The 227527-nt window shown below is 72.1% G+C and carries 208 protein-coding genes, 1 other RNA gene and 1 pseudogene (1 of these 210 cut by a window edge); 117 read left to right on the top strand and 93 right to left on the bottom strand.

Annotated features, from left to right (window positions below; genetic code table 11):
* Window positions 1–343 carry the 5' portion of a sensor domain-containing protein gene (locus EIY87_RS23310; protein ID WP_125311667.1) on the bottom strand. 332 nt of this gene lie to the left of the window's left edge, so 343 of the gene's 675 nt are visible here — the first part of the coding sequence; the start codon lies at window positions 341–343; the stop codon falls past the left edge of the window.
* Between the two features lie 147 nt (window positions 344–490).
* Between EIY87_RS23310 and ssrA the strand changes: the two genes are divergently transcribed.
* Together ssrA and EIY87_RS23300 are read left to right on the top strand one after the other, a co-directional pair.
* Window positions 491–859: a transfer-messenger RNA gene (gene ssrA, locus EIY87_RS23305) on the top strand.
* 326 nt (window positions 860–1185) lie between these two features.
* A complete protein-coding gene (locus EIY87_RS23300; RefSeq protein WP_125311664.1) occupies window positions 1186–1392 on the top strand; it encodes a hypothetical protein in 207 nt (68 codons plus the stop codon).
* Between the two features lie 3 nt (window positions 1393–1395).
* On the opposite strand, the gene EIY87_RS23295 is transcribed toward EIY87_RS23300, so the two are convergent.
* The 3 genes from EIY87_RS23295 to EIY87_RS23285 form a co-directional block, all read right to left on the bottom strand.
* Window positions 1396–2619 carry a GGDEF domain-containing protein gene (locus EIY87_RS23295; protein WP_125311662.1) on the bottom strand — a complete coding sequence of 408 codons (1224 nt, stop codon included), beginning with the start codon at window positions 2617–2619 and terminating at the stop codon, window positions 1396–1398.
* Between the two features lie 139 nt (window positions 2620–2758).
* Window positions 2759–3976 carry an MFS transporter gene (locus EIY87_RS23290; protein ID WP_191984221.1) on the bottom strand — a complete coding sequence of 406 codons (1218 nt, stop codon included), beginning with the start codon at window positions 3974–3976 and terminating at the stop codon, window positions 2759–2761.
* A 97-nt stretch (window positions 3977–4073) separates the two neighbouring features.
* Window positions 4074–4856, bottom strand: a complete 783-nt coding sequence (locus EIY87_RS23285) for an IclR family transcriptional regulator (RefSeq protein ID WP_125311660.1) — start codon at window positions 4854–4856, stop codon at window positions 4074–4076.
* Window positions 4857–4940: 84 nt separating this feature from the next.
* Here EIY87_RS23285 and hutH point away from each other — a divergent pair, with 84 nt between their 5' ends.
* The 6 genes from hutH to EIY87_RS23255 all read left to right on the top strand — a co-directional run bounded on the left by hutH (window position 4941) and on the right by EIY87_RS23255 (window position 13044).
* The gene (hutH, locus tag EIY87_RS23280; protein WP_125311658.1) at window positions 4941–6467 is read left to right on the top strand and encodes a histidine ammonia-lyase; all 1527 of its coding nucleotides are present in this window, start codon (window positions 4941–4943) and stop codon (window positions 6465–6467) included.
* Window positions 6467–8119: a urocanate hydratase gene (hutU, locus tag EIY87_RS23275; RefSeq protein ID WP_125311656.1), complete on the top strand. Its 1653-nt coding sequence runs from the start codon at window positions 6467–6469 to the stop codon at window positions 8117–8119. The genes hutH and hutU overlap by 1 nt, the downstream gene beginning before the upstream one ends.
* Window positions 8116–9312, top strand: coding sequence for an allantoate amidohydrolase (locus EIY87_RS23270; RefSeq protein ID WP_125311654.1), 1197 nt, complete (start codon window positions 8116–8118; stop codon window positions 9310–9312). The genes hutU and EIY87_RS23270 overlap by 4 nt, the downstream gene beginning before the upstream one ends.
* A 101-nt stretch (window positions 9313–9413) precedes the next feature.
* Window positions 9414–10646 carry a formimidoylglutamate deiminase gene (locus tag EIY87_RS23265; protein WP_263855621.1) on the top strand — a complete coding sequence of 411 codons (1233 nt, stop codon included), beginning with the start codon at window positions 9414–9416 and terminating at the stop codon, window positions 10644–10646.
* On the top strand, window positions 10634–11779 hold the full coding sequence (hutI, locus tag EIY87_RS23260) for an imidazolonepropionase (RefSeq protein WP_125311649.1): 1146 nt from the start codon (window positions 10634–10636) through the stop codon (window positions 11777–11779). The genes EIY87_RS23265 and hutI overlap by 13 nt, the downstream gene beginning before the upstream one ends.
* Window positions 11780–11886: 107 nt before the next feature.
* Window positions 11887–13044, top strand: coding sequence for an FAD-dependent oxidoreductase (locus EIY87_RS23255; RefSeq protein ID WP_225439995.1), 1158 nt, complete (start codon window positions 11887–11889; stop codon window positions 13042–13044).
* Here the strand turns inward: EIY87_RS23255 and EIY87_RS23250 are convergent.
* On the bottom strand, window positions 13028–13894 hold the full coding sequence (locus EIY87_RS23250; protein ID WP_125311647.1) for an esterase/lipase family protein: 867 nt from the start codon (window positions 13892–13894) through the stop codon (window positions 13028–13030). The genes EIY87_RS23255 and EIY87_RS23250 overlap by 17 nt on opposite strands.
* A gap of 182 nt (window positions 13895–14076) precedes the next feature.
* On the opposite strand from EIY87_RS23250, the gene EIY87_RS23245 reads away from it, so the two are divergent.
* Window positions 14077–14877 carry a poly(ethylene terephthalate) hydrolase family protein gene (locus EIY87_RS23245; protein WP_125311645.1) on the top strand — a complete coding sequence of 267 codons (801 nt, stop codon included), beginning with the start codon at window positions 14077–14079 and terminating at the stop codon, window positions 14875–14877.
* On the opposite strand, the gene EIY87_RS23240 is transcribed toward EIY87_RS23245, so the two are convergent.
* Entirely contained in the window at window positions 14848–16227 is a 1380-nt protein-coding gene (locus EIY87_RS23240) for a nitrilase-related carbon-nitrogen hydrolase (RefSeq protein WP_125311642.1), read from the bottom strand. The genes EIY87_RS23245 and EIY87_RS23240 overlap by 30 nt on opposite strands.
* 194 nt (window positions 16228–16421) lie before the next feature.
* Between EIY87_RS23240 and EIY87_RS23235 the strand changes: the two genes are divergently transcribed.
* Window positions 16422–17546, top strand: a complete 1125-nt coding sequence (locus EIY87_RS23235) for an inorganic phosphate transporter (RefSeq protein WP_125311640.1) — start codon at window positions 16422–16424, stop codon at window positions 17544–17546.
* 11 nt (window positions 17547–17557) lie between these two features.
* Complete coding sequence (locus EIY87_RS23230; protein WP_125311638.1) at window positions 17558–17779, top strand: hypothetical protein; 222 nt, start codon at window positions 17558–17560, stop codon at window positions 17777–17779.
* Here EIY87_RS23230 and EIY87_RS23225 read toward each other — a convergent pair.
* Together EIY87_RS23225 and EIY87_RS23220 are read right to left on the bottom strand one after the other, a co-directional pair.
* Entirely contained in the window at window positions 17761–18507 is a 747-nt protein-coding gene (locus EIY87_RS23225; protein WP_125311636.1) for a hypothetical protein, read from the bottom strand. The genes EIY87_RS23230 and EIY87_RS23225 overlap by 19 nt on opposite strands.
* Complete coding sequence (locus EIY87_RS23220) at window positions 18504–18713, bottom strand: hypothetical protein (protein ID WP_003082038.1); 210 nt, start codon at window positions 18711–18713, stop codon at window positions 18504–18506. The genes EIY87_RS23225 and EIY87_RS23220 overlap by 4 nt, the downstream gene beginning before the upstream one ends.
* Window positions 18714–18886: 173 nt before the next feature.
* On the opposite strand from EIY87_RS23220, the gene EIY87_RS23215 reads away from it, so the two are divergent.
* Both EIY87_RS23215 and EIY87_RS23210 read left to right on the top strand, forming a co-directional pair.
* Window positions 18887–20455 (top strand): sensor histidine kinase, encoded by a 1569-nt coding sequence (locus tag EIY87_RS23215; protein ID WP_125311634.1) that lies wholly within the window; start codon window positions 18887–18889, stop codon window positions 20453–20455.
* Complete coding sequence (locus tag EIY87_RS23210) at window positions 20452–21126, top strand: response regulator (RefSeq protein ID WP_125311632.1); 675 nt, start codon at window positions 20452–20454, stop codon at window positions 21124–21126. Before EIY87_RS23215 ends, EIY87_RS23210 begins: the two co-directional genes overlap by 4 nt.
* Here EIY87_RS23210 and EIY87_RS23205 read toward each other — a convergent pair.
* The gene (locus tag EIY87_RS23205; protein WP_125311630.1) at window positions 21071–22198 is read right to left on the bottom strand and encodes an FAD-dependent monooxygenase; all 1128 of its coding nucleotides are present in this window, start codon (window positions 22196–22198) and stop codon (window positions 21071–21073) included. The two genes, EIY87_RS23210 and EIY87_RS23205, sit on opposite strands and share 56 nt — an antisense overlap.
* Window positions 22199–22249: 51 nt before the next feature.
* On the opposite strand from EIY87_RS23205, the gene EIY87_RS23200 reads away from it, so the two are divergent.
* Window positions 22250–22783, top strand: coding sequence for a TetR/AcrR family transcriptional regulator (locus tag EIY87_RS23200; protein WP_191984220.1), 534 nt, complete (start codon window positions 22250–22252; stop codon window positions 22781–22783).
* Between the two features lie 118 nt (window positions 22784–22901).
* Here EIY87_RS23200 and EIY87_RS23195 read toward each other — a convergent pair whose 3' ends face one another.
* From EIY87_RS23195 to EIY87_RS23180, 4 genes are all read right to left on the bottom strand, one after another.
* Window positions 22902–23666, bottom strand: coding sequence for an ABC transporter permease (locus EIY87_RS23195; RefSeq protein WP_125311628.1), 765 nt, complete (start codon window positions 23664–23666; stop codon window positions 22902–22904).
* The gene (locus EIY87_RS23190) at window positions 23663–24577 is read right to left on the bottom strand and encodes an ATP-binding cassette domain-containing protein (protein ID WP_125311626.1); all 915 of its coding nucleotides are present in this window, start codon (window positions 24575–24577) and stop codon (window positions 23663–23665) included. The genes EIY87_RS23195 and EIY87_RS23190 overlap by 4 nt, the downstream gene beginning before the upstream one ends.
* Window positions 24578–24676: 99 nt before the next feature.
* Complete coding sequence (hrpB, locus tag EIY87_RS23185) at window positions 24677–27112, bottom strand: ATP-dependent helicase HrpB (protein ID WP_125311624.1); 2436 nt, start codon at window positions 27110–27112, stop codon at window positions 24677–24679.
* A complete protein-coding gene (locus EIY87_RS23180; RefSeq protein ID WP_125311622.1) occupies window positions 27109–27939 on the bottom strand; it encodes a glutamate ABC transporter substrate-binding protein in 831 nt (276 codons plus the stop codon). Before EIY87_RS23180 ends, hrpB begins: the two co-directional genes overlap by 4 nt.
* Window positions 27940–28027: 88 nt before the next feature.
* Between EIY87_RS23180 and EIY87_RS23175 the strand changes: the two genes are divergently transcribed.
* From EIY87_RS23175 to EIY87_RS23150, 6 genes are all read left to right on the top strand, one after another.
* Window positions 28028–28534 (top strand): MauE/DoxX family redox-associated membrane protein, encoded by a 507-nt coding sequence (locus EIY87_RS23175; RefSeq protein ID WP_125311795.1) that lies wholly within the window; start codon window positions 28028–28030, stop codon window positions 28532–28534.
* Window positions 28535–28606: 72 nt separating this feature from the next.
* On the top strand, window positions 28607–29350 hold the full coding sequence (locus EIY87_RS23170; protein WP_125311620.1) for a DsbA family protein: 744 nt from the start codon (window positions 28607–28609) through the stop codon (window positions 29348–29350).
* 111 nt (window positions 29351–29461) lie between these two features.
* Window positions 29462–29812 (top strand): hypothetical protein, encoded by a 351-nt coding sequence (locus tag EIY87_RS23165; RefSeq protein WP_125311618.1) that lies wholly within the window; start codon window positions 29462–29464, stop codon window positions 29810–29812.
* Window positions 29809–30936 carry a C40 family peptidase gene (locus EIY87_RS23160; RefSeq protein WP_125311616.1) on the top strand — a complete coding sequence of 376 codons (1128 nt, stop codon included), beginning with the start codon at window positions 29809–29811 and terminating at the stop codon, window positions 30934–30936. Before EIY87_RS23165 ends, EIY87_RS23160 begins: the two co-directional genes overlap by 4 nt.
* 3 nt (window positions 30937–30939) lie before the next feature.
* On the top strand, window positions 30940–31320 hold the full coding sequence (locus tag EIY87_RS23155) for a YbaB/EbfC family DNA-binding protein (RefSeq protein ID WP_125311614.1): 381 nt from the start codon (window positions 30940–30942) through the stop codon (window positions 31318–31320).
* A 5-nt stretch (window positions 31321–31325) separates the two neighbouring features.
* Complete coding sequence (locus EIY87_RS23150) at window positions 31326–31820, top strand: YbaB/EbfC family nucleoid-associated protein (RefSeq protein ID WP_125311612.1); 495 nt, start codon at window positions 31326–31328, stop codon at window positions 31818–31820.
* Window positions 31821–31824: 4 nt separating this feature from the next.
* On the opposite strand, the gene EIY87_RS23145 is transcribed toward EIY87_RS23150, so the two are convergent.
* Complete coding sequence (locus EIY87_RS23145; RefSeq protein WP_125311610.1) at window positions 31825–32316, bottom strand: mycothiol transferase; 492 nt, start codon at window positions 32314–32316, stop codon at window positions 31825–31827.
* A 154-nt stretch (window positions 32317–32470) separates the two neighbouring features.
* Between EIY87_RS23145 and EIY87_RS23140 the strand changes: the two genes are divergently transcribed.
* The 8 genes from EIY87_RS23140 to EIY87_RS23105 all read left to right on the top strand — a co-directional run bounded on the left by EIY87_RS23140 (window position 32471) and on the right by EIY87_RS23105 (window position 41548).
* A complete protein-coding gene (locus EIY87_RS23140) occupies window positions 32471–34300 on the top strand; it encodes a glycoside hydrolase family 3 protein (RefSeq protein WP_125311608.1) in 1830 nt (609 codons plus the stop codon).
* A gap of 30 nt (window positions 34301–34330) precedes the next feature.
* Window positions 34331–35602, top strand: a complete 1272-nt coding sequence (locus EIY87_RS23135; protein WP_125311606.1) for a ThuA domain-containing protein — start codon at window positions 34331–34333, stop codon at window positions 35600–35602.
* A gap of 69 nt (window positions 35603–35671) precedes the next feature.
* Window positions 35672–36976: a glycoside hydrolase family 1 protein gene (locus EIY87_RS23130; protein WP_125311604.1), complete on the top strand. Its 1305-nt coding sequence runs from the start codon at window positions 35672–35674 to the stop codon at window positions 36974–36976.
* Window positions 36977–37046: 70 nt separating this feature from the next.
* Complete coding sequence (locus EIY87_RS23125) at window positions 37047–38231, top strand: lipid-transfer protein (protein WP_125311602.1); 1185 nt, start codon at window positions 37047–37049, stop codon at window positions 38229–38231.
* An 8-nt stretch (window positions 38232–38239) separates the two neighbouring features.
* The gene (locus tag EIY87_RS23120) at window positions 38240–38671 is read left to right on the top strand and encodes a type II toxin-antitoxin system Rv0910 family toxin (RefSeq protein WP_125311600.1); all 432 of its coding nucleotides are present in this window, start codon (window positions 38240–38242) and stop codon (window positions 38669–38671) included.
* Window positions 38668–39501 (top strand): MaoC/PaaZ C-terminal domain-containing protein, encoded by an 834-nt coding sequence (locus EIY87_RS23115; protein ID WP_125311598.1) that lies wholly within the window; start codon window positions 38668–38670, stop codon window positions 39499–39501. Before EIY87_RS23120 ends, EIY87_RS23115 begins: the two co-directional genes overlap by 4 nt.
* On the top strand, window positions 39501–40370 hold the full coding sequence (locus EIY87_RS23110) for an SDR family oxidoreductase (RefSeq protein ID WP_125311596.1): 870 nt from the start codon (window positions 39501–39503) through the stop codon (window positions 40368–40370). Before EIY87_RS23115 ends, EIY87_RS23110 begins: the two co-directional genes overlap by 1 nt.
* On the top strand, window positions 40367–41548 hold the full coding sequence (locus EIY87_RS23105) for an acyl-CoA dehydrogenase family protein (protein ID WP_125311594.1): 1182 nt from the start codon (window positions 40367–40369) through the stop codon (window positions 41546–41548). The genes EIY87_RS23110 and EIY87_RS23105 overlap by 4 nt, the downstream gene beginning before the upstream one ends.
* A 49-nt stretch (window positions 41549–41597) precedes the next feature.
* On the opposite strand, the gene EIY87_RS23100 is transcribed toward EIY87_RS23105, so the two are convergent.
* From EIY87_RS23100 to EIY87_RS23090, 3 genes are all read right to left on the bottom strand, one after another.
* Window positions 41598–44081: a DNA gyrase/topoisomerase IV subunit A gene (locus EIY87_RS23100; RefSeq protein ID WP_125311592.1), complete on the bottom strand. Its 2484-nt coding sequence runs from the start codon at window positions 44079–44081 to the stop codon at window positions 41598–41600.
* A gap of 28 nt (window positions 44082–44109) precedes the next feature.
* Window positions 44110–46161 (bottom strand): DNA gyrase/topoisomerase IV subunit B, encoded by a 2052-nt coding sequence (locus EIY87_RS23095; RefSeq protein WP_125311590.1) that lies wholly within the window; start codon window positions 46159–46161, stop codon window positions 44110–44112.
* A gap of 134 nt (window positions 46162–46295) precedes the next feature.
* Window positions 46296–47654, bottom strand: a complete 1359-nt coding sequence (locus EIY87_RS23090; protein WP_125311588.1) for a phospholipase D-like domain-containing protein — start codon at window positions 47652–47654, stop codon at window positions 46296–46298.
* A 107-nt stretch (window positions 47655–47761) separates the two neighbouring features.
* Between EIY87_RS23090 and EIY87_RS23085 the strand changes: the two genes are divergently transcribed.
* The gene (locus EIY87_RS23085; protein WP_125311586.1) at window positions 47762–48850 is read left to right on the top strand and encodes an LLM class flavin-dependent oxidoreductase; all 1089 of its coding nucleotides are present in this window, start codon (window positions 47762–47764) and stop codon (window positions 48848–48850) included.
* Complete coding sequence (locus EIY87_RS23080) at window positions 48847–49434, top strand: CE1759 family FMN reductase (protein WP_125311584.1); 588 nt, start codon at window positions 48847–48849, stop codon at window positions 49432–49434. Before EIY87_RS23085 ends, EIY87_RS23080 begins: the two co-directional genes overlap by 4 nt.
* Before the next feature lie 141 nt (window positions 49435–49575).
* Here the strand turns inward: EIY87_RS23080 and EIY87_RS23075 are convergent, their stop codons facing one another.
* From EIY87_RS23075 to EIY87_RS23060, 4 genes are read right to left on the bottom strand one after another with little or no spacing between them, the layout of a single operon-like run.
* A complete protein-coding gene (locus EIY87_RS23075; protein ID WP_125311582.1) occupies window positions 49576–50631 on the bottom strand; it encodes a DUF222 domain-containing protein in 1056 nt (351 codons plus the stop codon).
* A gap of 54 nt (window positions 50632–50685) precedes the next feature.
* A complete protein-coding gene (locus EIY87_RS23070) occupies window positions 50686–51282 on the bottom strand; it encodes a dihydrofolate reductase family protein (protein ID WP_125311580.1) in 597 nt (198 codons plus the stop codon).
* A 1-nt stretch (window position 51283) separates the two neighbouring features.
* The gene (locus EIY87_RS23065) at window positions 51284–51748 is read right to left on the bottom strand and encodes an SRPBCC family protein (RefSeq protein ID WP_125311578.1); all 465 of its coding nucleotides are present in this window, start codon (window positions 51746–51748) and stop codon (window positions 51284–51286) included.
* On the bottom strand, window positions 51745–52080 hold the full coding sequence (locus EIY87_RS23060) for an ArsR/SmtB family transcription factor (RefSeq protein WP_125311576.1): 336 nt from the start codon (window positions 52078–52080) through the stop codon (window positions 51745–51747). Before EIY87_RS23060 ends, EIY87_RS23065 begins: the two co-directional genes overlap by 4 nt.
* Before the next feature lie 143 nt (window positions 52081–52223).
* On the opposite strand from EIY87_RS23060, the gene EIY87_RS23055 reads away from it, so the two are divergent.
* The 3 genes from EIY87_RS23055 to EIY87_RS23045 are packed head-to-tail and all read left to right on the top strand — an operon-like array spanning window position 52224 to window position 54712.
* The gene (locus EIY87_RS23055) at window positions 52224–53654 is read left to right on the top strand and encodes a serine hydrolase domain-containing protein (protein WP_225439994.1); all 1431 of its coding nucleotides are present in this window, start codon (window positions 52224–52226) and stop codon (window positions 53652–53654) included.
* Window positions 53621–54043 carry a PGPGW domain-containing protein gene (locus EIY87_RS23050; RefSeq protein WP_125311574.1) on the top strand — a complete coding sequence of 141 codons (423 nt, stop codon included), beginning with the start codon at window positions 53621–53623 and terminating at the stop codon, window positions 54041–54043. The genes EIY87_RS23055 and EIY87_RS23050 overlap by 34 nt, the downstream gene beginning before the upstream one ends.
* An 18-nt stretch (window positions 54044–54061) precedes the next feature.
* A complete protein-coding gene (locus EIY87_RS23045) occupies window positions 54062–54712 on the top strand; it encodes a TetR/AcrR family transcriptional regulator (protein WP_125311572.1) in 651 nt (216 codons plus the stop codon).
* Here EIY87_RS23045 and EIY87_RS23040 read toward each other — a convergent pair.
* The 7 genes from EIY87_RS23040 to EIY87_RS23010 form a co-directional block, all read right to left on the bottom strand.
* On the bottom strand, window positions 54672–55334 hold the full coding sequence (locus EIY87_RS23040) for a Rossmann-fold NAD(P)-binding domain-containing protein (RefSeq protein WP_191984219.1): 663 nt from the start codon (window positions 55332–55334) through the stop codon (window positions 54672–54674). The genes EIY87_RS23045 and EIY87_RS23040 overlap by 41 nt on opposite strands.
* On the bottom strand, window positions 55331–55726 hold the full coding sequence (locus tag EIY87_RS23035) for a carboxymuconolactone decarboxylase family protein (RefSeq protein ID WP_125311570.1): 396 nt from the start codon (window positions 55724–55726) through the stop codon (window positions 55331–55333). The genes EIY87_RS23040 and EIY87_RS23035 overlap by 4 nt, the downstream gene beginning before the upstream one ends.
* A 147-nt stretch (window positions 55727–55873) precedes the next feature.
* On the bottom strand, window positions 55874–58375 hold the full coding sequence (locus EIY87_RS23030; protein WP_125311568.1) for a LamG-like jellyroll fold domain-containing protein: 2502 nt from the start codon (window positions 58373–58375) through the stop codon (window positions 55874–55876).
* Window positions 58376–58404: 29 nt separating this feature from the next.
* Window positions 58405–59385 (bottom strand): ABC transporter permease, encoded by a 981-nt coding sequence (locus tag EIY87_RS23025; RefSeq protein ID WP_125311566.1) that lies wholly within the window; start codon window positions 59383–59385, stop codon window positions 58405–58407.
* The gene (locus EIY87_RS23020) at window positions 59382–60344 is read right to left on the bottom strand and encodes an ABC transporter permease (protein ID WP_125311564.1); all 963 of its coding nucleotides are present in this window, start codon (window positions 60342–60344) and stop codon (window positions 59382–59384) included. Before EIY87_RS23020 ends, EIY87_RS23025 begins: the two co-directional genes overlap by 4 nt.
* On the bottom strand, window positions 60337–61902 hold the full coding sequence (locus tag EIY87_RS23015) for a sugar ABC transporter ATP-binding protein (protein WP_125311562.1): 1566 nt from the start codon (window positions 61900–61902) through the stop codon (window positions 60337–60339). The genes EIY87_RS23020 and EIY87_RS23015 overlap by 8 nt, the downstream gene beginning before the upstream one ends.
* The gene (locus EIY87_RS23010) at window positions 61902–62978 is read right to left on the bottom strand and encodes an ABC transporter substrate-binding protein (RefSeq protein WP_125311560.1); all 1077 of its coding nucleotides are present in this window, start codon (window positions 62976–62978) and stop codon (window positions 61902–61904) included. The genes EIY87_RS23015 and EIY87_RS23010 overlap by 1 nt, the downstream gene beginning before the upstream one ends.
* 155 nt (window positions 62979–63133) lie before the next feature.
* Here EIY87_RS23010 and EIY87_RS23005 point away from each other — a divergent pair, with 155 nt between their 5' ends.
* The gene (locus tag EIY87_RS23005; RefSeq protein WP_125311558.1) at window positions 63134–64135 is read left to right on the top strand and encodes a LacI family DNA-binding transcriptional regulator; all 1002 of its coding nucleotides are present in this window, start codon (window positions 63134–63136) and stop codon (window positions 64133–64135) included.
* A gap of 17 nt (window positions 64136–64152) precedes the next feature.
* On the opposite strand, the gene EIY87_RS23000 is transcribed toward EIY87_RS23005, so the two are convergent.
* The gene (locus tag EIY87_RS23000) at window positions 64153–65316 is read right to left on the bottom strand and encodes an AAA family ATPase (RefSeq protein WP_125311556.1); all 1164 of its coding nucleotides are present in this window, start codon (window positions 65314–65316) and stop codon (window positions 64153–64155) included.
* A gap of 170 nt (window positions 65317–65486) precedes the next feature.
* Between EIY87_RS23000 and EIY87_RS22995 the strand changes: the two genes are divergently transcribed.
* The 4 genes from EIY87_RS22995 to EIY87_RS22980 are packed head-to-tail and all read left to right on the top strand — an operon-like array spanning window position 65487 to window position 71420.
* Window positions 65487–67475, top strand: coding sequence for a fibronectin type III domain-containing protein (locus EIY87_RS22995; protein WP_125311554.1), 1989 nt, complete (start codon window positions 65487–65489; stop codon window positions 67473–67475).
* 6 nt (window positions 67476–67481) lie between these two features.
* The gene (locus EIY87_RS22990) at window positions 67482–69758 is read left to right on the top strand and encodes a glycosyl hydrolase family 95 catalytic domain-containing protein (RefSeq protein WP_125311552.1); all 2277 of its coding nucleotides are present in this window, start codon (window positions 67482–67484) and stop codon (window positions 69756–69758) included.
* Window positions 69758–70717, top strand: coding sequence for an acetylxylan esterase (locus EIY87_RS22985; RefSeq protein ID WP_125311550.1), 960 nt, complete (start codon window positions 69758–69760; stop codon window positions 70715–70717). Before EIY87_RS22990 ends, EIY87_RS22985 begins: the two co-directional genes overlap by 1 nt.
* Before the next feature lie 31 nt (window positions 70718–70748).
* Window positions 70749–71420 carry a GntR family transcriptional regulator gene (locus EIY87_RS22980; RefSeq protein WP_125311548.1) on the top strand — a complete coding sequence of 224 codons (672 nt, stop codon included), beginning with the start codon at window positions 70749–70751 and terminating at the stop codon, window positions 71418–71420.
* A gap of 61 nt (window positions 71421–71481) precedes the next feature.
* Here the strand turns inward: EIY87_RS22980 and EIY87_RS22975 are convergent, their stop codons facing one another.
* Together EIY87_RS22975 and EIY87_RS22970 are read right to left on the bottom strand one after the other, a co-directional pair.
* Window positions 71482–72036 (bottom strand): snapalysin family zinc-dependent metalloprotease, encoded by a 555-nt coding sequence (locus EIY87_RS22975; RefSeq protein ID WP_086858740.1) that lies wholly within the window; start codon window positions 72034–72036, stop codon window positions 71482–71484.
* Window positions 72037–72211: 175 nt separating this feature from the next.
* Complete coding sequence (locus tag EIY87_RS22970) at window positions 72212–72703, bottom strand: winged helix-turn-helix transcriptional regulator (RefSeq protein ID WP_125311547.1); 492 nt, start codon at window positions 72701–72703, stop codon at window positions 72212–72214.
* Window positions 72704–72803: 100 nt separating this feature from the next.
* Between EIY87_RS22970 and EIY87_RS22965 the strand changes: the two genes are divergently transcribed.
* The 3 genes from EIY87_RS22965 (at window position 72804) to EIY87_RS22955 (ending at window position 75466) form a co-directional block, all read left to right on the top strand.
* Window positions 72804–73508 (top strand): SDR family oxidoreductase, encoded by a 705-nt coding sequence (locus tag EIY87_RS22965; protein ID WP_125311789.1) that lies wholly within the window; start codon window positions 72804–72806, stop codon window positions 73506–73508.
* Between the two features lie 131 nt (window positions 73509–73639).
* A complete protein-coding gene (locus EIY87_RS22960; RefSeq protein ID WP_125311787.1) occupies window positions 73640–74203 on the top strand; it encodes a TetR/AcrR family transcriptional regulator in 564 nt (187 codons plus the stop codon).
* A gap of 99 nt (window positions 74204–74302) precedes the next feature.
* Window positions 74303–75466, top strand: a complete 1164-nt coding sequence (locus EIY87_RS22955) for a cytochrome P450 (protein WP_125311785.1) — start codon at window positions 74303–74305, stop codon at window positions 75464–75466.
* A 6-nt stretch (window positions 75467–75472) separates the two neighbouring features.
* On the opposite strand, the gene EIY87_RS22950 is transcribed toward EIY87_RS22955, so the two are convergent.
* Window positions 75473–76261 (bottom strand): siderophore-interacting protein, encoded by a 789-nt coding sequence (locus tag EIY87_RS22950; protein WP_125311545.1) that lies wholly within the window; start codon window positions 76259–76261, stop codon window positions 75473–75475.
* The gene (locus EIY87_RS22945; protein WP_125311543.1) at window positions 76258–78531 is read right to left on the bottom strand and encodes an ATP-binding cassette domain-containing protein; all 2274 of its coding nucleotides are present in this window, start codon (window positions 78529–78531) and stop codon (window positions 76258–76260) included. Before EIY87_RS22945 ends, EIY87_RS22950 begins: the two co-directional genes overlap by 4 nt.
* Window positions 78532–78607: 76 nt before the next feature.
* Between EIY87_RS22945 and EIY87_RS22940 the strand changes: the two genes are divergently transcribed.
* Complete coding sequence (locus tag EIY87_RS22940; protein WP_125311541.1) at window positions 78608–79387, top strand: TetR/AcrR family transcriptional regulator; 780 nt, start codon at window positions 78608–78610, stop codon at window positions 79385–79387.
* Window positions 79388–79615: 228 nt separating this feature from the next.
* Window positions 79616–79879 (top strand): transposase family protein, encoded by a 264-nt coding sequence (locus tag EIY87_RS49270; protein WP_225440003.1) that lies wholly within the window; start codon window positions 79616–79618, stop codon window positions 79877–79879.
* 305 nt (window positions 79880–80184) lie between these two features.
* Here the strand turns inward: EIY87_RS49270 and EIY87_RS22930 are convergent, their stop codons facing one another.
* The 9 genes and pseudogenes from EIY87_RS22930 to EIY87_RS22900 form a co-directional block, all read right to left on the bottom strand.
* On the bottom strand, window positions 80185–81390 hold the full coding sequence (locus EIY87_RS22930; protein ID WP_125311537.1) for an HNH endonuclease signature motif containing protein: 1206 nt from the start codon (window positions 81388–81390) through the stop codon (window positions 80185–80187).
* A gap of 34 nt (window positions 81391–81424) precedes the next feature.
* A complete protein-coding gene (locus tag EIY87_RS22925; protein ID WP_225440002.1) occupies window positions 81425–82156 on the bottom strand; it encodes a methyltransferase domain-containing protein in 732 nt (243 codons plus the stop codon).
* Window positions 82157–82168: 12 nt separating this feature from the next.
* Window positions 82169–82372 (bottom strand): annotated as a pseudogene (locus EIY87_RS48420) (putative acetyltransferase); the annotation flags it as partial.
* Complete coding sequence (locus tag EIY87_RS22920) at window positions 82369–82599, bottom strand: glutaredoxin family protein (protein ID WP_125311535.1); 231 nt, start codon at window positions 82597–82599, stop codon at window positions 82369–82371. The gene EIY87_RS22920 and the pseudogene EIY87_RS48420, both read right to left, overlap by 4 nt.
* Window positions 82596–84701: a phage holin family protein gene (locus EIY87_RS22915; RefSeq protein ID WP_125311533.1), complete on the bottom strand. Its 2106-nt coding sequence runs from the start codon at window positions 84699–84701 to the stop codon at window positions 82596–82598. The genes EIY87_RS22920 and EIY87_RS22915 overlap by 4 nt, the downstream gene beginning before the upstream one ends.
* The gene (locus EIY87_RS22910) at window positions 84698–85279 is read right to left on the bottom strand and encodes a DedA family protein (protein ID WP_125311531.1); all 582 of its coding nucleotides are present in this window, start codon (window positions 85277–85279) and stop codon (window positions 84698–84700) included. The genes EIY87_RS22915 and EIY87_RS22910 overlap by 4 nt, the downstream gene beginning before the upstream one ends.
* The gene (locus EIY87_RS22905) at window positions 85276–86067 is read right to left on the bottom strand and encodes an MBL fold metallo-hydrolase (protein ID WP_125311529.1); all 792 of its coding nucleotides are present in this window, start codon (window positions 86065–86067) and stop codon (window positions 85276–85278) included. The genes EIY87_RS22910 and EIY87_RS22905 overlap by 4 nt, the downstream gene beginning before the upstream one ends.
* 70 nt (window positions 86068–86137) lie before the next feature.
* Window positions 86138–86296, bottom strand: coding sequence for a hypothetical protein (locus EIY87_RS47705; RefSeq protein ID WP_158641341.1), 159 nt, complete (start codon window positions 86294–86296; stop codon window positions 86138–86140).
* A gap of 1 nt (window position 86297) precedes the next feature.
* Window positions 86298–88337, bottom strand: a complete 2040-nt coding sequence (locus EIY87_RS22900) for a terpene synthase family protein (RefSeq protein WP_191984218.1) — start codon at window positions 88335–88337, stop codon at window positions 86298–86300.
* A gap of 167 nt (window positions 88338–88504) precedes the next feature.
* Between EIY87_RS22900 and EIY87_RS22895 the strand changes: the two genes are divergently transcribed.
* Both EIY87_RS22895 and EIY87_RS22890 read left to right on the top strand, forming a co-directional pair.
* Window positions 88505–88801, top strand: a complete 297-nt coding sequence (locus EIY87_RS22895) for a GNAT family N-acetyltransferase (RefSeq protein ID WP_125311525.1) — start codon at window positions 88505–88507, stop codon at window positions 88799–88801.
* A 258-nt stretch (window positions 88802–89059) separates the two neighbouring features.
* Window positions 89060–90076 carry a S1 family peptidase gene (locus tag EIY87_RS22890; RefSeq protein WP_125311523.1) on the top strand — a complete coding sequence of 339 codons (1017 nt, stop codon included), beginning with the start codon at window positions 89060–89062 and terminating at the stop codon, window positions 90074–90076.
* Window positions 90077–90128: 52 nt separating this feature from the next.
* On the opposite strand, the gene EIY87_RS22885 is transcribed toward EIY87_RS22890, so the two are convergent.
* On the bottom strand, window positions 90129–90758 hold the full coding sequence (locus EIY87_RS22885) for an SAM-dependent methyltransferase (protein WP_125311521.1): 630 nt from the start codon (window positions 90756–90758) through the stop codon (window positions 90129–90131).
* Between the two features lie 75 nt (window positions 90759–90833).
* On the bottom strand, window positions 90834–92408 hold the full coding sequence (locus EIY87_RS22880; protein WP_125311519.1) for a discoidin domain-containing protein: 1575 nt from the start codon (window positions 92406–92408) through the stop codon (window positions 90834–90836).
* Window positions 92409–92582: 174 nt separating this feature from the next.
* Here EIY87_RS22880 and EIY87_RS22875 point away from each other — a divergent pair, with 174 nt between their 5' ends.
* From EIY87_RS22875 to EIY87_RS22865, 3 genes are all read left to right on the top strand, one after another.
* The gene (locus tag EIY87_RS22875; RefSeq protein ID WP_125311517.1) at window positions 92583–93311 is read left to right on the top strand and encodes an SDR family oxidoreductase; all 729 of its coding nucleotides are present in this window, start codon (window positions 92583–92585) and stop codon (window positions 93309–93311) included.
* Window positions 93312–93409: 98 nt separating this feature from the next.
* Window positions 93410–94615, top strand: coding sequence for a cytochrome P450 (locus EIY87_RS22870; protein WP_125311515.1), 1206 nt, complete (start codon window positions 93410–93412; stop codon window positions 94613–94615).
* A gap of 36 nt (window positions 94616–94651) precedes the next feature.
* Window positions 94652–95467, top strand: a complete 816-nt coding sequence (locus EIY87_RS22865; RefSeq protein ID WP_125311513.1) for an SCO6745 family protein — start codon at window positions 94652–94654, stop codon at window positions 95465–95467.
* Window positions 95468–95797: 330 nt separating this feature from the next.
* Here EIY87_RS22865 and EIY87_RS22860 read toward each other — a convergent pair whose 3' ends face one another.
* On the bottom strand, window positions 95798–96628 hold the full coding sequence (locus EIY87_RS22860; RefSeq protein ID WP_125311511.1) for a hypothetical protein: 831 nt from the start codon (window positions 96626–96628) through the stop codon (window positions 95798–95800).
* Between the two features lie 20 nt (window positions 96629–96648).
* Window positions 96649–97806, bottom strand: coding sequence for an OmpA family protein (locus tag EIY87_RS22855; RefSeq protein ID WP_225439992.1), 1158 nt, complete (start codon window positions 97804–97806; stop codon window positions 96649–96651).
* Window positions 97807–98142: 336 nt separating this feature from the next.
* Between EIY87_RS22855 and EIY87_RS22850 the strand changes: the two genes are divergently transcribed.
* From EIY87_RS22850 to EIY87_RS22840, 3 genes are all read left to right on the top strand, one after another.
* Window positions 98143–99612 (top strand): PfkB family carbohydrate kinase, encoded by a 1470-nt coding sequence (locus tag EIY87_RS22850; protein ID WP_125311509.1) that lies wholly within the window; start codon window positions 98143–98145, stop codon window positions 99610–99612.
* Window positions 99609–100199: a GTP cyclohydrolase II RibA gene (gene ribA, locus EIY87_RS22845; protein ID WP_125311507.1), complete on the top strand. Its 591-nt coding sequence runs from the start codon at window positions 99609–99611 to the stop codon at window positions 100197–100199. Before EIY87_RS22850 ends, ribA begins: the two co-directional genes overlap by 4 nt.
* Window positions 100200–100267: 68 nt before the next feature.
* Window positions 100268–101023 carry an SDR family NAD(P)-dependent oxidoreductase gene (locus EIY87_RS22840; RefSeq protein ID WP_125311505.1) on the top strand — a complete coding sequence of 252 codons (756 nt, stop codon included), beginning with the start codon at window positions 100268–100270 and terminating at the stop codon, window positions 101021–101023.
* 171 nt (window positions 101024–101194) lie between these two features.
* Here the strand turns inward: EIY87_RS22840 and EIY87_RS22835 are convergent, their stop codons facing one another.
* Complete coding sequence (locus tag EIY87_RS22835) at window positions 101195–102046, bottom strand: alpha/beta fold hydrolase (protein ID WP_125311779.1); 852 nt, start codon at window positions 102044–102046, stop codon at window positions 101195–101197.
* 102 nt (window positions 102047–102148) lie between these two features.
* Here EIY87_RS22835 and EIY87_RS22830 point away from each other — a divergent pair, with 102 nt between their 5' ends.
* Both EIY87_RS22830 and EIY87_RS22825 read left to right on the top strand, forming a co-directional pair.
* Window positions 102149–102718 (top strand): CGNR zinc finger domain-containing protein, encoded by a 570-nt coding sequence (locus tag EIY87_RS22830; protein WP_125311503.1) that lies wholly within the window; start codon window positions 102149–102151, stop codon window positions 102716–102718.
* Between the two features lie 10 nt (window positions 102719–102728).
* Entirely contained in the window at window positions 102729–103136 is a 408-nt protein-coding gene (locus tag EIY87_RS22825) for a VOC family protein (protein WP_125311501.1), read from the top strand.
* Here the strand turns inward: EIY87_RS22825 and EIY87_RS22820 are convergent.
* Entirely contained in the window at window positions 103133–104158 is a 1026-nt protein-coding gene (locus tag EIY87_RS22820) for a carbohydrate kinase family protein (protein WP_125311499.1), read from the bottom strand. The two genes, EIY87_RS22825 and EIY87_RS22820, sit on opposite strands and share 4 nt — an antisense overlap.
* 119 nt (window positions 104159–104277) lie before the next feature.
* Between EIY87_RS22820 and EIY87_RS22815 the strand changes: the two genes are divergently transcribed.
* Complete coding sequence (locus tag EIY87_RS22815; RefSeq protein ID WP_125311497.1) at window positions 104278–105024, top strand: DeoR/GlpR family DNA-binding transcription regulator; 747 nt, start codon at window positions 104278–104280, stop codon at window positions 105022–105024.
* Window positions 105021–106304, top strand: coding sequence for a 6-phospho-beta-glucosidase (locus EIY87_RS22810; protein ID WP_125311494.1), 1284 nt, complete (start codon window positions 105021–105023; stop codon window positions 106302–106304). Before EIY87_RS22815 ends, EIY87_RS22810 begins: the two co-directional genes overlap by 4 nt.
* Here EIY87_RS22810 and EIY87_RS22805 read toward each other — a convergent pair.
* Together EIY87_RS22805 and EIY87_RS22800 are read right to left on the bottom strand one after the other, a co-directional pair.
* Complete coding sequence (locus EIY87_RS22805) at window positions 106301–107029, bottom strand: nucleotidyltransferase family protein (protein WP_125311492.1); 729 nt, start codon at window positions 107027–107029, stop codon at window positions 106301–106303. The two genes, EIY87_RS22810 and EIY87_RS22805, sit on opposite strands and share 4 nt — an antisense overlap.
* 9 nt (window positions 107030–107038) lie before the next feature.
* On the bottom strand, window positions 107039–107743 hold the full coding sequence (locus EIY87_RS22800) for an SDR family NAD(P)-dependent oxidoreductase (RefSeq protein ID WP_225440001.1): 705 nt from the start codon (window positions 107741–107743) through the stop codon (window positions 107039–107041).
* Window positions 107744–107964: 221 nt separating this feature from the next.
* On the opposite strand from EIY87_RS22800, the gene kstD reads away from it, so the two are divergent.
* A complete protein-coding gene (kstD, locus tag EIY87_RS22795; protein WP_125311488.1) occupies window positions 107965–109695 on the top strand; it encodes a 3-oxosteroid 1-dehydrogenase in 1731 nt (576 codons plus the stop codon).
* On the opposite strand, the gene EIY87_RS22790 is transcribed toward kstD, so the two are convergent.
* The 4 genes from EIY87_RS22790 to EIY87_RS22775 form a co-directional block, all read right to left on the bottom strand.
* Window positions 109692–110720 carry an LLM class flavin-dependent oxidoreductase gene (locus EIY87_RS22790; RefSeq protein WP_125311486.1) on the bottom strand — a complete coding sequence of 343 codons (1029 nt, stop codon included), beginning with the start codon at window positions 110718–110720 and terminating at the stop codon, window positions 109692–109694. The genes kstD and EIY87_RS22790 overlap by 4 nt on opposite strands.
* An 11-nt stretch (window positions 110721–110731) precedes the next feature.
* Window positions 110732–111919, bottom strand: coding sequence for a Glu/Leu/Phe/Val dehydrogenase dimerization domain-containing protein (locus tag EIY87_RS22785; protein WP_125311484.1), 1188 nt, complete (start codon window positions 111917–111919; stop codon window positions 110732–110734).
* Window positions 111916–112497 carry a TetR/AcrR family transcriptional regulator gene (locus EIY87_RS22780; RefSeq protein ID WP_125311482.1) on the bottom strand — a complete coding sequence of 194 codons (582 nt, stop codon included), beginning with the start codon at window positions 112495–112497 and terminating at the stop codon, window positions 111916–111918. Before EIY87_RS22780 ends, EIY87_RS22785 begins: the two co-directional genes overlap by 4 nt.
* A 70-nt stretch (window positions 112498–112567) precedes the next feature.
* Complete coding sequence (locus EIY87_RS22775; RefSeq protein WP_125311480.1) at window positions 112568–114271, bottom strand: alpha/beta fold hydrolase; 1704 nt, start codon at window positions 114269–114271, stop codon at window positions 112568–112570.
* 87 nt (window positions 114272–114358) lie between these two features.
* On the opposite strand from EIY87_RS22775, the gene EIY87_RS22770 reads away from it, so the two are divergent.
* Both EIY87_RS22770 and EIY87_RS22765 read left to right on the top strand, forming a co-directional pair.
* Complete coding sequence (locus tag EIY87_RS22770) at window positions 114359–114988, top strand: TetR/AcrR family transcriptional regulator (protein WP_125311478.1); 630 nt, start codon at window positions 114359–114361, stop codon at window positions 114986–114988.
* Window positions 114989–115165: 177 nt separating this feature from the next.
* Entirely contained in the window at window positions 115166–115993 is an 828-nt protein-coding gene (locus EIY87_RS22765; protein ID WP_125311777.1) for a DUF11 domain-containing protein, read from the top strand.
* Between the two features lie 63 nt (window positions 115994–116056).
* Here EIY87_RS22765 and EIY87_RS22760 read toward each other — a convergent pair whose 3' ends face one another.
* Both EIY87_RS22760 and EIY87_RS22755 read right to left on the bottom strand, forming a co-directional pair.
* A complete protein-coding gene (locus tag EIY87_RS22760) occupies window positions 116057–116788 on the bottom strand; it encodes a S1 family peptidase (protein WP_125311476.1) in 732 nt (243 codons plus the stop codon).
* Between the two features lie 88 nt (window positions 116789–116876).
* Complete coding sequence (locus EIY87_RS22755) at window positions 116877–119603, bottom strand: ATP-binding protein (protein WP_125311474.1); 2727 nt, start codon at window positions 119601–119603, stop codon at window positions 116877–116879.
* A gap of 109 nt (window positions 119604–119712) precedes the next feature.
* Between EIY87_RS22755 and EIY87_RS22750 the strand changes: the two genes are divergently transcribed.
* Both EIY87_RS22750 and EIY87_RS22745 read left to right on the top strand, forming a co-directional pair.
* Window positions 119713–120270 carry a hypothetical protein gene (locus tag EIY87_RS22750; protein WP_125311472.1) on the top strand — a complete coding sequence of 186 codons (558 nt, stop codon included), beginning with the start codon at window positions 119713–119715 and terminating at the stop codon, window positions 120268–120270.
* The gene (locus EIY87_RS22745) at window positions 120267–120764 is read left to right on the top strand and encodes a YceI family protein (protein WP_125311470.1); all 498 of its coding nucleotides are present in this window, start codon (window positions 120267–120269) and stop codon (window positions 120762–120764) included. The genes EIY87_RS22750 and EIY87_RS22745 overlap by 4 nt, the downstream gene beginning before the upstream one ends.
* Here the strand turns inward: EIY87_RS22745 and EIY87_RS22740 are convergent.
* Window positions 120757–121407, bottom strand: coding sequence for a rhomboid family intramembrane serine protease (locus EIY87_RS22740; protein ID WP_125311468.1), 651 nt, complete (start codon window positions 121405–121407; stop codon window positions 120757–120759). The two genes, EIY87_RS22745 and EIY87_RS22740, sit on opposite strands and share 8 nt — an antisense overlap.
* A gap of 94 nt (window positions 121408–121501) precedes the next feature.
* On the opposite strand from EIY87_RS22740, the gene folP reads away from it, so the two are divergent.
* A complete protein-coding gene (folP, locus tag EIY87_RS22735; protein ID WP_125311466.1) occupies window positions 121502–122377 on the top strand; it encodes a dihydropteroate synthase in 876 nt (291 codons plus the stop codon).
* 77 nt (window positions 122378–122454) lie between these two features.
* On the opposite strand, the gene EIY87_RS22730 is transcribed toward folP, so the two are convergent.
* Entirely contained in the window at window positions 122455–123528 is a 1074-nt protein-coding gene (locus EIY87_RS22730) for a N5-glutamine methyltransferase family protein (RefSeq protein WP_125311464.1), read from the bottom strand.
* A gap of 166 nt (window positions 123529–123694) precedes the next feature.
* Between EIY87_RS22730 and EIY87_RS22725 the strand changes: the two genes are divergently transcribed.
* The 3 genes from EIY87_RS22725 to EIY87_RS22715 are packed head-to-tail and all read left to right on the top strand — an operon-like array spanning window position 123695 to window position 126563.
* The gene (locus EIY87_RS22725) at window positions 123695–124816 is read left to right on the top strand and encodes a hypothetical protein (protein ID WP_125311462.1); all 1122 of its coding nucleotides are present in this window, start codon (window positions 123695–123697) and stop codon (window positions 124814–124816) included.
* Complete coding sequence (locus EIY87_RS22720; RefSeq protein WP_125311460.1) at window positions 124813–125724, top strand: ABC transporter ATP-binding protein; 912 nt, start codon at window positions 124813–124815, stop codon at window positions 125722–125724. Before EIY87_RS22725 ends, EIY87_RS22720 begins: the two co-directional genes overlap by 4 nt.
* On the top strand, window positions 125721–126563 hold the full coding sequence (locus tag EIY87_RS22715; RefSeq protein WP_125311458.1) for an ABC transporter permease: 843 nt from the start codon (window positions 125721–125723) through the stop codon (window positions 126561–126563). Before EIY87_RS22720 ends, EIY87_RS22715 begins: the two co-directional genes overlap by 4 nt.
* On the opposite strand, the gene EIY87_RS22710 is transcribed toward EIY87_RS22715, so the two are convergent.
* Both EIY87_RS22710 and EIY87_RS22705 read right to left on the bottom strand, forming a co-directional pair.
* Window positions 126553–127359: a lipase family alpha/beta hydrolase gene (locus EIY87_RS22710; protein WP_225439991.1), complete on the bottom strand. Its 807-nt coding sequence runs from the start codon at window positions 127357–127359 to the stop codon at window positions 126553–126555. The genes EIY87_RS22715 and EIY87_RS22710 overlap by 11 nt on opposite strands.
* A gap of 18 nt (window positions 127360–127377) precedes the next feature.
* The gene (locus EIY87_RS22705; protein ID WP_125311456.1) at window positions 127378–129957 is read right to left on the bottom strand and encodes a CHAT domain-containing protein; all 2580 of its coding nucleotides are present in this window, start codon (window positions 129955–129957) and stop codon (window positions 127378–127380) included.
* Window positions 129958–130049: 92 nt separating this feature from the next.
* Between EIY87_RS22705 and EIY87_RS22700 the strand changes: the two genes are divergently transcribed.
* Window positions 130050–131198, top strand: coding sequence for a S8 family peptidase (locus EIY87_RS22700; RefSeq protein ID WP_125311454.1), 1149 nt, complete (start codon window positions 130050–130052; stop codon window positions 131196–131198).
* Here EIY87_RS22700 and EIY87_RS22695 read toward each other — a convergent pair.
* From EIY87_RS22695 to EIY87_RS22685, 3 genes are all read right to left on the bottom strand, one after another.
* Window positions 131195–131638, bottom strand: coding sequence for a hypothetical protein (locus tag EIY87_RS22695; protein ID WP_125311452.1), 444 nt, complete (start codon window positions 131636–131638; stop codon window positions 131195–131197). The two genes, EIY87_RS22700 and EIY87_RS22695, sit on opposite strands and share 4 nt — an antisense overlap.
* Complete coding sequence (locus EIY87_RS22690) at window positions 131635–132195, bottom strand: RNA polymerase sigma factor (protein ID WP_125311450.1); 561 nt, start codon at window positions 132193–132195, stop codon at window positions 131635–131637. The genes EIY87_RS22695 and EIY87_RS22690 overlap by 4 nt, the downstream gene beginning before the upstream one ends.
* Window positions 132196–132439: 244 nt before the next feature.
* The gene (locus EIY87_RS22685; protein ID WP_125311448.1) at window positions 132440–133321 is read right to left on the bottom strand and encodes an EamA family transporter; all 882 of its coding nucleotides are present in this window, start codon (window positions 133319–133321) and stop codon (window positions 132440–132442) included.
* A 75-nt stretch (window positions 133322–133396) separates the two neighbouring features.
* Between EIY87_RS22685 and EIY87_RS22680 the strand changes: the two genes are divergently transcribed.
* Complete coding sequence (locus tag EIY87_RS22680; protein ID WP_125311446.1) at window positions 133397–133888, top strand: MarR family winged helix-turn-helix transcriptional regulator; 492 nt, start codon at window positions 133397–133399, stop codon at window positions 133886–133888.
* On the opposite strand, the gene EIY87_RS22675 is transcribed toward EIY87_RS22680, so the two are convergent.
* Window positions 133885–134829, bottom strand: coding sequence for an MBL fold metallo-hydrolase (locus EIY87_RS22675; RefSeq protein WP_125311444.1), 945 nt, complete (start codon window positions 134827–134829; stop codon window positions 133885–133887). The genes EIY87_RS22680 and EIY87_RS22675 overlap by 4 nt on opposite strands.
* A gap of 330 nt (window positions 134830–135159) precedes the next feature.
* Here EIY87_RS22675 and EIY87_RS22670 point away from each other — a divergent pair, with 330 nt between their 5' ends.
* From EIY87_RS22670 to EIY87_RS22655, 4 genes are read left to right on the top strand one after another with little or no spacing between them, the layout of a single operon-like run.
* The gene (locus tag EIY87_RS22670; RefSeq protein WP_125311442.1) at window positions 135160–135633 is read left to right on the top strand and encodes a PTS system mannose/fructose/N-acetylgalactosamine-transporter subunit IIB; all 474 of its coding nucleotides are present in this window, start codon (window positions 135160–135162) and stop codon (window positions 135631–135633) included.
* 6 nt (window positions 135634–135639) lie between these two features.
* On the top strand, window positions 135640–137262 hold the full coding sequence (locus EIY87_RS22665) for a PTS system mannose/fructose/sorbose family transporter subunit IID (protein WP_125311440.1): 1623 nt from the start codon (window positions 135640–135642) through the stop codon (window positions 137260–137262).
* Window positions 137263–137273: 11 nt separating this feature from the next.
* Window positions 137274–137663 (top strand): PTS sugar transporter subunit IIA, encoded by a 390-nt coding sequence (locus tag EIY87_RS22660; RefSeq protein ID WP_125311438.1) that lies wholly within the window; start codon window positions 137274–137276, stop codon window positions 137661–137663.
* Entirely contained in the window at window positions 137660–138967 is a 1308-nt protein-coding gene (locus EIY87_RS22655; protein WP_125311436.1) for a hypothetical protein, read from the top strand. Before EIY87_RS22660 ends, EIY87_RS22655 begins: the two co-directional genes overlap by 4 nt.
* A 112-nt stretch (window positions 138968–139079) precedes the next feature.
* Here the strand turns inward: EIY87_RS22655 and EIY87_RS22650 are convergent, their stop codons facing one another.
* Together EIY87_RS22650 and EIY87_RS22645 are read right to left on the bottom strand one after the other, a co-directional pair.
* Window positions 139080–139850, bottom strand: a complete 771-nt coding sequence (locus EIY87_RS22650) for a GntR family transcriptional regulator (protein ID WP_125311434.1) — start codon at window positions 139848–139850, stop codon at window positions 139080–139082.
* A gap of 41 nt (window positions 139851–139891) precedes the next feature.
* Entirely contained in the window at window positions 139892–142981 is a 3090-nt protein-coding gene (locus tag EIY87_RS22645) for an AfsR/SARP family transcriptional regulator (protein WP_125311432.1), read from the bottom strand.
* Between the two features lie 85 nt (window positions 142982–143066).
* Here EIY87_RS22645 and EIY87_RS22640 point away from each other — a divergent pair, with 85 nt between their 5' ends.
* Entirely contained in the window at window positions 143067–143693 is a 627-nt protein-coding gene (locus EIY87_RS22640) for a thioesterase II family protein (RefSeq protein WP_125311430.1), read from the top strand.
* Here EIY87_RS22640 and EIY87_RS22635 read toward each other — a convergent pair.
* Window positions 143630–144058: a hypothetical protein gene (locus EIY87_RS22635; protein WP_125311428.1), complete on the bottom strand. Its 429-nt coding sequence runs from the start codon at window positions 144056–144058 to the stop codon at window positions 143630–143632. The two genes, EIY87_RS22640 and EIY87_RS22635, sit on opposite strands and share 64 nt — an antisense overlap.
* A 101-nt stretch (window positions 144059–144159) precedes the next feature.
* Here EIY87_RS22635 and EIY87_RS22630 point away from each other — a divergent pair, with 101 nt between their 5' ends.
* From EIY87_RS22630 to EIY87_RS22580, 11 genes are all read left to right on the top strand, one after another.
* Complete coding sequence (locus EIY87_RS22630; protein ID WP_125311426.1) at window positions 144160–145416, top strand: MFS transporter; 1257 nt, start codon at window positions 144160–144162, stop codon at window positions 145414–145416.
* Between the two features lie 277 nt (window positions 145417–145693).
* On the top strand, window positions 145694–146674 hold the full coding sequence (locus EIY87_RS22625) for an ABC transporter substrate-binding protein (RefSeq protein ID WP_125311424.1): 981 nt from the start codon (window positions 145694–145696) through the stop codon (window positions 146672–146674).
* 339 nt (window positions 146675–147013) lie between these two features.
* Window positions 147014–147805 (top strand): ABC transporter ATP-binding protein, encoded by a 792-nt coding sequence (locus tag EIY87_RS22620; protein ID WP_404800088.1) that lies wholly within the window; start codon window positions 147014–147016, stop codon window positions 147803–147805.
* The gene (locus EIY87_RS22615) at window positions 147798–148505 is read left to right on the top strand and encodes an ABC transporter ATP-binding protein (RefSeq protein ID WP_125311420.1); all 708 of its coding nucleotides are present in this window, start codon (window positions 147798–147800) and stop codon (window positions 148503–148505) included. The genes EIY87_RS22620 and EIY87_RS22615 overlap by 8 nt, the downstream gene beginning before the upstream one ends.
* A gap of 29 nt (window positions 148506–148534) precedes the next feature.
* Window positions 148535–149386: a branched-chain amino acid ABC transporter permease gene (locus tag EIY87_RS22610; RefSeq protein WP_125311418.1), complete on the top strand. Its 852-nt coding sequence runs from the start codon at window positions 148535–148537 to the stop codon at window positions 149384–149386.
* Window positions 149387–149415: 29 nt separating this feature from the next.
* Window positions 149416–150459, top strand: a complete 1044-nt coding sequence (locus EIY87_RS22605; protein ID WP_225439989.1) for a branched-chain amino acid ABC transporter permease — start codon at window positions 149416–149418, stop codon at window positions 150457–150459.
* Window positions 150446–151759 (top strand): ABC transporter substrate-binding protein, encoded by a 1314-nt coding sequence (locus EIY87_RS22600; RefSeq protein WP_125311414.1) that lies wholly within the window; start codon window positions 150446–150448, stop codon window positions 151757–151759. The genes EIY87_RS22605 and EIY87_RS22600 overlap by 14 nt, the downstream gene beginning before the upstream one ends.
* Before the next feature lie 59 nt (window positions 151760–151818).
* On the top strand, window positions 151819–152385 hold the full coding sequence (locus EIY87_RS22595; RefSeq protein WP_125311412.1) for a TetR/AcrR family transcriptional regulator: 567 nt from the start codon (window positions 151819–151821) through the stop codon (window positions 152383–152385).
* A 22-nt stretch (window positions 152386–152407) separates the two neighbouring features.
* Entirely contained in the window at window positions 152408–153346 is a 939-nt protein-coding gene (locus tag EIY87_RS22590; RefSeq protein WP_125311410.1) for a GlxA family transcriptional regulator, read from the top strand.
* A gap of 160 nt (window positions 153347–153506) precedes the next feature.
* Complete coding sequence (locus tag EIY87_RS22585; RefSeq protein WP_225439988.1) at window positions 153507–154922, top strand: M1 family metallopeptidase; 1416 nt, start codon at window positions 153507–153509, stop codon at window positions 154920–154922.
* Window positions 154923–155093: 171 nt separating this feature from the next.
* Entirely contained in the window at window positions 155094–156122 is a 1029-nt protein-coding gene (locus EIY87_RS22580; protein WP_404800089.1) for an MFS transporter, read from the top strand.
* Here the strand turns inward: EIY87_RS22580 and EIY87_RS22575 are convergent.
* The 3 genes from EIY87_RS22575 to EIY87_RS22565 form a co-directional block, all read right to left on the bottom strand.
* On the bottom strand, window positions 156098–156286 hold the full coding sequence (locus EIY87_RS22575; protein ID WP_125311406.1) for a hypothetical protein: 189 nt from the start codon (window positions 156284–156286) through the stop codon (window positions 156098–156100). The genes EIY87_RS22580 and EIY87_RS22575 overlap by 25 nt on opposite strands.
* Before the next feature lie 71 nt (window positions 156287–156357).
* Entirely contained in the window at window positions 156358–157014 is a 657-nt protein-coding gene (locus tag EIY87_RS22570; protein ID WP_125311404.1) for a response regulator, read from the bottom strand.
* Window positions 157002–158201, bottom strand: a complete 1200-nt coding sequence (locus tag EIY87_RS22565) for a sensor histidine kinase (protein ID WP_125311402.1) — start codon at window positions 158199–158201, stop codon at window positions 157002–157004. The genes EIY87_RS22570 and EIY87_RS22565 overlap by 13 nt, the downstream gene beginning before the upstream one ends.
* Window positions 158202–158326: 125 nt before the next feature.
* Here EIY87_RS22565 and EIY87_RS22560 point away from each other — a divergent pair, with 125 nt between their 5' ends.
* Complete coding sequence (locus tag EIY87_RS22560) at window positions 158327–159061, top strand: ABC transporter ATP-binding protein (RefSeq protein ID WP_125311400.1); 735 nt, start codon at window positions 158327–158329, stop codon at window positions 159059–159061.
* A complete protein-coding gene (locus tag EIY87_RS22555; protein WP_125311398.1) occupies window positions 159055–161595 on the top strand; it encodes an ABC transporter permease in 2541 nt (846 codons plus the stop codon). The genes EIY87_RS22560 and EIY87_RS22555 overlap by 7 nt, the downstream gene beginning before the upstream one ends.
* Before the next feature lie 40 nt (window positions 161596–161635).
* Here the strand turns inward: EIY87_RS22555 and EIY87_RS22550 are convergent, their stop codons facing one another.
* Window positions 161636–161962, bottom strand: coding sequence for a hypothetical protein (locus tag EIY87_RS22550; protein WP_125311396.1), 327 nt, complete (start codon window positions 161960–161962; stop codon window positions 161636–161638).
* Window positions 161963–162156: 194 nt separating this feature from the next.
* Here EIY87_RS22550 and EIY87_RS22545 point away from each other — a divergent pair, with 194 nt between their 5' ends.
* From EIY87_RS22545 to EIY87_RS22535, 3 genes are all read left to right on the top strand, one after another.
* Window positions 162157–162822 carry a glycoside hydrolase family 11 protein gene (locus tag EIY87_RS22545; protein ID WP_125311394.1) on the top strand — a complete coding sequence of 222 codons (666 nt, stop codon included), beginning with the start codon at window positions 162157–162159 and terminating at the stop codon, window positions 162820–162822.
* A 17-nt stretch (window positions 162823–162839) separates the two neighbouring features.
* Window positions 162840–163487 carry a polysaccharide deacetylase family protein gene (locus EIY87_RS22540; RefSeq protein WP_191984230.1) on the top strand — a complete coding sequence of 216 codons (648 nt, stop codon included), beginning with the start codon at window positions 162840–162842 and terminating at the stop codon, window positions 163485–163487.
* Between the two features lie 144 nt (window positions 163488–163631).
* On the top strand, window positions 163632–164309 hold the full coding sequence (locus EIY87_RS22535; RefSeq protein ID WP_191984217.1) for a response regulator: 678 nt from the start codon (window positions 163632–163634) through the stop codon (window positions 164307–164309).
* A 3-nt stretch (window positions 164310–164312) separates the two neighbouring features.
* Here the strand turns inward: EIY87_RS22535 and EIY87_RS22530 are convergent, their stop codons facing one another.
* Complete coding sequence (locus EIY87_RS22530) at window positions 164313–164492, bottom strand: hypothetical protein (RefSeq protein ID WP_125311390.1); 180 nt, start codon at window positions 164490–164492, stop codon at window positions 164313–164315.
* A gap of 113 nt (window positions 164493–164605) precedes the next feature.
* A complete protein-coding gene (locus EIY87_RS22525; protein ID WP_125311388.1) occupies window positions 164606–164818 on the bottom strand; it encodes a DUF5988 family protein in 213 nt (70 codons plus the stop codon).
* A 345-nt stretch (window positions 164819–165163) separates the two neighbouring features.
* Between EIY87_RS22525 and EIY87_RS22520 the strand changes: the two genes are divergently transcribed.
* From EIY87_RS22520 to EIY87_RS22505, 4 genes are read left to right on the top strand one after another with little or no spacing between them, the layout of a single operon-like run.
* Complete coding sequence (locus EIY87_RS22520; protein ID WP_191984216.1) at window positions 165164–166087, top strand: ABC transporter ATP-binding protein; 924 nt, start codon at window positions 165164–165166, stop codon at window positions 166085–166087.
* Window positions 166084–166443 (top strand): hypothetical protein, encoded by a 360-nt coding sequence (locus tag EIY87_RS22515; RefSeq protein ID WP_125311386.1) that lies wholly within the window; start codon window positions 166084–166086, stop codon window positions 166441–166443. The genes EIY87_RS22520 and EIY87_RS22515 overlap by 4 nt, the downstream gene beginning before the upstream one ends.
* Window positions 166440–167792, top strand: a complete 1353-nt coding sequence (locus tag EIY87_RS22510; RefSeq protein ID WP_125311384.1) for an ABC transporter permease — start codon at window positions 166440–166442, stop codon at window positions 167790–167792. The genes EIY87_RS22515 and EIY87_RS22510 overlap by 4 nt, the downstream gene beginning before the upstream one ends.
* Before the next feature lie 5 nt (window positions 167793–167797).
* Window positions 167798–170542 carry a bifunctional YncE family protein/alkaline phosphatase family protein gene (locus EIY87_RS22505; RefSeq protein WP_125311382.1) on the top strand — a complete coding sequence of 915 codons (2745 nt, stop codon included), beginning with the start codon at window positions 167798–167800 and terminating at the stop codon, window positions 170540–170542.
* A 31-nt stretch (window positions 170543–170573) separates the two neighbouring features.
* Here EIY87_RS22505 and EIY87_RS22500 read toward each other — a convergent pair whose 3' ends face one another.
* Window positions 170574–171944, bottom strand: coding sequence for an FAD-binding oxidoreductase (locus EIY87_RS22500; protein ID WP_125311380.1), 1371 nt, complete (start codon window positions 171942–171944; stop codon window positions 170574–170576).
* 139 nt (window positions 171945–172083) lie between these two features.
* Here EIY87_RS22500 and EIY87_RS22495 point away from each other — a divergent pair, with 139 nt between their 5' ends.
* The 5 genes from EIY87_RS22495 to EIY87_RS22475 all read left to right on the top strand — a co-directional run bounded on the left by EIY87_RS22495 (window position 172084) and on the right by EIY87_RS22475 (window position 177668).
* Window positions 172084–173988, top strand: coding sequence for an alpha/beta fold hydrolase (locus EIY87_RS22495; RefSeq protein ID WP_125311378.1), 1905 nt, complete (start codon window positions 172084–172086; stop codon window positions 173986–173988).
* Window positions 173989–173998: 10 nt separating this feature from the next.
* Entirely contained in the window at window positions 173999–175273 is a 1275-nt protein-coding gene (locus tag EIY87_RS22490) for a galactosyltransferase-related protein (protein WP_125311376.1), read from the top strand.
* The gene (locus EIY87_RS22485) at window positions 175266–176417 is read left to right on the top strand and encodes an MFS transporter (RefSeq protein WP_125311374.1); all 1152 of its coding nucleotides are present in this window, start codon (window positions 175266–175268) and stop codon (window positions 176415–176417) included. Before EIY87_RS22490 ends, EIY87_RS22485 begins: the two co-directional genes overlap by 8 nt.
* A gap of 22 nt (window positions 176418–176439) precedes the next feature.
* Window positions 176440–176703 (top strand): hypothetical protein, encoded by a 264-nt coding sequence (locus EIY87_RS22480; RefSeq protein WP_125311372.1) that lies wholly within the window; start codon window positions 176440–176442, stop codon window positions 176701–176703.
* A gap of 71 nt (window positions 176704–176774) precedes the next feature.
* A complete protein-coding gene (locus EIY87_RS22475) occupies window positions 176775–177668 on the top strand; it encodes a TIGR03619 family F420-dependent LLM class oxidoreductase (protein ID WP_125311370.1) in 894 nt (297 codons plus the stop codon).
* 6 nt (window positions 177669–177674) lie between these two features.
* Here the strand turns inward: EIY87_RS22475 and EIY87_RS22470 are convergent, their stop codons facing one another.
* Window positions 177675–178508: a nucleotidyl transferase AbiEii/AbiGii toxin family protein gene (locus EIY87_RS22470; protein WP_158641340.1), complete on the bottom strand. Its 834-nt coding sequence runs from the start codon at window positions 178506–178508 to the stop codon at window positions 177675–177677.
* Window positions 178509–178561: 53 nt separating this feature from the next.
* Complete coding sequence (locus tag EIY87_RS22465) at window positions 178562–179428, bottom strand: type IV toxin-antitoxin system AbiEi family antitoxin domain-containing protein (protein WP_125311366.1); 867 nt, start codon at window positions 179426–179428, stop codon at window positions 178562–178564.
* Window positions 179429–179774: 346 nt separating this feature from the next.
* Between EIY87_RS22465 and EIY87_RS22460 the strand changes: the two genes are divergently transcribed.
* Window positions 179775–181916, top strand: a complete 2142-nt coding sequence (locus EIY87_RS22460; protein WP_225439986.1) for an RICIN domain-containing protein — start codon at window positions 179775–179777, stop codon at window positions 181914–181916.
* 1 nt (window position 181917) lies between these two features.
* Here the strand turns inward: EIY87_RS22460 and EIY87_RS22455 are convergent, their stop codons facing one another.
* From EIY87_RS22455 to EIY87_RS22445, 3 genes are read right to left on the bottom strand one after another with little or no spacing between them, the layout of a single operon-like run.
* Entirely contained in the window at window positions 181918–182766 is an 849-nt protein-coding gene (locus tag EIY87_RS22455; protein ID WP_125311362.1) for a class II fructose-bisphosphate aldolase, read from the bottom strand.
* The gene (locus tag EIY87_RS22450; protein ID WP_125311360.1) at window positions 182766–183668 is read right to left on the bottom strand and encodes a 1-phosphofructokinase family hexose kinase; all 903 of its coding nucleotides are present in this window, start codon (window positions 183666–183668) and stop codon (window positions 182766–182768) included. The genes EIY87_RS22455 and EIY87_RS22450 overlap by 1 nt, the downstream gene beginning before the upstream one ends.
* Complete coding sequence (locus EIY87_RS22445; RefSeq protein WP_125311358.1) at window positions 183665–184546, bottom strand: SIS domain-containing protein; 882 nt, start codon at window positions 184544–184546, stop codon at window positions 183665–183667. The genes EIY87_RS22450 and EIY87_RS22445 overlap by 4 nt, the downstream gene beginning before the upstream one ends.
* Before the next feature lie 273 nt (window positions 184547–184819).
* Between EIY87_RS22445 and EIY87_RS22440 the strand changes: the two genes are divergently transcribed.
* The 7 genes from EIY87_RS22440 (at window position 184820) to EIY87_RS22410 (ending at window position 195159) form a co-directional block, all read left to right on the top strand.
* Window positions 184820–186214, top strand: a complete 1395-nt coding sequence (locus EIY87_RS22440; RefSeq protein WP_125311356.1) for an ABC transporter substrate-binding protein — start codon at window positions 184820–184822, stop codon at window positions 186212–186214.
* A complete protein-coding gene (locus tag EIY87_RS22435; RefSeq protein ID WP_125311354.1) occupies window positions 186214–187170 on the top strand; it encodes a carbohydrate ABC transporter permease in 957 nt (318 codons plus the stop codon). The genes EIY87_RS22440 and EIY87_RS22435 overlap by 1 nt, the downstream gene beginning before the upstream one ends.
* On the top strand, window positions 187151–188053 hold the full coding sequence (locus tag EIY87_RS22430; protein WP_125311352.1) for a carbohydrate ABC transporter permease: 903 nt from the start codon (window positions 187151–187153) through the stop codon (window positions 188051–188053). Before EIY87_RS22435 ends, EIY87_RS22430 begins: the two co-directional genes overlap by 20 nt.
* 5 nt (window positions 188054–188058) lie before the next feature.
* Window positions 188059–189105, top strand: a complete 1047-nt coding sequence (locus EIY87_RS22425) for an ABC transporter ATP-binding protein (protein WP_125311349.1) — start codon at window positions 188059–188061, stop codon at window positions 189103–189105.
* A complete protein-coding gene (locus EIY87_RS22420) occupies window positions 189102–190955 on the top strand; it encodes a DUF5107 domain-containing protein (protein WP_125311347.1) in 1854 nt (617 codons plus the stop codon). The genes EIY87_RS22425 and EIY87_RS22420 overlap by 4 nt, the downstream gene beginning before the upstream one ends.
* A gap of 78 nt (window positions 190956–191033) precedes the next feature.
* Window positions 191034–191819 (top strand): DeoR/GlpR family DNA-binding transcription regulator, encoded by a 786-nt coding sequence (locus EIY87_RS22415; protein ID WP_125311345.1) that lies wholly within the window; start codon window positions 191034–191036, stop codon window positions 191817–191819.
* A 271-nt stretch (window positions 191820–192090) separates the two neighbouring features.
* Window positions 192091–195159: a TIM-barrel domain-containing protein gene (locus EIY87_RS22410; protein WP_225439985.1), complete on the top strand. Its 3069-nt coding sequence runs from the start codon at window positions 192091–192093 to the stop codon at window positions 195157–195159.
* A 36-nt stretch (window positions 195160–195195) separates the two neighbouring features.
* On the opposite strand, the gene EIY87_RS22405 is transcribed toward EIY87_RS22410, so the two are convergent.
* The 3 genes from EIY87_RS22405 to EIY87_RS22395 form a co-directional block, all read right to left on the bottom strand.
* On the bottom strand, window positions 195196–196020 hold the full coding sequence (locus tag EIY87_RS22405; protein ID WP_125311341.1) for a poly(ethylene terephthalate) hydrolase family protein: 825 nt from the start codon (window positions 196018–196020) through the stop codon (window positions 195196–195198).
* A 9-nt stretch (window positions 196021–196029) separates the two neighbouring features.
* Complete coding sequence (locus EIY87_RS22400) at window positions 196030–196548, bottom strand: CHAP domain-containing protein (protein ID WP_125311339.1); 519 nt, start codon at window positions 196546–196548, stop codon at window positions 196030–196032.
* A gap of 143 nt (window positions 196549–196691) precedes the next feature.
* Complete coding sequence (locus EIY87_RS22395) at window positions 196692–197579, bottom strand: XRE family transcriptional regulator (protein WP_125311337.1); 888 nt, start codon at window positions 197577–197579, stop codon at window positions 196692–196694.
* Window positions 197580–197664: 85 nt separating this feature from the next.
* Here EIY87_RS22395 and EIY87_RS22390 point away from each other — a divergent pair, with 85 nt between their 5' ends.
* Together EIY87_RS22390 and EIY87_RS22385 are read left to right on the top strand one after the other, a co-directional pair.
* Window positions 197665–198534, top strand: coding sequence for an XRE family transcriptional regulator (locus EIY87_RS22390; protein WP_125311335.1), 870 nt, complete (start codon window positions 197665–197667; stop codon window positions 198532–198534).
* A 138-nt stretch (window positions 198535–198672) separates the two neighbouring features.
* Window positions 198673–201621, top strand: a complete 2949-nt coding sequence (locus tag EIY87_RS22385; RefSeq protein ID WP_125311333.1) for a trypsin-like serine protease — start codon at window positions 198673–198675, stop codon at window positions 201619–201621.
* Window positions 201622–201672: 51 nt separating this feature from the next.
* On the opposite strand, the gene EIY87_RS22380 is transcribed toward EIY87_RS22385, so the two are convergent.
* The 3 genes from EIY87_RS22380 to EIY87_RS22370 are packed head-to-tail and all read right to left on the bottom strand — an operon-like array spanning window position 201673 to window position 204748.
* Window positions 201673–203106, bottom strand: a complete 1434-nt coding sequence (locus EIY87_RS22380) for an alpha/beta hydrolase (protein ID WP_125311331.1) — start codon at window positions 203104–203106, stop codon at window positions 201673–201675.
* 26 nt (window positions 203107–203132) lie between these two features.
* Window positions 203133–203852 (bottom strand): ABC transporter permease, encoded by a 720-nt coding sequence (locus EIY87_RS22375; RefSeq protein ID WP_125311329.1) that lies wholly within the window; start codon window positions 203850–203852, stop codon window positions 203133–203135.
* A gap of 11 nt (window positions 203853–203863) precedes the next feature.
* Window positions 203864–204748 carry an ABC transporter ATP-binding protein gene (locus EIY87_RS22370; RefSeq protein WP_125311327.1) on the bottom strand — a complete coding sequence of 295 codons (885 nt, stop codon included), beginning with the start codon at window positions 204746–204748 and terminating at the stop codon, window positions 203864–203866.
* Window positions 204749–204856: 108 nt separating this feature from the next.
* On the opposite strand from EIY87_RS22370, the gene EIY87_RS22365 reads away from it, so the two are divergent.
* Genes EIY87_RS22365 through EIY87_RS22355 form a run of 3 tightly spaced genes read left to right on the top strand, consistent with a single transcriptional unit; the run spans window position 204857 to window position 207152 of the window.
* The gene (locus tag EIY87_RS22365) at window positions 204857–205996 is read left to right on the top strand and encodes a sensor histidine kinase (protein ID WP_125311325.1); all 1140 of its coding nucleotides are present in this window, start codon (window positions 204857–204859) and stop codon (window positions 205994–205996) included.
* On the top strand, window positions 205993–206595 hold the full coding sequence (locus EIY87_RS22360) for a response regulator transcription factor (RefSeq protein WP_125311323.1): 603 nt from the start codon (window positions 205993–205995) through the stop codon (window positions 206593–206595). The genes EIY87_RS22365 and EIY87_RS22360 overlap by 4 nt, the downstream gene beginning before the upstream one ends.
* 41 nt (window positions 206596–206636) lie before the next feature.
* Window positions 206637–207152 (top strand): TetR/AcrR family transcriptional regulator, encoded by a 516-nt coding sequence (locus EIY87_RS22355; protein WP_158641339.1) that lies wholly within the window; start codon window positions 206637–206639, stop codon window positions 207150–207152.
* Between the two features lie 3 nt (window positions 207153–207155).
* Here the strand turns inward: EIY87_RS22355 and EIY87_RS22350 are convergent, their stop codons facing one another.
* A complete protein-coding gene (locus EIY87_RS22350; RefSeq protein WP_125311319.1) occupies window positions 207156–207443 on the bottom strand; it encodes a hypothetical protein in 288 nt (95 codons plus the stop codon).
* 162 nt (window positions 207444–207605) lie between these two features.
* Between EIY87_RS22350 and EIY87_RS22345 the strand changes: the two genes are divergently transcribed.
* Window positions 207606–211298 carry a S8 family serine peptidase gene (locus EIY87_RS22345; protein WP_125311317.1) on the top strand — a complete coding sequence of 1231 codons (3693 nt, stop codon included), beginning with the start codon at window positions 207606–207608 and terminating at the stop codon, window positions 211296–211298.
* Here the strand turns inward: EIY87_RS22345 and EIY87_RS22340 are convergent.
* Window positions 211285–212319, bottom strand: a complete 1035-nt coding sequence (locus EIY87_RS22340) for a helix-turn-helix transcriptional regulator (RefSeq protein WP_125311315.1) — start codon at window positions 212317–212319, stop codon at window positions 211285–211287. The two genes, EIY87_RS22345 and EIY87_RS22340, sit on opposite strands and share 14 nt — an antisense overlap.
* 125 nt (window positions 212320–212444) lie before the next feature.
* Here EIY87_RS22340 and EIY87_RS22335 point away from each other — a divergent pair, with 125 nt between their 5' ends.
* Window positions 212445–213896, top strand: a complete 1452-nt coding sequence (locus EIY87_RS22335; RefSeq protein WP_125311313.1) for an amidase — start codon at window positions 212445–212447, stop codon at window positions 213894–213896.
* A gap of 348 nt (window positions 213897–214244) precedes the next feature.
* On the opposite strand, the gene EIY87_RS22330 is transcribed toward EIY87_RS22335, so the two are convergent.
* From EIY87_RS22330 to EIY87_RS22310, 5 genes are all read right to left on the bottom strand, one after another.
* On the bottom strand, window positions 214245–215120 hold the full coding sequence (locus EIY87_RS22330) for an alpha/beta fold hydrolase (RefSeq protein ID WP_225439984.1): 876 nt from the start codon (window positions 215118–215120) through the stop codon (window positions 214245–214247).
* Window positions 215117–216166, bottom strand: a complete 1050-nt coding sequence (locus tag EIY87_RS22325) for an alpha/beta hydrolase (RefSeq protein WP_125311310.1) — start codon at window positions 216164–216166, stop codon at window positions 215117–215119. Before EIY87_RS22325 ends, EIY87_RS22330 begins: the two co-directional genes overlap by 4 nt.
* The gene (locus EIY87_RS22320; protein WP_125311307.1) at window positions 216166–216516 is read right to left on the bottom strand and encodes a hypothetical protein; all 351 of its coding nucleotides are present in this window, start codon (window positions 216514–216516) and stop codon (window positions 216166–216168) included. The genes EIY87_RS22325 and EIY87_RS22320 overlap by 1 nt, the downstream gene beginning before the upstream one ends.
* A 12-nt stretch (window positions 216517–216528) precedes the next feature.
* Window positions 216529–217029, bottom strand: a complete 501-nt coding sequence (locus tag EIY87_RS22315; protein WP_191984215.1) for a TetR/AcrR family transcriptional regulator — start codon at window positions 217027–217029, stop codon at window positions 216529–216531.
* 117 nt (window positions 217030–217146) lie between these two features.
* Window positions 217147–217800, bottom strand: coding sequence for a TetR/AcrR family transcriptional regulator (locus EIY87_RS22310; protein WP_125311301.1), 654 nt, complete (start codon window positions 217798–217800; stop codon window positions 217147–217149).
* A gap of 111 nt (window positions 217801–217911) precedes the next feature.
* Between EIY87_RS22310 and EIY87_RS22305 the strand changes: the two genes are divergently transcribed.
* A complete protein-coding gene (locus tag EIY87_RS22305) occupies window positions 217912–220584 on the top strand; it encodes an MMPL family transporter (protein WP_125311298.1) in 2673 nt (890 codons plus the stop codon).
* Window positions 220584–222542, top strand: a complete 1959-nt coding sequence (locus tag EIY87_RS22300; protein WP_125311295.1) for a YhgE/Pip family protein — start codon at window positions 220584–220586, stop codon at window positions 222540–222542. The genes EIY87_RS22305 and EIY87_RS22300 overlap by 1 nt, the downstream gene beginning before the upstream one ends.
* Before the next feature lie 159 nt (window positions 222543–222701).
* Here the strand turns inward: EIY87_RS22300 and EIY87_RS22295 are convergent, their stop codons facing one another.
* On the bottom strand, window positions 222702–223559 hold the full coding sequence (locus tag EIY87_RS22295) for a manganese catalase family protein (RefSeq protein ID WP_125311293.1): 858 nt from the start codon (window positions 223557–223559) through the stop codon (window positions 222702–222704).
* A gap of 105 nt (window positions 223560–223664) precedes the next feature.
* On the opposite strand from EIY87_RS22295, the gene EIY87_RS22290 reads away from it, so the two are divergent.
* The 4 genes from EIY87_RS22290 (at window position 223665) to EIY87_RS48945 (ending at window position 226467) form a co-directional block, all read left to right on the top strand.
* Window positions 223665–224528 carry an SDR family oxidoreductase gene (locus tag EIY87_RS22290; RefSeq protein ID WP_125311290.1) on the top strand — a complete coding sequence of 288 codons (864 nt, stop codon included), beginning with the start codon at window positions 223665–223667 and terminating at the stop codon, window positions 224526–224528.
* A 71-nt stretch (window positions 224529–224599) separates the two neighbouring features.
* Window positions 224600–225061 carry a DUF4383 domain-containing protein gene (locus tag EIY87_RS22285; protein ID WP_125311288.1) on the top strand — a complete coding sequence of 154 codons (462 nt, stop codon included), beginning with the start codon at window positions 224600–224602 and terminating at the stop codon, window positions 225059–225061.
* A gap of 571 nt (window positions 225062–225632) precedes the next feature.
* Window positions 225633–226094 carry a hypothetical protein gene (locus EIY87_RS22280; protein WP_125311285.1) on the top strand — a complete coding sequence of 154 codons (462 nt, stop codon included), beginning with the start codon at window positions 225633–225635 and terminating at the stop codon, window positions 226092–226094.
* Window positions 226095–226338: 244 nt separating this feature from the next.
* The gene (locus EIY87_RS48945; protein WP_263855620.1) at window positions 226339–226467 is read left to right on the top strand and encodes a hypothetical protein; all 129 of its coding nucleotides are present in this window, start codon (window positions 226339–226341) and stop codon (window positions 226465–226467) included.
* The last annotated feature ends 1060 nt before the right edge of the window (window positions 226468–227527 follow it).

Genomic DNA, 227527 nt, shown 5'->3' with positions numbered 1-227527 from the left:
GCGGGAACAGGACGAAGAAGTACGTCAGGTCCCGCCACGTCGACGGGTCCTTCAGCCGCGCCTTCCACCGGTTCTTCTGCCCCTCGGCGGGCAGCGGCAGGTACGGCAGGTCGATGTACCGGTCCAGCAGCGCGTAGACCCGGGCCCGCTCCAGCCGCGCGCCGCCGCGCACGGCCAGGACCAGCACCGCGAGCAGACCCATGCCCACCCACACCACCGCGGTCCCCACCCCGGCCGCCGTGAACGATGTCAGCAAGGCGAACGCCACCACCCCCAGCGGCAGGTTCATCAGCAGGAACACCACCGAACCGCCGAACGGCGGATCCCGCCTCTCGCGCACCATGACCGGCTCCCTTCGTTGCCTCAAGGATCGTCTCCGGACCGGCCGGCCGACATGGTGCGCGCGGGCATCCCCGTGGTGGGGCTGGCCCTACCTTGGAACAAAAGCGGTGGCGGGACGCGTTATGATGGACAGGTTGTGTCCCACCAAGGGGGTGAACGGTTTCGACTTTGGACGTTGATTCAGGAGAAGCGTGCCGGTGCAGGCGAGAGACCACCGTTAAGCGTCATCGCAACCAAATAAGCGCCGACTCCAGTCAGCGCGAGTACGCCCTCGCCGCCTGAGCGAGTGCGTCTCTGTCGGCCCGGGTTCGCCTCCGGCCCGGGTACCGGCATCAGCTAGGAGGCTCAGCGGCAGTCCCGGCCACGGGGAACTGTCGTGAAGCAAACAGTGGCTGGGCTCGTCACCTCGGCTTGTTCGCGTGACCGAGGGAGTCAAGTAGAGACGTAGCGGACTGCGCACGGAGAAGCCCTGTTGATACGCCAGAGGACCCGGGTTCAATTCCCGGCACCTCCACTGCGAGAAGGCCCGCGCCCCTTCGGGGCTGGGGCCTTCTCTCGTTCTCGGGTGTTGATCTGGGGGTCGAACCCCCAGACCCCCGCCAGGCGGGCTTCGCCCCCTGGACCCCTTCCTGGGGCTGCCGCCCCTTGCCCCCGCTGCGGTGCCGGTGGGTGCGTAGGTGCGGCTCGTGTGTGTGGTGGACAGGCTGGTGGGCTGTTGCGCTCGGTGGCAGCGTGTACACGAATGGGTGTGATGGGGGCCACTTGCGGGTGAAATTCTTGTGAGTGTCATGCTGGGGTCCCGACCATGGCTCCGCACCCGTGGGGCTGGAAGTAGGTGGCCAGATGACCTGGGCACGGCACAGTGGCAGCTCGAGCGCCCACGATGAGGACAGCCGGATGGGGGTGCTGCGGGCCGAGGAGGCCGAGCGGCTCGCCGCCGAGCACTGTCGGGCTCTGGTTACCGTTGCCGGGCACTCCACGAACGCTCGGGAGTGCACCGAACTGCTGGACATGCTCGGGCTCGACGCCGGGTTGTGGCGGGAGCGGTAGGCGCTACTTCAGGTCCGCGACGTGGACCACTTTGTTCCGGCCAGTTGCCTTCGCGTGGTACAGCGCGGTGTCCGCCGCGTCCAGGAGGCGCTGGAGTGAGGTGCCCGCCCGCGGGTAGACCGCCGAGCCGATCGACACCGACTGGCCACTGATCGTCAACTGTCCCACCGGGACGGTCAGGGCACTGACCGCGCGGCGGATGCGTTCGGCGACCGCGCCGATGTCGGGCTCGCTGATGCCCGGGAGCAGCACCACGAACTCCTCGCCGCCGAACCGGCCGACCGCGTCGCCGCGGCCGCGGACCGCCGAGATGATCGCCTGGGCCACCGCGCGCAGCACCGCGTCACCCGCCAGGTGCCCGTACGTGTCGTTAACCTGCTTGAAGTGGTCCAGGTCCAGCATCAGCAGGCCGAACGTCGAGCGCTGACGCGCCGTCGCGGCCAGCGTCCGCTCGGCCAGTGCGTGCCAGCCGCTCGTGTTGTAGAGACCCGTCTTCTCGTCGCGGTGGGCCGCCACCTCCAGCTGCTTCACCAGAACCGTGCGGTGCAGCAGCAGCAACGGCGGCAGCACCAGCAGCACCAGGCCCGGCAACGTCGCCAGCGCCAGCGCGTTCAGCGCGCCCAGGCACAGCGTCGCCACCTCCAGGCCGTTGTCCGCCCACGTGCCGAACAGGGCTTCCGGGGTGCGCCCGATTTCGTGCCTGGCCGGCAGCACCAGCACGGCGTTGACCACGAAGAACGTCACGCCCGCCGCGGCCAGCGCGAACGTGCCCGCCCAGCCGTGGGTCAGTGCCGTCCGGATGTCGGGGACCACCGCTTGAGCGGCGTAGCACGACAGCAGGATGATGGCCGCGTTGCTGGCCGTCCTCGACGCCGGTACCCGCTGCAGGCGGTACCAGCTGCGGAGCGCCAGGTGCGAGTAGAGGCCGGCGACCAGCAGCGCCAACAGTGGCGGGGGAAGGAGCAGCACGCCGGCGAACGTCCAGACCGACGTCATGTTGATGTGCGGGGTCCCCGACACGCGGCGGCGGATGCGCTCCACCCGCCGTCCGGTCTCCGACTGGAGGATGCCGAGGAGCAGCAACGTCGCCAGGATCAGCAGCGTCCGGCGGTCCACCGCGACCGGGTGCGGGCGCAGCGTCAGCGCGACCGCGGCCGCCTCGGTCAGCAGGCAGTAGACGACCACGCGGGGGCGCTGCCGCCACAGCGTCCAGTGGCGCGGCGCCACGAGGACGTCACGAAAGCGTGGTCCAGAGCGCGGGATGCCACCGCCGGTCCGCATACTCATGGTGTCCGGCCGGTGACGGAGACGGTTCGGCCCGGGGAAGTGAAGGGAGGCGCGCCATGTGCGGACGCGACAACTGAGGTCATGGTCCCTCCAGCCCGGCCCGGCGCCACGCCCTCGCGATCGGCACGGCCACCGCGGCACCCGCCGCGCCGGCCACCGCGATGGTGTGCGCCGGGCTCAGTACTTCCGCCAGTGCGCCGGCCGCGGCCGCGCCGAGGCCCTGCACCGTGATCAAGCCCGCGGAGTTCACGCCCGCGCACTGCGCGCGGTGCTCGTCCGGCACCCGGCGCATGAACGAGACAGTGCCCTGGATGTTGTAGCCCGTCGCCAGCAGGCCGGACGTCGCCAGCAGCAGCACCGACAGCACCAGCCCCGGCCGGAAGGCGAACAGCACCAGCGGCAGTCCCGCGGCGATCCCGAGCCACCCGAGCAGCCGGACCTGGACGTGTTCCGGGACCCACTTGCCGAACACGACGCCGCCGACGACGCTGCCCGCCGGGTCCGCCGCCATCAGCAGGCCCACCAGCGTCGCGCCCGCGCCGATGCCCGCCGCGTACGGGGCGGCCAGCGCCTCCGGCACGATGTAGCAGCCGGCCAGCCAGTTGAGCGCCACCAGCGTCCGCAGCGCCGGGTCGCGCCAGATCAGCCGGATGCCGGCGCCGGTCGCCGAAAGCCACGCGGGGCGGACCGCCTGCGCGACCGCGGCGCGCCGCCGGACGCCCGTGACCAGCAGCAACGCCGAGAGCAGGAACGTCACCGCGTCCAGCGCCAGTGCCGTGGACGGCGTCAGCGCGGCGATCAAGGCCCCGCCGCCTGCGAACCCGGCCAGCTGCGCGCCCTGGATCGTCACGTTCCGCAGCGCCATCCCGACCAGGTACCGCTCGCCTTCGAGCACCATGGGCAGCAGCGCCTGCTGCGCCGCCTTGAACGGCCCGCCGAGCGCCGTCAGCACCGCGACCAGCGCGCACAGCACCCAGAGCGGAACGCCGGGAATCGCGATGACGGCGACCAGCGCGGCCCGGGCCAGGTCCGCCGCGACCATCACGTCCCGCCGCGGCCGGCGGTCACCGACGCCGGCCAGCAGCACGCCGCCGAGCAGCGAAGGCCCGTACGTCAGGGCGTAGGTCAGTCCGGTCAGCGCCGCCGAGCCGGTGCGCTGGAAGACGAGGACCGCGAGCGCGACGCGGGCGAGCTGGTCCCCGCAGATCGACAGCAGCTCGGCGCTCCACATCGCGCGGAACTCGGCGACGGCGAGCACGGCGCCGAAGCCCACCTTCGTCACGCGTGCGTCGTCCATCGGTGGCGCCCCTCGAAACCCCTGTTCAGCCAAGGTAATCACCGAACGGAGTGGAATCGAGCCGTTCGGTGACAGTTACCCTGTTCGCAGCAGCGCGTCAGCCCGGGTGGCCGCCGATGCGGGTGGTCAGCTCGGCTGCCGTGGCCGCCACCTCCGCGGCCAGGTCCGGCCACGTCTCCTCGCACGGGTCCGTCGCGCAGTGGTGGCGCAGGGTCACGCTGATCGCCGCCAGCGGGCGGGCGCCGTGGTCGAAGACCGGGGCGGCCACTGAAGCGAAACCCGCTGTGACGTGGCCGTCTTCGACCGACCAGCCGAGGCGGCGCTCCGCGTTGAGCGTGCGGCGGAGGTCGGCGAGCGTGGCCGGGCCGCGGCCGGTGCGGTGCACGAACGCCGCCGCCGAGGGGAACAGCGCGCGGACGTGCGGGGCGGGCAGGTGCCGCAGGATCGCGCGGCCGGACGCCGTCAGCTGGGCCGGCAGGCGGACGCCGACCTCGGTCACCAGGGTCTCCGGGCGGAGCGGGCGCTCCTTGATCAGGTACAGCGACTCGTTGCCGTGCAGCACGCCGAGGTGCGCGGTGTGCCCGACGCGGTCGACGAGCTTGCGCAGCAGCGGCCCGGCCAGCCGTTCGAGCGGGTCGTGCCGCAGGTACGCCGAGCCGAGCTCGAAGGCCGCGATGCCCAGGCCGTAGCGGCGTTCGGCGGGCAGGTGCACCACGAAACCGGCGGCTTCGAGCTCGTTGAGCAGGTGGTAGGTCGTCGACCGGGGGAGGCCGGCCTCGCGCGCGATCGCCGCCGCCGTCACCGGGCCGGGGCGCGTCGCGAGCAGGCGCAGCACCGCCAGCCCGCGGCGCAGCGCCGGGACCTCGCTGCTGTCGCCCATGGCCCGAGCCTAGCGTCTGGGATACCAGACAGAACCACTCCGTGGGGCATCCCACCAGCGGGAAGGACGATGTCCAATGGGCCCATGCCGGAAACAGTGCTCCTGGGCCTCGAACCCCTGACCGCCGCCCAGGTCGTCGACGTCGTCCGCGGCCACGCGCCGGTCGGGCTCGGGGACGCGGCCGAGAAGAACCTCGCCGCGACCCGCCAGCACATCGAAAACCTCGCGCACGCCGTCACGCCCACCTACGGCGTCTCGACCGGCTTCGGCGCGCTCGCCACCCGGCACATCCCGGTGGAGAGCCGGACCGCGCTGCAGCGCAGCCTGATCCGCTCGCACGCCGCCGGCGCCGGGCCCGCCGTCGAGCCCGAGGTCGTCCGCGCGCTGATGCTGCTGCGGCTGCGGACCCTCGCCAGCGGCTACACCGGCGTCCGCCCGGGGACCGCGCAAACGCTTGCGGCCCTGCTCAACGCCGACATCACCCCGGTCGTCCACGAGTACGGCTCGCTCGGCTGCTCCGGCGACCTCGCCCCGTTGGCCGCCGTCGCGCTCGCGCTCATGGGTGAGGGCCAAGTGACGTACCGCGGCGAGATCGTCGAAGCGGGCGAAGCGCTGAAGCACGCCGGGATCGAGCCGGTCGTGCTCGCCGAGAAGGAGGGGCTCGCCCTCACCAACGGCACCGACGGCATGCTCGGCATGCTCCTGCTCGCCGCCGCCGACCTGCACAAGCTGTTCGACATCGCGGACCTCACCGCCGCGATGAGCGTCGAGGCGCTGCTCGGCACCGACCGCGCCTTCGCCGCCGACCTCCAGGCGCTGCGCCCGCACCCCGGGCAGGCCACCTCCGCCGCCCGGATGTGGCAGGCGCTGCAGGGCTCGAAGATCGTCGAGAGCCACCGCGGCCCGGACTGCAACCGCGTCCAGGACGCCTATTCGCTGCGCTGCGCCCCGCAGGTGCACGGCGCCGCGCGCGACAGCCTCGCGCACGCCGAACTCGTCGGCGAGCGCGAGCTGATGTCCGCTGTGGACAACCCGGTCGTGCTCGCCGACGGCCGCGTCGAGTCCAACGGCAACTTCCACGGCGCGCCCGTCGCGTACGTGCTCGACTTCCTCGCCATCCCGATCGCGGACGTCGCCAGCATCGCCGAGCGCCGCACCGACCGGATGCTCGACAAGGCGCGCTCGCACGGCCTGCCGCCGTTCCTGGCGCACGATCCCGGCGTCGACTCCGGGCACATGATCGCCCAATACACCCAGGCCGCCGTGGTCAGCGAGCTCAAGCGGCTCGCCGTGCCCGCGTCGGTCGACTCGATCCCGAGCAGCGCCATGCAGGAGGACCACGTCTCCATGGGCTGGTCGGCCGCGCGGAAGCTGCGCAAGGCCGTCGACGGCCTGACCACCGTGCTCGCCATCGAGCTGCTGACGGCGGCCCGTGCACTCGACTTCCGGGCGCCGCTGGAGCCGTCGCCGGTCACCGGCCGCGTCCGGGACCTGCTGCGCACCAAGGTGAACGGGCCCGGTCCCGACCGCCACCTGGCGCCCGAGATCGCGGCCGCCGAAGAACTCGTCCGCTCCGGCGCCGTCCTCGACGCCGCCCGTCTGGAGGTCTGATGTCCCGCGTAGTCCGTGCCGCCCGCGGCACCCAGCTCACCGCCAAGTCGTGGCAGACCGAAGCCGCGCTGCGGATGTTCCACAACAACCTCGACCCCGACGTCGCCGAGCGGCCCGAGGACCTGGTCGTCTACGGCGGTACCGGCAAGGCCGCCCGCAACTGGGCCAGCTTCGACGCCATCACCCGCGAACTGACCACTTTGGACGTCGACGAGACGCTGCTGGTGCAGTCCGGCAAGCCGGTCGGCGTGTTCCGCACGCACGAGTGGGCGCCGCGCGTGCTCATCGCCAACTCGAACCTGGTCGGCGACTGGGCCACCTGGCCCGAGTTCCGCCGGCTCGAGCAGCAGGGCCTGACGATGTACGGGCAGATGACCGCGGGTTCGTGGATCTACATCGGCACGCAGGGCATCCTCCAGGGGACGTACGAGACGTTCGCCGCGGTCGCGAAAAAGAAGTTCGGCGGCACGTTGCGCGGAACGCTGACCGTCACCGCCGGTCTCGGTGGCATGGGCGGCGCGCAGCCCCTCGCCGTCACCATGAACGACGGTGTCGCGCTGGTCATCGAGTGCGACCCGCAGCGCGCGCACCGCCGCGTCGAAACCCGTTACCTCGACGAGGTGGCCGACGACCTCGACGACGCCATCGCCCGTGTCACCAAGGCCAAGCAGGAGAAGCGGCCGCTTTCGGTCGGTGTTGTCGGGAACGCGGCCGAGGTGCTGCCGGAACTGCTGCGCCGGGGCGTCGAGGTCGACATCGTCACCGACCAGACGTCCGCGCACGACCCGCTCTCCTACCTGCCCAAGGGCATCGCCGTCGAGGACTGGCACGACTACGCGGCCAAGAAGCCGGACGAGTTCACCGACCGCTCGCGCGAGTCGATGGCCGACCACGTCGACGCCATGCTCGGCTTCCTGGACCGCGGCGCCGAGGTCTTCGACTACGGCAACTCCCTGCGCGGCGAGGCCAAGCTCGGCGGCTGCGAGCGCGCGTTCGACTTCCCCGGGTTCGTGCCCGCCTACATCCGCCCGCTGTTCTGCGAGGGCAACGGCCCGTTCCGCTGGGCCGCGCTGTCCGGCGACCCCGAGGACATCGCCGCGACCGACCGCGCGATGCTGGAACTGTTCCCGGAGAACGAATCCCTCGCCCGCTGGATCCGCCTCGCCGGGGAACGCGTTGCCTTCCAGGGACTTCCGGCCCGGATCTGCTGGCTCGGCTACGGCGAACGCCACCTCGCGGGCCTGCGGTTCAACGAGATGGTGGCCAGCGGCGAGCTGAAGGCGCCGGTCGTGATCGGCCGCGACCACCTCGACTCCGGCAGCGTCGCCTCGCCGTACCGCGAGACCGAGGGCATGGCCGACGGCTCCGACGCGATCGCCGACTGGCCGCTGCTGAACGCGCTGATCAACACGTCGTCCGGGGCCAGCTGGGTGTCGATCCACCACGGTGGCGGCGTCGGCATGGGCCGGTCCATCCACGCCGGCCAGGTCAGCGTCGCCGACGGGACCGAGCTGGCCGCGCAGAAGCTCGAGCGGGTGCTGACCAACGACCCGGGCATGGGCGTCATCCGGCACGTCGACGCCGGGTACGACCGGGCGAACGACGTCGCCGACGAGCGCGGCGTGCGGGTGCCGATGCGGGAGCAGGCGTGACGGCTTCCGGTCTGCTGGCGGAGATCGGCGACGTCGGGCGCGATCCGAAGCGCGGCGGCTACTCGCGGCACGCCTTCGACGCGCCCGAGCAGGATCTGCGCGCGTGGTTCGGCGAGCGGGCGCTGGGGCTCGGGCTGGACGTCGACACCGACCACAACGGCAACATCTGGGCCTGGTGGGGGCCGCCGGGGCCGGACGCCGTCGTCACCGGCAGCCACCTCGACTCGGTGCCCGGCGGCGGCGCGTTCGACGGCCCGCTCGGCGTCGTCAGCGCGCTCGCCGCGGTGGAAGCGCTGCAGGCGCAAGGTTTCCGGCCGGGCAAGCCGTTCGCGGTCGTCGTGTTCACCGAGGAGGAGGGCGGCCGGTTCGGCGTCCCGTGCCTCGGCTCGCGGCTGCTGACCGGCACGATCGACGCGGACAAGGCCCGCGGGCTGCGGGACGCCGACGGCGTCACGTTCGCCGAGGCCGCGGCGAAGTCCGGCTTCGACCCGGAGCTGATCGGCGCCGATCCCGAGCGGCTCGGGCTGGTCGGGCGGTTCCTCGAACTGCACGTCGAGCAGGGGCGCGGCTTGATCGACCTGGGCGCGCCGGTCGCGGTCGGCAGCACGGTGATCGCGCACGGGCGGTGGCGGTTTTCCTTCGAGGGGCAGGGGAACCACGCCGGGGCGACGCTGCTGGCCGACCGAGCCGACCCGATGCTGCCCGCCGCCGCGACGGTCACCGCGGTCCGGCGGCTGGCGCGCGCGGTGCCGGACGCACGCGCGACCGTCGGGCGGCTCGTGCCGACGCCGGGCGGCACCAACGTCATCGCGTCCACTGTGGACCTTTGGCTCGACGCGCGGGTGCCCGGGACCGTGACGCCCGCGCTGGTCGAGGACATCACGCGCGCGGCGGAGGCCGCGGCCGCCGAGGAGGGCTGCCGGGTGACGGTGACCCGGGAGTCCTATTCGGACGACGTCGTGTTCGACGACGCCCTCCGCCGGGACCTGGGCGGCTGGCTCGGCGGACCGCCGGAGCTGCCCACCGGCGCGGGTCACGACGCCGCGATCCTCGCCGGGTTCGTCCCGTCGGGGATGCTGTACGTGCGCAACCCGACCGGCATCAGCCACTCGCCGGAGGAGTTCGCCGAGGCCGGCGACGTCGAGGCCGGGGCCGCCGCGCTGGCCACGGTGCTGGAGCGGCTGGCGCGATGACCGTCGGCCCGCGGGGGCGCCCCCCGTTTCCAGCCTATCGCGCGGCACCGACAGTTTTCTGGTGCGCGCAAGCCTGGCTGCCCGGCGGGATCGCGTCCGCGGTGCGCATCGAAGTCGCTGACGGCCGGATCACCGGCGTGACACCCGGCTCGCCGCGGTCCGGCACGGTGCTCGACGGGCTGACCCTGCCGGGCTTCGCGAACGGCCATTCGCACGCCTTCCACCGGGCGCTGCGGGGACGGACGCACCACGAACGCGGCACGTTCTGGACGTGGCGCGAGCGGATGTACGCGCTCGCGTCCCGGCTCGACCCCGACACCTACTACCGGTTGGCGCGCGGGGTCTACGCCGAGATGGTGCTGGGCGGGTACACGAGCGTGGGCGAGTTCCACTACCTGCACCACGCGCCCGGCGGGAAGCCGTACGCGGACCCGAACGCGATGGGGGCGGCGCTGCGGCAGGCCGCCGCCGACGCCGGGATCCGGTTGACGCTGCTCGACACCTGCTACCTGGCGGGCGGGATCGGCGTCGAACCCGACGAGGTGCAGCGGCGCTTCTCCGACGGCTCGGCTGCGGCGTGGGCGGAACGGGTGGCGGCGCTGGCGGAAGGCGAGCTGTTCCGCGTCGGCGCGGCGATCCACTCGGTGCGCGCGGTCCCGGCCGATCAGCTGTCCCTTGTGGACAGCGCGCGGGTGGTGCACGTCCACCTGTCCGAGCAGCGGGCCGAGAACGAGCAGTGCCTGGCCGCGTACGGCCGCACGCCCACCGAGCTGCTGCACGAGCGCGGGGTGCCGGCCGAGCGGCTGGTCGCCGTGCACGCGACCCACCTCACGACGTCGGACGTCGCGCTGCTGAGCGGGGCGCGGGCGTGCTTCTGCCCGACCACCGAACGCGACCTCGGCGACGGCATCGGCCCGGCCCGCGCCCTGCGGGACGCCGGGGTGCGGCTGGGCATCGGCAGCGACAGCAACGCCGTCGTCGACGCCTTCGAGGAAACCCGCGCGCTGGAGCTGGACGACCGGCTGGCCAGCGAGGAACGCGGCCGGTTCACCGCCGAAGAGCTCCTCGAAGCGGGCACGGACCACGCCGCGGTCGGGTGGGACGAGGTCGGCGCGCTCGCCGAGGGGGCGGGCGCGGACCTGGTCACCGTGACCCTGGATTCGGTGCGGACGGCTGGCATCGAGCCGTCGGGTGTGGTGTTCGCCGCGTCCGGCGCCGACGTCCGGCACGTCGTCGTGGCGGGCCGCGAGGTCGTGCGCGACGGCGCGCACCAGCTGATCGAACGACCGGAAACCGTGCTGGCGAAGGAGATCGAGGCACTGTGGCAGTCCTGATCACGGGCATCGGCGAGCTAACGACGAACGACGCCGAACTGGGCCGCCTGTCCGACGCGGCCCTGGTGCTGGACGGCTCGCGCGTGGCCTGGGTCGGCCCGGCTTCGAGCGCGCCGGACGCCGACGAGCGCGTCGACGTCGAAGGCCGCGCGGTGCTGCCGGGCTGGGTCGACAGCCACACGCACCTCGTCTTCGCCGGCGACCGCACCGCCGAGTTCGAAGCGCGGATGGCCGGAAAACCCTACACCGCCGGAGGAATCGCGATCACCGTCGGCGCGACGCGGGAGGCGTCCGACGAGCAGCTCGCCGCCAACCTCCGCCGTCACGTCGACGAAGCGGCCCGGCAGGGGACGACGTGCCTGGAGACCAAGACGGGCTACGGGCTGACCGTCGCGGACGAAGCCCGGTCCGCGCGGATCGCCGGTGAGGTGGCCGACGAGGTCACGTTCCTGGGCGCGCACCTGGTGCCGCCGGGCGCCGACGCGGAGTCCTATGTGGACCTCGTGTGCGGGGAAATGCTCGACGCCGTCGCGGAGAACGTGCGCTGGGCGGACGTGTTCTGCGAGACCGGCGCGTTCGACGAGGCCCAGTCGGCGCGGGTCCTGAAGGCCGCCGCCGGGCGCGGGCTCGGCCTGCGGGTGCACGGCAACCAGCTCGGCGAAGGCCCCGGCGTGCGGCTCGCGGTCGAGCTCGGCGCGGCGAGCGTCGACCACTGCACGTACCTCAGCGACACCGACGTCGAGGCGCTGGCCGCGTCGGAAACCGTCGCGACCCTGCTGCCCGCGTGCGACCTGTCGACCCGGCAGGCGATGGCGCCGGCCCGGCGGCTGCTCGACGCGGGCGCGACGGTCGCGCTGGCCAGCAACGCCAACCCGGGCAGCTCGTACACGACGTCGATGGCGTTCTGCGTCGCGACCGCGGTGCTGCAGCTCCGGATGACGATCGAGGAGGCCGTCTGGGCGGCGACGGCGGGCGGCGCGAAGGCGTTGCGCCGCGACGATGTCGGCGTGCTGCGGCCCGGCGCGCGGGCCGACGTCCACGTGCTCGACGCGCCGTCGGTGACGCACCTGGCGTACCGGCCGGGCGTGCCGCTGACGAATTCGGTGTGGCGCGCCGGAGATCGTGTGCGCTAACGTCGAAGGCGAGGACGCGCGAAGACACAGTCCGGTATGGGTTAGTCCGGGCAGCATCGGCAGGCTTACCTGTGCGTCCCTTCCTCGGAAGCGACGAAGGGACAGCTGTGTCTGTGATCATCATCGGGGCCGGCCTGGGTGGCTTGAGCCTCGCGCAGGGGCTGCGCCGGGCCGGGATCCCGTGCCAGGTCTACGAACGCGACGAGTCGGCGGGCGCCCGGAAGCAGGGCTACCGGCTGCACATCGGCGGCGTCGGCGACTCGGCGTTGCGGGAAGTACTGCTTCCTGAGCTGCACGAACTCTTCCACGCCACCGCGGGCCGGGCGCTGCCGCACACGAACGTCTACGACGAGCGGCTGAGGCTGGTCACGCGCCTGGCGGACGAGGGGACCCACCTCAACGTCAACCGCTTCACCCTGCGGCAGATCCTGCTGCACGGCCAGGAAGTGGCCTACCGCAAGCAGTTCACGCACTACGAGACCGACGACGACGGCGTGATCGCGCACTTCGCCGACGGCACTTCCGCCCGCGGCAGCCTGCTGGTCGGCGCGGACGGCATCAATTCCCCCGTGCGGCGGCAGTACCTGCCGCACGCCCGGGTCGTCGACGCCGGGCTCGTGCACCTCTACGGCCGGATTCCGCTGACGCCGGCGACGCGGGCGTTGTTCGAGCCCGAGATGTTCGCGGTGTTCAACATGATGGTCGGGCCGGACCGGACGATGGCCGGGTTCGCGCCGGTCGACTACCCGGAACCGGTCGACGGCGCGTGCGCGCGGCTGGTGCCGGACCTGCGGCTGCGCGACGCCGATCCGTACCTGACGTGCTCGGTGGGCGCGCGCTGGGACGTAGTCGGCCACGACGAGGCGGAACTCGCCGCGATGACGCCCGGTGACCTCCAGAAGGTGGCGCTGCGGCTCGTCGACGGCTGGCACCCGCTCGCCCGCGCGATGGTCGAGCACTGGGACGTCCCGGCGACCTTCCCGCAGCCGATCCGCACGAGCGTCCCGATCGAACCGTGGGCGCCCTCGCGCGTGACGCTCGTCGGCGACGCGATCCACGCCATGAGCCCGGCCGCCGGCGCGGGCGCCAACACCGCGTTGCGCGATGGTGCGGTGCTGGCGTCCGCGCTGGCCGGGGCCCCGCTCCTCGAAGCCGTGGCGGCTTACGAAGCCGCGATGGTCGGCTACGGCTTCGCGGCGGTGCGCGAGTCCGCCGAAAACGGACGGCGGTACCTCGGGCAGAACCCGCTCACAGCGGAAGCGTGAACGGCGTGCAGGCCGGCGTGTAGCTCGCGTCGAGCGCGTGCAGGATCAGGCCGGTGACGTTCGGGTCGATCGCCTGGCTCAGGTGACCCGAAGCGTCGGCCGCGCAGAAGTCCTGCAGCACGATGTCCGTCGCGCCCGGCTCGTCCAGGACGCCGCTCGTGTACGGCGTCACGACCTCGTCGTACTTGCTGACGATGCTCGTGTACGCCGGCCCGGCGACGTGCACGCCGCCGCGGGCGAGGTCGTCCAGGAAGGCCGACGGCGCCAGGTACTCCTGGCACGCGCCGCAGGCCGTCTTGAGGATCGCGCTCAAGCCCGGGACCGTGGTCAGCAAGGCCTTGGCGAGCGCGTCGAGGCCGCCGAGCGTGGTTCCGCGGTAGTTCGCGCCGAAGCCGACGAAGTTCGCGACCTTCGCCGCGCCGCCGCCGTACTTCAGGTAGTACGCCGGCATCGTGCTGCCTTCGGAGTGGCCGACGATGTCGACCTTCGCCGCGCCGGTAGCGGACCGGACCTGGTCGCCGAACCGGCCGAGCTGCGCGGCGCTGGTGCGCATGGACGCGAGCCCGCCGACGCCGGGGCCGAGGACGCCGGTGCCGTAGGTCAGGGAGAACACGCAGTAGCCCTGCGCAGCGATCTTCGGCGCGTGGAAGAACCAGTTGACGGTGTCGTTCGCGCCGAGGCCGTGCACCAGCACCACGGGCTGGGGGTGCGCGGCCGACGGGCGGCAGCCCCAGTCGTTCCAGCCGCTGCCCGGCGCCGCTTCGGCGACCGACGGCGCCGCTGAGCCGAGGGTGAGCGCCGCGATGACCGCCGTGAGGATCCGCTTGGCACCGCCGTTGGTGACCCGCATTCCACTGCCTCCAGTTACCCGTCAGTAAGTGATGCAGCTCATGATCGGTCACAGCGCGGGGGAGACGACCTGGGACAACGCTCAGACTTGACCGCCGTTCGTTGTGACAGGTGACAACCAAGGGGAGGGTGCGCACGGCCGATGGTGAAGGTGACTGTTCCAACGGCGAAACAGGAGGAGCCGTGCGGCGTCTGTGGCTCGTAGCGATCTTGACCGCGCTTTTCGTGATTCCCCAGCCGGCGCTGGCGGAGCCGGTGCACTGGGACCAGCCGGGTCCCTATCCCGTCGTCAGTGAGGCGCTCGACAGCACCCACACCGTCTTCCGCCCCGCCGACCTCGGCGGCGAGCGGCACCCGGTCATCGTTTGGGGCAACGGAACGGGCGCGACCCCGGCGATCTACGCGCCGCTGCTGCGCCACCTCGCGTCGTACGGGTTCGTCGTCGCGGCCGCGGACACGCCGAACTCCGGGACCGGCGCGGAAATGCTGGCCGGCGCCCGGACGCTCGTGGCGGAGAACGCCCGGCCCGGCAGCCGGTACTTCGGCCGGATCGACACCGCGCACATCGGCGCGACCGGGCATTCCCAGGGCGGCGGCGGGGCGATCGCGGCCGGTGCCGACCCGCTCGTCACGACGACCGTCCCGATCGAGCCGGGCCCGCAAGGTTCAGTGGCGGCGTTGCACGGCCCGGTGTTCTTCCTCGGCGGCCAGTTCGACGTGATCGTCGTGCCGGGACTGCTGGTCATCCCGCGCTACTACGCCGCGTCGCACGTTCCCGCGGTCTACGGCGAGCTCGCCGGCGCCACCCACTTCACGGCGACCGGTGACGGCGGTGGGTTCCGCGGCGCGATCACCGCGTGGTTCCGGTACTGGCTGGCGGGCGACGCGCAGGCCAAGGGTGTCTTCTTCGGACCAGGCTGCACGCTGTGCGCCGATCCGGCGTGGTCGAAGGTGCTACGCAACGACCTGGCGCTCCAAGTCTGACGACCGGCGCGCGGCGGCCGCGATCCCGGCCGCTGCGAGCAACCCGCAGAGCCAGGCGAACCAGTCGCCGAAACGTGCGTACGGCGTCTTCCCGGTGCCGGCCGGGACGTCCGCGACGACCACCGAGAACGGGCTGCCGCCGGTGTGGGTGTCGGCCAGGACGTGGCCTCGCGCGTCGGCGAGCATCGGGGTGCCGCGGGCCGCGCTCCAGGCCACCGAAAAGCCGTTCTCGACGCCGCGGATCAGCGCCGTGCGGCTGTGCGCCCAGCCGTCCACGTCCTCGTCGGAGGCGGGGATGAAGACCAGGCCGGTGCCGGCCGCGCCGTAGTCGCGGCTCGGGTCGGCGAAGTTGACGTCCATGCACACCATCAGGCCGATCCGGGTGGTCTCGGTGCCGGACCGGATGTTCGGCGAATCCCCGTTGTGCCACTTGCGGTATTCGACCGGCGCACCGGACGGCGGCACGGCCAGCGCGGCGTTGAAGCGGCCGTCCGGCGTGGTGTCGAGGACGCCGGTGACGACGTCGAGGTCCCTCTCTCTGGCCACCTCGGTAAGGGCCGCGACGAGGCTCGCGCGGCTGGTCTGGTCCACCGCGAAGGTGGCTTCGGGCAGCACCACGGTCTTGACGCCGTCCGGCAGCTTCGCGATCTGGTCCACATAGGACCCGACGAGTGCTTGGCCGTCGCGGGTGGCGACGTCGACCGCCCAGCGGTGCTGCTCCGGTGCGATGAGGGCGACTTTCGTCGACAGCGTCGTCGAGGCCGGGGTGCTCCAGAACGCGAGCCCGCCCGCGATCGCGGCGAGGGCGACGACGGGGACGAGCCGCGTCCGGCCGGGCGAGAGCGCGGCGGCGACGGCGGCCGGGGCGAACAGCACCAGGAACTCCACGCCCCAGCCCCCGGTGACCGCGGCGATCCGCACGATCGACGGCCGGTCGGCCTGCGTCGTCATGAAGGTGCCCATCAGGCCGGTGGGGTTGAGCAGCGAAACGACGTAGAGCGCGACGGTCCACAACGCGGGCGCGGCGAGCGCCGCCAGGAAGCCGTGGCCGCGCCGGACCAAGAGCCCGAAGAGGCCGGCGGACAGCGCGAACAGCACGGCGCTCCCGCCGAGGATCGCGAGCGCGGCGGGGCGGGGGATCGACTGCGAATGCCAGAAGTAGCTCCAGCTTCCCGCGCTGCCCGCGAGGTAAGCGGTGAAAGCGCTTGCGAGCGCGATCCCGCCGTGCACGCGGGGTGCCAGCAGGAAGATCGGCAACGGCGCCAGCCAGGCGAGTTCGGGCAGCGGGTCCAAACCCGTGCCGAAGAAGAACAGCACGGCCGACGCGACGGTCGCCAGTATCGCTTTCATCGGTGCCCCTTTCGCCCCGTTCCACGGTTTCAGGCGGGGCACGGCAAGGCACTGGGCTGGACCACCGGGTTCGGGGTGGGGTAGGCCCCACCCCGGTTCATCGAGAGTTCAAGCAGCTGTCACACGACAGGGATCGGCGGCTGTCCAGTCGATCAGTAGCGTTGCTAACGAACAGCAAAGGAAGAGAGCCGAACATGGACTTCTCGCTGATCGTGCTGGTGGTGATCGTCGCCGCGCTGGCCTTCGACTTCACCAACGGCTTCCACGACACCGCCAACGCCATGGCCACCTCCATCGCCACCGGGGCGCTCAAGCCGAAGGTCGCCGTCGCGGTGTCCGCGGTGCTGAACCTCGTCGGCGCGTTCCTCTCGGTCGAGGTCGCGAAGACGATCTCCGGGGGCATCGTCGACGACACCAAGGTGACGCCGGTGATCATCTTCGCCGGGCTCGTCGGCGCCATCGTGTGGAACCTGCTGACCTGGCTGATCGGGCTGCCGTCGAGTTCGTCGCACGCCCTGTTCGGCGGGCTCATCGGCGCCACCTGGATCGCCTCGGGCTCCGACGCCGTCCACTTCGGGAAGGTCGTCGAGAAGGTCCTCATCCCCGCGCTCGCTTCGCCGATCGTCGCCGGGATCGTCGCGACGCTCGGCACGTTCCTCGTCTACCGGATCACCGCGCGGGCCAAGCAGGACACCGTGGGCCGGACGTTCAAGGCCGGGCAGATCGCGTCGGCTTCGCTGGTGTCGCTCGCGCACGGCACGAACGACGCGCAGAAGACCATGGGTGTCATCACGCTGACGCTGATCGCGTCCGGTTCGCTCGCGCCGAACTCGGGACCGCCGCTCTGGGTGGTCCTGACCGCCGGCGCCGCGATCGCGCTCGGCACCTACCTCGGCGGCTGGCGGATCATCCAGACCATGGGCAAGAAGCTCACGGAAATCCAGACGCCGCAGGGCTTCGCGGCCGAGACGAGCGCCGCCGCGGTGATCCTGACCTCGGCGCACCTCGGGTTCGCGCTGTCCACCACGCACGTCTGCTCGGGCGGCATCATCGGCTCCGGGCTCGGCCGCAAGCTCGCCGAGGTGCGCTGGGGCGTCGCGGGCAAGATGGTGCTCGCCTGGGCGCTGACGCTGCCCGCCGCCGCGGTCGTCGGCGCGATCGCCGCCGAGGTCTCGACGCTCGGCACCTGGGGCACGGTCCTGATCGGCCTCGCCGGGGTCGTCGTCGCGGTGGGCATCTACCTCGCGTCGAAGCGGAACCCGGTCAGCGCCAACTCCATCAACGAACCCGAGCCCGGCGTGCAGCCGGTCAACGCCTGAGGAGCGCCGCCGTGCACATCGATTGGGGTTCCCTCGGTCTCGTCTTCGTCGTCGCGCTCGCTTCGGTCGTCGTGCTGACGAGCCTGTTCTCCTTCGGGGTGGTCGGGCTCTCCCAGCGCGACTCGGCTCGCGAAGCCGGTGGCTCGGGCAGTGGTCAGCTGGCGGGCGCCGTCATCTGCTTCGCGCTCTGCGCGGCGATCGTGGGCTACGGGATCTACTTGATCGTCGCCTGAGCGCGTTCCCGGAATCCCTCCGGGAGCCCGCCGAGCATCGGGACCAGCGTGCTCCGGCGCTCGGCGCTCAGGTGGGTCAGCAGGTCCAGCGCCGGGTCCCAGAGCTCCTCGTCGGCGCCCGCCGCGGTGAGCAGCCTGCCGAGCCGGTGCGCCGGCAGCAGGCCGACGACGTGGTCGATGCGGCTCTTGTCGTCGAGCACGAACGCGATCCGCAGCAGGCCGGGGTCGTCGATCTGCTCCAGCGCGCGCCGCACGGTCGGGTCGGGCAGGTGCCCGACGAACCGGCCGAGGGTGATCCAGTCCTCGCGGCGCGCCAGCTCGGCGGCGACGGCCAGGACGGTGTCCAGCGGGATGCGCGAGATGATCGCGCTCGCCCGTCGCGGGTCGAGCTCCGCCGCGACTTCGGCGAGGAAGCGCGGGTGCAGCCGCTTGGCGACGTCGACGCCGCGGGAGACGTCGACCAGCCCGGCGATCCGGGCGCACAGCAGCGGGCCGAACACCTTCTCGGCGATCTTGGCGAGCACCGCGCCGGGCAGCAGCCGCGCGGCCAGCGCCATCCGCTGCAGCACGGCGCTGTTCGCGTCGAACAGCGTGTCGGTGACCTGCTCGCGGAACGCCTTCAGGTCGTCGGCGTCGACGCGGGCGAGGTACTCCAGCCGCTCGTGCTCGACGCCGAGGACGCGGGCGAGCTTCAGGATCTCCGCGCGCGAGGCGTAGTCCGCGGTCACAGGCCGACCGCCTTCCGGACCGCGCCGCGCAGCAGCGCCGGCACGTACCGGAGGCCCTCTTCGCCGGCTTCGGCGAGCGCTTTCGCCTGGCGACGCCGCGCGTCGCGCAAGGCGTCGGCGAGGTCCTGCCGTTCGTGCTCTTCGAGGGCCTCGATGCCTTCGGGGAGGTAGCCGCCCAACTGATCGGCGAGTGTGCGCTCGGCCATGGTGGATCATCATGCATCATGCGGGCAGGACCTTCGAGGCGTCCACGGTCCGTGTCGGCGAGCTGGACGCGGTCGCTTTGTCGACACGGATCAGACCCTGGCTTTCCTGGACACGCTGAAGGGTTGACTTTCGGCAGTGGTCGCCCGCGGTCACGCCTTGTAGTTTCGGTCCTGTGCGAGAAGTGACGAAGCGCAGGTGGCGCGTGGTGCTCGACGTCGCACTCGGCCTGTTCCTCGCCTTCGTCGTCGCCGCGGGCACGATCGAAAGCCGGTCGTACTGGGAGCTGGCCGGCGGGCTCGCCGTCGTGGCGGGTTCGGTGGCGACGTCGCGGCGGTACCCCGGCGTCTCGCTCGGCATCGCGCTGGCCGGGACGCTCGCCGTGCCGTTCCCGTACGGCGACCGCGTGGCCGTCTGGGTGGTGTTCGTGCTGGTGGCGATGAGCTACCTGGCCGGGCTGCGGATGGAACGGGCCCGGCCGGGCGTGCTGACCGGCGTGGCCGTGGTGCTGCTCGGCCTGCCGCTGTCCCTGTTCCTCGGGCCCGACGGCATCGGGGACTGGGCCGCGATGGTCGCGATCCTGGTGTTCGCCGGGCTGTCGCCGTGGCTGCTGGGCCGGTACGTCCGGGTGCGCGGCGAGCTCGCGCGCACCGGCTGGCGGCGGGCCGAGGAGATGGAGAGCAGGCAGCGGCTCGTCGCCGACCAGGCGCGGCTGCGCGAGCGCGCCCGGATCGCGAGCGACATGCACGACTCGCTCGGGCACGAGCTGAGCCTGATCGCCGTCCGCGCCGCCGCGCTCGAGGTCGCGCCGGGACTCGACGGCACCCAGCGCGACGCGGCCACGCAGTTGCGGACCAGTGCCGCGGCGGCGACCGAGCGGCTGCGCGAGATCATCGGCGTGCTGCGCGAGGACGCCGCCCCGGTCGAGCCGGTGCAGGGCGACCTCGCCGAGCTGATCTCGCGCGCGCGGGCGTCGGGGCTGCTCATCGATTCGGCCGTGGACAGCGCGCAGGCGCCGCCGATGGTCGCCCGCGCCACCCACCGCGTGGTGCAGGAAGCGCTGACGAACGTGGCGAAGCACGCGCCGGGGGCCGCGGTGGTGGTTCGCGTGACGAGCTCCGGGGCAGTGACGGAGGTGAGCGTCGTCAACGCGCCGCCGCCCGCCGGGCCGTTGCCGGGCGCGGCGTCCGGGCGCCGCGGGCTGATCGGCCTGCGCGAGCGGGTCCGGCTGGTCGGCGGCACGCTGCGGGCCGGGCCGCACGAGGGCGGGTTCGCGGTCACCGCGACGCTGCCGCACGACGCCGCACCGGTCGAGGAGTCCCCGGAGCTGCGCGAGGCGGCCGAGGACGAGGTCGGGCAGTCGACGTCGGCCCGTGCGCTGGAGCTGGCCCGCCGCGACGTGCGGCGCAGCCTGATCCAGGCGGTCGTCGTGCCGCTCACGCTGTTCGGGGTGGTGCTGGCGGTCGGCGGCATCGCGTTCCTCTACCAGTGGAACTCTTCGGAGCTGCCCGGCGGCGTCTACGAACGGCTGCGGATCGGGCAGCCGCGGGCCGAGCTGACGCTGCCCGAACGCCAGCGCTCGGCGCGGCCCGCGCGGGGTGAGCCGCCGTCGGCGCCGGGTGCCGTGTGCGAGTACTACGGCGCCGGGCGGTCGTGGCTGAACGACGACTACGCCGCTTACCGGCTGTGTTTCACGGATGGGAAGCTGCTTTCCAAGGACTGGTTCGCCGAGGGGGCAAAGTGATCAGGGTCGTGCTGGCCGACGACGAAGCGCTGATGCGGGCGGGGGTGGCGGCGATCCTGGGCGCGGACCCGGGCATCGAGGTCGTCGCCGAGGCCGCCGACGGGCGCGAGGCGGTCTCGCAGGCGCTCGCGACGCACCCGGACGTCGTGCTGCTCGACATCCGGATGCCGGGGCTGGACGGCCTCGGCGCGGCCGCCGAGATCCGGAAGCTGCTGCCCGCGACCGGCGTGATCATGCTGACGACGTTCGGCGAGGACGAGTACATCGAACGCGCGCTGGGCCTCGGGGCGGGCGGGTTCCTGCTCAAGTCGGGGGATCCGCGCGAGCTGCTGGCCGGGATCCACGCCGTCGCCGGCGGGGCCGCGTTCCTCTCGCCGAAGGTCGCCCAGCGGGTCATCGCGCGCCTGTCCGGCGGCCGGCTGACGCGCGCCGCGGCGGCCCGGGAGCGGATCAGCGGGCTGACGCCGCGTGAGCGGGAAGTGCTGACCCTGCTCGGTGCCGGACTGTCCAATGCGGACATCGCGGCGAAGATGTTCGTCGTCGAGGGCACGGTGAAGGCGCACGTGAGCACCATCCTGACCCGGCTCGGCGCGAAGAACCGGGTGCAGGCGGCGATCACGGCGTACGAGGCGGGACTGGTCGGGGGAGACGCGGCGGCCGCCACCCCGTGACGGCCGCGCCCAGCCGGGCGGTGGCCTGCGACGGGAGCAGCCGCAGGGCGGCGGTGCGCAGCTTAGTCGCGACGGAGTTGGTCAGCTGCGGGCCCAGCTTGCCCATCCGGACGGATTCCCTGGCGACCTTCTGGCTGCGCGGACGCCGTTCCGCGTCGTAGGCCCGGAGTCCTTTTTCGACGTCCATTGTGGACATGACGTGGGCGAGCACGACGGCGTCCTCGAGCGCCTGGCAGCCGCCCTGGCCGAGGAACGGTGGCATCGCGTGCGCGGCGTCGCCGAGCAGGGCGATCTGGCCGCGGGTGTAGGCCGGCAGCGGCGTGCCCAGGTGGTAGAGGTCGTGGTGCAGCAGGGCTTCCGGCGGGGTCGCCTCGATCAGGGCCGGGATGGGGTCGTGCCAGGTGCCGAAGTCCGGGGTGCCCGGGTTCCGGCCGGGCTCGGTGACGTAACAGATCCACCAGTAGACGTCGTCGCCGGTGAGGGGCAGGACGCCGACTTCGGTGCCGCGGTCGAAGCTCGTGCTGAGCCGGGTGTGCGGGAGTTTCGCGATGCCGCGGAAGGCCGCGCTGCCGGAGAAGACGGGCTCGGGGTGCCGCGGGAACAGCGCGTGCCGGATCCGGCTGCGGATCCCGTCGGCGGCGACGACCAGATCGGCCTCGATTTCCCCGCCGTCGAAGCGGACGAGCCCGTCTTCTCGCACTTCGGTGACTTCGGTGCCGGTCCGGAGGCTGCCGGCGGGGACGGCGTCCTTGAGCGCGTTGACGAGGTCGCGCCGGTGGATGGCGCCGAGCGGACGGCCGTGCCGGCGTTCGAACGCGGCCGAATCCCAGCGGACGACGCGCCGGCCCCGGCGGTCGCGGAACCCGCCGTCGCGCTGCGGGGCGAGGCTCTCGCCGAGATCGACGCCGAGTTCGTCCAGGCAGCGCAGTGCGTTCGGCCAGAGCGAGATGCCAGCGCCGACGTCGCCGAACTCCGGCGCCCGTTCGAGCACCGTGACCCGCCACCCGGCCCGGTGCAGCCCGATCGCCGCCCCGAGTCCGCCGATACCGCCCCCGACGACCACTGCGTGCATGACGCACCTCCTCTACAGGTGTAGAGGACTCTACACCTGTAGAGTGGCGTGGTGGAACGACTTGAGGTGATCGCCGACACGGCCATCGAGGTGATCGCGGCGGAGGGCATGCGCGGCCTTACCCACCGCGCGGTCGACCGCGCGGCGGGCCTGCCGGTGGGCTCGACGTCGTACTACGCGCGCACGCGGGCGGCGCTGCTCTCGCTGGCCTTCGCGCGGATCGTCGAGCTGGACCAGGTTTCGCCGCCGCCGGGTGACCTGGCGGAGAGCATCGCGGGCTACGCGCACGAGGCGATCACCTCGGGCCGCACGCGCATGCTGGCCCGGTACGAGTTCGCGCTCGAGGCGACGCGACGGCCGGAGCTGCGCGCGGAGTACGACTCGGGAGGAGCGCTGATCCGCCGCCGCGCAGCGGACTTCCTGGCGGCGGCGGGCTCCACCGACCCGGTCCGCCACGCGGCGGTCGTGGTGGACTGGATGGAGGGCACGATCTTCGGCGCGCTCGCGGGAGCTTCGGCGCCGCCTTCCCGGGAGGCGCTGGTGAAGAGCGCGCGCGAGATCCTGGCGGGGATCGGGGTGGGGTGAAGGGGCACCCGGACGCGTCTGCCCGACGTCGCGGCAAATGTCATGAAAGGGTCGTTCATGTCGTCTGGCGAGGTGAACGACTCTTTCATGACATCGCGGTCGGCCGGAGCCCTCGCGCTCAGGCGTCCCGGCGCCGCAGCACCGCCGTCCCCACCGCCAGCGCCACCGCGGCCCACACCGCGCACACCACCAACCCCACCCAAGGGGCGTACGGCGCCGGCGTCATCGTGATCGGGTTCGGGTGCCCCGCCTCCACCATCGCGTTCATCCCGGCGATCCCCGGGAAGTACGCCACCAGCTCCGGCAGTCCCAGCGAAGCCACGATCAGCGGCAGCGGCACCAGCAGCACAATCACCGTCACCAGCGTCCCCGCCGCGCTCCGCAGGGCCCAGCCGACGCCGGTCGACAGCAGGCCCAGCAACGCGAAGTACCCGCCCATGCCCGACGCCGTCGTGAACGCGCCTTCGAACGACGTCGGCAGCCCGTGCTCGCCCTTCACCGTGCTCGCCACCGCCATTCCCGCGCACGCCAGCAGGACGCCGAACACGAACAGCACCGGCACCACGACCGCCGCCTTCGCCGCCACCACCCGGGGGCGGACCGGGGTCCACAGCAGCGTCGAGCGGATGCCGCCGCCGGCGTATTCGCTCGTCACGAACAGCGTGGCCAGCGCGAGCACCGCGAACTGCGTCAAGTAGAACCCGCCGCCGAGGGCGATCGTGTTGGCGCCCAACGGGTCGTCGTTGTAGCTCTGGGCGATCGCCGACAGCGTGCTGTAGCCCAGCATCAGGGCCGTCGCCGTCACCAGGCACCACCAGGTGGCCCGGACCGACCAGAACTTCGTCCACTCCGACGCCACCGCGCCGCGCACCGCCGTCGTCATGCCGACACCCCGTATTCCACCGAAGAAGCGGTCAGTTCCATGTACGCCTGCTCGAGAGACGCCGTCCGTTCGGTGAGGCCGTGCAGGCGGATCCCCAGTTCGTGCGCCAGGTCGCCGACGCGGGTGACGTCGACGCCGTCCACCACCAGCTCGCCCGCCTCGCCCGGGTGCGTCAGCCCGCCTTCGGCGCGCAGCCGTGCGTCCAAAGTGGAGAGTTCGGCCGCCGCCGGGACGCGCACCGAGACCGTCGTGCGGGAGTTGCCCGCGATGAACTCCGCGACCGGGGCGTCGGCCAGCAGCTTGCCCTTGCCGATCACCACCAGGTGGTCCGCGGTCAGCTGCATCTCGCTCATCAGGTGGCTGGAGACGAACACCGTCCGCCCCTCGGCCGCCAGCGAGCGCATCAGCTGGCGGACCCAGCGGACGCCGTCCGGGTCGAGGCCGTTGACCGGCTCGTCGAACAGCAGCACGCCGGGGTCGCCGAGCAGCGCGCCCGCGATCCCGAGCCGCTGCCCCATGCCGAGCGAAAACTGGCCCGCCCGCTTGCCGGCGACGTCGGACAGCCCGACGGTCGCCAGGACCTCCTCGACGCGGCCCGGCGCGATCCCGTTGCTGCGCGCCATCGCCAGCAGGTGCTTCCCGGCGCTGCGGCCGGGGTGCAACGCCTTGGCGTCCAGCAGCGCGCCGACTTCGCGCAGCGGATGCCGCAGCTCGGCGTAGCGCCGGCCGCCGACGAGGGCTTCACCCTCCTGCGGGTGGTCGAGGCCGACGGTCATCCGCATGGTCGTCGACTTCCCGGCGCCGTTGGGGCCGAGGAACCCCGTCACCCGCCCCGGTTCGACGTCGCACGTGAGCGCGTCGACGACTGTCTTCTCCCCGTAGCGCTTCGTGAGTGCGCGAAGCGTGATCATGGTTCCTCCCGGTGTTGGCCTGTACCGGGAGTCTCGGCTTTCCGGGGTGCCGCGGGCATCGGACGTCGGTCGCGGCCCGCCCCCGACTTTCGGCAGGGGTCAGCGGCGGCGGGACGTGTGCCGGGTCGGGACGGCGGTGGCCGGGTCCTCCGGCCAGGGGTGCTTCGGGTAGCGGCCGCGCAGGTCGGCGCGCACGGCCGGGTAACCGGTGGTCCAGAAGCCCGCGAGGTCGGCGGTGATCGCGGCCGGGCGGCCGGCGGGAGAGAGCAGGTGCAGCACCACCGGGACGCCGGCGAGCGTGGGCGTCTCGGTCCAGCCGAACGTCTCCTGCAGCTTCACGGCGAGGACGGGCCGGTCGCCGCGGTAGTCGACGCGGATGTGGGAGCCGGACGGGACTTCCAGGCGGTCCGGGGCGAGGTCGTCGAGCTTGGCCGCTTCGGGCCAGGGGAGGAGCGCCTTGAGGGCGGTGCCGGCGTCGACGGCCGCGAGGTCCGCTTTCCGCCGGGCGCCGGACAGGTCCAGCCAGCTGTCCACATCGGACAGCAGGGCGGCGTCGTCCACCGCGGGCCACGGCGGCCCGAGCACCTCGTGCAGGAACGCGAGCCGCTCGCGCAGGCGGGTCGCGTCCGGACGCCACTTGAGCAGGCCCAGCCCTTCCGCGCGGAGCCCGGCGACGAGGGCGTCGTGGACGTTCGCGTCCTTGAGCGGCTTCTCGGACAGGACGATGGCGCCCAGCTTCCGGACGCGCCGGGCGACGACGTCGCCGTCCCAGGTGACTTCGTCCACTTCGGACACCGAGCCGGCGCGGACGGCGAGGCGTTCGTCGGCGGCCGCGGCGAGGCGGATGGTGCCGTGGACGCGGCCGGGGTCCCGTGTCGCTTCGGCGACGGCCAGCCATTCGGCGTCGAGCCCGCTCCCCGGCGGGAGCTCAGCCGCGGTGCCGCCCGCCATGAGGTACACCGGCGCACCGCCGGGCCGCCGCTTCGCGAGCCGCCGCTTCGCGAGCCGCTCGGGGTGCGCGAGCGCGACGACCAGCGCGGGATCCGCCGTGAAGGCCTCCTTACCGGCGTTTTCGCCCGTGAAGGGGGCCTTCACGGATTTGCGGTCAGTGAGCAGGGACTCGAGGCGGCGGGCGTCTTGTTTCCAGCGGCGGGAACCGTCGTCACCGGCCGAGCGCAGCCGCCGGAGTTCGGCTTCGACGTCGGTCAGCGTGCCGCCCGCGTCCAGCAGCGCCACCACTTCCGCCGCGTTGCGGGCGCCGACTTCCGCGGCACCGTCCAGCAGCGCCCGCGCCAGCCGCGGGTGCAGGCCCAGCTCCGCCATCCGCCGCCCGCGTGCGGTCACCACGCCGCCGGACGTCGCGCCGAGCGTCTCCAGCAGCGCCCGGCCCGCTGCCAGCGCGCCCTCGCCCGGCGGGTCCCACCAGGCCAGCCCGCTGCCGTCCGGCGTCGACCAGCACGCCAGTTCCAGCGCCAGCCGCGCCAGCTCGGCCGTGCGGATTTCCGGCTCGGGGTACGCGGGCAGCAGGGACTGTTCGTTCTCCGCCCAGCAGCGGTACGCCCGCCCGGGCCCTTCGCGGCCCGCGCGGCCCGACCGCTGCGTCGCGACCGCCGCCGACACCCGGACCGTCGCCAGCCCGGGCAGCCCGCGCCGGTGGTCGACGCGCGGGACGCGCGCGAGTCCCGAGTCGACGACCGCGCGCACGCCCGGCACCGTCAGGCTCGACTCCGCCACCGCCGTCGCCAGCACGACGCGCCGCCGGTCACGCGGCCGCAGCGCGTCGTCCTGGTGCGTGGCGGACAACCGGCCGTGCAGCGGCAAGACGTCCACATCGGACAGTCGCAAGAGGTTCGAGGTCCGCGCGATCTCCCCGGCCCCGGGCAGGAACGCGAGCACGTCGCCTTCTCCCGACGACAACGCCGTGCGCACCGCGCGGGCGACGCACGCCTCGACGCGCTCACCCCGCGCTGGCGGCAGGTACGAGTACGAGATCGGGTAGGTGGGCGCTTCCGCCGTGACCACCGGCGCGTCCCCGAGCAGCGCCGCCAGCCGCCCGGCCGCGACCGTCGCCGACGTCGCCAGCAGGCGCAGGTCGTCGCGCAGCCCGGCGCGGACGTCCAGGAGCAGCGCCAGCAGCAGGTCCGCGTCCAGGTGCCGCTCGTGGCATTCGTCGAGCAGCACCGTCGACACGCCGGGCAGCTCCGGATCGCCCTGCACCCGCCGCACGAGCAGCCCCGACGTCACGACCTCGACGCGGGTCCGCGAAGACACCTTCCGGTCGCCGCGCACGGCGTAGCCGACGGTCTCGCCGACCGGTTCGCCCAGCAGCGCGGCCATCCGCGCGGCCGCGGCCCGCGCCGCCAGCCGCCGCGGCTCGGCCACGACGACGCGCCCGCCGTCCGCAGCCAGCGCGAGCGGCACCAGCGTCGTCTTCCCCGTGCCGGGCGGGGCGACGAGGACCGCGGTGCCGTGGGCGTCCAGCGCGGAAAGCACGTCGGGCAGCACCGCGCGGACCGGCAGGTCGGGCAGGTTCACTTCGGGGAGACCTCGGGGGGTGGGGGCAGCTGGTAACCGGACGGCCCGATGTTCGCGTTGAGCGAGCGGAGCCATTCGCCGGAGGAGATCATCTTCCGGATCGCGTCGTCGACGGCGTTGACACCCTGCGTGTCGTCCTTGCGCAGGCCGACGCCGTACTTCTCCGCCGAGAACGGCTTCCCGACGATCTTCAGCAGCTCCGGGTCGCGCGCGACGTAACCGGCGAGGATCACCGCGTCCGTGGTGACCGCGTCGATCTGGCCGGCCAGCAGCGCCGTCACGCAGTCGGAGTACCGCGGGTACTCGACCAGCTGGACGGCCTGGGCGAACTTGTCCTTCACCTGCTGCGCCGGCGTCGACCCGGTGACCGAGCACAGCCGCCGCCCGTTGAGCGCCTCCGGGCCGGTGATGTCGGCCGACGTCCGGCGCACCAGCAGGTCCTGGCCGGTGGTGAAGTACGGCCCGGCGAACGAGACGACCTGCTTGCGCTTCTCGGTGATCGAATAGGTGGCCACGACCAGGTCGACCGCGCCGGAGGTCAGGTCCGTCTCGCGCGTCGCCGACGTCGTTTCGCGCCAGGTGATGTCCTTCGCCGCGACGCCGAGTTCCGATGCGACGAAAGTAGCGACGTCGACGTCGAACCCGACGAACCGGCCGTCCAGGGTGTGCTCCGAAAGCCCGGGCGCGTCGAACCGGATGCCGATGGTCAGGTGATCCGTGGCACTCGCCCGGGTGACCAGCGAGTCGGTCGGCGACACGCTCGCCGGACCGCACGCCGACGCCGTGACCAGCAACAACGCCGAAGCGAGGAGCGTGCGCCACCGCATCCAGCCGCTCCCTCCGCCGCTGCCCTGCCCTCACGTGGTTCTCAGGTCCTCCCGTTAGCCTAAGTGCGTGGTGCGACCGTCCCAACCCGTGCTGGACGCCGTCGGCACGCTCGCCCGGCTCGGGCTCGCGGCCGTCTGGCTCGTTTCCGGTGCGCTGAAACTGGCGGATCCCGGGCAGACGCTGATCGCCGTGCAGGCGTACGACGTGCTCCCGGACGCGCTCACGGACGTGGTGGCCATCGCGCTGCCGCTGGTCGAACTCGTGCTCGGGCTGTTCCTGCTCGCGGGCCTGGCGACCCGGTGGGCCGCCGGCGCCGCGCTGGTGCTGCTCGTCGTGCTCGTCGCCGGCATCGCCCAGTCGTGGGCGCGCGGGCTGAGCATCGACTGCGGGTGCTTCGGCGGCGGCGGCCAGGTGGCGGCGGGACAGACCGAGTACCCGCAGGAGATCCTCCGCGACACCGGGTTCGCGCTGCTCGCCGTCTGGCTGCTGGCGCGGCCGCGCACGTGGCTGTCGGTCGACGGCTGGCTGGCGCGGGGTCGCGGGAACTCCACCGGGCCCGAGGCCGACTACTCGGGTATCGCGGAAGGGAACTGATACACAGTGGGTGGAGCTGAGCGGACCGCTCGGAAGCGTCGTCAGGCCGCGCAGGCCGGGGGAGCCAAGGCGGTGGCCCAGGCCAGGGGCGCGTCCGGGGACAAGCGGAAGTGGATCATCGGGATCGGGGCCGTGGTCGTCGTGGCCGCGCTCGTGATCGGCGGCGTGATCTGGACGATTTCGGACCGGAACAAGACCGAGGGCAAGGTCATCAGCCCCGGCGAGACGACCAGCGCGCTCGGCGATGATGTCACCCAGAAGCGTGACGGTGTGGTGGTCACCGTGGGCAAGACGGGCGCGAAGGCCACGATCGACGTCTACGCCGACTTCCTCTGCCCGATCTGCGGCGAGTTCGAGAAGCAGTACAAGAGCCAGGTCGAGCAGGCGGTCAACGACGGCAAGCTGCAGGTCCGCTACCACATGGTGCCGCTGCTGAACGAGCGCTCGAGCCCGCCCGGCTACTCGCTCGACTCGGCGAACGCGGCGCTGGCCGCGGCCGACGCCGGCAAGTTCGTCCAGTTCCACGACGCGCTGTTCGCGAACCAGCCCGAGGAAGGCAAGCGCGGCTACGACAAGGCGCAGCTGATCGAGCTCGGCAAGAACGTCGGGATCACCGATCCGGCGTTCGCGCAGACGGTCAACGCGGGCACGTACGACCAGCAGCTGAACACCGCGTTCCAGCAGATCGAGAACGACCCGAAGCTGGCGCAGGACTTCGGCGGCGGCCAGCGCGGCTTCGGCACGCCGACGGTCACCGCGAACGGCACGATCGTGTCCTGGCAGGACCCCGACTGGCTCAAGAAGGTCACCGGCTGAACTCCGGGCAATTCGCCCACCCGGGTACGGAGCGTGGTCTAGGCTGAATCCCGCAGCAGGGGAACCGGGGGTCGCGTGCGCACGTCGCACCCCCGGTGACAGGGAGGGCCAGTGGACGGTTCGCATTCGGGGTTTCACGTCGACGACGGCGCGTACACGCGGTACGCGCGCGAAGTCGACCCGCTCGGTGATGACGTCAAGGGTGCCGCGGACAAGCACGTCGGCCCGCACGTGACGCTCGGCGGCCACGGCTTCTCGGAAATGGGCGGCGAATCCGGGTTCTCCGGCGCCTACAGCGGCCGGATGCGCGCGCTGCAGGAGAAGATGCACCGCGTCGGCGGCGGCTGGCGCCAAGTCGGCGAAGCCGCCCGCCAGACCGACCGCAACTACGCGGCCGTCGAAGCCGAGCACGGCGACGTCGTGCGGCGGCTCGGCACCGACCTCGGGCCGGGTACCGCGTGACCGAGCACCACGCCGACCAGCTCGTCCGGCACGGGCTGGACACCACGAACCAGTTCGCGGACAAGGTGCGCCACGACCCGGCCGCGATCGGCGGCGCCCGGGACGCGCACTACGCCCTGCAGACGTCGGTGGGCCGCACCCGCGACGTCGCGGGCGAGCAGCGCGTCAACCTGGTCTCGGCCAGCTCGGGCTCGACGACCGACCGCGCCACCGCGACGTCGCAGAGCCTCGAGAAGGAGGTCCAGGACCTCCTCGACGAGAGCGCCGAGATCGAGAAGGCCGTCACCGAGGCCGCCGAGGCGCTGCACGTCGGCGAGATCAAGAACGACCAGGTCCGCGACCAGATCATCAAGGAGATCTCGGCGTCGATGAAGGCGCTGGCGGCGGTGAAGTCGATCCAGCCGCCGGAAAGCCGCGCCGCCGCGTCGCGCGACATCCTGATGAAGCTGCAGACGAAGATCAGCCAGCTCACCGGCCAGGCCGCGACCTTCAGCGAGCAGACGATCAACCAGCTCACCGACATCGGCACGCGGCTGGGCGGCGGCGAGCAGACGACGTCGTCGTCCTCGGCTTCGACGCACGTCGGGTCGTCGTTCAACAGCAACAGCGGCTACTCCGGCGGCGGCTCGGACGGCGGGGGCGGCGGCGGTGGGGGAGGTGGCGGCGGCGGTGGCGGCGCCGTGCACAAGCCCCGGCTGCCGGTCGCGATCCCGCCGCAGCCCGGCTCCGGCGTCGCGATCAACCTCCCCGGCGGCAAGCAGGTCATGGCGCCGAACGAAACGGCGGCGAAGGCCGTGCGCAACGCGCTTTCGCAGCTCGGCGTGCCCTACGTCTGGGGCGGCACCGCGCGCGGCCAGGGCCTCGACTGCAGCGGCCTGACCATGACGTCGTACCAGGACGCGGGCCTGCAGCTGCCGCGCACGGCGGCGCAGCAGACGGTCGGCGCCGAGGTCCCCTCGATCGACCAGCTCCTGCCCGGCGACCTCGTCGTGTGGTCCGGCCACGTCGCGATGGTGATCGGCGACGGCCAGATGGTCGAAGCCGGCGACCCGGTGCAGATCAGCAAGATCCGCACCACCAACGCGGGGCAGTCGTTCATCGGTTTCTACCGGCCTACGGGGTGATTCTTGGCTGACTTCGACATCGAGCTGGCAACGGCGCGCATCACCGAGCAGGCGGACCGCGCGGAGGCCGAAGCTTCGGCGCGCTTCGCCCGCTCCGGCCCGGTGGTGGGCAAAGCGGCGTCCCCGGACGGCACCATCGAGGTCCAGGTGGCCCCCGGCGGGCTGCTGACGGGCCTGACGATCCACCGCTCGACGCTCCGGCACGGCTCGGCGGTGCTCGCCGACCAGATCCTCGAGCTGGCCCAGCGCGCGACCCGCCGCGCGGGCGACCGGATGTACCACGCGCTGGCGCCGGTGGTGGACAAGGAACAGCTGGACGTCCTGGGCTACGAGCCGATCCCGGACGACGACCCGGACGCCGACACGTTCACCTACGGGAGGTGACCGCGGTGATCACGACCCGCCAGCTGATCGAACAGGCCAGGGCCCGCGAAGCAGCGATGTCCAAAGTGGACGATCTGATGGCCGCGGCTTCGGGAACCGCCCACGACGTCGACGGCCAGGTCGAGGCAACGGTCGACGCCCGAGGGAAACTGCTTCGGTTGTGGCTGGCCCCTTCGGCGGTCAACCTCGGCGAGCAGCTGGGGCCGCGGGTGGTCGAGGTCGCGCAGGCGGCGATGCGTGAAGCGACCCAGGACGCTTACAACCGGGTCGCTTTGCTGCTCGGCGAGGACGTGACGTACATGATCGAGCAGATGACGGGCATGCCCGCGCCGGCCCGGGCCGAGGACGACGACCCGGGCATGACGGTCGAGGAGTTCCAGCGGCTGCGGGCCGAGCGGCTGGGCGCCGAACCCGCGGCCGCGCCGGCTGTTTCGAGCGTCGAGGACGAGGACGCGTATTGGGAGTCCTTCGACCCGGCTTCCCTGCGCTCGGATCGCTGACGCGCTAAGCCAGCTGGGCCGTGGAGTTCGCGCCGTCCAGCGACTCCCGCAGGATGTCGGCATGACCCGCGTGCTGCGCCGTCTCGTGGATCAGGTGCAGGACGATCCGCCGCGCCGACCAGAACTGCGGCTCGGGCGGGGACCACGGCGTCGTCGGCAGCCGCACCTCGACGTCCAGTGAGGGCAGCGAAGCCACGTACGCGTCGGTCTCGGCGGCGGCCGCCGAGTACTCCGACAGCCAGTGCGACAGCGTCTCGCTCATCGCATACTGCCCGGTGTCCAGCATGCCCTCCGGCAGCTCCCCGTCACCCTTGCGCAGGATCTCGAGCCACAGCCGCTCGCCCGTGGCCAGGTGCCGGACCAAGCCGCCCAGGGTCAGCTCGCTGACGGTCGTGCGGCGGCCCGCGTCGGTGTCGGAGAGGTCGCGGACCGGGATCAGCAAGCGCTTGCGGACCTCGGCGAGCAGGGCGAGCAGGTCTTCGGTTTCGCGAGTCATGAACGCACCGTAGAGCCGAATTAGGCCAGAACGTGACCGCAACGGACAATCCCGCTCAGCGGCACCCGAGTTCGTGCAGAGGTCTGGACCAAACGGCAACGTCCATGCATTAATTCAAGGCGTGAATTTTGGTCTCTCGACGAGGAGGACCCGAATGGGCCTCGGACGCAGGCTGGGGGTCGGCGCGCTCGCTGTCGGGCTGCTGCTGGCTTCGGAAACCACCGCCCTCGCCGGGAACACCCCGGCGTACAAGGATTCCTGGCGACCGGTGAAGGTCCGCGTCGCCGACCTGATGTCCCGGATGACCCTCGACGACAAGCTCGGCCAGATGATGCAGGCCGAGCGGCTCGGCGTCACCGGCCCGGCCGACGTCACCACCGGGCGGCTCGGTTCGCTGCTCTCCGGCGGCAGTTCGCAGCCGACGCCGAACACGCCCGTCACCTGGGCCGACATGTACGACGGCTTCCAGCAGGCCGCGCTCGCCACGCCGTTGGGGATCCCGCTCATCTACGGCGTCGACGCCGTCCACGGGCACAACGGCCTCTACGGCGCCACCGTCTTCCCGCACAACATCGGCCTCGGCGCGACGCGCGATCCGAACCTCGTGCAACGCATCGGCCGCGCCACGGCGGAAGAGGTGTCCGGCACCGGCATCGACTGGGACTTCGCGCCCTGCCTGTGCGTCGCCCGCGACGACCGCTGGGGCCGCACCTACGAGTCGTTCGGCGAGGTGCCGCAGCTGGCCACCGCGATGACGTCGATCATCGCCGGCCTGCAGGGCAACCGCCTGGACCGGCCCGGCTCGGTGCTGGCCACCGCCAAGCACTACGTCGGCGACGGCGGCACCACCGGCGGCGTCAACGAAGGCAACACCGAGATCAGCGAGCAGGAGCTGCGTGCGATCCACCTGCCGCCGTTCAAGGCCGCGGTCCAGCGCGGGGTCGGCTCGGTGATGATCTCCTACAGCAGCTGGAACAGCATCAAGATGCACGCCGGCGCGTACCTGATCAACGACGTCCTCAAGAAGGAGCTCGGCTTCAGCGGGATCGTCGTTTCGGACTACAACGGCGTCGACAAGATCGACGGCAAGAGCGGCTTCACCCCCGAAGAGGTCGAAGCGGCCATCAACGCCGGCATCGACATGGTGATGGTGCCCTTCGAGTGGCGGAAGTTCATCGACACGCTGTGCGCCCTCGTCCAGGACGGGCGCGTGCCGATGTCCCGGATCGACGACGCGAACAAGCGCATCCTCACCAAGAAGTTCGAGCTCGGCCTGTTCGAGCACCCGCTGACCGACCGGCGCTTCCTGGGCACCATCGGCAGCAAGCAGCACCGCGACCTTGCCCGCCAGGCCGTCCGGGAATCCCAGGTGCTGCTGAAGAACGAGGACGGCGTCCTGCCGCTGGCCAAGCGGCACGAAAAGATCTTCGTCGCCGGCAAGAGCGCCGACGACATCGGGAACCAGTCCGGCGGCTGGACGGTCGGCTGGCAGGGGACCAGTGGCCCGGTCATCCCGGGCACCACCATCCTGCAGGGCATCAAGAGCAAGTCGTCGACGGTGACCTACGCCGAGGACGGCACCGGGATCGACCCGAGCTACGACGTCGCCGTCGCGGTCATCGGCGAAACGCCCTACGCCGAAGGAAAGGGCGACCGTCCACAAGGGATGGGGCTGGACGCCGCGGACCTCGCGACGTTGCAGAAGCTGAAGGACTCCGGTGTGCCCACGGTGGTCGTGCTCGTGTCCGGGCGCCCGCTCGACATCGGCGCTCAGCTGCCGGACTGGGCCGGGCTCGTCGAATCGTGGCTGCCCGGCAGCGAAGGCCAAGGCGTCGCCGACGTCCTCTTCGGTGACTACAACCCCACCGGCAAGTTGCCGGTGACCTGGATGCGCAGTGCCGACCAGCAACCGATCAACGTCGGCGACGGCAAGCCCGCATTGTTCCCGTTCGGTTTCGGCCTGCACTACCCGCGCCACTGGTGATCCCCCGTCCCCCACCGGAAGGAACCCGCGATGTCCCGCCGTCCGCTGATCAGAATATTGGCGTTCTTCGCAGCCTGCCTGGGGCTGAGCTTCGCCGGCCCGGCCGTGGAAGCCGCGACGCCGTTCAAGGTGCTCGCGTTCTACAGCGGCACCTACGACGCCGCGCACATCAGTTTCGAGAAAGAGGCCAACAACTGGTTCCCGCAGCAGGCGGCGGCCAACGGCTTCACCTACACGGCGACGAACAACTGGAACCAGCTGACGACCATTACGCCCAGCCAGTACCAGGTCGTCTTGTTCCTCGACGACCAGCCGCAGTCGCAAGCGCAGTTCCAGGGCTTCCAGCGGTACATGCAGGCCGGCGGCGCGTTCTACGGCTTCCACGTCACGGCCTACAACGACAGCTCGACGCCGTCGTACGCCAACTGGTTCCACAACGACTTCCTCGGCACCGGGCGCTTCACGTCGAACACGTGGGGCCCGACGCCGGAGACGCTGAAGATCGAGAACCGCACGCACCCGTCGACGGTGAACCTGCCCTCGACCATCAAGTCCTCGACGTCGGAGTGGTACGCCTGGCAGAACGACCTGCGCCAGAACCCGAACATCACCATCCTGGCGTCGATGGACTCCTCCACCTTCCCGATCGGCAGCGACCCGAACCAGACCTGGTACAGCGGGTACTACCCGATCTCGTGGACGAACAAGAACTACAAGATGATCTACTCGAACTTCGGCCACAACGCGATGAACTACGACACGAACACCGCGCTGTCGTCGACGTTCGAAAGCGCCGACCAGAACCGCTTCCTGCTCGACGGCCTGAAGTGGCTCGGTGGCGGCGGCACGACCACCCCGCCGCCGGACGGCACGATCGACCCGTCGGCCTGGTACGCGGTGACGAACAAGGCGTCCGGCAAGTGCGTCGACGCGCGGGCCGCGGGCAGCACCAACGGCACCGTGGTCCAGCAGTACACCTGCAACGGCACGACGGCGCAGCAGTACCAGTTCGCGCCGACCAGCGGCGGCTTCGACCGGATCAACAACCGCACCAACCCGGCCGAGGTCATCGACGTCACCGACGTGGCGACGACGGACAACGCCGGGCTGCAGTTGTGGTCCTACAGTGGCGGGAACAACCAGCAGTGGCAGCCGGTGTCCGAGGGCAGCGGGTACTACCACTTCGTCGTCCGCCACAGCGGCAAGTGCCTGACCGTGCCGGGCGCGTCGACCGCCGACAGCGTCCAGCTGGTCCAGTCGACCTGTGACGGCAGCGCCGCTCAGTCGTTCAAGGTCGCCTGACGAGCGGAGTGCGCCGCGGCCCCTCCTCGGCTAACATGAACGACCTTCACGTTGGCTGAGGAGGGTGCTGTGGTGCGCCGAGCTCTCGTCGTCGTTCTGGCATTGGTGGCGGGCACGCTCGCCGGGGTGACACCCGCGGTCGCGTCACCGGCGTTCTTCTGGGGCGTCGCGACCTCGGGGTACCAGTCGGAGGGTTCGGCGCCCGACAGCAACTGGCGCCGCTACGAGCAGGCGAAGACGTCGTCGAGCAAGGAGCCCTACCGCGACGCCGTCGACTTCCGGCACCGCTACGCCGAGGACATCGAACGCGCGAAGCAACTCGGCGTGAACGTCTTCCGCTTCAGCGTCGAATGGGCGCGGATCGAACCCCGGCCCGGCCAGGTCGACCAGGCGGAACTCGCGTACTACGACGACGTCGTCCGGCGCGTCGTCGCCGCGGGGATGCGGCCGATGATCACCCTCGACCACTGGGTCTACCCGGGCTGGGTCGCCGACCAGGGCGGCTGGGACACCGACCGCACGCGCGACGCCTGGCTCGCCAACGCCCGCCGCGTCGTCGAGCGGTACAAGGGGCTTGGCGCGCTGTGGATCACGATCAACGAGCCGACCGTCTACCTGCAGCAGGAGATCAGCAACGGCGGGCTCGCCGCGTGGAAGGCGCCGTGGATGCTGTCCCGGCTGGTGCAGGTGCACCGCGCCGCCTACGACCTCATCCACCAGTTGGACCCGGGCGCGCTCGTCTCCAGCAACACCGCCTTCATCCCCGCGGTGCAGGGCGTGCTGGACGCGTCGTTCCTGGACCACGTGAAGGACAAGCTGGACTTCGCCGGCGTTGACTACTACTACGGCGCCAGTCTCGACAACGTCAGCGCCGCGCACGCGGCCAACGGCGAGTTCTGGAAGGTGACCCCGCAGCCGGACGGGATCTACTACGCGCTGCGCTACTACGCGCGGAAGTTCCCGAACCTGCCGCTCTACGTCGTCGAAAACGGGATGCCGACCGACAACGGCGCCGCGCGGCCCGACGCGTACACGCGCTCGGACCACCTGCGCGACCACGTCTACTGGGTGCAGCGCGCGAAGGCCGACGGCGTGAACGTGATCGGCTACAACTACTGGAGCCTCACCGACAACTACGAGTGGGGTAGCTACCAGCCGCGCTTCGGCCTGTACACGGTGGACGCCGCGAGCGATCCGGCGCTGACCCGGCGGCCGACGGACGCCGTCTCGGCCTACCGGCAGCTGATCGCGGACCACGGCGTCCCGGGCGGGTACACGCCGGTGCGGCCGCCAGGCTTCTGCTCGGTCGTCGATGGGCTCAGCAGCTGCCTCGACCCCGCTCGCTACCCGGGTCCGGTCGTCCCGCTGGGCTGATTTTCCGCCGTTGACCTGCGGGTCCGCGGTCCGGTCTTGATAAATACATGCCGGTCTGTATGTTTGTTGCATGGCGAACAGGGTGTACGTCGTCGGGGTCGGGATGACGAAGTTCGAGAAACCCGGGCGGCGCGAAGGCTGGGACTACCCGCAGATGGCCCGGGAGGCCGGCACCAACGCGCTCGAAGACGCCGGCGTCGCGTACGACGTCGTCCAGCAAGCGTATGTCGGCTACGTCTACGGCGAGTCGACATCGGGACAGCGCGCGGTCTACGAGCTGGGGATGACCGGGATCCCCGTGGTCAACGTCAACAACAACTGCTCCACCGGCTCGACCGCGCTGTACCTCGCCGCGGAGGCGATCCGCGGCGGCCGCGCGGACTGCGTGCTCGCGCTGGGCTTCGAGAAGATGCAGCCGGGCTCGCTCGCGTCGACCTACGACGACCGCGAGCAGCCGCTCGGCAACCACCTCCAGGCCCTCGCGGAGATCTCCGAGGTGCTGTTCCCGCCGGCGCCGTGGATGTTCGGCGCCGCCGGCCGCGAGCACATGGCGAAGTACGGGACCACCGCCGAGCACTTCGCGAAGATCGGCGAGAAGAACCACCGGCACTCGGTGAACAACCCGTACGCGCAGTTCCAGGACGTGTACTCGCTCGAGGACATCCTGGCGTCGCGGATGATCTACGACCCGCTCACGAAGCTCCAGTGCTCGCCGACGTCGGACGGCTCCGGCGCGGCGATCCTGGCGAGTGAGTCCTTCGTGGCGGACCACGACCTCGCGGGCCGGGCGGTCGAGATCGTCGGGCAGGCGCTGACCACCGACTTCCGCAGCACCTTCGACGGCAGCGCGAAGAACATCGTCGGCTACGACATGACCCGGCAGGCCGCGCTCAGCGTGTACGACCAGGCCGGGCTCGGGCCCGCGGACTTCCAGGTCGTCGAGCTGCACGACTGCTTCTCCGCGAACGAACTGCTGACCTACGAAGCGCTCGGGCTCTGCGAAGAGGGCGAGGGCGGCCACCTGGTCGACGCCGGCGACACGACGTACGGCGGCCGCTGGGTCGTCAACCCGTCCGGCGGCCTGATCTCGAAGGGACACCCGCTCGGCGCCACGGGGCTCGCCCAGTGCGCCGAGCTCACCTGGCAGCTGCGCGGCGACGCGGACCGGCGGCAGGTCCCGGACGTGCGCGCCGCCCTGCAGCACAACATCGGACTCGGTGGCGCCGCCGTCGTCACCGCCTACCAGCGAGCTTAGGAGAAACCATGGGCCGGATCAGCGCGACCGTCGAACTGCCCGCCGCGCCGGACAAGGTGTGGGCGGAGTTCTCGAACCCGAACAACTTCGAGAAGTGGCTGACCATCCACACCAAGTGGAAGGGGGACGTTCCCGCGGAGTTCTCGCAGGGCTCGCAGGTGTCCGAGGTGGTCACGATGCTCGGGATGGCGAACACGATCACCTGGACCGTCGACACCTACGACGCCCCGCACCGGCTGGTCATCTCCGGAACCGGGATGGCCGGGGTGAAGATCAGCTTCTCGCTCTCGGTGGCGGCGGCCGGGTCCGGCTCGGCCGCGAGCATCGACGCCGAGTTCACCGGCCAGATGATCGTCGGCGCGCTCGGCAAGGCCGTGGAGAAGGACGGCAAGAAGAACCTCGACGAGTCCCTCGAGAAGTTCAAGGCGCTGGTCGCGTGAAGTTCGATCCGGCCGGGCTCGGCAAGTGGACTTCGCCGGTGTCGTTCGACGTGACGCGCGAGCGACTGATCGAGTACGCGGCGGCGACCAACGACCCGATCCCGGCGCACGCCTCGGGTGACGTCGCGAGCCCGGTGTTCGCGATCGTGCCGGTGTTCCAGTCGCTGCTGGAACCGGCGCTCGAGGTCGTGCCGCCGTCCCTGTTCGGGAAGGTGCTGCACGGCGAGCAGGACTTCCGCTTCCACCGCCCGATCCGGCCCGGCGACGAACTGGTGTCGCGAGCGAAGATGACCGGCTACGAGGGACTGCCGAAGGGCACGCGGGCGACCGTCTACCTCGAATGCCGGTCCGCTTCCGGTGCGCTGGTGAACGAGCAGTACGTGACGTTCTTCGTGCGCGGCTTCGACACCGGGGAGAAGCGGGGCACGCTCGGGCCGTCGCACCGCTTCGACGATGCGCTGCGGTCTTCGCCTCCGGTCGCGAAGGTTGTCCAGCACGTCGACGACGACCAGACCTACCGCTACGGCCCGGCGGCCGGCGACCCGATGCCGATCCACCTCGACGAAGAGGTCGCGAAGGCGGCCGGGTTGCCGGGGATCATCGCGCATGGGCTCTGCACGATGGCGTTCACGTCGTGGGCCGTGCTGACCGAGGTGGCCCCGGCGGGCCGGCTGCGCCGCCTCGCCGTCCGCTTCGCCGCCCCGGTACTGCCGGGCCGGGACCTGACGACGTCGATCTGGGCGGCCGGACCCGGTTCGTACGCCTTCGAAACCACCATGGGGGACGCCCTGGTGATCAAGGACGGCCTCGCCGAGATCGGAGAGAACTGATGGGCGCACTGGACGGGCGCGTCGCGCTGATCACCGGCGCGGGCCGGGGCATCGGCCGCGAACACGCACTGCTGTTCGCACGGGAAGGCGCGTCGGTCGTCGTCAACGACCTGGGCGGCGGCAACGACGGGAGCGGCGCGGACGACGGCCCGGCGTCCTCGGTGGTCGCGGAAATCCGCGCACTGGGTGGCTCGGCGGTCGGGAACACGTCGAGCGTGACGTCCTGGGCGGGCGCGGCGGAGCTGGTGGAGCAGGCCGTGACGGAGTTCGGCCGGCTGGACGTCGTGGTGAACAACGCGGGCATCCTGCGCGACGCGTTCGTCGCGGGCATCACCGAGCAGCAGTGGGACGACGTCATCGCGGTCCACCTCAAGGGCCACGCGGCGGTCCTGCACCACGCGGCGGCGTACTGGAAGTCGGCGTCGAAGGCGGGCTCGCCGGTGGCGGCGTCGGTGGTCAACACGGCGTCGGCGTCCGGGGTGACCCTGCCGAACGCCGGCCAGCTCAACTACGGCGCGGCAAAGGCGGGCATCGCGGCGATGACGCTGGTGGCGGCGGCCGAACTGGAGCGCTACGGCGTGCGCGTGAACGCGATCGCCCCGATCGCCCGCACCCGGCTGACACTGGCGACGCCGGGGATGGGCGCGATCTTCGCGGCCCCGGTCGCCGAGGGCGAGTTCGACGCCTTCTCGCCGGCGAACATCTCGCCGCTGGTGGCCTACCTGGCTTCGGAGAAGTGCACGCTGACCGGGAAGGTCTTCGCGGTCCAGGGCGGCGCGATCTCGGAGCTGGCGGGCTGGCACGACGTCAAGGTGATCGAGACCGACGGCCCGTGGGAGATCGACGACATCGCGGCGAGGCTGCCGTGATCGAGTGGTCGGAGACGGACCTGCTGGTCCGCGACTCGATCCGGGACTTCATCGCCAAGGAGATCCGGCCGCACCTGGACGAGCTGGAGAGCGGTGCGCTGCCGCCGTACGACATCATCCGCAAGCTGTACGCGGCGTTCGGGCTGGACGTCATGGCGGCGGAGGCGGTTTCGAAGCTGCTGTCTTCCTCGCGGGGGTCTTCTTCGCCCGGTTCGCTGGGTGGGCAGGAGACCTTGGCGCTGATCGCGATCAGCGAGCTGGCCGGCGTGAGCCTCGGCATCGTGGCCTCACTGGGTGTTTCGCTGGGCCTGGCCGCGGCGACGATCCTGGCGAAGGGCTCGCAGGAGCAGAAGGAACGCTGGCTGCCGGGATTGGCGACGTTCGAGAAGATCGGCGCGTGGGCGATCACGGAACCGGACTCGGGCTCGGACGCCTTCGGCGGCATGCAGACCACGGTCCGCCGCGACGGCGACGAGTACGTGCTGAACGGGCGGAAGACCTTCATCACGAACGGTCCGTTCGCGGACACGGTGGTGGTCTACGCGAAGCTGGACGACGGATCGCCGGTCCGTGACCGGCCGGTGCTGACGTTCGTGCTGGACCGCGGGATGCCGGGCTTCGTGCAGGGCAAGCCGTTCAAGAAGATGGGGATGATGTCGTCCCCGACCGGCGAGCTGTTCTTCGACGACGTCCGGCTGGGCGCCGACCGGCTGCTTTCCTCGTCGGGTGCCGAGAGCGCCCGGGAGAGTTTCGTGGCCGAGCGGGTCGGCGTGGCGGCGCTGTCGCTGGGGATCATCAACGAGTGCCTGCGGCTGTGCGTCGGCTACGCCAAGTCCCGGAAGCTGTGGGGCCATGAGATCGGGCGGTTCCAGCTGATCCAGCTCAAGCTGGCGAAGATGGAAGTGGCCCGGGTCAACGTCCAGAACATGGTGTTCCAGGCGGTGGCCAAGGCCCGCGCGGGAAAGCGGCCCTCGCTGGCCGAGGCGTCGGCGATGAAGCTGTATTCGTCCGAGGCCGCGACGGAGGTGGCGATGGAGGCGGTCCAGCTGTTCGGCGGGAACGGCTACATGGCCGAGTACCGGGTCGAGCAGCTCGCGCGGGACGCGAAGTCGCTGATGATCTACGCGGGCAGCAACGAGATCCAGGTGACGCACATCGCGAAGGCCCTGCTGGCCTGAGGGGCCGTGAGGGTGAAACAGGGGAAACCCTGGTTCACCCTCACGAGCCTCAGCCCCGTTCGATCAGGTGGCCCACCACGTCCGGGCCGGGGTGGGCGTGACCCGAGCCGTCGCGGCGGACATCGATCTCCGGGAGTTCCACCGGGTCGCCGTTCTTCGCCGCACCCGCCGGGCGGGGGCCGATCCAGGCCACCCGCAGGGCCGTTTCGCCCTTCAGGAAACGCTGGGCCCGGACACCGCCGGTGGCCCGGCCCTTCGCCGGGTACTCGCTGAACGGCGTCACCTTCACGCTCTGGCCGGTGGCCGTGATCACCAGGGGTTCGCCGTGTTCGTCGTCGTCCGTGCGGATCGCGCCGAAGAACACCACGGAGCCCGAACCCACGTTCATGCCCGCCATGCCGCCGCCCTTCAGGCCCTGCGGGCGGACCAGGGAAGCCGCGTACTTCAGCAGGGACGCCTCCGAGGACACGAACGCCAGCGTCTCCGTGCCGTCCGTCAGCCACGTGGCTCCGACGACTTCGTCGCCGTCCTTCAGGGAGATCACTTCGAACTCGTCCGAGCGGACCGGCCACTCCGGGGCGCAGATCTTCACCACGCCGGCCCGGGTGCCCAGTGCCAGGCCGGGGGAGCCCGCCGCCTGGTCGCCGAGGGGCGCGATGCCGATGACGGTCTCGCCCTTCTCCAGCGGGACCAGCTCACGGGCCGCCATGCCGCCGCGCAGGGAGACCGTGCCCGCCTGTTCCGGGAGGACCGGCAACGGCAGCACGTCCGTCTTGAACGCGCGGCCGCGGGTGGTCACCAGCAAGACCTGGCCGCGGGCCGTGGTGTGCACGACCGCCGCGACCGCGTCGTGCTTCACGCGGCCGTTGCGGCGACGCGTCTCCGTCGCTTCCTCCGACTCGGCCGCCGTGCGCGCGACCAGGCCGGTCGCCGACAGGATGACCTGGCACGGGTCGTCCGCGACTTCGAGCGGGCCCGACGGCTTCGACGCGGCCAGGACCTCCTTCAGATCGCCGTCGATCAGGGCCGTGCGGCGCTCGGTCGGGAAGTCCTTCGCGATCTTCGCCAGCTCCGCCGAGACGAGCTTCTTCAGCACCGACTCGTCGTCCAGGATCTTGGTCAGCTCCGCGATCTCGTCGCGCAGCTGGTCCTGCTCCGACTCCAGCTCGAGCCGGTCGTACTTCGTGAGGCGGCGCAGCGGCGTGTCCAGGATGTACGTCGCCTGGATCTCCGAGAGCTTGAACCGCTTCATCAGGCCGTCCTTCGCGGCCGCGGCGTTCTCGCTCTCGCGGATGAGCCGGATCACCTTGTCGATGTTCAGCAGGGCGACCAGCAGGCCCTCGACCAGGTGCAGCCGCTCTTCGCGCTTGCGGCGGCGGTACCTCGTGCGCCGCGTGACGACGTCGTAGCGGTGCCGGAGGAAGACTTCCAGCAGCTCCTTCAGGCCCAGCGTCTGCGGCTGGCCGTCGACGAGCACCAGGTTGTTGATGCCGAACGACTGCTCCAGCGGCGTCAGCCGGTACAGGTCCGCCAGCAGGGCCTGCGGGTTGACGCCGACCTTGCACTCGATGACCAGCCGCGTGCCGTTCTCGCGGTCGGTGAGGTCCTTGACGTCGGCGATGCCGGTGAGCCGCTTGGACTTGTTGACCTCGTCGGTGATCTTCTCGATCACCTTCTCCGGCCCGACGCCGTAGGGCAGCTCGGTGACGGTGATCGCCTGCCGGCCGCGGCTGCCTTCGAGAGGCCCGGTCTCGCAGTTCGCGCGCATCCGGACCACGCCGCGGCCGGTCTCGTACGCGCGGCGGACCTCGTCGAGGCCCAGCAGGCTGCCGCCGGTCGGCAGGTCCGGGCCCGGCACGAACTCCATCAGCTTGTCGAGCGTGGCGGTCGGGTGCGTGATCAGCCACCGCGCCGCCGCGATGACCTCGCCGAGGTTGTGCGGGATCATGTTGGTCGCCATCCCGACCGCGATCCCGGACGTGCCGTTGACCAGCAGGTTCGGGAACGCCGCCGGCAGCACGGACGGTTCCTGCAGCGAACCGTCGTAGTTGGGCCGGAAGTCGACGGTCTCCTCGCCCAGCTCGCCGACCAGCTGCATCGCCTCGGGCGACATCCGCGCTTCGGTGTACCGCGAAGCGGCCGGGCCGTCGTCGGGCGAACCGAAGTTGCCGTGGCCGTCGATGAGCGGGACGTTCAGCGAGAAGTCCTGCGCCAGCCGCACCATCGCGTCGTAGATCGCGACGTCGCCGTGCGGGTGGTACTTGCCCATCACGTCGCCGACCACGCGGGACGACTTCACGTAAGCGTGCGTCGGGCGGTAGCCGTTCTCGTTCATCGAGTACAGGATCCGGCGGTGGACCGGCTTCAATCCGTCACGCGCGTCCGGCAGGGCGCGGGAGTGGATGACCGAATACGCGTACTCCAGGTACGAGTCCTCGATCTCCGTCTTCAGCGAGTTGTCGAAGACGTTCGCGCCGGCGGAGTCGAACGCGCTGGGATCGACCTTGGTGCTGGTGCCTTTGCGGCGTGCCACGGCAGAACTCCTTGGTAGCTAAGAAAAATCAAGCGTCGATGGCGTCGCGGTCGATCCGGTGCGAGGAGGCGACCAGCCAGTTCCGCCGGGGCTCGACCTTCTCGCCCATCAGCAGTTCCAGCGCGCCCTCGGCGGCCTCGGCGTCGTCCATGGTGATCCGGCGGACCGAGCGGGTGGCCGGGTTCATCGTGGTTTCCCACAGCTCGTCGGCGTCCATCTCGCCGAGGCCCTTGAACCGCGGCACCGGCGTGACGATGTTCTTGCCGGCCTTCTCCAGCTCGGCGAACTTCGTCTCCATCTCCTGCTGGGTGAAGGTGAAGATGGTCTCCGGGTTGCGGCCCTTCGTGACGAGCTTGTGCAGCGGCGGCATCGCCGCGTACAGCCGGCCGTCCTCGATCACCGGGCGCATGTACTTCGCGAACAGCGTGATCAGCAGGGTGCGGATGTGCGAGCCGTCGACGTCCGCGTCCGCCATCAGGATGACGCGGCCGTAGCGCATGGTCGACAGGTCGAACGTGCGCCCGGTGCCCGCGCCGAGCACCTGCACGATCGACGCGATCTCGGCGTTCTTCAAAGTGTCGCCCAGCGACGCCTTCTGCACGTTCAGGATCTTGCCCCGCAGCGGCAGCAGCGCCTGGTACTCCGACACGCGCGCCATCCGCGCCGACCCCAGCGCGCTGTCGCCCTCGACCAGGAACAGCTCGCTGCGCGAGACGCCGGTGGTGCGGCAGTCGACCAGCTTGGGCGGCATGGCCGCGCCTTCGAGGGCGGTCTTGCGGCGTGCCGCGTCCTTCTGCTGCTTCTGGGTCAGCCGGACGCGGGAGGCGTCGACCACCTTCTGCAGCACGACCTTGGCCTCGGACTTGGTCTTGCGGTCCTCGGTCCACGCCTTGACGTGCTTGTCGACGATGCCCTGCAGCACCCGGGTGATGCCGGCGGTGGACAGCTCGTCCTTCGTCTGGGAGGTGAACTGCGGTTCCGGCAGCCGGACATGCACCACGGCGGTCATGCCCTCGAGGACGTCCTCGATCGTCGGCATGTCCTCCTTGGGCTTGAGCAGCCCGCGGGTCTTGGAGATGGCCTCCTGCAACGCCTTCGTCACCGCGCGGTCGAACCCGCGGCGGTGGGTGCCGCCGTGGACGTTGCGGATCGTGTTGGTGAAGCACTCGACCGTGCGCTCGTAGCCGGTGCCCCAGCGCAGCGCGACCTCGACCTCGGCGTGGCGCTCCACATTGGACTGCATGACGCCCGCCGCGTCGGCCGCGTTCTCCTTGTACGTGCCCTCACCGGTGATCAGCAGCGTGCCGCAAACCGGCTTCTCACCCGACGGCGTCAGGAAGTCGACCATGTCGACCAGGCCGTGCGGGAAGTGGAAGGTCTCTTCGTTGATGGTGTCTTCGATGGCCGTGCGCAGCACGTAGGTGACGCCCGGGACGAGGAACGCGGTGTTGCGCAGCTTCGCGCGCACGCCCTCGACGTCCAGCGCCGCGCCCGACTCGAAGTAGCGCGAGTCGTACCAGTAGCGGATCGACGTGCCGCTGCGCTCGCCGCGCTTCATCTTGCCGACGAGGTTCAGCCCGGACCGGCGGGTGAACTTCGCCTTCGGGCCGGGCGCGTCGAACGTGCCGGGGACGCCGTGCTTGAACGACATCTGGTGGACCTTGCCGTCCTGCTTCACCGTGACGTCGAAGCGGTGCGACAGCGCGTTGACCGCCGAAGCGCCGACGCCGTGCAGGCCGCCGGAGGTCTTGTAGCCGGAGCCGCCGAACTTGCCGCCGGCGTGCAGCCGGGTCAGCACCAGCTCGACGCCGGACAAACCGGACTTCGCGTGGGTGCCGGTCGGGATGCCGCGGCCGTCGTCGTCCACCTGGACACTGCCGTCGGCGTGCAGCGTGACGACGATCTTCGTCGCGTGGCCTGCGACACCTTCGTCCGTCGAGTTGTCCACCACCTCGGAGAAGAGGTGGTTGATGCCCCGGCTGTCGGTGGAGCCGATGTACATCCCGGGTCGTTTGCGGACGGCCTCGAGACCCTCGAGATGGGTCAGGTCATCGGCCCCGTACAAGGTCTCGGCAGTCACAGGGTCGTTCTCCCGGATCGTGGCTCGCGAAAGTGCTGGTGGTGGTGCGGACTCGCCTGCACCGTAGTGCAGGATATCCGCCCACCCCGACAAGTTTCGCGCGCTCCCGCTCCCGGAGTGGCGGGCGCGACCCGCTAGCGGGGGTCGTAGCCCAGGTCGGGCCACAGGCCCAGCAGGGCTTCGATCTTCCGCGGGACCTGGAAGCTGTTGCGGAAATTCGGCTTCTCACCGATCGTGGCGAGGCCCTTGCGCAGGTCGCCGAACGCCGGCCGCGCCGCCGACTCCCGGGTCAGGATGTAGCAGTACGTGCGCCGCGGGTAGGCGAACTCGTCGGCGTAGGCGTGCAGGACCAGGCCGGGCGCCTCGATCCGCGACCCGACCAGCGCGCGGCCCTGCTTCTGGCTGTAGACGCGGATCACGTGCACGCCGGCGCGGAGCGTGCGCGGCGGGTCCTGGCCCTGGCCATCGTCGGCCCAGAACAGTTCGACGCGGAAGGGGGATTCGCCGTTCTCGCCGGGGTGCGTGTACTCGCGGGCGAGCTCTTCCAGGCGGTACTCGGCTTCGGCGGACGGTTCCCCGCCTTCGACGAGGCTGACCAGGTAGAGCTCGGCCGGGCGGGGCCAGGCGGGCCGGGGGACGTCGGTGGGTTCGGCCGCTTCGGTTTCGGCCGCTGCCGCAACCGGTTCCGCGCCGGCGGTGACCGTGACGTCTTCCGGTTCAGTGGCCGGGGTACCGGCCTCGGCCGGCGTGGAACCTCCCGGCTGCGAGCCGGCGGGCTGCGCCGGACGCGCGGGTGAAGGGGGTGGCGTCGCGGCCGCGGGCCGGACGGGCGAAGCCGGGGGAGCGGACGGCGCCGGGCGCACCGGCGAGGGAGGCGGCGTCGCGGCCGCGGGCCGGACCGGCGTCACGGGGCGGCTCGTCACCACGGGGCGGGCGGGCGCGGTGGTGCGGGCGGGCGTCGCGGGGCGCGCGGTGACCGGCTTGCCGGCGCCGTACTGCTCCAGCAACGGCTCCAGGTCGCCCGCGGTCAGTGCGGGGCCCGCGAGGTCGCACCACTCGAGCCAGGCCTCCTGGGCCTCCTCGACGGTGTGCTTCTCGTGCGAGAGCGTGACCGCCTCGAACAGCTGCCGGGGCCCGGCCGCGGTGACGTCGGCCGAGCCGACCACCACGAACGACGGGTCGTCCTCCGCGATCACCAGCTTGGCGTTCAGTCCGCGCAGCGAGTGCACGATCACACCCGCCTTGACCCAGTGCAGCAGCGCGTGCGGGCTCGTCGCGCCGGACAGCACCGTGTCCAGGCTCGCGTCCGTGATCAGCGTGTCGCCGGGTTCCAGCGGCAGCAGCGCGGCCGCGCCGGGACCGACGTGGCCGAAGGCCGCCACCAGGTTTCGGCGAGGCGCGAGCAGTGGGGTGATCGAGCCCCAGATGTCGCGGCCCGTGAGAAGTCGTACCGAACGTTCTGCCAGACCCAGCCGACCGAGCTCCGCGTCCATGTCCTTGACCTTACTTGGTGCCCCCTCCGGCATTGACGGGCGGAATATCTCTTGCTTGGAAGTAGTTGAACGCGCATGTAAGATGGTGCTCGCGAAGGGAGCAGGTCATGCAGTTCGGAATCTTCACGGTGGGCGACGTCACGACCGATCCCACGAACGGCAGCACGCCGACGGAACACGAGCGGATCAAGGCGATGGTCCGGATCGCGCTCAAGGCGGAGGAGGTCGGGCTCGACGTCTTCGCGACCGGCGAGCACCACAACCCGCCGTTCGTGCCGTCCTCGCCCACGACGATGCTGGGCCACATCGCGGCGCAGACGTCCAAGCTGATCCTCTCGACGTCGACGACGCTGATCACCACGAACGACCCGGTGAAGATCGCCGAGGACTTCGCGATGCTGCAGCACCTCGCCGACGGCCGCGTCGACCTGATGATGGGCCGCGGCAACACCGGCCCGGTCTACCCGTGGTTCGGCCAGGACATCCGCCAGGGCATCCCGCTGGCCATCGAGAACTACGCACTGCTGCGCAAGCTCTGGCGCGAGGACGTCGTCGACTGGCAGGGCAAGTTCCGCACGCCGCTGCAGGGCTTCACCTCGACACCGCGCCCGCTCGACGGCGTCCCGCCGTTCGTCTGGCACGGTTCCATCCGCAGCCCGGAGATCGCCGAGCAGGCCGCCTACTACGGCGACGGCTTCTTCGCCAACCACATCTTCTGGCCGAAGGAGCACTTCCAGCAGCTGATCGCCTTCTACCGGCAGCGCTTCGAGCACTACGGCCACGGCCAGGCCGACCAGGCCATCGTCGGCCTCGGCGGCCAGGCGTTCATCCGCCCGAAGTCCCAGGACGCGTGGAACGAGTTCCGGCCGTACTTCGACAACGCGCCGGTGTACGGGCACGGCCCGTCGCTGGAGGAGTTTACCGACCAGACGCCGCTGACCGTCGGCAGTCCGCAGGAGGTCATCGACAAGACGCTGACCTTCCGCGAGCACTTCGGCGACTACCAGCGCCAGCTGTTCCTGATGGACCACGCCGGCCTGCCGCTGAAGACGGTCCTGGAGCAGCTCGACCTGCTCGGCGAGCACGTCGTTCCGGTGCTGCGCAAGGAACTGGACGCGATGCGCCCGGCCCACGTCCCGGACGCGCCGACCCACGAGTCCCTGAAGGCGGCGGCGCTGGTCGGGAGCCAGGCATGAAGCTCGCGGTGGTGACGGCGGGGCTGTCGGTGCCCTCGTCGACCCGGTTGCTGGCCGACCGGCTGGCCGCGGCGACCGTCGCCGCGGCCGGCGAGCCGGTCTCGGTGACCGCCGTCGAACTGCGGGACATCGCGCTCGACGTCACGAAGAACCTGCTCACCGGATTCCCGAGCCCGGAGCTGCGCGCGGCGATCGACGCCGTGACCGGTGCGGACGCGCTGATCGCGGTGACGCCGGTGTTCACGGCGGGCTACAGCGGGCTGTTCAAGTCGTTCTTCGACGTGCTCGACGCGGATTCGCTGGTGGGCAAGCCGGTGCTGCTCGGCGCGACCGGCGGTACCGAGCGGCACTCGCTGGTGCTCGACTACCAGCTGCGCCCGCTGTTCGGGTACCTGAAGGCAGATCCGGTCGCGACAGGCGTGTACGCGGCTTCGTCCGACTGGGGTGGCGGTGAAGGCGCGCTGCAGCGCCGGATCGAGAAGGCCGGCGCGGAACTGGCCGCGCTGGCGGCGGGGCGGCCGGCGGCTACTGCCGAGCCGGAGTTCGTGCCGTTCGACCAGTTGCTGGCTGGGGCGGGGGAGTAGGTCCGGCCGGCGCGTGGGTGTGGGCCCGGAGCCTGGTGGCTGCGGGCCTTTCCCATGTTCGGTTGCCTGCCGCTGTGATTGCGCGGCTGGTAGTTGGCGCGACTAAGGTCGTCGGCGGCTGGGCGGCCCTTTCGCCGTGGCTTAGGCGGCGGCCGATGGTGGGTGCGCTGCTGCGTCAGGATGCCGGCGATCTGATGCCGGGTAGGGCAGCGGCGTCGCGGGCGGGGGCGACTGGGGTACGTGTCGGCGTGATCGCTCGGGTGTCGCGTGGCTGCGGCCGGTCGAGAACAGGCGGCGGAGGCGGCCCGGGGGCGGGGTTGAGGATTCGGTGCTGTTGGCCGTGGCGGCCAGAGTGAGAGCACTGTTGCGGGGCTCGGTGACGGGAGTGGTGTCCGCGTCGTCCGGTGTGGACTCGGTGGTGTCGGATGCCGCCGGAATGTCCGGGATTAGCACCTGGACGCGATCGCCGTACTGCATCGGCAGATCCGGGGAGTCGAGGGCCAGGTCGATCGCGTCGGAGAAGGCGTCGCCGTAGTGCTCCTCCGGCGTGCGGGACTCCTCGCCCTCTTCGGCGGCGCGGCGCTCGGCCAGGGCGTCGAACAGGGCGCTGGCACGGTTGCCGGTCTCGTCGTCGAAGCGGCCGGACAGCTCCCAGACGCCGGACCTCTTGCGGCGCAACGAAAGTTTGCGCGACGGAGTGGCGGGCTCGGGGGTGGACGGCTCGGCGTCGCCGGTGTCCGGGGTGGTCAGGTCGGCCGAGAGGCGGGAACCCAGCGCCGCGACCTTCCGGTGTCCGGCTTCGGACATGGCCGACAGCAGTAGCTGCTGCTCGGTGTCTTCGCGGTGCTCGGGCGGAACTTTCGCCAGCACCTTGACGATCGAGTCGATCATCGGCGTGCTCAACCGTCCGGCCGACGCCACGATTGCGGTGGCGGGTGCCAAAGGTTTGCCGTCCGGGGAATGCGTTGCCCGGGCGCGCCTCATGACCGCTTCAGCGGTGGCTTTCGGTACGTCGGCCAGGCGTGCGTACAACTGGGCGGCCGACTGGTAGCCGAACGTCTCCGGTGCGCCGCGTGACTCGATTTCCACCAGCAGGGCACCGATTTCCGCCTCGGCCGTTCTCACGACGGCGAGCAGCGAGCCGATGCGGTCGGTCAAGGCCGCCGCATCGGCTTGCTGAAGATCGTTGCTGTCCACGTGATCCAGGTTACCGATCTTTCGAACAGTCGTTCATCACACGAAGAGGTGAAGTCAGTGCTGGTGCACTCGGTAACGCAGGTGGGTGACGCCCTCGCCGGCCACGACCTCCACGCGCTCCAGTTCGGCCTTCGTCGCGCCGAGATCTTCGAAGTAGCGCACGCCCTCGCCGAGGAACACCGGCACCAGGTCGATCCGTACTTCGTCCAGCAGGCCCAGGTTCAGGCACTGCCGGGCGATGCTCGGGCCGGAGACGCCGACGTTGCCGTCGCCCGCCGACTTCGCGTGCTCGATCGCGGTTCCGACGTCGCCGACGAACGTGAACGGTGCCAGGTTCTCCGCGGACCAGTCCTCCGGGGGCGGCCGGTGCGTCACCACGAACGCCGCACCGCCGCCGGGTGGGTGACCGCCCCAGCCGTGGGTGTGGTCGAACACCCGGCGGCCGCAGACGAAAGCGCTGTGGCGCGCCCATTCCAGCTGTGCTCGCAGGTAGCCCGCGCTCGACGGCGCGACGCGGAACGTGATGGGGTAGCCCACCATCGGCACCTCGACATCGCCCGCGGTGTACCAGTCGAAGAGCGGCCCGACGCTGTCGTCGGGCCGCGCCACGAAGCCGTCGAGCGACATGCAGAAGCTCGCGACGACCGGCATGTCAGCCCTCCTTCTCCAGCACCTCGTCGAGCCGCTCGTACGACTGCGTGATGCCGTTGTTCATGCCGCTGTCGACCGCCGCGTCGCGGGCCTCGACCGACGGGTACACCGAGCGGCTCTCGATCCGCGTGCGGCCGCCGAGGTCGATCAGCGTCATCGACTCCAGGCAGACTTCGCCCGGAGCGCCCTCGAACTCGAAGGTCTGGATGATCCGGTCGGCGCTCACCGTGTGGAAGACGCCGCGGAAGCGGTATTCGCCTCGGTCGTCGCGGTGGACGTAGTGGTAGCCGCCGCCCGAGCGGGCGTCGAACTCGAGCAGTTCCATCTCCATGCCGCGCGGGCCCAGCCAGCGGACGACGAGCTCCGGGTCGGTGTGGGCGCGCAGGACCTTGTCCGGCGAGGCCGCGAACTCGCGGGTGATCTCGATGAACGGGGTGCCGGGCTGCGCGGTGATCGTGGTGCTCATTGCTCTTCCTCCAGGGTTTCCAGGACGGCGTCCAGCCGCCGGTAGGTGCGTTCGGTCGCCAGCCGGTAGGTGTCGATCCAGCCGGTCAGCGCTTCGAGGGCGGCCGGGACGAGGTGGCACGGCCGTCGCTGGCCGTCGCGGCTGCGGGTGATCAGCCCGGCCTGCTCCAGTACTTGGATGTGCCGCGAGATCGCCTGCTTGGTGATCTCGAAGGGCTCGGCCAGCTCGTTCACCGTCGCTTCGCCGCGGGAGAGCCGGGCGACGATCGCCCGCCGCACCGGGTCGCCGAGCGCGGTGAACGCCCGGTCCAGTCCCTCCTCGTCAAGCGCCATCTTTATCAACCAATCTGTTTATCAACCGATGTGTTGACTATGGCACGGTGGGGCCTCGGCCGTCAAGGAGGTGCCGAAAGTAGGGGGTCGCCGACGTCGTCCGGCAGCGGTGGCGGATGCGCGGAATCCCTAGCTTTACCCCCATGACCAGGCTTTTCCTCGTGCTTGCGGCGCTGCTGCTCGCCACCGCGACCCCCGCGGCCGCCGCCGCTCCGCCTCCGGACGTCGACGGTTACATCCGCGCATACCTCGACCACGCCGGCCTGCCCGGTGCCTCGGTCGCCGTCACCCGCGGTGGCGACGTCGTCCGCGTCGCGGGCTACGGCCACGACGCCGCGGGTGCGCCGGTCACCGCGGCGAGCCGGCTGCCGATCGCGTCGGTGAGCAAGTCCATGACGGCGTTCGCCGTTCTCCAGCTCGTCGAAGCCGGCCGACTCGCGCTCGACGAGCCGGTCACGCGCTACCTCCCGGACTTCCGGCTCGCGGACCCGCGTGGCACCCGGATCACCGTCCGGATGCTGCTGGACCAGACGTCCGGGATGGCCGATTCCGCGTTCCCCGACCTGAAGCTGGCGCAGCCGCGCACCCTCGCCGAAGCGGTGACCCGGCTCCGTGAGGCGCCGCTGGCGAGCGAACCGGGGGCCGAGTTCCACTACCACAACCCGAACTACGAGGTGGCCGCCCGGATCGTCGAGGTGGTGGCCGGGCAGCCGTTCGCGGAGTACCTGCGCGCCCGGCTGTTCGCGCCGCTCGGGATGACGGCGAGCACCACCGTGGACACGCCGCCGGCCGGGACCGAGGGGTACGTCCGGGCGTTCGGGATCGAGGTCCCGGTGTCCGAACCGGACTGGTTCACCGGCGGCAGCCACGGCGTCCTGAGCACCGCCGGCGACCTGGCGAAGTGGCTGATCGCCCAGCGTGACGGCGGTGGCGTCCTCTCGCCGGCTTCGGCCGCGCTCGCGCACACCCCGGCTCCCGGCCGCGACTACGCGCTGGGCTGGCGCGTCCGGGACGGCCGGGTGTCGCACACCGGCGACTGGTTTTCCCACACCGCCGCGCAGGTGCTGTTGCCGAGCGGCTACGGCGTCGCCGTCATGGCGAACACCGGCATGGCGCTGGACAACGAGGCCGAGCTGCTGGCCAAGGGCATCGCGGACCTGCTCGAAGGCGGCGCGCCGGAGGTCTCGCTGCCCGCCGGTGTCGTCGCCGACTGGGTGCTCGGCGGGCTGGCGCTCGTCGCGGCCGGGCTGGCCGTCCTGGGAGTGCGGCGAGCCCGGCGGAAGCCCCGGTGGTGGCGCGTCGTGCCGCCGTTGCTGCCGCTCGGCGTGCTCGCGTTCCTGCCGGAACTGCTGGGTGTGGTGTTCGCCGGACGGCAGGGGACCTTCGGCCAGGTGCTCTACGTCTGGCCCGGCTTGGTGGTCGCGCTCGGACTGGTCGCGCTCGCGGGCTTTGCGGTGGCCGTCGCGCGGGTATCCGCCCTCGTGAGTGGCACACGAGCCCGCGACCAGGAAGAATCGGGCGAAACGAGGGGAGAGCACCGGTGGGCATCGGCAAACAGGCCAAGCGCGTCCTGATCGCCTCGGCGGGCGCGGTCCTGCTGGTGGTCGGGGTGCTGCTGCTCGTCCTGCCCGGGCCGGGGCTGCTCCTCGTGCTCGCCGGGCTGCTGCTGCTCGCTTCGGAGTTCCCGGCGCTCGAGCGGTATGTCGACCCGGTCCGCGACCGCGCGATGAAGGCGGCCGAGGACAGCGTGTCGTCGCCGCTGCGGATCGCCGGGTCGGTGCTGGCCGGGCTGGCGCTGCTGGCGGCGGGGATCGTCTGGGGCACCGTGCGGTCGCTGCCGTTCAGCGGCTGGAGCACCGGGTCGAGCCTGATCCTGTCGTCGGCGATCCTGTTCGCGCTGCTGATCTGGAGTTACCGCCGGGTGAAGGCGCGCCGCGCGGAACCGGCCGCCCGCCGGGACTGACCGGTACCGTCGGGGAGCATGAGCGCCGGATTCCAGCGCGCCCGCCGTCCCGAGCAGATCGAGGCGCGCCGCACCGCGATCCTCGCCGCCGCCCGGGAGATGCTCGGGCAGCGGCCGGTCGCCGAGATCAGCCTGCGGGAGCTCAGCTGCCACGTCGGGCTCGCGAAGTCCAACGTGCTCCGCTACTTCGACAGCCGCGAGGCGATCTTCCTCGAGGTCCTCGACGGCGCGTGGACGGCGTGGCTCGACGAGCTGGCGTTCGCGGACCTGCCGGTCCCGCTCTTCGAACGCGAGAATCGGGTTGCCGGGACCATCGCGTCGACGCTCGCGGCACGCCGGCTGCTGTGCGAGCTGATCAGCGCGATGGCCCCGGTGCTGGAACGCAACATCTCCCTGGAGTTCGCCCGCGGCTTCAAGCACCGCGCGGCCGCGAACCTCGAACGGCTGGCGTCGCTGGTCCGCGCCGCGGTTCCGGAGCTCTCGGCGGACGCGGCCGGGGTGTTCGCGCGGGCCGTCGTGGTCGTGGTGTCGGGGGCGTGGCCCTACGCGAACCCGACGGAGGCGGTGGCACTCGCGACGGCCGAGGCCGGGGGCGCGCCGGGGTTCGAGGCCGTGGTGGCGGAGAACCTCACGAACCTGCTGGCCGGTCTCGTCGCGCGAGGGCGGTGATGTCGGTGTTCTCCAGGATCGGCTTCTCGTACCCCGACGAGGCCACCGCCAGCATTGCCAGCCCGATGTCCTCGGTGGTCGTCACCGCGCGCGGGAACAGCCGCTTGAGCACCGGGTACAGCGGCATCGCGACGCGGTAGAGCACCCGGTACAGCGGGGTCTTCGACGTGATGCCGTGCAGCGGCTGGATGTAGCCGGGGCGGAAGGCGAACGTCCGCAGCGGCAGCCGCGCCAGCGCGTTCTCCGTCGCTCCCTTGACCCGGGCCCAGCGCACGCGGCCGCGCTCGGTGCTGTCGGTGCCCGCGCCCGAGACGTACACGAAAGTGGTGTCCGCCGGCAGCTTGCGGGCCACCGACAGGGTGAGCTGGTACGTGATCCGCTCGTACTCCTCCGGCGCCACGCCCACCGACGACACGCCGAGGCAGAAGAAGCAGGTGTCGTACCCGGTGATCGGCGCGAGGGCGAACAGGTCCTGCTCGACGGCTTCGCGCAGCTTCGGGTGGCTGGTGCCGACCGGGGACCGGCCGACCACCAGCACCGCCTCGACCCGTTCGTCGCGCAGGCACTCCCGCAGCACACCTTGGCCGACCATGCCGGTCGCGCCGAACAGGACGACCTTCACGCGCTCGTCACGGGCAGCAGCCCCCTCTCGGCGAAGACCTTCTTGGCCGTGAAGGTCGCGTTCAGCGCCTTCGGGAATCCACAGTAGACCGCCGAGTGCAGCAGCGCTTCGACGATCTCCGCGGGCGTGAGGCCGACGTTGAGCGACGCGTTGACGTGCACTTCCAGCTGCGGCTCGCAGCCTCCGAGGGCGGTGAGCATGCCGAGCGTGACGAGCTGGCGGTCGCGCGGCTCGAGGCCCGGCCGCGCGTAGATCTCGCCGAACCCCCACGACACCACGGCTTCCGCCAGCGCGGGGGAGACGTCGGCGAGGTTGTCGAGCACGCGCTGCCCGCTCTCGCCGTCGATGGCGGTCAGGGTCTTCAGGCCGAGTTCGAAGCGCTCGTCGGTCATGGCGGGTTCCTTTCCCCAGTACGTCGTTGCGAAGACGACGCTAGGGGCTGGAGCGCGCTCCAGGTCAAACGTGACGGCCCCCACTCCGGGGACGAAAAAATCCGGGGAGACCGGACGAACCGGCCTCCCCGGATCCGGGGGACTTGCTTACTTGCCGCTCGAGTACAACGCGCTCACGTCCGCGTCGGACAGGGCGCGGTCGTACACGTGGACCTGGTCGACGGCGCCGTTGAGGTAGTCGACCGGGTTGCCGCCGTACTTGCCGCGGCCGATCACCGTGTGGCCCGTCGACGCGTCGCCGAGGCAGACGCTCTTCGTGGCCGCCAGCTGACCGTCGACGTACAGCTTCAGCGTGCCCGCGGCCGCGTCGCGGACGCCGACCACGTGGTACCAGCGGTTCGCCTCCGGGGCCGTGGGCGCCAGGGCCCGCGTGCCCACGAAGCTCATCGCGAGCCGGTGGTCCTGACCCGAGTACTGCAGGAAGAACGCGCTGTTGTTCGGGCCGTCCTGGCTGACGATCGTCTGGAAGCCGTCGCCCACGGCGTTGAACTTCACCCACGCCGCCGCGCTGTAGCTGCCTTCGGTGTTCACCAGCGCGGCACCCGTGTCGGCGTACTGGCCCGACCCGTTCACCGCCAGCGCCGAACCGCTCTTGCCCGCCGTCCAGGACGCGCCGCCGACGAGCGTGGCGTCGTGGTCGCCGACGCTGTCCGCCGCTGTCGTGCCGGTGTTCTCGTCGAAGCCGTACGCCGCGATGCCGTCGATGCCCGGCGTGCCCTGCGGAACCGAAGGACCGGACACGGGAGCACCGGTGGCGCCCTTGATCACCGCGAGGTTCGCCGCGCGGACCGCCGCGAAGTCCATCTTCTTCACCTGCCGGTCGTAGGTGAAGAAGCCGTTGACCTCCTTCTCGACGTCGGTGGTCTGCGTGTAGACGCCGGCCGAGACGCCGCAGCGCTGGGCGACCAGCAGCAGGCGCTGCTGCAACTCGCCGTAGCGCCGGGTCAGCGTAGCGCTGTCGGGCTCCATCTCGTAGGCGAAGCTGCCCGCGGCGTCGAACTCGTGGCCCGCGACCTTGAGACCGAGGCCGCCGTACTCGCCGTCGACCGCCGCGCGCGTCCCGGTCTGCATCGGCGTGCCGGGACCGGTGTAGGTGTGGTCGTCGTAGATGTCACCCTTGCCGCTGTCCGGTTCGGACCTGCAGCAGTTGACGCCGGACTCGGCGTTCACCAAGCGCGAGGGATCCCAGGACTTGACCTCGTCGGCGATCCGGCCGACTTCGTAGTCGCCCCAGCCCTCGTTGAACGGCACCCACGTGACGATCGACGGGAAGCTGCGGTGCTGGTCGATCATCCGCTTCATCTCGGACTCGTAGTTGACCCGCGATGCGGCCGACGGCTCGACGTCGTCCTTCATCGCCGGCATGTCCTGCCACACCAGCAGGCCGAGCTTGTCGGCGTAGTAGTACCAGCGGTCCGGCTCGACCTTGATGTGCTTGCGCACCATGTTGAAGCCGAGCGCCTTCTCCTGCTCCAGGTCGAACTTCAGCGCCGCGTCGGTCGGCGCGGTGTAGATGCCGTCCGGCCAGAAGCCCTGGTCGAGCGGGCCGACCTGCATGACGAACTTGCCGTTGAGCAGCATCCGCTGCTTGCCGTCGGCGGTCTTGCCGACGCTGATCGACCGGATGCCGAAGTACGAGCCGACCTCGTCACCCGACGGGACGAGCTTCACGCGCAGGTCGTAGAGGAACGGGTCGTCCGGCGACCACAGGTGCGGCCGGTCCACCTTGAGCTTCAACGGCGTGTTCGCGTCGCCGGACACCCGCCCGACCGGGCGGCCGTGGTCGTAGGCGACGGCCTCGACGCGCTGCCTGACCGGGCCGCCGACCACGGCGTTGACCGTGACCGAACCGGAAGCGACGTCCGGGGTGACGTCGAGCCGGTCGATGCGCGCGGACGCCACCGGCTCCAGCCAGACGGTCTGCCAGATGCCGGACGACGGTGTGTAGAAGATGCCGTCGCCGGGGGAACGCTGCTTGCCGATCGGCTGCCCGCCCTGGTCGTTCGGGTCGGCGACGCCGACGACGACTTCCTGGGACTTCGCCGTGGTCAGCGCGTCGGTGACGTCCACCGACCAGGCGTCGTAGCCGCCGGTGTGGCGGCCGACGGTCTTGCCGTTGACGATCACCGTGGCGTCGTAGTCGACGGCCTGGAAGTGCAGCAGGAGCCGCTGGCCGCCCTTGCCGACCTGCCAGGTCTTCGGGACCTCGAACGTGCGGCGGTACCACATGCTCGTTTCGTGGCGCATGATCCCGGACAGCGCGGACTCGACCGGGTACGGCACGAGGATACGGTCGCCGAGCGTCTTGCCGACCGGCGCGGCCTCACCCGGGGTCGCCTTGGCGAACTCCCAGACGCCGTTGAGGTTCTGCCACTTGTCGCGGGTCAGCTGCGGCCGGGGGTAGTCGGGCAGTGCGTTGGTGGGGGAGACGTCCTTCGTCCAGGGCGTGGACAGCGGCGGCGTGAGCCGTTGCCACTGCGGCGCGTCGGCCGCGGCGGCGGCCGGCACGGTGCCGAGGCCGGCCACCGCGACCGCGAACGCGGCGGCCGCGGTCAGCCATCTCCGGGGTTTTCGGGCAGGGTGGACCATCGTTGAGACCTCCTGGTGGGGGATGGGGCTCAGCGGGTTCGGGAGCGCGCCAGCAGGCGCTGGATCACCACGACGACGAGCAGGAAGGCCCCGCTCACCACCGTCTGGTAGTTGGAGTCGAGGGTGCCGATCTGGTTGATGACGTTCTGGATCAGCGTGCGCAGCAGCACGCCGACGAGCGTGCCGATGATCGTCCCGGCGCCGCCGGTGAGCAGCGTGCCGCCGATGACGACGACGGAGATCGCGTCCAGCTCGGTGCCGACCCCGATCACCGTGACGCCGGACTGCAGGTACGCGGCGGTCAGCACGCCCGCGAACCCGGCCAGGCCGCCGCTCAGGGTGTAGAGGCTGATCTTCGTGCGGGCCACCGGCAGGCCCATCAGCAGCGCGGACTGCTCGGCGCCGCCGATGGCGAACACCGACTGGCCGAACCGGGTGCGGCGCAGCAGGAGCCCGCCGAGCGCGAACAGGACCAGCGTCAGGTACACCGGGACGCCGACGCCGAAAATCGTGCCCTGGCCGAGCCAGAGGAACGCCGAGCCGGGGTCGACCTTGTACGTCGTCGCGCCTTCGGACGTCAGCGCGAGCAGGAGTCCCCTGGCGAACAGCAGGGACGCCAGCGTCACGATGAACGGCGCCATCCCGGTGCGCGCGATGAGCAGGCCGTTGACGAACCCGATCAGCGAACACACCGCCAGCGGCAGCAGGATCGCGACGACGAGCCCGTACTGCGCGCCCCACGCGGCGAGGACCCCGCCGAGCGCGTAGTTCGAGCCGACCGACAGGTCGATGCCGCCGGAGATGATCACGAACGTCATGCCGAGCGCGATCACCGCGAGGAACGACCCCTGCAGCACCAGGCTGCGCAGGTTGTCCGCGGTGCCGAAGTGCGGGAACGCGAACCACGCCGCGGCGACGCCGAGCACGAGGACGACGGCCGCGCCCTGGCGCTGCAGGACGCCCGCGAACGCGGCGTTGCGCGCGGCGGTCTGGGTGGTGGTCGCGGTCATCGGCTGCTCCGCTCGCGCGCGACGTAGACCGCGACGACGATGATGGCCGCCTGGACCATCTGCGCGGTCGAATCGGGCAGGTTGTGCTTGATCAGGGTGGCCTGGACGAGCTGCATGAGCAGCGCGCCGAACACGGTGCCGAGCACGCGGACCCGGCCGCCGGTCAGCGGCGTGCCGCCGACGACGACCGCGGTGATCGCGGACAGCTCCATGAGCAGGCCGACGTCGCTCGGGTCGCTGGCGCCCAGCCGCGACGTCGCCAGCACGCCGGCGATCGCGGCCAGCGCCCCGGAGATCACGTAGACGCTGACCAGCACGCGCTTCACCGGCAGCCCGGCCAGGGTGCTGGCCGAGCGGTTGCCGCCGACGGCGACCAGGTGCCGCCCGAACGTCGTGCGCTGCACGACCAGCCCGGCCAGCACCGCGAGCACGCCCGCGACGATCACCATGATCGGGACGCCGAGGACGTCACCGGTGCCCAGCTCCAGGAAGTCCGGGTTGCGCACCTGGACGAGCTGGCCGTGGGCGATCACCAGCGCGAGTCCCCGCCCGCCGACGAGCAGCGCCAGTGTCGCGATGATCGGCTGGATGCCCAGGTAGGCCACCAGGTACCCGCTGAACAGCCCGGACACGATCCCGGCGATGACGGCCACGACGATCGCCATCAGCGGGCCCGCGCCGAGGTAGAGCGGGATGAGCGCGGCGGCGACCGCCATCACCGAGCCGACCGACAGGTCGATGCCCTCGGTACCGATCACCAGCGCCATGCCGAGCGCGACGATGCAGACCGGCGCCGCCTGCACCAGCTGGGTGCGGAAGTTGGCCGCGGACAGGAAGTTCTCGGTGAACCCGACGTTGAACAGCAGCAGCACCACGACGGCCAGGTAGACGCCGTAGTTCTGCAGCCACGCGGTGACTTTCGCGCGGTCGGGACTCTTGGTCAGGGTGGCGTCAGACATCGTTGTCACCCACGGAGGCTTCCGCCGCGATCGCTGTCAGCACGTTCTCCTCGGTGATGCCGTCGCCGGTCAACTCGCCGACGACCGAGCCGTCGCGCAGCACGACCACGCGGTCGGAGCCGTCGATCAGCTCTTCCAGCTCGGACGAGATGAGCAGCACGCCGAGCCCTTCCTGCGCGAGTTCGTCGATCAGCGCCTGGACTTCGGCCTTGGCGCCGACGTCGATGCCGCGCGTCGGTTCGTCGAGCAGCAGGATCTTCGGGCCGGTGGCGAGCCAGCGGGCGAGCAGCACCTTCTGCTGGTTGCCGCCGGACAGCTCCGACACCTTCTGCTCCGGGCTCGCGGCCTTGATGCGCAGGCGGTCCATGAAGATCTTCACGACCCGGTCCTGCTTGGCCTTGCTGACCAGGCCGAACGGCGAGAGCGTCGGCAACGCGGCCAGCACGATGTTCTCGCGCACCGACAGGTTCGGGATGATCCCGTCGGTCTTGCGGTCCTCGGCCAGCAGCGCGATCCCGGCGCGCATGGCCGCCTTGATCTTGCCCTTCTTGAGCGGTTTTCCGGCCAGCAGCACGGATCCGCCGTCGAGGGGGAACGCGCCGACGATGGCCCGCGCCGTCTCGCTGCGGCCGGAGCCGAGCAGGCCGGCGAGGCCGACGACCTCGCCGGGCCGGATGCTCACCGAGACGTCGTGCAGCTTGCGCATGCCGGCCAGGTTCTCCGCCTTGAGGAGCGGCTCGCGTTCGACTTCGTGGTCCTCGCCGAACGCCGTGACGCCCTCTTCGCGGATCTGCTTGATCTCCCGGCCGAGCATTTTGGACACCAGTTCGATGCGCGGCAGGTTCTTCAGCGGTCCGCTGTGGACGACCCGGCCGTCGCGCAGCACGGTGACGCTTTCGCAGACCCGGTACAGCTCGTCCATGCGGTGGCTGACGTAGACGATCGCGATGCCCTCGGCGTGCAAGCGGTTCAGCACCTCGAAGAGCGTCTCGACCTCGCGCGGCTCGAGCGACGACGTCGGTTCGTCCATGATGACGACCTTCGCGTCGGTCGAGACCGCGCGGGCGAGCGCGACCATCTGCTGCGCGCCGACGCCCAGGGTGTGCAGCGGGCGCTTGACGTCGTCTTCGATGCCGTAGCCCTTGAGCAGCTCGCGGGCGTCGGCGTACATCTTCGACCAGTCGACCAGACCGGCCTTGGTGCGCGGTTCACGGCCGAGGAAGACGTTGCCCGCGATGCTCATCAGCGGGACGAGGTTGACCTCCTGGTAGATCGTGGAGATCCCGGCGCGCTGCGCGTCGATCGGGCGCTTGAACGCCACCGGCTCGCCGAGGTGGCGCACCTCGCCCTCGTCGGGCTGGTAGACGCCGGTGAGCACCTTGATCAGCGTGGACTTGCCGGCGCCGTTCTCGCCGACCAGCGCGTGCACCTCGCCCGGCCGCAGCGCGAAGCTGACGTCGTCGAGCGCGAGGGTGCCGGGGAACCGCTTGGTCACCCCGGCCACCTCGAGCACCGGTGCGGTCGTCATGGTGACGTCCTCTTCGGTGGCTGCCGTCATCAGTACGCGTTCCCGACCTTCTGGGCCGCGTTGGTCTCGTCGTACTGGTCGTCGGTGATCACGATGCTCGCCGGGATCGCTTCGCCGGCCTCGAACTTCTGCAGCGTCTGGAAGGCCAGCGGGCCGAAGCGCGGGTTCGACTCGATCACGGCGTTGTAGCTGCCGTCGGCGATGAGCTGCACGGCGTTGCGGGTGCCGTCGATCGAGACGACCTTGACGTCCTTGCCCGGCGTCTTGCCCGCGGTCTTGAGCGCGTTGACCGCGCCGACGCCCATTTCGTCGTTCTCGGCGTAGACGGCGGTGATGTCCGGGTGGCTCTGGATCAGCTGCTCCATCACGGCCTGGCCCTTGGACCGGTCGAACTCGCCGGTCTGCTCGGCGACCACGGACAGCCCGGTCGTCTTCGCCAGCTCGTCCTTGAAGCCCTGGGTGCGGTCAGTTGTCACGTTGTTGCCCGAGGAGCCGAGCAGGATCGCGACCTTGCCGGTGCCGCCCGTCGCCTTGACCATGGCCTGCGCCGCGCGCTTGCCCTGCTCGACGAAGTTCGAGCCGATGAACGTCAGGTAGTCGGTGCACGGCTGCGACGTCACCTTGCGGTCGATGGTGACGACCGGGACCTTCTTGGCCTTCGCCGCGTCGAGGGCGGGCTGGAGGCCGTCGGAGTTCAGCGGCGCGACGACGAGCAGCTGCGCGCCCCGGTCGAGCATCGACTTGATGTCGCTGATCTGCTTGTTGAGGTCGCTCTGGGCGTTGGTCACGAGCAGCTTGTCGCTCGCGATGCCGAGCTTGGCGGCTTCGTCCTTGATGGACTGCGTCTCGGCGATCCGGAAGGGGTTGGCTTCCTTTTCGGACTGGGAGAAACCCACGACCGCGGTCTTGAGGTCGACCTTGGGGTAACCGGTCTTCTCGAGCGTGCAGCCGTCCGCGCTGGGCGCGACGGACTGGGCGCTGGCGGCGGGGCCGCCACCGCTGGAGGGAGCGGCCGGGGTCTCTTCCCTGCTGGTGCAGGAGGTGAGCGCGAGCGCGGCGGCGGCCGCGGTGGCGGCGACCAGGAGGGGACGGGGGGAGAGCGGCACGGTGACTCCTCGGGCAGCGTCGGTGGTGGCCCGCTCACCGGGGTGATCGGAGTCACCGCGGGAGCCTTGAGGTACTTTTTACATCGTTGGAACAACGTTGTAAACCGGCAAATTATCGCTATGCTTCGTGCTCACCAGCTGAGAAGGAGCCGCCCGTGACCGTGACGCTCAAGGACGTCGCCACGCTCGCCGGAGTGTCGGTGAAGACGGTGTCGAACGTCGTGAACGGCTACGCCTTCGTCAAGCCGGAGAACCGGCGGCGGGTGGAGGAAGCGCTGGCGGCCACCGGGTACCGGCCCAACGTCGGGGCGCGGAACCTGCGCCGCGGCCGCACGGGGTTCCTGGCGTTGATGGTGCCGGAACTGTCCATCCCGTACTTCGGCGAGCTGGCCGGCCTCGTCATCACGGCCGCGCAGAAGCGCGGCTGGAGCGTCCTGATCGAACAGACGCAGGGCACGCGGTCCCGGGAGCGCGAGACGCTGTCGTCGCTGGGCCCGCACCTGGTCGACGGGGCGCTGGTGCACCCGGAAGCCCTGGAGGCGGCGGATTTCCCGTCCCCGGGCGAGATTCCGCTGGTGATGCTGGGCGAGCACGCGGTGGACGTGCCGATCGATCACGTGGCGATCGACAACGTCCTGGCGGCGCAGACGGCGGTGTCGCACTTGGCGTCTTTGGGGCGCACGCGGATCGCCGCCATCGGCCGAAATCCCGCCCGTGGGACGTCTTCGCAGCGGTTGGCGGGGTACCAGGCCGGTCTGGCGGCGGCCGGACTGTCCTATTCGGACTCACTGGTGGCGCCGGCGGAGAAGTGGCACCGGTCGGTGGGCGCGGCGGCGATGCGGTCGCTGCTGGGTTCGGCGTCGCCGCCGGATGCGGTGTTCTGCTTCAACGACCTGCTGGCGATCGGCGCGATGCGGGCGGTGGCGGAGCTGGGGCTGCGGGTGCCCGAGGACGTGGCGATCGTGGGGTTCGACAACAACGAGGAGAGCGCGTTTTCGCTGCCTTCGCTGACGACGATCGCCCCGGACAAGGCAGCGCTGGCGGAGGCGGCGATCGACCTGGTGCACCGGCGGATCACGGGGGACAAGGCGTTGCCGGCGCAGGACATCCAGACGCCGTTCGCGCTGGAGGTGCGGGAGAGCACGCGCGGCCGGTGACGTGGGAGCCGCACCGGTCAGCGGGCGGGCCAGTGCCACGAAGGGCGGTCCAGCCTTCCCTGTCCCACCAGTTTCGTCTCCCCGTACTCCTTCTCCAGCTCCACCATCCCCACCTCCGCCACCTCGGACAGGGCCCGGATCAGCGGGCTCGCGTGCGAAACCACCACCACCTGCGTCTCCTTCGCCGCCGTCGCGATCAGGACCGCCAGGGCGGGGAGGAGGTCCGGGTGCAGGCTTGTCTCCGGCTCGTTCAGCACCAGCAGCTCCGGTGGCCGCGGGGTGAGCAGGGCCGCCACCCACAGCAGGTACCGGAGCGTTCCGTCCGACAGCTCCGCCGCCGACAGCGGGCGCAGCAAGCCGTGCTGGTGGAAGTGGAGCGACAGCGCGCCGTCGGTGGATGCCACCGAAAGGCGTGAGCCGGGGAAGGCCGCGTCCACCAGGGATTCCAGGTCCGCGGCGCGGCCGGCCTCGATGATCGTCTGCAGGGCGGCCGCGAGGTCGGCGCCGTCGTGGGACAGGACGAACGTTCGGGTGCCGAGCCGGGATTGGCGGGCCGGGGCCGCGGCGTCCGTGCGGAAGTGGTCGTAGAAGCGCCATGACCTGATGCGCTCGCGCAGGACCAGCAGTTCCGGGCAGGCGCGCGGGTCCGCGAACTCGCTCAGCATGCTGTCGGACAGCCGGATCTTGAACTGCTCCGGACCCCAGCCGCCCGAAGCGACGCGCGTGCGCACGGACGGGCCCGCGCGGTCGGCGAGCAGCGTGGCCGGGCGCAGGACCGGGCCGGACCAGACCGCTTCGCGTTTGAACTCCGGGTCCAGGTTGAACGCCGTCTTGGCCGGGACCGGCAGGCCGAGGTCGAGGGCGTAGCCGAACTCGTCGCCCGCGAAGCCCAGGCGGAGGCCGACCGCTTTCGAGCGGACCGTGCCCTGGACCGGCGCGCGGCCTTCGCGCACCGCGCGCCCGATCGTTTCCGGGCCGGCCCACAGCGTCGACGGCAGGCCGCCTTCGCGGGCCAGTGCCGCCACCGCGCCGTTGCGGGACGCGTCCGCCAGCAGGCGCAGCGCGCGGTACAGGCTCGACTTGCCGCTGCCGTTCGGGCCGGTGACCACCGTCAGGCCGGACAGCGGCAGCACGAGATCGCGCAGCGAGCGGTAGTTCGCGACGGCCAGCGTGGTCAGCATGCCCCGAACCTAACCGCCACCCCCGACAAGACAGATTCGTCCGATCTCTGTCCTGTCGCAGCGTTGACATGGTCGAGAAAGAGCAGCCAGAATCCCTAGTCGTCGATCCTATAGGATCCATGGTTCTCGCGATAACGGCCGTGGTCCTCCGATGTCTGGAAGGAGTGGTCATGGCAGCACGCGGCAGACGGGCCCTGGGTGCCCTCGCCGGGCTGGCGGTCCTCGCCGGCCTGGTCACGGCCCCCGTGGCGGAAGCGGCCGAACAACAGCAGCCGGTCGCGCAGAAGCCGTACCTGGGCTGGAGCAGCTGGAGCCTCGAGTCGACGAACTACCCGGGCGTCAACCCCGCGGGCCCGGCCAGCTGGCTCACCGAGGCGCACGTCCTGCAGCAGGCCGACGTCCTCGCCGCGAAGTTCAAGCAGCACGGCTACGACCACGTCAACATCGACGCGGGCTGGTCGAACAGCTTCGACGAGTACGCCCGCCCGGTCGTCAACCCCACGACGTTCCCCGACGGCATGAAGTACGTCGCCGACTACGTCCACGAGAAGGGCCTCAAGCTCGGGTCCTACCTGGCCGTCGGCCTCGACCTCAAGGCGTACAACGACGGCAACTCGCCGATCGCGGGGACCACGGACTGCCACACCAAGGACCTCGTCTACCCGGACCTGCGCAAGACCAACGGCTGGGACTCCGCCTACAAGATCGACTTCACGAACCCCTGCGCCCAGTCCTACGTGGACTCCGTGGCGAAGCTGCTGGCCGGCTGGGGTGTCGACTTCCTCAAGCTCGACGGCGTCGGCCCCGGCTCCTTCAAGGGTGGCGACAACTACACCAACACCAGCGACGTCGAGGCGTGGCACCGGGCGATCGCCAAGACCGGCCGCCCGATGGAGTTCGTCGTCTCCTGGGCGCTCAGCCACCGCCAGGCCGGCGTCTGGCAGGCCAACACCAACGGCTGGCGCGTCGACACCGACGTCGAGTGCTACTGCGACACCCTGGTGACCTGGGACAACTCGGTCAAGCAGCGCTGGAACGACGTCGTGCAGTGGATCCCCGACGCCGGCCCCGGGCACTGGAACAACCTCGACTCCCTCGACGTCGGCAGCGGCGAGATGGACGGGCTCACCGAAGCCGAGCGGCAGAGCTACATGACGCTGTGGGCGATCGAAGCCGCTCCGCTCTACCTCGGGGACGACCTCACCAAGCTCGACGACTACGGCGTCAAGCTGCTCACCAACGACGAGGTCATCGCGGTCAACCAGGCCGGGATCCCGGCCAAGCCGGTGAGCCGGACGACCGACCAGCAGGTCTGGTACGCCCGCAACGCCGACGGCAGTTCCACGGTCGCGCTGTTCAACCTCGCCGCCACGCCCGCCCGCGTCGGCGCGGACTTCGCGCGGCTCGGCATCGGCGGGCCGGTCGAGATCCGCGACCTCTGGGCGCACCGGAACGTCGGCAGCGCCGACGCCGACCTGCCGGCGCACGGGTCGCGGCTGTTCAAGGTCACCCCGCGCGACCGCGCCGCCCTCGCCGCCCCGGCCGTCGTGCACGGCACCGCGGCCACCGGCACCAGCGTCTCCCTGGCCTGGGACGCCTCGAAGGGCGCGCAGAACTACGACGTCTTCGCGAACGGCCGCAAGGTCACCACGGTGACCGGCCCCGGTGCCACGGTCACCGGCCTCCGGCCGTCGACCGCCTACGAGTTCACGGTGGTCGCGAACCAGCGGTACGGCAGGCCGTCCGCGCCCAGCGAGAAGATCAGCGTGACCACGCCCGTCGCCGACGGGCCGAAGTCCTACGAGGCGGAAAACGGGAGCCCGCAAGGGGGCGCGACCGTCTACGACTGCGACTGCTCGGGCGGCAAGAAGGTCGGCTACCTCGGCGGCAGCGGGTACGTCGTGATGCCGGCGGTCACCGCGGCCAAGGCGGGTACCTACCTGCTGCAGCTGTCCTACGTGGACGGTGACTCCAGCCGGACCGGCATCGTCACGGTGAACGGGACCTCGTTCCCGCTGCCGGTCGACGGGAGCAACGACAACGACTGGAACACGCCGCAGGCCGTCACCGTCCCGGTGTACCTGCGGGCCGGGGCCAACACCGTCCAGATCGGCAACCAGGCGGGCTATGTCTACGACGTCGACAAGATCACCGTCTAGGCCGCGATGACGGATCTCCTGCTCTCCTGGCCGCGTCCGGCGCACGACTGGACCGAGGCCGTGCCGGTCGGCAACGGACGGCTCGGCGCGATGGTCTTCGGCGGTGCCGGCCGCACGCGGGTCCAGGTCAACGACGCCACCGTCTGGTCCGGCACCCCGGACGGCCCGGCCGCCGCGCTGGCCGCCGTCGACGCCGGGCCGGAGCGGCTCGCCGAAGCGCGGGAAGCCGTGTTCGCCAAGGACTTCCGGCGCGCCGAGGAACTCCTGATGGCGTTCGAAGGCCCGTACAGCCAGGAGTTCCTGCCCTACGTGGACCTCTGGCTGACGCTGCCCGAAGGCGTCTCGCACGGCCGGACGCTCAACCTGGACAGCGGCGTCACCACCGAAAAGCTCACCATCGGCGGTCACGACGTCGAGCGGACGACCTGGGTGAGCCGGCCCGCCCAGGTCCTGTGCGTCGCGCTTTCCGGCCCGGTCGAAGTCGATGTCGCTCTGTCGACACCGTTGCGCGAGGTGTCGCGCGACGGCCTGGACCTGGGCATCGAGATCCCGATCGACGGCGCGCCGCGGCACGAGCCGCAGGTGGCGGTACCGCTGCGGTACGGGACCGCCGAGGGGTACGACCCGTTCGGCGCGGTTTCGGTCCGGGTCGCGCGCACGGAGTCCGGCGTGCTGGTCGTCCTGGCCAGTTCGACCAGCGCGTACGACGCCTGGATCGGCGACCGGCAGCACACCCGCGACGAGCACCGGCGCCGCGCGGCCGTCCTCGCCGAGCGGGCCGTCGAGACCGGAGCCGCGGAGCTGCGGCGGGCGCACGAAGCCGACCTGCGGCCGCTGCTCGGCGCGTCGTCGCTCCGGATCGGTGCGCAGCGGGGCGGCACCCACGACGTCGCCGCGCTGCTGTCCGGGAAGGACGAACAGCTCACCGCGACCGTGCTCTTCCAGTACGGGCGCTACCTCCTGGCGAGCGCGTCGCGGCCCGGCGCGCCGCCGGCGAACCTGTCGGGCATCTGGAACGACGACCCGCGCCCGGCCTGGTCGTCGAACTACACGATCAACATCAACACCCAGATGAACTACTGGGCCGCCGAGACGACCGGGCTCGGCGAGTGCCACCAGCCGCTGTTCGAGCTGCTCGGCAAGCTCGCGGTCACCGGCGCCGCCGTCGCGCGCGAGCTGTACGGCGCCCGCGGCTGGGTCACCCACCACAACACCGACCCGTGGGGCTGGGCGCTGCCGCCCGGGATGGGGCACGGCAACCCGTCGTGGGCGCTGTGGCAGCTGGGCGGCGCGTGGCTCGTCCAGCACGCCTGGGACCACTACGACTTCACCCGCGACCGCGCCTTCCTCGAGCGCACGGCGTGGCCGCTGCTGCGCGGCTGCGCCGAGTTCTGCCTCGACTGGCTGGTCGAGCACGACGGCTTCCTCGGCACCTGCCCGTCGACGTCGCCGGAGAACCTGTTCGTGTCCGAAGCGGGGACGAAGGAGTCGCTGACGCACTCGGCGACCATGGACCTCGTCCTGATCCGCGCGGTGTTCGAGCGCAGCCTCGCCGCCGCGGAGACGCTCGGCGGGTACGACCCGGTGTGCACCGAGATCGAGGCCGCGCTGCCGCGGCTGCGCCCGCTGCCGGTGCTGCCCGACGGGCGGCTGGGGGAGTGGGCCGAGGACCTGCCCGAAGCGGATCCGGCGCACCGGCACCTGTCCCACCTGGTCGCGCTGTACCCGCTCGGCCGGCTGGACACCCCGGAGCTGCTGGAGGCGGCCCGGCGGGTCATGGATCGGCGCGGACCGGGCGCGATGGGCTGGTCCTGGGCGTGGAAGATCGCGCTGCGCGCCCGGCTCGGCGACGGCGAGACCGCGCGGAAGCTCCTCGGCGAAGCGACCCGGCCGTTCACCGGTGACCGCCACCGCGACGCCCCGGTCGACGGCTCCGAGTGGGGCGGGCTGCTGCCCAACCTCTTCAGCACGCACCCGCCGTTCCAGATCGACGGCAACTACGGCTTCCCGGCCGGGCTCGCGGAACTGGTGGTGCAGAGCCACAACGGCGTGCTGGCGCTGCTGCCCGCGCTGCCGCCGGAGTGGCGCGAAGGCAAGGCGCGCGCCCTGCGCTGCCGCGGCGGGCTCGCCGTCGATCTCGAGTGGCATGACGGCGACCTGCGCTACGCCGTCGTCCGGCGGCTCTCCGGCGACCCGGCCGAGCCGGTCCGGGTGCGCTACCGCGGCCGTGAAACCGAGCTGTGGCTGCGGACCGGCGAATCGACCGTCGTGAAAGGACGCTGATGCTGACCGACCTCGGCCGCGACGCGCTGTGGGCGTACCGCAGCGACTACCGGGCGCCCGCGGACTTCGACGGCTTCTGGGCCTCGACGCTCGCCGAAGCGCGTGCGCACGACATCGACGTGCGCGTGACCCCGGTCGAGACGCCGCTGCGGACCCTCGCCGTCTTCGACGTGACGTTCGCCGGGTTCGGCGGGCACCCGATCCGCGCCTGGCTGCGGCTGCCGCGCGGGGCCGCCGAGCCGCTGCCCGCGATCGTCCAGTTCCACGGTTACGGCGGCAGCCGGGGAAGCGCGCTGGAGGAACTGCACTGGGCGTCCGCCGGGTACGCGCACCTGCAGGTCGACGTCCGCGGCCAGAGCGGCGTCACGCCGGACCCGGCGGGCAGCGGGCCCGCCTACCCCGGGCACCTGACCCGGGGGATCGAGAGCCGCGAAACGTACGTCTACCGGCGGATCTTCACCGACGCGGCGCGGGCGGTCGACGCGGTACGCGCGCTCGCGCACGTCGATCCGGCGCGGGTCGCGGTGCTCGGCAACAGCCAGGGCGGCGGTATCGCGCTGGCCGCCGCGGGACTGGTGCCGGACGTCGCGGCGCTGCACGCGCAGGCGCCGTTCCTCTGCGACTTCCGGCGCGCGAGCCTGATCGGCGGCGAACGGCCGTACGTGGAGCTGTCGCGGTACCTGGCCGGCCACCGCGACGCCGTCGAGCGGGTCTTCGGGGTGCTGGCCTACTTCGACGGCGTCGGGTTCGCCGCGCGCGCCGAGGCCCCTGCCTGGTTCAGCGCCGGGCTGATGGACGGCATCGTGCCGCCCTCCACGGTGTTCGGCGCCTACCACGCCTACCGGGGGCCGAAGGAGATCGGCGTCTGGGACTACAACGGCCACGAAGCCGGGGGAGCCGACGACCTGCGCGCGGTCCTCGACGCGTTCGGTCCGCTGCTGAAACCCGCCGGGCAGTAACCTGGACCGACGGCTTTGCGAGAGGGGACCGATGGCGGGCGAACGGCGGCTCGAGGCCCTGCCGAGCAGGCAGGTGCTGGCCGACGGCGTCTACGAGCAGATCCGGGCCCTGATCATGAACGACGGCATCGAGCCGGGCGCCCGGGTCAACATCGACGAGATCGCCCGCGAGCTCGGCGTCTCGGGCACCCCGGTGCGCGAAGCGCTGGCCCGGCTCGAGTCGGAGGAACTCGTCAGCAGGCTCCCGCTGCGCGGCTACCGCGTCACGGAACTGCTGAACCGCAAGGAAGTCGACGACATGTACGCGCTGCGCCTGCTGCTGGAGCCGCCGTCGGCGGCACTGGCGGCGGCCGCGATGTCGGACGCGAACGTGGCCCTGCTCGAGGCGGAGCTGGCGACCTGCCCGGCGGTCCCGGCGGAAGACGCGTACAAGGACTACAAGGCGTTGACCGCGCACGACCAGCGGCTGCACGAGCTGATCCTGCGCCTGGCCGGCAACGCGGCGGTCGAGCAGGCCTTCGCGCGGACCCACTGCCACCTGCACTTCTTCCGGCTGAACTACAACCAGCCGTTCGGCGAGCAGACGATCACCGAGCACCGGGCGATCGTGGACGCGCTGATCGCGGGCAACGCGGCCGCGGCGAGGAAGGCGATGACGGCCCACCTCGAGGTGGCGCGGGACCGGCTGCTGTCCCGGCTCTGAACGCGCGAAGGCCGCACCGGGCGTACCCGGTGCGGCCTCCCCCGACGACGTCAGACGCCGGTCACTTGACCGGCATCGTCACTTCGTAGACGCGGGTCGGCGCCTTGCGCGCGCCCGCGAAGCCGTTGGCCCACAGGGATTCCACCTGCGAGGACTCTTCGGCGTTGGGGTTCGCGTTGGTGCACGACGGGCCGGGGCCGCCGCCCGACATCAGCTCCGAGCACGGGCCCTCGTAGTGGTCCGGCAGGCCCAGCGCGTGCCCGGTCTCGTGGGCCGCGATGCGGGTCTGGTTGTACTGCTCGGCCTGGGTGTAGTCGATGAAGATCGTGCCGCTGCCGTGGCCGTCGGTCTGGGCGTACGAGCCGCGCGGGTCGTTGCCCTCGGTGTAGTGCAGCGTGGCGCCCGAAGAGCTCTCCTCGAGCTTGACGTTCGACACCGCCGCGTTCCAGTTCGCCGCGCCCGCGTTGATCACGTCGCGGAAGGTGGGGGCGTCCGAGGTGTCGTAGTAGACGACCGTGGCCGCTTCCGGGGCGGCGAAGGCCGGGCCGGCCGTCAGCGGCGTCGCGATCATCGCCAGTGCGACGGCGGCACCGGGCAGCAGGTACTTCCTGGACATCGGAACGACTCCTTGCCGTGGGGAATTTGCCGGGTTTGCGCGCGCTGGGTGTCGAACTTACGGAATCGCCCGGCTCTTGTGACCCGACTTTCGTACTGCGCTGCGAACGGTGAATTACCAACCACGACGAAGTCTTGACATGCGCGATCGCGCATACGATGATGCGCCGTTCGGCTCAGCCGACCGGGTCGGCCAGCGGGATCTCGCCCTGGCTGAGCCAGGAGCCGCGCCACGTCAGATCGTCCCTGACCAGCGCTTTCCCGCAGTTGTCGCACTTCTCGCCCGGCCGGGTGAGCTGTCCGCAGGCGGCGTGGACCAGCTGCATCGGGCCGTACGCGTTTTCGGTCGACGTGTGCGCGGCACCCCACGCGCCGAGGGCGTGCAGCACCGGCAGCGCGTCCGAGCCCGCCTGCGTCAGGCGGTACTCGTGGCGGGTGCGGCCGCCGTCGCGGTAGGGGAGCTTCGTCAGCAAGCCGCGCTCGACGAGCTTGGCCAGGCGGGTCGTCAGCACGTTGTCGGCGATGCCGAGCTGGCCGCGGAAGTCCTCGAACCGGGTGGTGCCGGCGGTCGCGTTGCGCAGGATCAGCAACGTCCACGGCTCGCCGAGGACGTCGGCGGCGCGGGCGATCGGGCAGGAGTTGTCCTCCCACGTGGTGCGGCGGCTCATGTGTGCTCCGTCCTACCTGGCTTGCTTGGAGCAAGTCTACGCCGTACAGTCGGCCGCAGCTAGCTTGCAAGGAGCAAGTCAGGTGCGAGAGGAGTTCGTCATGGACATCAAGGGTGCGGTCGCGCTGGTCACCGGGGCCAATCGCGGACTCGGCCGCAAGTTCGCCGAAGCGCTGCTGGAGCGGGGTGCGGCGAAGGTGTACGCGGCGGCGCGGAACCCGGAGTCGGTCGACCTGCCGGGCGTGGTGCCGCTGCGCCTCGACGTGACCGATCCGGCGTCGATCCGGGAAGCGGCCTCGATCGCGGGGGACGTCACGCTGCTGGTGAACAACGCCGGTTCGTCGACCGGGTCGACGTTGCTCGGCGGGAAGCTGGCGGACATCCGGCTGGAGATGGACACGCACTACTTCGGCACGCTGGCCGTGACGCGCGAGTTCGCGCCGATCCTCGAGCGCAACGGCGGCGGCGCGGTCCTCAACGTCCTGTCGGTGCTGTCGTGGTTCACCGCGCCGCAGGTCGCCGCGTACTCCGCGGCGAAGTCGGCGGCCTGGTCGCTGACCAACGCGCTGCGCCTGGAGCTCGCGCCGCAGAAGACGCAGGTGACCGCGTTGCACGTCGGCTACATGGACACCGACATGGCCAAGCACGTCGACGGCCCGAAGGCCGACCCGGCACTGGTGGCCGGGCTCGCCCTCGACGGCGTCGAAGCGGGACGGTTCGAGGTGCTCGCCGACGACGTCACCCGGAACGTGCGCGCCGGGCTGTCCGGCGAGCTGCCCGGCCTGTACCCCGCGCTGGTTTCCTGACCATTCGGAATGCGGTTTCCGGCACCCCGGAATACCGGGCCGGTTCACCCGGGCGTATGAATGTGCGGGTGCCGGAGAACGCCGCGGCCCGAATCGGCCGAACGAGGAACCGCTGGGGCGAAGGCGAACGGCTGCGCGGGGAAATCCTGGAGGCGGCCGGCCGGCTGCTCGCCGAGCTCGGCGGCGAGGACGGGCTGACGATCCGCGGTGTGGCGCGGGCCGTCGGCATCGCCCCGGCGAGTATCTACCAGCATTTCTCCGATCGTGCGGAATTGGTGCGCGGGCTCCTCGACCACGAATACGCGCGGCTGGCCGAATTGATGCGCGTCGCCGAGGAGTCGCTGGGGGAAACCGACGTCGTCGGACGCGTCCGCGCACAGATTCACGCTTACTGTGCCTTCGCGATGCGGAATCCGGGGCACTACCGCCTGATGCTCGCGAACGGCGCGTCCGAGCTGGAGGCGGGGTCGCGCCCGAAGGGCCCGCTCCTGGACGTGATCGACCGGCTGACGGCGGGGTTCGAGCGCTGCGTCGAGGCGGGCCACGAGCTGCGCGTCACGCCGGGCCGCGCGGCGGCGGTGGTGTTCGTCGGGGCGCACGGGCGGGTCGCGTTGTTCCACAGCGCGTTGCACCGGACCGGCGCCGAGCTGGTGGAGCCGTTCGTCGACGAGCTGGTGTCGCTCGTGTTCGCCTGATCGGCGGGGTGGCGGGGCGGCCGGAAGATGCTTAGCATAGCTATGTAAATTTCCGGCAGCTTCGGGAGGTATCCGGTGGACGGTGTGCCCGCGTTTCCGATGACCCGGCGGTGTCCCTTCGACCCGCCCGCCGAGCTGGGCGAGCTGCCGCCGGTTTCCCGCGTGCGCCTGTGGAACGGTGAGTCGCCGTGGCTGGTCACGCGGTACGACGACGTCCGCGCGCTGCTGCGGGATTCGCGGGTCAGCGCCGACTCGGACCGGCCCGGCTACCCGCACCAGAGCGCGGCTTCAGCGGCCCGGCGGCACCGCGCGAAGTCGTTCATCACCATGGACGGCGCCGAGCACGCGGCCCAGCGCAAGCTGCTGACCGGCGACTTCCTGGTCAAGAAGATGGAGGCGCTGCGCCCGGCGATCCAGCGCATCGTCGACGACCTCGTCGACCGGCTGCTGGCCGGCCCGAAGCCGGTCGACCTCGTGCCGGAGTTCGCGCTGCCGGTGCCGTCACTGGTGATCTGCGAGCTGCTCGGCGTCCCGTACGAGGACCGGGAACTGTTCCAGGACATCACGAAGGTGATGGTTTCGACGACGGCGACCCCGGCGGAAGCGGTGCGGGCCACCGAAGAGCTGCTGGCGTACCTCGGCGGCCTGGTCGAGCGGAAGGCGACGGCGCCCGGCGGCGACGTGCTGAGCAAGCTGGCCGTGACGCAGTACGCGACCGGCCGGATGACCGCCGAGGAGGTCGCGTCGATGGGCCAGCTGCTGCTGGTGGCGGGCCACGAGACGACGGCGAACATGATCGCGCTCGGCACCGTCGCGCTCCTGGCGCACCCGGACCAGCTGGCGCTGGTGCGCGACGGCGACGCCGACCTGCTGCGCCGCGCGGTCGAAGAGCTGTTGCGCTACTTGAACATCACGCACACCGGACGCCGCCGCGTCGCGACCGAGGACATCGAAGTCGGCGGCGAGGTCATCCGCGCGGGCGAAGGCATCATCGCGGCCGGCGACGTGGCCAACCGCGACGAAGCCGTGTTCGAGCACGCCGACCGCCTCGACGTGACCCGCGAAGCCCGCCACCACGTGGCTTTCGGCTACGGCGTGCACCAGTGCCTCGGCCAGACGCTGGCGCGAGTCGAGCTGCAGGTGGTGTACGGGACGTTGTACCGCCGGATCCCGGACCTGCGCCTCGCCGTGCCGATGGCCGAGCTTGCGTTCAAGGACGACATGCTCGTCTACGGCGTGCACAGCCTGCCGGTCACGTGGTGACGCGGGTCAGCCGCCGAGCTTCTCCCGCGCGTCGGCCAGGTCGTCCGGCGTCGGGGCGTCGTCCTGGGTCAGCTTCCGCCGCCAGTAGCCGGTGAACTCGATGGCGCTCTTGTCCAGGCCCCGCTCGACGAGGTGGCGGCGCAGGGCGCGGACGGTCGAAGCCTCGCCGCCCAGCCAGGCCGCCGAGCCTTCCGGCAAGGCCGTCCCGCGCACCGCTTCCAGCAGGCGGCTGCCGTGCTCGGCGCCGTCCCGGTGCACCCACCGGACGTTCGGCAGCGGCTGTTCCTCGGCCGCGTCGGCGACTTCGACGAACGCCACTGCGTTGTCCACTTCGGACAGCAGGGTGGCGATCGCGGGCAGCGCCGTCTCGTCCCCGGCGAGCAGCACCGTGTCCGCCGCCGGGACCGGACGGCGGTAGGCCGCGTCCGGTCCGTAGCGGCCGAGGACCTGGCCCGGCGCCGCGGACCGCGCCCAGGCCGTGGCCGGGCCCGCCTCGCCGGGGTGCAGCACGAAGTCGACGTCGATCGTGTCCTCGTGGCGGCCGCGCACGGTGTAGCTGCGCATCACCGGGCGCTCGTCCTCGGGGATCGCGAGGTACGCCTGGTACCAGCGCATGACGTCGCCGTCGGCCGCGGGCAGCCGCACCGGGCGGCCCGGGGGCGGGAACAGGAGCTTGAGCTGCTGGTCCGGCCACGGCTCCAGTTCGTCGAGGCCGTCGCCGGTGAAGGTGACGCGGGCGGCGCGCGGGGTCACGCGCCGCACCGCGGTCACTTCGAGCAGTCCGATCGCGGTCACGGCTTCCCCAGGTATTCGCGCAGGTGGCGGGCGGTGAGCGTGTTGGCGTCCTCGACGAGCGCGGCCGGCGTCCCTTCGAACACGACGCGCCCGCCGTCGTGCCCGGCGCCCGGGCCGAGGTCGATCAGCCAGTCGGCGTGGGCCATCACGGCCTGGTGGTGCTCGATCACGATCACCGTGTTGCCCGCGTCGACGATCCGGTCCAGCAGCGCCAGCAGCTGGTCGACGTCGGCGAGGTGCAGGCCGGTGGTCGGCTCGTCGAGGATGTAGGTCGAGCCCTTCTCGGCCATCCGGATCGCCAGCTTGAGCCGCTGCCGCTCACCGCCGGAGAGCGTCGTCAGCGGCTGGCCGAGCGTCAGGTAGCCGAGGCCGACGTCGGCGAGCCGGTCGAGCACCGTCCGCGCGGTGCCGGCGGCGAAGAACTCGCGCGCCTCGGCGACCGACATCCCGAAGACCTCGCTGATGTTCTTGCCGCGCAGCTCGTACGTCAGCACCTTCGGGGTGAACCGCCGTCCTTCGCACTCCTCGCAGACCGACGCGACGCCGGCCATCATCGCCAGGTCCGTGTAGATCACGCCGAGGCCCTTGCACTTCGGGCAGGCACCTTCGGAGTTGGCGCTGAACAGGCTCGCCTTGACGCCGTTGGCCTTGGCGAACGCGGCGCGGATCGGGTCGAGCAGGCCGGTGTAGGTGGCCGGGTTGGACCGGCGCGAACCGCGGATGGCGGACTGGTCGACCACGACGACGCCGTCGCGGTGCGCCAGCGACCCGTGGATCAGCGACGACTTGCCGGACCCGGCCACGCCGGTGACCACGGTGAGCACCCCGAGCGGGACGTCCACGTTGACGTCACGCAGGTTGTGCAGCTTCGCACCGCTGATCTTGAGGTGGCCCACCGGTTTCCGGACCTCGGAACGCAGCGTGACGCGGTGGTCGAGGTGGCGCCCGGTCAGCGTGCCGGACGTGCGCAAGCCGTCGAGGTCACCGGCGTAGCAGAGCCGCCCGCCGTCGGTGCCCGCGCCGGGCCCGAGGTCGACGACGTGGTCGGCGATCCCGATCGTCTCCGGCTTGTGCTCGACGACCAGGATCGTGTTGCCCTTGTCCCGCAGGCAGAGCAGGAGGTTGTTCATCCGCTCGATGTCGTGCGGGTGCAGCCCGACGGTCGGCTCGTCGAAGACGTACGTGACGTCGGTGAGGCTGGAACCGAGGTGGCGCACCATCTTCACGCGCTGCGCCTCGCCGCCGGAGAGCGTCGCGGACTCGCGGTCGAGCGAGAGGTAACCGAGGCCGATCTCGACGAGCGAGTCGAGGGTGTCGCGCAGGTTGCCCAGCAGCGGCCGGATCGACGGCGCGTCGAGCGACCGGACGAAGTCGGCGAGGTCGCTGATCTGCAGCGCGGCGCAGTCGGCGATGTTCTTGCCGTCGATCTTCGCCGACAGCGCGGCCTGGTTCAGCCGCGCGCCGCCGCACTCGCCGCAGGTCTTGAAGGTGGCGGCCTTCTCGATGAACGCGCGCAGCTTCGGCTGCAGCGACTCGACGTCCTTGTGCAGGTAGAGCCGCCGGACCTTCACCGCGAGACCCTCGTAGGTGACGTTGGTCTTGCCGACCTTCACCTTGCAGGAGTCCTTGTGCAGCAGGGCGTCGAGCTGCTCCGGCGTGAAGTCGCGGATCTTGGTGTCGGGGTCGTAGAAGCCGGAGGAGAGGTAGGTCTGCACGTACCAGGTGTCCGGCGTGAAGCCCGGCACCTGGATCGCGCCTTCGTGGAGGGAGAGGTCGAAGTCGAGCAGGGCGCCGACGTCGAGGTCGGACACGCGGCCGAGGCCCTCGCAGGCCGGGCACATGCCCTCGGGCAGGTTGAAGCTGAACGCGCCGGACGTGCCGACGTACGGCTCGCCGAGCCGGGAGAAGGCGATCCGCAGCATCGCGTAGGCGTCGGTCGCGGTGCCGACGGTGGAGCGCGAGTTGGCGCCCATCCGCTCCTGGTCGACGACGATGGCCGCGCTGAGGTTCTCCAGCAGGTCGACGTCGGGACGCGACAGGCTCGGCATGAACGACTGGAGGAACGCGCTGTAGGTCTCGTTGATCAGCCGCTGCGACTCGGCCGCGATGGTGCCGAAGACCAGGGACGACTTGCCGGAGCCGGACACGCCCGTGAACACCGTGAGCCGGCGCTTCGGGATGTCGAGGTCGATGCCGGTCAGGTTGTTCTCCCGGGCCCCCCGGACCTCGATCACGTCGTGGGTGTCGGCGGCCCGCCTGGGTGAAGTCATACCGTCCTTCTTGATACTTTAGGCTGTAAAGTGATTCTTCAGGGTACATTACTTTAGGGTGTAAGGAGTCGGCAAGGTGGTCGTCTTCGCGGGTCAGGGCGACGCCCGGCGGTCCATGGAGCTGCTGTGGGGGCCACCCGTGGTCGCGCCCCGCACGGGCCCGGGACCGAAGCCGGGCCTGTCGGTGGAGGCGATCGTGTCGGCGGCGATCGAGATCGCGGACGCCGAGGGCATGCCGGCGTTGTCGATGCGTTCGGTCGGCGAGCGGCTCGGTCGGACGGCGATGGCGTTGTACACGTATGTCCCGGGGAAGACCGAGCTGGTCGATTTGATGTACGACCGGGCGTTGGCTGAGCTGCCTTCGTCTTACTCGTCGTCTTCCGGGTGGCGTTCCGCTGCTTTGGCGCTGGCGGACGCGTTGTGGGATCTGCACTTGCGGCACCCGTGGCTGCTGCAGGTGTCCCCGGCGCGGCCGGTGCTCGGGCCGGGGGAGTTTCACGTGCAGGAGACGTTGCTGGCTGTTTTGTCGTCGACCGGTTTGCCGCTTTCGCGGGTTCGGTGGGTGGTGTCGGCGCTGTTCAACATCGTGCGGGGCTCGGTTCAGGCCGCGGCGGAGTCCCGGCAGGCGGCGAAGGAGACCGGACAGTCCGAAGAGGACTGGTGGTATGCGCGGTCGGCGTTGCTGGGTGAGTTGGTGCCGGATCTGGCTGGGCGGTTTCCGACGGTGGCTCGGTTGGGGCAGGAGCCGGTGGAGGTGGACGAGCCTTATTTGGAGCGGGAGGCGCGGTTGTCGTTCGAGGCCGGGTTGGAGCTGCTGCTGGACGGGGTGGAGGCGGCGATCGTTCGGGCTGGGTGATCGCTGGTTGTTGTCCGCTGGTTCACTCTGGGGTCGGGCCTCGCTGCTGGCTTGGTGTGCGGTCTTGGGGTTGGTGGGCAGTGGTGACCGAGGAACGCGAAGTCGGATGCGAGCGGCGGTTCATGGGTGAAGCCCTCGGCAAGATCGAGATGTGAGTCAACCACCCGCCGAGGGCTTCGAGCCATTTCTTGCCAGGTCGTGCGTCCGCTCACGCAGTCGACCCTGCGGATGCCGGCCAGGCGTTGGCGCAAAGCCGGTCCCGCTGAGGGGCAAGGGCTTCCGTCGGCAGGCCGCCAGGGACGAGGCGCGCTGGTGGATGGCACCCCGATCCGGACCCGCCGTCGCACCGGAAAAGCGAACCGGGCCAACTACAACGGTAAACACAGGCACCACGGGCTGGTCATGTTTGCCATGACCGACAAAAGCGGCCGGTTGTTGTGGGTGTCGGTTGCGGATCCGGGAACGACTGCACGCCTGCTGAGGCGCGGGTAGTCGGCATCGTCACGCAGGGACAGGGCTGCGGAGTGACTGGGCGCGGGCGCCCACTGAGGCGGCGCGGGAAATCCGGCGGTAGATGACGGAGGGTCGCGCAGAGCCCAGGGCTGGAGCGTGGCGGGCGATTGTGCGCGGGGGCCAGCTGAGGCGGCAGATGACGGAAGGTCACGCGGAGTCAGGACTGGAGGCTGCAGGAGCGTGGGCGGGCGATTGGGCGCAGGGTCAGCTGAGGTGAGCGTGGGCGGGCGGATTGGGTGCGTGGGTGTGGGCCCGTAGCCGGTGGCTGCGGGCCTGTCCCGTGTTCAGGCTGCGAAGGGCAGGGGTTGGTGGATGTTGTTGCGCCTGGGTTTTCGGCGTTTGTCCAGGAACCGTGGTGGCAGGAACTCCGGGTGGCCGTCGGTGGCGATGCGGACTTGCCAGCCGGAGCGGTGCAACAGCCGGTGGTGGTGGCCGCACAGCAGGACCAGGTTCGCCAGCTCGGTCGGGCCGCCGTCGGCCCAGTGGCGGATGTGGTGGCCTTGGCAGTGGCGGGGTGGGCGGTGGCAGCCGGGGAAGGCGCAGCCGCGGTCGCGCAGGAACAGGGCGCGGCGTAGGCCGGGGCTGATCAGGCGGCGGGCGCGGCCCAGGTCGAGGGGTTCGCTGGCGGAGCCGAGGACAGCGGGGATCAACTTGCAGTCACAGGCATGAAGGCGAGCTTCGGCGGCCGTGATGAGGCCGGTGTCGCCCAGGGTGGCCGTGCCGAGGCCGGATTGCAGGTCGGTGAGGGAGACCGCGACCATGACGTGGGCGCGTTCCCCAGCCTGCGTCGGTAACTCTGGGGAATTCAACGCCAGGTCGACCGCGTCGGAGAAGGCGTCGCCGTAGCGTTCCTGCGGGGAGCGGAGGTCGTCGGCACCGCGACGTTCGGCCAACGCGTCGAGCAGGGCGCTGGCGCGGGTGCCGGTTTCGTCGTCGAAGCGGCCGGTGAGTTCCCAGGTTCCGGTGCGTTTGCGGCGCAGCGACAGTTCCCGGGTCGGGGTAGCGGGTTCAGTGTCGTCGGGGGCGGGGCCGTCGGGGTCGAGGTGGGCCAGGATCCGCGCGCCCAGGGCGGCGACTTGTTTATGACCGGCGTCGGTGGCGAAGGTGAGGAGGTCGGCTTCGGCGGTGTCGCGGTGGGTGGCGGGGATGCGGGAGACGGCGTCGATGATGGTGTCGATCATCGGAGTGCTCAACGAGCCGGTCACGGCGGCGGCACCGGTGGCCGGGGCGAGGGCGGGGGTGGCGTCGGAGGAGTAGAGGGCTTGGGCACGAGCGACGGTGCGTCTGGCGGCGGCATGCGGAACGTCCGCGAGGTGCTCGTAAAGGCGTGCAGTGGTGCGGTATCCGAAGAGTTCCATCACGCCGCGGGATTCGATTTCCACCAGCAACGCACCGATTTCCGCCTCAGCAGACCGCACCACAGTGAGCAGCGAAACAACACGGTCGGCCAACGCCGCCGCATCCGCTTGCCACACCGCTTCTCTGTCCACACACCAAGACTACCGGCGCACGAACACCTGTTCATCACTCGATCAGGTGGGCTTCGATCAAGAACCTCGTCGTGTAGGCGACGAACGGACCGTCGCGCTCGATCAGCTCGTGCAGTTCACGCAGCTTCGGGAGGTACTGCTCCACCGTGAAGCCCGGCACCATCCAAATCACCTTGCGCAGGAAGTAAACCACCGCGCCGATGTCGAAGAACTCCGTGCGCAGCGACTCCGAACGCAGGTCGACCACCTCCAAGGCCGCCGCCGACGCAGCGGCGACCGCGTGGGATGGGGAGCGGCTTTCGCGGGTTGAAAGTGGTTGCGGGCCAAGGAAGAACTCCACCAGCTCGAACACGCTCGCCGGGCCGACTTGTTGCGAAAAGAACGTGCCGCCGGGGCGTAGGACGCGGGCGATCTCCGGCCACGGGGTCGTCACCGGGTGGCGGCTGGAGACCAGGTCGAACACGTCGTCGGCGAACGGGAGGTCCGATGTGGACACCACGGCGACGCCACGCGGACGGAGGCGGGCCGACGCGCGAAGAATGTTCGGGGGCCAGGACTCCGTCGCCACCATCAGGGGCGGCAGCGTGGGGCAGCCGTCGAGGACTTCGCCGCCGCCGGTTTCCAGGTCCAGGGCCGAGTCGACGCGTGCCAAGCGCTCGCCCAGCAGGCGCTGGTAGCCCCAGGACGGGCGGGCTTCGGTGGCTCGGCCGTCGAGCCAGGAGAAGTCCCAGCCGTCGATGGGGGCCGCGTCGGCTTCGGCTACCAGGGTCTCGAAACGCGAGTGGCGAACCGGGGGCGGGGGAACGGGTTTGGCCAGGGTGACCGCGGCGAACGGCACCACGACCGGGCCTCGGCGGGTGTCGACCGTGCACGTCGATTCGTCGCGGGCCACCAGGTCGCCGAGTGCGTCGGTGAAGCCGCCCTCGATGCGGTAGCGGACCACGACCCGGGTGCCCAGCGGCAGGTCGCGCAGCAGCTTCACAGGCGGGCGCTCAGTTCGTCGTCGGACGGCTCGACCAGGAAAGTTCCGTCGTCCCAGACGATCGTGGGGATCCGGCGGGCGCCGTCCTGCAGTTCGCGGACCCGGGCTTCCGCGGCCGGGTCGGTCTCGACGTCCACATAGGAATACTCGACGCCGTGCCCGTCGAGCAGGGCGCGGCTGCGCTTGACGTCCGGGCACCAGGAAGCGCCGTACACCGTCAGACTCACGAAACGACCTCCGAAACAGCGGGGGAAACCGGTGCGGGGTGGCCCAGGTCCGTGAGCCAGCCGCGGAACACCCGGTGCAGGGCCTCGGCCCCGACGACCTCACCGGGAAAACCGAACTCTCGCGGGTGCACGACGAAGCCGCGCTGCTGCGGCCCACCCAGGCCACCGTGCGAACCCACGTGCGTCTCGAACGGCGACGCCTGGTCCGAATCCGGGTCGTAGCGGCTGTTGATCATCACGTCCGCGCAGTGCGGGAACGTGTCGACGCGGCGGATCAGGTCCGCCGCGTGCGGGCCGTACGGGAGCAGCGGGTCCTCGCCGATGACGACACCGGAAGCGAGCCGGTGCAGGCCGTCGCGGCCGAGCACCACCGGGCCGAACTCGCGGCTGCGGACCAGCAGGAACCCGACGCCGGGGTGGTCCACCAGCGACGGCAGCAGGTCGGGGAACTCGCGCTCGATCGTCTCCAGCTCGACGCGGCCTTCGTGCTCGGTGAACGACACCATCGCGATGTGCCCGGACACGACCGCGACCACGCCCGGCGCGACCCGGGTGACCGCGCCGGGGGAGCCCGAGGTCGTGCGCGGGCGGTTTTCGGCGCATTCCGCGTCCTCCACGCGGGCACGCAGCCGGCGCGCTATCAGTCCGCCGCTCTTCGTCGCCTCCGCCAGCGCGGCGTTGATCTGCCAGCTCTCGGCCTGGCGCCGTTTGCCGGCCAGCGCGGACGGCGAACCGCCGCACAGCCGGCCGACGTACGCCTCGATCGTCTCGCCGAACCGCTGCGAGAACGCCTGGCCCTGCGTCTGGCCGTGGTCCGACAGCGCCACGACGTGGTAGCGGCGCGGGGCGAGCCGCGAAGCCCGGTGCAGCCGCGCGATCTGCTGGTCGATCGAGCGCAGCACCGAAAGCGTGTCGAAGCGCTCGATGCCGGAGTGGTGCGCGACCTCGTCGTAGCCGAGGAAGTCCGCGTACACCACCGGGCGCCCGGCGAGCATGTCGCCGAGGATCGCCGAGACGACGACGTCGCGCGCGATCACCGTCGTGCCCGGGCGGGCGAGGGGGTACCAGCCGCCGCGCGGGACCCGCGGCACGACCCCGGCGCGGCGCTGGCGCACCGCCGCGTTGATCTCGCGGAAGACGTCGGTCAGCGCGACGGCGAACGTGCGCAACGCGTTGACCGGGTTCGCGAAGTACGCGTAGTAACCCGCGCCGAGCCGGTCGCGCCGGCGGCGCAGCAGCTTCTTCGGCACCAGCACCGGGATCGAGCTCATGGTGAGGCTGACGTGGTCCGCGTCGCCGGAGAAGAGGTTGCCGCGGCTCGCGCCGTCGCCGGAGAGCAGGCCGCGGCCGTCGGAATGCCGCCGCTCGATCTCGGCCGCGTCGGTCGGGTGCGCGCACGCCATCACGTGGTCGCGGTCCTTTTCGTACCAGCGGAAGCCGAGGATGTCGTGGTTGGAGCCGTGCAGGATGCCGCAGACGCTCGCGCCGGTCTGCGAGCTCCAGTCGGTGTGCCACTGCGCCAGCGCATGGCTGTCCTCGGCGAGCCACGCGGCGAACGTCGGCATGTCGCCGTCGCGGATGGCGCGGCGGACGGTGTCGAAGCCGAGGCCGTCGATCTGCAGGAAGACCACGCCCGGCGGCTGGTCGGCGGCGACGGCGGGGGTGTGGCGACGGCGGCGCCGGGCGGCGCGGCGGAAGAAGATCTCGTCCTCGTCGATCGCGAGCAGGCTGGAGATGAGCGCGCCGACGGCGGCCATGCCGAGGGTGACGAGCACGGCGCTGCGGAAGTCGGCCACCTCGACGCCGGGCACCGTGCGGAACACCGCCAGCGTGCCCGCGCCGAGCAGCAGGAACCCGAAGAGCCCGAAGGTGAAGAAGGCCAGCGGGTAGGCGATCCGCATCACGAGCGGCCAGACCACGCCGGCGAGCAGGCCGAGCAGCAGCGCGCACACCGTCGGCTGCCACCAGTGCGTCATCCGGAAGCCCGGCAGGAGGACGTCGAGCAGGCGCAGCGCGCCGGTCACCGCGGCCCAGACCAGCAGGATCCGGGCGACGGCGCGGCCGCCGCGCAGCAGCCTGCCCTTGGGCGCGGTCGTCGTCACACTCGCTCCTTGGTCTTGCGCCGCCACCGGGCGATCAGGTTCAGGGCCACGGTGACCAGCAGGACCAGCACCGTGGCGAGCAGCGTCGCGATGAGGGGTGAGTCGAAGATGCCCCCGGAGAGGATGCCGAGCAAGGCGTACGCGGTCGCCCAGAGCACGCACGCGACGAGCGCGGCGGGCAGCAGGCGCCGCCACGGGTAGCTCAGCGCGGCCGCCGCGAGCAGCACCGGGATCCGGCCGGCCGGGACGAGCCTGCCGATCACGACGAGCTGCCAGCCGCGGCGGGTGAACTGGTCGCGGGCCCTCTCGAGCCGTTCGGCGGGCTGGCGGCGGCTGATCCAGCGGAACGCGGCTTCGCTGCCCAGGCGCGGGATCCCGAACGTCACGACGTCGCCGAGGTACGCGCCGAGCACGGACAGGAGGATCACCAGCGGGAGCGAGAGGTGGTCGGTCGTGGTGGCGACGGCGGCCGCGGCGCCGACCACGGCCCCGGTGGGCACGATCGGGATGATCGAGCCGAGCAGGACGCCGCCGAACACCGCCGGGTAGCCGATGGCGGCCGGGTCGGTCCAGTTCACGCGCGGTCCTCACGGGCCGGGAGCGCGACTTCGGCGCCGGGCTCGGTGAACAGGACGTCGGTGGCGATGCCGTGCTTGCGCACTTCGGCCGCGAACACTCGCGGCGGGTCGGCGAGCAGCCGGCGCATCCGGGCGGTCCGCCGCAGCCCCGGCACGGCGAGGGTGCCCCAGTGCACGGGCACCGCGGCGCGGGCCCGGACGCGTTCGGCGGCCTTCGCGGCGCGGGCCGGGTCCAGGTGGCCCGGCCCGAGGTTCGGGCCCCAGCCCCAGACGGGCAGCAGGGCGACGTCGACCGGGCCGAAGTCCGCCATCCCGGCGAAGAGGTCGGTGTCGCCGGCGTTGTAGACCGTCGTCTCCGCGGTCTTGATCAGGTGCCCGACGGCGGGGCTCTGCGGGCCGTGGGTGAGCCGCGGCCCCCACCGGTGCCCGGAGTGGACGGCTTCGGTCGCGGTGACGGTCAGCTCGCCCTCGGTGAGGGTCTCGCCGGGCGCGATCTCTTCGACGCGCGTGAAGCCCTTCTTGGCGAGCCAGGACCCGGCTCCGCGCGGGACGACGATCCGGGCGCCCCGCCCGAGCAGCTTGAGGGAGGGCAGGTGCAGGTGGTCGCCGTGCAGGTGGGAGAGCAGCACGAGGTCGGCGTCGGCGTAGGTCTCGCGCGGGGGCGGCGGGACGACGCGGGTGAGCCCGCCGACGCGGGCGGTGAGCACGGGGTCGGTCAGCACGACCCGGCCACCGAGTTCGAGCCGGACGGTCGAATGGCCGAGGAATCGCAGGTTGAAGCCGCTCACGCTGTCGAGTATCGCCTTCGCGCCGCGCGGACGCCCGGCGGAGTGGCGCGGGCAACCCTGCCCGGCTCCGCTAGCGCAAGACCCGGCGCCGGGACCACCGCAGGCGGAGGCGTCGTCGCGTCCGGCGCCACCGCGCCCGGAGATCGGTGCGCAGCGCTTGCTCGGCTTCGCGGTGCATGCCGATCTCGTGCAGCAGCTCGGCGACCCGGACCTGCCTGGCCGAGGGCACCTCAGCCGCCCGCGGGCAGCAGGGACGAGATCCGCAGCGCCGACGTCCCGATGCCCGTCGGCCGCCCGAAGCCGGGGTGGTGGCCCAGCTCCAGCTCGGTGTAGCGGCCCGCGTTCTCGTGCCAGTGCGCGACGCCCGCCAGCCAGTCGCGGAGGTGGTCGTCGGGCGCGGCGTGGCGGAACTCCGCGAGCCGGGCGTCGGCCAGGTCGGCGACGATCGAGAAGGCGCGCTCCTCCGAGCAGTCGAGGAAGTTCCGCACCACCAGCACGCTGTTGTTCAGCTCGCCCTCGAACCGGATTTCCTTGCGGTAGGAGCGGAGGTCGTTGTGCAGCCCGGCGTAGTCGGCGGCGAGGCGGGCGAGGGGCGAGCGGGACCCGGTGAGGCTCATCGAGAGGTCCGCGCCGAACGTGCGGCGCCGCATCTCGATGTGGTCGATCGGGTCCGGGATCCGGTTCTGCGCCAGGTTCGCCAGCCGCCACAGCCAGCTCGCGGTCATCGACTCGACGGCGGTCCGCACCGCGGCGCGGTTTTCCGTCCGCGGCCAGAGGTCGGCGAGCGCGGTTTCGAGGGCGTTCAGCGGCGTCGGTGCCCCGTCCGCCATGAACCGCGCCAGGCGTTCGTTGCACGCCTTCGCCGCCGCGAGGTCGCGGGTCGCGCCGAACACCTCCTGGTAGTAGTCGTCGGCGTACGTGCTCCAGGTCAGCCAGTCGCTGGTGACGTCGAGCGCCGCCGCCGTCGCGTCCGGGTGGATGCCCGCCGCGCACAGCGGCAGGTCGGCGGCGCGCAGCTTCCGCTCGTCCCAGAGCACGCCGTCGAGGAGGCCCACGCCCCGCGCCCAGTCGACGTTGCGGCGGCGGCAGGACTCCAGGTGCGGGCTGAGCCGCGGCGGGAACGGCGCCTCGAGCGAGGGCGGCGCCGAAACGTCGCCGAACGGCGTGTGCGAGTACGCCCGCAGCCGTTGCGGCGCGGTCGCGAGCACCGACGTGAAGACGCGCGCCGCGGACGTCCCGAGGCCGCTGGCGGTGCCCGGCTTCGGGCCGCCGTCGTTCATGTAGCGGCTGGAGCGCAGGTGCCACTCGTGGCCGCCGGCCTGCCAGTCCTGCAGCCCCTTGACGTAGGCGAACGTCGCGGCGCGGGCGGCCGGGTCGACGCCGTGCTCGTCGAACAGCGCGGGCACCTCGGTGAGCGCGGTGTGCTCGAACTGGTGCAGCCGCGAGGTGATCAGGTCGTTGACCGCGTCGGCCGCCCGCTGGGTGGGGAGGCCGAGGAACCGCTCGAACACGAGCACGCCGTTGGACAGCTCGCCCTCGTCCTGCACCTCGCGCTGGTAGGAGAAGATGTCGTTGCGCAGGTGGACGCTGTCGGCGAAGCAGTCGCGCAGGACCTCCATCGGCCGCGACGCGGCGATCTCGCCGGGCACCTCGGCGTGCACCGAGTGCTCGATCAGGTTCGCCGACCACGGCGCGCCGCCGACCTTCCGCCGCATCTCGACGTACTCGATCGGGTTGGCCAGCCGTCCCTCGTTGATGTTGGCGAGCTCCCACAGCGACTCGTCCAGCAGCGCTTTCGTGCTGGCGATGAAGCGCTTGCGCCAGCCTGCCGACCGGTGCGGCACGGTCCGGGCCCACAGGTCCGCGAGCCCGCGCTCGACCGGGTTCTCCGGCGTCGCGGTGATCTCGCCGCCGTCGGGCATGAAGAGCTCGAGCCGGTCGAGGTACGTGCGCGCGCTTTCGATGTCGCCGGTGCGCTTGTACAGCTCGAGGAAGTGGTCGTCGAAGTAGAAGACCCAGACGTACCAGTCGGTGATCAGGTCGAGCTCTTCGGCGCCGGCGTCCGGGTGGGTGTACGCGCAGAGCAGGGCGTAGTCGTGGGAGTCGAGGTCGTGCTCGGTCCAGATGACGGTGCCGTGCTGCGGCACGTCGATCATGTCGAGCCCGGCCGCCCACGCCTTGCTGTGCCCGCGCGCGCGTTCGAGGTGCGGGTTCAGCCGGGAGGGGTGCGGGAGGTAGAACTCGGGGAGGGCGAACGGCTGGTCGGGCACCCTGTGAGGCAACCAAAAACGCCGGTGCCCGCCAAGGCCCGCGGCCGGGTTGCACACGAACGTGCCGGGCGCGTCCCCCGGCCGGCCCAGCGGCCGTCACGACCCGGTCGGCGCCCGCCGGCCGGACATCGCACGATGGGGGACGTACCCCGAGCGAGGAGAACTTGATGAGCGACGAAACCCGAGTGACCGACAACCCGGACGAGAGCCGGTACGAGGTGTGGGTGGGCGACGAACTGGCCGGGATGGCCTACTACGAGCGGCGGGGCGAGCTGACGGTGTTCACCCACACGGAGATCGACGACGCGTTCGCCGGGCGCGGGCTGGGGAAGGCGCTGGCGGCGGGTGCGCTGGACGACGTCGTGGCGGCGGGGCGGACGATCGTGCCGGTGTGCCCGTTCATCGCGGGGTACCTGCGGAAGAACCCGGGGTACGAGGACCACGTGCGGTGGCCGAAGGGCTGAGGGCCGGGGTGTCGCGAGGTCTTGAATGAGTCATTCAGGACCTCCGAAGACCTGAATGACTCATTCAGGACGCGAGCGGCGGCCGCCGTCGCCGTCCGCTGGGCCGAAAGCGTGAGCGGCATTGGGCCGTACGGGTCCAGATCGAGAGGTATGTCCGGATCGATTGGTTATTAACCAACCTTCGTCGGTGTTGCGTTGGTTGCTCGGCAACGAAAGTGACCGGCGCAGGCTTCGAACCGGCAAACCTGGAGGAAGTTGATGACTCCCCGGAAGACCGCTCTCAAGACCTTCGCCGTCTTGTCGGCAGCGGCGCTGACCAGCGGCGTGTGCGCGTCGGCCGCCACCGCGTCCCCGCTGGCCTTCGCCGAGATGCAGGCCCACGCCATCGGCAACGCCACGCAGGTCGCGCAGTCGCTGGGCGCCGCCTCCGGTGGCATCTACCTGGAGAACGGCAAGGCCGTCGTGAACGTCGTCGACGACGCCGCGCTGCAGAAGGTGCAGGCCGCCGGGCTCAGCGCGAAGAAGGTCAAGCACACCTTCGCCGCGCTCACCGGTGTCAAGAACCAGCTGGACGCGGTGAAGAACGTGCCGCAGACCGCGTGGGGCATCGACACCAAGACCAACCAGGTCGTGGTGAAGGTCTACGACGCCGCCAGCAAGGAGACCGCCGACAAGGTCAGCGCGGCCGCCGCGAAGTACGGCGACAGCGTCCGCGTCGAGCACCGGACCGGCAAGCTCGAGCTGCACATCGCCGACGGCGACGCCATCCAGAACAGCCAGGGCCGCTGCTCGCTCGGCTTCAACGTCACGCGCGGTGGCGAGCCGTTCCTGCTCACCGCCGGGCACTGCACCAACCTCGGTGGCACCTGGTCCGGCGGGGACGTCTCCGGGGCCGAGGTCGTCGAGAGCGACTGCCCGGACGCCGACTCCGGGCTGCTGACCCGCCCGAACGGCACCGGCCCGGGCGAGATCAACACCGGCCAGAAGATCACCTCCGCGGCCGAGCCGACCGTCGGCGAGCAGATCGAGAAGCAGGGCTCGACCACCGGCGGCGGCAGCGGCGAGGTCACCTCGGTCGACGAGTCGGTCAACTTCGACGTCGGCGTGCTCAACCACGAGTTCGGCACCACCGCGCACACCGACCACGGCGACTCCGGCGGCCCGGCGTACGACGGTGAGAAGGGCCTCGGCACGCTGTCCGGCGGCGACACCCAGACCAGCTACTTCTACCCGCTCACCCTGGAGCTGCAGGCGTACGGCCTCGAGCTCGCCTGATAGCCGAAAGGCCCCTTTCCCGCGCGTCGAGGGCGCGTGAAAGGGGCCTTTCTCATGCCTCCAGCCGCTTCGCGCGGTAGACGGCGTCGGTGTGGTGGCCTTCGCCGCGCGTCTCGCACGTCTCGACGACCCACTGCCACGGGTCGCCGAGGAACGTCGTGATCTCCTCCGGCTCGAAGTACAGCTCCTCCGGCGGCTTCTGGCCGTCGAACTCGCGCATGGCCTTCGGCGAGTGCCCGACGACCAGCAGCGACCCGCCCGGCCGGATCGCCGCCGCGGCCGCCGTGAAGACGTCGCGGCGCAGGGCCGGCGGCAGGTGCATGTACTGCGCCGAGATCAGGTCGTACTGCTCTTCCGGCTGCCACTTCAGGATGTCGCGGTGCAGCCAGCGGACGGTCACGCCGGCCTCCTTGGCCGCTTCTTCGGCGCGGGCGAGCGCGAGGGTCGAGATGTCGGCGCCGTCCACCGTCCAGCCCTGCTTCGCCAGCCAGATCGCGTCGCCGCCCTCGCCGCAGCCGAGGTCGAGGGCGTGCCCGGGTTTCAGGCCTTCGACCTCGGAGCTGAGGTTGGCGTTGACGTTCCCGCTCCAGATCCGGTGCTCGTCGCGCTGGTACATCTCCTCCCAGAACTCCTGCTTGAGCATTTCTTCGACGATCATCGGCCGGCCGTGTTCATGGGGCATGGTTCCTCCTCGGTGACGTCCCCAGCATGCGGAGGACGTCACCGAAGAGGCAAATCGTGTTGCCGATCCGGCAACTCAGGCCGGGCCGAACACCTGCATCTCGTACAGCGAGTAGCAGTACGACGTGCCGCGCGTGAGGCCGTTCATCCGCACGTAGCGGCCGCTGCCCGCGAGCCCGGTGAGGTCGTCGGTGGCGCCGTTGCCGGTCGTGGTGCTGAAGATCGTCGTCCAGGTCGTGCCGTCGGGCGAGGTCTGGATCGTGTACGCCTTGCCGTAGGCGGCTTCCCAGCTCAGCTTGACGCGCGTGATCGCCTTCGCGGCGCCGAGGTCGACGCGCAGCCACTCGCTCGGCGTGCCCTCCTTGGATGCCCAGCGCGTACTTGTCAGGTTGCCGTCGAAGGCCGCGCTCGCCGGGTAGGACGACGACTCGATCGAGGACGCCGTCGCCGTTTTGCCCTGGGAGAGCAGGGTTTCCGCGCCGCCGGTGACCGTGACGCCCAGCGACGCGGTCTTCCCGCCGCCGGTGATGGTGACCGTCGCCGAACCGGGGCTCGCGGTCGAGGCGGCGGCGACCGTCACGGTCGAGGTCCCGCCGGCCGGCACGGACGCCGGTGCGAACGACACGGTGACCCCGGCGGGAACGCCGCTCGCGGACAGCGATACCGCGTCCGTCGCCGTGACGGTGGCCGTCGCCGAAGCGCCCGGCGCGACCGACACCGACGACGGCGTCACGCTCAGGCCCGCCGGGGTGCCGGCCGCGGTGAACGTCCAGCGGGCCTGGGTGCCGGAGCAGCTGCCCGCGCTGAGTGTCGAGCCCGAGGCGCGGAAGCACTTGGTGCTCGTCTGGATGTCGGAGATCGTGCCGTCGGGGTTGACCGACCACTGCTGGGCCGGTCCGCCGGTGCACGTCTGCAGCACGATCGAGCTGCCCGAGATGCCCGCGCACTTGTCGTTGATCACGAGGAACGCGCCGTGGAAGGTGAACCGCTGCGAGGCGCCGCCGGTGCAGGCGGCCACCTTCAGCGTCGTGCCGCTGCTCGGGGCTTCCAGGCAGGTGCCGGTCGAGTTGTTCTTGTACTGGCCGACCGTGGTGTTCGGCTGCGCGCCGCCCCAGCACTCGCCGGTGCTGGTGTTGAAGATCGGCGTCGCGTCGTACGGCTCGTCCGACGGCGGGTCGACGACCACCGGCTCCATGACCGGCGTGTTGTCGGCGTTGTAGTGCGTGAGCGCGTCCTCGCAGTCGATCGCGTCGAAGGCGCTCCCGCCCTCGCCGCCGAGCCAGAGGTCGATGTGGCGCAGCCCGGGACCGCCGTTGGGGCCCTGGCTGTTCCAGTCGTCGGAACACTCGTCGCAGCCGTCCTCCATGATGAAGTACTTCTTGACCCGCGGCACCCAGACCCTGGTGCCGGGCTTCAGCTCGTCGCTGCTGGTGGCGAAGGTGATCGGGTCGGCGTACGTGCCCTTGCCGCCCGCGGTGTCGTGGATCCGCGGGTAGGAGATGTCGCCGCCGGGCGGGGTGTTGTCCCACCAGCCGTAGAAGGTGAGGAAGGTCGGTTGCGTGGTGGCCGCGTTCGCCGTGCCACCGGCGGTGAACGCGGTGGCCACGGCGAGGAACAGGGTCACGACGAGCACGAGCGCGCGCCGGGTCATGCTGCCTCCGGAGGGGGACTGGGCGGACGATGACTGCGGCGTGGCTCCCAGGTTCGCCGGGCGGGAGCGGCCCGTCAACCCCACTTCGTAAACTTTCCTGACGAATGCGTTCCCGTGTCCCGGTCGCTGGGAACGAGCTGGTGGGTAAGCGCTTTCTTCGGTGAAGATGGCGGCATGAGCGAACAGCGGGAAATCGTGGTCACCGGCGGCGGCACCGGCATCGGGCTGGCGATCGCCGCCCGGTTCGCGGCGGCGGGGGAGCGGGTGACCGTCACCGGGCGCCGCAAGGACGTGCTCGAAGCCGCGGCCGAGCGGATCGGCGCGCGAGCGGTGGCCTTCGACGCGAGCGACCCGGCGGCCGTGCAGGCAGCCTTGGCCGAGCTGCCCGGACGCGTCGACGTCCTGGTCAACAACGCCGGCGGCAACACCGACCGGGTCCGCGAGGCGCCCGCGCCCGGCGACCTGGCGGGGCTGGCCGACGCGTGGCGCGCGAACTTCGAGGCCAACGTCGTCTCCGCGGTCCTCGTGACGGCCGCGCTGAAGCCGCGTTTCGCGGACAACGTGCGTGTGGTGACCCTCGGCTCCATCGCGGCGAAGCAGGGCTCCGGCTCGTACGGCGCGGCGAAGGCCGCGATCGAGGCGTGGAACACCGACCTCGCGCGGCAGCTCGGCGCCGCCGGCTCGGCCAACGTCGTGGCGCCCGGCGTCACCCTCGACACGGAGTTCTTCCACGGCACGGTTTCCGACGAATGGGTGGCCGCGCGGGTCTCCGTCGCCTTCGACAAGCGGGCCGGCACGCCGGACGAGGTCGCGGAAACCGTGGTGTTCCTGGCGTCGCCGAGCGCCGGGCACGTCACCGGGCAGGTCGTGCACGTCAACGGCGGCGCGTACGGGGCCCGCTAGGCCATCCGGGTCGCAAGCCGGCCGGAACCCCCACGGGGGCGCCGGTTCTCTCCATGGTGGAAGGGAGACAGCCCACCGGAAGAGAGGTGTGATCCGCCGTGACGGCAGCATCCGCAACCCCGGCCCTCCCGACGACGCGACCGGCCGGGTGCCCGTTCGACCCGCCGGGGAGCTACGGCGAGCTGCGGGAAACCGAACCGGTGTCGCGGGTCCGCTGCCCGGCGGGCATGGACGCGTGGCTGGTGACGCGGTACCAGGACGTCCGCGCGGTGCTCGCCGACCGGGCGCTGAGCTCGCGCGGCGCGTCTTCGGTGCACGTCAACCCGAACGCCGACCTCGACGAGGAGGTCAGCCCGGGCTCGATCATCCAGCTCGACGGCGCCGAGCATTCCCGGCTGCGCAAGAAGGTGATCGCCGAGTTCACCGTGCGGCGCGTGGAGGCGCTGCGCGGCTACGTCCAGGAGCTGGTGGAGAGCCACCTCGACGCGATGCTCGCGAAGCCGGGGCAGGCGGACCTGGTGGCGGACTTCGCGCTGCCGATCCCGTCGCTGGTGATCTGCGAGCTGCTCGGCGTGCCGTACGCGGACCGGTCGCGGTTCCAGCGGCAGAGCGGCTTGCTGGTCAGCACCGACGCCACGCCCGAGGAGGGGAAGCAGGCGTACGACGAGCTGTCCGCGCTGATGGCCGAGCTGTTCACCGACAAGCGGCGGAACCCGCGGGACGACCTGTTCAGCAGGCTGATTTCCCGCGGCGAGTCCGACGGCGACCCGCTGTCGACGGAGGAGCTCGTCGTGCTCGGGCTCAGCCTGCTGGTGGCCGGGCACGAGACGACGGCGAACATGATCGCGCTCAGCGCGCTGGTCCTGATGGAGCAGCCCGCGCAGCGCGACGTCGTGCTGGCCCGGCCGGAGCGGGCGGTCGAGGAGCTGCTGCGGTACCTGTCGGTCGTGCAGTTCGGCGTGCTGCGGTACGCGACTTCGGACGTCGAAGTCGGCGGGCGCGCGGTGAAGGCGGGGGAGTGGCTGGTCGCGGCGTTGAACTCCGCGAACCGCGACGAGGAGCTGTTCCCGGGCGGGGACAAGCTGGACTTCGACCGCGAGTCGCCGCGCACGCACGTCGCGTTCGGGTTCGGGGCGCACCAGTGCGTCGGGCAGCAGCTGGCGCGGGTCGAGCTGCAGGAGGCGTTGACGCGGTTGTTCCGCCGGGTGCCCGGCCTGCGGCTGTCGGTGCCGCGGGAGTCGTTGGCGTTCAAGCACAACACGCTCGTGTACGGGGTCCGGGAGCTGCCGGTAGCCTGGGGCTGAGCACGATCTGGAACGCTGGACCGCGTGAGGAGAAGCATGACCGCACGCCGGCTCTGGGCGGCCGTGGAACCGTTGCACGCCGTCGTCTACTTCGCGCCCGAGACCGCGGCGGCGGCCAAGGCGGTGGGCCTGCGCGGGTACTGGATGGGCTACTTCGCGGGCCGGTTGGCGCCGCTTGGCCCGATCGGCCCCGAGCCGGCGGCGGCGGTGCTGTTCGGCTTCGCCCCGGCGATGGTGGCGCGGGCGCTGCCGGACGCGTGGTCGTTCGCGTCCCCCGCGGCGGTGCTCGAATCCCGGCTCGAGGCGGTCTCCGCGGCGGTGCCCGAGGCGCCGGAGCTGGCTGCGCTGCTGTGGCGCGCGGTCGACGCGTGCGACTTCGGCGGGCGCCCGCTGGCGGCGGCGTGGGCGGCGGTCCCGAAGCCCGCGAACCCGGCGGCGGCGCTCTGGCTGGCGACGACGATCCTGCGCGAGCACCGCGGCGACGGCCACGTCCTGGCGGCGGTGCACGCGGGGTTGAGCGGGCTGGAGACGACCCTCACCCACATCGGTGACGGGGTGATCGGCCGCGCGGACGTCCAGCCGCATCGGGGGTGGTCGGACGAGGAGTGGGACGCGGCGGTGGACCGGTTGCGGTCGCGCGGTGTGCTCGACGAGGCCGGCCGGCTGACCGACGCGGGCCGGGAGCTGCGCCGCCGGGTCGAGGCCGATACCGATCGGCTGGCCGCGGGGCCGGTCGAGGCACTGGGAGCGGATTTCGAGCGGGCGCTGGAGCTGGCGGTCCCGCTGAGCCGCGCGGTGATCGACAGCGGGGTGGTGCCGGTGCCCAACCCGATGGGCGTCCCGCGCCCCTGACGCGCCGTCACGGCTCCGGCAAAGTCGCGCCGGCTCGCTCGACGGCAGAGTCGCCTGGTCGCGTGGTCTGCCCGGCGCCGCGGGAATGTCATGAAAGGGTCGTTCACCTCGCCAGACGCCATGAACGACCCTTTCATCTCCGCAGACGATGCTGTTGGCGACTTTTGGGGTTCCGGGCGATCCGCCGCCACGCCTGATCGACACCGGTCGCACGGCCGCTCAAGCGAACGACCCCTTCATGACATCGCGGACCGGCGCCGCGGTCTCGACGTCACCCGGGCCGGCGGGCAGCCCCTTCCCGCCGGCCCGGGTCCCCGGGTTCCCCCGAGGTCATTCCTCCGCGCGGCCCGCCTGGCGCCGCAGGAGGTCGTACTGGCAGCTCAGCTCGTGGGCCTGGTCCTCGTACTCGCGCTTCGCCGCCAGGAACGGGCGGACGGCGTCGCTGTAGTGGCGCAGGTCGTCCTGCTCCAGCGAGCCGTCGCGGAACGCCGTCCAGAACACCAAGGTCGCCGACACCACCATCACCAGCGCGACCAGCACCGCCATCAGCACGGCGAGGTCGTTCATCCCGGACAGCACGCCCTCGGTGTACACCCGGACGAACATCACCACGCCCATCAGCCCGACCAGCAGCCCCACCGTGACCAGGCTGAGCTTCGACCCCGCCGACAGCTTCGCCCAGTCCAGCTGCCGCTTGGCGTTCTTGTGCTGGCGCTGGTTGTGGCCGAGGTGGTGCAGCGCCGTCGCCGCGCCGCCGGTGGCCAGCACCGAGATCACGATGCTGATCGCCAGGGGCAGGCCGAGCGGGTCGCTCCAGTCGACGTTGAACACGGAACTGGCCAGCCACAGCATGATCGGCAGGTCGACCACCGTCACCGTGAGGAGCGTCAGCACCCGCGTCACGCGGCCGACGCGGCGGTGGCGCAGGCTGCCGCGCAGCTGCTCCAGCTCGATGAGCCGGTCGATCAGCTCGGCGCGGGCCTGTGCCTCGCCGACGGTCAGGTTCTGGCCGTGCGGGCCCACCACGTGGCCGTCCATCGCGCGGGCGGAGCGGTAGTTCAGCTCCTGCACGCGGGCGAGGAGCAGGTCGCCCGCCGGCGTCTCGGCGCGGGGCCGCGGCTGGGGCAGTGGCAGGTTTCTCGTCTGGTCGGTGCTGGTCATGGCCGTGCCTCCTGGTCGGTCTACGTGCTCGGGCCGGGGCCCTGGTACGTGATCTCCACCCGCCTCATCCGGGCCGCCGCCGCTTCGTCGAACCGCCCGCCGGTCATCGCGGTGACCCCGGGTTCGGTGCCGGTGCCGGTGGCATCGACCCGCTGGGTCACGCCGGCCCCGGTGAGCGCGCCGGCGACGGCACGCGCTCGTTGTTCCGCCAGTTCCCGCCGCCCCGCGTCGGTCGACCCGGGCGGGTCGGCCGCGAAGCCGCGGACGGTGACCGGCGCGTTCGACCGGCCGGCCGTGATGCTGCCCGCCAGCGACCGCAGCAGGTCGCGGGCGGATTCGGAGAGCACCGCGGAGTTGCCGGCGAAGCCGAGCGCGGCGTCCGAAACCGTGGTGGTGACCTCGCCCCGCGGGCCGGTCACCGACGTCACCCCCGGCACGGGCACGACCGGCGTCGCCGCGGTGGCCCGCGACGGCTCGGCGGGCACCCGGCTCTGGTCGACGTCGCAGGCGGCCGCGCCGGCCGCCCGGCAGATCGCCTGCCAGTACGCGGCCAGCCGCTCGCGCGCGGGCGACGGCAGCGGCGGCTGCGGCCCGGCGACCGATCCGAGCCCGGCGAAGACGACGTGCCAGCCGTCCAGCCGCGGCAATTGCCGGGCGGCGGCCAGCTGCCCGGCGACGGCCGCCGGGTCCGCCGCCCAGCCGACCTGCCGCAGGTCGAACGCCCCGCCGGTGCTCAGGCCGCTGCTGTCCACGACCAGGGTCCCGGCGGGCACCCCGCGGACGGCGTCGGCGATGCCGGCGAGCAGGTCGAGCCCGCTCTTGTGCGCGGTGGTCGCCCCGATCGCGTCGGCGGCGCTCGCCACGTTCCGGTCGATCAGCGACGGCCGGGAAAGGCCGTGTTCCAGGGAACCGTCGGCCCGCCGCGGGGTCAGCACGACCGAGCGCCGGTCCCCGCCGTCCGCGGCCGAGACGAGCACGACGCTGCTCTTGCCCGAGCCCTGCTGCGAGACGTTCCCGCTGTTCGCGGCGTCCCGCAGCACGGCGAGAACGGCGTCGGTGACGGCGGCCCGCGGCTCGTTCGCCGTCCCGCTGACGACCACGACGACCCGGTCGCCGCCGGTGGGGACGATGTTCCGCGCCGGCACCGCGCAGCCGCCCACGACCAGGCCCAGTGCCATTGTTCCGGCAAATGCCGCCCGAGTGACACGCGCTGGGCGCGGTGTCGCCTTCCGCAGGCTGAGCGGGGTGTTCTTGAGCTGCATGACGACCTCCCGACGGTCGATGAAGCACCCTCAGGTTGGCATTTGCCCTGTAACGATGTCAATTGACAATGCGATGACATCAAGAAGCGGCCCCAGGTCGACGCCCTTTGTGTGATCGGGGGACGCTGAACGCCGGACCCAAACGGGCCGAATGGAGCAACTTGGCGGCTTCGCTGCGACGAGTGGCGGGACCGCGGCGCGCAAGTGCCATGCGGAGAAGGGCAAGTGACATCCGAGGGGTAGGCTGAGGCGATGGCGAGATACGACGCCACCGTCGAGGGCGTCCGGAGCGTCTTCCTCAAGCTGAGGACGCGCAGCGGGCTCACTGTCGAGCGCCTCGACGCCACCGAGGTCGACGTCCGCCTGCTCGCCGAGCTGCCCGCCGTCCGCCGCCGCGCCCGCGAGACCGGCGCGTCCGAAGGCGAAGCGATCGTCCACGTCGTGACCACCGCGGCCGCCGCGCTCGACCCGGCCGACCTCCTGATCGCGGACGCCGCGCTGGCTCTCGGTGTCCTCCGCGCGCGCGTGGGCGAGCGCCCCGAGATCGAGCGCCTGTACGCCGACGACCTGGGGGAGCGCCGCCGCGCGCTGGCCGAGGGGTGGGACGCGCTGCACGCGCTGGTCGGCGTCTCGAGCGAGTACCCGCCGCCGACGGTCCGGAGCCTGCGCGGCTCCATCGAGACCCGGACGCTGGGCGTGCTCGCCGAACGCTGCGTCCACGACGTCGAGCCCGTGGTGGCCGAGCCCGCCGGCGAAACCGTGGGTGCCGTCGTGGTGGTCGGCAGCGCGGTGACCGACCACGTCGTGGTTTCGGACGAGCTGCCCGAGGTCGGCGAGGCCGTCCAGGCGCAGTCCTTCGACGTGCACCCCGGCGGCAAGGGCCTCCTCCTCGCGGTGGCCGGGCGGCGCCTCGGCCTCGACGCGCGGCTCGTCACCGCCATCGGCGGCGACTCCCAGGCGCAGGACCTGCTGCAGTTCATGCGCAAGGAAGGCCTGTCGACCGCGCTGGTCAAGGAAACCCCGGGCGTCGCCAACCCGCGTGCACTGGTGCTCGTCAGCCAGACCGGCGAGACGCGGTACCTCGGCTGGATGAACAAGGACGACGTCTCGCTGTCCAGAGAGGACCTTCGCGCGCCGCGCGTGCGGGACGCGATGGCCGAGGCGGACGCCGTGCTGGTCACCCTCGAACCGCCGATGGACACGATCAAGTGGGCGCTGTCGGCCGCGGCCACGCAGCCGCGGAAACCCCTGGTGCTGCTGCAGGCTTCGCCGCCGCGCAGCGCTCCGCAGCAGCTCTACCGGCTGCTGCGCGGGGTCGACTACCTCGTCGGCCGCGAAGGCGAGCTGCGCCGCCTGCTGTCCGATCCGGACAGTCCACAATCACTCGACGACCTCGCCCGGTCACTGCTCGCCCTCGGGGTGGGCGCGGTCTGTGTCGTGGAGAATTTTGGTTGTAGGATCCGCTCGAGCGTGATCTCCCGCGACATCGAGGGCCCGCCGGTCCCGCTCGACGACGCACCAGGCGTCCGCGAAGCTTTTTCCGCGGCGCTCATCCAAAAACTCATCCAAGAGGGTGCCGGCCGGAGCCGCGAGGAAGCCCTGCACTGGGCGATCGCGGCGATGGCGACGAACCCGACTCTCGACGAGATCGCCGACTCGATGCCGGGTCTCGAGGAGGTCGAGCGCACCCTCGAGACCGACCAGACCCTGGAGACCCCGTGACCGGAGCAGTGGTGCACCAGCTGGAGGGAGCGGAGGGGGCGTTCCGCGCGATCGTCCTCGACGGCGGGCCCGGGTGGATGAACCCGCCGAGCGCCGCGGTGTACGGCGAGCCCGTGGACGGGTGTCCCGTGCGCATCCATTCCCGGTGCCTCTACGGCGAAATCTTCGAGTCCACGAACTGCGACTGCCGCTGGCAGCTGCAGGAATCCCTGCGCATCATCCGCAAGCACGGCTCGGGCGTGCTGGTGTACCTCGACCAGGAGGGCCGCGGCGCCGGCTTGTTCGCGAAGGCGGAGGGGTACGAGCTGTCGCAGAAGCAGGGCTTGGACACCTTCGCGAGCTATGCGGCACTCGGGTACAAGGCCGACAGCCGGTCCTACGGCGACGCCGCCGCCCTGCTCGCGCAGCTCCGGCTCACTTCGGTGCGGCTGCTGACCAACAACCCCGCCAAGATCTCGGCGCTCGAGGCGGCCGGCATCAAGGCGGAGATGTGCCAGCTGGTGCAGCCGGACCCGAGCCGCGAGACGGTGCGGTACCTGGCGGCCAAGGAAGTGCACGGGCACGCGATCCTGCCGCGGCCCGCCTGAGCCTCCCTGTCGATTCCGGGTCCTCCCGTTCGACGCACGGGTGACCACACCCGGACAAGGGAGGACCCATGACCCTGCTCGCAGGCAAGAACGCCATCGTCTACGGCGCCGCCGGCCGGATCGGTTCGGCCGTCGCCGCCGCTTTCGCGGAGGAAGGCGCCACCGTCTTCCTCGCCGGGCGCACCCTGGCGCGGCTGGAGGAGGTCGCCGGGCGCATCCGGGCGAACGGGGGCGCGGCCGAGACGGCGGAGGTCGACGCCCTCGACGAACGCGCGGTCGACGAGCACGCCGACGCCGTCGCGGCGCGCGGGAGCCTCGACGTCTCCTTCAACCTGATCTCGCACGGCGACGTCCAGGGCACGCCGCTGGCCGACATGGCGCTCGCGGACTACGAACGGCCGGTGCTGACCGCCGTGCGCACCCAGTTCCTGACCGCGCGCGCGGCGGCGCGGCACATGACCAAGCAGGGCGCCGGCGCCATCCTGCTGTTCGGGGGTGACGGCGATCCCGTGCGCGAGTACCCCGTCGGCGGGCTGCAGGTGGCCTTCCACGCGCTCGAGGCCATGCGCCGCCAGCTCGCCGCCGAGCTGGGGCCGCACGGGATCCGGACGGTGACGCTGCGGACGGGCGGCATCCCCGAGGTGCTCCCGGCCGCGTTCCCGGGCCGCGACGCGATCGAGAAGAGCATCGTGGGCAAGACGATGCTCGGCCGCGCGGCCACCCTCGCCGACGTCGGCGCGGTGGCGGCGTTCGTCGCGTCCGACCGGGCCCGCACGATGACCGCGGCCACGGTCAACGTCAGCGCCGGAGCGCTGGTCGACTAGCACGGGTGCCGGCGGTGCCCGGTCCGCGGCAGGCGATCGGCACCGCCGGGCGGCCGAGGTCCGTCGACGGCTGGGAATGCGCCCCAATGTGGCGTTCGGTGCGTCCAGCGCACCCAATGTGGCGTTCGGTGCGTCGGACGCAACCAACGCCACATTGGGGCGCTGGACCCGTTACTTCAGTACCCGCCCGAGGAAGCCGCGGAGGTAGCCGGCGATGGCGTCGAGGTGTGTCTCCAGCGCGAAGTGCCCCGAGTCGAGCAGGTGGATCTCCGCGTCGGGCAGGTCGCGGGCGTAGGCGCGGGCGCCGTCGGCGACGAAGATCTCGTCGTTGGCACCCCATACCGCGAGCAGCGGGACGCGGCTGGTCCGGAAGTACTCGTGGAACTTCGGGTACAGGCCGATGTTGTGGTGGTAATCGGCGAGCAGCGCCTGCTGGATCGCCGCGGCGCCGGGCCGGTCGAGCAGGGCCTGGTCGTGGATCCAGACGTCCGGGCTCACCAGGGACGGGTCGGGGACGCCGTCGAGGTACTGCGCCTTGGTGGCTTCGAGGGTGACCATGGCGCTCAGGTCGTCCGCGGTCAGCGTGCCGGCGGCGAGCTTCTGCGGCAGCCCGGCGCCCAGCCCTTCGACGTAGGCGTTGCCGTTCTGCGTGACGATCGCCGTCACCCGGTCCGGGTTCGCGGCCGCGATGCGCAGGCCGACCGGCGAGCCGAAGTCCTGGATGTAGAGCGCGAAGCGGGTCAGGCCGATCTGGTCGAGCAGGCCGAGGGTGAGGTCGGCGAGCGCGTCGAAGGTGTAGGCGAACTCTTCCACCGACGGGGCGTCGGACGCGCCCGCGCCCAGGTAGTCGGGCGCGATGACGTGGTAGCGGTCGGCCAGGGCCGGGATCAGGTGCCGGAACATGTGCGAGCTCGTCGGGAACCCGTGGAGCAGCACGATCGTGGGCGCGTCCGCGGGCCCGGCCTCCCGGTAGAAGAGCCGGTGCCCGGCGACGGTGGCGTGGCGGTGGTGCACGGCGACCATGAGGTCCTCCTTGCGTCTCATGTTTATTTCTCCATTTATCCATGAGACGGGTAGGCTGTCAACGGGCCAGGGGAAACTGGGCACCGGACTCGGGAGGCGGACGTGGTCACTGCGGCACCCGGCGAGGACCGCTCGCCCGCGCTGGCGCTGGTCAACACCCGGCGCTTGAGCGCGGGCGGCAGCGTCGACGACCTCGCCGAACCGCACGGCGCCGCCGCCTGGCTGCGCCGGCACGACCTCCCGGCGACGGCGCTGCGCCCGGCCGACGTCGCCCGGCTGAGCGAACTGCGCGGTGCCGTCCGCGAACTGCTGGCCGCGCTGGCGGACGACCGCGAGCCCGACCCCGCCGCCGTCACGACGGTGAACGCGGCCGCGCGCGCCGACGCCGCCGCGCCCCAGCTCGTCTGGCGGGGCGGCCCGCTGCGCGAATGGCGCAGCGGCCGGCCGGGCACCGTCGACGCGGCCGTGGCGGCACTGGCCCGCGACGCGATCGACGTCGCCGGCGGCGACCTCGGCCGGCTGGTCCGCCCGTGCGAGGCCCACGGTTGCGTCCGCTTCTTCTTCCGCGAGCACGCCCGCCGCCGCTGGTGCTCCACGACGTGCGGCGACCGGGTCCGCGCGGCCCGGCACCAGCGGCTCGTCGTCGAACAACGAGGGGCTTCGGCCGAGTAGCGTCGCGCCCATGGAATGGACGCTCGAAGTGGTCGTGGTCCCGGTGTCCGACATCGACCGCGCCAAGGCCTTCTACGCCGACCAGCTCGGCTTCACCCTCGACCACGACGTCGCGCCCGCGCCGGGCGTGCGGATCGTCCAGCTGACCCCGCCGGGCTCGGGCTGCTCGGTGGTGATCGGCGAAGGCGCGGTGCCGGACATGCCGCCGGGGTCGATGAAGGGCCTGCAGCTGGTGGTCAAGGACCTCCCGAAGGCGCACGCGGAACTGCGGGAGCGCGGGGTCGACGTGGGCGAGATCCAGGTCGTCGGCGCCGGTCCGTGGGACGGCAAGGCGAACCTGGACAACGTGGGCTTCGTCTTCTTCACCGACCCCGACGGCAATTCCTGGGCGGTGCAGCAGATCTCGTCGCGCCGCTAGCGCCAGCTGTCGTCGCCGAAGCCGAGCGTGACCGGGCCGCGGCGGATGCCCGCCACCGTCTCGGCCGGCAGGACCTCGTCCAGGAACCCGTAGTCCGGGCGGCGGGTGCGCGCGTGCCACTCGGCGATCTCGTGCCAGCCGGGGGCGGCGAGCGCCCCGCCGAAGTGCTGGACCGACAAGCTCGCCGTCAAGCACGCGAAGCGGAGGCGCTCGGCCAGCGGCCAGCCGGTCAGCGTCGCGGCGAGGAAGCCCGCCCCGAAGACGTCGCCCGCGCCCGTCGCGTCGAGGACGTCGACCGGCAGGGCCGGGACCGCCGCCGTTTCGCCCGTCGTGCCGTCGACCGCGAGCACGCCCGCGCCGCCGCGGGTGATCACCGCGATCGGGACCAGGTCCGCCAGCTTCGCGAGCGCCGCTTCCGGGGTGTCCGTGCGGGTGTAGGCCATCGCCTCGACGTCGTTGGGCAGGAACGCGTGGCAGCACCCGAGCTGGTCGAGCAACGCCGCCGACCAGGCCTCGGACGGGTCCCAGCCGACGTCGGCGAACACGAGGCTGCCCGCCTGGTGCGCGGTGTGGACCCACTCCGCCGTGTCGAGGCCGATGTGCGCGACCGTCGCACGGCTCGACGGCGGCGAGCCGGCCAGCTCCGCGACCGGGACGGGCGGCGCGTGGCCGTGGGTGATCATCGCGCGGTCACCGGCGTAGGCGAGGGAAACCGTGACGGGGGAGTGCCACTCCGGGAACCGCCGCGAGCGGGACAGGTCGATGTGCTCCTGCCGCGAAAGGACGTCCCAGCAGTAGCGCCCGTAGACGTCGGTGCCGAACGCGGCCGCCAGCGACGTCCGCAGGCCGAGGCGGCTCAGCGCGACGGCGAAGTTCGCGATCCCGCCCGGCCCGGAACCCATGCCGCCCGTCCACACCTCCTGGCCCGGCGCCGGTGGTTGTTCGAGCCCGGTGAACACCAGGTCGAAGAACAGCGGGCCGGACAGGAAGACATCGGTTTCGGGCTCGGGTTCCACCGGCACGGGCGCCTCCACGAAGTTCGCGCAACTGTGCGCACGAGAGTGCGTCAACCACGCAGAATCCGCAAGATCCGCGCATTCTTGACCGGGAACTGCGCAACCTTGACTGCTATGGTCGCCGGATGCTGCCCCAGCGTCGCCACGAGCTGATCCTGCGGGCCCTCCGCGCGGAGGGGCCGGCGCCGGTCGGCCTGCTGGCCGAGCGGCTCGGCGTCAGCCACGCCACCGTGCGCCGCGATCTGGTGCTGCTCGACCGCGAAGGCCGGCTGACGCGGGTGCACGGCGGCGCCATGGCGGCGGACGGCGACGGCGAGCCGTTCGCGCCCGCGACCGAGCACGCCGACGAAAAGGAAGCCGTCGCCCGGCGCGCGGCGGCGCTGGTCGCCGACGGCGACACCGTCCTCCTCGATGTCGGCACCACCGCGCACCGGCTGGCGCGGCACCTGCGCGACCGCGCGCTGACGGTGATCACCAGCAGCCTCGCCGTCTACGAAGAGCTGAAGGACGCCGCCGACGTCGAGCTCGTCCTGCTCGGCGGCGTCGTCCGGCGCGGGCAGCTTTCGATGGTCGGGTTCCTGACCGAGGACGCGCTGCGCCAGGTGCGCGCCGGCACCGTGTTCCTCGGCGCGAGCGGCGTCCGCGGCGACGGCCACGTGATGGACTCGACGGTCGTCGAGGTGCCGGTGAAGCGGGCGATGGTCGCGGCGGCGGACCGGGTGGTGCTGCTCGCCGACGCCGGCAAGTTCCCCGGGACCGGCCTGGCGAAGGTCTGCGGGCCGGACGCGCTCGACGTCGTCGTCACCAGTGCCGGTGCCGACGAACCGACCTGCGCCGCGCTGGCCGACGCCGGGGTGGAGGTGCTGCGGTGAAGCTCGCCATCCTCGGCGGCGGCGGGTTCCGCGTGCCGCTGGTGCACGGCGCGCTGCTGCGCGACGGCGGCGTCACGGACCTGGTGCTGCACGACGTCGACGCCGGGCGGCTCGCGGCGATCGAACGGGTCCTCGCCGAGCAGGCCGCCGGAGTGGCGGGCGCGCCGCGGGTGCGCGTGACCACGGACCTCACCACCGCACTGTCCGATGTGGACTTCGTGTTCTCCGCCATCCGGGTCGGCGGCCTGCGCGGCCGCCGGCTGGACGAGCAGCTCGCGCACGCGGAAGGCGTGCTGGGCCAGGAAACGGTCGGTGCCGGCGGGATCGCGTACGGCCTGCGCACGGTCCCCGTCGCCGTCGAGCTGGCGCGGCTGATCGGCGAACTGGCGCCGCGCGCGTGGGTCATCAACTTCACGAACCCGGCCGGGATGGTCACCGAGGCGATGGCCGCGCACCTCGGCGGCCGGGTGCTCGGCATCTGCGACTCGCCGGTGGGGCTGTGCCGCCGCGTCGCCGGGGCGCTCGGCATCGACCCGGCGACGGCCTGGTTCGACTACGCGGGGCTCAACCACCTGGGCTGGCTGCGCGCGGTCCGCGTCGGCGGCGAAGACGTCCTGCCGCGGCTGCTCGCCGACACCGGCGCGCTGGAGTCGTTCGAAGAGGGGAAGCTCTTCGGCGCTTCCTGGCTGCGTGCGCTGGGCGCCGTGCCGAACGAGTACCTGCACTATTACTACTTCACGCGGGAAGCGGCGTCATCGTCGGCTTCGCGTGGCGCGCTTCTCCTTGAGCAGCAACGGGATTTCTACGCGGAGCCTTCGCTGGCGTCGTGGGACCGCACGCGGCTGGAGCGGGAAACGACGTATATGGCCGAAACGCGCGACGGGGAGCGTGACGACCTCGAGGGCGGCGGGTACGAGAACGTCGCGCTCGCGTTGATGCGCGCCATCGCACTGGGTGAGCGCGCGAACCTGATCCTCAACGTGCGCAACGGATCCGCGGTGCCGGATGTGCCGCCGGACGCGGTCGTCGAGGTGCCGTGCGTCGTCGACGGCAACGGCGCCCGCCCGCTCGCGGTGTCGCCGCTGCCCGGCCACGCGCTGGGCCTGGTGACGGCGGTCAAGGCCGTCGAGCGCGCGACGATCGAAGCGGCGACGACGGGTTCGCGCGAGGCGGCGCTGCGGGCGTTCGCGCTGCACCCGCTGATCGACTCGGTTTCGGTGGCGCGGCGGCTGCTGGAGGCGTACACCGCCGCGCACCCGGAACTCGCTTACCTGGCTTAGGGAACCAGCTCGCGCAGCAGCGGCCCGATGCGGCGGGCGAGGTCGACGTCGACCTGGTCGATTTCGTTCACGAACAGTTCGGTCACGGCGCGGAAGGCCCGGCCGAGGTCGTCGAGGCCGCCGGCGAGGGTGGCTTCGAACGGCCGCGCGACGGTGGTGGGGAGCTGATCGAGCCCGCGCCCTTCGACGGCGGGCAGGCCGTGCCGCAGGCAAGCCAGCGCGAGTGTGTACTCCCGCACCCGGCCGACCATGTACTCGGCCTGCCAGCCGCGGCCGCGCGCGAGGCTCGACCGCGCGTGCAGGGCGTGCAGCCAGGCCAGGTCGATCAGCCGCCGGGCGTCCGGGTGCGGTGCCGGTTCGCGCTCGTTCGCGGTGCCGAACAGCAGCCGGAACTTCGGCGTCGTCGCGCCGAAGTCCGCTTCCGGCCAGAACGCCAGGTCGACCTGCAGCGTGCTGTCCAGGAGGAACACGCGGAACACCGTCCGCTCGAACACCACGTCCATGTGGTGCACGGCGCCGTGCTCGCCGTAGAGCCGCGCGGTGAAGTCCGCGAGCACCGGCCCGGGATCGCCGCTGACGGCGAACGCGAGGTCGATGTCCGACCACGCGTCTTCGGCGTCGAGCGCGGCCGAGCCGGTGAGCGCGGCGCCGGTGACGCGCTCGTCCGACCGGGCCGCCTCGACCAGTGCTTCGCGGAGCGAACTCCGTTCCCCAGTGCTGAACACGGTCCCAGGTTAGACCGCGGCCATCGCGTTGAACTCCGCCTCGGCCGCGTCGCGCTCGACGTACCGCGACCACGCCTGCTCGGCGATGTCGTCCGGGTTCAGCGTCCCGGCGGTGAACCCGTGGTCCTGGGACGTGAACACGCGGTGGATGTCGCCGCGCTCGATGAGGCCGCCGATGGTGAGGATGCCGGCGTAGACGCCCTTTTCGCGCAGGGCCGCGTGCAGCGTCAGGACGTACATGCGCAGCGCCGCCGACGCCGGGGCGAGGGTGCCGAGCATCGGCATCGGGTGCTTGCCGCTCAGGCCGCCCGCGAAGAGCAGGGCGCCCGAGCCGCGGGCCAGCATCGGCGGCAGTGCCGCTGCCACGAGGTTCGCGGCCGGGAGCATGAAGTTCTCGAACGGCGTGCGCAGGTCGGCGGGGCCGGCTTCGGTGAGCGGCTTGATGGCCGTGCCGCCGGTCGCGTCGGCCGGGCCGAAGTACACCGTGTCGATCTCGCCGGCGTCCGCGGTGATCCGGGCGAGGACGTCGCGGAGCTGGGCGTCGTCGGTGACGTCGGCGGTGTAGGTGTGCGTGGGGATCCCGGTCAGGGCCTCGCGGTAGGTGTCGTGCCGCGTGGCGGTGCGGGAAACCAGCGCCGTCGTGAAGCCTTCGCGGCCGAAGCGGCGGGCGATCGACAGCCCGAGCCCGGGGCCGACGCCCAGGACGGCGATCACTTTCGGCAAGGGAACCTCCTCGTCGGACTAACTTGAGAACGTCCTCAAGTCAGCCATAAGTTGAGGACGTCGTCAACTTGGCTCCGGCGAATGTCGTCACGCGTTGCGGCCACCGGCGCAACGACGACGTCGGCGGCTGCTCCAAGCGGGTAGAACCTGTTCCAGTTTCGGGGAGGTGCCGACACGATGACCTTCGCCGTCCCGCGAGCGAGGAGTGCGCCATGGATGCCGACCTGACCCGCCGCCAGATCCTGCGCGGCACCGCGGCGGGCGTGGGCCTCGCGGCGACGTCCGCGCTCGTCGCGCCGTCGGCCGCGGGTGCGGCGCAGGTGGCCGAGTACGACGTCGTCGTGGTCGGGGCCGGCGCGGCGGGCATGACCGCCGCGCTGACGGCGGCCAAGCGCGGGCTGAGCGTCGTCGTGCTCGAGAAGGCGCCGACGTTCGGCGGCTCCGCGGCCCGTTCCGGCGCCGGCATCTGGATCCCCAACAACCCCGTGCTGCTCGCCGCGGGCGTGCCGGACACGCCGGCGAAAGCCGCGCAGTACCTCGCCGCCGTCGTCGGGCCGGACGTGCCGGCCGCGCGCCAGGAAGCCTTCCTGCGCAACGGCCCCGCGATGATTTCGTTCGTGCTGGCGAACAGCCCGCTGCGGTTCCGCTTCATGGACGGCTACAGCGACTACTACCCGGAGCTCCCGGGCGGCCTGCCGAACGGCCGCTCGATCGAGCCGGACCAGTTCGACGGCAACCTCCTCGGCGCGGAGCTGGCGAACCTGAACCCGCCCTACCTGGCCACGCCCGCCGGGATGGTCGTGTTCAGCGCGGACTACAAGTGGCTCAACCTCGCCGCGGTCAACGCCAAGGGTGCCGCGGTCGCGGCCGCCTGCCTGGCCCGCGGCACGGCCGCCGCGATCGCCGGGCAGAAGCCGCTCACCATGGGGCAGTCGCTGGCCGCCGGGCTGCGGGCCGGGCTGCTCGCGGCGAACGTGCCGGTGTGGCTGAACACCCCGCTCGTCGACCTGAACATCGACAACGGTGCGGTCACGGGAGTTCTGACGCCGCAGGGGCTGGTGCGGGCGCGCCGCGGCGTGATCGTCGGCTCGGGCGGGTTCGAGCACAACGCCGGGATGCGCGCGCAGTACCAGCGCCAGCCGATCGGTACGGAGTGGACGGTCGGCGCGAAGGAGAACACCGGCGACGGCATCCGGGCCGGCCAGCGCGCCGGCGCCGCGCTCGACCTGATGGAGGACGCGTGGTGGGGCCCGGCCATCCCGGTGCCCGGCGACCCGTACTTCTGCCTGGCCGAGCGCACCCTGCCCGGCGGGCTGCTGGTCAACCAGGCCGGGCAGCGGTTCGTCAACGAAGCCGCGCCCTACAGCGACGTCGTGCACACGATGTACGACAAGAACCCGACGGCGCCGGACATCCCCGCCTGGCTCGTCGTCGACCAGAACTACCGGAACAAGTACCTGTTCCGCGACATCCTGCCGCTGCTGCCGTTCCCGGACTCCTGGTACGCGGCCGGCGCGGTGTTCAAGGCCTCGACCATCCAGGACCTCGGCGCGAAGATCGGCGTGCCTTCGGCCGCGCTGAAGTCCACTGTGGACCGGTTCAACAGCCTGGCCCGGTCCGGAGTGGACAGTGACTTCCACCGCGGCGCGAGTGCGTACGACCACTACTACACGGACCCGCTGGTGCTGCCCAATTCCTGTCTCGCGCCGCTGTGGGCGCCGCCGTTCTACGCGCTGCGGATCGTCCCCGGCGACCTCGGCACGAAGGGTGGCATGCGCACCGACGCCCGGGCGCGCGTGCTGCGCCCGGACGGCACGGTCATCCCCGGCCTGTACGCGGCGGGCAACGCGAGCGCCGCGGTGATGGGCCACAGCTACGCCGGCGCGGGCTCGACCATCGGCCCGGCGATGACGTTCGGCTACATCGCCGCGAACGACGTCTAGAACTCCTTTTCCACCAAGGGAAGCACTTCGGTGCCGAGCAGCTCGATGGCCTTCATGACCTCGGCGTGCGGGACGCCGGACCAGTCCATCTGCATCGCGTAGCGGTCCGCGCCGGTCAGCTTGCCGACCTCGATCAGCCGCTCGGCGATCTCCTGCGGGCTGCCGACGAACAACGCCTGCGCGCCGGCGGTGTACTGGTCGTACTCGGCGCGGGTCGGCACCGCCCAGCCACGGGCGCGGGCGCCGTACTTCATCGTCTCGAGCCAGTACGGGTAGAACGTCTCCTTGGCGTCCTGCGAATTCGGCGCGAGGAAGCCGATCGCGCCCATGGTGACGTGCAGGTCTTCGCGCTGGTGGTCGCCGGCCTCGCCGGCCTGGCGGTAGAGGTCGACGAGCGGGGCGAAGCGCTCGGGACGGCCGCCGATCACGGCGTACACCACGGGCAGGCCGAGCAACCCGGCGCGGATCGACGACTCGGGGTTGCCGCCGGTGCCGACCGAGATGCGCAGGCGCCTGCCGTAGGGGCGCGGCAGGATCCGCGCGTTCTCCAGCGGCGGGCGGAACTTGCCGGACCAGGTCAGCGGGTCTTCGCGGTCGATGCGCAGCAGCAGCGCGAGCTTCTCTTCGAACAGCTCGTCGTAGTCGCCGAGGTCGTTGCCGAACAGCGGGAAGGACTCGGTGAACGACCCGCGCCCGGCGAGCAGCTCGGCGCGGCCGTGGCTGAGCTGGTCGAGGGTGGTGAACTGCTGGTAGACGCGGACCGGGTCCTCGGTGCTCAGGACGGTGACCGCGGAGCTCAGCGTGATCTGGTTCGTGACGCTCGCCGCGGCGGCCAGGACGGTGCCCGGGTTCGAGATCGCGTACTGGTCGAGGTGGTGCTCGCCGAGGCCGTAGAAGCCGAGGCCCAGCTCGTCGGCGAGCTTGATCCGCTCGAGGGTGTTGGCCAGCGTCTGCGCGACGGACGGCTGCGCGCCGGTCCGCGGGTCGGGCGCGCGGTCGCCGAAGCTGTAGATGCCGAGTTTCATACAACGCTCAACTACTTGGCGGGCTGATTCGTTCCCTCGCCGAACCGGGCCTGGATGGCCTCGAGGTTCCGTTCGGAAAGCCGCAGGGCGGCGGCGCGCAGGCTCGAGCCGTCCAGGGTGGCAAGCTCGAAGACGGCGGTGACCAGCTCGCGCATGCGGGCGCGGACCTTCGCGAAGGCCTCGCCGGCGTCCGCGCCGACGTCGCCGAAGAGCGTCCACCACCACCAGGAGTTGGTCGCCGAGTTGGCGACGAAGTCCGGGACGACCGGGATACCGCGGGCGCCGAGGAGCTCTTCGGCGTCGGCCGTGACCGGCAGGTTCGCGGCCTCCACGACGAGCTTTGCGCCGATCTTGGCCTGGTTGTCGCTGTCGACGCAGTAGGAGATGGCCGCCGGCACGAGCACCTCGGCGGGCACGTCCAGCCACGCTTCCGGCGGCAGGAGCTCGTCACCGGGTTTGAGGTGGTCGCGGTCGATCCCGCCGAAGCGGTCCCGGTGCCGCAGCAGGTGCTCGACGTCGAGCCCGGCGGGGTTGGCGACGATCCCGCGGACGTCCGAGACGCCGACGACCGGCAACCCGGCTTCGGCGAGGAACCGTGCGGTGGCCCCGCCCATCGACCCGAACCCCTGCACGACGACGCGGCTCGGCCCGGCGTGGCCGAGCAGTTCGAGCCCGGTGAGCGTGGCCTGCGCGACGCCGAGCCCGCCGACCAGCTCGTCCAGCCCCAGCCCGCCGACCTCGATCCGGAAGGCGTCGGCGAGCCGGGCGGTCGCGGCGTCGAGGTCTTCGAGCAGCGGGTAGACGGCCTGGACGGGGCTGAGCAGCCCGATCTCGGCGAGCACGCCGTCGATGACGTCCTGGCGCAGGCCGAGGTCTTCGCCCATGGTCCAGTACCGCTCGATGAGCGGGCGCATGGCGTGCAGGTAGCGGGCGACGACGTCGCGGGCGCGCTCGTCGTACGGGTCGAAGTCGATGCCGCCCTTGGCGCCGCCGAGCGGGATGTAGCGGCCGGCGGGGTCGTAGTTGAGGCCTTCTTTGAGCGTCATGCCCCGGGCCAGGCCGCGGACTTCGAAGAGGCTGCAGCCGCGGCGCATCCGGAGCCCGCCGCTGGCGACGCCCCGCACGAGCCGGTCGATCACCAGGTACCCGCGGCACCCGGTGACGGGATCGGTCCACGCCACTTCGAGCAGGGCGCTCACCCGAGCTCCCGCTTGACGGCCTGCTCGACCCACCGCGCACAGTCGCCGGCGGTGACGGCCCCGGTCTTGGCGACGACCTGGACGGCCAGCCCGTCGAGCAGCGAAGTCAGCCGCCAGGCGGCCCCGTGCGGGTCTTCGCACCGGAAGACGCCGGTTTTGACGCCCTCGGTGATCAGGGCGACGACGGCGTCCCGCCACCGCCGGTCCAGCCGCTGCAGGACGGCCCGCAGTTCGGGGTCCCGCATGGCGGCGGCTTGGGCTTCGATCCAGAGCTGCCAGTTGTGGCCGGGATTCGTGGGGCCGTAGAGCGTGAGGACGGCGTTGAGGCGGGCGTCGGCGGGGCCACCGTGGGCGAGTTCGTCGCGGAGGGTGGCGAGCGCGGTTTCGGCGGCTTGGCGGAAGGCTTCGATGATGAGGGCTTCGAGGGTGCCGAAGTGGTAGAAGATCAGCGCGGTGCTGACGTCGAGAGCTTTGGCGACGTCGGCGGCCCGGACCCCGGCGATGCCCCGTTCGCGGATCTGCCCCAGCGCGGCCCCCACGATCTCCTCCCGCCGGACGGCGACCGCCTTGCGCATCATGCGGGACACGGTACCGAGGGGGCGGGGGAGAGGGGAGGCGACGAAGGACGGGTTTGCCCGGCACGGTCGTTCAGGCTTTCCACTCGGGATTCCGGCCCAGGTAGCGCAGGAGGGTTGCGGGGGCGTCGTCGGTCGCCGGGCCGTCCAGGGCCGGGGCGTAGGCGAAGCCTCGGAGCGGCTCGGCCAGTTGCTTCGCTACCGGGAGCAGGGATTCCGCCAGTTCCTGGGTCAGCGGGGACGGCGCGCCCGAGGACATCGCGATGTCCCATGCGTGGATGGCCGCGTCCAGGGCGGCCGCGCCTACGGCCACCGGGGCCGGGAGGGCTCCCTGCGGGAGGGGCGTCGGGACCGCGGTGGCGTCTGGGCTGATCGTGGCGAAGGCGGCTGCCGCGGCGGTCAGGGTGGGTTCCAGGAAGTCCGCGGGCTTGGCTTCGAGGGTGCCCGACGGGGAGAACGGGTCGAAGTCCGGGCCGCTCGAGCCGGTGATGAAGGCCGCGTAGCCGAGCTGGTCGCCTGCTGCGTGCTGGAGGACCTGGGTGGCGTTCCAGTCCGCGCACGGGGTCGGGGCCGACCAGTCCGTCACGCTCTCGATCGCCGTGCGGAGGGCTTCGTGGGACTGGGTCAGGAGCGGCCACGGCGTGGCCGGGCGCAGGCTCGCGAAGAACCGGCGGAGGTCCGCCACCAGGACCTCCGGGGCTTCGTGCGCCGCGTAGTGGCCGGCCGCGTCGCGGGGGCCGCCTTCCTGGGCTGCCGTGTCGTACGCGTTCCAGCTCACGATGTTCGCGTGGTCGCGCTCGGCGAAGCGGCGGATCGACTGGAAGTCGCCCGCGAACATCGCCAGGGCCGTCGGGACCGTGGTGGGGCCCTCCGGGCGCGTCGGATCGTGCGCGTCCTCGTAGTAGAACCGGATCGACGAGCCCGCCGTGCCGGTCAGCCAGTACAGCGCCACGTTCGCCAGGACGAAGTCCGCGTCCAGGTGTTCGCCGAACAGCTGGGCGTTCCACGCCAGGAGGCCGAGCGGGGAGTCGGCCAGCGCGAACGCCAGCGTGTGCGGCTGCTGGCTGTGCAACGTGTTGAACGAGAACATGTTCTCGTAGAACCACTGGAGGTGCGCGAGCGCGGCCTGGTCGGCCTCGCTCAGGTCCGCCATCTCCGCCGGGTCGCCGGACGGGAACGAGAACAGCTGCGTGACGTGCACGCCGACGACCTTCTCCGGCGCCAGCCTGCCGATCTCCGGCGAGATCATCGACCCCGCGTCGTTGCCCGCGGCGCCGTACGACTCGTAGCCGAGGCGGCTCATCAGCTCCGCCCACGCCGCCGCCGTGCGGTGGGTGCCCCAGCCCGACTTCGCCGGGCCCGAGAAGCCGAAGCCGGGCAGGGACGGGATCACCAGGTGGAACGCCGGTTCGCCGGCCGACTCCGGTTCGGTCAGCGGGCCGATCACGTCCAGGTACTCCGCGATCGAGCCCGGCCAGCCGTGCGTCAGCACCAGCGGCGTCGCGTCCGGCCGCGACGACCGGACGTGCAGGCAGTGGATGGTCTCGCCGTCGATCTCCGTCACGAACTGCGGGTACGCGTTCAGCCGCGCTTCGAAGGCCCGCCAGTCGAAGCCGCCCAGCCAGTGCTCGGCCAGCGCGCGGACCCGCTCGTTCGTGACGCCGTACTCGGCGGGCAGGTCGTCCGGCCACAGCGCCGCGCGCAGGCGGCGGTGCAGGTCGTCGAGCTTGGCCTGGGGGATCTCGGCGCGGAAGGGGCGGATGGCGGGGACGGTCATGGCTGGCTCCTCGGCAGACTGGAACGGAATGCTTCGTTCCGAACTGTAGCAGAGCGGAATGATCCGTTCCAGTGCTAATCTGAGCCCATGCCCGAGACCGCCCTGCCCGGCCGCCGCGGCCAGGCCGCCCGCAACGACGTCGTCATCCTCGATGCCGCCCGCCAGGTCTTCCTCGTCGACCCGAAGGCGCCGATCTCGCACGTGGCCGAGCGCGCCGGCGTCGGCATCAGCGCGCTCTACCGGCGCTACCCGAGCAAGGAGGTGCTGCTGTGCCGGCTCTGCCACGACGGCCTCCGCACGTACATCCGCGAGGCCGAAGCCGCCGCCGAAGAGCCCGACGGCTGGGCGGCGCTCACGGGCTTCCTCGGCCGGGTTGTGGACGCCGACGTGCACTCGCTGACCGTGCACCTCGCCGGCACCTTCACCCCGACGCCCGACATGGGCGAGGACGCCCGCCGCGCGAACGAGCTGACGAGGGACCTCGTCGAGCGGGCGCGCGAGACCGGGCGGCTGCGCCGGGACGCCGTCGCCGAAGACCTCGGCATGGTCCTCGAATGCTGCGCGGCCATCCGCGTCGAGGACCAGGAACGCACCACCCAGCTGCGGCGGCGCTACCTCGCGCTGCTCGTCGAGGGGCTGGCCGCCGGGGGTGCGCCCGATTTGCCGGGGCCGCCGCCGCGCCCGGGTGAGATGAACGGGCGCTGGCGTCCGTCCTGACGGCGGTGCCGCGGGGCCGCCGGATGGCGGTAACGAATTCCGGGATCGGGGCGACTGAACAGCGTCGGACGTCCCCGAAAAGACCACGCGTCACCTGTCAGAGCGGTATTCCCGGACCCGAACAGTGAGATCACGACTATGCAACGAAGCTGGCGACGGACCACGATCCTGTCCGCGGTGGCCGCACTGGCCACGGCGTTTTTCGCAATCGCACCCGCCGCGCAGGCGGCCGATCCCTCGAGCGCAGTCACCGTCAGCACCACGAACGTGGTGCCGGGGCAGACGTTCACCGTCACGCAAACCATTCACAACGACCGCGATTTCACGGTGACCTTCGCGAAGGGTGCCATTTACGGGAACCCGACCGCGATCACCGACGTGGTCGACGTCGTGTCCTGCACCAACACCACGGCGGTCGGCTGCTTCCAGGCCGGCAGCAGCTACCGCGCCGCGTTCGGCGACCTCGAGGCGGGCGGCACGAGGACGACGGAGTGGACCCTGCGCGTCAAGGACACCGCCGCGCCCGGGCAGTTCACGCTGCAGCACCAGTTCGTCGGGGACAACTACGCCTTCGACATCCTGGACGGCCCGGTCATCACCGTCGGCGAGCAGTCCTCCCAGGCCGACGTCAAGGTCGCGCTCGCCGCGGCCGGGCACGGCGGGCTGAACGCGCGCATCGACTACACCGTGACCGTGACGAACAACGGCCCGTCCGCCGCGACCGGGATCCGCGTCGTGGCCACGTACGCGTCGGGCCTGTCCTTCGCCGGCGGCACGGGCTGCGCCCGCGTCGGCACCACCAGGAACGTGAACTGCGACGTCGCGTCGCTGGCCAGCGGTGCCTCGGCGACGACGAAGTTCTCGGTCAACGGCGGCCTGCTCGCGCTCGGTTCGTACACCACGACCGCGCAGCGCACGGCGAGTTCGCCGACGGATCCCAACGCCGCCAACGACAGCGCGTCGAAGACGTGCTCGGCGCTCACCGGGCTCATCGTGACCTGCTGAGGGTTCGCGAGAGGTGAACCGGGCTCGTGTCCTCCGCCAGGGACGCGGGCCCGGTCCGCGTTTTCAGCCCGTGGCCGTGGCGTAGAGCTTCGCGATGTCGTCGTCGAAGTACGCGCTGTAGGAGACGTCCGGGGTGTCGCCGCCGAGCCGGTAGCCGCCGATGACGCCGATGACCTCGCCGCCGGTCACCCACGGCCCGCCGCTGGTGCCGTCCGGGAAACCGGGGCAGGCGACCTGCATCTGGTAGGTGTCCGAGCGCGTGGTCGTGCCGTCGCAGACGACCGGGGAATCGGTCGTGTCGGGGTAACCCGTGAGGGTGATCCGGTGGTCGAATCCGCGATTCACGCCGAGCGCGTTCGCGCCGGTGAGGCTTTCCAGGGAAGCCGGATTCCCGGGCTGCTGAACGGTCAGGAACGCGAAATCGAGATCCGGGTCGGCCGAAGAAGTCCAGCCTTCGGCAACCGTCGTCCCGGTCACCGGCCACATTCCCAGTGGCGCCACGCCGTCGTGGTAACCGGGAGCGAACGACATTCCATTGCGGACGCAGTGCGCGGCCGTGAGCACCAGATCTCCGGTTCCCGAGTGGACAACGCTCGCGGAGCAGAAATGGCCGCCATTGGCGAACAATGCGCCGACCGGGGAAACGGTTTTCTCCGCCGGGGCCGGAATCGGAGCGGGGGAACCGGCGGCGTAGGCGTCGTCGGCGGTCGTGTCCGCGCCGACGGCCAAGCCGGTGCTCAGCACCAGCACCGCCGCCGCGGCCAGCAGCACCGGCCGGAGAACCTTGATCGCCACTCCTTCAGATCACCACAGGTCTGCCGGATCGGCAGCCCGTGGCGGCGGATGCACAGCGACCTCACAGCGGGTTCCGCGGAAGAACCCGTCAGCCCGCGGTGAGTCCCCGGCGGCGCGCCCACGCCGCCACCTCGGTCCGGTTGGCCAGGCCCAGCTTCGCCAGGACGCTGCGGACGTGGCTTTCCACCGTGCGCTCGGAAAGCACCAGCCGGTGGGCGATCTGCCGGTTGCTCAGCGCGTCCGCGACGAGCGCCGCGATCTCGCGTTCGCGGCCGGTCAGCGGGTCGGCCGCGGTTCGCGCCCGGTCGAGCACCGCCGTCGCCTCGCTCAGCCAGCCCGGCATCCCGAGCCGGCGGGCTTCGTCCGCCGCCTGCCGGGCCAGGGTTTCCGCGCGAGGGAGGTCGCCGAGGACGAGGAGCTCGGCCGCCAGGCGGACGCGGTTGTGCACGACGTAGGGCCGGGCGCCGAGCCGGGCGTCCCACGCGACCGCTTCTTCGAACAGCGCCGCGGCTTCGTCGTGCCGCCCCAGCAGCGCCGCCAGGCGGGCGGACCAGCTGCTCGAGCAGTCCGTGCAGAAGGTGCCCGCGCCCGCGGAGCCGACCGGCGGCGCGCCGGCGAGCAGCTTGGCGAGCCACTCCGCGGTCTCGACGTCTTCGAACGCTTCGAGCAGCGGCAGCAGGTTCGCCCCGACGCCCGGGGACGGGCCGAGGAAGTCGGGGTCGCGCAGCCGCGGGCGCAGGGCGTCGTACGCGGCTCGGGCCTCGTCGCGGCGGCCCTCGAGCAGAGCGCAGAGCGGCCGGGAGATGACCGCGATCGGCAACGGCGGCGCGATCGCCAGCACCTCCTCGTACCCGGGAAGCAGCTCGGCCGGGTCGCCGACCACGGCGGCGAGCTGCTGCGCGAACGCGAAGGACATCCCGGCCGCGGACCGGTCTTCGGCCAGCTCCGCCGCCGCGAGCTCGCTCGCGAGCCGGTTGTGCGCGCGGGCCTCGGCGAACGCCCCGCGGTAGGCCGCGACCGACGCCCGCAGCCGCAGCTCGTGCCACCGGACCAGCGGCAGCCGGGTGGTCGCGGCCAGCGCGGAGATCGCGGCGAGCTCGGCGTCGACGACCGGGACCGTGCCGACCTCGAACGCCGCGTCGAGCCGCCACTTGTGGCCCCACAGCGCCACGAGCGGCCGTCCCGTGCCGCCCAGCGCCACGGCGAGCGAGCCGAGGCGCAGGCGCTCGGCCAGCGGCAGTTCCGCCGGGCGGATCTTCAGCCGGGCGCGGACGGCGTCGAGCCGCGCCTCCTGGTCGCCGGAGAGCTCCGCGAGGGCCATCGCCTCGTCGGCGGTCCGGACGGCTTCGGTCGCCCGCCCGTAGTCGGCCGCGACGGCCGCGGACTGCGCGAGGAGCTTCGCCCGCAGCGCCGGGTCGGCTTCGGGGCCGAGTGCCGCCAGCGCGGACGCCGTGAGCGCGGCCATCCCGGGCAGCAGGTCGGGGGCCGAGGTGTCCCGGACGACGAGCGCCGCGGCGGCGGCCAGCGCCGGATCGGCCGTCAGCCCGGCGGCCTCCCGCGCGTGGCCGAAGGCGCGCGCGAAGCGGCCGGCGCGGTACTCCGCGGTCGCGAGGTCGACGAGCAGGGCGGCGAGCCCGTCGCGGACACCCGCCCGGCGACGGCAGTCGAGGGCCAGGGACAGGAAGCGCGCGGCTTCGGTGAAGGCGAGCGCGCGGGTGGCGTCCCGGGCCGCCGCCTCGGCCCAGTCGGCTGCCCTGGCCAGCGCGTCCGGCGTCGCCGCCGAACGCAGCCAGTGCCCGGCCACCACCCCGGGTTCGGCGCGGTGTTCCAGCGCGGCCGCGGCCCGGGCGTGCAGTTCTTCGCGGACGCCTTGGTCGAGGTCGGCGTAGATCCCGTCGCGCACGACGGCGTGGGCGAACCGCCGTGACCCGGCCTCGGCGGGCAGCAGCACGCCGGCGCGCACCGCGCGGTCGAGCGCCGGGACGATGGCCTCGGCCGGCCGCCCTGTGACCTCCGCGACGACGTGCGCGTCGACCTCCTCACCCAGCACGGACGCGATCGCCAGCAGCTCGCGCGCGTCGTCGTCGAGCCCGGCGACGGTCGTGCGGACCAGGTGGCGCAGCTCCGCTTCGCCGCCGCCGGTCGCCGACGAGCGGGCGACCGCCTTGAGGTAGAGCGGGTTGCCGCCCGAGCGCCGCAGCGCCTCGCCGGCGTCGACGGCGGCCCGGCCGACCTCGGCGAGGTAGGCGCGGACGTCGGGTTCGGTCAGCGGGCCGAGGCGCAGGCTCTCCGTGCCCGGCCGGCCGAGCAGCCCGGACAGCGCGTCGGTGTCGCGGTAGGTCGCGACGACGGCGAGGCGCGAGCGCCGGATCTCGCCCGCGAGGTGCCGCAGCAGCCGCAACGACGCTTCGTCGGCCCAGTGGACGTCTTCGAGGACGACCACGAGACCGCCCGGCCCGGCCGCGGCGACCAGCGCGTCGGCGGCCGCCGCGACGAACCGGAAGCGGGCCGCGACCAGGTCGGCGCCGTCGCCGCCGTCCAGGTCGGCGAGTGCGCGGGAGACCTCCGCGCCCGCCTCCGGCAGGGCCTGGAGCACCCGGCGCCACGGCCACAGCGGCGGCGCGCCAGGATCGTCGACGCACCGGCCCCACACGGCTTCGCGGTCCGTGACGGCCTCGACGAGCCGGGACTTGCCGATGCCCGCCGGACCGCCGACGAGCACCAGCGCGCCGGTGCCCCCGGCCGCCGCGGCGAGCCACGCGCGCAGCTCGGCCGCGGCACCGGCCCGCCCGACGAACGGCTCGCTGCGCGTCACCCGAGCAGTATCCCCTGCGTGCCCGGTTTCAGTGCCCTGCTCCGTACTGGCACTGATGCCGCGGGCGCCGCCGCGGGCGAGAGTCGGCGCACAGCGGAAGGAGCACCCCATGCACGCCACCATCCACCAGTTCCGCGGTCCACTCGGGACCCGCGGCTTCGGCGCGGGCGCCCTCGGCGCCTGCACGCTCACCCAGCTCGGCGGCCTGGCCGGTGCCGTCGTCACCTTCTGGCCCGACGCCGCCACGGCCGGCGAAGCCGCGTCGCTGCGGCCCGCCGGGACGACCTGGCTCGACGCCGGCGCGTACCGGGTCGTCGACGCGCACACCGCGTCCGACGCGGCCGCGTACGCCCAGCTCACCTGGTTCGACGGGCCCCGCGGCGCCGAGCAGTCGGCCGCCGAGCTGCGCGCGGGCCGCGAGCGGATCTGGCCCGCCGTCCGGGGCATCGAGGGCGTCGGGACGACGTACCTCCTGCTCGGCGAGGACCGGTCGCTGGTCGTCGTCGCGCTCTCTGCGTCGATGGCCACGATCGAGGCCGTCCAGGACGCGGTCACGGCCACCGAGCTGCTGCCCGGCGAGGACCCCGCGCTGCTGCCCGGCCCGGACCGCGTCGACGTCCACCGCGTTTCGCACGCGGCCCTGCCGGCACCGGCGGGTGCGCGATGAGCCCGCGCACCGCCCCCGCGCTCCGCGCCGGGACGTGGACCGTCCGCACCGCGACGGCGTCGTTCGAGGTCCGCAACTTCGGGTTCAACCGCGTGCGCGGCACGATCCCGGTCCGCGCGGGCGGCGTCGAGGTCACCGGCGGCGGGGTGACCGCCGTCCACGCGCGGCTCGACCTCGGCGCGCTGACCACGGAGAACCCGCGCCGCGACGCCGACCTGCGGAAGCCGAACCTGCTCGACAGCCGCGCCCGCCCGGACCTGACGTTCACCGCCACCGGCGTCCGGCGCCGCGACAACGGCTGGGAGGTGACCGGCGACCTCGGGCTGCGCGGGACGTCGTGCCCGCTGACGCTGACCGTCGAGCCGCTCACCGCGACCCGGGTGCGCGCGACGGGAACCCTGGACCGCGCGCCGCTCGGCATGCGGGTGCCGCGCGCGCTGATCGGCCGGTACGTCCGGATCGACGTCGAAGCGGACCTGGAGCCGCCTAGCTGAGGTCCTTGGGGAGCAGGGTGGTCGCCGCGTCGGGGGCGGCGGCCGCCTTGGGCTTCCGGTCGCGGAACAGCCAGCCGCCGATGATGCCGCCGGCGAACCCGAACAGGTGGCCCTGCCAGCTGACCCGTTCGTCGGTGGGCAGCAGCGACGTGAACTGGTAGGCGAAGCAGAGCGCCATCACGACCCCGATCACGATGTCGATCGGGTGCCGGTCGAACAGGCCGCGCACGATGATGTAGCCGAAGTAGCCGAAGACCAGGCCGCTGGCACCGACCGTGACCGAGTTCGACGGCGAGGTGAACCAGACGCCGAGGCCGCTCGCGACGATGATCAGCACGCTCACGCCCAGCCACTTCTTCACCCCGCGGTAGGCGGCGAGGAAGCCGAACACGAACAGCGGGCCGGAGTTGCCTTCGATGTGACCCCAGCTCGAGTGGATGAACGGCGCGCTGAAGATCTCCGGCAGCGACGCCGGGTCGCGCGCCTCGATGCCGAACTCGCGGCCCAGGTCGTAGCCGTCGAGCGAGTTGAAGATCTGCACCACCCACAGCACGGCGAGCAGGCCCACCATCACCCAAAGGGCCTTCTTGGCTTCGGCGATCATCGCCTCGGCTTCGCTGCGGGCCGGACTCTCACCACTCATGGCTTTCCCCCTGCTCGGTCGCGCGAAGGATAACCGGCGCGGGCCGCGGGGAGCGCCGTTTCGGACCCAGCCGTGACCTGGCAGGGTGAAGGCCATGACGTCACACCGGCCGGAGGTGGTCTTCCGGGGCCGTCGCATGCCCGGCGACCGCGCCCTGGTCATGGCCATCGTGAACCGCACCCCCGATTCGTTCTACGACAAGGGCGCGACCTTCGCCGAGGACGCCGCCCGCGAAGCCGTGGACCGCGCGGTCGCGGCCGGCGCCGACATCGTGGACATCGGCGGCGTCAAGGCGGGCGAGGGTCCCGAGATCGACGTCGACGAAGAGAGCAGGCGCGTGGTGCCGTTCGTCGCCGAGGTGCGGGAACGCCACCCCGGGCTGGTGATCAGCGTCGACACCTGGCGGCACGAAGTCGGGCGGCAGGTCTGCGAGGCCGGCGCCGACCTGCTCAACGACACCTGGGCCGGCGCCGACCCCAAACTGGTCGAGGTCGCCGCCGAGTTCGGCGCGGGCTACGTCTGCTCGCACGTCGGGGGCATGCCGCTGCGGACCGACCCGTACCCCGCGCCGACCCCGGAACGGCCGTTCTGGCCGCGCTACGACGACGTCGTCGCGGAGGTCCTCGCCGAGCTGACGACGGCGGCCGAGCGGACGGTCGCCGCGGGCGTGCCGCGCGGCGGCGTCCTCATCGACCCGACGTTCGACTTCGGCAAGAGCACCCGCCACGGCCTCGAGCTGCTCCGCCACTTCGACCGACTGGTGGCCACCGGCTGGCCGGTGCTGGTCGCGCTGTCGAACAAGGACCTGATCGGCGAGACCCTCGACGTCGAAGCCCGCGACCGCCTGGCGGGCACCCTCGCGGCGACGGCGATCGCGGCCCACGCGGGAGCGGCGGTCTTCCGCGCCCACAACGTCCGCGAGACGCGAGAGGCCGTGGCGGCGGTCGCGGGTCTGTCTACTGTGGACTGAGCCGGAGCGCCCCAATGTGGCCTTCGGTGCGCAAGACGCAACCAAGGCCACATTGGGGCGCTTGGGGCTCGGCGGCGTCAGCGTTGTGGACTGAGGCGCCAGAGGGACGTGACCTCCGCGGCCCTGGCCCGGTGCAGCGGATCGGCCTCGTCGAGGGCGCGGGGGTGGCGGGCCGGGGTTCCGGTCCGGTCCAGCACCCGCAGGCCCGCCGCCTCGATCCAGGCGAGCAGCTGCGCGCGGGTGCGCAGGCCCAGGTGCTCGGCGAGGTCGGACAGCACCAGCCACGCCTCGCCGTGCGGGGTCAGGTGGCGGCGGGCGCGGTCGAGGAAGCCGCGCAGCATGCGGTGGCCCGGGTCGTACACCGCGTGGTCCAACGGGGTGCGGGGGCGGCCGGGCAGCCACGGCGGGTTCGCCACCACCAGCGGGGCGCGGCCGGGCGGGAACAGGTCCGTCCGCACCACCTCCGCGCGCTCGCCGAAGCCCAGCCGGGTCAGGTTTTCCCGGGCGCAGGCGACCGCGCGGGCCGAGGCGTCCGTGGCCACCACCCGCTCGACCCCGCGGTGGGCGAGGACGGCGGCCAGCACGCCGGTGCCGGTGCCGATGTCGAACGCCAGTTCCGTGCCCGGCAACGGCGCGGCCGCGACCAGGTCCACGTACTCCGGCCGCAGCGGCGCGAAAACGCCGTAGTGCGGGTGGATCCGCGCGCCGAGCGCCGGTACTTCGACGCCCGTCCGGCGCCATTCGGCGGCGCTCAGCACCCCGAGCAGTTCCCGCAGCGGCACGGCCGCCGGGACGTCCGAAGGGCCGTAGACGCCGGTGCACGCCGCCCGGACGTCCGGGGCGCGGCGCAGCGGTACGACGTAGCCCGGATCCAGCGGGGCGTGGAGCAGCGAAAGGAGCCGGGCACGGCGGGCGCGGTCCGCCCGGTAGCGCGCGAAGTCGTCCGGTGGCGGGGAAGGCAGACGGCGGGCGAGCGCGTCCAGGAGCCGCCGGGCCGCCGGGAAGTCGCCGCGCCAGAGCAGGGCGACGCCGGACGAGAGCGTGCGCAGAGCCGCGTCGGCGGACAGGCGGTCGTCGGCGAGGACCGCGTGGCGCGAGGGTGGGGAAAACAACCGGCGATCGGGTTCGCCGGGCACGACGAGGTGAGCCATGGAAAGGGTTTCCGTTCATTGCCGCGGGCACGTCGAAGAACCCGCGAAAGGGCGGGTGTGCGGGAGGTCCTGAGGGGGAACTAGCTCAGGACGGCGGCATGAACGGGGTTCGTCACCCTTCGACCCTAGCCTTCGTGGCGTACAAAGGGTGCAGAGGTGATGCCCGATGACGGTGGTGCGGCGGGAAAAGCGTCGCCGGTGGGCGGTCGTCGCGGCCGTGGCCGCCGTCCTCGTCTCGTTGCCTTCGGTGCTCAGCGCGCTCGCCCCGGCCGGCGCGGCGGCCGATGCCGCGAAACTGCGCGACCTCGTCCTGGGTTCCGCCGGACGGCCGTACCAGGGTTACGCCGAAAGCGCCGGTTCGCTGGCCCTGCCGGAGCTGCCGAACCTCGCCGCCGTCACCGCGCTCTTCTCGATGCGGACGCCGATGCGCGTCTGGTACGCCGGGCCCGACCGCTACCGCGTCGACATCCTCGGCACCGCCGGCGAGCACGACCTCTACCGGCTGCCCGACGGCGAATACACGTGGGACTACGGCGACAACACGCTGACCGAGCTGATCGGCGAACCCGCCGTCCGGCTGCCGCGGGCCGGGGACCTGCTGCCGCCCGAGCTCGCGCGGCGGATCCTCGGCGCGGCCCACGGCGATCCGGTGAGCGCGCTGCCGGGCCGCAACGTCGCGGGCGTCGCCGCGTCCGGGCTGCGGCTCGTCCCCGCCGACCCCGACACGACCATCGGCCAGGTAGACCTGTGGGCGGATCCGGCGACCGGGGTGGCCGTGCGGGTCGAGGTGACCGCGCGCGGGCAGCGGTCGCCGATCCTGGTGACCGAGTTCCAGGAGCTGGCGCAGACCACGCCGGTCGTCGAGGCGCCGCGGCCGGTGCTCGGGTCCGGCTTCACCGTGGCGAGCGCCCCGGACGTCTCGGACACGCTCGGCTCGTTCAACCAGGTGCCGCTGCCGTCGGCGCTGGCCGGGCGGCCGGTGACGTCGTCGGACTTCGGCGGTGTGCAGGGCGCCGCGCTCTACGGGCGCGGGCTGGCGTCCTTCGCGGTGATCGCCGTGCCGCGCGCGGTGGCCAACGCGGCGAGCGACGCCGCCGGGAAGGCGGGCGCGGTGCAGGTCAAGCTGGCCGCCGGGACCGTGGTGCAGCTGTCGATCACGCCGTTGTCGCTCGCGGTCGTCCGCTCGGCCGTCTCCCGCCGCTCCTACCTGCTCGCCGGCACGGTGACGGCCGACGTGCTGAAGTCCGTCGCGGACGAGCTGTCCCGGCTGCGGCGGGGCAGCCGATGATCGTCACGCGCGCGCTCACCAAGGCCTACGGCCGCACCATCGCCGTGAACGCGGTCGACCTCGACGTCCGCGAAGGCGACCGCTACGGCTTCCTCGGCCCGAACGGCTCGGGCAAGACCACCCTGGTCCGGATGCTGCTCGGCCTGGTCTACGCGACCAGCGGCGAGATCGAGGTGCTCGGCGAGCCGGTGCCGAAGCGGGTCGCCGAGGTGCTGCCCGACGTCGGCGCGCTCGTCGAAGGCCCGGCCGCGTACCCGCACCTGTCCGGGCGGCGGAACCTCGCGCTGCTCGACGCCGCCGGGCGCGGCGGTGGCCGGCGCACGCGACGGCGGCGCATCGACGACGCGCTCGATCAGGTCGGGCTGGGCGGGGTCGACCAGCGGCCGGTCAAGGCGTACTCGCTCGGCATGCGGCAGCGGCTCGGGCTGGCCGGCGCGCTGCTGCGCAAGCCCCGGCTGCTGATCCTGGACGAGCCGACGAACGGGCTCGACCCGCAGGGCATCAAGGAGATCCGGGAGCTGCTGACCGCGCTGAACGCCGGTGGCACCACGGTGTTCCTCTCCAGCCACCTGCTGGCCGAGGTGGAGCAGCTGTGCACCCGCGTCGGCGTCGTCGACCGGGGGCGGCTGGTGATCCAGGAGGACCTGGCCGCGTTGCGGGCCGAGACCGGCCGGGTGCTCGTCGGGACGCCGGACCCGGGCGCGGCGGCGGCCGTCCTCGACGGGCAGCTCGAAGCCCGCGAAGGCGACCGGCTGGTCATCCGGCACGCCGACCCGGCCGCGCTGAACGCGCTGCTCGTCGAAGCGGGGGTGCGCGTGACGTCCATCCACGCCGAACAGCGGACCCTGGAACAAGTGGTCCTCGACCTGACGGGTCCGGGCTCGGACCGGTTCGGGGCGGCCGGGTGATCGCCGTCGAACTGCGGAAGCTCGCGCTGCGGCCCCGGGTGTGGGTCAGCGTGCTGCTGCTGTGCCTGCTGCCCGCGGTCGTCGGCGTCTTCCTGGCCACGGCCGACTTCGCGCCGCCGCCCGGGCAGGGCGGGGCGTTCCTGTCGGCGGTGGTGCACGACGGCGCGCTGTACCCGGCCGCGGCGCTCGCGCTGGTGCTGCCGCTGTTCCTGCCGATCGCGGTCGCGGTGGTCGCGGGCGACTCGATCGCGGGCGAGGCGTCCGGCGGCACGCTGCGGTACCTGCTGGTGCGCCCGGTCGGCCGCACCCGGTTGCTGAGCGCGAAGCTGGTCGCCATCGCGGTGTACGTGACCGCGGCGATCGTCATCGTCGTGCTGACGTCGCTGGTGCTCGGGGTGATCCTGTTCGGCACCGGCGGCAACCCGGGCGTCGCCGGGCCGGGCGGGCAGCCGACCGGGGTGACGTCGCTGTCCGGGCAGTCGCTCAGCTCGTCCGGGCTCGGCCTGCGGCTGCTCGGCGCGGTGACCTACATCGTCGTGTCCATGCTGGGGTTCGCCGCGATCACGATGTTCCTGTCGACGGTGAGCGACTCGGCGCTGGGCGCCGCGCTGTGCGGGCTGGCCGTGCTGATCACCAGCTCGGTGCTGGAAACCCTGGACGCGGCCGCGTCGGTGAAGCCGTACCTGCCGACGCACTACTGGCTGTCCTGGATCGACTTCTTCCGTGATCCGGTGCTGTGGCGCAACATCGACCACGGGCTGCTGCTGCAGGCCGGCTACATCGTGGTGTTCTTCGGTGCGGCGTGGGCGAACTTCGCGACGAAGGACGTCACGAGCTGAGGCAGTCCGTCGGCGCTTCGAGCGGCGTGGTGCCCAGGGCCTGCAGGACGATCTCGGTGACGGCGGGGTCGGTGGGCAGGTCGCCGTGCGCGGCCTGGTTGCCCGGGCACACCTGCTGGAGGGCGACGTTGACGGCGCCGTCGACGCGGGCGGACTCCGGCGGGGTCACGGTCTCGTCCTGCTCGGTCCAGAGGGACAGCCACGGCAGCGTCGCCGGGATCGGCTCCTTCGCGAGCTCCTGCAGGAGGGCGCTGCCCGGCGCCAGCTGGACGCACGCGGTGGGGCAGCCGCCCGGCACGAGCGCGCCGCCCGCCGCGGCGAGGCCGGTGCCGTGCATCGGCGCGCCGAGCGTGACGACCCGGCGGGCCTGGTGGCCGCCGCCCTCGCGGCTGACCCACAGCCGGGCCACGACGCCGCCGGCGGAGTAGCCGACGACGTCGACCGAAGGCGCTCCTTGCGCGTACGCGCGTTCGACGGCTTCGGCCAGGACGGCGGCTTGTTCGACCAGGTCGCCAGTGCCGTCGCCGGCCAGGGTGAGGACTTCGGTGCTGCGGCCGGTCGCCTGGCGGATCCGCGCGGCGAGTTCGTCGAGCGCGCCCTGTCCGCCGCCGTAGCCGGGGACGAGGAGCACCGGGCCGGGCTTGTTCTGGTCCGGTGTCCCGGCCTCCGGCGCCGCTTTCGTGCCGGAGGCGGCGATGGCGGTCGCGGCGACGGCGGCCACCACGACGACGGCGACGCTGGTCAGCATCAGACGTCGCCGCGGGCTGATGCCGCGCCACCAGGCCGTGATCCGCACAGCTCCATGATGCCCGGCTCAGCCGGCGCCGTAGCAGACGTAACTCGTGGCGGCGGGGGAGTCCGGCAGCTCCGCCTGGGCGCGGGCCAGGGCCTCGGCGGGGGCCAGGCCGGCCGCCAGGTGGCGGTGGTGGCGGAGCATCAGGGCGCGGCCGGCGTCGTCGGGGATCGGGAGGACCGTCGCCACCAGGCTCGTCGTGCCGAGCGCGAGCAGTGCCGAGGCCAGGCCCAGCAGTTCGTCGCCCGCGTGGATCGCCGAGCGGCCCGAGTCGCAGCCGGACAGCACGACCTGGCGCGGCGGGCGGGCCAGCCGTTCGAGGTCGTACACCGTGAGCGGCCCGTCGGCCAGGCGCAGCGACGAGAACAGCGGGTTGTCCGTGCGGAACCGGCCGTGCGCCGCGATGTGGCCGAGCGCGGCGCCGTCGAGCGCGGCGAGGACCGGCTCGGCCCGCGCGGTGCGGCCGGTGAAGCGGCGGGCGCCCGGGTAGCGGCGGGCCAGCGCGGCCACCTCGGCGGCGGCGTGCGGCAGCCCGGGACCCGCCACGACGATGTGGTCGCCGCCCGCGGCGCGGGGCGCGGTCGCCGCGCGGTGCCACAGCGCCGCGGACGGGGCCAGCGACACCGGGCGGCCGCGGCAGCCGGGCAGCACCGGCCACGGCAGCTCGTGCAGCCGTCCGGTCGGCACGACGACCAGCGGGCCGTCGCCGAGCGCGAGCGGGGCGAGCAGCAGGTCGTCGAGCCGGCGGGCGGTCCGCTCGACGAGGTCGCCCGGCAAGCCGAGGCCGAACGCCGCCCGCCGCAGCGCGAACCGCAGTTCGGCCAGGCGTTCTTCGGCTTCGGCCGCCGGGCCCAGCGCGTACCGCCGCAGCCGGCCGCCGGTGACGGCGAGCGCGGTCAGCCGCCCGTCCAGCTCGACGTACTCCACGAGCGTCGCCGGGCCGAGCGCGTCGGCGAGCTCCGCGCGGGACGGGACCCGCGTGTCCGAAGTGGACACTCCGGTGGCGTGCCGGGCGCGGTCGCGCACCGCCTTTTCGAGTTCGGCCTGACGGCGCAGCAACGTTCGCGCGTCGCCGGTGCCGGTGGCGAGGTCGACGGCGAGCTGGCGCACCGCGGCGAGGTCCGCGGCCAGGCCTTCGTCGTCCGGCGGCCGGGCGGGCCGCAGCCGCAGCGCGCCCGCGCGCCGCCACTCCGCCCAGCGCAGCACGGCCTCCGGGTGGCCCGCCTCCGCGGCGAGCCGCAGCCCGAGCCCGGTCAGCTCGCTCGCGTGCCCGGACGCGTGCGCGCGCAGCTCGCTCGCCCCGAGCCCGGCGCGGAACCGGTCGACCGCCCGGACTCCGGCGCGCAACGCGGCGTCCGCGCCCCGGCGATCGCCGTGCACCAGGCGCAGCAACGCCGTCGCGTGCCAGGCACGGGCGCGCATTTCGGCCGGGCCGCTCCGCCCGGCACGGCCGACGAACGACAGTTCCGCCTTCGCGATCTCCGTGCGGCCCAGCTCGAGGGCGAGCGTCGCGACGATCAGCCGCGCGTCCAGCGCCGGGACCACCCAGCCCGCCTCGGTCAGCGCCGCCGCCGTCCGCTGTCCCGAGCGGAGCATCGCCGCGGTCCGCAGGCCGCTGTCGCGGCGGGCCCGCAGCGCGAGGTAACCGCCGAGCGCGGCCCAGCCGGGCCGGTCCTGCCGCACCGCCGACCGCCGCGCCAGCGAGGCTTCGCGCAACGCCGTTTCGGGATCGCCGTCCAGCAGCGCGACTTTCGCCAGCAGCAGCCGCGCCTGCACGAGGTCGACGGCGTTGCGCCGCCGCCCGTAGTCCGCGACAGCCGCCGTAGCCGCTTCGCGTGCTTCGGCGATCAAGCGCACCGAGAGCAGGACTTCGGCGCGTTCGATCGGCAGGAGCCCGGGGTCGGTGCCCGCTTCGCGGTAGCGTGCGGCGGCTTCGTCGTAGGCGGCCAGCGCGGCCGGGACGTCGCCGCGCACGGTGGCGGCCAGCCCGCGGTTCTGCCACACCATCGCCGTCCGCCCGAGGTGGCCGGTCGCGGCGAACCCGCGTTCGGCGTGGCGCAGGTCGTCTTCGGCGCCCCGCCAGTCGCCGAGGCGGGCCAGCACGATGCTGCGGTTGGTGCGGATCGTCGCCTCGATCAGGTCGTCGCCGCCTGCGGCCCGGAGCGTCTCAAGGGCGTCGGCGAACCCCGCCGCGGCGTCCCCGAACCGGGTGATTTCGGTGAGCACGACGGCCCGCTGCATGCGCAGCCGCGCCGCCGCCTGCCCGGTCAGCTCGGGCATCGCGCGGTCGAGTTCGCGCAGGGCTTCGGCGGTGCGCCCGGTCAGCGTCAGGACGTAGCCGAGCACCCCGCGCGTCTGCGCGGCCCGCTCCCGCAGCCCGGCCCCGTCGGCCAGCCGGAGCGCGGCGCGCAGCCGCGTTTCGGCGTCCGTCAGGCGTCCCATGGACACCCCGGCGAGCCCGAGCGCGTGCTCGGCCACGGCGGCGGCCTCGGTCGTCCCGTCCGCTTCGGCGAGCGCGGCTTCGGCGAGCGCCCGCGCCTTGGCCGGCGCGGTGAAGGCGAGGTCCGCGGCGGCGACCGCCTTGGCGAGCGCGTCGCTCATCGCCGCTTGTGCCGGGCCCGGCGGGTGTGTATCAGGTGGAGGGGCCCGCGGATCGAGTTGCCGACCCGTTCACCCGTGATCGAGGGGGACACATGACGCGATACCGCCATCGAGCAGGCGAGCTGCTGGTCCATGCGGACGATTGTGCCGCGCTCGGGCCCGCGCTGGCAGGGTTCGGTTACCACCCGGCCGGGGCCTCCGGCGCGGTGCACCGGTTCACCGGTACGCGGCCGGTGCCGGAAGTGCTGGCCGCGCTGGGAAGCCGTGGGGCGAGCCCGAACCACCTGTTCGGTCCGGACCGGATCATCTGGGGTGAACTGCGCCCGAAGCCCACGAACAAGACGCTGGACCCGGTGCTCGCGCCGGACGTCCCGCCGCTGGTGGGGATGATCGACACCGGCGTCGTGCTGCACGAGGGCCGTCCGCACCCCTTCCTCGGCAACCGGGTGGTGTTCGACCCGGAGGACACCGTCCGGGTGGTGCGCGGGGAAGACGGGAACCCGGTCGGTTCCGCCGCGCACGGGTCGTTCGTCGCCGGGGTGCTGCTGAAGCAGGTGCCGCCCGAGGTCCGCGTCCGCGTGAAGGGGGTGATCGACGAGCAGAGCGGCGAACTCGAGGACCTCGCGGTCGCCAACGCCATCGACGAGCTGCGCGAGGAGGGCATCACGCTGATCAACCTCTCCTTCTCGGGCGCGACCTGGGAGGGCGAACCGCCGAAGGCGATCGAAGCGGCGTTGAGCAGGCTGCCCGCGGACTCGATCGTGGTCGCCTCCGCCGGGAACCGGGCGAGCAGGCAGCGGGTCTACCCGGCCGGGATCAAGTTCGCGCCCGCCGTACCCGGCAGCGCCGATCCCAGCCACGTCCAGGTGATCGCGGTCGGCTCGGCCGACGCGTCGCAGGACTCGGACAAGCCGCGCGTCACGGACTTCAGCAACTACGGGCCCTGGGTCTCGGCCTACGCGGACGGCGTGGACGTGCTCGGCCCGTACTTCCGGCCGGGCTACCCCACCGAGCCCGCCGGGTACAACGGGTTCGCGGTCTGGAGCGGGACGTCCTTCTCCGCCGCCATCGTGACCGGGCAGATCGCGGCGGTCATGACCAAGGGCGCGTCCGCGTTCGAGGCGGCCGGCGCGGTGCTGCACCCGGAGGGCGTCGAGGACCCGGTCACGGTGCGCGTCCAGGACCTGAACGGGGAGGCTCCCGTCCCGTACGTGGCGGGCGTGCGGGAACCGGGCGCCTAGAGACCGGCCCAGCCGGTGGTGACCGCCGTGCCGTCCGCGGCGGTCACCTTCACCCGGGTCGCTCCCCGCGGGAGCCCCGCCGCCGTGAACCAGCCTTCCGCGCCGATCGGGCGGACGTGCCGCTCGCCGGCCACCTCGACCACCGCGTCGCCCGTCGCGCCGGTGATCAGGCCGCGCAGGGAAACGCGGCCGTCCGCGTACTCCACCTGCAGCTCCACCGACACCCGCGCCGACTCGAACGACAGCAGCCGGACGTCTTCGCCGTCCGCGCGCACGGCGGCGGCGTCCGCGAGGTCCGAATCGAAGGCCAGCTCCGCCAGCTCGGCGTCGAGGTCGTGGGTGGACAGGGCCGCGCGGGCCTGGCGCAGCACCAGTTCCGGCACCGGGTCGGCTTCGGCCGCGGCCGCGCGCAGGACGTCCATGAGCTCGTCGTCGGTCATGCCCGGTCCTCCGTTCCGAGCCCGGCCGCGCCCGCTCGCTCGCGCAGGCGGCCCAGGCACCGCTGCCGCGTCGGGCCGATGCTGCCGATGGGCATGTCGAGGGCGGCCGACACCGCCGCGTACGACGGCGGGGGAGTGGCCATCAGCGCGCGCAGCAGCCGGCGGCAGTGCTCCGGCAGCGCGGCCAGCGCGCGCCAGAGCGTGGCGTCGCGTTCGTTCAGCAGCAGCGCCGCGTCGACCGCCTCGCCCGGCGCCGGTTCGCTCTGCCAGACGTGGTCGTCGGCCGGGCGTTCCCGCTCGACGCGGCGGAGCTGGCGCAGGCACTCGTGCCGGGTGGTGGTGCCCAGCCAGCCGGGCAGCCGCTCGGGATCCTTGATCCGGCCCAGGTTCTCGACCAGCTTCAGCCACACCGTCTGGACGACGTCGGCGGCGTCGGCTTCGGAAAGCCGGTAGGCGCGCGCGATCGACCAGAGCAGGCTCGCGTACCGCTCGACGAGCGCCTCCCAGGCGGCCTGGTCGCCGCGCGCGGCCGCCGAGAGCAGGGTCGTCGTGTCCACTTCGCCTCCCCTTGACCCGGTGAGCCTAGCCAAGAGCGGCCCTTCGGAGCGGTACGCCATCGGGGGACTCCTTCGTGTCTTTCCCCCCGTTCCTCCGATCCGGTGGGAGCGCGGGAAATACCTGAACCCCGATCGTGCGGGTGGTGGTGTTCGTGGTGCTCGTGTGGGGAACGGCGGCGTGCGGGCAGCCGGTGACCGGCCGGGCGGTCCCCGTCCCGGCGGGGGCGGGGGTGCCGGGCCGGGATCAGACCTTCTCGGACACCCGCTGGGTCGCCGGCGACGGCTGAGCCCGGTGCTGGGCGGCCACGACGGCGGCGAGCACGACCGCCGCGCCGAGCAGCTGCCACGGGGTCAGGCGCTGGCCGAGGACGAGCCAGCCGAGCAGGGTCGCGACGACCGGGCTCAGCAGGCCGAGGAACGTCACGTGCGTGGCCGGCATCGCGCGGATCCCGCGGAACCACAGTGCGTAGGCGAACGCGGCGCCGATCAGCGACAGGTAGGCGTAGCCCGCGATGTTCGCGCCGGACAGCGACGACGGCGGCGCGCCTTCGACGGCCAGCGCGACCGGCACGAGCACCAGCCCGCCCGCGACGAGCTGCCAGCCGGTCGTGGCCAGCAGGGGCGCGGGGGACGTCCAGCGCTTGCTGAGCACGACGCCGGTGGCCATCACGACCGCGCCGCCCGCCGCCGCGGCGACGCCGATCGCGTCGAGGCGGGCGTCGGACTGCAGCACCAGGAGGCTGACGCCGACGACCCCGGCGATGCCCGCGAGCACCGTCCGCGGCGTCGGGCGTTCGCCGAGCAGGCCGGTCGACAGGCCCGCGACGATCAGCGGCTGCAGCGCGCCGAGGGTGGCGGCGACCCCGCCGGGTAGGCGGTAGGCGGCGACGAACAGCAGCGCGAGGAACGCGCCGATGTTGAGCGTGCCGAGCACGAGCGCGCGCCACCACCAGTCGCCCTTCGGGAGACGGCGGGTGAGCGCGACGAGCAGCAGCCCGGCGGGCAGGGCCCGGACGACCGCGGCGAGCAGCGGGCGGTCCGGCGGCAGGAACTCGGTCGTGACGAGGTAGGTCGAGCCCCAGATCGCGGGCGCCAGCGCGGTGACGAGGAGCTGTTTGTTTAGCACTAAGGTAGTTTACCTCAGCGCTAAGGTAAATGGCCACTACTCACTTAGCGCTAAGGAATCGGCTACGCTGAGCCGATGGCCGACCACGTGGACCGGGTGCTGGAGCAGTGGCACGCGGAGCGTCCCGACCTCGACGTCTCCCCGATGGCGGTGATCGGCCGGCTCTCGCGGCTGAGCGCGCTGGTCGACGCGGAGCTGCGCCGCACGTTCGCCCGCCACGGGATCGACCGCGCGACCTTCGACGTCCTCGCGACCCTGCGCCGCAGCGGCCCGCCCTACCGGCTGACCCCGACCGAGCTGATGCGCTCGGCGATGGTGACGTCCGGCGCGATCACCCAGCGCCTCGACAAGATGGAGGCGCGCGGGCTGGTCGAGCGCACGCCGAACGAGTCGGACGGCCGGGGCGTCCGGGTGGCGCTCACCGAGGCGGGGAGCGAGCTGATCGACCGCGCGCTGCCGGAGCACGTCGAGAACGAGCACCGGATCCTGAGCGCGTTGAACCCCGGCGAGCGCGACGAACTCGCCGCGACGCTGCGCACGCTCCTGGAAAGCCTGGGCGGGTCCTAGGAGATCTGGCGGACGGGTTCGCCGTCGAGCAGGTAGTCCAGGTCGATGCGGCCGCCCGCCGCCGCGAGGATCGCGTCGATCGCCAGGTCCACGTCCAGCTTGCGGCCGTGCTGGTCGGCGTAGGCACGCATCAGGTTGCCGATGTGGCGTTCCGGGTTCCGCCACGACGGCCAGCGCAGCGACGCCTGCCGCGCCAGCTTCGTGAAGTCGGTCTGGCGCTCGGTCACCTCCAGCAGCCACTCGAGGTAGACGCGCATCGCGTGGAACGCCGTGTGCCCCGGGTTGGCCACCGGGCCGTGGCCCGGCACCAGGGTGCGCGGGCGGAACGTGTCCTGGAGCCAGTCGAGCGCGTCGAGCCAGCCCGGGATCGAGCCGTGGACCGCCACCGGGGTGTCGCCGATGACGACGAGGTCGCCGGTGAACAGCGTGCCCGAGCGGGGCTCGTGCACCACCAGGTCGCCCGCGGTGTGCGCGACACCGGGCACGGCGACCACGTCGGCCGCCGCGTCGCCGAGGTCGAGCCGCCGCCAGCCGGTGACCGGGTGGACCGCGTCCGGCTCGGGCGGTTCGAGGACGCCCCAGCGCGTGTACGTGAAGACGTTGCCGTACGTCTGCGGCCCGGCCTTGACCACGTCGAGGGCGGCCGGCGCGGCCAGCGCCGTCCCGCCGTCGCGCAGGGCGACGCCGAGGCCGTTGTGGTGCTCGCCGTGCGCGTGCGTGATGACGACCGTGAGCTCCCGGTCGCCGGCGTACTTCCGCACGTCACGCACCAGTTCCAGGGTCGCCTGCTCGGTGCCGCAGGTGTCGATCAGCACGACGCCGTCGCTGCCCTGGATCCACCCGCTGTTCGCGACGAACCACTCGGCGGGGCTCTTCACGTAGGCCACCACGCCCGGCTTCGCGTGCCGGAGCGGGACGATGTTCGATCTGACGGCCGGCATGCCTTCCCCTCCCTCATGCAGACGATGCGTTAACGACGGCGGCCTGGCCAGGTTGCGCCCGATCTCCGAAATGGCCGAGCCGTGACCTTTTTCGATCGGCCGCCCGGTCGAATAATTTTCAGGTTCGTGCTCTTGACAGTCGATCACGACCGTCCATACTGGTATATACCTTTATGGGAGGGTCCGGGGTAACACGAGGGGGGCTTCGCGCTCGTGGGCCGACGGAAGGTCTGAGGGGTCCTTCCGTCGGCCGCGCGAAGACCGGTCACCGGCAGTTGACACAGATACTGGTACGAACCAGTATGACTCCTGCCGTCCGGGAGGAGAAACATGGCGGGGGCACACGTCCGGATCGACAACCGGCTGATCCACGGGCAGGTCACCGTCGCCTGGACCCGCCGGCTCGGCGTGCGCCGCCTGCTGGTCTGCAACGACGACGTCGCCGCCGACGAGCTGCAGCAGGTGCTGCTGCCGCAGGCCGCCCGCGGGCTGCCCACCGCCGTGCTGTCGGTGGCCGCGGCGCTCACCGTCCCGCTCGACGGGGATGTCATGATCATCGCGAAGGATCCCGAGGACGCCTTCCGCCTCGTCGAGGGCGGGCTGCGGCCCGGGGTCGTCAACGTCGGCAACGTCGCGCCCCGCCCGGGCACCGCGTACACCATGGTCACCCGCTCGATCGCGGTCACCCCGGACGAAGCGGGCGGCTACCGCAAGCTCGCCGCCGGGGTACCGCTGGTCACGCAGCTGATGCCGCAGGACAAGCCCGCCGAATTCGTCCCACTGCTCGACCGGAAAGGGCTCTAGCCCCGCATGCTCGTCGCGCTGGCCCTGACCGTCTGGGCGATCTACTGCACCTACGACGGGCTCGGCCCGTTCCTCATCTACGCCCAGCGCCCGCTGATCGCCGGCTCGGTGGCCGGGCTGATCACCGGCAACCCGCTGCTCGGCCTGCTGATCGGCGCGACGCTGGAGCTCGCCGCCCTCGGCGTCTACACCTACGGCGGCGCGACCATCCCGGACTACCAGACCGGCGCGATCGTCGGCACCGCGCTGGCCGCGGGCGCCGCCGGCGGGACGTCCGCGCAGGTCGCCGTCGGGATCGGCGTCGGGCTGCCGGCCGCGATCCTGCTCTCGGCACTGGACCCGGTCGGCAAGATGGTGACCACCGCGCTGGTGCACCGGGCCGACGCGTACGCCGCCGACGGCAACGCCCGCGGCCTGGCCACGATCCACTGGGTCAGCCTGGTCCCGTGGGTCGCGGTGCGCGCGATCCCGACGTTCCTCGCCGCGCTCGCCGCGTCCGGCGGCCTGGTCAAGGACATCACCGCGAGCATCCCGGCCGGGTTCGTGCAGGGCATGACGCTCGCCGGGTCGCTGTTGCCGGCGGTCGGCTTCGCGCTGCTGCTCGGCATGATGGAACTGTCGCGGTACTGGTACCTGCTGCTGATCGGCTTCGTCGGGTACGCCTACCTGAAGCTGCCGGTGCTGGGGATCGCGCTGGTCGGCGTCGCGGTCGCGATGCTGTTCGTGACGCTCAAGCGCGACGAACCGGCCATCGCCGTGCCCGAGGCCGAGCCCGCCGGGGAGGCCACCGCCGACCCCCGGCTGACCAAGCAGGACCTGCGCCGGGTGTTCCGCCGCTACTTCTGGTCGAGCCAGATCTCCTGGAACTACGAGCGGATGCAGGCGCTCGGCTTCGCGTACTCGATGGAACCGGTGCTGCGCCGGCTGTACCCCGACAAGGCCGACTACGCCGCCGGCCTGCAGCGGCACCTGCAGTTCTTCAACACCTCGGTGCTCATCGGCGGCCCGCTGATCCTCGGCTCCAGCGTCGCACTCGAAGAGGCCGGGACGCCGAAGTCGGCGGCGAGCACCAAGGTCGCGCTGATGGGGCCGCTGGCCGGCATCGGCGACACCGTCGTCTTCGCGCTGTACAACAGCATCGTCTTCACCATGGGCGCGTCGTGGGCACTGCAGGGCAACTGGCTCGGCCCCGCGTTCGCCGCCGTCATGGTGCTCGTGCCGTACGCGCTGGTGCGGCGCTGGCAGTTCGGGTTCGCCTACCGCGAGGGGAAGCGGCTGGCCGGGCACCTCGCCGCGGGCGCGCTGGCGCGCGTCGCGCAGGGGGCGACCGTGCTCGGGTTCGTCGTGCTCGGCGGGTTCATCCCGTCGATCGTCAAGGTCGTCACCACGCTGACCTACCGGCAGACCACCACGGTCCAGGGGCAGGCGGTGACCCAGTCGGTGGCGATCCAGGACCGGCTCGACGAGCTGCTGCCGTTCCTGCTGCCGGTGCTGGTCACGGCCGGGGTGTACCTGCTGACGGCCAAGGCCCGGCTGCGGCCGGTCTGGGTCATCGGCATCGTCGTCGTCGCCGGGGTCGTCCTGGGGTGGCTCGGCTGGTTCGCGCCGTCGGCCCCGGCGAAGAGTTAGGGGGAACCGCCATGTCCGTCCCGATCATCCTGGCCGGTCACGGCCGGCTGCCCTCCGGCGTCGGCGAGGCCGCCGAAATGATCCTCGGCCCGCAGTCGCGGCTGAAGGTCTGCGAGCTGAGCCCGCGCGACAGCCCGGAGGAGTTCGGCGCCCGCGTGCTCGCGCTGGCCGGCGACGCCGAGGGCGTGCTCGTGCTCGCCGACCTGCACGGCGGCTCGCCCTTCAACGCCGTCCGCAAGCTCGCGGCCGGGCACCCGCGCCTGCAGCTCGTGTCGGGGCTGAACCTGCCGATGCTGCTGGAGGTCCTGCTGCACACCACCGGCGACGTCGCCGAGCTCGCCGGCGTGGCCCGCGCCGCCGGCCGCGACGGCGTGGTCGACGTCCTGGAATCGACCTGGTGACCGCCGCCCTCCTGCTCGCCGCGCAAGACGTCCGGATCACCCCGGAACCCGGGCACCCGCTCGGCGGCTACCTGGCCCGGCACGGCGTCGCGACCGGCACGCACGACGAGCTCGAAGCGTCGCTGATCTGGCTGTCCACCGAGGACGACCCGGGCGTGGTCTGGCTGGCGCTGGACGCGCTCGCGGTCGACGCCGGCCTCACCCGGACACTGGCCGACGCGGTCGGCGCGGCGGTGGGTGTCGACCCGGGACGCGTGCTCGTCTGCGCGTCGCACACGCATTCCGGGCCCGAGGGCTGGACCGGCCCGCTGCACCCCGGCCTGCCGGGCGAGCGCGACGCCGGGCTGGTCGGCCGGATGGCGGAGAAGGTCACCGGGGCCGCGCTGCGGCTGCGCGCCTGCCGCTCCCGGGTCCGGGCGCGCTGGCACGCGGGCTCGACCGAAGCCGTCGGCGGCAACCGCTACCGGCCGGACGGCCCGCACGACACGTCGTTCGGGGTGCTGGAGCTGAGCCGCGACGACGGCACCCCGGCGGCGCTGCTGTTCGACTACGCCAGCCACCCGACCGTCCTCGGCCCGGACAACCTGGCCTGGTCGGCGGACTGGCCGGGCGCGACCCGAAGAGAGCTGGCGACGCTGACCGGCCGGCCGGTTTCGGCGTTCCTGCAGGGCGCGGCGGGCGACGCCAGCTCCCGCTTCGTCCGCCGCGGCCGCGACCACGCCGAGGTCCGTACCCTGGGCGGCCACCTGGCGACGTCGATCGCCCGCACGCTGGCGGCGGCGTCGGCGATCGGCGCGAGCGGCCCGGTCCGGCTGACGCGCTCCTCGCTGCACCTGCCCTACCGCGACGTGCCATCGATCGAGGACAGCCTGGAGCTGCGCGAATCGGCGGAGGTCGAGTGGCAGCACGAGCTGGCCCGCCACGGCGAGGACCACCCGGCGGTCCGGATCGCGCAAACGCGGTACGAGGGCTGCGCGATGCTCGCCGCGATGGCGGCCGCCGACCGCCCGACGGGGTGCGCCGAGGTCCCGGTCAGCGTCGTCTCACTGGGGGACATCGCGTGGCTGCACACGCCGTTCGAGCTGTTCGCGTCGCTGGGGCTGCGGATCCGGCGGGGGAGCCCGTTCCGGCACACGCGGGTGATCGGCTACACCGACGGTTATCTGGGGTACCTGCCCGACGCCGAGGGGCACCGGGACGGGATCTACGAGTCGTACGTGACGTTGTTCGGGCCGGACGCCGCCGATGTGCTGGTGGAGCACTGCCTGAAGGTGCTGCGGGCGCACCAGCTGAGCCCCGCTTAGGCCCGGCCTCAAACGCCCCAATGTGGCGTTGGTTGCGTCCAACGCACCGAACGCCACATTGGGTGCGTTGGACGCACCGAACGCCACATTGGGGTACTTCGGGCGCGCCGGGTCAGCCGGCCGGGCTGCGCCGCGCCTGCGTGAAGACCGTGTAGCGGTCCGCGCGGTACAGCGAGCGGCCCGCTTCGATGACGCCGCCGCTCTGGTCGTGCAGCGTGCCTTCGATGATCAGGCACGGCTGGGTCGCCTCGATGCCGAGCAGGGCCGCGTCGCCGGGGCTCGGGAGTACCGCCGAGATCGCCGTGTCGTTCCACTCCGCGCGGACGTCCCAGCGCTCCTCGATCGTGCGGTGCAGGGATTCGGTTTCCCAGTCGAACAGGTCGATGCCCGGGAACCGGTCGACCGACAGGTTGGTGCGCTCGACGGCGAACGGCTCGTCTTCGACGTAGCGGAGCCGCTCGAGCCGGAACACCCGCGCGCCCGGGGGGACGTTGAGGCGGCCGGCGATGCGCTGGTTGGCGCTCTCCACCTCGGCGTGCAGCACCTTCGTCCTGGGGACGACGCCGCGGGCCTTCATGTCCTCGGTGAACGAGGTCAGCATGTCGATGTGCGCCGCCTGGCGTTCCGCGGTGAAGGTCGCGGTGCCGTGCTGGCGGTACAGGACACCGTCCGCGACCAGGCGGTTGATCTCCTGCCGGACCGTGCCGCGGGCGACGTGGAAGTGCTCGGCGAGGAACCGCTCCGACGGCATCAGCCGGCCGGGGCCCGCCTCCGTCGCGACGGTTTCGAGGATTTCGCGGAGCTGGTCGCCCTTCGGCCGCCCCGGCTGCAGCGCGTCCGGGAGGCGCAGATCGCTCGCGGGGACGTGTTTCGGACGGGGCATGCCCTCAGTATGTCGCGCCGGGGGCGGCCGCGTGCCTTCGGTCAGCCCGTGGCGCGCCCGGCCAGTGTCGCCAGGAAGGCCGCGGCCGAGGCTTCGCCGGTGACGTGCCCGACCGCGCGGTACAGCGAACGCGCCTCCCGGGCCGTCCCCTCGGCGAGCGTCGAGCGGCCCGCCGCGGCCTCGACCGCCGCCAGCCCCAGCAGCGCCTCCGCCTCGACGACGCGGAAGCCGCCCGCCCGCGCCGCGTCGAGGGCCGCCCGCGCGTGTTCTCCGGCCTCGCCGGCGCGGCCGCCCGCGGCGAGCACCCGGGCCAGCGTCGCCGCCGCTTCCGCCAGCTGGCCGCGCAGGCCGGACTCCGCCGTCAGCTCCCGGGCCTCACGCAGGACGCGCTCCGCCGCGGCCAGGTCGCCCCGGCCTTCCTCGGCCCGGCCCAGCGCGATCAACGCGGCCGCCTCGACCTGCCGGTCGCCGTCGCGGCGGACGGATTCGAGGGCCGTTTCGGCCGTCCGCGCCGCCGAGTCGTGGTCGCCGCGGGCGATCTGCAGGGCGCTCACCGCGTTCAGCACCGTCGCTTCGCCGAAGCTCGTGCCGAGGTCGCGGAACGCCGCCAACGCCTGGTCGAGGACCTCGCCCGCTTCGGCCAGCCGTCCGGTGGCCAGCAGCACCCAGCCGAGGTCGGCGAGGTTCGCCGCTTCCCAGAACGCCAGGTCCTCCTTGCGGGCCAGCGCGATCGCCTCGACCAGGCAGTCCTCCGCCTGCTCCAGGCGGCCCAGCTGGCGGTAGTGGCAGCTCAGCGAGTTCAGCGCGAGCGCTTCGCCCGAGCGGTTGGCCAGTTCGCGGAACAGCTGGATCGCGCGACGGCTGTGTTCGACGGCCTCCGACAGCCGGCCGGTCCACTCCAGCATCGAGCCCAGGTTCGCGACGGCCGTCGCCTCGCACTCGCGCCAGCCGCACGCCCGGCTGGCCAGCACCGCCTTCTCCGAATGCCGGATGCCCGCTTCGTGCTGGCCTTCGCGGAAGTACGCACCGCCGATGGACAGGTGGACCAGCGCCTCGGCCGGCTGGGCGCCGTGGTCGCGGGCCGCGCGCAGGACGATCGGGGCCAGCTCCAGCCACTCCGCACGGCGGCCGTGGTCGTGGAAGAACCGCCGCAGCGCGTCGGCCAGGTACCACGCGCCGGGGTACGGCCCGCGCGTCGCGGCCTGCCGCAGCGCCGCCGAGAGGTTCGGGACTTCGACGTCCAGCCAGGCCACGGCGGCCGCGGCGTCGGCGAACGCGATCGGGCTCGGCGCCGCCGGGGCGTCCTCGCGGGGCAGCGAGACGATCCGGGCGCCGAGCAGCGCGACCGCGGCGTCGGCCGCCGCGCAGTAGCCGGTGAACAACCGCTCCCACGCCCCTTCGCGGGCGGCTTCGTCCTCCTCGGCCCGGACGCACTGCTCGGCGTAGCGGCGGGCGAGGTCGTGGAACCGGTAGCGGCGGGGTGCGTGCGCCTCCAGGAGGTTCGCCGCGGCCAGCCCGCGGATCCGCCGCGCCGCCTCCTCGGGCGGCACGTCCAGCAGCGCGGCCACGGCGATCGGCGTGAAGTCGGCGCCCGGCACCAGCGCGAGCAGCCGGAACGTCTGCCGCAGCCCGGCGGGCAGCGCCTGGTAGGACACCGAAAACGCCTTGGCGACGGCGCTTTCCTCGGCGCCGTCGAAGCCGAGCTGGGCCAGCGGGTCGCCGCGCAGCTCGTCGACCAGCTCGCCGATGCTGGCCACGCCGGTGTTCGCCGCGGCGATCCGCAGCGCCAGCGGGTGGTGGCCGCAGAGCCGGGCCAGCTCGGCCGCGGCCTCGGGCTCGGCGCTGGTCCGGTCGCCGAGCAACGCGGTCAGCAGCGCCCGCGAGTCGTCTTCGCGCAGCTGCGCCAGGCCCAGCGACCGCGCGCCGGTGCGGGCGACCAGCTCGTCGAGCCGGTGGCGGCTGGTCACCAGCACCCGGCCCGACGACGGCAGCAGCGGCAGCACCTGCGCGGCGTCGCGGGCGTTGTCCAGCACCACGAGCGCCTGCCGGTCGGCCAGCAGCGAGCGGTAGAGCTTGCTCTGGTCGTCCACGCCCGGCGGCACGTCCCGCAGGTCGACGCCGAGGGTGCGCAGCAGCTGCGCGAGCGCGGCGGCCGGGGTGAGCGGCTCGTCGTCGGCGTCGAACCCGCGCAGGTTCACGTAGAGCTGGCCGTCCGGGTAGCGCGCCCGCGCGGTGTGGGCCCAGTGCACGGCCAGCGCGGTCTTGCCCACGCCCGCGGTGCCGGTGATCACCCAGACGTCGCCGGGCTCGTCGAGCGTGGCCAGTTCCGGGGCGCGGCCGGCGAACCCGCGGACGTCCAGCGGCAGCTCGGCCGGCCGCGGCGCGACCGGGGCCGCGACGGGCGCCGGCGCCGGCTCGCCTTCGCCGCGCAGGATCCGCAGCCGCAGGTCCTGCAGCGCCTGGCCGGGCTCGATGCCGAGCTCGTCGACGAGCAGGTCGTGCGCCCGCGTGTACGTCTCCAGCGCTTCCGGCGTGCGGCCGCAGCGGTGCAGCGCGAGCATCAGCGCGGCGCGCAGCCGTTCGCGGAACGGGTGCTCCTCGACGAGCTGCCGCAGCTCGCCGACCACGTCGGCGTGCCGTCCCGAAGCCAGCTCCTGCTCGTAGAGCTCCTCCAGCACGACGAGCCGGCGTTCGGCCAGTGCCGGGCCTTCGTGCTCGGCCAGCGCTTCGCTCACACCGCCGAGCGGGGTGCCCTCCCACAACGCGAGCGCGGCGCGCAGGTGCGCGACGGCGTCGGCCCCGGTGGTGGCCCTGGCCTGGGCGACCTCGTCGTCGAACACGTCGAGGTCCCGCTCGCCGGGACCGACCTCGATGACGTAGCCGGGCGCGCGCCGCACGATGACGTCGCGGCCGAGGAGCTTCCGCAGCTCCGAGATGTGCACCTGGAGCCGCCCGCGCACGCTCGGCGGCGCGTTCTCGCCCCAGGTCAGGTCGATGAGGCGGTCTTCGGTGACCACGCGGTTCGGGTTGAGCAGGAGCGCGGCCAGCACGGACGTCTGTTTCTGGCCACCGGGCCGGAAAGCACCCGTTTCGCCGAGGACCGTGACCGGCCCGAGCAGGCGGTAGCGCACGTGTTGCCCCCAGAAGGCGGACCGAAGCGGAACGGAAGTGCTGTGGTCGACCCTAACCGCGGGCACGTCGGAAGGGAGGCCACGGGTGGACACCGATGATCCGGAGCGCTTGCTGTTCGTCTGTTTCCCGGACGCCGGTGAAGCCGCCGGCCGCTACCGGGCCTGGCGCGACCCGAGGATCGCGGTGCACGTCGTCGAGCTGCCCGGGCGGGGCGAGCGCCGCGACGAGCACCCGTACCGGGACATGTGGCTGCTCGTCGAGTCGCTGTCCGCGGAGCTGGCCGGGGTGCTCGCCGGACCGCACGTGCTGTTCGGCGCGGGCCTCGGCGCGCTGGTCGCCTACCGGCTGGCGCAGCGGCGCGTGGCCGCGGGACTGGGGGTCCCGCGGGCACTCGTCGTCGCGCACCAGGCCCCGCCGGACCGGGCCGCCCGCGTGGTGCCCGAGCAGGCGGAACGCGCCGACGTGAGCCTGCTGGTGAGCGACGCGCACGTGCCGGCGGCGCCGCCGCTGCCGTGCCCGATCCGCGGGTTCGGCGAGCCGCACGTGATGGCGGGCTGGGGCGAGCACACCAGCGCCGGGTTCGTGCTGATCCCGGCGCGGGCCCAGGACAGCGCCGCGCTGCTGCGCGACGCCGTCCTGCGCTCGGCCTACCTGATCTCCGCCTTGGCCGTGCAGGGGCTCTCGCCGCCGTCGAACGCGACCGAGGCGTAGCTCGGGGCGTCCTGCGGGACCTTGACGTCGTCGGGCAGGCGCACGCTGAGCTTCGTGCCCGCCGTGCCGGTGTACGTGCCGCGGTAGACGGACGTGGTGGTGCCCGCGTCGGCGTAGGCGACGTCGAGGACGAACGTCGCCGAGTCGCCGATGTACGGCCCGCCGCCGATGGTGGCGATCGACGGGTGGTACTCGGTCGGGCCCGCGAGCTGGTAGGTGACCGAGACGGTGCCGCGGAACAGGCCCGCGGTGCAGCTCGCCGCCACCGTCTGGGCCCCGGTTCCGGCCGCTTCGGCGGGGGGTGCGAGGACGACCGCCCCCAGGACGGCCGTGCCGATGACGGCCTGGATTGCACCGGCTTTCATGGTGACTCCTCTTGCGTTCGGGGTGTGGCCGATGGTGCCGGAGGCGACTTCCAAACCACTTCCTTCACCGCTCCCGGCAAACGTATAAGCGCTGTTATGATTTGCGCGTGCTTCGCGCTCTCGCCGACATCACCCCGCTGCGCTCGTCGCCCGCCTTCCGCCGGCTCTGGCTGGGACGCGTGTTCTCCGGCTTCGGTGGCCAGATGACGCTGGTCGCCGTGATGTTCCAGGTCTGGGACCAGACCGGGAGCACCGCGTGGACCGGCGCCGTCGGGCTCGCGCAGGCCCTGCCGGTCATCGTGTTCGGCCTCTTCGCCGGGACGCTCGTGGACCGCGTCGACCGGCGGAAGTTCGCCCTCGTCATGACGGCCGGGCAGGCCGCGTGCTCGGTGCTGCTGGCCGTGCAGGGGTTCGTCGGCGGTGTGCCGGTGCTCGTCGTGCTGGGGCTGGTGGCCGTCCAGTCGTGCTTCGTCGCGGGCGGCGGGCCGGCCGGGCGCACGTTCATCCCCCGGCTGCTGCCGCCGGAGCAACTGCCCGCCGGGCTCGCGCTGAACCGGATCGCCTTCCAGGGCGCCATGCTGCTCGGCCCGGCGCTCGGCGGCCTGCTGCTGGGCTGGCTCGGCGTCGGCGGCTGCTACGTCGTCGACGCGCTCACCTTCGGCCTGGCGTTCTACGGCGTCTTCGGCCTGCCGGCCATGCGGCCCGACGGCGAGGGGTCGCGGCCGGGCCTGCGCGGCGTGCTCGACGGGCTGGCGTTCCTGGTGCGGACCCCGGTCGTGCGCGGGGCGTTGCTGACCGACCTCGCCGCGACCGTCCTGTCCATGCCGATCAGCCTGTTCCCGCTGGTCAACGAGGAGCACTTCGGCGGTGACCCGCGCACGCTGGGCTTGTTCCTCTCGGCCATCGCGGTCGGCGGCGTGGCGGCGTCGGTGTTCTCGGGGGCGTTCACCCGGCTGCCACGGCCGGGTCTGGTGATGCTCGCGGGGTCGGCCGCGTGGGGCGTCGCGCTGACGGTGTTCGGGCTGGCGCCGAGTCCGTGGCTCGGGCTGGCGTGCCTGGCGCTGGCGGGCGCGGCGGACACGGTGTCGGTGGTTTCGCGCGGGGCGCTGGTCCAGCTCAACACCCCGGACGCGCTGCTCGGCCGGGTCGCGGCGGCGGAGCAGATCGTCGGCCAGGCGGGCCCGGACATCGGCAACCTGCGCGGCGGCCTGGTGGCGGGCGCGACATCGGGAACGTTCGCACTCGTCAGCGGCGGCCTCCTCTGCGTGGCGGCGGTGGTGGCCGTCGGGGCGGGAACTCCGGGGCTGCGGCGGTTCGCGGTCAGGGGAACTTCAATGACAGCACGTCCGGGATCGTGACCACGCTTCGGTCCTGTTTTCCCCTCTTTCGCCGTTCGCGATTTACGCCTTCGGAGCAGTGCCGGTGACGATCGGACGTCCCAGTGCGCTCGGCCGGATGGCGCAGGACGATCACGCTGTGTGCGAGCTCCTCGTTGGTTTGTTTCCGCGCGTGATCATCGCGCCCGCAATTCTCGGCAACGTGTTTGCGGGCGCGGAAATCGTCATCTACAGTCCGGCGAATCACGGCTCAACCGCCGGATTCCACGTGCAGAAGGATTCTTTTCCGAGGAGTGCCATGCCCAGACGCGCCTCGACCCGCCGGTTCGCCGTCCTCGCCGTCGCCGCCGCCCTGCTGCTGAGCGGGTGTAGCCAGATCGGCGGGACCAAGACCGGTGGCGGCGTCGAAAAACCGGCCATCCGGGTCGCGATCCTCACCACCGTCGACCTCGCCACCCTGTGGCTGGCGCAGGAAGGCGGCTACTTCAAGGCCGAGGGCCTCGAGGTGCAGACCGACATCGGCGCCAGCGGCCAGGACACGCTGACCCGCATGGTGGAGGGCAAGGACGACCTCGCGCTGTCCACCTACACCCTGTTCTTCCTGGCGAAGAGCAGCGGCACCGCCGACCTGAAGCTGATCGCCGACGCCACGTCCGCGAGCCCGCGCAGCAACGAGGTCGTCACCGTGCCCAGCTCGCCGGTGAAGACCATCGCCGACCTGAGCGGCAAGCGGATCGCGATCAGCTCGAAGAACGCGGCGTCCGATGTGCTGACCCAGTCGGTGATGCGCGACCACGGCATCGACAGCACCAAGGTGACGTGGGTCCCGATGCCGCTGCCGGAGATGGGCGCCGCGCTGGCGCAGGGCCGGGTGGACGCGGCCTACCAGCCGGAGCCGTTCCTGACGCAGTCCGCCAAGACGGCCGGCGCGTACCCGGTGATCGACGCGGCGAGCGGCAGCACGCAGGCGTTTCCGTTGACCGGCTACGGCGCCACCGCCCAGTGGGCCCGCGACCACCCGAAGACGCTGGCCGCGTTCCAGCGCGCGATGCTCAACGCCACGCGCGCCGCGGTGGACCGCGCCCGGGTGGAGCCGCTGGTCGTCCGCAACGCCAAGGTGGACCAGGACATCGCGAGCCTGATGGTGATGCCGGCGTTCGGGTCCACATTGGACGCACGCCGGATCCAGCGGGTGCCGGACCTGTTGCAGCAGCTGGGTGTGGTGCAGACGAAGATCGACGCGTCTTCGATGATCGCGCCGCAGGCCAGTACCGGCTGACACCGGGGCTCGGGAAGGGCGGGTGCGCTGCGGCGTGCCCGCCCTTCGGCATGCCCCGGCGGCGATGTCATGAAAGGGTCGTTCATGGCGTCTGGCGCCATGAACGACCCTTTCATGACATCCCTGCGGCGCCGGGCAGACCGCGGCCAGGCACGCCACAGCGACTTCGCCACCCCTCCACCCGGTACCGAATCCCGGTAAGCGCGCGCTTTGGGAAAATTCCCGGACCGCCCGGTTTCGGTGGTTCGCACCTTGACTTCACCGCCGCCGACCTCCACCCTCTTCATACCGACCGCGCGGTACGGCCTGGTCCACATGGTGAGACAAGGAGAGTCGACGATGACCCTTCCCGGCGAGGACCTGCTCGTGGTCGACGGCCTCACCGTGCGCTTCGGCGGTCTCACGGCGTTGCGCGACGTCCGGCTGAGCGTCGGCGCCGGCACCGTCGTCGGCGTGATCGGGCCCAACGGCGCGGGCAAGACCACACTCTTCAACGTCGTCTGCGGGTTCGTCCGGCCCCAGTCGGGGCGCGTGCTGTGGCGCGGGGAGCCGCTGGTGCGGCACCGCCCGGAACACCTCGCCGGGCTCGGGATCGTGCGGACGCTGCAGGGGCTCGGGCTGTTCCCGGGCTTGACCGTGCTGGAAAACGTGATGGCAGGCGCCGGGCGGCACGCCCGCACCGGGGTGCTGCCGGCTCTCGTCGGAGCCGGGCGGTCCGCGCGCGACGAAGCCGACCTCGCCGGGCGGGCGCGAGCCACCCTCGGGGAGCTGGGGATCGCCGACCTCGCCGACCGGCTGCCCGGCGTGCTGCCTTACGGGGTGCGGAAACGCGTCGCACTGGCGAGAGCGCTCGTCGCGGAACCCGACCTGCTCCTGCTCGACGAACCCGCGAGCGGCCTGTCGTCCGCCGAACTCGACGAGCTGGCGACGCTGATCCTGTCGCTGCGGCGGGACATGGCGGTCGTGCTCGTCGAACACCACATGGACCTGGTCATGCAGGTGTGCGACCGCGTCGTCGTGCTGAACTTCGGCGAGGTGATCGCGGCGGGTACGCCGGCCGAGATCCAGGCCGACCCCCGCGTGGCCGAGGCCTACCTCGGCGACCCCGCCGAGGAGGCACCGAGTGCTTGAGATCGACGAGCTTTCCGTTTCCTACGGCGCCGTCCGGGCGCTCGACGGTGTCGGGATCACCGTCGAACGCGGCGGGATCACCGCCGTGCTCGGGGCGAACGGGGCCGGCAAGACCACGTTGCTGCGCACGATCAGCGGCCTGCAGCCCGCCCGCGCCGGCCGGATCTCCTGGGACGGCGCGGAACTCACCGGGCGGGCGCCGGACCGGATCGCGCGCGGCGGGGTCGCGCACGTGCCCGAAGGCGGCGGCGTGATCACCGAGCTGACCGTCGACGAGAACCTCCGGCTGGGCGCGCTGTGGCGACGTGACCGCGCCGATCGCGCCGCCGCGCGCAAGGAGGTCTACGAGCTTTTCCCGCCGCTGGAGGAACGTTCGGCGAAACCCGCGTCGACGCTGTCCGGCGGCGAACGGCAGATGCTCGCCATCGGCCGCGCGCTGATGAGCCGGCCCGGCCTGCTGCTGCTGGACGAGCCGTCGCTGGGGCTCGCGCCGCTGATCACCGCGCGGATCATGGGAATCCTGCGGGACCTGCGGGCTTCGACCGGGCTGACCGTCGTGCTCGTCGAGCAGAACGCGCACAGCGCGCTGTCCATCGCCGACCGCGGCTACGTCCTCGCGCTCGGCAAGGTCGTCGCCGTCGACACCGCGGCGGAACTGCTGGCCGACGACGGCCTGCGCCACGCCTACCTCGGCTTCTGAGGCGTCCAAACGGAGGTGAACGGTCCGGCATGCAAGACTTCTTCGACCTGACCCTCGGCGGGATCTCGGCCGGCGCGGTGTACGCGGCGCTCGGGCTCGCCCTGGTCATCATCTACCGGGCCACCCGGGTGGTGAACTTCGCGCAGCCCGCCCTCGCGCTGATCTCGACGTACCTCGCGTACTCGGTGACCAAGGCGACCGGCAGCTACTGGCTCGGCTTCGCCGTCGCGATCGTCGCGGGGACCGTGCTGGGCGTCGCGACCGAACGGCTGCTGATCCGGCCGCTGCGGCACCGCTCCGAGCTGAGCTCGATCATCGTCACGCTCGGGCTTTTGCTGGTCCTGCAGGCGATCGCGGGCATGATCTGGTCCAACGAGCCGCTGGCGTTCCCGTACGCCTTCGACTTCCGCGGCCGGTTCTCCGCCAACGACCTGTTCGTCGTGCTGATCGTGCTCGCCATCGCCGCGCTCGTGCTCGTCGTGTTCAAGTACACGCCGCTGGGCCTGCGGATGCGCGCGGCGGCGTTCGCGCCGGACGTCGCCCGCACCCTCGGCGTGCGGGTCGGGCTGATGCTCACCGTCGGCTGGGGGATGGCCGCGGCCGTCGGCTCGCTGGCCGGGTTGCTGGCCACGCCACCGTTCCTGTTCCCGAACGTGCTGGACGGCGTCTTCGTCTACGCGCTCACCGCGGCGGTGCTCGGCGGTCTCGACAACCCCTTGGGCACCATCGCCGGCGGGTTCGTCCTCGGCGTCGGACTGTCCTATGTGTCCGGCTACTTCGGACCGGAGATGGTCACCCTCGCCGCGCTGGCGATCCTGGTGATCGTGCTTTCCGTGCGCCCGAGCGGGTTGTTCGGCCGCGCGAAGGCGAGGCGGGTATGAGCGTGCGCACCAGCCTGCCGCGAACCACCGTGACAGCACCGGAAAAGAAGCGCGTGCTGCCGCCGCTGGTCCGCCACGTCCTCTTCGCGCTGGCGGCCTTCGCCGTCGTCGTCGTGCTGACGCTGGTGACGGACGAGTTCACCAACCTGCGCATCGCGACGATCGGCTACTACCTGATCGCCGTGGCCGGGCTGACGTTGCTGACCGGCCTCACCGGCCAGGTGTCGCTGGGCCACGGCGCGTTCATGTTCATCGGCGCGTACACGGTGGCGCTGCTGGTGAACAAGGTGCCGTCGTTCCCGCTGTGGGCCGACCTGCTGCTCGCCTCGGCCGCGGGTGGGCTCGCCGGGCTGCTGGCCGGCGCGGCCGCGGCCCGGCTGCGCGGGCCGTACCTCGCCGGGGCGACGCTCGCGCTGGCCGTCGGCCTGCCCGCGCTGACCCGCAAGTTCCCGGACTTCCTGGGCGGCAGCAACGGGTTGAGCTTCACCGTCCACAGCAGACCGTCCGCTGTGGTCGGGGTGGTTCCGGAACTGCGGTGGCAGACCTGGATCGTCTGGCTCAGCGTGCTCATCGCGCTGGTGCTGGTGGTCAACATCGTGCGCGGGCGGCTCGGGCGCGACTTCCGCGCGGTCCGCGACGACGAGGTCGCCGCGTCGCTGAGCGGGATCGCCGTCGGGCGCACGAAGATCCTCGCGTTCCTGGTCAGCGCGGTGTGCGGTGGCCTGGCCGGTGGCCTGCAGGCGTTCCTGCTCGGCACCGCCGCGCCGGGGTCGTTCACGCCCGCGTTGTCGCTGAGCCTGCTGGCGGCCGTGGTGCTGGGCGGGCTCGGGTCCCTGTTGGGCGCGCTGTGGGGCGCGGTCGCGCTCGTGTACTTCCAGGCGTGGTCCGAGGACCTCGCCGACGTCCTGCACCTGAACACCGACGTGGCCAACAACCTCCCGCTCGCGGTGTACGGCGTGATCCTCATCGTCGTCGTGCTCGCTTTCCCGCGCGGCATCCAGGGCGGTTTCCAGCGGCTCCGAACACTTCTCCGCAAGCCCGCCGAACAGAAGGAGAACCATGGGATTCACTAGGTACGGCGCGGGTTTCCTCGCCCTGGCCTTGGCGCTGACCGCGTGCGGCGGCGCGGGGGAGAGCGACGGCGGCGGTCAGCAGGCCGCGGACTCCGCCGTCGGCGTCACCAAGGACACCGTCGTGATCGGCACCCACCAGCCGCTCACCGGACCGGCCGCGCCGGGGTACAGCAAGATCTCTGTCGGCGCCCGCGCGGTGTACCAGGCGATCAACGACGGCGGCGGGATCAACGGGCGGAAGATCGATTACAAGGTCGAGGACGACGGCTACAACCCGACGAAGACCGTCGAAGTCGTGAAGAAACTCGTGTTGCAGGACAAGGTGTTCGCGATCGTCGGCGGGCTGGGCACGCCGACACACTCCAAGGTCGTCGACTACCTCACCGGCGAAGGCGTGCCGGACCTGCTGGTGTCGTCGGGCGCGCTCGCCTGGGACAACCCGCAGAAGGCGCCGATGACCTTCGGGTACCAGGTGGACTACACGCGCGAGGGCAAGATCCAGGGCAAGTACATCAAGGACACCTTCGCAGGCAAGAAGATCGGCTACTTCACGCAGAACGACGACGTCGGCCGCGACACGCAGGCCGGGCTGGACCAGTTCGTCAAGGACCAGACCGTCGTCCGGCAGGGCTACGACAGCGCGAACACCGACGTCACGCCGCAGCTGTCCGCGCTGAAGGCGGCCGGCGCGGAGGTCGTCGTCTGCGCGTGCATCCCGGCGTTCACCGCGCTGGCGATCTTGGCCGCGGCGAAGATCGGCTACAAGCCGCAGTTCGTGGTCAGCAGCATCGGCGCCGACCCGGCGACGCTGTCCGGGCTGCTGCAGGACTTCGCCAAGCGCGGCGGCGCCAGCGTGTCCAGCGGGCAGCTGCTGGCCGGCCTGATCGGCACCGGCTACCTGCCGGACGTCGCGCAGGCGGCGGACCCGTGGGTCGCCTACTTCAAGGGCGTCCACGACAAGTACATCCCGAAGGAGCCGTTCACCAACACGGTCCTGTTCGGCATGGTCCAGGCCTACACGTTCGCGCAGGCGCTCAAGGCCGCCGGGCCGGACCCGACGCGGCAGAAGCTCGTCGACGCGATGAGCTCCGGGGCGCTCAAGGGCCCGGGCCTGACGCCGTTCGGGTTCTCGAAGGAATCGCACGCGGGCTACACCGGCGCGTACGTCTTCAAGATCAACCCGGACACCACGACGGCGGTCATCCAGCCACCGTCGGTCACCGACCGGGGTACCGGGGCCATCACGGCGTACACCGGTGAACGCGCCACCCCGGAGCAGGTGAACCTGCTGAGCAAGTGAGGAACGGGCCGGTTCGCGGCGGTGCCGCGGGCCGGCCCCCGCTCACCTAGGGTGGCGACATGACGGTCAGGGAGAAGGTCGTGCGGGCGGCGGTCCGGCTGTTCGCCGAGAAGGGCTTCGAGGCGACGACGGTCCGCGAGATCGTCGAAGCCGCCGGCGTCACCAAGGGCGGGCTCTACCACTACTTCGAGTCCAAGGACGACCTGCTCTTCGAGATCTACGTCGCGATGCTGCGGATGCAGACGCGGCGGATGGAGACGATCGCGAAGTCCGAGCTGCCGCTGCCGGAGCGGCTGCACGCGATCATCGTCGACGTCGTGGTGACGAGCATCGCCGACCTCGACGCGGCGACGGTGTTCTTCCAGTCGTTCCCGCTGCTGGAGAAGTCCAAGCAGGTCCAGGTGCGCGCCGAGCGGCGGACCTACCACGAGCGCGTGCGCGACCTGGTCGCCGAAGGGCAGCGCGCCGGGGTGTTCCGCGCCGACGTCCCGGCCGACCTGGTGATCAACTACCACTTCGGCGCCATCCACCGCCTCGGCATGTGGTACCACGCCGACGGCGAGCTGTCGGGGGAGCAGGTCGGCGAGCACTTCGCGAACCTGATGCTGCGCAGCCTCCGTCCTTAGTGGACGCTCTATCGTGGGGACCATGCACATCGTGGCGGTCCTCGCGCTCGACCAGGTCGTCCCGTTCGACCTGGCGACCCCCATCGAGACCTTCTCGCGAACGCGGCTGCCGGACGGTGCCCCGGCCTACGAGGTCCGCATCTGCGGCCCGGCCCCCGAGGTCGACGCGGGCGCGTTCACGCTGCGGCCGCCGTGGGACCTGACCGGGCTGGCCGACGCGGACACGATCATCGTGCCGGGCCGCTCGGCGAACCCGCCGGTCCCGGCGCCGGTGGTGGCGGCGCTGCGCGCGGCGGCCGGGCGGGGCGCGCGGATCGCGTCGATCTGCTCGGGCGCGTTCATCCTGGCGGAGACGGGCCTGCTCGACGGCCTCCGCGCGACCACCCACTGGGCAGCGGCGCCCGAACTGGCGCGGCTACACCCCATGGTGGAGGTGGACCCGGACGTCCTGTACGTCGACAACGGCCAGTTCCTGAGCTCGGCGGGCGCGGCGGCGGGCCTGGACCTGTGCCTCCACCTGGTCCGCCGCGACCACGGTTCGGCGGTGGCCGCCGACGCGGCCCGCATGTCGGTGATGCCCCTGGAACGCGAGGGCGGGCAGGCGCAGTTCATCGTCCACGACACCCCGCCGGCCCCGCGCGGGTCCGAGCTGGAGCCGCTGCTGGCGTGGCTGGAGGAGAACTGCGCGTCGGAACTGACGCTGCCGGGGATCGCGGGACACGCGGGGATGAGCACGCGCACGCTCAACCGCCGGTTCCGCGAGCAGACGGGAACGACGCCGCTGCAGTGGTTGCTGCGGGCGAGGGTGCGGCGGGCGCAGCACCTGCTGGAGGCGACTGGCGAGTCGGTGGACCGGATCGCGGGCGAGGTGGGGTTCGGGTCGCCGACCGCGTTCCGGGAGCGGTTCAAGCGGGTGGTGGGGCGGAGCCCGCAGGCTTACCGGGCGAGCTTCCGGGCGTGACCCGGGCCCGGGAGCCAGGTCGGCGAAGCCGCCGCCGGACAAACCGCCCACGACTTCGCCGGAATCCTCGGGATCACCGTTGTCCACCTACGAATCGGGGTTGATCCGGGTGCCGGATCCGACCTACTCTTCAGCGCCGATGACTGTCGAGGGAGGACCCATGCGAGCCGGTCGTAGCCACTGGATGGTCGTCTCCGCCGTGCTGGCCGCGGCTCTGCTGGCCGCCGGGAGCCCGGCCGACGCGGCGACCGCACAGCCGCGGTTCACGCCCGGGGCGGCGGGTGCCGGGGATCCGTACTTCCCCGACATGGGCAACGGCGGCTACGACGTCGGCCACTACGACATCCGGCTGGCGTTCGACCCGAAGAGCCAGGCGATCACCGCCACCACGACCATCCTCGCCACGGCCACCCAGGACCTCTCCCGCTTCGACCTCGACTTCCAGGGACCGCTGGCGATCAGCGCGCTCTCGGTGAACGGCCGCACCGCCGCCTTCACCCGCAGCGGCGCCCAGGAGCTGGTGATCACCCCGCCGTCCGGCCTGCGCGCGGGCAGCCCGTTCACCGTCTCCCTGAGCTACTCCGGCGTGCCGCGGAAGATCGACGACCCGGCGCTCGGCGTCTCCGGCTGGGTCGCCACCAAGGACGGCGCCGTCGCGCTCAACCAGCCGATCGGCGCGGCGACCTACTTCCCGGTCAACGACACCCCCGAAGACAAGGCGACCTACACCCAGACCATCACCGTGCCGGCCGGGCTCACCGTGCTGGCCAACGGCGAACCCGGGCCTGCCACGACCCGCGACGGCCGGACCACGTTCCGCTGGTCCATGAACCGGCCGATGGCCAGCGAGCTGAGCATGCTCGCGATCGGCGACTACAACGTGACGCGGGGCGTGCTGGCCGGTGGCCTGCCGAACATCACCGCGATCGGCAAGTCGATCGACACCGTGCCCGGGCAGGGGCAGGTGCTCAACCAGACCACCGCGCAGGTCGTCCAGTGGGAATCCTCGGTGTACGGGCGGTACCCGTTCGACTCGACCGGCGGCATCCTCGCCGACGTCGGGGTCGGCTACGCCCTCGAGACGCAGAGCCGGCCCGTCTACGACCAGCGCACCAGCGAGGTCGACGGCGACCTGCTCGCCCACGAGCTCGGCCACCAGTGGTTCGGCGACAGCCTGACCCCGGTGCACTGGTCGGACATCTGGCTCAACGAAGGCTTCGCGACCTACTCGGAGTGGCTCTACCAGGAGAAGTTCAACGGCGTTCCGGTGCAGCGGACCTTCGAGAAGACCTACGCCGGTGAGAAGGACTGGAGCGGGAAGGTCGCCGACCCCGGCCGGGACCACATCTTCGACGACCTGGTCTACAACCGCGGCGCGATGACCCTGCAGGCGCTGCGCCTGAAGATCGGCGACCGCGCCTTCTTCGACGTCCTCAAGCGGTGGCCGGCGGAGCACCGGTACGGCAACGTCTCGACGCAGCAGTTCATCCAGTTCGTCGAGCAGCTGACCGGCCGTGACGTCGGCTCGTTCTTCCGCACCTGGCTCTACCAGCCGGGCAAGCCGTCCGTCGGGTAACCTCAGCGCCATGTCGAGCCCCGAAGCGTCCAAGGCCGGGCCGCCGGTCTTCCCGGTGGCCCGATAACTCCCCGTTCCGCGGTCACCGGGTGACCACGAAATCGTCTCGTCGATCTCGTGATCCCTGGAGCTTCTGTGCCGTTGTACCTCCTTGCCCTGGCCGTGTTCGCCATGGGCACGTCCGAATTCATGCTCGCCGGGCTCGTGCCCGGCATCGCCGTCGCGTTCGACGTCTCGCTCGCGCGGGCGGGCTACCTCACGTCCGCCTTCGCCGCCGGGATGGTCGCCGGTGCGCCGGTGATGGCCGCGCTTTCGCGGTCGTGGCGGCGGCGGACCGCGCTCTTGTGCTTCCTCGCCGTCTTCGTCGCGATGCACGTCGTCGGTGGCCTCACGACGTCGTTCGGCTTGCTCGTCGCGACGCGGCTGGTGGCCGCCGTCGCCTACGCCGGGTTCCTCGCCGTCGCGCTGACCGCGGCCGCCGCGCTGGAACGCGCCGGGCGGGCGCTCGCCGTCTTGCTCGGGGGCTCGACCGTCGCCTGCGTCGTCGGCATCCCCGGTGGGGCGTTGCTCGGCTGGCGGCCGGCGTTCTGGGCCGTCGCGCTGCTGTGCGTGCCCGCCTTCGCCGCCGTGTGGTGGATCCCCGACACCGCGGCGGGCCCCAAGCCGGACGGCGTGCGGGCCGAACTCGCCGTGCTGCGGCCGCTGGCCGGGGTGCTGCTCGCCGGTGCGCTGGTCAACGCGGCCACCTTCGGCGTCTTCACCTACCTGGCGCCGGTGGCCGCGGGCATCGCTCCGGTGCCGGTGGTGCTCGGCGCCTTCGGGCTGGGGTGCTTCGGCGGGATCACCGCGGCCGGGCGGCTCGCCGACCGGTGGCCCGGCCGGGTCGTCGCCGTCGGCGGTCCGCTGCTGCTCGCCGGGTGGGTCACGCTGGCCCTGGCCTCGCACGTCCCCGCGGCGCTCGTGACCCTCGCCTTCACACAAGGCGCGTTGTCCTTCGCCGTCGGCGGCACGGTGATCGCCCGGATCCTGCGGCTGGCCGAGGGCGCTCCGACGATGAAGGGGTCGTACGCGACCGCCGCGCTCAACTTCGGGGCCACGGCCGGGCCGGTGCTCGCCGGGGCGGTGGCGAACCCGTTCTGGCCCGCCGCCGCCCTGATCGCGGCCGCGCTCACGACCTACGCCTTCCTGCGCCGGACGTAGTGGGTGATCAGGCCCGCGATCGCCACGATCGCGACGCCCCCGGCCACCATCCGGACGGCCTCGCTCAGCCCGATCAGCGGGCCGGCGGCGTTCGCGGCCCCGCTCACGAGCAGGACCAGCCAGAGGAGGACGGGGGCGGCGGCGGTGCGGGTTTCGTTCGTCATGCGGAGAACGCTAGATCCGCGCGACCGGCCGATCGATGCCGTCAGCACCCGGATGCGGGGTGGTGCCTGCGCTACCCCGCGTCCCGCTGCAGGTACGCCAGCACGGCCAGCACCCGCCGGTGCCCGCCGCCTTCGTCGGACGGCAGCCCGAGCTTCGCGAAGATGTTGCGGATGTGCTTGAGCACCGCGCCGTCGCTGACGACGAGGAGCTCGGCGATCGTGCCGTTGTTGTAGCCCTCGGCCATCAGCGCGAGCACTTCGCGCTCCCGGGCGGTCAACGCGGCGAGCGGGTCGGCGGCCCGGCGGCGGGCCATCAGCTGGCTGATCACCTCCGGGTCCATCGCCGTGCCGCCCTTGGCGACCCGCTGGAGCGCGTCGACGAACCGCTCGACCTTGCCGACGCGCTCCTTGAGCAGGTAGCCGACCCCGCCGACGCCGTCGGCGAGCAGCTCGACCGCGTAGCTCGTTTCGACGTGCGCGGACAGCACCAGCACCGGCAGGCCCGGGTGGATCTCGCGGGCCCGCACGGCGGCGCGCAGGCCTTCGTCGCGGTGGGTCGGCGGCATCCGCACGTCCATCACGACGGCGTCCGGCCGGTCGCCTTCGACGAACGCGAGGAAGTCCTCGGCGTTGTCGACCGCGGCGGCCACCTCGATGCCCGACGTCTTCAGCAGCAGCGCGAGACCTTCGCGCAGCAGCGCGTCGTCCTCGGCGATCACGACCCGCATGGCAGCTCCACTCGCAGCACGGTCGGCCCACCGGGTGGGCTGGTCAGGGTCAGCGTTCCGTCGAAGGCCTCGGCGCGCCGCCGGATCCCGGCGAGCCCGCTGCCGGCGGATTCGTCCGCGCCGCCGCGGCCGTCGTCGCGGATCTCCAGGCGCAGCACCCCGGGCGGGCCGCTCAGCGTGATGTCCACTTGGGACGCGTCGGCGTGCTTGGTCACGTTGGCCAGCGCCTCGGCGACGACGAAGTACGCGGCCGCCTCGACCGCGGCCGGGCGCCCGGCGTCGCCGGAAACGGTGACGGTGACCGGGACCGGGCTGCGTTCGCCCAGCGCGCGGACGGCGCCGGCCAGGCCGCGTTCGCTCAGCAGCGGCGGGTGGATGCTGCGGACCACCGTGCGCAGCTCGGCCAGCGCGTCGGTCGCCGTGTCCTGGGCCTTGACCAGCAGCTCGCGCGCCGCGGCCGGGTCGCGGTCGTAGAGCTGGCCCGCGACACCCAGCTGCAGCACGACGGCCGCGATGCGGGCCTGGGTGCCGTCGTGCAGGTCGCGCTCGATGCGGCGCAGCTCGGCGCCGTGCGCCTCGAGCGCGGCCGCGCGCGTGGCGGTCAGTTCGGCGACGCGGTCGGCGAGGACGACGCCCGGGCCCGGGGCGAGCAACGCCCGCGCGGTCCGGGCCTGCCAGCGGGCGAGCCGCGGCAGCAGCAGGATGGCCGCGGCGAACGCGACGGCGACCAGGAGCGTCAGCCCGGCGCGCGGCCACGAGTTCACGACCAGCCCGACCGAACCCTCGACCCCGCCGGGCACCGCGGGCCACACGAAGGCCGTGACGAGCTGCTGGACGACGCCGAGCGGGAGCCCGACCGCCAGCGAGCCGAGGAACAGCCCGGTCGCCGCGTGGATCGCCAGCCACGCGAGGTCGCGGCGGGTGGCCGGATCCTTCAACGGGGAGCCGTCCCGGTAGGGCTCGGGGATCGGGGTGCCGAGCGCTTGCGCGGCCCGGCGGCGGTCGACCCCGACGGGCCACCGCGACAGCCGGATCGCCGGGGCCAGCGACGGGATCCCGACGCCGAACGGGCACAGCAGGAGCACGGCGAAGAGCCCCACGAGGGCGAAGATCGACAACAGCGACGTGCCGGCGCCGACCACGAGGTAACGAGCCGCCGACCAGCACTCGCGCAGGCGGGTCGTCACGCCGCCAGTGTCCCACCCCACCGCCGTGGTGGTGCTGGCGCTACCCCCGATCCACCCGTCCACGGGATCGAACCCGCGGTCGCGGACGCCTAGTTTTCGTTGGGACGCAAGCAAAGGGGAACACGATGACGACAGCGTATGCCGTGGAGCTGGCCGGCGTGCGGAAGGTGTACGGCTCCGGTGACGGCGCGGTCACCGCGCTCGACGGGGTCTCGGCGGGGGTGGCGCGGGGCTCGTTCACCGCGGTGATGGGGCCCTCCGGCTCCGGCAAGAGCACCTTCCTGCACTGCGCGGCCGGCCTGGACCGGCCGACGTCGGGCCGGGTGCTGCTGGGCGGCACCGAAATCGGCAGGCTCAAGGAGAGCGAGCTGACGCGGCTGCGGCGGACCCGGATCGGGTTCGTCTTCCAGGCCTACAACCTGCTGCCGGCGCTGAACGTGCTGCAGAACATCACGCTGCCGCTGCGGCTGGCCGGGCAGAAGCCGGACCCGCGGTGGCTGCGCGAGGTCGTCGAGGGTGTCGGCATCGCGAAGCGGCTGGAACACCGGCCGGCCGAGCTGTCCGGCGGGCAGCAGCAGCGTGTCGCGATCGCGCGGGCGCTCGTCACCCGGCCCGAGGTCGTGCTGGCCGACGAACCGACCGGCGCGCTCGACACCCGCACCGGGCGGCAGGTGCTGGACCTGCTCCGCGACGTCGTCGAGGGGATGGGGCAGACCGTCCTGATGGTCACCCACGACCCGGTCGCGGCGTCGGCCGCTCACGGCGTGCTGTTCCTGGCCGACGGCAAGCTGGCCGGTCACCTCCCGCACCCGACCCCCGAGCGGGTCGCGGAGCGGATGACGCACCTCGGGGAGTGGTGAGCGTGCTGTCCCTCGCGTGGCAGACGATCCGGAGCAGGCTCGGCGGGTTCGCCGGCGCCTTCATCGCGATCCTGTGCGGGACCGCCCTCGTGGCGGCCTGCGGGGTCCTCATGGAATCCGGCCTGCGGGCCGGGGTCCCCACCCAGCGGTACGCTGCCGCGGCCGTCGTCGTCGGCGGGGCCCAGACCGTGCGCCCGCCCGGGGCCGACGCGCTGTCGTTCGAGCAGGTCGGCGAGCAGCCCGCGGTCCCCGCCGAGCTGGCCGGGCGGATCGCCGGGCTCCCCGGCGTGCGGGCGGCCGTGGCGGAGCAGAGCTTCCCGGCGCGGGTCGTGACCGGCGACGGCCGGGTGCTGGGCGGCGCGCAGTCGCTGGGCCACAACTGGGACGCGGCCGCGCTGGCGCCCTTCACCCTGCGCGCGGGGCAGGCCCCGGCGGCACCCGGCGAGGTCGTCCTCGACGCCGCGCTGGCGCGGGACGCCGGGGTCGGCGTCGGCGGGCAGGTGCGGATCGCGACGCGCTCGACGCCGGTCGAATTCCGGGTCAGCGGGATCGTCGACTCGATGTCCCGGCAGTCGGCGCTGTTCTTCACCCCGGACCAGGCCGTGGCGCTGGCCGGACGGCCCGGGCAGGCGCACGCGATCGGCGTGCTGGCCGGCCCCGGCGTCGCCCCGGAAACCCTCGCCGAGCGGGTGCGGGCGGCCGCGCCCGGCACCGAGGTGACCACCGGCGTCGAGCGCAGCAGCATCGAGTTCCTCGACGTCAGCCAGACGCGCACGCTGCTGCTCGCGATCGCGGGCTCGTTCGGCGGCTTCGCGCTGCTCGTCGCGGTGTTCGTGGTGGCGAGCACCCTGGCGCTGACCGTCAACCAGCGGCGCCGGGAGTTCGCGCTGCTGCGCGCGGTCGCGGCCACCCCGCGGCAGATCCGCAAGCTCATCGGCACCGAGACGACGTTGATCGCGCTGGTCGCCGGTGTCCTCGGCAGCGCGCTCGGGCTCGCGGTCGCCTCCGGGCTGCGGGACGCCTTCGCCGCGATCGGCGTCGTCCCGGCCGACTTCGGCCTCGCGATCAGCCCGATCCCGCTGGTCGCCGCGCTCCTGCTCGGCCTGGGCGCGGCCCGGCTGGCCGCCTGGGCGGCGTCGCGGCGGCCGTCGGCCATCAACCCGGTCGAGGCGCTGACCGAGGCCGCGGTGGAACGGCGCGAGCTCGGCCGCGGGCGGCTGATCACCGGCTGGGCCCTGGTGCTCGCCGGGTTCGGCGGCGCGCTGGTGCCGCTGTTCCTGCGCGGGGACGTGGCGACCGCGATCTCGACGATGGCGACGCTCGTGGTGGTCATCGGGCTGGCCGTGGTCGGCCCGCAGGTGACCGGCCTGGTCGTGCGGTTCCTCGCGCCGGTGCTGGCGCGGGTCTGGCGGATCAGCGGGTACCTGGCGGGCGCGAACGCCCACGCCGGCGCCCGGCGCGTCGCCGCCGCCGTGACCCCGCTGCTGCTGGCGGTGGCGTTCGCGCTGGCCACGTTCTACAGCCAGACGTCGAGCACGGAAGCCGCGCGGCGGGAAGCCGAGCGGTCGACGACCGCGGACTACGTCCTGGCCGCCCCGGCGGGGGTGCCGCCGGAGGTCGCGGCGGCGGTCCGGCGGGTGCCGGGCGTGGCCGTGGCGACGCCGGTGGTCCGGACCTCGGTGCTCACCGCGTCCACCGTGGGCGACAGCGTCGAGGTCCAGCGGACACCGGCGCAGGGACTGGCGGCCGATCAGGCCGGGGGAGCGCTGGAACTCGGCGTCGACGCCGGGCGGCTCACCGACCTGACCGGCGACGCCGTGGCGCTGAGCCGCTCGGAAGCGGACTGGCTGGACAAGAAGATCGGCGACGAGGTCGAGTTCTACTTCGGCGACGGCGTCCCCGCGAAACTGCGGCTGGTCGCCACCTACACCCGCGACCTGGCGTTCGGCGACTTCGTGCTGCCGGTCGAGCTGGCCCGGCAGCACATCGGCGGCCGCCTCGACGATTCGGTGCTGGTCCGGCGCCAACCGGGGGCGGACGCGGACGCCGTCGCCGCGGCGTTGCGCGCGCTGCCGTACCCGGGCGTGGTCGTGGCGTCGGCGTCGACGGCGTCCGCACCCCAGGGCGGTGACCGGCAGGCGCAGTTCTACCTGAACCTCGTCGCGGTCGGCGTCATCGTGGGGTACCTGGCGATTTCGGTGGCCAACACGCTGGTCCTGACGACGGCGCAACGCAGCCGCGAATTCGCTCTGCTGCGGCTGGTCGGCACGACCCGGCGGCAGGTGACCCGCATGATGCGGCTGGAGGCGCTGGCCACGGTCGGGATCGCGGTGGTGCTCGGGACGCTGGTCGCGGTGGTAGCGCTGGCTTTCCTCAACTTCGGGCTGCGCGGCACGCCGGTGCCGGCCGGGCCGTGGTCCGTCTACTTCGGAATCACCGGCGGCGCGGTGCTGCTGGGGATGGTGGCGATCGGGGTTGCGACGCGCGTTGCGTTGCGCGCCAAGCCGATCGACGCGATCGGGCTGCGGGAGTAGCGGGGTGCGGGGTGGGCCTGCCGGTCCACCCCGCACCGGGTCAGCAGGCCGTGCCGGTGTCCTCGCCGGTGTAGGACGACACGAGGTACTGCGTCGTCCGGCCGAGCAGCGCGGCGGTGCCGGCCGCGACGCACTTTTCGCCGTAGAACGTCTTGATGCCACCGCCGTAGGCCAATGCGTAGACGTTGATCTTCGTGGCAGTTGAACCGCAGTTGCCCCAGTAGTAGTCGCGCGCGTTGGGGCCGGCCGACCCCTGCGTCGCGTAGTTGCCGCAGGTGACCGACTCCGACGCGGCCGCCGGTCCGGCCACCACGGGCAGGGTCGCGCAGGCCAGCCCGAGTGCGGCCGCCGCCGCGATGCGTTTCATGGAACCCCCCGTTGGGTAGGAAAAACGGTGCGGCGCCCACGCTAGCGCTTTCCGGCGGCGGCCATTGCCCCTGAATTCCTAGGGGTTGACGGAAAGGGCCGCTCGCGGGAGCATCGAAACTTTCCGAAAGTTATTGCCCCACCACCCGCGCAGCTCGCATGCTTTCGCCATCCAGCCCTCGACGAGGAGGAAGCATGCTCACCAAGAAACGCGGCCGTTTCCGGGTTTTCGTCACCGGGGCCGCCCTGGCGCTGACCGCCACGCTCGTGCCCGGCGTCGCCCACGCCGACACCGTCATCACCACCAGCCAGACCGGGAACAACGGCGGCTACTACTACTCGTTCTGGACCGACGGCGGCGGCTCGGTCAGCATGACGCTCGCTTCGGGCGGCAGTTACCGGATGAACTGGAGCAACGTCGGGAACTTCGTCGGCGGAAAGGGCTGGAGCAACGGCAGCCGCCGGACGGTGAACTATTCCGGCAGTTTCTACCCGTCGGGCAACGGCTACCTGGCGCTCTACGGCTGGACGTCCAACCCGCTGGTGGAGTACTACATCGTCGACAACTGGGGCACCTACCGGCCGACCGGCACGTACAAGGGCACGGTGACCAGCGACGGCGGCACGTACGACATCTACCAGACGACCCGCTACAACGCGCCGTCGGTCGAGGGGACCAAGACGTTCAACCAGTACTGGAGCGTCCGGCAGCAGAAGAGGACCGGCGGCACCATCACCACCGGTAACCACTTCGACGCGTGGGCCCGCTACGGCATGCGGCTGGGCAGCTTCAACTACTACATGATCCTCGCGACCGAGGGCTACCAGAGCAGCGGCAGCTCGAACCTGACGGTGAGCTGAGCGTGCGGGCCACGAGGATGGTGCTGACGGCCGCGCTGGTGGCCGCGGCGGGCGCCTTCGCGGTCACGCCGGCCCAGGCGGCGGCGTGCGGCGGGTACGTCGGCCTGACGTTCGACGACGGGCCGTCGTCCGGCAACACCCCGGCACTGCTGAGCGCGTTGCGGCAGAACGGGTTGCGCGCCACGATGTTCAACGAGGGCCAGTACGCGGCCGCGTACCCGGCCCAGGTCGGCGCGCAGGTCAGTGCGGGCATGTGGGTGGGCAACCACAGCTACACCCACCCGCACCTGACCCAGCTGGGCCAGGCACAGGTCGACTCGGAGATTTCCCGCACGCAGCAGGCGATCGCGGCCGGGGGCGGCGGCACGCCCCGGCTGTTCCGCCCGCCGTACGGGGAAACGAACGCGACGGTCCAGGCGGTGGCGTCGAAGTACGGCCTGCGCCAGATCATCTGGGACGTCGATTCCCAGGACTGGAACGGCGCGAGTGTCGACGCGATCGTCGCGGCCAACGCGCGGCTCCAGAACGGCCAGATCATCCTGATGCACGAATGGCCGGCCAACACCCGGGCGGCGATCCCGCGCATCGCGCAGACCCTGGCGAGCCGGGGCCTGTGCGCGGGGATGATCTCGCCCTCGACGGGCCGGGCAGTGGCCCCGGGCTGACCTCGCCGCAGCCGGGTCGTGGGTGTTCGGCCGGGTTCTGCCCCAATGCCGTTAAGGCCACCTTACGGGCGTCTGACGCCCGTAAGGTGGCCTTAACGGCAGTCGACCACCCGGCCACACCCACGACCTGTAGCGTGCTTGAGCGTGACCGGGGATGAGCCGCGGGCGATCCGGGTGATCGTGGCCGACGACCAGCAGGCCGTGCGCGAAGGCCTGGCCGCGCTGCTGGACCTGCTCGACGGCGTCGAAGTGACCGGGACCGCGGCGGACGGGGCGAGCGCGCTCGAGCTGGTCGCGCGGCTGGCGCCCGACGTCGTGCTGATGGACCTCACCATGCCGGTGCTGAACGGGACCGACGCGACCCGGCGGATCACCCGGGACCACCCGGACGTCGCCGTCGTGGTGCTGACGACCTACGCCGACGACGCGTCGATCACCGGCGCGCTGGCCGCCGGGGCGCGCGGGTACCTGACGAAGGACGCGGGCCGCGCGGAGATCGGGGCCGCGTTGCGGGCCGTGGCTGCCGGGCAGCTGACGTTCGGGGCCGAGGTTTCGCGGCGGGTGGCCGGCGCGCTGCTGGACCCGGGCGCGCGGAAAGCCGTCCCGCGCGCGGAAAGCCTGCCGGACGGGCTCACCGCGCGGGAGGCCGAGGTGCTCGGCCTGATCACCGCCGGGCTGAGCAACGGCGAGATCGCGGCCGAGCTGTTCGTCGCCGAGACGACGGTGAAGACGCACATCAACAACGCGTTCGCCAAGATCGGCGCCCGCAACCGGATCGAGGCCATGCGCTACGCCGTGCGGCACGGCCTCGACCACGATTGATCTTCACGATTTGCCGCGCTCGTTCAGGTAATCGAGCGCTTTTCCGCCGACCTCTTTCGCCCGGTCGTACCGGCCCGCTTTCTTGAGCGCGTACACGACCACGCCGAGCAGCAGGATCAACAACAGGATCCCGCCGCCGATGATGGCGAAACGGAGCAGCAGGAAACCGAGTACCTCACCCATGGCGCATTCCCTCCGGACCGCGGTGCCGGTGCACCGACCGGGAGGAAACTAGCGCCGGACCGGGGTGGAGGAGGACCTCCGCGGGGTGGAGATCGAGGTGGAGACCGCCCAGGTCACTCGGCGACTCTGGTGCGCCCGCACCAGGCGAACACCGGGACCTGGTCGCCCTCGGCGCCCGTCGTGAACTCGCCTTCGTGGGAGAAGTGCTCGTACCCGGCGCCGAAGCTGACCTTCGCGACTTCGCCGATGCTGCCGACCGTCCATTCCCGGTGGCGTTCGATCAGCTCGGCCGGACCACCGGAAAGCGTCACCTTGATATTCGTCATGATTCATCTCCGTGGGTTCGCCTGCGCGGAGGAAAAGCAGGAAATGTGGCCTACGTCTCTCGACGATGCCTGACCGCCGATCGCCGTGTCAAGATGTCCGGCTCCTATTAGGGAATTCCCTGGAACAGGGGTTGACCCCGCATTTGTAAGGGTTTTCCGGGAAGTGGGATAGGGGTTGCCGCCCCGGCGGCCGTGCGCTCGCGGGCAAGCGGACGGTTAACTCGGACATTTCACCACCTCGGCGTGCGCCGGTCGGCTCGCGTTCCCCCGGCGTTCACCCCACGCGCGTGCCCACGTCATTTGCGGTGCCTAAGTTTCTGGCGCAGCCGCGAAGGGAAGGGACCCATGGACGCACCCTGGGCAGTGAAAGCGCGCGGGATCACCAAGTGCTTCGGTGACGTCGTCGCGCTCGACGGCATCGACTTCGACGTGGCGCCGGGGGAGATCCACGGGCTGGTCGGCCCGAACGGCGCGGGCAAGACGACGCTGCTCGGCCTGCTGCTGAGCCTCGCGGTCGCCGACGAAGGCAGCTTGGAGATCCTCGGCACGCCGGTCGGCCGGGCACTGGCCGCGCCCGCGGGGGTCGCGGGCTTCGTCGACGGCCCGGGCCTCTACCCCGCGCTGACCGCGCGGCAGAACCTGGCGGCGCTGGCCGCGCTCCGGGACGCGGCCGCTGACATCGATGACACCCTCGGCCGCGTCGGCCTCGCGGACGTCGCCGACGACCGCGTCCGGGGTTTCTCGCTGGGCATGCGCCAGCGCCTCGGCCTGGCTGCGGCCCTGCTCACCGAGCCGCGCCTGCTGGTCCTCGACGAGCCGGCCAACGGCCTCGACCCGGCCGGCAAGAAGCACGTGCACGGCGTCCTCGAGCAGCTCGCGGACGGCGGCACGACGGTGGTGCTGTCCAGCCACCGCATGGACGACCTCGAGGCCCTGTGCTCGGAGGTGACGATCCTCGCCACCGGCCGCGTCGCGTTCACCGGCCCGCCCGCCAAGCTGGCCGCGGAGAACCGCGAGCTGGCCTACCGCCTGCGCACCTCCGACCCGGCGGCCGCCCGGCGGGTGATCGCCTCGACCCCGGGGGTGGCGGCGGACGACGGACCGCGGCAGGACGAGGAGGTCCTGGTGGTCCGGGCGCTGGTGCCGGCGCTGGACGAGCTGGTCCGCCGGCTGGTGGGCGAGGGGGTGGCGGTCCGGGAGCTGGCGCCGGTGGTTTCGCCGCTGGAGGCCGCGTTCCTGGCGCTGACGGAGCAGGAGAACGCCCGATGACGGCGCCGGTTGGCGGTCTTGTCGCGCTGCCGGACCCGCGCCCGATGTCTGTGGCGGGTGGCGGTCTTGCCGCGGCGGAACCGCGCCCGATGTTCGCGGCGGGCGGCGGTTTCGCCGCGCCGGCGGAACTGCGCTCGATGACGGCGCCGGTTGGCGGTTTCGCCGCGCTGCCGGACCCGCGCCCGACGTCCGCAGCCGTTGGCGGCCGCACCGCGCGGGCGCGACCGTCTTCGGCGGTGGTCCCCGCTTTCCAGCCTGCCGCGCGCCGGTTGACCGCGCCGGTCGGCGCCCTCGCCGCACCCCCGATGACCACCCACCGCTCGGACCAAGCCCCGCAGCAGGAGCGCACCCGATGACCGCCACCACCACGGCTCCCCTCCCCGCCGCCCGCCCCGTCGCGCTCCTGCGTGGCTACCGGTTCGAACTCGTCAAGCTCTTCGCCGCCTGGCGCATCCGCTTGCTCATCCTCGCCTGCTGGCTCGCCCCCGCGGTCTTCGTCGCCGCCGTCAGCCGGCAAAGCTCGCTGCCCGTCGACACCCTCTTCGGGCGCTGGATGAACGCCAGCGGCTGGGCCGGGCCGCTCGTCATGCTCGGGTTCGCCGGCAGCTACGCGCTCCCGCTGCTCACCTCGGTCGTCGCCGGGGACGTGTTCGCCGCCGAGGATCGGCTCGGGACCTGGCGGCACCTGCTGGTGGCCGTGCGGTCGGCGCGGCGGATCTTCGCCGCCAAGGCGCTCGCCAGCCTGACCGTCATCGTCGTGCTCGTCGCCGGGATGGCGGTCTCGAGCACCGTGGGCGGGCTGGTCGCCGTCGGGAGCCGGCCGCTCGTCGGGTTCGACGGGCACCTGCTCGCGCCCGGGGACGCCGCCGGGCAGGTCGTGCTCGCGTGGGTGTGCGTGCTCGCCCCGACGCTCGCGCTCGCCGGGGTCGGGCTGCTCGGGTCGGTCCTCGGGGGACGGTCGCCGCTGGGGTTGCTGCTGCCCGCCGTCGTCGCGCTCGCGATGGCGCTCGCGCAGCTGCTGCCGCTGCCGGTGGCCGTGCGGCTCGCGCTGCCCAGCTACGCCTTCGTCTCCTGGAACGGCCTGTTCACCGAGCCGCGGCAGCTCGGGCCGCTGCTGATCGGGGTCGGGGTCGGCCTTGCGTGGGCCGTGCTCGCGACCGCGCTCGCGTACGTGCTCTTCCTCCGCCGCGACTTCACCAACCCCGCCCACGACGGCCTGGGCCGCCGGGCGTTCACCGTCGGGGCGCTGCCGCCGGTCGCGCTCTTCGCCGTGACCGCCGCCGTCATCGCCGCGTCCGGACCCGCGCTGGGGTCGGGCATCGACCAGGACAAGGTGCAGCGGTCGGTCGCCACGGCGTTCGCCCACCTCTACCGGCTGCAGACCGCTCAGCTCAACCGCCCCGACGTCACCGAAGCGCGGCTCGGGGCCACCGCCGCGTGCACCAAGGGCGACGGCCTGGTCGCGGCCGAAGGACCCGGGAACGACTGGCGGTGCGTCGTCTCCTGGCACCTCCCCGGCGTCGAGGCGACCGGATCGGCCGTCTACCAGCTCGACGTCACCTCGGACGGGCGGTACGTCGCCGACGGCGACGGACCGAAGGAAGTGAACGGCTACTTCCAGGTGCGGACCCCGGACGGGGACCAGCCGAACCCGCTCTGGCAGTTCGACGCCAACGTCGAGCTGCTCACCACCACGAAGGGATAACCCCGATGCAGGTAACCCGCCGCAGACGGCGTGCCGGGAAGAGCCGGAGCAGCGGCCGCCGGCTGCGCTACGCGACGGCCGGTTCCGCCACGTTCGTGCTCGTCGCCACCGGCACCGGTGTCGGTGTGGCGTCGACGGCGCAGTTCGGGACCGACCAGGTCGGCCAGGTCACCGAGAACGGCCAGGTCGTCTCCGCCGACCAGTACCTCAAGCCGATCGGCGACCGGCTGGTCGTGAACAACGGCAAGATCATGGCGTCCTCGGTCAGCCCGGACGGCACCCACCTCGCCGCGCTGACCGCCGACGGTGGCATCGCGCTCACCATCGCCGACCTCAAGAGCTGGAAGGTGCAGCAGCTCGTCGGCAATTCCGCGACGGCGAACCTGCGCATCGCCGGCAACGACGTCGGGCAGGAAGGACCGTCGTACTCCCCGGACGGCAAGAGCCTGTGGCTGGCGCAGACCGACGGCTACACGAAGTTCACCGTGAACCCCGACGGCACCGTGGCCGCGCCGGCGGCGGTCAAGATCCCCGCCGACGGCCCGAAGCACGCGCTCGTGGCACAGGCGGTCTTCTCGCCCGACGGGTCCACTGTGTACTCCGCGGTCAACGGCCAGAACCGCGTCGTCGCCCTCGACGCGGCCACCGGCGCGATCAAGCAGAGCTGGGCCGTCGGCAACGCGCCGCGCGACCTCGTGCGCGTCGGGACCAAGCTGTACGCCAGCAACGAAGGCGGCCACCCGGCCCGGCCCGGCGAGCCGACGCTGAACTCCTACAACACCCAGGTCCCGGCCAGCCAGTTCACCGGCGCCACCACCAGCGGCACGGTCAGCGTCATCGACCTGGCGAACACCGCCGCCGCGCCGAAGAGCATCGACGTCGGCCTGCACCCGACCGCGGTGTACGCCGCCAAGGGCGCGCTGTTCGTCACGAACACCGCGAGCAACACGGTTTCGGTCATCGACCCGGGCCGCGACCAGGTCGTCCAGACCATCGCGACCCAGCCGTGGCCGGAAGCGTCGGTCGGGTACGAGCCGGATGGCGTCACGCTCACCGGGGACGGGCACCTGCTGGTGACGCTCGGGCGCGCCAACGCCGTCGCCGTCTACCGCTTCCAGAGCGCGCAGGAGCCGGTGAGCTACGTCGGGCTGCTGCCGACGGACTACTTCCCGACCGCGATCACCACGGTCGGCCCGGACGTCCTCGTCTCCAACACCCGCGGCATCGACGCCCGCCGCCCGACGACGGCGGCCGGGCACGGCACCCACGACACGACGTCGAGCCTGCAGAAGTTCCGGCTGCCCGACGACCACGCGATCCGCGGCTACACCGCGCAGGTGTTCAAGCAGAACGGCTGGACGGACAACTCCGTCCAGCTGGCGACGGACAACGGCCACCGCAGCCCGGTGCCGGTGCCCGCGCGCCTGGGCGACCCATCGACGATCAAGCACGTTTTCCTGCTGGTCAAGGAAAACCGGACCTACGACCAGGTCTTCGGCGACGACGCGCGCGGCAACGGCGACCCGAGCGTGAACCAGTTCGGCGAGAACGTGACGCCGAACCAGCACGCGCTGGCGAAGCAGTTCGGGTTGTACGACAACACCTACGACATCGGCACGAACTCCGCCGAGGGCCACAACTGGCTGATGCAGGCCGACAACCCCGAGTACACCGAGTCGTCGGCGGGGGAGTACCTGCGCAGCTACGACACCGAGGACGACGCGCTCGGCCACCAGAGCTCCGGGTTCCTCTGGACCGGCGCGCAGGCGGCCGGGAAGTCGGTGCGGGACTTCGGCGAGTTCCAGCAGTTCCTGACCAAGCCGGCCGGGGCGAGCTGGCAGAACCTGTACTGCGACGCCAAGAACATGGCGGCCACCGGGGAGCCGACGGCCTACCCGCTGGTGTCGTCGTCGCCGATCCCGTCGCTGAACAACGTTTCCGTGCCGGGCTTCCCGAAGTTCGACACCTCGGTGCCGGACGTCTACCGCTACCAGATCTGGAAGAACGACTTCGAGAAGAACGGACCGGCCAACCTGAACATGTTCTGGCTGTCCAGCGACCACACCGGCGGCCCGCCGAACGCGGCCGCCCAGGTCGCCGACAACGACCTCGCCGTCGGTCGCATCGTGGACGAGATTTCGCACAGCCAGTACTGGAAGGACTCGGCGATCTTCGTCGTCGAGGACGACTCGCAGGCCGGTCTGGACCACGTCGACGGGCACCGGGCGCCGGTGCAGATCATCAGCCCGTACGCCCAGCACGGCGTCGTCGACAGCCACTACTACTCGCAGATCACGATGATCCGGACGATCGAGCAGATCCTCGGGGTCAAGCCGATGAACCAGAAGGACAGCGCGGCGACGCCGATGAGCGCGGCCTTCACGAAGAAGCCGGACTTCACGCCGTTCACCGCGCTGCCGAACCGGACGTCGTTGACGGACGGCCTGAAGACCCAGCCGTCGTGCGGGCCGGACACCCCGGCCGCGGCGAACCCGGCCGCGGCGCCGGTGCCGTCGTCGGCGGTGCCCGCCGACAAGCGGCAGGTGGCGGCGCAGTGGCAGGAGTGGACGACGCACCAGCGGCTGACCGGCCCGGACGCCGTCGCGGACTACGCCAACCCCGCGCAGATGAACCACTTCACGTGGTACCAGACGCACGGCTGGCAGCTGCCTTACCCGGGTGAGAACCAGGTGTTCGCGCCCGAGCAGGTGCCAGGGGCCTACATCCCCGCTCCGGAGTCGGACGGCTGAGCGACCCCGTCGTGAGGGGGCCTGCTCCCCCTCACGACGGGAACACCTTGCCGGGGTTGAGGATGCCGTGCGGGTCGAGGGCCCGCTTGACCGCGCGGTGCAGCTCCAGGACCTCGGGGCCGAGTTCGCGGGCCAGCCCGGGCTGCTTGAGCAGGCCGACGCCGTGCTCGCCGGTGACCGTGCCGCCGAGGTCGAGGGCGCCGGCGATGATGTCCTCGAACGCGGCCTGGGCGTTCTTCTTCGCTTCTTGGTCCCCGGCGGGCGTGACGAGCAGCGGGTGCAGGTTGCCGTCGCCGATGTGCGCGACGTTCGCGATGAGCACCCCGTGGCGCCGCGCGGCGGCGTCGATGCGGGCGAGCATTTCGGGCACGGCCTGGGTGGGGACGCAGACGTCCTCGGTGAGCAGCGGCCCGAGCCGTTCCAGTGCGGGGTAGGCGAGCCGGCGGGCGGCGAACAGCGCGTCCGCCTCGGCCTGGTCGGTCGACCGCGCGGCCCACGTCGCCCCGGCCTGTTCGAAGCACGCCAGGATCTCCGCGGCTTCGTGCTCGCCCAGCGCCCCGGGCGCGTCGGTGCGGGCGAGCAGGACGACGTTCGCGTCGGCGCTCAAGCCCATGTTCTTCCACTCGTCCACGGCGGCGAGGCAGTGCCGGTCGACCAGCTCCAGCGCCGACGGCAGCACCCCGCGCGCGGCGACCGCGGCGGCGGCCTTCCCGGCGGCGACCGTCGTGTCGAAGTACCCGGCGATCGTGCGCTCGGCGGCCCGGGCGGGCCGCAGCCGGACGGTGACCTCGGTGACCACGCCCAGCGTCCCCTCGGAGCCGACCAGCAACCCGGTCAGGTCGTAGCCCGCGACCCCCTTCGCGGTGCGCCTGCCGAGCCGGGCCAGCTCGCCGGTGCCGGTGACGATCTGCAGGCCGAGCACGTAATCGCGGGTGACGCCGTACTTGACGCAGCAGACGCCGCCGGCGTTGGTGGCGACGTTCCCGCCGATCGTCGACCACGGTGAGCTGGCCGGATCGGGCGGGTACCAGAGACCGCGCTCGGCGCAGGCGGCCCGCAGGTCGTCGTTGACGACGCCGGGCTCGACGACGGCGTACCGCTCCGGCTCGTTGATCTCCTTGACGGCGGTGAGCCGGTCGGTGACCAGGACGACGCAGCCGTCGACGGCGTTCGCCCCGCCGGACAACCCGGTTCCGGCGCCGCGGGTGACCAGCGGCGCGCGGTTCTTCACGCAGGCCCGGACCACGGCTTGGACCTCTTCGGCGCTGTGCGGGCGCACGACCACGGCGGGCTGGGCGTACGGCGCCCACTCGGCTTCGTCGTGGGCGAAGCTCCGCGCGACGTCGGGGTCGCGGACCAGCCGGTCGGCCGGCAGGGCGGCGGTCAGATCGTCGATCAGCACCTCCGGAACCTATCCGACGCACCCCGCCGGACGTGTGTTTCGCACGGGCAATCGAGGAGACGTTCCCCTTGACGCGCAGCTGCCACTCTGATCCGCAGCTTCCTCTCCGAGTGGTGAAATTCCCGACTGGGGTGGTGAAATGAAACTGCTAGCCCTGCTCCACAGCCCGGCGGCCAGTGGCGGCGACACGACGACGCGGCGGATCGCCGAGCACCTGTCCGCCAGCGGGCACCCGGTGCGGCTCGAGCCCCACGAAGGCGCGGTGACCGCGGCCGCCGAGGACGGTGACGTGCTCGCGATGGTCGGCACGCACGCGCTCCTGAGCGGCAGCACGTTCCTCGAGATCGGGCTCCCGTACGTGCTCGTCCTGGGCGGCACGGACCTCAACGAATACGCGCTGGAACCGGTGTTCCACCAGGTGATGACCCAGGCGGTCGAGCGCGCCGCCGGCCTGGTCGCGTTCAACGACGACTTCGTCCGGCGCAGCCGCGAGCTGTGGCCGCAGGTCGCCGACAAGGTGCGCTACATCCCCCAGGGCGTGCGCACGACGCCGTCGGACTACTCGCTGCGGCGCGCGCTCGGCGTCGGCGCCGACGCGAAGCTGCTGCTCCTGCCCGCGGGCCTGCGGCCGGTGAAGGACCCGCTGTTCGCGATCGACTGCGTCAAGCGGCTGCACGAAGAGGACGAGCGCGTCCGGCTCGTCATCGCCGGCGTCTCCTACGACGAGGACTACGAAGCCATGGTGCGGCGGCGGTGCGGGGACAGCCCCGCGGTGCGGTACGTCGGCGCGCTGGCCCGCGACGACCTGCACGCCGCGATGCGCGAGGCGACCGCGGTGCTCAACACCTCGACGTCGGAGTGCAGCCCGAACTCGCTGCTGGAGGCCATGGACGTCGGCTGCCCGGTCGTCGTGCGGGACATCCCCGGCAACACGTGCCTCGTCGAGGACGGCGTGACCGGCCTGGTGTTCGCCGACCGCGACGGCTTCCACGCCCAGGTGCGGCGGCTGCTCGACGACGACGTGCTGGCCCGGCGGCTGCGGCGGCACGGGCAGGAGCACGTCCGGCGCACCCACGGCATGCGGGCCGAGCGGGCCGCGTACGCCGCGGTGTTCCGCGACCTGCTCGACGACCTGCCGCCGGACGTGCCCGTGCCGTCGCGCGACCGGGTCGTGCGCGCCAACGGCGTCGACCTCTGCGTGCAGACCTTCGGCGACCCCGCGGACCCGGCGATCCTGCTGGTGGCCGGGTCGGGAGCGTCGATGCTCGCGTGGGACGCCGGGTTCTGCGAACTGCTCGCGGACGAGGGCCGGTACGTGATCCGCTACGACCACCGCGACACCGGCCGGTCGGTGAGCTACCCGCCGGGGGAACCGCCGTACGAGCTGCAAGACCTGGCCGCGGACGCGATCGGCGTGCTCGACGCGCTCGGCGTCGAGCGGGCGCACGTCGTCGGGATTTCGCTGGGCGGCATGATCGCGCAGGTCGCGGCGCTGGCCGAGCCGGCGCGGATCGCGTCGCTCACCCTCGTGGCGACCAGCCCCGGCGAGAGCGCGGACGGCCCCGGCCTGCCGCCGCCGTCGCTGCGCGTGCTGCGGGCGCTGGCCGACGTCGAACCGCCCGACTGGACCGACCGCGACTCGGTTGTCGAGCACCTCGTGGCCGCGGCGCGGCCGCTGGCCGGGCCGTCGCGGGACTTCGACGAGCACGCGCACCGGCGCGTGGCGGCCCGGGTGTTCGCCCGCGCCGGCGGCACGCTCGAGTCGGCGGGCAACCACGCCTACCTCGACCACGGCGCGCCGTGGCGGCCCCGGCTCGGCCGGATCACCGCGCCGACGCTGGTGGTCCACGGCGCCGACGACCCGATCCACCCCGTCGCCCACGCGCACGCGCTCGCGGCGGCGATCCCCGGCGCGGCCCTGCGGATCCTCGAGCGGGCCGGCCACGAACTGTCCGAAGTGGACTGGCCGGAGCTGGTACCGGCCCTCGTCCGCCACACCTCAGGTCCGGAAGGGCGGCTTTCCCGTGCAACCACACCCCTGTGACTGCAGCCCGATGTGCGAGCTGCGGGCGGCGAACCCGATGCGGATCCAGCCGACGCGCTCGGGCCGCGACGGCACGTTCGCGGCCGTTTCGCCCTACCGCCGGGCCGAACCGGCCACCGGCGACCTCGCCACGCGCGTGACGAGCTACGTCGTCCTGACGCTCGACCCGGCGGTGCCCGACGTGGCCGCCGACTACTGGATGCACAGCGAACGCTTCTACCGCGCGGTGGCCGACCCGATCGGCGCGCGGCTGGGCGGCGACCTCGCCTACCGGCGGCTGGTCGCGCACCCGACGGACGTCGAGGCCGAGCGCGCGCTGGCCGCGCGGGTGGCGGACCTGTTCGCGGAAGACCCGGCGCTGGCGGAAGAACTGGCCGCCCGCGCCGACGTCGCCGACGACAACGTCTACATCAACTACTTCCGCGGCCCGGACTACGCGCTCGGCGCGCGGACCGCCGACGTCGAGCGGCTGACCTCGCTCGCCGCCGGGACGCCGGTCCGCCCGGACGGCCGCGGCGACGAAGTGCTCGTCGTCGTCCCGATCTCCGACCGCGACGGCGCGGGCCGGATCCGGAACCTGATGGCGTGCCTGCTCGCGTTGCGGGACCAGACGATGCCCGCGTCGGACTACCGGGTGACCGTGGTGGAGTTCGACGAGAAACCGCGGTGGCGCGACCGGATCGAGCCGCTGGCCGACCACTACCTCCACGTCACCGGGCACGGCCTGTTCAACAAGTCGTGGACGGTCAACGCCGGTGTCCGCCACACCCTCGGCGCCGCCCGCACGCTGTGCCTGCTCGACGCCGACATCCTGGTCGACCGCGACTTCCTGCGGCGCAACCACGCGCGCTTCGCCGAGCACGGCCACGACGCGCACCTGCCGCACACCGAAATGCTGTCGCTGGACGCGCAGTCGAGCGACCGCCTGATCGAAGACCGGTGCGGCGGGCGCAGGCCCGAGGTCCCGCTCGCCGGGGCGCGCGGGCTGCTGCTGCGCGACGTGCCGGGCGCGTGCCTGTGGCTCACCCCGGAGCTGTTCGCCGAAGTCGGCGGGCTCGACGAGCGCTACCGCGGCTGGGGCGGGGAGGACGAGGACATGCTGTACCGCGTCGCCACCGCGGGCACGGCGGTCCAGTTCGACGACGTGTTCGTCCACTTGGCACACCGGCGCCCGGCGATGCGGCGCGAGGACGGCGCGCCGTTCAACGCGCACGTCCCGGTCGGCACGTGGAACGGCGCGCAGGGCTACGGCGACCTCGAGCGCGTCACCGGCACCGATGACTAGCACCGTCGCCCCGCCGCTGCGCCGGCCCCGGACCGCTGTCGCCACGGTGTTCTTCGTCGTGGGCGTGCTGCTGGGCACGTGGTTCACGCGCGTGCCGGAACTGCGCACGGCGCTGGGCCTGGACTTCGCCGAACTCGGCGCGGTGCTGCTGTGCCAGACGGTCGGCGTGCTGCTCGCGATGCAGGTGGCGGGTCACCTCTCCGCGCACCTGGACACCCGCACGGTCCTCCGCTGGACGGCGGCCATCCTCCCGTGGTGCCCGGTCCTGGTGACGGCCACGTCGGGCCCGCTCGCCGCGGCGGCCGCGATGCTGGGGTGGGGCCTGCTGGCGGGCCTGCTCGACGTGGCGATGAACGCGCAGGGCGTCGAGCTGGAACGGGCTGGTGGCCGCCCGTTCTTGAGCAGTCTCCACGCGGTGTGGGGAGCGGGCGCCTTGGCCGGTTCGCTCGGTTCGCTGGGCGCGATCCGGGCGGGATTGTCGCTGGGCACGCACTTCTTCCTGGTCGCCGTGGTCCTGTGCGCGCTGGCGCTGGCGGCCGGGCGGCACGCGCTGGCCGCGCGTCCGGGCCCGCGGAAACCGGTGGGCCTGCTGTCCGGCTGGACCCGAGCGGTCCTGGTCCTGGGCGCGCTGGGCGCGGCGGCGGCGTTGTGCGAAGGCGCGATCTCGAGCTGGTCCGGCGTGTTCCTCCGCGAGCAACGCGGCGCGGCCGTCGAGGTGGCTTCGCTGGGGTACTTCGTGTTCGTGCTGGCCCAGACGGCCACCCGGGTGTTCGGCGACCGCGCCCACCGCACCTTCGGCCCGGTGGCGTCACTGCGCTGGAGCATGGCGGCGACGGTGGCGGGGGTGCTGGTTTCGGTGCTGTCCCCGGATCCGTGGGTGGGGTTGGCGGGCTTCGCGGTGCAGGGATGTGGCTTGGCGGTCGTGATCCCGGTTGTTTCGGGAGCGGTCGGGCATGGGGCCGGCGGGAACACGAGCTTGGCGATCGCGCGGTATTCGACGTTGCACCAGGCGGGAGTGCTGGCGGGACCGGCGTTGTTCGGGTGGCTGGCGCAGACTTGGGGGATCGGTGTGGCGCTGGCGTTGCTGGTGGTGCCGCTGGCGGTGATCGCGGCTTTGGCGGGGGCGACGGCGCGGGAGGGGTAAGGTCCGCTGGCGAGGTGCTGAATTGTCTTACGAGTTCTGCAAGATCTACGTCCGCGCGGACTCGGTCGACGCCGTCCGCCGGGTCCTGCCGGACGAATCCTCACTCGACGTCCTCCGCAACGACGATCGCCTGCCCCTGGCGCGGTCCGGCGACGACTTCGTGCGGCGGCCCGCCGACCCCGCCACCGTCGTCCGGCTGGTCACCCAGGTCCTCGAAACCCTGTGGCGCCACGCCGGCGGGATCGCCCGGCTCCGCAGACCCCCAAGATCCCCCGGAACTGCTTGAACACGCAATCAGATGCGAGTACTAGTGGCAGCAGGGCCAGTACGGTCCGTTGGCACTTCAGGGGAGCATCGATGCGTCTTGGTTTCAGCCTGCCGGTCTTCGGCAAGGCGGCGGCCACACCGGGTGGGATCGCGCGGTACGCGAAGGCGGCCGAGCAGGCGGGGGCGGCCAGCCTCTGGGTCGGCGACCGGCTGCTGTCGCCCGTCGCGCCGGTCGTGGCCTACCCCGGTTACGACACCATGCCCGAGGAATTCCACACCGCGCAGGACCCGTTCACCGCGCTCGCGATCGCCGCGGCGGTGACCGAGAACGCGGTCCTCGGGTCCAGCACCATCAACGCCACGCAGTACCAGCCCGCGAACTTCGCGCGGCTGCTGACCAGCATCGACGTCGCCAGCAACGGGCGGTTGCTGCCCGGGCTGGGCATCGGCTGGTCGCCGGACGAGTACGACGCCGTCGGCATCCCGATGTCCGAACGCGGCAAGCGGCTGGACGACCTGCTCGACCTGCTCGGCAAGTGGTGGACCCAGGACCTGGTGTCCCACACCGGGATCGGCTACACGATCGCCGAGACCCACGTCGACCTCAAGCCGGTCCGGAAGCCGCCGGTGCACCTCGCCGGGTTCGGCGAGAAGGCGCTGCGCCGCGTCGCCGAGCGGGCCGACGGGTGGCTGCCGGTCTGGTCGGTGCCCGAACAGTTCCCGGCGACCGTCCTCACCGACACCCTCGCCAAGCTCCGCGCCGGCGCCGAGCAGGCGGGCCGCGATCCGCAGGCGCTGGGTGTCGCGCTGCGCGTGAACGCCGCTCCGGAGGCCAAGCCGGAAGCCATCGCCGAGTCCGTCGTCCAGATCGTGTCGACGCTGGAGCCGGACGAGGTCTTCGTCGACCTGACCTACCTGACCAGCAGCGTCGAGGAGCACATCGACCTCACCGGCCGCCTGCTGGAGCTCACCGCCCAGGGCTGAGCGACGCTAGCGCCAGGTTCGCTCGCCGGGGTGCCACAACCCCGGCGGGGGAGCTGGCCGCAACAGCGGCGTGATGAACGCATCGGCGAGCGCGAACGCGCCGTCGAGTGTCCTCAGGTCGCTGGGCAAGGCGCCGACACCGCGGGCGGCGCCGGCGTACCCGCCGGTCCAGTCCTCCCCGGGCGCGGCGAACCGGTCCGGGAACCGCACGGGCGTTCCCGTGGTCCGGCGTCGTTCGGCTTCGAGGTGAACGATCCGGTGCGTGAACTCGCCGGGTAGCGTGCTCTTCACGGCGACGAGGATGAGGTCCACCAAGTCCTTGTACCGGGTGGAGGTGCCGACGCCGCCTGCGCCGTATCCGGTGTACAGGGCGCAGATCTTGTCGCTGACGACGTCCTCGAGTGGGTACATCCGGACTTCGGGCCAGGTGGTGCAGTCGCTGGCGAAGGCAGGCGGCAACGGCTCGGTGATGATCGATCCACGAGGGCGCTCGCCGGCGGTGACGACATCGACGCTGGTGCCGGCCATCCGCTGGAGCCCGATTCTGGCTTCGAAGTGGATCTTGCGTGTCGGCCGGTCCATGTCCTGGATCTCGGCGGTCCTGGTGTGGACGTAGATGAGGCTTTCGACGGCCGCCTCGACGGTGGTTCGGTGGCTGATCAGGTCGATGTCGGTGGAGTGCCGGTTGTTCGGCCACCGGACGAGCAACGACTGGCCTCCTTCGAGGACCCAGTCTTCGCCTTGCGAGGTGAAGACGCGGGCCAGCAGGCGCCGGTGATAGTGCCGCTCGACGAGCTCGGCGACGGACACCCCGGAGAGCAGGGCTTCCTTTGCGGCCATCCCACGAACTTGTTGCGCATAGGCCCTGGGCGAGCGCGGCGGCAGTCTCGGTGTCATGCCCCGGCCTCCTCGGCGGGCGCGACCACTTGGTTCAGCGCCGCCAGTGCATCCCGGCGGCGGCCCGGCGAAGACGCAGCTTGAAACGCGACGAGTGCATCGGTCACCGCCGGGTCGTCGATCCCGGCCGCGCTCAGCGCGTCTCGCAGGAACCTGGTCCTCGGTAGCCCCGCGGCTGCGCCCGGCGGGAGGCGGCGCACCGCCAAGTCGGAGATCGAGAGCCCGATCTGGGACAGCAGGTTTTCCAGGAGGTGTTCCCCGTCGTGTGGCCGGGCGTCGTAACGACGTGCGTAGGGGGCAATAGCCTCGGCGAGCTGGTCGAGCTGCAGTTTCCCGGCTTCGACGCCCTCGCGGATGATCGTGGCGATGTGGCTGCCGTCGATGTGCTGGTCGAGCAGGTCGCAGACGGTGCGCAGCACGGTGGTGACCGGCAGGCCGTCGAGCACGACGACGTCGCTGTCGGCCAACACCGCCTTCTTGGTCCACACGTCGGGATCACGGACGTCCCGACGCTTGGGCACGGTGAAGGTGAGCCGGCTGTTGAGCAGTTCGCCGAGTCCGTGCAGGCGTGCGGCGGACTGGTGCGAGACGACCCCGCCGTCCGGGTCGATCGCGGGTCGCTCCCAACTGGGTACGGTCGGGTTCAAGGCCAGCCATACAGCCTGCTCATCGCGGGCGGCATCGGCGGAAGCGCTGGTCGCGGCGTAGACGCCGCGACGAACGCGCTCGAGGAACCGGGCGCTGGTCAGCCGGTGCAAGGTCACGTCGTCCACACCCAGCTTCTTGGCCTGCCGGGTCGTGACCATGCCCCACTGCTCGGCCGTGAACGTACCGAGCAGCTCGAAGGCCTGATCCATCTCCATACGTCAAAGCTTACGTCACTATCCGGTGGAACTTACCGACAGGGCGCAATAAACGTCGAGCATCGCTGCAAGTTTTGACGTTGACAGGTCGCGGTGCAACCGGCGTTTGTTGCATCCTGGACGTAAGTTTTGTTGTGACACGGTGCAATCTTTGACGGACTTGGCTGAGTGGGCTGACCAACGCCGTGTGCGCGATCCTGAACGAACTCCGACAGTATCTTGCAACTTCAAACAACATCCTGCACACTGCGAACACCCGGCGCCCGGCGAGTCCACCCCCGTCGAGATCGAGGAGTTCGCGATGCACCCTGCCTCGTCATCAGGCTCACGCCGCAGACGCGCCGCCGTGCTAGCGGCCGCGGTCGCCGTGCTCGTCGGCACGGCCGCGCCCGCCGAAGCCGCGCCGCCCACCAGTGGCTACACCGTTTCCGTGCAGTCGAAGGGCGCGTGGTCGCACCCGACCGACTCGCCCGCCAGTCCGTACCTCGACAAGGACGGCACCTTCTACTTCCAGCAGTCCGCCGCGCTCTACGGGGCCACGCAGCCGCGCGAGTGGGAGTTCTACAGCGGCCGCGACTTCGACAGCTTCGGCAAGAACCCCATCAGCGACGCCGTGAACCCCGCGGACCCCGAAGACCGCAACAACGACACGACGAAGCGGTGCAACACCAGCCCGACCGGGGTCGAGGCGACGAACCCGCCGTCCGGGTCGAGCTACTCGCAGAAGAACTTCTGCGACCTCGTCGGCACCTGGGTCGACCCGGACACCGGCGACTGGTACGGCTTGGTGCACAACGAATTCACCCCGCAGCCCTTCGGCGACGGCCTGCACTACGACGCCATCGACTACGCCGTCTCGACCGACCAGGGCCGGACCTGGAAGATCAAGGCGCACGTCCTCACCTCGCCGTACAGCACGAAACGCGGGGACACCGCCGCCTTCCCGAACCAGACCTACTACTACGGCGACGGCGACCAGCGGCTCTACGTCGACACCGCGTCCGGCTACTTCTACGTCTTCTACGGCTCGCGCGTGGTCGACAAGAACGGCGGCTGGAAGGCCTTCTACGCACACGCCGCGCGGGCCCCGATCTCGGCCAAGATGGCGCCGGGGTCGTGGCGCAAGTGGTACGGCGGCGCCTGGACCGAACCCGGCGTCGGCGGCAAGGAAAGCAACCAGGTGCCGGTCGGGCCGGACAGCGCCACCGGCTACACGCCGACGGCGAACGAGTACAGCCCCGCGAACACCGGCACCGCGGACCAGCAGATCGCGGCGGGCAAGATGCCCCCGACGTCACCGCTGTTCGTCATGGACATCACCTACAACGCCCACCTCGGCCTCTACATCGGCGAGCCGCAGGCCGTCGACCAGAGCGGGAACGCGCCGCAGCAGTACTACGCGACCGACGACCTGGCCACGCAGAAGTGGTACCCGATCGGCGGCACGGGCAGCTACCACACCGCGTCGTGGTACCGGTGGTTCGTCGACGGCGTGAACAAGACCGGTTCGGCGATCGTGGGCAAGAACTTCCGCGCGTACTGCTCGTTCGGCTGCTCCGGCGGTGCGTCCGGCGAGTACATCAACGTCTCGATCGACAACCCGGCTCGCGCGGCGGTCCCGTTCGACCCGGCCAAGACCTACCGGATCGCCTCCGGGGACGGCCGGGTGCTCGCCCAGAGCGGTTCCTCGACGACGTCGGTCGCGGCCGGCGACGGATCGGCCGCGCAGGCGTGGTCGTTCACCGGCAACGGCGACGGTTCCTACCGGATCACCAACGCCGGGAGCGGCGGCCTGCTCGGGGTCGCGTCCACGTCCTCGGCGACGCGGGCGTGGGGGACCGTGCCGACGGTGACGTCCGGTTCCGGGGTGGGGCAGCAGTGGTTCGTCATCCCCGGCGCTTCGGGGACGTACCGCATCGTCAACCGCTACAGCGGCCTGGTGCTGGGCATGTCCGCGGCCCACCCGGCCGAGACCACGCCGGTGCGCCACTGGAGCGACACCACCGGCAGCGCGGTCGGCGGCGGCCGCACCGCGGCGCAGCAGACGCTGACCGTCACGGCGGTCGGCACCGCGCCCGTCCTGACCGGAACGCACACCCTCGCGATCGGCGGCAAGGCGCTCGACGTGCCCAGCCACAGCACCGTGAAGGGCACGCGGCTGGTCACCTGGACCGCGAACGGCGGCGCCAACCAGAGCTGGACGTTCACCGCGCAGCCGGACGGCTCCTACGAACTGCGCAACGTCGAATCCGGCCTGTGCGCGGACGTCGACGGCGGTGCCACGACGTCCGGCGCGGCGATCATCCAGTGGACCTGCACGGGCGGCGCCAACCAGCACTGGAAGGCCGCCCGGCAAGCGGACGGGACCTACGCCTTCACCGCCGTCCACAGTGGCCTGCTGCTGACCACGGCGTCCACTTCGGACGGTGCCGCGGTCACCCAGCAGGCCGCTTCCGGTGCCGCGCTCCAGCACTGGTCCATCGGCTGATTCAGCGGGGGAGCGCGGACAGGCCGAGGACGCCGAGGAGGCGGCGTACCTCGGCCGTCACCGCGTCGCGGCCCGCGCCCAGGTAGCGGCGCGGGTCCACGCGCTCGGGGTGCGTGCGCCAGTCGCCCGCGGCGGCCGCGGTGAAGACCTTGTTGAGCTGCGTGGCGATGTTGACCTTCGTCATCCCCGCCCGGACCGCTTCGGCCAGGCCTTCGTCGGACACCCCGGACGAGCCGTGCAGCACCAGCGGCACCGGGACTCGTGAGCGCAGCCGGGCGATGAGGTCGAAGTCGAGTGCCGCGTCGCGGGTGAGCATCGCGTGCGAGCTGCCGACGGCGACGGCGAGCGCGTCGACGCCGGTCGCCGCGGCGAACTCCGCCGCCTCGTCCGGGTCGGTGCGCGCGCCCGGGGCGTGCACGCCGTCCTTGCCACCGACTTCGCCCAGCTCGGCTTCCACCCAGACGCCGTGGTCGTGGCAGAACGCGACGACTTCCCGCGTCTCGCGCACGTTGTCCGCGTAGTCCAGTTTGGACGCGTCGAACATGACCGAGCCGAACCCGAGCGCGACGGCTTCCCGCACCAGGTCGCGGGATTCGGCGTGGTCCAGGTGCACGGCGACGCGTCCCTCGGCCGCCCGGGCGGTGGCCAGCGCGGCGCCGCCGATCGGGGCCAGCGCGCCGTGGTAGCGCACGGCGTTCTGGCTCAGCTGCACGATCACCGGCGCGCCGGCCAGCGCCGCGCCTTCGACGATCGCGGTGAGGTGTTCGAGCTGGATCGCGTTGAAGGCACCGCACCCGCGCCGGGCCGCCGCGGCTTCCGCGACGATCTCCCCGGTGCTGACGAGAGGCATCAGGACTCCTGTTCCGGCCGGACGCGCACGGCGGCCAGCTCCCGGTGGTAGTGCGCGAGGTCGACGTCGCCGGCCAGCGGCCCGAGCACCGCCGCGCCGGACAGCGCGACGGCCCGCCGCAGGATCTCCGGCCACGGCTCGAGCCGGCTCAGCCCGAGCGCGAGGGCCGCGACGACGGCGTCCCCCGCGCCGGTGGCGTTGCCGCTGAGCGGGCCGGACGGGGTCGCCCGCCAGGTGCCCGCGGGCGTGACCGCGAGCAGCCCGTCGGCGCCCAGGGAGACGACGACGGCGCCCGCGCCGGCCCGCATCAGCTCGCGGGCGGCCCGCGCGGGGTCGTCGAGCCCGGTGACCTCGCGCAGTTCGGCCGCGTTGGGCTTGACGACGGCGGGCCGCCCGGCCAGCCCGGCCAGCAGGGCCGGGCCGGAGGTGTCCAAAACGGACTTCCGGCCCTCGATCAGCCGCGCGTAGCCGTCGGCCGGCGCCCCGGGGGGCAGGCTGCCGGCGCAGACCAGCACCTCGGGGTCCCGGCGGCGGACGCGCTCGGTCAGCAGTGCCCACTCCATCGCGGTCACCGCCGGGCCCGGCTCGTTGAAGAGGGTCACCGAACCGTCCACAGCGGACAGCACGGTGGTCGTCCGGCGGGTTTCGCCGCCGATCGGGACCAGCTCCGCGGCCAGCCCCGCCGCGCCGAGCTCCGCGGCCAGCGCGGACCCGGTGGGCCCGCCGGCGGTGGCGATCGCGTGCACGTCGGCGCCGAGCGCGTGCAGCACGCGGGCGACGTTGACGCCCTTGCCGCCCGCCCGGTGCCGGACGTCGCGCGCCCGGTGCACGGCGTCGGGCACCAGGCCGTCCACCGTGTACGTGACGTCGAGCGCGGCGTTCGGCGTCACGGTGACGATCATGTGAGCACGACGGACCGCGTCAAGCTGCGCGGGTTGTCCGGGTCGAGGCCCTTCCGGCGGGCGATCGCCCCGGCCACGAGCTGGGCGCGGACGAGGTCGGCGAGCGGGTCGAGACCGCTCTGGACGAACGTGCCGCCCGCCTGCCGGACGTCGTCGGCGAGGCCCTCGGGCGCGGTGCCGAACATCCAGGTCACCCGGCCCGGCTCGCTGATGCTGATCGGGCCGTGCCGGTAGTCCCACGCGGGGTAGGACTCGGTCCACAGCAGACACGCCTCGCGGAACTTGAGTGCGGCCTCGTTCGCGATGCCGATCGACCAGCCGGTGCCGAGGAAGCTGAACTGCTCCGCGCCGGTCAGCTCGGCCGGCAGCGGCTCGGCCAGCACCCGCTCGGCCTGCGCGACGACGTCGGTCAGGTCCTCGCCGAGGTGCGCCCGCAGCATGGCCAGCGCCGTGGTGGCGAACCGGGTCTGCACGACCGAGCGCTCGTCCACCGAGGACAGGTCGACGATCGCGTCGGCGGTGCCGGCGACTTCGCCCGGCACGCCGGTGATCACCGTGGTCTTCGCCCGGCCGCGCAGCTTCGCGAGCAGGGTGTGCACCTCGGTCGTGGTGCCCGAGCGGGTCAGCGCGAGCACGTGGTCGTAGCCGCGGCCCACCGGGAACTCGGACGCGGCGAACGCGTCGGTCTCGCCGAGCCCGGCGGTTTCGCGCAGCACCGCGTAGGCCTGGCCGACGAACCACGAGGTGCCGCAGCCGACGATCGCCACCCGGGCGCCCGCCGCGGGCAGCCGCCCTTCGTTCGTCGCGGCCAGCGCACCCGCTTCCCGCCAGCAGCCGGGCTGGCTGGCGATCTCCGCAGCCATGAAGGTCCCGCTCATGAACTCCCCATCCGTGCCGGTTGTGCGCAACACCTGTCACGGTAGATGCAAGTTTGTGCAACGTCAACGTGTCAATCGATCACTTGCGCGCAGTGGATGCGTCGAGGTGCGCGCAGGTCCCGAGGTGTGGTTACGTGCCTGATCACCCGGGCACCTCGGACTTTGGCCCGGGGACGGCGACGGCAGCTCGGTGTTGACAAGTGCTCGAAAGGTGTTAAAACTGCGCAGCAACGCGCAGATGGCGTGTTCCTCATCGATGCGGGCGGTGGCGATATGCGGCGGAGCAAGCTCATGGCGTTGACGGCGGGGGTGTCCCTCCTGCTGGCCGGGTGCGGCGGGGGTGCGGACACCGGCAGCGGGACCGGCGAGAACGCCCTGCCCGGGGTCGACCAGTACCTGAACGCGCCCTGCCCGGAAGCGGGCGTCAAGCCGGCCACGGACAAGGAGTTCACCTACTGGGCCATGTGGACCGCCGACGAGCCCCAGGGCAAGGTGCTCCAGAAGGCGTTCAAGTGCTTCCAGGAGAAGACCGGCGTCAAGGTGAACGTCCAGTGGCTGGGACGCAAGGCCTACACGCAGAACCTGGTGCCCGCGCTGAACACCGACGCGGTGCCGGACCTGTTCGACCAGGACGTCAGCAAGGTCGGCGCGGCCATCATGACCCCGGGCGGCACGCAGGGTCTCGACGACGTCTTCGCGATGAAGGTCGGCGAGGGCGACAAGACGGTCCGGGACGTGCTCTCGAAGAGCTCCTACGACTTCCCGCAGAACAAGGACAAGACCGGCCAGAACTTCATGGTGCCGTACACCGTCCAGTCGAGCGCCTGGTGGTACAACAAGGGTTCCGCGGGTGACGTCCAGCAGCCGAAGACGATGGACGACCTGCTCGCGCTGTTCGACAAGGCGAAGGCCGACGGCAAGGCGGCGATCAGCCAGGACGGCGACATCCCGTTCTACAACATGTACTTCTTCACCCAGCTCGCCGAGCGGTACGTCGGCGCGGGCGGGCTGAACAAGGCCGCCACCGACAAGACCGGCCAGGCGTGGAAGACCGAGCCCGGCTTCCTCAAGGCCGCCACCGAAACCGCGAAGCTGCCCAAGTACTTCATCGACGGCTGGGACGCGGCGAAGTTCCCGCAGGTGCAGCAGCGCTGGGCGGACGGCGACTCGCGCTACCTCTACGTCGGCACCTGGGCGCCGAGCGAAACCCGTGAGTACCTGGACAAACAGGGTGCCGGCACGAAGATCGACTACGGCTCCTTCCAGTTCCCGATGCCCGCCGGCGCCACGCACGACACCGTCGAGCAGATGTCGATCGGGTTCGCCGTGACGAAGAAGGCCAAGCACGCCGAGGCCGCCAAGGCGTTCATCGCCTACTTCCTCAACAAGGACATCCTCTCCGGCATCCCGGCGGTGGCCGACAACCTCGTGCCACGCGCCGACCTCGCCGTGCCGGACGACCTCAAGCAGGTCAAGGCCGCGCTCGACGACCCGAAGAAGGAGCACGTCCTGCAGTACGACGGGATCGACGGCATCGCCGGCGGCAAGTGGCAGACCGACGTCTTCGACCCCGCCGACACCGCGCTGCTCAAGGGCCAGCTGACGCCGGAGCAGTTCGTCGACCAGCTCGCGGCCAAGGGCGCCGAGTTCTGGAAGAACCAGGGCTGATGGCCACGCTCACCACGACGACGGCGGCACGGGCTCAGGGGGCCCGTGCCGCCGGCGGCGCGCACCTGCGCCGCAAGAGGCGGCTGTTCTGGCCGTTCGCCGCGCCCGCGCTGGTGCTGTACCTGGCTTTCCTGGTGCTGCCGACGATCGGGACCGTGGTGCTGTCCTTCACCAGCTGGGCCGGCGCGGGGGACACGCCGAAGCCCAACGGCGTCACCAACTACACGCAGATGTGGGCGAGCGACTCGTTCCAGTACGCCTTCCGCAACACGCTGGTCTACGTCTTCGCCGGCGGCGTCGGCACGTTCGCGCTCGCGTTCCTGTTCACCATGGTGCTGCGGGACATGCGCGGCGGCAAGGTCGTGCGCGCCATCCTGTTCTTCCCGAACATCGTCGCGCCGGTGGCGCTCGGGATGTTCCTCGGGTTCGTGTTCAAGTACCAGCCGGGCAAGCAGGGCCTGGCGAACTACGTCCTCGAGCACGCCGGCGCGGACGCGGCCAAGTTCCTGGCCCCGGCCAACGTGACCGGCGTCGTGACGGCGTCGCTGATCTGGGCCAGCTCCGGTTTCTACATCACGATCCTGATGGCCGCGGTCGACCGGATCCCGCCGTACCTCTACGAAGACGCCGAGCTGGGCGGGGCGTCGCCGTGGCAGAAGTTCCGCAACATCACGCTGCCGATGACGTGGGACGTCGTCGGCGTCGCCGGGGTGCTGTGGACGATCAACGCGCTGAAGATCTTCGAGCTGGTCTTCGTGCTGGCCGGGCCGGGCACGTACGCCCCGCCGAACCAGGCGTGGACGCTCGGCATCTACGTCTTCGACCGGACCTTCGGCTCCAACGGCACGCCGGACTTCGGGGCGGCGTGCGCGTGCGCGGTGGCGATGATCGCGCTGGTGTCCATCCTGGTCGTGCTGCTGAGGCGGGTGATGCGCCGTGACGCGATCCAGTTCTGAGGTCCGCCGGGCTCCGCGCAAGCCGCGCCCGGCCCCGGGCGCACGGCGGTTCAGCCCGCTGCGGCTGCTGGGCTCGGTGATCGTCTGGGCGTTCACCGCGGGCAACGTCCTGGTGCTGTACTGGCTGCTCACGGCGGCGTTCAAGACGCCGGTGGAGATCTTCACGAAGCCGTTCGCGCTGCCGTACCAGTGGTTCCACGTCGGCAAGCCGTTCCGGAACTTCGTCTACGCGTGGACCAACGCCGGGTTCGGCGACGCCGTGCTGACGACGGTGGTCCTGGTCGGCCTCGCCACGGTCGCGACCGTCGCCGTCTCCGCGCCGTGCGCGTACGCGCTGACCCGGCTCGGCGTGCGCGGGTCCGGGCCGCTGACGAACGTCGTGGCGATCGGCATGGGCGTGCCGTTCCAGACCGTGATCATCCCGCTGTTCGTGGTGCTCAGCCGGATCCACCTGGACAACGAGTACGGGCTCTTCCTGCTGTACGTCGCGCTGTCGATTCCGTTCACCGTGTTCCTGCTGACCGGCTTCTTCCGCTCGCTGCCGGACGAGCTGGAGGAGGCGGCGTCGCTGGACGGCGCCTCGCCGGCCCGGACGTTCTTCGCGGTCATGCTGCCGCTCGCCCGCGGCGGCCTGATCACGGCGCTGACGCTCAACGCCATCGGCCTGTGGAACGAGACGCTGCTGGCCATCGTGTTCCTCAAGGACCAGGCGCACTTCACCCTCTCCCGCGCGCTGTTCACCTTCTACGGCGCAGCGAGCTACCAGTCGGAGTACGGCGGCCTGATCGCCGGCGTGGCGATCGTCGTGCTCCCGATGCTCGTGCTGTACCTCGTGCTCGCCCGCCGGATCATCACCGGCCTGACCCTCGGCGCCGGAAAGTAGGAGCAATGGCCACCGTGAGTTTCCGGGCCACGACCCGGTTCTACGCCGGGGTGGACCGCCCGGCCGTCGACGGCTTCGACCTCGACGTCGAAGACGGCGAATTCCTCGTCCTGGTCGGCCCGTCCGGCTGCGGCAAGTCCACGACGCTGCGGATGCTGGCCGGGCTGGAGGGCGTCGACGAAGGTTCCATCCACATCGGCGACCGCGACGTCACCGAACTCGCGCCGAAGGACCGGGACATCGCGATGGTGTTCCAGAACTACGCGCTCTACCCGCACATGACCGTCGGGGAGAACATCGGCTTCCACCTGAAGCTGGCCAAGATGCCGAAGGCCGAGCGCGAGCGCCGGGTGCGGGAGGCCGCCGCCGTCCTCGACCTGACGGAGTACCTGGACCGCAAGCCGGCCAAGCTGTCCGGCGGGCAGCGCCAGCGCGTCGCGATGGGCCGCGCGATCGTGCGCGAGCCGAGCGTGTTCCTGATGGACGAGCCACTGTCCAACCTGGACGCCAAGCTGCGGGTGCAGACGCGGACGCAGATCGCGTCGCTGCAGCGGCGGCTGGGCATCACGACGCTGTACGTCACGCACGACCAGGTCGAGGCGATGACCATGGGGGACCGCGTCGCGGTTCTGCGCGACGGCGTGCTCCAGCAGTGCGACACCCCGATCGGCCTCTTTTCCCGGCCGGCCAACGTGTTCGTGGCCGGGTTCATCGGCTCGCCGTCGATGAACCTGCTGGAGACGAAGGTGGACGAGGCGCCGGTGCCGCTGACCCCGGCGCAGCGCTCCGCGCTCACCGGCCCCGGCCTCGTCGTCGGGGTCCGGCCGGAGGGCTGGACGCTCGGCGCGGGCGGTTACGAAGCCGTCGTCGAAGTGGTGGAGGAACTGGGCAGCGACCAGTACCTCTACTGCCGCGCGGGGGAGCGGGTGCTGACCGTGCGGACGCCGGGCATGGCGCCGTGGCAGCGCGGCGAGCCGATCACGCTGACGCCGCAGCCGGCCGCGGTCCACCTGTTCGACGCGGCCACCGGGGAAAGGCTGCCGGACGCATGACCGGGCTGCGCCGGACGTCGCTCACCCTGCCCGCGGCCGAGCTGGGGCCGGAGAACCCGCTGCCCCCGCTGGTGAAGCCGGAAGCCGTGGCATCGGTGTCCAATGTGGACGAGTTGCCCGCCGACCTGGCGGCCGGGCTCGCGTATGGACGGCTCGACACCGTGCTGCCGTGCCGCCTGCAGGACGGCTACACGCGCGACCGCGAGGTCCGGGAACTGCCCGCGCTGGTGCTGGAGAACGACCACCTGAGCGCGACGATCCTGCCGTCGCTGGGCGGGCGGCTCTGGTCACTGGTGCACCAGCCGTCCGGACGCGAGCTGCTGTACCGGAACCCGGTGTTCCAGCCCGCGAACCTCGCGCTGCGGGACGCGTGGTTCGCCGGCGGCGTCGAGTGGAACCTCGGCAGCACCGGGCACACGACGCTGACCTGCGCGCCGATGTTCGCCGCCGCCGTCGAAGGCCCGGACGGGACGCCCGTGCTGCGGCTGTGGGAGTGGGAACGCACCCGGGACCTGCCGTACCAGCTGGACTTCTGGCTGCCCGAGGACTCGGAGCACCTGTTCGTCGGCGTGCGGATCCGCAACCCGCATTCCCACGACGTCCCGGTCTACTGGTGGTCGAACACCGCCGTGCCGCAGACGGCGTCGACGCGGGTGCTCGTGCCCGCGGACCAGGCGTGGCACTACGGGTATTCGGGGCGGCTCGACCTCGTCGACGTACCCGGCGAGCTGACCTATCCGGCACGGGCTTCCGCGGCCGCGGACTACTTCTTCGAGGTGGCCTCGGATCGCCCGTGGATCGCGGCGGTCGACGAGACCGGCGCCGGACTCGGGCAGGCGTCGACCGCCCGGCTGCGCGGCCGGAAACTGTTCCTGTGGGGCGAATCCGCGGGCGGGCGCCACTGGCAGGAGTGGCTCGCGCCGGGCGCGGAGACGGGCTACCTGGAGATCCAGGCGGGCCTGGCCCGCACGCAGCTGGAGCACCTGCGCCTCCCACCGGGGGAAGCGTGGGACTGGCTGGAGGCGTACGGCCCGGTGACGGCGGACCCGGCGGCGGTGCACGGAGAAGACTGGCGGGCCGCCACGGACGCCGTCACGGGCCTGCCGTCCGCCGACGTGCTGGCCGCGCGGCACCGCGCGTGGCAGAAGGTCGCGGACGCCGACCCGGGTGAGCTGCTCGCCACCGGTTCGGGCTGGGGCGCGCTGGAAACCCTGCGGATGGTGGCGTGCCTGCCGGGCACGCCGTTCCCGAAGGAGACGCTCGGACCGGAGCAGCGGCCGTGGCTGGACCTGCTGGACGGCGAGGTGCCCCAGGGTGATCCGCGGGTCCCGCCGCCCGCGACGCTGGTCAACCGGTACTGGGCCGACCTGCTGGAGTACACGGCGGACACCTGGCTGACGTGGTACCACCGCGGTGTCGCCCGCTGGGCGGCCGGTGACCGGGAAGCGGCGCGGGAAGCGTGGCTGTCGTCGATAGCGGCGGAGGAGAACGCCTGGGCGGCGCGCAACCTCGCCGTCGCCGGCTCGGACGTCGAGGAATCGGCGCGGTGGTACCGCCGGGCGCTGGAGCTGGCGCCGGACGTGCGGCCGCTGCTCGTCGAGGCGGTGTCGGCGCAGCTCGCGGCCGGGCACGCCCCGGTTTCGCTGCTGCCCGAACGACCCGACGGGCGGCTCGCGTTGCTGACGGCGCTCACCCGGCTCGCGGCGGGGGACCGCGCGGGCGCGAAGGCCGTGTTCGACGCGGGATTCGAGGTCGCGAACATCCGCGAAGGCGAGACATCCCTTTCGGACACCTGGAAAGCGCTCTCGGCGGACCCGATGCCGGCGGCGTACGACTTCCGGATGAAGTAGTGACGCGGCGTGCCGGGGCGCGGCGGACGACGGCGATGCAGCATACTGCTGGCCGAGAGTGAACTAGGGAGTACCGCGATGGCCCGGCACGAACGCTTGAGCACCCTGCTGGACATGCTGGGGCAGCGGGAAAAGATCGACGTCGAGGACGTGGCCGCGGAGCTCGACGTCTCCGCCGCCACGATCCGCCGCGACCTCGACCACCTGGCCGAACAGCAGCTGCTCACGCGCACCCGAGGCGGCGCGGTCGCGAACGACCTCGCCTACGACCTGCCGCTGCGCTACAAGACCGCGCGGCACGTGCCGGAGAAGCAGCGGATCAGCACCGCCGCGGCCGCGTTCGCCGCGAAGGGCATGGTGGTCGGCCTGAACGGCGGCACCACGACCGCCGGCGTCGCACGGGCGCTGGCCATGCGCCCGGACCTGTCCGGCCGCGGCGATGCCCCGGGCCTCACGGTCGTCACGAACGCGCTGAACATCGCGCACGAGCTGGCGGTCCGCCCGAACGTGAAGATCGTGGTCACCGGCGGCGTCGCGCGGCCGCAGTCGTTCGAGCTGAGCGGCCCGCTGGCCACGCGGGTCCTCAGTGAACTGACGATCGACCTGCTGTTCCTCGGCGTGGACGCGTTCGACCCGGACGCGGGCGCGTTCGCCCACCACGAGGGCGAGGCCAGCATCAACCGCCTGATGGTCGAGCGCGCCGAGCGCGTGGTCGCGGTGGCGGACGGCTCCAAGCTGGGCCGCCGCGCGTTCGCCCGCATCTGCGAGACGACGCAGGTGCACGCGCTGGTCACGGACACCGACGCCGACCCGGACGCCCTCCGGGCGTTCGAGGCCGCCGGAGTCGCGGTCCAAGCTGTCTGAGCCCGGTTCCTCGCCGCCGCCAGGGCTCGGGCAGGGGCGGGCCCCGCTGTCTTGAATGACTCATTCAGGTCTTCGGAGGTCCTGAATGAGTCATTCAAGACCTCGAGCCGCCGGGCCAGGTGTCCTTCGGCCTATGCACCTTTCGGCGGGTGACACTGCGCGAAGCGTGCGCTATACAGAGCACATCATGCGTGTTAGTGCGCGAAAGGTGTCGTTAATGAACAGACTTGCGCAATCGCTTACCTGTCTAGCCGCGACCGCAGCCCTCGGGTTGGCGCCCACCGCGGCGTACGCGGACGCCCAGCCGTCGGGCCGTCTCGGTGACCTGACCGGCCTCTCCACCGACGGCCCGGTGATCACGCTGAAGTCGGGAGCCGCCGCGGTCCGCGTGAGCTTCCCGGCCGCGAGCGCCGTCCGGATCTGGCTCGCCCCCGACGGGAACTTCACCGACCCGGCCGGTCACAAGATCGTCCTGCCGAAGACCACGGCCCCGGCGACACCCCAGCGCGTCGACAAGGGCGCCTACTGGGCCATTTCCACGCCCCAGGCGACCCTGCGGGCCTACAAGCACCCGCTGACGTTCGCCCTCTACGACGGCGCCGACCGCACGCAGCGCTGGGCCGAAGCCGCGCCGCTGTCCTGGACCGGCACCACGACCACGCAAACCCTGGCCAGGGGCGCGGCCGAGCAGTTCGTCGGCGGCGGCGAGCAGAACGGCCGGTTCAGCCACCGCGACCAGACGATCAAGATCTTCGCCGACGACAACTGGAACGACGGCGGCGCGCCCAACTCGCAGCCGTTCTACGCCTCGACCGCGGGCTACGGCGTGCTGCGCAACACCTTCGCGCCCGGCAGCTACTCCTTCACCAGCCCGGTCAAGACCACGCACGACGAGCGCCGCTTCGACGCCACCTACGTCGTCGGCAACGGCCTGAAGGACGTCGTCTCCGGCTACACCGACCTCGTCGGGAAGCCGTTCCTGCCGCCGATCTACGGGCTCGAAACCGGCGACTCCGACTGCTACCTGCACAACGCGAACCGCGGGGAGCGGCACACTCTCGACGCGGTGAAGATCGCCGAGGGCTACACGCAGAACGGCATGCCGAACGGCTGGATGCTGGTCAACGACGGCTACGGCTGCGGCTACGAAAACCTGCAGCAGACCGGCGAGGGCCTGCGGAAGAACAACATGCAGCTCGGCCTCTGGACCGAAGACGGTGTGCCGAACCAGGCCGAAGAGGTCAAGGCCGGCGTGCGCGTGCGCAAGCTGGACGTCGCCTGGGTCGGCCCGGGCTACCAGTTCGCGCTCGACGCCTGCGACACCGCCTACAAGGGCATCGAGGACAACAGCGACGCCCGCGGGTTCGTCTGGCAGCCGGTGAGCTGGGCCGGCGCGCAGCGCTGCGGCGTCCTGTGGAGCGGCGACCAGGCCGGCTCCTACGACTACATCAAGTGGCAGATCCCGACGTACGCGGGCGCGACGACGTCCGGCATCGCCTACAACACCGGCGACATCGACGGCATCTTCGGCGGCAGCCCGCAGACCTACGTCCGCGACCTGCAGTGGAAGACGTTCCTGCCCGCCGCGATGACGATGGACGGCTGGGCGTCGTCGGACAAGCAGCCGTGGCGCCAGGGCGAGCCCTACACCTCGATCAACCGCAAGTACCTGCTGCTCAAGGAAAGGCTGCTGCCCTACACCTACAGCTATTCCGCGCAGGCGCACCAGACCGGCGTCGGCCAGGTCCGGCCGCTGGCGCTGGAGTACCCGGACGATCCGAACGTCTGGACGGACAAGGCCAAGTACGAGTTCCTGTCCGGCACGGACTTCCTCGTCGCGCCGGTGTACGAGAAGGCCAACGTGCGCAACGGCATCTACCTGCCCAAGGGCACGTGGGTGGACTACTGGAGCGGCAAGACCTACACCGGGCCCACCACAGTGGACGGTTACGACGCCCCGCTCGACACGCTGCCGCTGTTCGTCCGCGCCGGGGCCGTCGTCCCGATGTGGGCCGAGGGCACGAAGTCGTGGCAGACCCGGGACAAGGGCGAACTCGACCTCGACGTCTACCCGCAGGGGCACGGGAGCTTCACGCTCACCGAGGACGACGGCGTGACCCGCGGCTACCAGCGCGGCGAGCAGGCGAAGCAGACGTTCACTGTCGACGCGCCGCAATCCGGCCCGGGCACGGTGACCGTCGGGATCGGCGCGAGCACCGGCACCTACGCGGGCAAGCCGGCCGCGCGGAACTACCTGCTGACCGTCCACACGGGATCGAAGCCCGGTGCCGTTCAGGCGGGCACGTCGGTGCTGCGCGAATACGGCAGCAAGGCCGACCTCGACAAGGCGTCCTCGGGCTGGTGGTACGACCCGGCGGGCAAGGGTGTCGTGCGGGTGAAGACCGGACAGCTCGGCGACCGCCAGGACGTCCGGCTCTCCGGTACCAGCGCGGTCGGCGGCTTCTTCCCCGAGGACGACAACGGCTCGGTGGCGCTGACCGTGCCGGTGGTGGCCGCGGCGGGCCAGGCCGTGACCGGCACGCTCGGTTTCACCAACGGCACCCCGCTGCCGGTCCGGGACGTGCGTCTTGCGGTGCAGGGCAACGGTTTCCAGGCCGAAGTCCCGGCCGCGCCGAAGCTCGTCCTGCCTGGCCAGACGGTGCGCGTCCCGGTCAAGCTGACGCCGGACGCCGGGCTGAAACCGGCGGACTACCAAGTCACCGCGACCGCGTCCTACCAGGCCCGGCTGGGTGCGCACCAGGTCACGGACTCGGCGACCGTCACCGTCCCGTACGCCTCCCTGGCCGCGGCGTACGGCAACGTCGGCGTCACGGACGCGGCCCACGTGACGGCGGGCGACCTCGACGGCGGCGGCAGCAGCTTCCGCGCGGAGGGCCTGGCGGAAGCGGGCCTGAAACCGGGCGCGGCGTTCACCGCCAACGGCGCGACGCTGACCTGGCCGGACGCCGGGACCGGCAAGGCGGACAACGCCGTGGCCGCGGGCCAGACCATCGCCGTCCGGGGCGCGGGCACCAAGCTGGTGCTCGCCGCCACCGGCACGGGGACGGCGAAGGGCACGGTGTTCGTCCAGTACGCGGACGGCACCACCAGCCAGGCCGACGTCGGCGTCCCGAACTGGTGCTGCGCCGACCCGGCCCAGTACGGCGCGACCACCGTGGCGACCGTGCTGGGCAAGAACACCCGCACCGGCCCGGCGTACCCGACGACGCCGTACCGGGTGTTCGCGAACTCCGTCCCGCTGACCGCGGGCAAGGAGGTGGTGGCGGTGACCCTGCCGTCGAACTCGGCCCTGCACGTGTTCGCCACCGGCATCGCGTGAGAGAGCGGGCGCCGTCCGCGGACGGCGCCCGCCTTCTCAGGCCCGGGCGTTCTGCTCGAACGCCGACCAGCCACCGGTGTCCTGCTTCAGCCCCGGCTCGTTCCCGGCGAAGACGCTCTTCGCCGCCGGGTCACCGGCCAGCCGGTACTGCAGCCACGCGGTGATCGCGCCGATCAGCCGGTAGCGGGTGTCGCCCTGCAGGAAGTGCGTCGCCCCCTTCAGCTGGGCGTACACCGCCGGCACCTGGTCGCACGCCAGGAACCGCGCGTGGACGTACGGCGCCGGCACGACGATGTCCGCCTGCCCGGACACGAAGAACGCCGGCCCGTGCAGGCTGTTCACGTTCCCCTGGGGCCCGGGCATGACCGGGATCGTGGTCTTGACCAGCGGGTCGGCCCCGGCCGCGATGGCACCGCCGCCACCCTGCGAGTGTCCCGCCGCCGCGATCGCCGAGGTGTCGACGCGGTCGTGGAAAGCGCTGCCCTGGCGGGCGTTCTCGGCGATGAGGTACTTCGCGCCGTCGAGCATTTCCTTCCCCGAGCCGGACTGCCCGGTGTTCGCCGCCACGACGACGTACCCCCAGCTCGCCAGGTGCGTGAACAGGGCCTCGTACTGCTCGACGGTCGCGCCGGTGCCGTTGCCCCAGATCAGCACCGGGTGCTTGCCGGGGGCCGAGGCGATGTCGGCGGGGTAGTAGAGGGTGTGGGCGGTGTCGCCGGCCGCCTTGGCGCTCCGGTGTGGCCCCGCGAGTTCGTAGTCGCGGGCACCCACCGAAGACGCGGTGGCCAGGTGCGGTGCGAGGCCGACCGCGACGGCCACCGCCGTGGTCGTGAGGAAGAGCCGCCGGCTCAACGGGCTCATGACCGGGCCTCAGCCGTAGAAGTGGATGTAGCGGAACGACGACGTGCTGACGTCGTGGACGAGGTAGTGGCCGTCGCCGGTCCAGTTGTAGTCCTCGACGGTCACGGTGCCGCCGTGGACGCTGTCGACGATGGCGACGTGCCCGTACTGCCCGTTGTCGGTCTGCGCGATCGAGCCGACGGTCGGCGTGTTGTCGACGCGGTAGCCGTCGTTGCGGGCGTTGTCGTCCCAGTACTTCGCGTCGCCGTAGTTGTTCGCGCTTTCGCCGTGGCGGTCGATGTTGAACGCCGCCCACGAGACGCACTCGCGGTTGTACATGTTCCAGTCGTCGACGACGGAGTCCTGCGGGACGTTGCGCCACTTCGCGGGATAGATGTCGCCGATGGTGCTCGCGGTGGCGGCGGCCGGGACGGTGCCGAACTCGGCCGCCATCGACGTCGGCCGGGTGGCGGGCGCGGCGGTGGCGGTTGCGGTGCCGGAGATCCCGATGGCGGCGATGGCGGCGAAGGTGAGCAGGGTTCGGCGCATGGTGGTGCCCCTTTCCGGTGCGGGGGAGGAGAAGACCCGACCGACGGTAGGAGCAAGATCAGCAGTGGCCCAGACCTTTGTGGACGACCCGCTCTGGCTGTCCCGAAACCCCTGGTCGGGCCGTGGTGTTCACAGAATTGCGGTCACCACCGCCAGCCGGCGCCGCGGATGCCGGGGCGGACGTCGCGCAGCGCCAGCGTGGCCACGTGGGTGGCGCCGACCGGCAACGGCGTGCCGGGGTGCTCGGGGCCGCCGAGCCCGCGCTGTTCGAACGACCGGACGCTGCCGGGTACGCGCGGGCCGAAGTGCACCTGGCAGACGTACTCGGGCACCGGGCGGGTGAACCGCCGGTGGTAGTGGTCGATGGGCGGCCCGGGCGGGAACCGGATCTCGTACTCCACGACGGCCACCTCGCCCAGGGCCAGCGGGTGGTCCAGGCGCAGCTCGCCGGCGACCATGCCGGTGCCGCGGTCCACGCCGACCCGCCCGAGCCGGGCGAACCGGACGCGGTGGTAGGCCGGGTCGGCGGTCAGCGGCCCGTCCGCCTGGTAGTAGGTCATCATCCGGTCCACGCCGTCGACGGCCGCTTCGGCGACCATCCTGACCTGCAGGGCGCGCTCGCCGCCGCGTTCGTCGAGCAGCATGCGGTCGTGGATCGACCAGAACGACACCTGGCCGTCCGGCGGCGGTTTCAGCTCACCGGACAGCGCCCGCAGCTCCGGCCACAGCCGGCGGCGCTCGATCCGGCACGCGGGCTCGCCCAGCCAGCGACCCCGCGGGGCCTTCGGCCCGAGCCGCGAGGTCAGCGTGCCCGCCGCCAGGCCCAGCACCGCTTCCAGGTGCGTGACGGCGACCATCGACGTCTCGCGTTCGGGCTGCGAGCGACCCCGTCGCCAGTAGGACAGCGCCGAGCGCGACAGGCGCACTCCCCGCGCGGCCAGGTGGTGCTGGAGCCGATCGAGCGACAGCCCGGATTCGTCGATCGCGGCGTCCAGCGTGACCGCGAACGATCCCGGAAGCGACCGAGTCACCCCTCCAGGATGATCACCCGCGCCGGGTTTCGGAACCGACTAAAGGCGCTGGTCCGGACCGCGCGCCGCCGGTGAAGGTGGGGAGGTGGACGAATCGTTCGCCGGCGCGCTCGACGCGGCCATCAGCGACGCGGGCCTGACCCTGGACCGCCTGCGCGAGCACCTCGCCGCCCGTGGGGTGCCGGTTTCGCGCAGCGCGCTGGCGTACTGGCGGCACGGGCGCTCCCGGCCCGGGCGCGAGACGTCGCTGCGGGCGGTCGTCGAGCTCGAGGAGGTGCTGGACCTGGCGCCCGGCACGCTGACGGCGCTGCTGGGCCCGGGGGAACGGCCGTCGCCCCCGCTGCCGCGCGCGCCGCTGCGGGAACGGCGCCGGCTGTGGCTGTCCGTCCGGCCGGTCTCCCTGGAGCTCAAGCCGCCGCCGGAGGACCAGCTGCGGCTCTGGTCGGTCCACGACCAGCTGGTGGTGGACGAACGCCAGGAGCGCCGGCTGCGCGTGCGGCTGGTCGCCGAGGCCGCCGTCGACGGCGTGACCCGGATGCTGACCTACTACCAGACCGAAGACCTCGCCCGCCGCGCGCCGCGGTTCGCCGCCGTGGACTGCTGCCGGCTGGGCCGCACCCGCGCCGACACCGCGACCGGGCTGGTGGTCGGCGAGCTGGTCTTCGACCGCGAGCTGGCCGCCGGCGACGTCGCCGCGGTGGCGTACGAGCTGGTGTTCCCGCCCGGCCGGGCGGTGCACGGCTACCACCGCCGGCTGACCCGGCCGACGTCGCTCTACACCTGCGAGCTCCGGTTCGGCCGGGACGCGCCGTCGTGCGTGCGCCGGTTCGTCCAGCGCGACCTCGCCGCGCCCCGCCGGCACGTCGAACGGCTGCGGCTGGGCGCGGACCACGCCGTGACGCTGGCGGCGCGCGACCTGCGCGCCGGGATCGTCGGCACCAGCTGGACGTGGTAGCGGCAATTCTGTGGACGCGGGCGCCCGACCTGGGGCTTTCCCGTGGCCGGGGCGGGGTTTCCACTTCCGCTGGAGCCACCGGCGACGGCGTTCTTAGCGTGCGTGGAGCGGTTTCCCTCCTCACACCCGGAGCAGCCCATGCGAAAGCCTTCCCTGCTCGTGGCCGCCTTCCTGGCGACGGCGGCCTTTTCCCCACCACAGGCCGCGGCGGCCCCACCCCCGCTCGTCCCGCTGGGCACGGCACCCGCCGTCCCGGCCGGCGCCACCGCCGACTCCTCGGCGCTGCCCGGGCGCGTCACCGTCTCCGTGGCGCTGAAGCCCCGCGACGCGGCCGGTGCCGAGAAGTACGTCGCCGCCACGGCGGACCCGGCTTCCCCGCTGTACCACCGCTACCTGAGCGCCACGGAGTACACCGAGCGGTTCGGCCCGGCGCAGGCGTCGGTCGACCGGGTGCGGGACTACCTGACCGGCAAGGGGCTGCGCGTCGAGGACGTCACCGGCAACCGGCAGGTCGTCACGGCGTCCGGCCCGCCGGCCGCGGTGGAAAGCGCCTTCACGACTTCCCTTTCCGGCTTCCGCGCGGCCACCGGGACCCGGTTCTTCAACGCCACCAAGGGTGTCGCGGTCCCGGCCGACGTCGCGACCCTCGTCCGCGGGGTCACCGGCCTGACGAACCGGCCCGCCGCGCACCGCGCGGGGTCACCCGCGGGCCCCGGGGGACCGGGCGGCGGCTACACCCCGGCCCAGCTGCGGACCGCCTACAGCATGACCGGCCTGTCCGGCAGCTACGACGGCTCGGGCGAGACCGTCGGGCTGATCGAGTTCGACACCTTCAAGCAGGCCGACATCGACGCCTGGACGCAGTACTTCAAGCAGCCGGCCGTGACGCCCGAGCTCGTGAAGGTCGACGGCGGCGTGCCGAACCCCGGCAGCGACCAGCTGGAGGTCACGCTCGACATCCAGGCCGTCGCCGCCACCGCGCCGAAGGCGAAGCAGGTCGTCTACTCCGCGCCCAACTCCGACCAGGCGTGGGTGCACGAGATGGCGAAGATCGCCTCCGACAACAAGATCACCATCCTGTCGGGGTCCTGGCTCAACGGCGAAATCTGCGAAGCCGACCCGATCGCGGCCTCGCACGACTCCTACACGCAGCTCGCCGCCCAGGGCGTGACGATGCTCTCGGCGTCCGGCGACTGGGGCGCCACCGGCTGTGGCTACCAGGGGGACAACCGCACGATCCAGGCCGACTTCCCGGCCAGCGACCCGCTGTTCACCGGCGTCGGCGGCACGCAGCTGCGGACGTCCGACAGCGCGGGCACCTGGCAGGCCGAGTCGTGCTGGAACCAAGGCAGCAGCGGCAACACGCGCTCGGGCGGCGGCTATTCGAAGATCTACGCCCGCCCGGACTGGCAGCCCGGCACCAACCAGTACCGCTCGGTGCCCGACGTCTCGCTGCTGGCCGACTACGGCGCCGGCGCGCTTTCGGTGTACATGAACGGCGGCTGGCAGGACGTCGGCGGCACCAGCCTGTCCTCCCCGCTGTGGGCCGGCTACGTCGCCATGCTGAACCAGAAGTCCCTCGGCGGCGGGAAATCCCGGCTCGGGCAGCTGAACCCGAACATCTACAAGATCGCCGGTTCGGCCGACTACGCCTCGACGTTCCACGACGTGACATCGGGCGGCAACGGCACCTACAACGCCGGCACCGGCTACGACCTGTGCACCGGCTGGGGTTCGCCCAAGGCCGACGCACTGGGCGCGAAACTGCTCGGCGGCGGGGACACCCCGCCGCCCACCGGCGACTTCACGCTGTCCGCCTCGCCGGCCTCGGGCAGCGTCGCCGCGGGGAGTTCGGTGAGCACGACGGTCACCGCGGCCGCTCCGGCGTCCTCGGGCATCGTCGGTGGCACCCCCACGACGACGGCCGCCCACCCGTTCATCATCTCGATGCGCCGCGAAGGTTCGGCCTTCCCCGGGCAGCAGTCCTGCACGGGCACGCTGTTCGGGCCGCACACCGTGCTGCTGGCCGCGCACTGCCTGCTGGAGAAGGCCGGCCACAAGTGGTTCGTCTACGGCGCCGACGACCTGACGAAGGACACCGGCACCACCGCGGAAATCGCGTCGCAGTGGGTCCACCCGGACTACACGGACTGGCGGATCGGCGCGGACATCGCGGTCGTCACCCTCGACAAGGACGTGCCGGTCCCGGTCGGGATCACCTACCCGAAGCTGAACACCGACCCGAACCTGGACGGCGCGGGCACGAAGGGCCTGTCGATCGGGTGGGGGCAGACCGCCGCCAACACCTACAGCACCGTGCTGCGCCAGGCCGACATCCCGGTCGTCGCGGACAGCGCGTGCAAGGGCAAGTACACCGACAACCAGGGACAGGAGGAGTACAAGACGCCGGCGATGCTCTGCACGGGTTACGCCGACCACCACGCGAGCGCGTGCGTCGGCGACAGCGGCGGCCCGTACCTGGTCGGCAACACCGTCGTCGGCGTGTTCTCGTGGATGTCGACCTCGTGCGACTGGTACGCCGTGTACGCCCGGGTCTCGACCTACGCGGCCGACATCGCCCCGCACCTGCCGGGCGGGGACACCCCGCCGCCGTCCGGCGCGATCACCCTGTCGGCGTCGGGCCTGCCCTCGGGCGCGACGGCGGCGTTCAGCCCGGCGAGCCTCGACGTCGGCGGGCACTCGACGCTCACCATCACCACCAGCGCGAGCAGCCCGGCCGGGACCTACGACGTCACGATCTCCGGCCGGAGCGCGAAGTCCACGCAGACGGCGCACTACAGCCTGACGGTCACCGGCGGCCCGACCGCGGAGCTGAAGCTCGCCAACCCGGGCACGCAGAACAGCCGCGTGGGCCAGGCGGTGAACCTGCCACTGCAGGCCTCCGGCGGTGCGACGCCGTACAGGTGGTCGTCGACGGCACTGGCTCCCGGCCTGACCCTCGAGGCGGCGAGCGGCGTCGTGTCCGGGACGCCGTCGCGCGCGGACAGCAGGCAAGTCACGGTCACGGTCACCGACGCGGCCGGGAAGAAGGCCACCGCGGCGTTCTTCTGGTTCGTCTTCGGCTGACCCGAAGAGGCGGTGCCACCCCAGGGGACGGGGTGGCACCGCCGCCCACGATCAGCTTCCCGCGGCGCAGAACGTGTCGGCCGGCCGCTTGCCGCTCACCAGGTAGCCGGTCACGAGGGTGTTCCCGCACTTGCTCGGCGTGAACAGGTAGGCCCCGTGCCCACCCTGGTCGATCGTGATCATCCGGGCGCGCTCGCCGAACGCCGCGCGCAGCTTGCGGGCGCCGGACAACGGCGTGCCCGGGTCACGCTGGTTCTGCACCATCAGCACGTTCGCCGGGCCGTGGTCGGTGATCCGCACCCGCGGCTCGGCGGGCGGTGCCCAGTACGCGCACGCCGCGATGTTCGCGCTCGCCGCGCCGAGCAGCGGGTACCGGACGCGGTCGACCGCGACGTCCAGCTGGTAGCTCGCGATCGAGCGCGGCCACGCCGAGTCGCCGCAGATCACCGCGAACCGGGACGCCAGCAGGTTTTCCACCCCCGTCACCGGTTCCGACGGCGGCTTCGGGGCCCGGCCCTGCTCGAGCCCCTGCCAGTCCTCGGCGAGCTTCGTGAGGTCCGTCGAGTACAGGCCTTCGAACGTCAGGCCGCGGAAGACCGAGCCCGTGATGCCGTCTACCGGCGTGCGGTCCAGCCGCGCGGCCAGCTCGTGGAACTTGGCCGTGACCTGCGAAGGCGTCGTGCCCAGCCCGTACTCCGGGTGCTTCGCCGCGAAGGCCGCGAAGTCGGGGAACCGGTCCTCCATGCCCCGCCCGAAGCCGCGCATCGCGTCGATGTCGTAGCCGCCCGGCCCGAGGCTGCTGTCCAGCACGACCCGGTCGCTGCGCCCGGGGAACAGCGTCGTGTACACCGCGCCGAGGTAGGTCCCGTAGGACGCGCCCAGGAACGACACCTTCGCTTCGCCGAGCGCCGTCCGGATGCGGTCCATGTCCCGCGCGGTGTTCGCCGTGGTGAGGTACGGCAGCAGCGACCCGGTCTTCGACCCGGCGCACTGCGCGGCTTCCCTCTTCGCGAGCGCGGCCTGCTTCACGACGTCGGCCGGGCCGTTCGCGTACGGCAGGTTGCCGACCGCGATCTGCTCCGGTGTCAGGTCGCACGTCACCGGCGTGCTGTGCGCGACCCCGCGCGGGTCGAACCCGATGATGTCGTAGGCGTCGAGCACTTCCTGGGGCAGCTTCACGTACTTCAGCAGCTGCGGGTAGTCCAGGCCACCGCCGCCGGGGCCGCCCGGGTTGGTCAGCAGCACGCCCCGCCGCTTCGCCGGGTTCTTGCTCGGCAGGCGCGACACGGCGACGTCGATCGTCCGCCCGTCCGGCTCCCGGTAGTCCAGCGGGACCTTCATCGTCGTGCACTGCAGGTCCGGCGTCGGGAACGCCCCGGCCGGGCACGCTCCCCAGTCCACAGTGGCCGGTGCGGCGGAGGCGGCGGGGACGGCGGTCGTCGCGCCGAGCACGGCGATCGCGGCCACCAGCAAGGCTTTGCGCATCGGAATTCCTTTCGTTCGCACCGCGCTCAGCGGCGCGGTTCCCAGCGGAAGAGGCGCGTCGCGAGCACGACCGCGACGAAGACCCAGGCGAGGGTCGGGGCGAAGAGGAGCAGGGAATCGGCGGCGGGCTTCCCGCCGTTCCACGCGTCGAGCACCAGCTCGGCCGCGGATCCGCCGGGCAGCAGGCGCTTGAGCAGCGTCAGTTCGCCGGTGCCGGTGAGCCCGACCCAGCCGGCCACCGCGATCACGCCGACGCTGACCGGCAGCGTGGTCACCTGCGCGTGTTCTGGCGAGTTCGTCAGCCCGGCCGTGGCCAGGCCCAGCGCGAGCATCATCACCACGCTGGCCACGACGGCGGCGGCCAGCAGCAGCGGGTTCGCCGGCCTCCCGGTGACCACGGCCAGCACCGCGAGCAGCACGGCGATCTGGACCACCGCGATCGCGGTGACCGGCAGCAGCAGCCCGCCGAGGATCCCGGCGTCGCCGGCCGCGGTCGAGCGCAGCCGCTTGAGGAACAGGTTCTGGCGGCGGGCGGCCAGCGTCGTCACCGTCGTGGTGTAGAGGCCGATGCCCAGCACGAAGAACAACGTCAGCGTGGCGATGTAGCCGAGGCTCCCCACCTCGGTGAAGACGTCGTGCCGGGCGATGAAGAACGCGCTGAGCGCCGCCGGCAGCACCAGGGCGGTGACCAGCACGAGCCGGTTCCGGAAGAGCTGGATCAGCTCGCCGCGAGCGATCGTCAACATGGCTCGTCCTCTCAGGAGTTTTCGATGGCGCGGAAGACGTCGTCGAGCCGCGTCGGCCCGGCCTGCAGGTCGAGCAGCTCCACGGCCTGGTCCTGCGCCCAGGCGAGCAGCGTGTGCAGGTCCTTCTGCAGGCCGAAGGTCTCGACGAGGAACTTGCCGTCCACACCCCGCGTGGCGAGCAGCGGCGGCGACGGCGCGTGCGGCGGGAGTCCGAAGTGGATGGTCGAGGGCAGCGTCCTGGTCAGCTCGGTGACAGTGCCTTCGCGGTGCAGGGTGCCCTGGTGCATGAGCCCGATGCGGTCGGCGCGCTGCTGGGCTTCCTCGAGGTAGTGCGTGGTGAGCACGACGGTGGAGCCGTCCTCGCGCAGCCGGTCGACGGCGTCCCAGAGCGCGTCCCGCGACTGGATGTCGAGGCCGGTGGTGGGTTCGTCGAGGAAGACCAGCTCGGGCGTGCCGTAGACGGCGGTGGCGAAGTCGAGCCGCCGCTTCTCCCCGCCCGAAAGCTGCCCGACCCTGGTGGCCGCCTTGCCGGTGAGGCCGGCCACGCCGAGCAGGCGCCCGGCGTCGTCGTGCCGCCCGGTGAGCCGCCCGACCAGCCCGACGGTCTCGCGCACGGTCAGATCCGCGGAAAACCCGCTCTCCTGGAGCATGATCCCCAGCCGCGGGCGGACGGCGGCGCGGTCGCGGGGGTCCTTCCCGAACACCCGCACGGCACCCGAGGTGGGCGCGCGGTGGCCTTCGACCGTCTCCAGGGTCGAGGTCTTGCCGGCGCCGTTCGTGCCGAGCAGGGCGTACAGCTCCCCGCGATCCACTTGGAACGAAAGGTCTTTCACGGCGGGGAAGCCGCCGTAGGTGAGGGTGAGGCGATCGACGTCGATGACCGGTGTCGTGGACATGCCACGGATTCCAGCGTGGATCGGAGCGGCCCGGCAGTGCGGCGGCGTCACCCGGATCCATGACGTGGTGTCACTGGTGCGGCCCGCTCAGCCGGATACGCTCGGCTGGTGGAGGTGCCGACGATCGCGCGCAGGACGTCCTGGACCGGCGGGAAGGTCCAGGAACGGCTGCGCCGGCTGAACCTGATCACGACCGTCCCGCCGCTGGCGATCGTCGGGGTGCTGTTGCTGCTGCTGACCGCCCGGACCTGGTGGCACGTCGTGCTCCAGGTCGTCGGGCTGGTCGCGGCGCTCGCGACCGCCGAACGCTGGACCGCGGGCGACTACCTGCGCGTCGCGCGGCCGAGCCTGGCCGTCACCGCGGTGGTGTCGCTGGCCGGGTCGCTGACCGACGACACCGCCGCGTTCTTCAGCCTGTCCGTCGTCGGGTCGTACCTCATCCCGCCGCTGCCCCGCCACCGGCTCGCCGCGCTGGCCGGGCTGACGGTCCTGATCGCCGGGCTGGGCGCGGCGAACGTCCTCGTGCACGGCGACCGGATCGGCTGGCGGCTGTTCCAGTTCGCCGCCGTGCCCGCGGCCGCCATGCTGGTCTCGACCGCGTTCATGTTCGTCAGCCAGCGCTTCTTCGACCTGATCGCGGAACTCGAACAGTCCCGCGAGCGCGAAGCGGACCTCGCCGTCACGCGGGAGCGGGTGCGCTTCGCGTCCGACCTGCACGACATCCAGGGCCACACCCTGCACGTAGTGAAGCTGAAGGTGGCGCTGGCCGAGAAGCTGCTGGACCGCGAACCGGACCGGGCGCGCGAGGAACTGCGCGAGGTGCACGAGCTGGTCGGCGACACCATCGTCCAGACCAGGGAACTCGCCCACGCCCAGCGGCGGCTGAACCTGTCCGCCGAGCTGGAGAACGCGAAGAACCTCTTCGAGGCCGCGGGGATCCACGTCCGCGTCGAGCGCGAGTCCGAAGTGGACGCCGCCGCGGGCGAGCTGCTCGGCCAGGTCCTGCGCGAGACGACGACCAACATCCTGCGGCACGCCGAAGCCCGCCAGGTGGGGATCACGCTCACCCGGCGCGGGATCGCGATCGTCAACGACGGCGCCCCGGACACCGGCCCGCTCGAACTGGGCGGGCTCGCGGTGCTCCGGCAGCGCCTGGCCGAGCACGGCGCCGAGCTGGAAGTCTCGCAGTCCGACGGCCGCTTCCGCACCGCGGCGGCCTTCCCCGCGCCGAAGGAGACCCGACGATGACCACGGTGGTGCTCGCCGACGACGAAGCCCTCCTGCGCAAGGCACTGGCCGCGTTGCTCCCGCTGGAAGGCGAGATCACGGTGCTGGCCGAGGCCGACGACGGCGAGTCGGCGATCGCGGCCACCCTCGAACACCGGCCGGACGTGCTGGTCATCGACCTCGAGATGCCCCGGGTGGACGGGCTGGGCGCGGTCGAGAAGATCCGCCGGGCCCGGCCGGAGCAGGTGATCCTGATGCTGACCCGCCACGCCCGCCCCGGCGTGCTGCGCAAGGCGCTGAAGCTCGGCGTCCAGGGGTTCGTCAGCAAGGCGGCGGAACCGGCCCACATCACCTCGGTGATCAGGACCCTGCACGCGGGCAAGCGCTGGATCGACCCGGACGTCTCGGCGCTGGCCGTCGTCGACGACTGCCCGCTGACCGACCGCGAGCTGGACGTCCTGCGCGCGACCCGCGAGGGTTTTTCGGTGGCCGACATCGCCGGGCAGCTGCACCTCGCGGAGGGCACGGTCCGCAACTACCTGTCCAACGCGATGCAGAAGACCCAGACCCGCACCCGCCACGAAGCGGCCCGGTACGCCCGTGAGCACGACTGGCTGTAGCCGGTTGGCCGCTTGACACGGGACGGTGTCATGCTGTTTCGGTGATCGACCCCGAGTGGCGGGAGCGGCTCGTGCACGCCGCCGTCCGCCTGGCGCAGCACGGCGGCCTCGCGAGCATCACCGCGGAGACGGTGACGGCGGAAGCGGGCCTCCCACCGGGCGCGGCGGCCGAGCACTTCGACTCGGTCCCGGCCCTGCTGCTGGAGGTCGGCGCCCGCGTCCTGCGGCTGCGGACGGACACCCTGCGCGAGTGGCTCGACGGAACCGGGCCGGAGAACGTGGTGGCCCGGCTGGCGGAGCTGATCCACCACCAGCTGACCGAGCAGCGGGCGACGAGCGTGGTCGCCTACGAGCTGTACGCGCTGGGCACCCGCCACGAGGAGTTCCGCCAGGCCAGCCGCGTGGCCAACGCCCGCCTGCGCGAACGCCTGGCGGAGATCCTGCCCCCGGCCGAGGCCGCCCGCCTGGCCGCCGCCGCCGACGGCTTCCAGCTCCAGTGCCTGTTCGAGGTGGAGACGCCGACGGTGGAGCAGATCCAGTGGGTCCTGCGGGGCTGACGCTCAGCTAAGCGCTGCCACCGCGACGACGACGGCGGGTGCGGCGCCGAGCACGACGCAGGGCAGCCCGGCGAGCCACCTCGTCCGGCGAGCCGACCAGACGGCGGCCCCACCGGCGACGACCATCCACGCGACGGCGCCGGCGAGCCAGGCGAACGCCGGGCCGGAGCCGGTCCAGTCGCGACTGTTGCCGGCCAGCCCGGCGATCAGCAGGAGCGCGCCTCCGGCGGCGGTGCCGAGGGCGATCAGGGCGAAGCCCAGGGTCATGACCACGATGTTCGCCGCGCGCACGTCCGGCAGCCTAGCGGTGGGCCCGGCCCCGGCCAGCTCCCCGGACGAAGGCTTGGCGGCCGCCCGGGGGCTGACGCAGCCGGGTGACGAAGATGCGACGTGTCGTGTTTCGGACGCGCCCGCCCTAGTGACGGATCACGGCGTCGGCGCGAGCCTGGTGCGATGCACTGGAGATCACGTGTTCTGGTCCTGGCCTGCGCCGGCGCGCTGGCCGCGGGTACCGCCGCAGCCGCGGACGCGGCGCCCGGCCCGCACGCGGCGCCGGCGCCCGCGGGTGCCGGGCGGCATTCGGTCACCCTGCTCACCGGGGACGTCGTCCAGGTCGAGCGGCAGCCCGGCGGCAAGCAGGCCGCCACCGTCCAGCCCGCGCCGGGCCGGGAGAAGATCCGGTTCCACCAGCAGGAGGTCGACGGCCACCTCAGCGTCTTCCCCGAGGACGTCACCCCGCGGCTGGCCTCGAAGCAGGTCGACCGGACCCTCTTCGACGTCACCGAGCTGATCGCCGAGGGCTACGCCGACGAGCAGTCGGCGGCCCTGCCGCTGATCCTGACCTACCGCAAGGGCACCGACCTGCGGAAAGCCACCGCGAAAGCCGACCTCGGCGTGACGCTGACCAGCGTCAACGGCCGTTCGGCGCGGGCGAGCAAGGCGACCGCCGCCGCGTTCTGGGCCTCCTCGGGAGACATCGAGCGGATCTCCCTGGACCGCAAGGTCCGCGCGTCGCTCGACCGCAGCGTCCCGCAGATCGGCGCGCCCGAGGCGTGGGCCGCGGGCTACGACGGCACCGGCACCACGGTCGCGGTGCTCGACACCGGCTACGACCCCACCCACCCCGACCTCGCCGGGCGCGTGCGCGAGGCGGTCAACTTCACGACCAGTCCCGACACCACCGACCACTTCGGCCACGGCACGCACGTCGCCTCGACGATCGCGGGGTCGGGCGCCGCTTCGGGCGGCAAGCTCAAGGGCGCCGCGCCGGGCGCGGAACTGCTCATCGGCAAGGTTCTCGACGACGACGGCTTCGGCTACGAGTCCTGGGTCCTCGCCGGGATGGAGTGGGCGGCGCACTCCGGCGCCAAGGCGGTCAACATGAGCCTCGGCGGCGGGGCGACCGACGGCACCGACGCGCTCAGCCTCGGTCTCGACGCGCTCAGCGCGCAGACCGGCACGCTCTTCGTGGTGGCCGCCGGCAACGACGGCGAGCAGGGCGCCTACACGGTCGGCTCGCCGGGCACCGCGGCCGCCGCGCTGACCGTCGGCGCCGTCGGCCGCGACGAGAGCCTGGCGTCGTTCTCCAGCCGCGGCCCGCGCCTGGGCGACAACGCCGTCAAGCCCGACATCACCGCGCCCGGCGTCGGCATCGTCGCCGCACGCGCCGCCGGGACCGCGATGGGCGACGTCGTCGACGACCACTACACCGCCGCCTCCGGTACGTCGATGGCCACGCCGCACGTCGCCGGCGCGGTCGCGATCCTCGCCCAGCAGCACCCCGGCTGGAAGAGCAGTCAGCTCAAGGACGCGCTGGCCAGCACGTCACTGACCGCGCCCGGGCTCTCGGTGTTCGAGCAGGGCGGCGGCCGCGTCGACGTGGCCCGCGCGGTGAAGCAGCGGGTGTTCGCCACCGGCACGCTCGACCTCGGCGCGGTCGAGGACGGCAAGGCGGCGGTGTCCAAAGAGGTCACCTACACCAACGTCGGCACCACGCCGGTCTCGCTGAAGCTCGCGCTCGAGGCCAAGTCCCTCGCCGGCGTCCCCGCCGCCGACGGGATCCGGCTCGACAAGTCCACTGTGGACGTCCCGGCCGGCGGCACCGCGAAGGTCGTGCTCACCGGCGACCCGGCGAAGCTGGCCGCGGGCACCTACAGCGGGCGGCTCACCGCGACTGACGGCAGTGTCGTGGTGCACACCGCCGTCGGCGCGGACAAGACCGCGCCGAAGCACAAGGTCACCATCTCCGCGCTCGACCTGCGGGGCAAGCCGGCCGTCGCGCCGTGGCTGCTGATGTACGGCGAGGACTACCGCTACGACGTGAACACCTGGCTGGGCGGCGACAGCCTGACGCTGGAACTCGGCGCGGGCGTGTACTACCTGACCGCGGAGGTCGACGGCGGCGGCGACGGCCTCACCGTCCAGCAGGTCGTGCTGCCGGAGATCCGGGTCACCGGCGACACGAACCTCGTGCTGGACGCCCGCAAGGCGGTGAAGGTGGAGATCGAGACCCCCAAGCCGTCGGAACAGGCGGGGATCTGGAGCTACTACACCTACCGGGAACTCGGCCCGCGCCGCATCGCGAACTACGCCATGCAGTTCGACTACACCCGCGAGCTCCGGGTCACCCCGACGCCGAAGGTGACCACCGGCGCCTTCGAATTCGGCTCACGCTGGTCGAGGATCGCGCCGCCGCTGACGGCGACCGTCCTGGGCGACCGCGACTCGCTCACGACCCGCTACCTCGCCGGATCGCCCAAGCTGGACGGCTGGCGGCTGCTGCCGGCCGTCTCCGCGGGGCAGGGCAAGCCGGCGGACTTCCAGCGGGTGAACGTGCGCGGGAAGATCGCGGTCGTCGACCCGGACCCGGCGGACTACAACCGCGACGACGTCTCCCGCGCCGCCGCGGCCGCCGGCGCGGCGATGGTCTTCATCGTCGTGCCGGACGGCTGGAGCACCGCCTCGGTGCCGTCGATCAGCGCGGCGCCGTTCCTGCCGGTCCCGACCGTCCAGCTCGACCGGGACGAGGGCGTGGCGCTGCTCGCGCGGCTCAAGTGGCTCCCGGCGTTGCTGAGCCTGCGGGGGATCCCGGTCAGCCCGTACCTCTACGACGTGGTCCAGACCGAGCACGACCGGATCCCGGAGCGGATCGTCCACCGGGTCACCGCGGCGAACACCGCGACCGTCACCACCCACTACCGGCAGGCGGGCAGCGGCGGCGAGGCCAAGGAACAGCGGTTCGCCTGGAAGCCGTGGCAGGACTTCGCCGTCAACGAGTACCAGCGGCTCGTGGCGACGCCGTCGACCCGGGAGGAGTACGTCAGCTCCGGGGACGTCCAGTGGCAGCACCGGGTCAAGCACGGCCTGGTCTGGGACGAGATGTCCCCGCTGCAGGGCGGCATGACCACGGCACCGCGCACCTACCAGGACGGGGAGAAGCTCACCGAGGACTGGTTCGCGCCGGTCGTCCGGCCCGCCATCCCGCGCGGCGTACCGGGCCTGGACTCGGCCCGGGAGGGTGACAACCTCCGGATCCGGATCCCGGAGTTCGTCGACAGCCAGGCCGGGCACTACGGGTTCAACGAGGGCGACGACCAGGCCGGACCGGCCGTGACGTCGGCGAAGCTGTACCGCGACGGCGAACTCGTGTCGGAACAGCCCTACGCGTTCGGCACCTTCCCCGCGGGCGCGGACCCGGCGACCTACCGGCTCGACCTGTCGGTGCGGCGCGATTCGCCGGAGTGGCTGTTCGGCACCGGCACGCGGACGTCGTGGACGTTCCGCTCGGCGCGGTCGGCCTCGACGGCGCTGCTCCCGCTGCTGCAGCTGGATTACGCGGTCGACGCCGACTCCGGCAACCGGCTCCCGGCCGGTCGCAAGGCCCGGATCGGCCTGACCGCGCGGTTCCAGGACGGGATGGCCGCGCCGGACGTGCGGTCGATGAAGGCCTGGGTGTCCTACGACGACGGGAAGACCTGGCGCGTGGCCGACGTCAAGCGGACCGGGAAGTCCTACGAGGCCACCGTCGACCACCCGCCGCTCGGTGCCACGAACTCCTACGTCGCGTTGCGGGTTCAGGCCACCGACAGCGCGGGGAACAGCGTCGACCAGACGGTGCTCCGGGCGTACGGGCTCAGCGCGAAATAGCGTCGCCCACGGGCTCCGGGTGCCTTCCGCCGGTTCGCGGCAGGAGGCGCCCGGGGCTCGGCTCGTCCAGCCAGCCGAGCTTGCTGGCCTGCCAGGCCAGCTGCATCCGGGTGCGGACGTTGACCCGGCGCATCAGGTCCTGCAGCCGCCGCTGGACGGTCCGGTAGCTGACGTCGAGCTGCGTCGCGATCGACTTGTCGCTTACCCCGCTGATCAGCAGGGACAGCAGCCGCCGCTCGTCGGGGTCGAGGTGGCTCGACGGCGCGGTGTCGCCGATCCGCAGCGGCGACGCGCGTTCCCAGTAGACCTCGAACAACGCGACCAGCGCGGACAGCAGGCTGCTTTCCCGCACGAGCGCGGCGGTGGGCTCGCCGTCGCTGTCGTGGCTGACCAGCGGGCACAGCGCCACCTTGCGATCGGAGATGGCCAGGCGCACCGGCAGCTTCGAGATCGAGCGGGCGATCTCGCCACCCTCGATCCCCTCCAGGACGTTGGCGATCCGGCCGGGTTCTTCGAGCAGTCCGGTCTCGTAGATCACGCGGTACTGCACGCCGCGGGCCTGCGCCAGCGCCTCCTCGACGTTCTCCGACGCCGCCATCGCGACGTTGCCCTCCAGGCAGAACCACAGCGACTCTTCGCGGGCACCGCGCTGGATGCTGAGCGCCTGCCGCCGGATCGCGTCCACCCCGGTGATGACCTCGACGAGCTGCGCGGAGTCCCGCCGCCGCACGCTGCCGCGGTACTCCTCGGCCAGCTGTGACACGGCGGCGCGGGCGGCCTCCAGCTTCTCCTGGCCGTGCACCAGCAGCGGGCCGAGCGAGACGTCCGGTGGCGCGGACACGTAGTGCTCGCCCGCCTTGCTGACGAGCCCCTTCGCCAGCAGGACCGCCAGGATGGCGTCCACCTCGCCGCGGCGCACCCCCGCCTTGCCCGCGATCTCGCCAGGGGCGCTCCGGTAGCCGCCGACGACCACGCGGTAGACCCGTTCTTCGTCGGGAGTCATGCCCAGCGCTTCCAGCACAAGGCACAACGTACAACGCGGACACAGCCGTTCAGCGGACAGGAATTGAGACATCCGTCCCGGTGCGCGGCGTTGTGTGAAACGAAATTTCGTGCCCCCACCAGCGGGTCGTTAGCTTCGGATCCATGGAATCGAGCTTTCGGACGGCCGGAGAACTCTTGGCCGCGTTGCGCGCCGGTGAAGTGACGTCGGTGGAGCTGACCGACGAGGCGATCGCCCGCATCGAGCGCGACGACGGGGTGATCAACGCGATCTGCGTGCCGGACTTCGAGCGGGCACGGGCCGCCGCCCAGCGCGCTGACGAGGCCCGCGCCCGCGGGGAAGACCGGCCGCTGCTGGGCGTCCCGGTGACGGTCAAGGAGTCGTACAACGTCGCCGGGCTGCCCACGACCTGGGGCATGCCGCCGCACCGGGACTTCGTGCCCGCCGAGGACGCGGTGCAGGTGTCGCGGGTCAAGGCGGCGGGCGCGGTGGTGCTCGGCAAGACCAACGTGCCGCTGGGGCTGCAGGACATCCAGAGCTTCAACGACCTCTACGGCACGACCACCAACCCGTGGGACCCCGGACGCACCTCGGGTGGCTCCTCCGGCGGTTCGGCGGCGGCACTGGCGGCCGGCTTCGGCGCGCTGTCCCTCGGCTCCGACATCGCCGGCTCGCTGCGCACCCCGGCGCACTTCTGCGGCGTCTACGCGCACAAGCCGACCCTCGGGCTGGCGGCCGTCCGCGGGATGGTCCCCCCGGCCGAGCCGGCGCTGCCGGTCGACCTCGACCTCGCCGTCGTCGGCCCGATGGCCCGCAGCGCCCGCGACCTCACGCTCCTGCTCGACGTCATGGCCGGACCGGACCCGCTGACCCACGGCGTGGCGCACCGGATCGCCCTGCCACCCGCCCGCCACGAGCGGATCGGCGACCACCGCGTCCTGGTCCTCGACGACCACCCGCTCATCCCGACCAGCGCCGCGGTCCGGGCGGGCGTGCACCGGGTGGCGGCCGCGCTCGAGGACGGCGGCGCCCGGGTGGAGCACCACAGCGCGCTGCTGCCCGACCTGTCCGAGGCGGCGACGCTGTACATGCAGCTGCTGATCTCGGGCTCGATCAGGCGGTTCCCGATCGAATCCCTGGAGCGCCTCGAGGCCCGCGCCACCGGCCTGGACGCCGTGCGGCTGCGCGCGATGGCGTTCAGCCACAGCGACTGGCTGGAGGCGAACCACCGCCGCGACCTCCACCGCCAGGCTTGGCGGCAGCTGTTCACGGAGTTCGACGCGGTGCTGTGCCCGATCACGCCGACCCCGGCGTTCCCGCACGACCACCACCCCAACCCGATGGAACGCCGCATCACCGTCGACGGCGCGGAGTACCCGTACTTCGACCAGCTCGTGTGGGCAGGCCTGGCCACGATGCCCGGCCTGCCCGCGACCGCGATCCCGGCGGGCCTTTCCCCGGAGGGCCTGCCGGTGGGGGTGCAGTTGGTCGGCCCGATGTTCGAGGACCGCACCCCGTTGTGGCTGGCGGAGTTGCTGGAGGAGAGGATCGGTGGTTTCCAGGCGCCGAAGCGGGCTGTTGGCGCTGGGGGATAGGCGCCTCGGCTTGCTCGGCACCGCGAGCCAGGCGGACGTCTCCGGCTCGTTGGCCCGATGTTCGAGGACCGGACTCCGTTGTGGCTGGCGGAGTTGCTGGAGCAGCGGATCGGCGGTTTCCAGGCGCCGAAGCGGGCTGTTGGCGCTGGGGGATAGGCGCCTCGGCTTGCTCGGCACCGCGAGCCAGGCGGACGTCTCCGGCTCGTCGGCCCGATGTTCGAGGACCGGACTCCGTTGTGGCTGGCGGAGTTGCTGGAGGAGCGGATCGGGGGTTTCCAGGCGCCGAAGCAGGCCGTCGGCACGGGGGATAGGCGCCCCGGCCTGCTCGGGCACCGCGAGCCCGGCCGGCTACAACGCGAGCATCGCCGCCGCGACCTCGTCTGCGGCCGCGTCCGGGATGGCGGTGGCGGCTTCGTCGAGCACGAGCAGCCGCGCGCCAGGGATCTCCCGGGCGAGGGCTTCGCCGTTGCCGAGCGGGAAGAACGGGTCGCGGCGGCCGTGCACCACGAGCGTCGGCAGCGCGAGCCCGGGCAGCCGCTCGCGCCAGCGCGGCCGGCAGTCGAGCCGGGAGAACACCGTGCCCACCTGGTTGGCCAGCTGGACCGCGGGCTCGGTGCCCGGCGTGCGGTCGAAGACGCGCCCGGCCCGCACACGGGCGGCGGCGGGGTCGTCGCCGAGGATCGCCGCCGCGGCGGCGGCGCGGTCCGCCACGGCGGTGCGGTCGGACCAGTCCGGCGACGGCAGCGCGAAGAGCCGTCGCATCGCCGCCGCGTCGTGGTCGGGCAGGTCGGGGTCGACCGGGCCCGGCGCGACCGGCCGCGTCCCGGTGAGGGTGAGCGCGGCGAACGCGCCGGGGTGGTCCAGCGCGGCGACCTGGGCGACCATGCCGCCGACGCCGATGCCCGCCAGGTGCGCCGGCCGGTCGTCGAGCCCCCGCGCGAGGGCGACGGCGTCGGCGGCGAGGTCGCGCAGCGTGTACCCCGGCGTCTCGGGGTCGACGGTCGTCGACGCGCCGGAATCCCGCAGGTCGTAGCGCACGACGTGGCGTCCGCCCCCGGCGAGCGCCACGCACAGCGCGTCGGGCCAGGACAGCATGGTCGGGCCACCCGCGAGCAGCACCAAGGGCGCCGCCGGGTCGCCGAAGTGCTCCACTCCCAGGGTGACGCCGCCGGGCGTGCGGAACGTCGAGTGCATCGTGAACCTCCGGATCAGCCGAGTCGTCATTTACCCGACGAACGGGAGGGCCGTGGCACGACACCCGCGAACCGGTGAAGTGCGTCGAGCGCGGCCGGGGCGAGGGCGTCCGGGTGATCGGCGTCGTGCAGCAGGTGGTCCACGCCGGGCAGCGGCACCCGGCCCGGTCCGCTCGCGTGCGCGCGGCGCAGGGCCGCGGCCAAGGCATCCGTTGTGGCGCACGGGACTTGGCTGTCGTTCGTCCCGCAGGTCAGCAGCACCCTCGTCCCCGGGCGCAGGGCCGCGGCGGCGTCCGGCGGGTAGACGGCGTCGTCGCTCGCCACGAACCGGTTGCTCGGCCCTTGGAACGCGGCGAAGAGCTGGGCGAGGGCGGGCGGCAGGTCGCTGGTGTCGACCGGCCGGTGTTCGCGCAGGGCGGTGACGGCGGCGTCGATCGCCGCGTCGATCGCGTGCTGCTGCTCCGGGGTGAACTGGCCCTGCCGGGCCGCCTCGGCGGTCTGGGCGTGCAGTTGCAGCGCGACCAGGTCCAGGAAGCGGATCGCCTGTGGCTGCAGCAGGGCCAGCCCGGCCGGCCGCGGCTGGACAGTGCCGCCGAGCAGCAACGCGGTCATCGCGCCCTCGCTGTGCCCGACGACCAGCAGCGCGTGCCGGTCGGTCTCCGGCTGGTCGCGCAACGACTCGTAGGCGGCCTTCGCCTGGCGGACGAACGCGGGGAAGTCCAGGGTTTCCGGGTGGTCGCGGTAGGCGCCGAGGCCGGTGCGGCCGGTGCCGTACTTGTCGAAGCGCAGCGTGGCGACCCGGTCGTCGCCGAGCGCGCCGGCCACCTGCGCCAGCGTGCCGGGAGACGTGTGGGGTGGCTGGTTGCCGTCGCGGTCGGTGGGGCCGCTGCCGGGCAGCAGCAACGCGGCGCGCAGCCGTTGCCCGGCGCGGTGCGCGGGGACGTGCAGGGTGCCGTACGTCGCCGTCCCGTCGACGGTGAAGACGATTTCGCGGTCGGCGGCGGGCACGAAGCCGGGCGACGGCCCGGCGGTCACGGCGGCCAGGGACACCGCGGCCGCGGCGAAGTGGGAGAGCATCAGCGCAGCGCGCTCTCGACCAGCGCGACCGTCGCGCGCGGATCGTCGACCTGGAGGACCAGCCGGGCGTAGCGCTCGTCGCCGAGTTCGATCACGACGGCCTTCGACGGGTCCTTGACGTCCCAGAAGACCTTTTCGCCGTCGAGGTGGAACGTGCCCGCCGTGATCACCCCGGGCAGGTGGGCGCCCGGCGCGCGGATCCCCTTGGGGTCGGCGGCGATGCCGGGGTCCGCGGTCGCGCCGCGGACGTTGGCCAGCGGGATGGTCAGGCTGCTCTTGAACGCCCAGAGCTTGTCGAGACCTTCGATCACGACCACGAGGTCGTCGCCCTCGATGTGGACCAGTGCCATGTTTTTTCCTTGTCAGTCAGGAGAATCGAAGCGCCGGGTCAGCGCGGTGCCGACCCCGTCGGGATTTCCGCGCAGGACGATGCCCAGCGCGGCGGCCGTGAGCGCGGCGGCGAGTTCGGGGGAGATGCCGAGCGCGTCGGCGATCGCCTGGTCGAGGGTGGCCAGCGCCGCGCTCACCTCGGCGGCCACCTCCTCGTCGGCCGGCGCCCGTTCGACCGCCGCGAGCAGCAGCAGCCCGAGGTCGGCCGAGGTGACGAGCCGCAGCGCCGTCGCGGCATCCGGCGCCGCGGCGAGGGCTTCGGCCAGCGGGCGGACGTCGTCGCCGAGGTGCCGCCGCAAGGCGGCCAGGTAGAGCCCGCGTTTGCTGCCGAACGTCTTGTACAGGCTGTTGCGGTGCACGCCGAGGTGGGTCACGAGGTCGTCGACGGAAACCCCGTCGTACGCGCGCCCCCCGAACAACCCCACGGCGGCACGCACCACCTCGTCCTCGTCGAACGCCCGTCGCCTGCCCATGCCAAGACGATAGTGTTTTGAGGAACGATCAGTCAAGAACGATCGTTCCTCAAATTGCGCGCGTCTCCGGCCACGTGGTCTGCCCGGCATCGCGGAGGCCTTGTCGGGCCCGGCGAGCTACGGCGCGATCAACGCCGTGAACAGCCGGGGCAGTACGTCGGTCACGTACCGGCTGTCGGCCCGGTCCGGAAGCCCGTCGAGGATCGCGCGTTCGAGCATGGTCTCGTAGAGGGCCACGATCGTGACGACCGCGCTGCGCGGATCGACCGTCAGCCGCAGGTCCAGCCGGGCGAGCAGCTGCTGCAGGATCGCGGCGAGCGCGTCGTGGAACCGGGCCTCGGCGGACGCGGTCGGCTCGCGCAGCTCCGGCTGCCGCATGGCCTGGGCGCGGAACTCGGCGTTGAGCAGGTACCACGTCTCGTCGGCCGCGACGGACTCCATGAACAGCAGGCCGGCCTCCTGCAGCACCTCGGCGACGGACCCGGGCGCGGCCCGGTCGACCGCCGCTTCGACGGCGGCGCGCAGCCGTTCGGCGCGCTCCTGCATCTCGACCTCGTAGATCGCCAGGAACAGCTCTTCCTTGCTGGCGAAGTTCGAGTAGAAGGCGCCGCGGGTGAAGCCGGCCCGTTCGCAGATCACCTCGACCGGGGCGTCGCGGATGCCCAGCTCGGTGAACACTTCGTAGGCCGCCGCCATGACGCGCCGCCGGGTCTCCGCGCGTCGCCGGGTCATGCCCTTCGGGACGCCGAGACCCGCGCCGGTGGTCGCCATGTCGTTCACCTTACTTTCCCCGTCTCACCCCGTGGAGTGACGGGATGCACTGTGCATCGGATACATCCTGCATTACGATACACGGCGTATCCAACCTGGTCAGGAGGCCTCGTGTCGTCGTTCCTCTACCGCCTGGGCCGCGCCGCCGCCCGTGCCCGGGTGCTCGTGCTGGCGCTGTGGGTGGTGGTGCTGGCGGCGGCGGGCGGGACGGCGCTGCTGGTCAACCACGGCACCGACGACGCGTTCGCCATCCCCGGCTCCGAGTCGCAGGACGCGCTGGACCACCTCGGCCGGGTCTTCCCGGAGGTCAGCGGCACGTCGGCCCAGCTGGTCCTCGTGGTCCCGGACGGCGCGAAGGCCGACACCCCGCCGAACCGCGCCGCGGTGGCGCGGGCGGTGACGCGGATCGGGAAGCTGGACCAGGTCGCCACCGTGGTGAACCCGTTCGACGAGAACGTCAACGGCGCGGTGTCGGACGACGGCCGGGCCGCCTTGATCGCCGTACCGTTGAAGGTGCAGCTCGCCCAGGTCGGCCCGGCCACGAAGACCCAGCTCTCCGCGATCGCCGACGACCTCGGGGCGCAGACCGGCGCGAAGGTCTACACCGGCGGCGACGCCTTCTCCAACCGGGTGCCCAAGCTCAGCCCGACCGAAGGCATCGGCCTGGTCATCGCGCTGCTCGTGCTGGTGCTGATGTTCCGGTCCCTGATCGCCTCGGTCATGCCGCTCGTCACGGCGGTCCTCGGGGTCGGCGTCGCCATCGGGCTGATCTTCCTGGCCACCGTCGTCACGCCCATCTCCTCCACCGCGCCGATGCTGGCGGTGATGATCGGGCTCGCGGTCGGCATCGACTACGCCCTGTTCCTGCTGTCCCGGCACCGCGACCAGCTGGCCGAGGGACTCGACGTCGAAGAGTCGATCGCCCGGGCCACCGCCACCGCCGGGTCGGCGGTCATCTTCGCCGGCCTCACCGTCGTCATCGCCCTGCTCGGGCTGGCGGTGGCGGGGATCCCGTTCCTGACCACCATGGGTGTCGCCGCCGCGGTCGCCGTGGCGCTGGCGGTCGCGATCGCCGTCACGCTCGTCCCCGCACTGATGTCCTTCGCGGGCAAGCGGTTGCGGCCGCGCACCCCGAAACCGAAGCGGCGCCGCCGGAAGCCGCGGATCGCGCGCTGGTGGGTGCGCACGGCGACGAAGGCACCGCTGGTCACCGTGCTGGTCGTGGTCGCCGGGCTGGCGGTGTGCGCGATTCCGGCCACGAGCCTGCGGCTGGCGTTGCCGGACAACGGAACCGAGGAGCACGGCAGTCCCGCCCGCGACACCTACGAGGTCGTCAGCGAGCACTTCGGGCCCGGCTACAACGGCCCGCTGATCGTCACCGCCGACATCATCACCAGCACCGACCCGATCGGCCTGGTGAACAAGATCGCCGGCGAGATCCGGCGCGTCCCCGGCGTCGCCTCGGTGCCCCTGGCCACCCCGAACCCCAAGGGGGACACCGGAATCATCCAGGTCGTCCCGGCGACCGCGCCGGACTCCGCGCAGACCGACGATCTGGTCGCGCGCCTGCGCGGGCTCGAACCGCACTTCCGCGACGCCTACGGCACGCAGACCGCGGTCACCGGCATCACCGCCGTCGGCATCGACGTCTCCGCCCAGCTCGGCAGCGCCCTGCTCCCGTTCGGGATCCTGGTCGTCGGGCTCTCGCTGATCCTGCTGGCCATGGTGTTCCGCTCGATCTGGGTGCCGATCAAGGCGACGGCGGGGTACCTGCTCTCAGTCGCGGCGGCCTTCGGCGCGACGTCGTTCGTGTTCGTGCAAGGCCACCTCGCGGACGCGCTCAACGTGACGCACACCGGCAGCGTGATCAGCTTCCTGCCGATCATCCTGATGGGTGTCCTCTTCGGACTCGCCATGGACTACGAGGTCTTCCTCGTGTCGCGCATCCGCGAGGACTACGTCCACCACGGCGACCCGCACCACGCGATCGAAACGGGGTTCATCTCCGCCTCGCGCGTGGTGGTCGCCGCCGCGGTGATCATGTTCGCGGTCTTCGCCGCGTTCGTCCCCGAAGGCAGCGCCACCATCAAGCCCATCGCGTTCAGCCTCGCGGTCGGGGTCTTCGTCGACGCCTTCATCGTGCGCATGACCCTGGTGCCCGCGGTCCTGGCACTGCTCGGCCGCCGCGCCTGGGGTCTCCCGCCGAAGCTGGACCGGGTGCTGCCGGTGTTCGACGCCGAGGGCGACGCGCTCGTGCACGAACTGCGGCTCGCGGACTGGCCGGGCACCGACGAGGCGATCAGTGCCCGCGACCTGCGCCTCGAGGACGACCGCGGGCACCCGGTCTACCGCGACACCGAGCTGCGCGTGCCCCGCGGCGGCGTGCTGGTGCTGCACGGCACGGGGGCCTGTGGCAAGACAGCGCTGGCGTACACGCTCGCCGGCCGGGTCACCAAGTTCACCGGCGACCTGAAGGTGCTCGGCCGGGTGCTGCCCCAGCACACCCACGCGCTGCGCCGCGAGGTCGCCGTCATCCCGTGCCGCGACACGCCGGACCCGGCCCGGCAGATCGCCCTCGACCGCGACGCCGGGCTCGTCGTGGTCGACGACGTCGACCTCGTGCTGCGCGCGGACGTCCGCGACCACGTCCGCGGGCTCATCGCCGAGCGGGGCGCCACGACGTTCGTGCTGACCTGCCAGGACCCCGAGCGCGTCCGGGACCTGCTGCCCGCGGCCGCGCACCTGCACGCCCTCACCGCCGTCCAGCCCGCCGAGGTCTCCTGATGCTCAAGCCGTTCGCCCACTCCGCCCGTGCCCTCGCCTCCGGGCCGCTGACCTGGCGCACCTGGGCCGGCCTGATCGCCGTGCCGGTCATCATCATGGGTCTGCTCACCTGGGCGTTCTGGACACCCGACGCGAACCACGGCACCGCGAAGGCCGCCGTGGTCAACAGCGACGAACCCGTCCAGGTCAACGGCCAGACCATCCCGCTCGGCCGTCAGCTGGCGGGATACCTGACCCACAGCGAAGATTCCGCCTACGACTGGGTGCTCACCGACGCCGACGACGCCGCGGCCGGCCTCGCCGACGGCAGCTACGCGGCCACGGTGACCATCCCGAAGGACTTCTCCGCTCGCGCCACCTCGGCCGCCACCGGCAAACCGCTCGAGGCGCGCCAGGCGCAGCTGCGGGTGCAGACGTCCGATGCCGCCGGCGTCAGCGATCCGGGCCTCGCCGACCACATCGCCCAAGCCACGCAACGGACGCTGAACCAGCAGGTCGTGCAGACCTATTTGGACAACGTCTACATCGGGTTCACGACCCTCCACCAGAAAGTCGGCCAGGCCGCGGACGGCGCGGCGCAGCTCGCCGACGGAACGCGTCAGCTGGACGACGCCGCCGGGCAGCTGCGCACCGGCGCCGACCAGCTCGCCGCCGGAACCGCCCAGCTCGCCACCGGCTCCGGCAAGCTGGCGTCCGGGCTCACCCAGGCCGAGCGCGACACCGCGCGGCTGCCCGCGCTGACCCGGCAGCTGGCCGACGGCGCCGACCAGGTCGCCGACGGCAACGAACAGCTCGCGGGAGTCGTCGTCCCGCTCGCCAACCGGATCATCGCCGCGCTCGACGCCGTCCCCTCGGCGAGCAGCGCGGCGAAGCAGTTCCGGCAGCTGGCCGACGAATGCACCGGCTCGCCGGCGTTCTGCGGCCGGCTGAGCGAGACCGCGGACCGGTTCACCACCGACGCGGGCAAGATCGACGGCGTCAAGGCCGCCGTGAGGGCCAACGCCGTCAAGGCCCGCGACGCCGTCCAAGCGCTGGCGACCGGGGCCCGCAAGGTCGCCGACGGCAACGCCCAGCTCGCCACGAAGTCCAAGGAACTGGCCGCAGGCATCGCGTCGGCCGCCGACGGCGCGCGGCAGCTCGACACCGGCGTCCGGCAAGCCAACACCGGCGCACAGAAGCTCGCCTCCGGAGCCGGACAGCTCAAGGACGGGACCAAGAAGACCGCCGACGGCGCCCAGGAACTCGCCACGCAGCTCGACCAGGGCCGTGACCAGGTGCCCAGCTACACCGACGCCGAACGCGCGCACCTCAAGACCGTCGCCGCGGACCCCAGTACGGCCACGACGGACGGCACGCCGATCGGCACCCTGGCCCTCACGCTGTTCGCCGCGCTCGCGCTCTGGGCGCTGGCACTGGCCACCTACATCGTCACCCGGGCGGTGCCGGACGGCGTCCTGACCGCGCGCGAGCCGACCTGGCGGATCATCCTGCGCGCCGCCATCCCCGGCGCGACCGCGGCCGCACTGGCCGCGCTCGCCATCACCGCGATCGCCGTCCCGGTCCTGAAACTGGGCTTCGCCGGAACCATCGGCTTCCTGCTGATCGCGCTGCTGGCCGCGTCGGCGTTCGTCGCCCTCAACCAGGCCGCCACGGCGCTCTTCGGCCGCGCGGGCCGGATCGCGTCCCTCGCGGTACTGGTCCTCGCGGGCGCGACCGGCGTCGTCTCGACGCTCCCCGGACCGCTGTACGCCCTCGCGGACTACCTCCCGACCCACGGCGCCGTCCTGGCGCTGCGCGCCGCGGCCACCGACGGCACCGGCCTGACGACCGGGGTCGCCCAGCTGGCCGCGTGGCTGGTGGTCGGCACCCTCGTCTCGATCCTGATCACCGACCGCCGCCGCTACCTGTCCGCCAAGAGCATCCGGCTGCGCCACGCGCACCCGCTCGCCACCGTCTGACCCGCACGCCGGGCGTCCACTTCGGCGACGACACCCGAGGCACGCCGCTGGGCTCCCCGTACGGTCTCGGCTGCGCCGCCACCGCGCTCATCCCGCCGCCGGTGCGCTTCCGGCGGGTGACCACCGCACGGGGGTGATCACCCGCCGGTTCTCAGCGAGTCACTTCTTCTTGGCTTTGACCTTGCCCTTGAGCGTGCCCTTGGCGTCCTGCAGCGGGGCGTAGGTGCCGTAGAGCGCCGGGTCGGGCTTGGGCGCGGTGCCCGGGCCGCCGAGTGCCTCGGGCTCCATCAGGTACTCGATCCCCGCGTCGGTCGTCCAGCTGCTGCCCTTGGCGCCGTCGGGGCCGTCGGACAGGTGCCAGATCGTGTGGTTGTGGGTCTGGTCCTCCTCGTCGAGCAGGGCATTGGGCGCGATTTCCTCCTCCAGCCCGTCGGCTTTCAGTTCTTCGATCGCGGCCAGCCACTGCTTCTGGTGCACGGTGTCACGCGCGAGGTTGAACTGCAGCATGGCTTTGACGCCGGGGTCGTCGGTCATGTTGTAGAGCCGCGCGGTCTGCAGCCGGCCTTGGGCTTCGGCGGCGACGTTGGCCCGGAAGTCGGCCAGCAGGTTGCCGGAAGCGACGATGTACTTGCCGTTCCACGGCGTCCCGTTGCTGTCGGCGGGCAGCGCGCCGCCACCGGCGACGATGGCCTGCTGGACGTCCATCCCGCCGATCATCGCGGCCATGACGGGGTCCTTGACCGCTTCGGCGGTGACCGTCGCCGGGGCGCCTTCCAGCAGGCGCGCGACCATGGTGGCGAGCATTTCGACGTGCCCGATCTCCTCGGTCGCGGTGTCCATGATCAGGTCCTTGTACTTGCCTTCGATGCGGCAGTTCCAGCCCTGGAACAGGTACTGCATCGTGACGGTCATTTCGCCGAAGGCACCGCCGATCAGCTCCTGGAGCTTGTGGGCGTAGACGGGGTCGGGCTTCTCGGGCTTGGCTTCGAACTGCAGCAGCTTGGTGTGACGGAACAAGATGTCCTCCGTGGTCGCGTCCGGTGGTCAGGGCTGCATTCCCGGTTAGCGGACGGTTAACCGCGCGGTGTGAAAGGGAGCCGTACGGGTACCCGGCGACGGATCATGTCCCCGCGTGAGGAGCCAGCCGTGTCTCAGCCCGCCCAGCAGCAGCGCCCGCCCGGAACCACCGCGGAGATGACCCCGCGGCCCGACCACGGCGAACACACCTACCGCGGCTCCGGCAAGCTGACCGGCAAAGCCGCCCTCATCACCGGCGCCGACAGCGGAATCGGCCGCGCGGTGGCGATCGCCTACGCCCGCGAGGGCGCGGACGTCCTGATCTCGTACCTGAACGAACACGACGACGCCGAGGAGACGCGCCGCTGGGTCGAGGAAGCCGGCCGCAAGGCGGTCGTCGTACCCGGCGACATCGCCGACCCGGCGCACTGCCGCACCCTGGTCGCGCGCGCGGTCGAGGAGTTCGGCCGGCTCGACGTCCTGGTGAACAACGCCGCTTTCCAGATGACGCACGAGACCCTCGAGGAAATCCCGGACGAGGAGTGGGACCACACGATCGCGACCAACCTCAGCGCGTTCTTCCACCTCGCCAAGGCCGCCGTGCCGCACCTCGAGCCGGGTGCGTCGATCATCGGCAGCTCGTCGGTGAACTCCGACAACCCCACCCCGCAGCTGATGCCCTACGACGTGACGAAGGCGGGCGTGGCGAACATGTGCGCGGCGCTGGCGCAGTTGCTGGGCCCGAAGGGAATCCGCGTCAACAGCGTGGCGCCGGGGCCGATCTGGACACCGCTGATCCCGTCGACGATGCCCGAGGAGCAGGTGAAGTCGTTCGGGCAGCAGGTCCCGCTGGGCCGCGCGGGCCAACCGGCGGAGCTGGCCCCGGTGTACGTCCTCCTGGCCTCCGACGACGGCAGCTACGTCTCCGGCGCGCGCGTCGCGGTGACCGGCGGGAAGCCGATCCTCTGACGCCCACTCGATGTGTGTTCGCCGGAAAGGGGGGAAGCCCAGGCCCAACCCGTTCTCCCGAAGGGAAAGTCATGTCAGCAACCACCCCCACCCGCACGCGAACCCCGGTGCAGCTCGCCGCCGTGGTCGTCGCGGCCGTGTTCCTGCTGGTCGGCGTGCTCGGCTTCGTCCCGGGCATCACCACGGACTACGACCAGCTGAGCTTCGCCGGCCACGACTCGACGGCCATGCTGCTCGGCGTGTTCATGGTCTCGGTCCTGCACAACATCGTGCACCTCCTGTTCGCGGCGGCCGGCCTCGCCGCGTCACGCACCGCCCGCGGCGCGCGGACGTTCCTCATCGCGGGCGGCGTCGTCTACCTCGTCCTGTGGCTGTACGGCCTGCTCATCGACCACGGCAGCGACGCCAACTTCGTCCCCGTCAACACGGCGGACAACTGGCTGCACCTCGGCCTGGGCATCGGCATGATCGCCCTCGGCCTCCTCACCGCCCGCGCCAACACGCGCGCGGCCCGAGGGCCTGGCCTCGGCTGACCACCACGCTCCGCGTGGTCACCAGGGACGCCGGCGGTCGCTCCAAGGTCCGCCGGCGTCCCGAGCGCGTCAGGCCTGACGGTACGGGCTCCAGGCAACGCCGGGCCCAGAGCGAAAAAACCGCCTCCCCCGGACCCGAAGATCCTGGTGAGGCGGTGTTTCGAGAGTGGAGCTTCTGCGCCGCTATTCCAACTGCCCCGACCTGCTAAAACCCCTGGTCAGCGTCTTGCGGCGCATCGACAACAGCGACGTGGCGGGGTTCAGGCGGCCAGCCCGGCCGCGCTCCCCTGAGGGCGGGCGGAAACCGACTGACGAGGAGGAAGTGAGGCTTGTTGCCGACGCACCGAAAATGACGAGACAGGAGCTGGCTAGGCGCTACGGCGTGAGCCTGAGCTCCCACTAGGGCTAGTGCCCCGACCTGGTGACGGGTCGGGGCTTTGCTGTTGGTAACGGTTCGGGGCTCTGTGCAGTAAGCCCGTAACAGACCACTGTAAGCAGGCGACTCCGGGATACCTGACGGATAGGGATTAGCCACGACAGGTCAACTGACAGGTGTGATTGCGAGGATTCCGTGACAGATACCGAGACGGAAGCCGAGCAAGTTGACCGTGCTCGCCGGGTGGCGGCTCGTGTAAGGCTGGCAACGTGGTTCTTCTTTGGTGTGTGCTTTGCGCTTCTGCCGTTCGGTCTGTTGATGACCGACCTCCGCTCGTCGCCTGCGCCTTTCCGCGAGTTCTTGGAGCGCGGCGAACTGTTTGCGATTAGCGCCATTCTGGGGGCGGGAGCTATCGGAGAATCGCTTGCGGGGGCAAAAGATTATCTAGTGAAAGTTAAATCAGCGCTGGGTTACGTCTTCAGAGGGTTTTGTGCTCTGACTGCTTTTGCTCTCAATACTGCCTTGTATGTGCGCATTGCTGATCTGCCCAAGCTCGAAGTTGGACTGCATGCCGATACAATTGTGGCGGACTCGTGGGCTTTGTTCGGTGTCACTCTTGTAACTAGTAGTATTCTAGTTTGGGGAGCGTCAAGATGAATGCTCTCGATGCTCCAGCTTGGCTGGCTATAAGTGCTGCGGTTGCGGCGACCCTGTCACTGATCTTCCGGAAAGACGGCCCGCTCTTTAGGCTTATTTCCATGTGGGAAGAGCGGCGGGAGCGAGGCCGGGAAGAGCGCGAGAAAAAAGACCGGCGAGGCGAGCCGCGCTAGCGCTAATGTCAGCCTTGTGTCCAACTCGTTTCAAACAGCGCGACGTACCCGCGCTGGGTGGCTGACGGGCCGTGTTCAATCGCATCGTGATGCTGCTGGGCGCGGTCGGCGGCGGCATGAATAAGAGCTTCGTCGCTCGCGTCGGCCTCGATGATGACGGCTGGTTCGCCGTAGGGTTCAAGTCCCCGCTTGCGGTGTAGCCGGGGAGGTCGTCTCCGGCCACGAGTTGGCTGAGACGGTCCGGGACGTGGTTGAGGCTGACGCAGCCACCCGGACGTACTACCGCCGGAGCGAGGCTCTGAGCGGTGTGTACGACCCCTAAACGCCGACAACCCCGCCAAGGGTGACGGGGTTGCATGCGCAGAACCAACCGGGGCGAACCTGCTCTCCGTGACCCTTGCGGGCCACGGTACGAGTAAGACCGCCATGGTGGAGCTAAGGGGACTCGAACCCCTGACCCCCTCACTGCCAGTGAGGGTCGATCATGGCCCTGACCTGCAGCGATAGAGAATCGCCTGATGAAATGATGCGCTTGATCGCCGTTGCTAGCAACTGTGTGTCGTTCAGTGCAGTTGTAACAGGGGGTTTGCCCCAGCTGTGCCCCAGTGAAATTGGTGAGAGGACCGCCAGTGTTCGTTGCGAACAAACGTGCGGTCGGCACGGGCCCCGGGGTTGGAGCCAGTCGATCAGTATCAAGTCGAGCGGTGCCGTGCAGTAGGAACCTCACTGACTAGCTACGAGTCGCGCGGCCGGTTCCCCGCCGTTGGGCTGCCGAGCGCCGCTTGCCGAGGGCGCACGCTCTGCGGCATGAGCGGATGTTCGGCAACGCCCGCGAGAGGGCGGAGCGCCGCCGCGGTGTGCCGCGCGTCGCGGGCCGGAGGCTGCGAGCGGTATGCGACGTTTAGGTCCCGACCCGGCTGCGGGGCTGGCGTTGGGTGTAGATCACTGATCGGGCTGGGGGTACGAACGGTGTCGTTGGAGGATTGCCTACCCACCAAGATTTCCCCGCCAAGCTGCGTATCGGCCGCCCCGCAGGCCTGGAGCAACGGCACATGGCGGTAGTCGCCACGCAATCGATACGTGAGGTTGCCGCTTATACCCAGGCCCAGGCCATGATCAGCAGACCGCTGGCCGGGCCGATGACGTCGTCGACCCGGCACGACAGCGCGGAAATGCCTGATCAGGAGCAAAACCCGATTATTTAGGACTGCTAGATTTTTTTTGAAGCCGCGCGTGGCCAGGGCGGCGAAGACGGCGGCC

This window comes from Amycolatopsis eburnea (assembly GCF_003937945.1).
Lineage (GTDB): Bacteria > Actinomycetota > Actinomycetes > Mycobacteriales > Pseudonocardiaceae > Amycolatopsis > Amycolatopsis eburnea.
This window is presented reverse-complemented; position numbering and strand designations above follow the sequence as displayed.

Coding starts and splice junctions, on each gene's coding strand:
- EIY87_RS23300 (WP_125311664.1), top strand. CDS start 1,186: ATGACCTGGGCACGGCACAGTGGCAGCTCGAGCGCCCACGATGAGGAC.
- EIY87_RS23290 (WP_191984221.1), bottom strand. CDS start 3,976: ATGGACGACGCACGCGTGACGAAGGTGGGCTTCGGCGCCGTGCTCGCC.
- EIY87_RS23285 (WP_125311660.1), bottom strand. CDS start 4,856: ATGGGCGACAGCAGCGAGGTCCCGGCGCTGCGCCGCGGGCTGGCGGTG.
- hutH (WP_125311658.1), top strand. CDS start 4,941: ATGCCGGAAACAGTGCTCCTGGGCCTCGAACCCCTGACCGCCGCCCAG.
- hutU (WP_125311656.1), top strand. CDS start 6,467: ATGTCCCGCGTAGTCCGTGCCGCCCGCGGCACCCAGCTCACCGCCAAG.
- EIY87_RS23250 (WP_125311647.1), bottom strand. CDS start 13,894: ATGCGGGTCACCAACGGCGGTGCCAAGCGGATCCTCACGGCGGTCATC.
- EIY87_RS23240 (WP_125311642.1), bottom strand. CDS start 16,227: ATGAAAGCGATACTGGCGACCGTCGCGTCGGCCGTGCTGTTCTTCTTC.
- EIY87_RS23235 (WP_125311640.1), top strand. CDS start 16,422: ATGGACTTCTCGCTGATCGTGCTGGTGGTGATCGTCGCCGCGCTGGCC.
- EIY87_RS23220 (WP_003082038.1), bottom strand. CDS start 18,713: ATGGCCGAGCGCACACTCGCCGATCAGTTGGGCGGCTACCTCCCCGAA.
- EIY87_RS23205 (WP_125311630.1), bottom strand. CDS start 22,198: ATGCACGCAGTGGTCGTCGGGGGCGGTATCGGCGGACTCGGGGCGGCG.
- EIY87_RS23195 (WP_125311628.1), bottom strand. CDS start 23,666: ATGACGACGGCGGTGCGCGGCGCGGTGGCGTCGGAGTGGACGAAGTTC.
- EIY87_RS23190 (WP_125311626.1), bottom strand. CDS start 24,577: ATGATCACGCTTCGCGCACTCACGAAGCGCTACGGGGAGAAGACAGTC.
- EIY87_RS23180 (WP_125311622.1), bottom strand. CDS start 27,939: ATGCGGTGGCGCACGCTCCTCGCTTCGGCGTTGTTGCTGGTCACGGCG.
- EIY87_RS23145 (WP_125311610.1), bottom strand. CDS start 32,316: ATGACTCGCGAAACCGAAGACCTGCTCGCCCTGCTCGCCGAGGTCCGC.
- EIY87_RS23140 (WP_125311608.1), top strand. CDS start 32,471: ATGGGCCTCGGACGCAGGCTGGGGGTCGGCGCGCTCGCTGTCGGGCTG.
- EIY87_RS23135 (WP_125311606.1), top strand. CDS start 34,331: ATGTCCCGCCGTCCGCTGATCAGAATATTGGCGTTCTTCGCAGCCTGC.
- EIY87_RS23125 (WP_125311602.1), top strand. CDS start 37,047: ATGGCGAACAGGGTGTACGTCGTCGGGGTCGGGATGACGAAGTTCGAG.
- EIY87_RS23120 (WP_125311600.1), top strand. CDS start 38,240: ATGGGCCGGATCAGCGCGACCGTCGAACTGCCCGCCGCGCCGGACAAG.
- EIY87_RS23110 (WP_125311596.1), top strand. CDS start 39,501: ATGGGCGCACTGGACGGGCGCGTCGCGCTGATCACCGGCGCGGGCCGG.
- EIY87_RS23090 (WP_125311588.1), bottom strand. CDS start 47,654: ATGGACGCGGAGCTCGGTCGGCTGGGTCTGGCAGAACGTTCGGTACGA.
- EIY87_RS23085 (WP_125311586.1), top strand. CDS start 47,762: ATGCAGTTCGGAATCTTCACGGTGGGCGACGTCACGACCGATCCCACG.
- EIY87_RS23080 (WP_125311584.1), top strand. CDS start 48,847: ATGAAGCTCGCGGTGGTGACGGCGGGGCTGTCGGTGCCCTCGTCGACC.
- EIY87_RS23070 (WP_125311580.1), bottom strand. CDS start 51,282: ATGCCGGTCGTCGCGAGCTTCTGCATGTCGCTCGACGGCTTCGTGGCG.
- EIY87_RS23065 (WP_125311578.1), bottom strand. CDS start 51,748: ATGAGCACCACGATCACCGCGCAGCCCGGCACCCCGTTCATCGAGATC.
- EIY87_RS23060 (WP_125311576.1), bottom strand. CDS start 52,080: ATGGCGCTTGACGAGGAGGGACTGGACCGGGCGTTCACCGCGCTCGGC.
- EIY87_RS23055 (WP_225439994.1), top strand. CDS start 52,224: ATGACCAGGCTTTTCCTCGTGCTTGCGGCGCTGCTGCTCGCCACCGCG.
- EIY87_RS23045 (WP_125311572.1), top strand. CDS start 54,062: ATGAGCGCCGGATTCCAGCGCGCCCGCCGTCCCGAGCAGATCGAGGCG.
- EIY87_RS23035 (WP_125311570.1), bottom strand. CDS start 55,726: ATGACCGACGAGCGCTTCGAACTCGGCCTGAAGACCCTGACCGCCATC.
- EIY87_RS23030 (WP_125311568.1), bottom strand. CDS start 58,375: ATGGTCCACCCTGCCCGAAAACCCCGGAGATGGCTGACCGCGGCCGCC.
- EIY87_RS23025 (WP_125311566.1), bottom strand. CDS start 59,385: ATGACCGCGACCACCACCCAGACCGCCGCGCGCAACGCCGCGTTCGCG.
- EIY87_RS23020 (WP_125311564.1), bottom strand. CDS start 60,344: ATGTCTGACGCCACCCTGACCAAGAGTCCCGACCGCGCGAAAGTCACC.
- EIY87_RS23015 (WP_125311562.1), bottom strand. CDS start 61,902: ATGACGGCAGCCACCGAAGAGGACGTCACCATGACGACCGCACCGGTG.
- EIY87_RS23000 (WP_125311556.1), bottom strand. CDS start 65,316: ATGCTGACCACGCTGGCCGTCGCGAACTACCGCTCGCTGCGCGATCTC.
- EIY87_RS22995 (WP_125311554.1), top strand. CDS start 65,487: ATGGCAGCACGCGGCAGACGGGCCCTGGGTGCCCTCGCCGGGCTGGCG.
- EIY87_RS22990 (WP_125311552.1), top strand. CDS start 67,482: ATGACGGATCTCCTGCTCTCCTGGCCGCGTCCGGCGCACGACTGGACC.
- EIY87_RS22985 (WP_125311550.1), top strand. CDS start 69,758: ATGCTGACCGACCTCGGCCGCGACGCGCTGTGGGCGTACCGCAGCGAC.
- EIY87_RS22980 (WP_125311548.1), top strand. CDS start 70,749: ATGGCGGGCGAACGGCGGCTCGAGGCCCTGCCGAGCAGGCAGGTGCTG.
- EIY87_RS22975 (WP_086858740.1), bottom strand. CDS start 72,036: ATGTCCAGGAAGTACCTGCTGCCCGGTGCCGCCGTCGCACTGGCGATG.
- EIY87_RS22970 (WP_125311547.1), bottom strand. CDS start 72,703: ATGAGCCGCCGCACCACGTGGGAGGACAACTCCTGCCCGATCGCCCGC.
- EIY87_RS22965 (WP_125311789.1), top strand. CDS start 72,804: ATGGACATCAAGGGTGCGGTCGCGCTGGTCACCGGGGCCAATCGCGGA.
- EIY87_RS22955 (WP_125311785.1), top strand. CDS start 74,303: ATGACCCGGCGGTGTCCCTTCGACCCGCCCGCCGAGCTGGGCGAGCTG.
- EIY87_RS22945 (WP_125311543.1), bottom strand. CDS start 78,531: ATGACTTCACCCAGGCGGGCCGCCGACACCCACGACGTGATCGAGGTC.
- EIY87_RS49270 (WP_225440003.1), top strand. CDS start 79,616: ATGCCGGCCAGGCGTTGGCGCAAAGCCGGTCCCGCTGAGGGGCAAGGG.
- EIY87_RS22895 (WP_125311525.1), top strand. CDS start 88,505: ATGAGCGACGAAACCCGAGTGACCGACAACCCGGACGAGAGCCGGTAC.
- EIY87_RS22890 (WP_125311523.1), top strand. CDS start 89,060: ATGACTCCCCGGAAGACCGCTCTCAAGACCTTCGCCGTCTTGTCGGCA.
- EIY87_RS22885 (WP_125311521.1), bottom strand. CDS start 90,758: ATGCCCCATGAACACGGCCGGCCGATGATCGTCGAAGAAATGCTCAAG.
- EIY87_RS22880 (WP_125311519.1), bottom strand. CDS start 92,408: ATGACCCGGCGCGCGCTCGTGCTCGTCGTGACCCTGTTCCTCGCCGTG.
- EIY87_RS22875 (WP_125311517.1), top strand. CDS start 92,583: ATGAGCGAACAGCGGGAAATCGTGGTCACCGGCGGCGGCACCGGCATC.
- EIY87_RS22865 (WP_125311513.1), top strand. CDS start 94,652: ATGACCGCACGCCGGCTCTGGGCGGCCGTGGAACCGTTGCACGCCGTC.
- EIY87_RS22860 (WP_125311511.1), bottom strand. CDS start 96,628: ATGACCAGCACCGACCAGACGAGAAACCTGCCACTGCCCCAGCCGCGG.
- EIY87_RS22855 (WP_225439992.1), bottom strand. CDS start 97,806: ATGGCACTGGGCCTGGTCGTGGGCGGCTGCGCGGTGCCGGCGCGGAAC.
- EIY87_RS22850 (WP_125311509.1), top strand. CDS start 98,143: ATGGCGAGATACGACGCCACCGTCGAGGGCGTCCGGAGCGTCTTCCTC.
- EIY87_RS22840 (WP_125311505.1), top strand. CDS start 100,268: ATGACCCTGCTCGCAGGCAAGAACGCCATCGTCTACGGCGCCGCCGGC.
- EIY87_RS22835 (WP_125311779.1), bottom strand. CDS start 102,046: ATGGTCGCCGTGCACCACCGCCACGCCACCGTCGCCGGGCACCGGCTC.
- EIY87_RS22825 (WP_125311501.1), top strand. CDS start 102,729: ATGGAATGGACGCTCGAAGTGGTCGTGGTCCCGGTGTCCGACATCGAC.
- EIY87_RS22815 (WP_125311497.1), top strand. CDS start 104,278: ATGCTGCCCCAGCGTCGCCACGAGCTGATCCTGCGGGCCCTCCGCGCG.
- kstD (WP_125311488.1), top strand. CDS start 107,965: ATGGATGCCGACCTGACCCGCCGCCAGATCCTGCGCGGCACCGCGGCG.
- EIY87_RS22790 (WP_125311486.1), bottom strand. CDS start 110,720: ATGAAACTCGGCATCTACAGCTTCGGCGACCGCGCGCCCGACCCGCGG.
- EIY87_RS22780 (WP_125311482.1), bottom strand. CDS start 112,497: ATGATGCGCAAGGCGGTCGCCGTCCGGCGGGAGGAGATCGTGGGGGCC.
- EIY87_RS22775 (WP_125311480.1), bottom strand. CDS start 114,271: ATGACCGTCCCCGCCATCCGCCCCTTCCGCGCCGAGATCCCCCAGGCC.
- EIY87_RS22770 (WP_125311478.1), top strand. CDS start 114,359: ATGCCCGAGACCGCCCTGCCCGGCCGCCGCGGCCAGGCCGCCCGCAAC.
- EIY87_RS22750 (WP_125311472.1), top strand. CDS start 119,713: ATGCACGCCACCATCCACCAGTTCCGCGGTCCACTCGGGACCCGCGGC.
- EIY87_RS22745 (WP_125311470.1), top strand. CDS start 120,267: ATGAGCCCGCGCACCGCCCCCGCGCTCCGCGCCGGGACGTGGACCGTC.
- EIY87_RS22740 (WP_125311468.1), bottom strand. CDS start 121,407: ATGAGTGGTGAGAGTCCGGCCCGCAGCGAAGCCGAGGCGATGATCGCC.
- folP (WP_125311466.1), top strand. CDS start 121,502: ATGACGTCACACCGGCCGGAGGTGGTCTTCCGGGGCCGTCGCATGCCC.
- EIY87_RS22730 (WP_125311464.1), bottom strand. CDS start 123,528: ATGGCTCACCTCGTCGTGCCCGGCGAACCCGATCGCCGGTTGTTTTCC.
- EIY87_RS22725 (WP_125311462.1), top strand. CDS start 123,695: ATGACGGTGGTGCGGCGGGAAAAGCGTCGCCGGTGGGCGGTCGTCGCG.
- EIY87_RS22720 (WP_125311460.1), top strand. CDS start 124,813: ATGATCGTCACGCGCGCGCTCACCAAGGCCTACGGCCGCACCATCGCC.
- EIY87_RS22705 (WP_125311456.1), bottom strand. CDS start 129,957: ATGAGCGACGCGCTCGCCAAGGCGGTCGCCGCCGCGGACCTCGCCTTC.
- EIY87_RS22700 (WP_125311454.1), top strand. CDS start 130,050: ATGACGCGATACCGCCATCGAGCAGGCGAGCTGCTGGTCCATGCGGAC.
- EIY87_RS22695 (WP_125311452.1), bottom strand. CDS start 131,638: ATGACCGACGACGAGCTCATGGACGTCCTGCGCGCGGCCGCGGCCGAA.
- EIY87_RS22680 (WP_125311446.1), top strand. CDS start 133,397: ATGGCCGACCACGTGGACCGGGTGCTGGAGCAGTGGCACGCGGAGCGT.
- EIY87_RS22675 (WP_125311444.1), bottom strand. CDS start 134,829: ATGCCGGCCGTCAGATCGAACATCGTCCCGCTCCGGCACGCGAAGCCG.
- EIY87_RS22670 (WP_125311442.1), top strand. CDS start 135,160: ATGGCGGGGGCACACGTCCGGATCGACAACCGGCTGATCCACGGGCAG.
- EIY87_RS22665 (WP_125311440.1), top strand. CDS start 135,640: ATGCTCGTCGCGCTGGCCCTGACCGTCTGGGCGATCTACTGCACCTAC.
- EIY87_RS22660 (WP_125311438.1), top strand. CDS start 137,274: ATGTCCGTCCCGATCATCCTGGCCGGTCACGGCCGGCTGCCCTCCGGC.
- EIY87_RS22650 (WP_125311434.1), bottom strand. CDS start 139,850: ATGCCCCGTCCGAAACACGTCCCCGCGAGCGATCTGCGCCTCCCGGAC.
- EIY87_RS22635 (WP_125311428.1), bottom strand. CDS start 144,058: ATGAAAGCCGGTGCAATCCAGGCCGTCATCGGCACGGCCGTCCTGGGG.
- EIY87_RS22625 (WP_125311424.1), top strand. CDS start 145,694: ATGCCCAGACGCGCCTCGACCCGCCGGTTCGCCGTCCTCGCCGTCGCC.
- EIY87_RS22620 (WP_404800088.1), top strand. CDS start 147,014: ATGACCCTTCCCGGCGAGGACCTGCTCGTGGTCGACGGCCTCACCGTG.
- EIY87_RS22610 (WP_125311418.1), top strand. CDS start 148,535: ATGCAAGACTTCTTCGACCTGACCCTCGGCGGGATCTCGGCCGGCGCG.
- EIY87_RS22600 (WP_125311414.1), top strand. CDS start 150,446: ATGGGATTCACTAGGTACGGCGCGGGTTTCCTCGCCCTGGCCTTGGCG.
- EIY87_RS22595 (WP_125311412.1), top strand. CDS start 151,819: ATGACGGTCAGGGAGAAGGTCGTGCGGGCGGCGGTCCGGCTGTTCGCC.
- EIY87_RS22590 (WP_125311410.1), top strand. CDS start 152,408: ATGCACATCGTGGCGGTCCTCGCGCTCGACCAGGTCGTCCCGTTCGAC.
- EIY87_RS22585 (WP_225439988.1), top strand. CDS start 153,507: ATGCGAGCCGGTCGTAGCCACTGGATGGTCGTCTCCGCCGTGCTGGCC.
- EIY87_RS22580 (WP_404800089.1), top strand. CDS start 155,094: ATGGGCACGTCCGAATTCATGCTCGCCGGGCTCGTGCCCGGCATCGCC.
- EIY87_RS22575 (WP_125311406.1), bottom strand. CDS start 156,286: ATGACGAACGAAACCCGCACCGCCGCCGCCCCCGTCCTCCTCTGGCTG.
- EIY87_RS22570 (WP_125311404.1), bottom strand. CDS start 157,014: ATGCGGGTCGTGATCGCCGAGGACGACGCGCTGCTGCGCGAAGGTCTC.
- EIY87_RS22560 (WP_125311400.1), top strand. CDS start 158,327: ATGACGACAGCGTATGCCGTGGAGCTGGCCGGCGTGCGGAAGGTGTAC.
- EIY87_RS22550 (WP_125311396.1), bottom strand. CDS start 161,962: ATGAAACGCATCGCGGCGGCGGCCGCACTCGGGCTGGCCTGCGCGACC.
- EIY87_RS22545 (WP_125311394.1), top strand. CDS start 162,157: ATGCTCACCAAGAAACGCGGCCGTTTCCGGGTTTTCGTCACCGGGGCC.
- EIY87_RS22540 (WP_191984230.1), top strand. CDS start 162,840: ATGGTGCTGACGGCCGCGCTGGTGGCCGCGGCGGGCGCCTTCGCGGTC.
- EIY87_RS22530 (WP_125311390.1), bottom strand. CDS start 164,492: ATGGGTGAGGTACTCGGTTTCCTGCTGCTCCGTTTCGCCATCATCGGC.
- EIY87_RS22525 (WP_125311388.1), bottom strand. CDS start 164,818: ATGACGAATATCAAGGTGACGCTTTCCGGTGGTCCGGCCGAGCTGATC.
- EIY87_RS22520 (WP_191984216.1), top strand. CDS start 165,164: ATGGACGCACCCTGGGCAGTGAAAGCGCGCGGGATCACCAAGTGCTTC.
- EIY87_RS22515 (WP_125311386.1), top strand. CDS start 166,084: ATGACGGCGCCGGTTGGCGGTCTTGTCGCGCTGCCGGACCCGCGCCCG.
- EIY87_RS22510 (WP_125311384.1), top strand. CDS start 166,440: ATGACCGCCACCACCACGGCTCCCCTCCCCGCCGCCCGCCCCGTCGCG.
- EIY87_RS22505 (WP_125311382.1), top strand. CDS start 167,798: ATGCAGGTAACCCGCCGCAGACGGCGTGCCGGGAAGAGCCGGAGCAGC.
- EIY87_RS22495 (WP_125311378.1), top strand. CDS start 172,084: ATGAAACTGCTAGCCCTGCTCCACAGCCCGGCGGCCAGTGGCGGCGAC.
- EIY87_RS22490 (WP_125311376.1), top strand. CDS start 173,999: ATGTGCGAGCTGCGGGCGGCGAACCCGATGCGGATCCAGCCGACGCGC.
- EIY87_RS22485 (WP_125311374.1), top strand. CDS start 175,266: ATGACTAGCACCGTCGCCCCGCCGCTGCGCCGGCCCCGGACCGCTGTC.
- EIY87_RS22475 (WP_125311370.1), top strand. CDS start 176,775: ATGCGTCTTGGTTTCAGCCTGCCGGTCTTCGGCAAGGCGGCGGCCACA.
- EIY87_RS22470 (WP_158641340.1), bottom strand. CDS start 178,508: ATGGCCGCAAAGGAAGCCCTGCTCTCCGGGGTGTCCGTCGCCGAGCTC.
- EIY87_RS22465 (WP_125311366.1), bottom strand. CDS start 179,428: ATGGAGATGGATCAGGCCTTCGAGCTGCTCGGTACGTTCACGGCCGAG.
- EIY87_RS22455 (WP_125311362.1), bottom strand. CDS start 182,766: ATGCCTCTCGTCAGCACCGGGGAGATCGTCGCGGAAGCCGCGGCGGCC.
- EIY87_RS22450 (WP_125311360.1), bottom strand. CDS start 183,668: ATGATCGTCACCGTGACGCCGAACGCCGCGCTCGACGTCACGTACACG.
- EIY87_RS22445 (WP_125311358.1), bottom strand. CDS start 184,546: ATGAGCGGGACCTTCATGGCTGCGGAGATCGCCAGCCAGCCCGGCTGC.
- EIY87_RS22440 (WP_125311356.1), top strand. CDS start 184,820: ATGCGGCGGAGCAAGCTCATGGCGTTGACGGCGGGGGTGTCCCTCCTG.
- EIY87_RS22435 (WP_125311354.1), top strand. CDS start 186,214: ATGGCCACGCTCACCACGACGACGGCGGCACGGGCTCAGGGGGCCCGT.
- EIY87_RS22425 (WP_125311349.1), top strand. CDS start 188,059: ATGGCCACCGTGAGTTTCCGGGCCACGACCCGGTTCTACGCCGGGGTG.
- EIY87_RS22420 (WP_125311347.1), top strand. CDS start 189,102: ATGACCGGGCTGCGCCGGACGTCGCTCACCCTGCCCGCGGCCGAGCTG.
- EIY87_RS22415 (WP_125311345.1), top strand. CDS start 191,034: ATGGCCCGGCACGAACGCTTGAGCACCCTGCTGGACATGCTGGGGCAG.
- EIY87_RS22405 (WP_125311341.1), bottom strand. CDS start 196,020: ATGAGCCCGTTGAGCCGGCGGCTCTTCCTCACGACCACGGCGGTGGCC.
- EIY87_RS22400 (WP_125311339.1), bottom strand. CDS start 196,548: ATGCGCCGAACCCTGCTCACCTTCGCCGCCATCGCCGCCATCGGGATC.
- EIY87_RS22385 (WP_125311333.1), top strand. CDS start 198,673: ATGCGAAAGCCTTCCCTGCTCGTGGCCGCCTTCCTGGCGACGGCGGCC.
- EIY87_RS22380 (WP_125311331.1), bottom strand. CDS start 203,106: ATGCGCAAAGCCTTGCTGGTGGCCGCGATCGCCGTGCTCGGCGCGACG.
- EIY87_RS22375 (WP_125311329.1), bottom strand. CDS start 203,852: ATGTTGACGATCGCTCGCGGCGAGCTGATCCAGCTCTTCCGGAACCGG.
- EIY87_RS22370 (WP_125311327.1), bottom strand. CDS start 204,748: ATGTCCACGACACCGGTCATCGACGTCGATCGCCTCACCCTCACCTAC.
- EIY87_RS22360 (WP_125311323.1), top strand. CDS start 205,993: ATGACCACGGTGGTGCTCGCCGACGACGAAGCCCTCCTGCGCAAGGCA.
- EIY87_RS22345 (WP_125311317.1), top strand. CDS start 207,606: ATGCACTGGAGATCACGTGTTCTGGTCCTGGCCTGCGCCGGCGCGCTG.
- EIY87_RS22335 (WP_125311313.1), top strand. CDS start 212,445: ATGGAATCGAGCTTTCGGACGGCCGGAGAACTCTTGGCCGCGTTGCGC.
- EIY87_RS22330 (WP_225439984.1), bottom strand. CDS start 215,120: ATGACGACTCGGCTGATCCGGAGGTTCACGATGCACTCGACGTTCCGC.
- EIY87_RS22325 (WP_125311310.1), bottom strand. CDS start 216,166: ATGCTCTCCCACTTCGCCGCGGCCGCGGTGTCCCTGGCCGCCGTGACC.
- EIY87_RS22320 (WP_125311307.1), bottom strand. CDS start 216,516: ATGGCACTGGTCCACATCGAGGGCGACGACCTCGTGGTCGTGATCGAA.
- EIY87_RS22315 (WP_191984215.1), bottom strand. CDS start 217,029: ATGGGCAGGCGACGGGCGTTCGACGAGGACGAGGTGGTGCGTGCCGCC.
- EIY87_RS22310 (WP_125311301.1), bottom strand. CDS start 217,800: ATGGCGACCACCGGCGCGGGTCTCGGCGTCCCGAAGGGCATGACCCGG.
- EIY87_RS22300 (WP_125311295.1), top strand. CDS start 220,584: ATGCTCAAGCCGTTCGCCCACTCCGCCCGTGCCCTCGCCTCCGGGCCG.
- EIY87_RS22290 (WP_125311290.1), top strand. CDS start 223,665: ATGTCCCCGCGTGAGGAGCCAGCCGTGTCTCAGCCCGCCCAGCAGCAG.
- EIY87_RS22285 (WP_125311288.1), top strand. CDS start 224,600: ATGTCAGCAACCACCCCCACCCGCACGCGAACCCCGGTGCAGCTCGCC.